200 protein-coding genes, 3 tRNA genes and 1 pseudogene (1 of these 204 running past the window's edge) are annotated in these 225,728 nt (G+C 67.5%); 85 read left to right on the forward strand and 119 right to left on the reverse strand.

Annotation, left to right across the window (positions count from 1 at the left end; translation table 11 throughout):
* Window positions 1-24: 24 nt before the first annotated feature.
* Entirely contained in the window at window positions 25-576 is a 552-nt protein-coding gene (locus tag AC1RCS_RS07130; protein WP_492244143.1) for a YceD family protein, read from the reverse strand.
* A gap of 25 nt (window positions 577-601) precedes the next feature.
* Here AC1RCS_RS07130 and AC1RCS_RS07135 point away from each other — a divergent pair, with 25 nt between their 5' ends.
* The 3 genes from AC1RCS_RS07135 (at window position 602) to AC1RCS_RS07145 (ending at window position 3,282) form a co-directional block, all read left to right on the forward strand.
* On the forward strand, window positions 602-1,201 hold the full coding sequence (locus tag AC1RCS_RS07135; RefSeq protein ID WP_369643010.1) for a Maf family protein: 600 nt from the start codon (window positions 602-604) through the stop codon (window positions 1,199-1,201).
* 121 nt (window positions 1,202-1,322) lie between these two features.
* Window positions 1,323-2,099, forward strand: coding sequence for an SAM-dependent methyltransferase (locus AC1RCS_RS07140; RefSeq protein WP_218295607.1), 777 nt, complete (start codon window positions 1,323-1,325; stop codon window positions 2,097-2,099).
* A 49-nt stretch (window positions 2,100-2,148) separates the two neighbouring features.
* Complete coding sequence (locus AC1RCS_RS07145) at window positions 2,149-3,282, forward strand: toxin-antitoxin system YwqK family antitoxin (RefSeq protein ID WP_492266988.1); 1,134 nt, start codon at window positions 2,149-2,151, stop codon at window positions 3,280-3,282.
* A 163-nt stretch (window positions 3,283-3,445) separates the two neighbouring features.
* Here the strand turns inward: AC1RCS_RS07145 and AC1RCS_RS07150 are convergent, their stop codons facing one another.
* The 4 genes from AC1RCS_RS07150 to AC1RCS_RS07165 all read right to left on the reverse strand — a co-directional run bounded on the left by AC1RCS_RS07150 (window position 3,446) and on the right by AC1RCS_RS07165 (window position 6,712).
* Window positions 3,446-4,492: a S49 family peptidase gene (locus AC1RCS_RS07150; protein WP_218295608.1), complete on the reverse strand. Its 1,047-nt coding sequence runs from the start codon at window positions 4,490-4,492 to the stop codon at window positions 3,446-3,448.
* Window positions 4,493-4,593: 101 nt separating this feature from the next.
* Window positions 4,594-4,971, reverse strand: a complete 378-nt coding sequence (locus AC1RCS_RS07155) for a Rieske (2Fe-2S) protein (RefSeq protein ID WP_218340096.1) — start codon at window positions 4,969-4,971, stop codon at window positions 4,594-4,596.
* A 32-nt stretch (window positions 4,972-5,003) separates the two neighbouring features.
* Window positions 5,004-5,678 carry an HAD family hydrolase gene (locus AC1RCS_RS07160; protein ID WP_218295610.1) on the reverse strand — a complete coding sequence of 225 codons (675 nt, stop codon included), beginning with the start codon at window positions 5,676-5,678 and terminating at the stop codon, window positions 5,004-5,006.
* A 20-nt stretch (window positions 5,679-5,698) separates the two neighbouring features.
* Window positions 5,699-6,712: an RluA family pseudouridine synthase gene (locus AC1RCS_RS07165; RefSeq protein ID WP_218295611.1), complete on the reverse strand. Its 1,014-nt coding sequence runs from the start codon at window positions 6,710-6,712 to the stop codon at window positions 5,699-5,701.
* Window positions 6,713-7,310: 598 nt separating this feature from the next.
* Between AC1RCS_RS07165 and AC1RCS_RS07170 the strand changes: the two genes are divergently transcribed.
* From AC1RCS_RS07170 to queF, 4 genes are all read left to right on the forward strand, one after another.
* Entirely contained in the window at window positions 7,311-10,445 is a 3,135-nt protein-coding gene (locus AC1RCS_RS07170; RefSeq protein WP_492244145.1) for an Rne/Rng family ribonuclease, read from the forward strand.
* 188 nt (window positions 10,446-10,633) lie between these two features.
* Entirely contained in the window at window positions 10,634-11,419 is a 786-nt protein-coding gene (gene yaaA / locus AC1RCS_RS07175; protein ID WP_218295613.1) for a peroxide stress protein YaaA, read from the forward strand.
* Window positions 11,420-11,454: 35 nt separating this feature from the next.
* Window positions 11,455-12,366, forward strand: coding sequence for a 2OG-Fe(II) oxygenase (locus tag AC1RCS_RS07180; RefSeq protein ID WP_492244146.1), 912 nt, complete (start codon window positions 11,455-11,457; stop codon window positions 12,364-12,366).
* Between the two features lie 57 nt (window positions 12,367-12,423).
* Window positions 12,424-13,269 carry an NADPH-dependent 7-cyano-7-deazaguanine reductase QueF gene (gene queF / locus AC1RCS_RS07185; RefSeq protein WP_492244147.1) on the forward strand — a complete coding sequence of 282 codons (846 nt, stop codon included), beginning with the start codon at window positions 12,424-12,426 and terminating at the stop codon, window positions 13,267-13,269.
* A 17-nt stretch (window positions 13,270-13,286) separates the two neighbouring features.
* Here the strand turns inward: queF and AC1RCS_RS07190 are convergent, their stop codons facing one another.
* From AC1RCS_RS07190 to amaB, 8 genes are all read right to left on the reverse strand, one after another.
* Entirely contained in the window at window positions 13,287-13,553 is a 267-nt protein-coding gene (locus tag AC1RCS_RS07190; protein WP_218295616.1) for a hypothetical protein, read from the reverse strand.
* A gap of 90 nt (window positions 13,554-13,643) precedes the next feature.
* On the reverse strand, window positions 13,644-15,203 hold the full coding sequence (locus tag AC1RCS_RS07195; protein WP_492244148.1) for a methyl-accepting chemotaxis protein: 1,560 nt from the start codon (window positions 15,201-15,203) through the stop codon (window positions 13,644-13,646).
* Between the two features lie 152 nt (window positions 15,204-15,355).
* Window positions 15,356-16,645 (reverse strand): Y-family DNA polymerase, encoded by a 1,290-nt coding sequence (locus tag AC1RCS_RS07200; protein ID WP_492244149.1) that lies wholly within the window; start codon window positions 16,643-16,645, stop codon window positions 15,356-15,358.
* Between the two features lie 76 nt (window positions 16,646-16,721).
* On the reverse strand, window positions 16,722-18,422 hold the full coding sequence (locus AC1RCS_RS07205) for a thiamine pyrophosphate-binding protein (RefSeq protein WP_492244150.1): 1,701 nt from the start codon (window positions 18,420-18,422) through the stop codon (window positions 16,722-16,724).
* Between the two features lie 48 nt (window positions 18,423-18,470).
* Window positions 18,471-19,697: a pyridoxal phosphate-dependent aminotransferase gene (locus tag AC1RCS_RS07210; protein WP_492244151.1), complete on the reverse strand. Its 1,227-nt coding sequence runs from the start codon at window positions 19,695-19,697 to the stop codon at window positions 18,471-18,473.
* Complete coding sequence (locus AC1RCS_RS07215) at window positions 19,694-20,605, reverse strand: amino acid ABC transporter substrate-binding protein (protein WP_492244152.1); 912 nt, start codon at window positions 20,603-20,605, stop codon at window positions 19,694-19,696. The genes AC1RCS_RS07210 and AC1RCS_RS07215 overlap by 4 nt, the downstream gene beginning before the upstream one ends.
* 97 nt (window positions 20,606-20,702) lie before the next feature.
* The gene (locus AC1RCS_RS07220; RefSeq protein WP_492244153.1) at window positions 20,703-21,893 is read right to left on the reverse strand and encodes an NAD(P)/FAD-dependent oxidoreductase; all 1,191 of its coding nucleotides are present in this window, start codon (window positions 21,891-21,893) and stop codon (window positions 20,703-20,705) included.
* Window positions 21,894-21,916: 23 nt separating this feature from the next.
* Entirely contained in the window at window positions 21,917-23,452 is a 1,536-nt protein-coding gene (amaB, locus tag AC1RCS_RS07225; RefSeq protein WP_218295623.1) for an L-piperidine-6-carboxylate dehydrogenase, read from the reverse strand.
* 239 nt (window positions 23,453-23,691) lie between these two features.
* Between amaB and AC1RCS_RS07230 the strand changes: the two genes are divergently transcribed.
* Window positions 23,692-24,603, forward strand: a complete 912-nt coding sequence (locus AC1RCS_RS07230) for a LysR family transcriptional regulator (RefSeq protein ID WP_492244256.1) — start codon at window positions 23,692-23,694, stop codon at window positions 24,601-24,603.
* Between the two features lie 246 nt (window positions 24,604-24,849).
* Here the strand turns inward: AC1RCS_RS07230 and AC1RCS_RS07235 are convergent, their stop codons facing one another.
* Window positions 24,850-25,857 (reverse strand): LysR family transcriptional regulator, encoded by a 1,008-nt coding sequence (locus AC1RCS_RS07235; protein WP_492244154.1) that lies wholly within the window; start codon window positions 25,855-25,857, stop codon window positions 24,850-24,852.
* Between the two features lie 121 nt (window positions 25,858-25,978).
* Here AC1RCS_RS07235 and AC1RCS_RS07240 point away from each other — a divergent pair, with 121 nt between their 5' ends.
* The 4 genes from AC1RCS_RS07240 to AC1RCS_RS07255 are packed head-to-tail and all read left to right on the forward strand — an operon-like array spanning window position 25,979 to window position 30,322.
* Complete coding sequence (locus AC1RCS_RS07240; RefSeq protein ID WP_492244155.1) at window positions 25,979-26,830, forward strand: aldo/keto reductase; 852 nt, start codon at window positions 25,979-25,981, stop codon at window positions 26,828-26,830.
* A 9-nt stretch (window positions 26,831-26,839) separates the two neighbouring features.
* Window positions 26,840-28,072, forward strand: a complete 1,233-nt coding sequence (locus AC1RCS_RS07245) for a (R)-mandelonitrile lyase (RefSeq protein WP_218340083.1) — start codon at window positions 26,840-26,842, stop codon at window positions 28,070-28,072.
* A gap of 2 nt (window positions 28,073-28,074) precedes the next feature.
* Window positions 28,075-29,163, forward strand: coding sequence for an alpha/beta hydrolase (locus AC1RCS_RS07250; protein WP_492244156.1), 1,089 nt, complete (start codon window positions 28,075-28,077; stop codon window positions 29,161-29,163).
* A gap of 55 nt (window positions 29,164-29,218) precedes the next feature.
* Window positions 29,219-30,322: an alpha/beta hydrolase gene (locus AC1RCS_RS07255; RefSeq protein ID WP_492244157.1), complete on the forward strand. Its 1,104-nt coding sequence runs from the start codon at window positions 29,219-29,221 to the stop codon at window positions 30,320-30,322.
* A gap of 19 nt (window positions 30,323-30,341) precedes the next feature.
* Here AC1RCS_RS07255 and AC1RCS_RS07260 read toward each other — a convergent pair whose 3' ends face one another.
* The 4 genes from AC1RCS_RS07260 to AC1RCS_RS07275 form a co-directional block, all read right to left on the reverse strand.
* Window positions 30,342-31,844, reverse strand: a complete 1,503-nt coding sequence (locus tag AC1RCS_RS07260) for a sensor domain-containing diguanylate cyclase (protein ID WP_218340080.1) — start codon at window positions 31,842-31,844, stop codon at window positions 30,342-30,344.
* A gap of 182 nt (window positions 31,845-32,026) precedes the next feature.
* Window positions 32,027-32,668, reverse strand: a complete 642-nt coding sequence (locus AC1RCS_RS07265) for a GNAT family N-acetyltransferase (protein WP_492244158.1) — start codon at window positions 32,666-32,668, stop codon at window positions 32,027-32,029.
* Window positions 32,669-32,684: 16 nt separating this feature from the next.
* The gene (locus AC1RCS_RS07270) at window positions 32,685-33,113 is read right to left on the reverse strand and encodes a TipAS antibiotic-recognition domain-containing protein (RefSeq protein WP_255594729.1); all 429 of its coding nucleotides are present in this window, start codon (window positions 33,111-33,113) and stop codon (window positions 32,685-32,687) included.
* A 154-nt stretch (window positions 33,114-33,267) separates the two neighbouring features.
* Window positions 33,268-34,140, reverse strand: a complete 873-nt coding sequence (locus AC1RCS_RS07275; RefSeq protein ID WP_492244159.1) for an IclR family transcriptional regulator — start codon at window positions 34,138-34,140, stop codon at window positions 33,268-33,270.
* A 294-nt stretch (window positions 34,141-34,434) separates the two neighbouring features.
* On the opposite strand from AC1RCS_RS07275, the gene AC1RCS_RS07280 reads away from it, so the two are divergent.
* From AC1RCS_RS07280 to AC1RCS_RS07315, 8 genes are all read left to right on the forward strand, one after another.
* Window positions 34,435-35,529 (forward strand): ABC transporter ATP-binding protein, encoded by a 1,095-nt coding sequence (locus AC1RCS_RS07280; RefSeq protein WP_218295632.1) that lies wholly within the window; start codon window positions 34,435-34,437, stop codon window positions 35,527-35,529.
* Window positions 35,526-36,422: an ABC transporter permease gene (locus AC1RCS_RS07285; RefSeq protein ID WP_492244160.1), complete on the forward strand. Its 897-nt coding sequence runs from the start codon at window positions 35,526-35,528 to the stop codon at window positions 36,420-36,422. Before AC1RCS_RS07280 ends, AC1RCS_RS07285 begins: the two co-directional genes overlap by 4 nt.
* A 95-nt stretch (window positions 36,423-36,517) precedes the next feature.
* A complete protein-coding gene (locus tag AC1RCS_RS07290; protein WP_369643025.1) occupies window positions 36,518-37,312 on the forward strand; it encodes an ABC transporter permease in 795 nt (264 codons plus the stop codon).
* A gap of 15 nt (window positions 37,313-37,327) precedes the next feature.
* Entirely contained in the window at window positions 37,328-37,654 is a 327-nt protein-coding gene (locus AC1RCS_RS07295; RefSeq protein WP_492244161.1) for a (2Fe-2S)-binding protein, read from the forward strand.
* Window positions 37,651-39,057, forward strand: a complete 1,407-nt coding sequence (locus AC1RCS_RS07300; protein WP_492244162.1) for an FAD/NAD(P)-dependent oxidoreductase — start codon at window positions 37,651-37,653, stop codon at window positions 39,055-39,057. Before AC1RCS_RS07295 ends, AC1RCS_RS07300 begins: the two co-directional genes overlap by 4 nt.
* Window positions 39,054-40,235 (forward strand): NAD(P)/FAD-dependent oxidoreductase, encoded by a 1,182-nt coding sequence (locus tag AC1RCS_RS07305; RefSeq protein WP_492244163.1) that lies wholly within the window; start codon window positions 39,054-39,056, stop codon window positions 40,233-40,235. The genes AC1RCS_RS07300 and AC1RCS_RS07305 overlap by 4 nt, the downstream gene beginning before the upstream one ends.
* Window positions 40,236-40,281: 46 nt before the next feature.
* The gene (locus tag AC1RCS_RS07310; protein ID WP_218295638.1) at window positions 40,282-41,355 is read left to right on the forward strand and encodes an ABC transporter substrate-binding protein; all 1,074 of its coding nucleotides are present in this window, start codon (window positions 40,282-40,284) and stop codon (window positions 41,353-41,355) included.
* Window positions 41,356-41,508: 153 nt separating this feature from the next.
* Window positions 41,509-42,483, forward strand: a complete 975-nt coding sequence (locus AC1RCS_RS07315) for a c-type cytochrome (RefSeq protein WP_492244164.1) — start codon at window positions 41,509-41,511, stop codon at window positions 42,481-42,483.
* An 84-nt stretch (window positions 42,484-42,567) separates the two neighbouring features.
* On the opposite strand, the gene AC1RCS_RS07320 is transcribed toward AC1RCS_RS07315, so the two are convergent.
* From AC1RCS_RS07320 to AC1RCS_RS07370, 11 genes are all read right to left on the reverse strand, one after another.
* On the reverse strand, window positions 42,568-43,308 hold the full coding sequence (locus tag AC1RCS_RS07320; protein ID WP_492244257.1) for a cupredoxin domain-containing protein: 741 nt from the start codon (window positions 43,306-43,308) through the stop codon (window positions 42,568-42,570).
* A 7-nt stretch (window positions 43,309-43,315) separates the two neighbouring features.
* The gene (locus AC1RCS_RS07325; protein ID WP_492244165.1) at window positions 43,316-43,780 is read right to left on the reverse strand and encodes a group I truncated hemoglobin; all 465 of its coding nucleotides are present in this window, start codon (window positions 43,778-43,780) and stop codon (window positions 43,316-43,318) included.
* Window positions 43,781-43,799: 19 nt separating this feature from the next.
* Window positions 43,800-44,735, reverse strand: coding sequence for a DUF3034 family protein (locus AC1RCS_RS07330; protein ID WP_492244166.1), 936 nt, complete (start codon window positions 44,733-44,735; stop codon window positions 43,800-43,802).
* A gap of 141 nt (window positions 44,736-44,876) precedes the next feature.
* A complete protein-coding gene (locus tag AC1RCS_RS07335) occupies window positions 44,877-45,668 on the reverse strand; it encodes an anti-sigma factor (protein ID WP_218295642.1) in 792 nt (263 codons plus the stop codon).
* A 15-nt stretch (window positions 45,669-45,683) separates the two neighbouring features.
* Window positions 45,684-46,259, reverse strand: coding sequence for a sigma-70 family RNA polymerase sigma factor (locus tag AC1RCS_RS07340; RefSeq protein WP_218340070.1), 576 nt, complete (start codon window positions 46,257-46,259; stop codon window positions 45,684-45,686).
* Window positions 46,260-46,421: 162 nt separating this feature from the next.
* A complete protein-coding gene (locus tag AC1RCS_RS07345; RefSeq protein ID WP_218295644.1) occupies window positions 46,422-47,372 on the reverse strand; it encodes a DMT family transporter in 951 nt (316 codons plus the stop codon).
* 122 nt (window positions 47,373-47,494) lie between these two features.
* Window positions 47,495-48,487 (reverse strand): Bug family tripartite tricarboxylate transporter substrate binding protein, encoded by a 993-nt coding sequence (locus AC1RCS_RS07350; protein ID WP_492244167.1) that lies wholly within the window; start codon window positions 48,485-48,487, stop codon window positions 47,495-47,497.
* A 70-nt stretch (window positions 48,488-48,557) separates the two neighbouring features.
* Complete coding sequence (locus AC1RCS_RS07355; RefSeq protein WP_492244168.1) at window positions 48,558-49,424, reverse strand: SDR family NAD(P)-dependent oxidoreductase; 867 nt, start codon at window positions 49,422-49,424, stop codon at window positions 48,558-48,560.
* Between the two features lie 40 nt (window positions 49,425-49,464).
* Window positions 49,465-50,289, reverse strand: a complete 825-nt coding sequence (locus AC1RCS_RS07360; protein ID WP_369643034.1) for a hypothetical protein — start codon at window positions 50,287-50,289, stop codon at window positions 49,465-49,467.
* Complete coding sequence (locus tag AC1RCS_RS07365) at window positions 50,286-51,089, reverse strand: citryl-CoA lyase (RefSeq protein WP_492244169.1); 804 nt, start codon at window positions 51,087-51,089, stop codon at window positions 50,286-50,288. The genes AC1RCS_RS07360 and AC1RCS_RS07365 overlap by 4 nt, the downstream gene beginning before the upstream one ends.
* Window positions 51,086-52,612 carry a class I adenylate-forming enzyme family protein gene (locus AC1RCS_RS07370; RefSeq protein ID WP_492244170.1) on the reverse strand — a complete coding sequence of 509 codons (1,527 nt, stop codon included), beginning with the start codon at window positions 52,610-52,612 and terminating at the stop codon, window positions 51,086-51,088. The genes AC1RCS_RS07365 and AC1RCS_RS07370 overlap by 4 nt, the downstream gene beginning before the upstream one ends.
* A gap of 136 nt (window positions 52,613-52,748) precedes the next feature.
* On the opposite strand from AC1RCS_RS07370, the gene AC1RCS_RS07375 reads away from it, so the two are divergent.
* Window positions 52,749-53,492: an IclR family transcriptional regulator gene (locus AC1RCS_RS07375; RefSeq protein WP_369643036.1), complete on the forward strand. Its 744-nt coding sequence runs from the start codon at window positions 52,749-52,751 to the stop codon at window positions 53,490-53,492.
* Window positions 53,493-53,531: 39 nt separating this feature from the next.
* Here AC1RCS_RS07375 and AC1RCS_RS07380 read toward each other — a convergent pair whose 3' ends face one another.
* From AC1RCS_RS07380 to AC1RCS_RS07400, 5 genes are all read right to left on the reverse strand, one after another.
* Window positions 53,532-54,695 carry an alpha-hydroxy acid oxidase gene (locus AC1RCS_RS07380; protein ID WP_369643037.1) on the reverse strand — a complete coding sequence of 388 codons (1,164 nt, stop codon included), beginning with the start codon at window positions 54,693-54,695 and terminating at the stop codon, window positions 53,532-53,534.
* Window positions 54,696-54,975: 280 nt separating this feature from the next.
* Entirely contained in the window at window positions 54,976-57,258 is a 2,283-nt protein-coding gene (locus AC1RCS_RS07385) for a bifunctional diguanylate cyclase/phosphodiesterase (protein ID WP_218295649.1), read from the reverse strand.
* Between the two features lie 83 nt (window positions 57,259-57,341).
* Window positions 57,342-59,717: a penicillin-binding protein 1C gene (gene pbpC / locus AC1RCS_RS07390; protein WP_492244171.1), complete on the reverse strand. Its 2,376-nt coding sequence runs from the start codon at window positions 59,715-59,717 to the stop codon at window positions 57,342-57,344.
* Window positions 59,710-60,078, reverse strand: a complete 369-nt coding sequence (locus AC1RCS_RS07395) for a hypothetical protein (protein ID WP_218295651.1) — start codon at window positions 60,076-60,078, stop codon at window positions 59,710-59,712. The genes pbpC and AC1RCS_RS07395 overlap by 8 nt, the downstream gene beginning before the upstream one ends.
* A gap of 51 nt (window positions 60,079-60,129) precedes the next feature.
* Window positions 60,130-66,102, reverse strand: coding sequence for an alpha-2-macroglobulin family protein (locus AC1RCS_RS07400; protein ID WP_492244258.1), 5,973 nt, complete (start codon window positions 66,100-66,102; stop codon window positions 60,130-60,132).
* Between the two features lie 222 nt (window positions 66,103-66,324).
* Here AC1RCS_RS07400 and AC1RCS_RS07405 point away from each other — a divergent pair, with 222 nt between their 5' ends.
* The 3 genes from AC1RCS_RS07405 (at window position 66,325) to paeA (ending at window position 70,944) form a co-directional block, all read left to right on the forward strand.
* Window positions 66,325-68,442, forward strand: a complete 2,118-nt coding sequence (locus AC1RCS_RS07405; protein WP_492244172.1) for a catalase — start codon at window positions 66,325-66,327, stop codon at window positions 68,440-68,442.
* A 54-nt stretch (window positions 68,443-68,496) separates the two neighbouring features.
* Window positions 68,497-69,105 (forward strand): hypothetical protein, encoded by a 609-nt coding sequence (locus tag AC1RCS_RS07410; RefSeq protein ID WP_492244173.1) that lies wholly within the window; start codon window positions 68,497-68,499, stop codon window positions 69,103-69,105.
* A 489-nt stretch (window positions 69,106-69,594) separates the two neighbouring features.
* A complete protein-coding gene (gene paeA / locus AC1RCS_RS07415; RefSeq protein ID WP_369641667.1) occupies window positions 69,595-70,944 on the forward strand; it encodes a polyamine export protein PaeA in 1,350 nt (449 codons plus the stop codon).
* Between the two features lie 229 nt (window positions 70,945-71,173).
* Here paeA and AC1RCS_RS07420 read toward each other — a convergent pair whose 3' ends face one another.
* Window positions 71,174-71,863 (reverse strand): lytic transglycosylase domain-containing protein, encoded by a 690-nt coding sequence (locus AC1RCS_RS07420; protein WP_492244174.1) that lies wholly within the window; start codon window positions 71,861-71,863, stop codon window positions 71,174-71,176.
* On the reverse strand, window positions 71,860-73,602 hold the full coding sequence (locus AC1RCS_RS07425) for a proline--tRNA ligase (RefSeq protein ID WP_218340316.1): 1,743 nt from the start codon (window positions 73,600-73,602) through the stop codon (window positions 71,860-71,862). The genes AC1RCS_RS07420 and AC1RCS_RS07425 overlap by 4 nt, the downstream gene beginning before the upstream one ends.
* A 92-nt stretch (window positions 73,603-73,694) precedes the next feature.
* Between AC1RCS_RS07425 and AC1RCS_RS07430 the strand changes: the two genes are divergently transcribed.
* Window positions 73,695-74,363 carry an RNA pyrophosphohydrolase gene (locus AC1RCS_RS07430; RefSeq protein WP_218293477.1) on the forward strand — a complete coding sequence of 223 codons (669 nt, stop codon included), beginning with the start codon at window positions 73,695-73,697 and terminating at the stop codon, window positions 74,361-74,363.
* 81 nt (window positions 74,364-74,444) lie between these two features.
* On the opposite strand, the gene proB is transcribed toward AC1RCS_RS07430, so the two are convergent.
* The 4 genes from proB to rplU all read right to left on the reverse strand — a co-directional run bounded on the left by proB (window position 74,445) and on the right by rplU (window position 77,507).
* Window positions 74,445-75,587 (reverse strand): glutamate 5-kinase, encoded by a 1,143-nt coding sequence (proB, locus tag AC1RCS_RS07435; RefSeq protein ID WP_218293476.1) that lies wholly within the window; start codon window positions 75,585-75,587, stop codon window positions 74,445-74,447.
* A gap of 92 nt (window positions 75,588-75,679) precedes the next feature.
* The gene (cgtA, locus tag AC1RCS_RS07440) at window positions 75,680-76,750 is read right to left on the reverse strand and encodes an Obg family GTPase CgtA (protein WP_218293475.1); all 1,071 of its coding nucleotides are present in this window, start codon (window positions 76,748-76,750) and stop codon (window positions 75,680-75,682) included.
* Window positions 76,751-76,922: 172 nt separating this feature from the next.
* A complete protein-coding gene (gene rpmA, locus AC1RCS_RS07445; RefSeq protein WP_008905145.1) occupies window positions 76,923-77,180 on the reverse strand; it encodes a 50S ribosomal protein L27 in 258 nt (85 codons plus the stop codon).
* A gap of 15 nt (window positions 77,181-77,195) precedes the next feature.
* Window positions 77,196-77,507, reverse strand: coding sequence for a 50S ribosomal protein L21 (gene rplU, locus AC1RCS_RS07450; protein WP_010462012.1), 312 nt, complete (start codon window positions 77,505-77,507; stop codon window positions 77,196-77,198).
* A 225-nt stretch (window positions 77,508-77,732) separates the two neighbouring features.
* Between rplU and AC1RCS_RS07455 the strand changes: the two genes are divergently transcribed.
* From AC1RCS_RS07455 to AC1RCS_RS07490, 8 genes are all read left to right on the forward strand, one after another.
* On the forward strand, window positions 77,733-78,662 hold the full coding sequence (locus AC1RCS_RS07455) for a polyprenyl synthetase family protein (protein ID WP_218294407.1): 930 nt from the start codon (window positions 77,733-77,735) through the stop codon (window positions 78,660-78,662).
* 41 nt (window positions 78,663-78,703) lie between these two features.
* Window positions 78,704-78,780 (forward strand) — tRNA-Pro (locus AC1RCS_RS07460).
* A 128-nt stretch (window positions 78,781-78,908) separates the two neighbouring features.
* A complete protein-coding gene (pilB, locus tag AC1RCS_RS07465; protein ID WP_218293474.1) occupies window positions 78,909-80,648 on the forward strand; it encodes a type IV-A pilus assembly ATPase PilB in 1,740 nt (579 codons plus the stop codon).
* A gap of 18 nt (window positions 80,649-80,666) precedes the next feature.
* Window positions 80,667-81,887: a type II secretion system F family protein gene (locus AC1RCS_RS07470; protein ID WP_492244175.1), complete on the forward strand. Its 1,221-nt coding sequence runs from the start codon at window positions 80,667-80,669 to the stop codon at window positions 81,885-81,887.
* A complete protein-coding gene (locus AC1RCS_RS07475) occupies window positions 81,887-82,765 on the forward strand; it encodes a prepilin peptidase (RefSeq protein ID WP_492244176.1) in 879 nt (292 codons plus the stop codon). Before AC1RCS_RS07470 ends, AC1RCS_RS07475 begins: the two co-directional genes overlap by 1 nt.
* A 3-nt stretch (window positions 82,766-82,768) precedes the next feature.
* The gene (coaE, locus tag AC1RCS_RS07480) at window positions 82,769-83,389 is read left to right on the forward strand and encodes a dephospho-CoA kinase (protein ID WP_492244177.1); all 621 of its coding nucleotides are present in this window, start codon (window positions 82,769-82,771) and stop codon (window positions 83,387-83,389) included.
* A gap of 85 nt (window positions 83,390-83,474) precedes the next feature.
* Window positions 83,475-84,230, forward strand: coding sequence for a cell division protein ZapD (gene zapD / locus AC1RCS_RS07485; RefSeq protein WP_218340321.1), 756 nt, complete (start codon window positions 83,475-83,477; stop codon window positions 84,228-84,230).
* A gap of 40 nt (window positions 84,231-84,270) precedes the next feature.
* Window positions 84,271-84,492 (forward strand): DNA gyrase inhibitor YacG, encoded by a 222-nt coding sequence (locus tag AC1RCS_RS07490; protein ID WP_492244178.1) that lies wholly within the window; start codon window positions 84,271-84,273, stop codon window positions 84,490-84,492.
* 90 nt (window positions 84,493-84,582) lie between these two features.
* Here the strand turns inward: AC1RCS_RS07490 and AC1RCS_RS07495 are convergent, their stop codons facing one another.
* The 5 genes from AC1RCS_RS07495 to AC1RCS_RS07515 all read right to left on the reverse strand — a co-directional run bounded on the left by AC1RCS_RS07495 (window position 84,583) and on the right by AC1RCS_RS07515 (window position 91,219).
* Window positions 84,583-85,062 carry an NUDIX domain-containing protein gene (locus tag AC1RCS_RS07495; protein WP_255594495.1) on the reverse strand — a complete coding sequence of 160 codons (480 nt, stop codon included), beginning with the start codon at window positions 85,060-85,062 and terminating at the stop codon, window positions 84,583-84,585.
* Window positions 85,040-85,912 (reverse strand): ATP-binding protein, encoded by an 873-nt coding sequence (locus tag AC1RCS_RS07500; protein WP_492244179.1) that lies wholly within the window; start codon window positions 85,910-85,912, stop codon window positions 85,040-85,042. The genes AC1RCS_RS07495 and AC1RCS_RS07500 overlap by 23 nt, the downstream gene beginning before the upstream one ends.
* Before the next feature lie 55 nt (window positions 85,913-85,967).
* Window positions 85,968-87,197 (reverse strand): bifunctional glutamate N-acetyltransferase/amino-acid acetyltransferase ArgJ, encoded by a 1,230-nt coding sequence (gene argJ, locus AC1RCS_RS07505; RefSeq protein ID WP_492244180.1) that lies wholly within the window; start codon window positions 87,195-87,197, stop codon window positions 85,968-85,970.
* A gap of 144 nt (window positions 87,198-87,341) precedes the next feature.
* The gene (gene secA, locus AC1RCS_RS07510) at window positions 87,342-90,098 is read right to left on the reverse strand and encodes a preprotein translocase subunit SecA (RefSeq protein ID WP_218340323.1); all 2,757 of its coding nucleotides are present in this window, start codon (window positions 90,096-90,098) and stop codon (window positions 87,342-87,344) included.
* Window positions 90,099-90,235: 137 nt separating this feature from the next.
* A complete protein-coding gene (locus AC1RCS_RS07515; RefSeq protein WP_369641658.1) occupies window positions 90,236-91,219 on the reverse strand; it encodes a M23 family metallopeptidase in 984 nt (327 codons plus the stop codon).
* 31 nt (window positions 91,220-91,250) lie between these two features.
* Between AC1RCS_RS07515 and AC1RCS_RS07520 the strand changes: the two genes are divergently transcribed.
* Complete coding sequence (locus tag AC1RCS_RS07520) at window positions 91,251-91,550, forward strand: hypothetical protein (protein ID WP_492244181.1); 300 nt, start codon at window positions 91,251-91,253, stop codon at window positions 91,548-91,550.
* 45 nt (window positions 91,551-91,595) lie between these two features.
* On the opposite strand, the gene AC1RCS_RS07525 is transcribed toward AC1RCS_RS07520, so the two are convergent.
* From AC1RCS_RS07525 to petA, 6 genes are all read right to left on the reverse strand, one after another.
* A tRNA-Thr gene (locus tag AC1RCS_RS07525) sits at window positions 91,596-91,671 on the reverse strand.
* 52 nt (window positions 91,672-91,723) lie between these two features.
* Window positions 91,724-92,272: a ClpXP protease specificity-enhancing factor gene (locus AC1RCS_RS07530; protein WP_492244182.1), complete on the reverse strand. Its 549-nt coding sequence runs from the start codon at window positions 92,270-92,272 to the stop codon at window positions 91,724-91,726.
* Between the two features lie 51 nt (window positions 92,273-92,323).
* A complete protein-coding gene (locus AC1RCS_RS07535) occupies window positions 92,324-92,935 on the reverse strand; it encodes a glutathione S-transferase N-terminal domain-containing protein (RefSeq protein WP_007854512.1) in 612 nt (203 codons plus the stop codon).
* 111 nt (window positions 92,936-93,046) lie between these two features.
* Window positions 93,047-93,808 carry a cytochrome c1 gene (locus AC1RCS_RS07540; RefSeq protein ID WP_218293462.1) on the reverse strand — a complete coding sequence of 254 codons (762 nt, stop codon included), beginning with the start codon at window positions 93,806-93,808 and terminating at the stop codon, window positions 93,047-93,049.
* A gap of 17 nt (window positions 93,809-93,825) precedes the next feature.
* On the reverse strand, window positions 93,826-95,238 hold the full coding sequence (locus AC1RCS_RS07545; RefSeq protein ID WP_218293461.1) for a cytochrome b: 1,413 nt from the start codon (window positions 95,236-95,238) through the stop codon (window positions 93,826-93,828).
* Between the two features lie 14 nt (window positions 95,239-95,252).
* Window positions 95,253-95,852, reverse strand: a complete 600-nt coding sequence (gene petA / locus AC1RCS_RS07550) for a ubiquinol-cytochrome c reductase iron-sulfur subunit (RefSeq protein ID WP_218293460.1) — start codon at window positions 95,850-95,852, stop codon at window positions 95,253-95,255.
* A 145-nt stretch (window positions 95,853-95,997) separates the two neighbouring features.
* On the opposite strand from petA, the gene mscL reads away from it, so the two are divergent.
* Window positions 95,998-96,426 (forward strand): large conductance mechanosensitive channel protein MscL, encoded by a 429-nt coding sequence (mscL, locus tag AC1RCS_RS07555; RefSeq protein WP_218293459.1) that lies wholly within the window; start codon window positions 95,998-96,000, stop codon window positions 96,424-96,426.
* Between the two features lie 183 nt (window positions 96,427-96,609).
* Here mscL and pdxA read toward each other — a convergent pair whose 3' ends face one another.
* Together pdxA and AC1RCS_RS07565 are read right to left on the reverse strand one after the other, a co-directional pair.
* Entirely contained in the window at window positions 96,610-97,638 is a 1,029-nt protein-coding gene (gene pdxA / locus AC1RCS_RS07560; protein WP_492244183.1) for a 4-hydroxythreonine-4-phosphate dehydrogenase PdxA, read from the reverse strand.
* Between the two features lie 98 nt (window positions 97,639-97,736).
* Entirely contained in the window at window positions 97,737-98,504 is a 768-nt protein-coding gene (locus AC1RCS_RS07565; protein ID WP_369641655.1) for a Nif3-like dinuclear metal center hexameric protein, read from the reverse strand.
* Between the two features lie 138 nt (window positions 98,505-98,642).
* Between AC1RCS_RS07565 and AC1RCS_RS07570 the strand changes: the two genes are divergently transcribed.
* Window positions 98,643-99,785 (forward strand): S1C family serine protease, encoded by a 1,143-nt coding sequence (locus tag AC1RCS_RS07570; RefSeq protein WP_218293456.1) that lies wholly within the window; start codon window positions 98,643-98,645, stop codon window positions 99,783-99,785.
* Window positions 99,786-100,061: 276 nt separating this feature from the next.
* On the opposite strand, the gene tatC is transcribed toward AC1RCS_RS07570, so the two are convergent.
* The 16 genes from tatC to AC1RCS_RS07650 all read right to left on the reverse strand — a co-directional run bounded on the left by tatC (window position 100,062) and on the right by AC1RCS_RS07650 (window position 111,014).
* Window positions 100,062-100,859: a twin-arginine translocase subunit TatC gene (gene tatC / locus AC1RCS_RS07575; RefSeq protein WP_218293455.1), complete on the reverse strand. Its 798-nt coding sequence runs from the start codon at window positions 100,857-100,859 to the stop codon at window positions 100,062-100,064.
* Between the two features lie 68 nt (window positions 100,860-100,927).
* Window positions 100,928-101,392, reverse strand: coding sequence for a Sec-independent protein translocase protein TatB (gene tatB, locus AC1RCS_RS07580; protein ID WP_218293454.1), 465 nt, complete (start codon window positions 101,390-101,392; stop codon window positions 100,928-100,930).
* A gap of 44 nt (window positions 101,393-101,436) precedes the next feature.
* Complete coding sequence (tatA, locus tag AC1RCS_RS07585) at window positions 101,437-101,673, reverse strand: Sec-independent protein translocase subunit TatA (protein ID WP_218293453.1); 237 nt, start codon at window positions 101,671-101,673, stop codon at window positions 101,437-101,439.
* A gap of 106 nt (window positions 101,674-101,779) precedes the next feature.
* Window positions 101,780-102,136: a histidine triad nucleotide-binding protein gene (locus AC1RCS_RS07590; RefSeq protein WP_218340326.1), complete on the reverse strand. Its 357-nt coding sequence runs from the start codon at window positions 102,134-102,136 to the stop codon at window positions 101,780-101,782.
* Between the two features lie 162 nt (window positions 102,137-102,298).
* Window positions 102,299-103,345, reverse strand: a complete 1,047-nt coding sequence (locus AC1RCS_RS07595) for a patatin-like phospholipase family protein (protein ID WP_492244184.1) — start codon at window positions 103,343-103,345, stop codon at window positions 102,299-102,301.
* The gene (locus AC1RCS_RS07600; protein ID WP_218293450.1) at window positions 103,338-103,724 is read right to left on the reverse strand and encodes a DUF4870 family protein; all 387 of its coding nucleotides are present in this window, start codon (window positions 103,722-103,724) and stop codon (window positions 103,338-103,340) included. The genes AC1RCS_RS07595 and AC1RCS_RS07600 overlap by 8 nt, the downstream gene beginning before the upstream one ends.
* Complete coding sequence (locus tag AC1RCS_RS07605; RefSeq protein ID WP_218293449.1) at window positions 103,721-104,095, reverse strand: phosphoribosyl-ATP diphosphatase; 375 nt, start codon at window positions 104,093-104,095, stop codon at window positions 103,721-103,723. The genes AC1RCS_RS07600 and AC1RCS_RS07605 overlap by 4 nt, the downstream gene beginning before the upstream one ends.
* 5 nt (window positions 104,096-104,100) lie before the next feature.
* Window positions 104,101-104,499 carry a phosphoribosyl-AMP cyclohydrolase gene (gene hisI / locus AC1RCS_RS07610; protein WP_218294405.1) on the reverse strand — a complete coding sequence of 133 codons (399 nt, stop codon included), beginning with the start codon at window positions 104,497-104,499 and terminating at the stop codon, window positions 104,101-104,103.
* A gap of 113 nt (window positions 104,500-104,612) precedes the next feature.
* Entirely contained in the window at window positions 104,613-105,413 is an 801-nt protein-coding gene (hisF, locus tag AC1RCS_RS07615; protein WP_492244185.1) for an imidazole glycerol phosphate synthase subunit HisF, read from the reverse strand.
* A 117-nt stretch (window positions 105,414-105,530) separates the two neighbouring features.
* Complete coding sequence (hisA, locus tag AC1RCS_RS07620; RefSeq protein WP_218340329.1) at window positions 105,531-106,271, reverse strand: 1-(5-phosphoribosyl)-5-[(5-phosphoribosylamino)methylideneamino]imidazole-4-carboxamide isomerase; 741 nt, start codon at window positions 106,269-106,271, stop codon at window positions 105,531-105,533.
* Window positions 106,272-106,327: 56 nt separating this feature from the next.
* Window positions 106,328-107,005, reverse strand: coding sequence for an imidazole glycerol phosphate synthase subunit HisH (hisH, locus tag AC1RCS_RS07625; RefSeq protein ID WP_492244186.1), 678 nt, complete (start codon window positions 107,003-107,005; stop codon window positions 106,328-106,330).
* Window positions 107,006-107,057: 52 nt separating this feature from the next.
* A complete protein-coding gene (gene hisB, locus AC1RCS_RS07630; RefSeq protein ID WP_218293446.1) occupies window positions 107,058-107,693 on the reverse strand; it encodes an imidazoleglycerol-phosphate dehydratase HisB in 636 nt (211 codons plus the stop codon).
* Window positions 107,690-108,814 carry a pyridoxal phosphate-dependent aminotransferase gene (locus tag AC1RCS_RS07635; RefSeq protein WP_492244187.1) on the reverse strand — a complete coding sequence of 375 codons (1,125 nt, stop codon included), beginning with the start codon at window positions 108,812-108,814 and terminating at the stop codon, window positions 107,690-107,692. Before AC1RCS_RS07635 ends, hisB begins: the two co-directional genes overlap by 4 nt.
* A complete protein-coding gene (locus AC1RCS_RS07640; RefSeq protein ID WP_483892349.1) occupies window positions 108,811-109,263 on the reverse strand; it encodes a PIN domain-containing protein in 453 nt (150 codons plus the stop codon). Before AC1RCS_RS07640 ends, AC1RCS_RS07635 begins: the two co-directional genes overlap by 4 nt.
* Window positions 109,264-109,277: 14 nt before the next feature.
* Window positions 109,278-109,502, reverse strand: a complete 225-nt coding sequence (locus AC1RCS_RS07645) for a hypothetical protein (protein ID WP_008905190.1) — start codon at window positions 109,500-109,502, stop codon at window positions 109,278-109,280.
* 57 nt (window positions 109,503-109,559) lie between these two features.
* Window positions 109,560-111,014, reverse strand: coding sequence for an aminotransferase-like domain-containing protein (locus tag AC1RCS_RS07650; RefSeq protein WP_218293442.1), 1,455 nt, complete (start codon window positions 111,012-111,014; stop codon window positions 109,560-109,562).
* A 151-nt stretch (window positions 111,015-111,165) separates the two neighbouring features.
* On the opposite strand from AC1RCS_RS07650, the gene AC1RCS_RS07655 reads away from it, so the two are divergent.
* Window positions 111,166-111,579: a DUF2917 domain-containing protein gene (locus AC1RCS_RS07655; RefSeq protein ID WP_218293441.1), complete on the forward strand. Its 414-nt coding sequence runs from the start codon at window positions 111,166-111,168 to the stop codon at window positions 111,577-111,579.
* Here the strand turns inward: AC1RCS_RS07655 and hisD are convergent.
* The 8 genes from hisD to argH all read right to left on the reverse strand — a co-directional run bounded on the left by hisD (window position 111,566) and on the right by argH (window position 119,831).
* On the reverse strand, window positions 111,566-112,948 hold the full coding sequence (gene hisD, locus AC1RCS_RS07660; protein ID WP_492244188.1) for a histidinol dehydrogenase: 1,383 nt from the start codon (window positions 112,946-112,948) through the stop codon (window positions 111,566-111,568). The two genes, AC1RCS_RS07655 and hisD, sit on opposite strands and share 14 nt — an antisense overlap.
* Window positions 112,949-112,970: 22 nt before the next feature.
* On the reverse strand, window positions 112,971-113,630 hold the full coding sequence (gene hisG, locus AC1RCS_RS07665; protein ID WP_370627805.1) for an ATP phosphoribosyltransferase: 660 nt from the start codon (window positions 113,628-113,630) through the stop codon (window positions 112,971-112,973).
* Window positions 113,627-114,901, reverse strand: a complete 1,275-nt coding sequence (gene murA, locus AC1RCS_RS07670) for a UDP-N-acetylglucosamine 1-carboxyvinyltransferase (protein WP_492244189.1) — start codon at window positions 114,899-114,901, stop codon at window positions 113,627-113,629. The genes hisG and murA overlap by 4 nt, the downstream gene beginning before the upstream one ends.
* 86 nt (window positions 114,902-114,987) lie before the next feature.
* Window positions 114,988-115,230: a BolA family protein gene (locus AC1RCS_RS07675; protein WP_218293438.1), complete on the reverse strand. Its 243-nt coding sequence runs from the start codon at window positions 115,228-115,230 to the stop codon at window positions 114,988-114,990.
* Window position 115,231: 1 nt separating this feature from the next.
* Entirely contained in the window at window positions 115,232-115,987 is a 756-nt protein-coding gene (locus tag AC1RCS_RS07680; RefSeq protein ID WP_218293437.1) for an ABC transporter permease, read from the reverse strand.
* Window positions 115,984-117,009: an ABC transporter ATP-binding protein gene (locus tag AC1RCS_RS07685; protein WP_218293436.1), complete on the reverse strand. Its 1,026-nt coding sequence runs from the start codon at window positions 117,007-117,009 to the stop codon at window positions 115,984-115,986. Before AC1RCS_RS07685 ends, AC1RCS_RS07680 begins: the two co-directional genes overlap by 4 nt.
* 152 nt (window positions 117,010-117,161) lie before the next feature.
* Window positions 117,162-118,154: a Bug family tripartite tricarboxylate transporter substrate binding protein gene (locus tag AC1RCS_RS07690; protein ID WP_492244190.1), complete on the reverse strand. Its 993-nt coding sequence runs from the start codon at window positions 118,152-118,154 to the stop codon at window positions 117,162-117,164.
* Between the two features lie 204 nt (window positions 118,155-118,358).
* Window positions 118,359-119,831, reverse strand: coding sequence for an argininosuccinate lyase (argH, locus tag AC1RCS_RS07695; RefSeq protein ID WP_492244191.1), 1,473 nt, complete (start codon window positions 119,829-119,831; stop codon window positions 118,359-118,361).
* A gap of 51 nt (window positions 119,832-119,882) precedes the next feature.
* On the opposite strand from argH, the gene AC1RCS_RS07700 reads away from it, so the two are divergent.
* Both AC1RCS_RS07700 and AC1RCS_RS07705 read left to right on the forward strand, forming a co-directional pair.
* The gene (locus AC1RCS_RS07700; protein WP_492244192.1) at window positions 119,883-121,136 is read left to right on the forward strand and encodes a sensor histidine kinase; all 1,254 of its coding nucleotides are present in this window, start codon (window positions 119,883-119,885) and stop codon (window positions 121,134-121,136) included.
* Window positions 121,117-121,875: a LytR/AlgR family response regulator transcription factor gene (locus AC1RCS_RS07705; RefSeq protein WP_218295657.1), complete on the forward strand. Its 759-nt coding sequence runs from the start codon at window positions 121,117-121,119 to the stop codon at window positions 121,873-121,875. Before AC1RCS_RS07700 ends, AC1RCS_RS07705 begins: the two co-directional genes overlap by 20 nt.
* 66 nt (window positions 121,876-121,941) lie before the next feature.
* Here AC1RCS_RS07705 and AC1RCS_RS07710 read toward each other — a convergent pair whose 3' ends face one another.
* The 6 genes from AC1RCS_RS07710 to AC1RCS_RS07735 all read right to left on the reverse strand — a co-directional run bounded on the left by AC1RCS_RS07710 (window position 121,942) and on the right by AC1RCS_RS07735 (window position 128,433).
* On the reverse strand, window positions 121,942-123,072 hold the full coding sequence (locus tag AC1RCS_RS07710; RefSeq protein WP_492244193.1) for a BMP family ABC transporter substrate-binding protein: 1,131 nt from the start codon (window positions 123,070-123,072) through the stop codon (window positions 121,942-121,944).
* A 116-nt stretch (window positions 123,073-123,188) separates the two neighbouring features.
* Window positions 123,189-124,763 (reverse strand): methyl-accepting chemotaxis protein, encoded by a 1,575-nt coding sequence (locus tag AC1RCS_RS07715; protein WP_492244194.1) that lies wholly within the window; start codon window positions 124,761-124,763, stop codon window positions 123,189-123,191.
* Window positions 124,764-125,036: 273 nt separating this feature from the next.
* Window positions 125,037-126,089 carry an adenosine deaminase gene (locus AC1RCS_RS07720; RefSeq protein WP_492244195.1) on the reverse strand — a complete coding sequence of 351 codons (1,053 nt, stop codon included), beginning with the start codon at window positions 126,087-126,089 and terminating at the stop codon, window positions 125,037-125,039.
* Window positions 126,089-127,066 (reverse strand): Rieske 2Fe-2S domain-containing protein, encoded by a 978-nt coding sequence (locus AC1RCS_RS07725; RefSeq protein WP_492244196.1) that lies wholly within the window; start codon window positions 127,064-127,066, stop codon window positions 126,089-126,091. The genes AC1RCS_RS07720 and AC1RCS_RS07725 overlap by 1 nt, the downstream gene beginning before the upstream one ends.
* Window positions 127,067-127,234: 168 nt before the next feature.
* Complete coding sequence (locus tag AC1RCS_RS07730) at window positions 127,235-127,588, reverse strand: cupin domain-containing protein (protein ID WP_218341454.1); 354 nt, start codon at window positions 127,586-127,588, stop codon at window positions 127,235-127,237.
* Between the two features lie 47 nt (window positions 127,589-127,635).
* Window positions 127,636-128,433, reverse strand: coding sequence for an IclR family transcriptional regulator (locus tag AC1RCS_RS07735; protein WP_218341455.1), 798 nt, complete (start codon window positions 128,431-128,433; stop codon window positions 127,636-127,638).
* A gap of 208 nt (window positions 128,434-128,641) precedes the next feature.
* Here AC1RCS_RS07735 and AC1RCS_RS07740 point away from each other — a divergent pair, with 208 nt between their 5' ends.
* From AC1RCS_RS07740 to AC1RCS_RS07755, 4 genes are read left to right on the forward strand one after another with little or no spacing between them, the layout of a single operon-like run.
* Entirely contained in the window at window positions 128,642-129,412 is a 771-nt protein-coding gene (locus tag AC1RCS_RS07740; RefSeq protein WP_218341456.1) for an ABC transporter substrate-binding protein, read from the forward strand.
* Between the two features lie 41 nt (window positions 129,413-129,453).
* On the forward strand, window positions 129,454-130,119 hold the full coding sequence (gene ehuD, locus AC1RCS_RS07745; protein WP_218341457.1) for an ectoine/hydroxyectoine ABC transporter permease subunit EhuD: 666 nt from the start codon (window positions 129,454-129,456) through the stop codon (window positions 130,117-130,119).
* A complete protein-coding gene (locus AC1RCS_RS07750) occupies window positions 130,116-130,862 on the forward strand; it encodes an amino acid ABC transporter ATP-binding protein (protein ID WP_218341458.1) in 747 nt (248 codons plus the stop codon). The genes ehuD and AC1RCS_RS07750 overlap by 4 nt, the downstream gene beginning before the upstream one ends.
* A complete protein-coding gene (locus AC1RCS_RS07755; protein ID WP_492244197.1) occupies window positions 130,859-132,166 on the forward strand; it encodes an NAD(P)/FAD-dependent oxidoreductase in 1,308 nt (435 codons plus the stop codon). Before AC1RCS_RS07750 ends, AC1RCS_RS07755 begins: the two co-directional genes overlap by 4 nt.
* A gap of 88 nt (window positions 132,167-132,254) precedes the next feature.
* Here AC1RCS_RS07755 and AC1RCS_RS07760 read toward each other — a convergent pair whose 3' ends face one another.
* The 5 genes from AC1RCS_RS07760 to AC1RCS_RS07780 all read right to left on the reverse strand — a co-directional run bounded on the left by AC1RCS_RS07760 (window position 132,255) and on the right by AC1RCS_RS07780 (window position 138,136).
* On the reverse strand, window positions 132,255-133,421 hold the full coding sequence (locus tag AC1RCS_RS07760) for a BMP family ABC transporter substrate-binding protein (RefSeq protein WP_218293625.1): 1,167 nt from the start codon (window positions 133,419-133,421) through the stop codon (window positions 132,255-132,257).
* Window positions 133,422-133,535: 114 nt separating this feature from the next.
* Window positions 133,536-134,456: an ABC transporter permease gene (locus AC1RCS_RS07765; protein WP_218293624.1), complete on the reverse strand. Its 921-nt coding sequence runs from the start codon at window positions 134,454-134,456 to the stop codon at window positions 133,536-133,538.
* Entirely contained in the window at window positions 134,456-135,529 is a 1,074-nt protein-coding gene (locus AC1RCS_RS07770) for an ABC transporter permease (protein ID WP_218293623.1), read from the reverse strand. Before AC1RCS_RS07770 ends, AC1RCS_RS07765 begins: the two co-directional genes overlap by 1 nt.
* Window positions 135,522-137,123, reverse strand: coding sequence for an ABC transporter ATP-binding protein (locus tag AC1RCS_RS07775; protein WP_492244198.1), 1,602 nt, complete (start codon window positions 137,121-137,123; stop codon window positions 135,522-135,524). The genes AC1RCS_RS07770 and AC1RCS_RS07775 overlap by 8 nt, the downstream gene beginning before the upstream one ends.
* An 80-nt stretch (window positions 137,124-137,203) precedes the next feature.
* A complete protein-coding gene (locus AC1RCS_RS07780; protein ID WP_218293621.1) occupies window positions 137,204-138,136 on the reverse strand; it encodes a LysR family transcriptional regulator in 933 nt (310 codons plus the stop codon).
* A 191-nt stretch (window positions 138,137-138,327) separates the two neighbouring features.
* Between AC1RCS_RS07780 and AC1RCS_RS07785 the strand changes: the two genes are divergently transcribed.
* Window positions 138,328-139,953: a xanthine dehydrogenase small subunit gene (locus tag AC1RCS_RS07785; protein ID WP_492244199.1), complete on the forward strand. Its 1,626-nt coding sequence runs from the start codon at window positions 138,328-138,330 to the stop codon at window positions 139,951-139,953.
* Window positions 139,950-142,379, forward strand: coding sequence for a xanthine dehydrogenase molybdopterin binding subunit (xdhB, locus tag AC1RCS_RS07790; RefSeq protein WP_492244200.1), 2,430 nt, complete (start codon window positions 139,950-139,952; stop codon window positions 142,377-142,379). Before AC1RCS_RS07785 ends, xdhB begins: the two co-directional genes overlap by 4 nt.
* A 112-nt stretch (window positions 142,380-142,491) precedes the next feature.
* Here xdhB and AC1RCS_RS07795 read toward each other — a convergent pair whose 3' ends face one another.
* Together AC1RCS_RS07795 and AC1RCS_RS07800 are read right to left on the reverse strand one after the other, a co-directional pair.
* Window positions 142,492-144,597, reverse strand: a complete 2,106-nt coding sequence (locus AC1RCS_RS07795) for a diguanylate cyclase domain-containing protein (protein ID WP_218293618.1) — start codon at window positions 144,595-144,597, stop codon at window positions 142,492-142,494.
* Window positions 144,598-144,929: 332 nt separating this feature from the next.
* Window positions 144,930-145,553, reverse strand: coding sequence for a Crp/Fnr family transcriptional regulator (locus tag AC1RCS_RS07800; RefSeq protein ID WP_218293617.1), 624 nt, complete (start codon window positions 145,551-145,553; stop codon window positions 144,930-144,932).
* A 230-nt stretch (window positions 145,554-145,783) separates the two neighbouring features.
* On the opposite strand from AC1RCS_RS07800, the gene AC1RCS_RS07805 reads away from it, so the two are divergent.
* On the forward strand, window positions 145,784-147,661 hold the full coding sequence (locus tag AC1RCS_RS07805) for an EAL domain-containing protein (RefSeq protein ID WP_369641743.1): 1,878 nt from the start codon (window positions 145,784-145,786) through the stop codon (window positions 147,659-147,661).
* 95 nt (window positions 147,662-147,756) lie between these two features.
* Here the strand turns inward: AC1RCS_RS07805 and AC1RCS_RS07810 are convergent, their stop codons facing one another.
* Complete coding sequence (locus AC1RCS_RS07810; protein ID WP_369641742.1) at window positions 147,757-149,016, reverse strand: urate hydroxylase PuuD; 1,260 nt, start codon at window positions 149,014-149,016, stop codon at window positions 147,757-147,759.
* Window positions 149,017-149,236: 220 nt separating this feature from the next.
* On the reverse strand, window positions 149,237-150,070 hold the full coding sequence (gene xdhC / locus AC1RCS_RS07815; RefSeq protein WP_255594503.1) for a xanthine dehydrogenase accessory protein XdhC: 834 nt from the start codon (window positions 150,068-150,070) through the stop codon (window positions 149,237-149,239).
* Window positions 150,071-150,197: 127 nt separating this feature from the next.
* Here xdhC and AC1RCS_RS07820 point away from each other — a divergent pair, with 127 nt between their 5' ends.
* Window positions 150,198-150,680: a hypothetical protein gene (locus AC1RCS_RS07820; protein ID WP_218294410.1), complete on the forward strand. Its 483-nt coding sequence runs from the start codon at window positions 150,198-150,200 to the stop codon at window positions 150,678-150,680.
* A gap of 41 nt (window positions 150,681-150,721) precedes the next feature.
* Here AC1RCS_RS07820 and uraH read toward each other — a convergent pair whose 3' ends face one another.
* The gene (gene uraH / locus AC1RCS_RS07825; protein ID WP_218293615.1) at window positions 150,722-151,072 is read right to left on the reverse strand and encodes a hydroxyisourate hydrolase; all 351 of its coding nucleotides are present in this window, start codon (window positions 151,070-151,072) and stop codon (window positions 150,722-150,724) included.
* Window positions 151,073-151,180: 108 nt separating this feature from the next.
* Here uraH and AC1RCS_RS07830 point away from each other — a divergent pair, with 108 nt between their 5' ends.
* Genes AC1RCS_RS07830 through AC1RCS_RS07845 form a run of 4 tightly spaced genes read left to right on the forward strand, consistent with a single transcriptional unit; the run spans window position 151,181 to window position 155,868 of the window.
* Window positions 151,181-151,849 (forward strand): GntR family transcriptional regulator, encoded by a 669-nt coding sequence (locus tag AC1RCS_RS07830; RefSeq protein ID WP_218293614.1) that lies wholly within the window; start codon window positions 151,181-151,183, stop codon window positions 151,847-151,849.
* A gap of 40 nt (window positions 151,850-151,889) precedes the next feature.
* Window positions 151,890-152,849 carry an allantoinase PuuE gene (gene puuE / locus AC1RCS_RS07835; protein ID WP_492244259.1) on the forward strand — a complete coding sequence of 320 codons (960 nt, stop codon included), beginning with the start codon at window positions 151,890-151,892 and terminating at the stop codon, window positions 152,847-152,849.
* 2 nt (window positions 152,850-152,851) lie between these two features.
* Complete coding sequence (gene uraD, locus AC1RCS_RS07840; RefSeq protein ID WP_492244201.1) at window positions 152,852-154,630, forward strand: 2-oxo-4-hydroxy-4-carboxy-5-ureidoimidazoline decarboxylase; 1,779 nt, start codon at window positions 152,852-152,854, stop codon at window positions 154,628-154,630.
* Window positions 154,627-155,868 (forward strand): M20 family metallopeptidase, encoded by a 1,242-nt coding sequence (locus AC1RCS_RS07845; protein ID WP_492244202.1) that lies wholly within the window; start codon window positions 154,627-154,629, stop codon window positions 155,866-155,868. The genes uraD and AC1RCS_RS07845 overlap by 4 nt, the downstream gene beginning before the upstream one ends.
* A 13-nt stretch (window positions 155,869-155,881) precedes the next feature.
* Here the strand turns inward: AC1RCS_RS07845 and pdxR are convergent, their stop codons facing one another.
* Entirely contained in the window at window positions 155,882-157,378 is a 1,497-nt protein-coding gene (pdxR, locus tag AC1RCS_RS07850) for a MocR-like pyridoxine biosynthesis transcription factor PdxR (protein ID WP_492244203.1), read from the reverse strand.
* Between the two features lie 140 nt (window positions 157,379-157,518).
* On the opposite strand from pdxR, the pseudogene AC1RCS_RS07855 reads away from it, so the two are divergent.
* A pseudogene (locus AC1RCS_RS07855) lies at window positions 157,519-158,226 on the forward strand (GNAT family N-acetyltransferase); the annotation flags it as partial.
* Window positions 158,227-158,463: 237 nt separating this feature from the next.
* Window positions 158,464-160,248, forward strand: coding sequence for a gamma-glutamyltransferase (ggt, locus tag AC1RCS_RS07860; RefSeq protein WP_492244204.1), 1,785 nt, complete (start codon window positions 158,464-158,466; stop codon window positions 160,246-160,248).
* Window positions 160,249-160,357: 109 nt separating this feature from the next.
* Here ggt and glxR read toward each other — a convergent pair whose 3' ends face one another.
* Genes glxR through gcl form a run of 3 tightly spaced genes read right to left on the reverse strand, consistent with a single transcriptional unit; the run spans window position 160,358 to window position 163,929 of the window.
* Window positions 160,358-161,272, reverse strand: coding sequence for a 2-hydroxy-3-oxopropionate reductase (glxR, locus tag AC1RCS_RS07865; protein ID WP_492244205.1), 915 nt, complete (start codon window positions 161,270-161,272; stop codon window positions 160,358-160,360).
* Between the two features lie 50 nt (window positions 161,273-161,322).
* Window positions 161,323-162,102: a hydroxypyruvate isomerase gene (gene hyi / locus AC1RCS_RS07870; protein WP_492244206.1), complete on the reverse strand. Its 780-nt coding sequence runs from the start codon at window positions 162,100-162,102 to the stop codon at window positions 161,323-161,325.
* A gap of 36 nt (window positions 162,103-162,138) precedes the next feature.
* Entirely contained in the window at window positions 162,139-163,929 is a 1,791-nt protein-coding gene (gene gcl, locus AC1RCS_RS07875; protein WP_492244207.1) for a glyoxylate carboligase, read from the reverse strand.
* 121 nt (window positions 163,930-164,050) lie between these two features.
* Between gcl and AC1RCS_RS07880 the strand changes: the two genes are divergently transcribed.
* Entirely contained in the window at window positions 164,051-164,980 is a 930-nt protein-coding gene (locus tag AC1RCS_RS07880) for a LysR family transcriptional regulator (protein WP_218293605.1), read from the forward strand.
* A gap of 72 nt (window positions 164,981-165,052) precedes the next feature.
* Here the strand turns inward: AC1RCS_RS07880 and AC1RCS_RS07885 are convergent, their stop codons facing one another.
* A complete protein-coding gene (locus AC1RCS_RS07885; protein ID WP_492244208.1) occupies window positions 165,053-166,393 on the reverse strand; it encodes a glycerate kinase type-2 family protein in 1,341 nt (446 codons plus the stop codon).
* 243 nt (window positions 166,394-166,636) lie between these two features.
* On the opposite strand from AC1RCS_RS07885, the gene AC1RCS_RS07890 reads away from it, so the two are divergent.
* The 10 genes from AC1RCS_RS07890 (at window position 166,637) to AC1RCS_RS07935 (ending at window position 179,122) form a co-directional block, all read left to right on the forward strand.
* Window positions 166,637-167,917, forward strand: coding sequence for a C4-dicarboxylate transporter DctA (locus AC1RCS_RS07890; protein ID WP_218293603.1), 1,281 nt, complete (start codon window positions 166,637-166,639; stop codon window positions 167,915-167,917).
* 37 nt (window positions 167,918-167,954) lie between these two features.
* Window positions 167,955-168,644 (forward strand): GntR family transcriptional regulator, encoded by a 690-nt coding sequence (locus tag AC1RCS_RS07895; protein ID WP_492244209.1) that lies wholly within the window; start codon window positions 167,955-167,957, stop codon window positions 168,642-168,644.
* A gap of 211 nt (window positions 168,645-168,855) precedes the next feature.
* Window positions 168,856-170,343: a nucleobase:cation symporter-2 family protein gene (locus tag AC1RCS_RS07900; RefSeq protein ID WP_218293601.1), complete on the forward strand. Its 1,488-nt coding sequence runs from the start codon at window positions 168,856-168,858 to the stop codon at window positions 170,341-170,343.
* 375 nt (window positions 170,344-170,718) lie between these two features.
* On the forward strand, window positions 170,719-173,025 hold the full coding sequence (locus AC1RCS_RS07905) for an NADP-dependent malic enzyme (protein ID WP_218293600.1): 2,307 nt from the start codon (window positions 170,719-170,721) through the stop codon (window positions 173,023-173,025).
* 351 nt (window positions 173,026-173,376) lie between these two features.
* Window positions 173,377-174,411 carry an ABC transporter substrate-binding protein gene (locus AC1RCS_RS07910; protein ID WP_218293599.1) on the forward strand — a complete coding sequence of 345 codons (1,035 nt, stop codon included), beginning with the start codon at window positions 173,377-173,379 and terminating at the stop codon, window positions 174,409-174,411.
* A gap of 217 nt (window positions 174,412-174,628) precedes the next feature.
* Entirely contained in the window at window positions 174,629-175,453 is an 825-nt protein-coding gene (locus AC1RCS_RS07915; protein WP_218293598.1) for an ABC transporter ATP-binding protein, read from the forward strand.
* Window positions 175,454-175,473: 20 nt separating this feature from the next.
* Entirely contained in the window at window positions 175,474-176,241 is a 768-nt protein-coding gene (locus tag AC1RCS_RS07920) for an ABC transporter permease (protein ID WP_218293597.1), read from the forward strand.
* 113 nt (window positions 176,242-176,354) lie between these two features.
* Complete coding sequence (locus AC1RCS_RS07925; protein WP_492244210.1) at window positions 176,355-177,404, forward strand: patatin-like phospholipase family protein; 1,050 nt, start codon at window positions 176,355-176,357, stop codon at window positions 177,402-177,404.
* Window positions 177,405-177,649: 245 nt separating this feature from the next.
* Window positions 177,650-178,195 carry a nucleoside deaminase gene (locus AC1RCS_RS07930; RefSeq protein ID WP_218293595.1) on the forward strand — a complete coding sequence of 182 codons (546 nt, stop codon included), beginning with the start codon at window positions 177,650-177,652 and terminating at the stop codon, window positions 178,193-178,195.
* 96 nt (window positions 178,196-178,291) lie between these two features.
* Window positions 178,292-179,122 carry an urease accessory protein UreD gene (locus AC1RCS_RS07935; RefSeq protein WP_492244211.1) on the forward strand — a complete coding sequence of 277 codons (831 nt, stop codon included), beginning with the start codon at window positions 178,292-178,294 and terminating at the stop codon, window positions 179,120-179,122.
* A gap of 108 nt (window positions 179,123-179,230) precedes the next feature.
* On the opposite strand, the gene AC1RCS_RS07940 is transcribed toward AC1RCS_RS07935, so the two are convergent.
* From AC1RCS_RS07940 to AC1RCS_RS07950, 3 genes are all read right to left on the reverse strand, one after another.
* Window positions 179,231-179,929 (reverse strand): IPTL-CTERM sorting domain-containing protein, encoded by a 699-nt coding sequence (locus tag AC1RCS_RS07940; RefSeq protein ID WP_492244212.1) that lies wholly within the window; start codon window positions 179,927-179,929, stop codon window positions 179,231-179,233.
* A 182-nt stretch (window positions 179,930-180,111) separates the two neighbouring features.
* The gene (gene alaC / locus AC1RCS_RS07945) at window positions 180,112-181,338 is read right to left on the reverse strand and encodes an alanine transaminase (protein WP_492244213.1); all 1,227 of its coding nucleotides are present in this window, start codon (window positions 181,336-181,338) and stop codon (window positions 180,112-180,114) included.
* 134 nt (window positions 181,339-181,472) lie between these two features.
* A complete protein-coding gene (locus AC1RCS_RS07950) occupies window positions 181,473-182,702 on the reverse strand; it encodes an MFS transporter (RefSeq protein WP_492244214.1) in 1,230 nt (409 codons plus the stop codon).
* Between the two features lie 245 nt (window positions 182,703-182,947).
* On the opposite strand from AC1RCS_RS07950, the gene AC1RCS_RS07955 reads away from it, so the two are divergent.
* A complete protein-coding gene (locus AC1RCS_RS07955; protein ID WP_492244215.1) occupies window positions 182,948-183,676 on the forward strand; it encodes a haloacid dehalogenase type II in 729 nt (242 codons plus the stop codon).
* A gap of 86 nt (window positions 183,677-183,762) precedes the next feature.
* On the opposite strand, the gene AC1RCS_RS07960 is transcribed toward AC1RCS_RS07955, so the two are convergent.
* From AC1RCS_RS07960 to AC1RCS_RS07970, 3 genes are all read right to left on the reverse strand, one after another.
* Complete coding sequence (locus tag AC1RCS_RS07960; RefSeq protein WP_218293589.1) at window positions 183,763-184,848, reverse strand: adenylate/guanylate cyclase domain-containing protein; 1,086 nt, start codon at window positions 184,846-184,848, stop codon at window positions 183,763-183,765.
* A 291-nt stretch (window positions 184,849-185,139) separates the two neighbouring features.
* Window positions 185,140-185,928, reverse strand: a complete 789-nt coding sequence (locus AC1RCS_RS07965) for a metallophosphoesterase family protein (RefSeq protein ID WP_492244216.1) — start codon at window positions 185,926-185,928, stop codon at window positions 185,140-185,142.
* Between the two features lie 40 nt (window positions 185,929-185,968).
* Complete coding sequence (locus AC1RCS_RS07970) at window positions 185,969-187,048, reverse strand: diacylglycerol/lipid kinase family protein (protein WP_492244217.1); 1,080 nt, start codon at window positions 187,046-187,048, stop codon at window positions 185,969-185,971.
* 288 nt (window positions 187,049-187,336) lie between these two features.
* Here AC1RCS_RS07970 and AC1RCS_RS07975 point away from each other — a divergent pair, with 288 nt between their 5' ends.
* Window positions 187,337-188,179, forward strand: coding sequence for a phosphatase PAP2 family protein (locus AC1RCS_RS07975; protein ID WP_492244218.1), 843 nt, complete (start codon window positions 187,337-187,339; stop codon window positions 188,177-188,179).
* Window positions 188,180-188,183: 4 nt separating this feature from the next.
* Here the strand turns inward: AC1RCS_RS07975 and urtE are convergent, their stop codons facing one another.
* From urtE to urtA, 5 genes are all read right to left on the reverse strand, one after another.
* On the reverse strand, window positions 188,184-188,876 hold the full coding sequence (urtE, locus tag AC1RCS_RS07980) for an urea ABC transporter ATP-binding subunit UrtE (protein WP_218341485.1): 693 nt from the start codon (window positions 188,874-188,876) through the stop codon (window positions 188,184-188,186).
* A gap of 168 nt (window positions 188,877-189,044) precedes the next feature.
* Window positions 189,045-189,920 (reverse strand): urea ABC transporter ATP-binding protein UrtD, encoded by an 876-nt coding sequence (gene urtD / locus AC1RCS_RS07985; RefSeq protein ID WP_218293584.1) that lies wholly within the window; start codon window positions 189,918-189,920, stop codon window positions 189,045-189,047.
* Window positions 189,917-191,044: an urea ABC transporter permease subunit UrtC gene (gene urtC, locus AC1RCS_RS07990; RefSeq protein ID WP_492244219.1), complete on the reverse strand. Its 1,128-nt coding sequence runs from the start codon at window positions 191,042-191,044 to the stop codon at window positions 189,917-189,919. The genes urtD and urtC overlap by 4 nt, the downstream gene beginning before the upstream one ends.
* A gap of 7 nt (window positions 191,045-191,051) precedes the next feature.
* Window positions 191,052-192,632, reverse strand: coding sequence for an urea ABC transporter permease subunit UrtB (gene urtB, locus AC1RCS_RS07995; protein WP_492244220.1), 1,581 nt, complete (start codon window positions 192,630-192,632; stop codon window positions 191,052-191,054).
* A 154-nt stretch (window positions 192,633-192,786) separates the two neighbouring features.
* Window positions 192,787-194,058 (reverse strand): urea ABC transporter substrate-binding protein, encoded by a 1,272-nt coding sequence (urtA, locus tag AC1RCS_RS08000; protein ID WP_492244221.1) that lies wholly within the window; start codon window positions 194,056-194,058, stop codon window positions 192,787-192,789.
* Between the two features lie 392 nt (window positions 194,059-194,450).
* On the opposite strand from urtA, the gene AC1RCS_RS08005 reads away from it, so the two are divergent.
* The 3 genes from AC1RCS_RS08005 to AC1RCS_RS08015 all read left to right on the forward strand — a co-directional run bounded on the left by AC1RCS_RS08005 (window position 194,451) and on the right by AC1RCS_RS08015 (window position 198,737).
* On the forward strand, window positions 194,451-196,721 hold the full coding sequence (locus tag AC1RCS_RS08005; protein ID WP_492244222.1) for a xanthine dehydrogenase family protein molybdopterin-binding subunit: 2,271 nt from the start codon (window positions 194,451-194,453) through the stop codon (window positions 196,719-196,721).
* Between the two features lie 20 nt (window positions 196,722-196,741).
* Window positions 196,742-197,203, forward strand: a complete 462-nt coding sequence (locus AC1RCS_RS08010) for a (2Fe-2S)-binding protein (protein WP_492244223.1) — start codon at window positions 196,742-196,744, stop codon at window positions 197,201-197,203.
* A 232-nt stretch (window positions 197,204-197,435) separates the two neighbouring features.
* Window positions 197,436-198,737, forward strand: coding sequence for a UDP-N-acetylglucosamine 1-carboxyvinyltransferase (locus AC1RCS_RS08015; protein WP_492244224.1), 1,302 nt, complete (start codon window positions 197,436-197,438; stop codon window positions 198,735-198,737).
* Window positions 198,738-198,754: 17 nt separating this feature from the next.
* Here AC1RCS_RS08015 and AC1RCS_RS08020 read toward each other — a convergent pair whose 3' ends face one another.
* Together AC1RCS_RS08020 and AC1RCS_RS08025 are read right to left on the reverse strand one after the other, a co-directional pair.
* Window positions 198,755-199,807, reverse strand: a complete 1,053-nt coding sequence (locus tag AC1RCS_RS08020; RefSeq protein ID WP_218293577.1) for a GGDEF domain-containing protein — start codon at window positions 199,805-199,807, stop codon at window positions 198,755-198,757.
* An 80-nt stretch (window positions 199,808-199,887) separates the two neighbouring features.
* Window positions 199,888-201,069, reverse strand: coding sequence for an S-methyl thiohydantoin desulfurase domain-containing protein (locus AC1RCS_RS08025; RefSeq protein WP_218293576.1), 1,182 nt, complete (start codon window positions 201,067-201,069; stop codon window positions 199,888-199,890).
* 216 nt (window positions 201,070-201,285) lie between these two features.
* Between AC1RCS_RS08025 and AC1RCS_RS08030 the strand changes: the two genes are divergently transcribed.
* Both AC1RCS_RS08030 and AC1RCS_RS08035 read left to right on the forward strand, forming a co-directional pair.
* Window positions 201,286-201,972, forward strand: a complete 687-nt coding sequence (locus tag AC1RCS_RS08030; protein ID WP_218293575.1) for a DUF3334 family protein — start codon at window positions 201,286-201,288, stop codon at window positions 201,970-201,972.
* A gap of 266 nt (window positions 201,973-202,238) precedes the next feature.
* Window positions 202,239-202,565 (forward strand): plasmid stabilization protein, encoded by a 327-nt coding sequence (locus AC1RCS_RS08035; RefSeq protein ID WP_218293574.1) that lies wholly within the window; start codon window positions 202,239-202,241, stop codon window positions 202,563-202,565.
* Between the two features lie 111 nt (window positions 202,566-202,676).
* Here AC1RCS_RS08035 and AC1RCS_RS08040 read toward each other — a convergent pair whose 3' ends face one another.
* Together AC1RCS_RS08040 and AC1RCS_RS08045 are read right to left on the reverse strand one after the other, a co-directional pair.
* Window positions 202,677-203,714, reverse strand: coding sequence for a response regulator (locus AC1RCS_RS08040; protein ID WP_218341492.1), 1,038 nt, complete (start codon window positions 203,712-203,714; stop codon window positions 202,677-202,679).
* Window positions 203,711-207,361: a hybrid sensor histidine kinase/response regulator gene (locus AC1RCS_RS08045; protein WP_492244225.1), complete on the reverse strand. Its 3,651-nt coding sequence runs from the start codon at window positions 207,359-207,361 to the stop codon at window positions 203,711-203,713. The genes AC1RCS_RS08040 and AC1RCS_RS08045 overlap by 4 nt, the downstream gene beginning before the upstream one ends.
* 210 nt (window positions 207,362-207,571) lie before the next feature.
* On the opposite strand from AC1RCS_RS08045, the gene AC1RCS_RS08050 reads away from it, so the two are divergent.
* The 10 genes from AC1RCS_RS08050 (at window position 207,572) to AC1RCS_RS08095 (ending at window position 214,811) form a co-directional block, all read left to right on the forward strand.
* The gene (locus AC1RCS_RS08050; protein ID WP_055399013.1) at window positions 207,572-207,874 is read left to right on the forward strand and encodes an urease subunit gamma; all 303 of its coding nucleotides are present in this window, start codon (window positions 207,572-207,574) and stop codon (window positions 207,872-207,874) included.
* 35 nt (window positions 207,875-207,909) lie between these two features.
* Window positions 207,910-208,524: a HupE/UreJ family protein gene (locus AC1RCS_RS08055; RefSeq protein ID WP_218341494.1), complete on the forward strand. Its 615-nt coding sequence runs from the start codon at window positions 207,910-207,912 to the stop codon at window positions 208,522-208,524.
* A gap of 26 nt (window positions 208,525-208,550) precedes the next feature.
* The gene (locus AC1RCS_RS08060) at window positions 208,551-208,856 is read left to right on the forward strand and encodes an urease subunit beta (RefSeq protein ID WP_218341495.1); all 306 of its coding nucleotides are present in this window, start codon (window positions 208,551-208,553) and stop codon (window positions 208,854-208,856) included.
* A gap of 91 nt (window positions 208,857-208,947) precedes the next feature.
* Window positions 208,948-210,666 carry an urease subunit alpha gene (gene ureC / locus AC1RCS_RS08065; RefSeq protein WP_492244226.1) on the forward strand — a complete coding sequence of 573 codons (1,719 nt, stop codon included), beginning with the start codon at window positions 208,948-208,950 and terminating at the stop codon, window positions 210,664-210,666.
* An 11-nt stretch (window positions 210,667-210,677) separates the two neighbouring features.
* Entirely contained in the window at window positions 210,678-211,166 is a 489-nt protein-coding gene (locus AC1RCS_RS08070) for a GNAT family N-acetyltransferase (RefSeq protein WP_492244227.1), read from the forward strand.
* 77 nt (window positions 211,167-211,243) lie between these two features.
* Window positions 211,244-211,906: an urease accessory protein UreE gene (gene ureE / locus AC1RCS_RS08075; protein ID WP_492244228.1), complete on the forward strand. Its 663-nt coding sequence runs from the start codon at window positions 211,244-211,246 to the stop codon at window positions 211,904-211,906.
* A 24-nt stretch (window positions 211,907-211,930) separates the two neighbouring features.
* On the forward strand, window positions 211,931-212,641 hold the full coding sequence (locus AC1RCS_RS08080) for an urease accessory protein UreF (protein ID WP_492244229.1): 711 nt from the start codon (window positions 211,931-211,933) through the stop codon (window positions 212,639-212,641).
* Complete coding sequence (gene ureG, locus AC1RCS_RS08085; RefSeq protein ID WP_218293566.1) at window positions 212,638-213,318, forward strand: urease accessory protein UreG; 681 nt, start codon at window positions 212,638-212,640, stop codon at window positions 213,316-213,318. Before AC1RCS_RS08080 ends, ureG begins: the two co-directional genes overlap by 4 nt.
* A 19-nt stretch (window positions 213,319-213,337) precedes the next feature.
* Window positions 213,338-213,425 (forward strand) — tRNA-Ser (locus tag AC1RCS_RS08090).
* 381 nt (window positions 213,426-213,806) lie between these two features.
* Window positions 213,807-214,811, forward strand: coding sequence for a DnaJ C-terminal domain-containing protein (locus AC1RCS_RS08095; RefSeq protein ID WP_492244230.1), 1,005 nt, complete (start codon window positions 213,807-213,809; stop codon window positions 214,809-214,811).
* 856 nt (window positions 214,812-215,667) lie between these two features.
* Here AC1RCS_RS08095 and AC1RCS_RS08100 read toward each other — a convergent pair.
* From AC1RCS_RS08100 to AC1RCS_RS08120, 5 genes are read right to left on the reverse strand one after another with little or no spacing between them, the layout of a single operon-like run.
* A complete protein-coding gene (locus AC1RCS_RS08100) occupies window positions 215,668-216,438 on the reverse strand; it encodes a DUF6602 domain-containing protein (RefSeq protein ID WP_492244231.1) in 771 nt (256 codons plus the stop codon).
* Window positions 216,439-216,445: 7 nt separating this feature from the next.
* Window positions 216,446-217,351 carry a CBASS oligonucleotide cyclase gene (locus AC1RCS_RS08105; protein WP_492244232.1) on the reverse strand — a complete coding sequence of 302 codons (906 nt, stop codon included), beginning with the start codon at window positions 217,349-217,351 and terminating at the stop codon, window positions 216,446-216,448.
* The gene (locus tag AC1RCS_RS08110; protein WP_492244233.1) at window positions 217,351-217,851 is read right to left on the reverse strand and encodes an HORMA domain containing protein; all 501 of its coding nucleotides are present in this window, start codon (window positions 217,849-217,851) and stop codon (window positions 217,351-217,353) included. Before AC1RCS_RS08110 ends, AC1RCS_RS08105 begins: the two co-directional genes overlap by 1 nt.
* Window positions 217,848-218,324 carry a hypothetical protein gene (locus AC1RCS_RS08115; RefSeq protein ID WP_492244234.1) on the reverse strand — a complete coding sequence of 159 codons (477 nt, stop codon included), beginning with the start codon at window positions 218,322-218,324 and terminating at the stop codon, window positions 217,848-217,850. Before AC1RCS_RS08115 ends, AC1RCS_RS08110 begins: the two co-directional genes overlap by 4 nt.
* Window positions 218,321-219,250 carry an AAA family ATPase gene (locus AC1RCS_RS08120; protein WP_492244235.1) on the reverse strand — a complete coding sequence of 310 codons (930 nt, stop codon included), beginning with the start codon at window positions 219,248-219,250 and terminating at the stop codon, window positions 218,321-218,323. The genes AC1RCS_RS08115 and AC1RCS_RS08120 overlap by 4 nt, the downstream gene beginning before the upstream one ends.
* A 252-nt stretch (window positions 219,251-219,502) precedes the next feature.
* Here AC1RCS_RS08120 and AC1RCS_RS08125 point away from each other — a divergent pair, with 252 nt between their 5' ends.
* Window positions 219,503-220,201 carry a response regulator transcription factor gene (locus AC1RCS_RS08125; protein ID WP_492244236.1) on the forward strand — a complete coding sequence of 233 codons (699 nt, stop codon included), beginning with the start codon at window positions 219,503-219,505 and terminating at the stop codon, window positions 220,199-220,201.
* Window positions 220,161-222,356 (forward strand): sensor histidine kinase, encoded by a 2,196-nt coding sequence (locus AC1RCS_RS08130; protein WP_492244237.1) that lies wholly within the window; start codon window positions 220,161-220,163, stop codon window positions 222,354-222,356. The genes AC1RCS_RS08125 and AC1RCS_RS08130 overlap by 41 nt, the downstream gene beginning before the upstream one ends.
* Before the next feature lie 107 nt (window positions 222,357-222,463).
* Here the strand turns inward: AC1RCS_RS08130 and AC1RCS_RS08135 are convergent, their stop codons facing one another.
* Window positions 222,464-223,348 (reverse strand): hypothetical protein, encoded by an 885-nt coding sequence (locus AC1RCS_RS08135; protein ID WP_492244238.1) that lies wholly within the window; start codon window positions 223,346-223,348, stop codon window positions 222,464-222,466.
* A gap of 413 nt (window positions 223,349-223,761) precedes the next feature.
* Here AC1RCS_RS08135 and AC1RCS_RS08140 point away from each other — a divergent pair, with 413 nt between their 5' ends.
* Entirely contained in the window at window positions 223,762-224,793 is a 1,032-nt protein-coding gene (locus tag AC1RCS_RS08140) for a patatin-like phospholipase family protein (RefSeq protein ID WP_492244239.1), read from the forward strand.
* 61 nt (window positions 224,794-224,854) lie between these two features.
* Window positions 224,855-225,728 carry the start of a hypothetical protein gene (locus AC1RCS_RS08145; protein ID WP_492244240.1) on the forward strand. It continues 995 nt past the right edge of the window, so 874 of the gene's 1,869 nt are visible here — the first part of the coding sequence; it begins with the start codon at window positions 224,855-224,857; the stop codon falls past the right edge of the window.

Here is a 225,728-nt window from a genome sequence, read left to right on the forward strand (position 1 = left end):
TAGCCTAAATGGCTCGCGGCCTCTTTATGACCCTTTGCCGGGTTTTCGCAGGCCCGCCAGCGCGGCAAATGGGTTGGGCTTCTCGGCGTTGGCCTCTTCGAAATCCTCATCCGAGGAAGCCAGGGGCACCGAGGTCGGGCATTCGTCGTGCTTGGGCACCACGGGCAGCGCCATCAGCAATTCGTCTTCGATCAGCTCGCGCAGATCAAATTCGCGGCTCATGGCCAGCAGGTCTTCCTCGCTCTCGTCGTCCAGCGCCTCGGCCGTGGCTTCGTCGGCCACGAAGCGGAACTCGCGGTCCACCTCCAAGGGGACATCCACCGGGGTCATGCAGCGCTGGCACTCCATGGGGAAACTGGCCCGCACCTTGAGATGCAGCCACACCTGGCCCATGCCACCCAGCGCGGTGCGCACTTCGCCGACCGCCTCCCAGTCCACCATCAGGTCCGGGTGCAAGCCCTTGGCCTCCTGGGCCAGGCGTTCGTACTTCAAGAGCGAATCGTGGCCCGACAGCCGACCGCCCGCCTGTGCAAAGGCTTTCACGTCCAGGCGCTGTGCGGAGAATTCCTTGGTCATGGCGGCAGTGTAAGAGAATCGGCGCATGCATCAATCCCCTCCCCTGCAACGCCCTCTGGTATTGGGCTCCACCTCGCGGTACCGGCGCGAATTGCTCCAGCGGTTGAACCTGCCTTTCGACGTTGCCGCCCCCGATGTGGACGAGACGCCCCGCCCGGGCGAGGCCCCGCGCGCGCTGGCCCTGCGCCTGGCGGTGGCCAAGGCCCAGGCGGTGGCCCGCCAGCACCCCGATGCCGTGGTGATCGGCTCCGACCAGGTCGCCGACCTTGCGGGCGAACCCCTGGGCAAGCCGGGCCACCACGAGCGCGCGGTGCAGCAGTTGCGCCAGATGCGGGGCCAGACCGTGGTGTTCCAGACCGCCGTGGCCGTGGTGTGCGCCGCCACGGGCTTCGAGCAGGTGGACCTGGCTGCGGTGGAGGTGAAATTCCGCGACCTGTCCGACGCAGAGATCGAGCGCTACCTGCGCGCCGAGCAGCCCTACGACTGCGCGGGCAGCGCCAAGAGCGAAGGCCTGGGCATCGTGCTGCTCGATGCCATCGTGAGCGACGACCCCACCGCGCTCATTGGGCTGCCCCTGATCCGCACCTGCCGCATGCTGCGGGCGGCAGGGCTGGTACTGCCGTGATGAAACATCCCCCGAGCCGCGTCGCGCAGCCACCCTCTCTTTGCGCAGAAGGGCACGCCCCGGCCTGGGCTGCGCCAGTTGCCTGGACGGCCGGTACCACGCAGCCCCATGGAGCCCAGCGATGAACGCAAGAACCGGAACGCTGTACCTGGTGCCCGCGCCGCTCGATTTTGGCTGCGACAGCCAGGTTCCGCTGCAGGATGCGCTGCCCGCCAGCACCTTGCAGACCGCGGCGCGGCTCACCCACTGGGTGTGCGAGAACGCCAAGAGCACCCGCGCCTACCTCAAGCGCGTCGATGCCCTCCACCCCCTGGCCGCTTCCCTGCAGCAGCAGCAGATCACCGAACTGCCGCGCGAGGTGCACAAGAAGGGAGACCATGGCGACAAGGGGTCGGCCCCCTTCGATGCCCGCCCCCTGCTGGCCGCCGCGCTGGCGGGGCATGACATGGGACTGGTCAGCGAGGCGGGCATGCCCGCCGTGGCCGACCCGGGCTCGTCCGTGGTGCGCGCCGCGCACGATCTGCAGATCCCCGTGGCCCCCCTGGTGGGCCCGGTGTCGCTGCTCCTCGCACTGGCGGCCAGCGGCCTGAACGGGCAGAACTTCGCATTCGTCGGCTATCTGCCACAGGACAGCCAGGAGCGCACCCAGCGCATCAAGGAACTCGAAGGCCTGGCCCTCAAGACAGGGCAGACCCAGCTCTTCATCGAAACCCCGTACCGCAATGCGGCCCTGTGGCAGGCGCTGGTCCAGGCGCTGCAGCCCCACACCCGGCTGGCGCTGGCCAGCGGGCTGACGCTGCCGGACGCACGCATCCGCAGCCAGCTGGTGCGGCAATGGCGCCAGCAGCCCGAGCCCCCCGACAACCGCACCCCCGTGGTGTTCGCATTGGGCCGCTGACATGCAGCCGCATTCAGTTGCTATATTTTTAATAGCTTGTAGCGCTTATATGACAAGCGCAGAGGCCATTATTCGTTGTGAATTGAACGGCAAGGCCATCAACATCTCCAACGGCGCCGAAACGGCCGGACAGTCCGGGCTCGTGCGCTGCCGCGAAGAGGACACGGGCCATGTCCAGCGAGAGCAGGAGCTGCGCAATGGCAAGTACATCGGCCAGGAGCGCATGTTCGACCGCGAAGGCCGCCTGCAGCGCGAGCGCACGGTGAACGAACGCGGCAACAGCCACGGCCGGGTGGCCGAGTTCTGGCCCAACGGCCAGGTGCGGCGCGAGGAAACCGCCGACAACGGCCGCACCCAGGGCGCGGTGCGCCGCTTCGATGCCACCGGCCGCGTGGAGCGGGTGTCGTTCCATGACGACGGGCAGGAGCTCTTTCATGTGGAGACCAACGGCAGGGGCCAGCCCACGCGCCTGCTCTGCCCCCGTGCCAGCGTGCTGCCCGAAGACCGCAAGCTCTGCGGCTTCGATGGCGCCACCGACACCCTGCTGCACGCGGAAAACGGGACCCCAACCGCACAGCTTCGGTACGACCAGGGCCGCCTGCTGAGCGCCACCGAATGGAACGGCGACGGCCTCGTCTCCGCCCAGCAGCTCGTGGTGGAAGGCCGGCGCGTTCACCGCAGCTTCCACACCGAAGGCGGCAGGAGCGTGCTGCGCGAGGAACGCGTTTTCGCCCCCGACGAGCGCGCGCTGCGCGACACCCGGGGCCCTCTGTGGAGCACCCGGCGCTACGGCGCATCGGGCCAGCTCATCGAGCAGCGCGGTTTTGACGGCGGGCGCGAGGTGCAGGTGGAGCGCTGGTACCTCAACGGGTCCGTGCGCGAACGCAGCACCTGGAGCGGCACCGGCGAGCAGGCCCGCCTGCTGCGCGAGATGCACCGCGACGACGGCAGCCTCCTGCGGCGCGACCAGCTCACCAAGGACCAGTGGCCCGTGGGAACGCAGCAGGCGTTCCACGACAACGGCCGGCTGGCGATAGAAGAGCAGTATTCCGCCCCCGATGCCCGCGGCCGCACGCGTCTCACGGCGCGCAAGCAGTGGGACGAAGCGGGCAAGCTCGTGGCGGACGACACCATTCTTGAAGATGGCTCGCGCCAGCGCAGGGCCGGCGGGCTGGACAGCTGAAGCAGGCATCAGACCCCTGCCCCTCCACCCTCCTGCCGCCCCTGAGGCTTGCACCGCCCGGTCAGCGGCGCCATTCGCACACGCCCATACGCAAAAATGCCCCGGATGGAATCTCCACCCAGGGCATTGGCTGCGAGTGGCCCGCAGGCCAGATCAGGTGGCGTCAGCGCAGCTGCGGCCCCGCCACCGACAGCGACTTGACCGCGCCCACGCCGATGGCGGCGCCAAAACGCTTGACCAGGCGCTCGGCCACGTTGTCGCGGCGGGTGTAGTCGATGATGTCCTCGGCCTTCACCACCTCGCGCGCCACGTAGTCCAGGTTGCCCAGCTTGTCTGCCAGGCCCATTTCCACGGCCTGCTGGCCCGTCCAGAACAGGCCGCTGAACGTGTCGGGCGTGGTCTTGAGGCGGTCGCCGCGCCCGGCCTTCACCACGGCGATGAACTGCTGGTGGATCTGGTCGAGCATGGTCTGCGCGTAGGCGCGCTGCTTTTCGGTCTGCGGGCTGAACGGGTCGAGAAAGCCCTTGTTCTCGCCAGCGGTCAGCAGGCGGCGCTCCACGCCCAGCTTTTCCATGGTGCCGGTGAAGCCGAAGCCATCCATCAGCACGCCGATGCTGCCCACGATGCTGGCCTTGTCCACATAGATGTCGTCCGCCGCGGCGGCGATGTAGTACGCGGCCGAGGCGCAGGTTTCCTCCACCACGGCATAGATCGGCTTGTTGTGCTTGGCCTTCAGGCGCACGATCTCGTCGTTGATGATGCCGGCCTGCACCGGGCTGCCGCCGGGCGAATTGATGAGCAGCACCAGCGCCTGCGAGCCTTCGTCCTCCAGCGCGCTGCGCATCGCGGCCACGACGAACTCGGCGCTGGCCTCGGCGCCCGCGGCGATCTCGCCCTTGATGTCGACCACCGCCGTGTGCGGCGCGCTCTTGCTGGCGCTGGGCGACGCCTGGCGCAGGGCGGCGAAGGCAACGGCGGCGATCAGCAGCAGCCATGCCAGCCGGAAGAATATCTTCCAGCGGCGGGCGCTGCGTTGCTCTTGCAGGGCAGAGAAGGCCAGCTTTTCCAGCGTGGCGCGTTCCCAGCCGGGTTCACGCGATGAGTCGCTCACAGATGCTCCTGAATTCGTAGCTGATTGCGCCCACAGGTCGGGCGCTGGGTTGTTTTTGGGGTCAAAACCCGGGGAACCGGGCGTTTGGGGGTCGGTCATGTCATGCGTCCTGGCGCTGCGCCTGCCTTGCCGGGGCGGCCTGTCCAGGGCACGGGCAAGGCACCGGACGACAGCACATAAGGGTAATTCATCTAGATTTTCTAGAACTCCACGGGTTGCAGGTTGTATGCAGTATGCCAGTGCACCACGCCATCGCTTTCCGACAAGGCAATTTTCACCAGGCCGCCCCGGCAGGGCCCCCCCGCGCACTGCCCCGTGCTGGGCAGATAGGCCGCACCATGGGTGGCGCACAGCAGCCACTGGCCGGTGTCGTCGAAAAACCGGTCGGGCTGGTAGTCCATTTCCATCGCCACGTGCGTGCAGCGGTTGAGGTAGGCATGGGGTGTGCCGCGGTAGCGGATGGCAAAGGCCCGGCAGGTCTGCCCCGCATAGACCACGTCAAACGCAACAGCCAGGCCGCTGTCGGCCAGGTCGGCGCTGTTGCACAACGCAATGGCCCGGTCAGGAAGGTCCGTCATGGGAATGCTCGTTTGCGCATCGTGCACCCTCGTCAGGCGTATTGCAGCAGCCAGTCGTGCAAATCGCGCACCGAATGGGCCACGTGCAGCGGGTTGAGCGCATGGAACACCTCGGGCTCATGCGCGCCGTAGCTCACCCCCACGCTGGCGCAGCCGGCATTCACCGCCATCTGCAGGTCGTGCGTGGTGTCGCCCACCATCAGCAGCCGCTCGGGCGGCACGTCGAACTCGGCCATCAGCTCCTGCAGCATCAGCGGATGCGGCTTGCCCGCGGTCTGGTCGGCCGTGCGCGAGCCATCGAACACGCCGCGCAGGTCCACCGAATGCAGCGCATCGTCCAGGCCGCGGCGGCTCTTGCCCGTGGCCACCGCCAGCAGGTGCCCGCGATCGCGCAGGTCGGCCAGCAGCGGCAGCACGCCGTCAAACAGGCTCAGGTCCTCCTGGTGCTGGATGTAGTGGAACCGGTAGCGGTTGCCCAGGTCGGTGTACTTCTCGGGCGGCACGTCGGGGGCGGCATGGGCCAGGGCCTGCATGAGCCCCATGCCGATCACGTAGGCGGCCTCCTTGTCGGTGGGCACCGTGCCACCGACATCGCGAACCGCCGCCTGGATGCAGCGCACGATGATGGCGGTGGAATCAAACAGGGTGCCGTCCCAGTCAAAGGCGATGAGATCGAAACGGCGCGGGCGGGAGGTGGTGGAGGGCATGGGGGGTTGTTCGCGCCATTTCAGGCAGGAGAAGGCACAAAGCCGGCCAGTTCGGACGGCAGCTCGGCATGGAGCGCCACGCGCTCGCCCGAGGCGGGATGGTTGAACTGTAACCGCCAGGCATGCAGGAACATGCGCTTCATGCCCAGCTTCTGCAGCCGCTTGTTGAGGTCGAAATCCCCGTACTTGTCGTCCCCCACGATGGCATGCCCCTGGCTGGCCAGGTGCACGCGGATCTGGTGGGTGCGGCCGGTCTTGATGGTCACCTCCAGCAGCGACATGGCGGGCAGCCCCTGCGCGGGGCGCGGGGGCACGGAACTGCGCACCTTGACGAGCGTGACGGAGCGCATGCCGTCCGGGTCGTCGGCCGTGGTCACGCGCACACGGCGCTCCCCGTCGGCCTGCAGGTACTTGTGCAGCGGCAGGTCGATGACTTTCTTGTTGGCGGGCCAGGCACCCGTGACGAGTGCCAGGTAGGTCTTGCCGGTCTCGCGCTCGCGGAACTGGTCCTGCAGGTGCGTGAGCGCCGAGCGCTTCTTGGCCACCAGCAGGATGCCCGAGGTCTCGCGGTCCAGCCGGTGCACCAGCTCCAGGAACTTCGCGGCCGGGCGCGCCTGGCGCAACTGCTCGATCACGCCGAAGCTCACGCCGCTGCCGCCGTGCACCGCCACGCCGGCAGGTTTGTCGATGGCGATCAGATGCTCGTCTTCGAGCAGGATGGGAAATTCGCGCGCGGGCGCCGGACGCTCGGCCTTCTCGGCCACCTTGTCTGAAATTCGAACAGGAGGCAGGCGCACCACGTCCCCTGCTTCCACGCGGGTGTCGGCACTCACGCGGCCTTTGTTGATGCGCACCTCGCCGCTGCGGATGATGCGGTAGACGTGCGTTTTTGGCACACCTTTCAAGTGGCGTATCAAAAAGTTATCGAGCCGCTGGCCCGCGGAATCGGAATCGACCTCGATCAGGCGTGCCGCCGGAGGGCTTGCCGCCGTGGTGCGGTCGGATGGCGGTTTGGCCCCTATAATGTGTTTCACCTGCGCGTTGCTGTGTAAGTGGTTGATTTGTCTGGAGTTTAGTCCACGCAACCCTTTCCCTCGTGCAGGAAGGTCGATGCCAGCGGGCGTCGTGCACGCAGATTGCAGGCCAGATGCCTGCGGTGGCCTGCGCTTCGTTCGGCGGGCTGACAGATTGAAACACTGATACGGAATCCCCAAGCTGGCAGACGCACCCTACCCGGGAGCAGCCTGCCAGCGGATCGAAGCGAGCATGTGGTTGTTGATGGCATGGATGGTGACCTTGTGGCGGTGGCTGTTGCCCCCGGCCGCACACGCACATTCCGCCCCAGCGCCCGTCCTGCAAGCGCAACACGCTACTATTTTAGTAGCAAAACTGCGCCACTCTCACTCGCCCCCATCCACGCGCCCCTGCCTTTTCCTGCCGCGCTAGCGCTCGGCAGACCCTTGGCATTCCCGGCAATTCCCTTCGTTTCGATGCGTCAGTCCAGGCATTCACAGCTCCTGTAGAGCTTGTTGTATTGGTTTGGAAACTGTGGGCGGCAGCCCGCGCAGCCCTCTCCGTGGGTCACGGTTGGCTGCTCCGCTGCTGTCCGCGAAACACTGAAGGAATCGCATCATGAAGCGGATGCTCATCAACGCCACGCAGCCTGAAGAACGGCGCCTGGCCATCGTCGACGGACAGAAGCTCCTCGACTACGAAATCGAAATCGAGGGGCGCGAACAGCGCAAGGGCAACATCTACAAGGCCGTCGTCACGCGCGTCGAGCCCTCGCTGGAAGCCTGCTTCGTCGACTACGGCGAAGACCGCCACGGCTTCCTGCCGTTCAAGGAAATCTCGCGCAGCTACTTCACCCCCGGTGTCTCGCCCAGCCAGGCACGCATCAATGAAGTGATCCGCGAGGGCCAGGAGCTGCTGGTCCAGGTCGAAAAGGAAGAGCGCGGCAACAAGGGCGCGGCCCTGACCACCTTCGTCTCGCTGGCCGGCCGCTACGTGGTGCTGATGCCCAACAACCCCCGTGGCGGTGGCGTTTCGCGCCGCATCGAGGGCGAGGACCGCGCCGAGCTCAAGGAGGCGATGGACCAGCTGGAATACCCCAACGGCATGTCCATCATCGCGCGCACCGCCGGCATCGGCCGCACCGCGCCCGAGCTGCAGTGGGACCTGAACTACCTGCTCAAGCTGTGGAACGCCATCGACGGCGCCGCCAAGGGCGGCAAGGGCGCCTTCCTGATCTATCAGGAATCGAGCCTCGTCATCCGCGCGATCCGCGACTACTTCAACAACGACATCGGTGACATCCTCATCGATACCGACGACATCTACGAACAGGCGCAGCAGTTCATGGCGCACGTCATGCCCGAGCATGCCGCCCGCGTGAAGCGCTACCGCGACGACGCCGCCCTGTTCAGCCGCTTCCAGATCGAGCACCAGATCGAATCGGCCTACGCACGCACCGTGCAACTGCCCTCGGGCGGCGCCATCGTGATCGACCACACCGAAGCGCTGGTCAGCGTGGACGTGAACTCGGCCCGCGCCATCAAGGGCGGCGACATCGAGGAAACCGCCACCCGCACCAACCTGGAAGCCGCCGACGAAGTGGCGCGCCAGATGCGCCTGCGCGACCTGGGCGGCCTGATCGTGATCGACTTCATCGACATGGAGGAGAGCAAGAACCGCCGCGAAGTGGAAAACCGCCTGCGCGACGCGCTGCGCCAGGACCGCGCCCGCGTGCAGTTCGGCACCATCAGCAAGTTCGGCCTCATGGAGATGAGCCGCCAGCGCCTGAAGCCCGCCTTGAGCGAAGGCTCGTCCATCCCCTGCCCCCGCTGCGGCGGCTCGGGCCACATCCGCGACACGGAAAGCTCGGCCCTGCAGATCCTGCGGATCATCCAGGAAGAGTCCATGAAGGACAACACGGCCGCCGTGCACTGCCAGGTGCCGGTGGAAGTGGCCTCGTTCCTGCTCAACGAAAAGCGCACCGAGATCGCCAAGATCGAACTCAAGCAGCGCGTGGCCGTGCTGATGGTGCCCAACAAGACGCTGGAAACCCCCAACTACCGCCTGGAACGCCTCAAGCACGACGATCCGCGCCTGGACCACATCGAAGCCAGCTACAAGCTCGCCGAGGAAGTGGAAGACCCCACGGCCGTGACGCGCCGCTCGCAGGAGCCCACCAACAAGCAGACCCCCGTCATCAAGGGCGTGCTGCCCGATGCTCCCGCCCCCGTGGCCGAGCCCCGCCCCGAAGGCGCGGCCCGCCCACCCCGCGCCGGCCAGCGCCCCGCTGCCGCGCCCGCGGCACCCGCCCAGGCCCCCGTGGCTGCGCCAGCGCCCGCTGCCGCCGCCGCGCCGCAGGAGCAAGGCTTCTTTTCCTGGCTCAAGAGCCTGTTCGGCTTTGGCGATGCACCGGCAGCCCCCGCACCGGTGGCAGCAGCCCCTGCCCCCGCCGCCACACCTGAAACCACGGGCCGCGGCGAGCCCCGCCGCGATGGCCGCAACGGCGAAGGCCGTGGCCGCCGTGGTGGCCGCGATGGCAACCGGGAAGGCCAACGCGAAGGCGGCCGTGATGGCGGCAACCGCGAAGGCGCCAGCGAAGGCCGCGGCCGCCGTGGCGAGCGCTCGGCCGAAGGCCGCGCTCCGCGCGACGCCGAGGGCCGTCCACCCCGCGACACCGACCGCCGCCCCGAAGGCGAAGCCCGCGAGGGACGCGAAGGCCGCAACGGCCGTGACGGTGGCCGTGGCCGCCGCGACGCCGAGCCCCGCAACCAGGCCGCCGGCCTGAACGGCGACAACACCGCTGCCGCGCAGGCGCAGGTGGAAGGTCCGAACGGCAACAGCGCGGAAGCGGGCCAGCAGCCGCGCGGCGAGCGCGGTCCGCGCCGTGACCGTGGCGAAGGCTCCGGCCGCCGCGAACGTGGAGACCGTGCAGAGCGCGGCGAACGCACGCCCCGTGCTGTCGAAGCGCAGGAGAGCACCGCGCCGGCCGCGGGCGACTTCGTCGACACCGCCCCTCTGGCATCGCTGCCCGACCTGGACCTGTCCGGCAACGACGTGGCCGCGGGCAATGGCGCCCCGGCCAGCGAAGAGCAGCAGCGCCGCGAGCGCCGCTCGCGCGACCGCTACGGCCGTGACCGCCGCGAACGCGGCGAGCGAGGTCCTCGCGACAGCGCCGAGACCACGGCAGCGGCACCAGTGATGCTGGACTTCGATCCCACCGCCGTCACCGCACCCCAGGCCGAACCGGCGCCGGAGCAGGATGAGGCTCCACGCCGCAGCTACTTCAGCGCCCCCGTCGCACCGGTGGAGGCCGCCGTGGCCGAGGCTCCGGCTGCCGCCCCGGTAGCGGTTGCAGCGCCAGCGCCCGTGGCTGCTCCGGTGGCCGCCACGGCCCCTGCTGCCACGGCACCCGTGGCGCCCCCGGCCGCACCCGTTGCCGCGCCCGCGCCAGCCCCGGTGGCGGTTGCTGCTGCGGCGGCTGCCGCCAACGGCATGCCCCGTGTCCAGTCCTTCACGCTGCCGGTCGACGAGCTCCAGCAGGTTGCCGCCTCGTCGGGGCTGCAATGGGTGAACTCGGACGCGGGCAAGATCGCCGCCGTGCAGGCGGCGATCGCGGCCGAACCGCAACCCATCCGCGTTCCACGCGAACGGCCGCCCGCGGTCGTGCTGGACGAAGGCCCGCTGGTGCTGGTGGAAACCCGCCGCGACCTGTCGGCGATGACCCTGCCTTTCGAGCAGCCGCCGGCGGCCTGATCCACCGGCTGCGGCCCTGAAAACAAGAAGGCGGCCCAGGGCCGCCTTCTTGCTTTGGGGGCCCTGAACAACGCCTTGGCGCTGCGGCGGCCCTGCAGCAGGTACCATTTTGGCCGCTGCCGGCATTCCGGCCTCGCTCCGCCCAGCCTTCTCCCCTTCCGAGCCCCACGGACCACCCGGACTCCCACATGCTGTTCCTGCTGTCCCCAGCCAAATCCCTTGACTACGACACCCCCCTGCCCGAGGGGCTGCCCCATTCCACGCCCCAGTTCGTGCCACAGTCCACGGCCCTGATCGAGGTGCTGCGCACCCAGTCCCCCCAGGACATCGCCTCGCTCATGGACCTGAGCGACAAGCTGGCCGCGCTCAACGTGGCGCGCTACCAGGCCTGGCGCCCCCGCTTCACCGCCGCCAACTCGCGCCAGGCTCTGCTGGCCTTCAACGGCGACGTGTACGAAGGCCTGCAGGCGCGCGCGCTCACCGCCGACGACCTGGACTGGGCGCAGCGCCACGTGGCGATCCTGAGCGGCCTGTACGGCGTGCTGCGCCCGCTCGACCGCATGCAGCCCTACCGGCTGGAGATGGGCACGCGCCTGGCCACGGCCGCGGGCAGCAACCTGTACCAGTTCTGGGGCAGCCAGATCGCCGAGCACCTCAACACCCGGCTGCGCGCCGACACCACGCCCGTCGTGGTCAACCTGGCGTCGCAGGAGTACTTCAAGGCCGTGGACCGCAAGGCGCTCAAGGCACGCGTGGTCGAATGCGTGTTCGAGGACTGGAAAGGCGGCGGCTACAAGATCATCAGCTTCCACGCCAAGCGCGCGCGCGGCCTCATGGCCCGCTATGCCGTCACGCACCGCCTTGCCACACCCCGCCAGCTGGAAGGGTTTGATCTGGACGGCTATGCCTTTGCCCCGGCATCATCCGGGCCCGAGCGCCTGGTATTCCGGCGCAAGGCAGCACCCGCCCCGTAACCCCGAAAGAAACCTGCTTACGTTGAAGGACCGCCATGACATCGCGTTCTGAACAGCACCCGGACAGCACCACGGCAACCCACCAGGACCGCGGTGCCGCGCGGCAGGCCATCACGCCCGAGCTGCGCCGCTGGATCATCGAGCAGGCCCAGGCAGGCTATGCCGCGCCCGTGGTGCTGCAGTCCATGCGCGATGCGGGCTGGGATGAGAACGTGGCCGCCGATGCGCTGGAGATCACGCTGCAGGACCACCTCAACGAACTGGCCGTGCAGCAGGGCCAGCCACCCGCCGTGGCGGTGCCCGAGCCGCGGCTGGACGAATCCCCCGCGCAGCTTGAGGCCGGCGACCGCAGCGTGAACGTGCTGCTGGCGATCGCCCAGCCGCGCATCGTGGTGTTCGGCAACCTGCTGTCGCCCGAAGAATGCGATGCGCTGATCGCCGCCGCCGCACCGCGCATGGCGCGCTCGCTCACCGTGGCCACCAAGACGGGGGGCGAGGAAGTCAACGACGACCGCACGAGCGACGGCATGTTCTTCCAGCGCGGCGAAAGCCCGCTGCTGCAGCGCATCGAGGAGCGCATCGCCCGCCTGCTGAACTGGCCCATCGAGAACGGCGAGGGCCTGCAGGTGCTGCACTACCGCCCCGGTGCCGAATACAAGCCGCACTACGACTACTTCGACCCCGCCGAGCCGGGCACGCCCACCATCGTCAAGCGCGGCGGCCAGCGTGTGGGCACGCTCGTGATGTACCTGAACACGCCCGAGAAAGGCGGCGGCACCACCTTCCCCGATGTGCATGTGGAAGTGGCGCCGCAGCGCGGCAATGCCGTGTTCTTCAGCTACGAGCGCCCGCACCCGTCCACGCGCACCCTGCATGGCGGCGCCCCGGTGATCGCCGGCGAAAAATGGATCGCCACCAAGTGGCTGCGCGAGCGGGAATTCAAATAAAAACAGGCCTTGGCGCTTATCCACATTGCGCTACCAGCTATCAATTTAATAGTATCCATGAACACCCCGGAACAATCCCAACTCGGCAAGGCATCGGCCTACATCGACCAGTACGACGCCTCTCTGCTGTTCCCCATCCCCCGCGCGGGCAAGCGGGCCGAGATCAGTGTCACCGGCGCCGCGCCGTTCTTCGGCGCCGACCTGTGGACGGCGTTCGAGCTGTCGTGGCTCAACCAGCGCGGCAAGCCGCAGGTGGCGCTGGCGCACATCACCGTGCCGTGCGAGACCCCCAACATCGTGGAGAGCAAGTCGTTCAAGCTCTACCTCAACAGCTTCAACAACACCCGATTCACGGATGCGGCCGAGGTGCAGGCCCGCATCCGTGCCGACATCAGCGAGGCCGTGTGGCGCGGCGCGGAGCACCCGGCCACCGTGGGCGTGCGGCTCCTCAGCCCCGAACTGTTCGACCAGGAGCCCGTGCACGAACTCGACGGCCTGAGCCTCGATCGGCTGGACGTGGAATGCACGCAGTACCAGCCCGCGCCCGAGCTGCTGACGGCCGTGTTTGGCGAGGCCCCCGTGTCCGAAGTGCTCACCAGCAACCTGCTCAAGAGCAACTGCCTGGTGACGGGCCAGCCCGACTGGGGCAGCGTGCAGATCAGCTACAGCGGCCCGCAGATCAACCAGGAAGGCCTGCTGCAGTACCTGGTGAGCTTTCGCAACCACAACGAATTCCACGAGCAGTGCGTGGAGCGCATCTTCATGGACGTGTGGACCCGCTGCAAACCCATCAAGCTCACCGTGTATGCGCGCTACACGCGCCGGGGCGGCCTGGACATCAACCCGCTGCGCACCAGCCACCCGCAGGGCCTGCCGCGCAACGTGCGCACCGCCCGCCAGTAAGGCCCTCCAAAGATCCGCTAACCGCGCGCGTCAATCCAGTCGCACCGCAGGGTGTGGCGCGCATGCGCGCGGGTGCGCCAGGTCACATACAGGCTGGGCAGAAAGATGGCGACCAGGCACACCGGCGCGGTCCAGGGCTCGCCAAAGGCGCAGATGGGAAACCAGCCCACCCACCCCAGCATCCAGATCGTCAGCACCAGGTCCCAGAGGTGGTACTCAAGCGGGTGCTCGGCCTTGTGCGCGACATGCCACTGCTTGATGCGTTGCAGTTCGTTCAGGGTCATGGGAACCTCCCGGAAAACGGGAAATTCACTGTAAGTTAGCAGTAAGAATTCGTCAAGAAATACCGCGCGCCCCGCCACGGCGCAGGGCTGTTAGCCCAGGCGAAACACATCCACGGACCGGCCCAGCGACAGGGCGCTTTCCTTGAGGCCCTGGGCCGATGCCGCCGACTGCTCCACCAGCGCCGCGTTCTGCTGCGTCACGGTGTCGAGCTGCGTGACAGCCTCGTTGACCTGGGCGATGCCCTGGGACTGCTCCTTGGTCGCGCTGCTGATCTGCTGCACCAGCGTGCTCACCCGCCCCACGGCGTTGACCACGCCCTGGATGGTGGTGCCGGCATGGTCCATCTGCTGCGCGCCATTGGCGATCTGGTTCACCGTCGCGCCGATCAGGCCGCTGATCTCCTTGGCCGAGCTGGCGCTGCGCTGCGCCAGGGCCCGGACCTCCCCCGCCACCACGGCAAAGCCCCGGCCCTGCTCGCCCGCGCGGGCCGCCTCCACGGCGGCATTGAGCGCCAGCAGGTTGGTCTGGAAGGCGATGCCCTCGATCACGCCCACGATCTCGCTGATGCGCGTGGACGACTGCTTCATCTCCTGCATGGCAGCGCCCACCTCCTGCACGGCCTGGCCGCCGCGCGTGGCGATGTCGCTGCTTTGCGCGCTCTCGTGCGACACCTTGGCGGCCGTGTCGGCCGTCTGCTGCACGGTGCTGGCCAGCTGCTCCATCGACGCGGCGGTTTCCTCCAGGCTGCTCGCCTGCGATTCGGTGCGTGCCGACAGGTCCAGGCTGCCGCGCGAAATCTCGGCGGCCGACTGGGTGAAGCTGCGCACTTCGGTGCGCACATCGCCCACCACCGCGCGCAGGTTGACCTGCGTCTGCCGCAGCCGCTGCATGAGCGCGCCCAATGGCGGTGGATAGTCCGTGTGGACCGAGGTGGCCAGATTGCATGCCGAGATGTCGGAGGCGAACCGGGTCGCATCGTGCACGCCCCGCAGCACGGTGGCCTGGTAGCGCCACAGCGCCCACCCGCTCCCCACCAGCAGCAGCACCAGGCGCGTCACCCAGGCCACGGGACCCTGCAGCCCCAGCATGTCGGGCACCAGCGCCAGCAGCAGCAACACCCCAAGCACCAGCGCCATGCGGGGCAGCAACGCCATTTGCGCCATGCGCTGCCGCCAGCCACGCACACCGCGGTAGCGCAGGTTGCCGGCGTCCAGGTAGAAACTGCGCGCGCCCGAGGCCGCATCGCGGCGCATCTGCGCATACAGGGCCTCGGCGGCATCGGACTCCGCCGCGCTGGGCTTGGTGCGCACCGACATGTAGGCGCGGGGCTTGCCCCCCTCCATGATGGGCGTGACATTGGCCCGCACCCAGTAGTGGTCGCCATTCTTGCGGCGGTTTTTCACCAGCCCCGTCCAGGGCTCCCCCCGGCCGACGGTGCGCCACAAGTCCTTGTAGGCCTCGGCGGGCATGTCGGGGTGGCGGATGATGTTGTGGGGCTGGCCGACAAGCTCGTCGTGGCTGTACCCGCTCACGCGCACGAAGGCGGGGTTGCAGTGCGTGATCTCGCCCTTGGTGTTGGTGCTGGACACCAGCAGCTCATCGCCGGGGTAGTCGAAATTCTGCTGGGTCACCGGCAGGTTGATGCGCATGGAAAGCTCCTGATGGGCCCGCATCGTCGGCAGGCGGCGCGGTCCGCTACCGCTTGATACCGATCAAGTCTACCTGCCGATCACACCGTCTGGCACCAAGAGAATTGCGGTGGTGCCGCGAGAAACGGGCGGCCCCGGGCGCAGCCTCGGGCCTAGAAAAGCTGACCGGTTTCCATGGTGGCCTGCGCGCCGGGCCGCCGCCCCCGGCCGCCGGCCGGCACCGGTGTGCGTGGCTCCAGCACCGGCTCTTCCCCGCGCCGCGCCAGCGTGCTGGCCCGCACCCCCAGCAGGCGCAGGCGCTTGTCCAGCGGCACGCGCTTGAGGCACTGCCCCGCCAGCTGGCGGATGGTGGCGCCGTCCGCCGTGTAGATGCCCGCGGTGTGGTCGCGCGTGGCGATCTTGAAGTCGTCGTAGCGCAGCTTGATGCCGATGGTGCGCGCCACATAGCCCTTGCGCTGCAGGTCTTCGGCCAGGCGCAGGCACAGGTCGGTGAAGATCGCGCCCAGCTCCGCCTTGTCGCGCACGGCGTGCAGGTCGCGGTCGAAGGTGGTCTCGCGGCTCATGCTCACGGGTTCGCTTTCGGTCACCACGGGGCTGTCGTCCCGCCCCCAGGACACCCGGTGCATCCACGCCCCCGTCGATTTGCCGAAGTGCCCCATCAGCCACTGTTCATCCTGCGCCGCCAGCTGGCCGATGGTCTCGATGCCCAGGCGCGCCAGCTTCTCACCCGCCTTGGGGCCGATGCCGTTGATCTTGCGCACGTTGAGCGGCCAGATCTTCGCCTGCAGATCCGACTCATAGACGATGGAGATGCCATTGGGCTTGTTGAACTCGCTGGCCATCTTGGCCAGCAGCCGGTTGGGGGCCACGCCGATGGAGCAGGTCAGCCCCGTCACGTCGAAGATCCTCTTCTGGATGAGCCGTGCCAGCACCCTGCCTCCTTCGCGCTGGCCCCCGGGCACGTCGGTGAAGTCGATGTAGACCTCGTCCACGCCCCGGTCCTGCATCACCGGAGCGATGTCGGTGATGGTGCTCTTGAACAGGCGCGAAAAGCGGCGCACTTCGTCGAAATCCACGGGCAGCACGATGGCATGGGGGCACAGCCTGGCGGCCTTCATCATGCCCATGGCCGAGCCCACGCCGAACTGCCGCGCCGCGTAGGTGGCGGTGGTGATGACGCCCCGGCCCACATAGTCCTTGAGCAGGGGAAAGTCGGCCACCGGGATGAAATGCGGCTCGCGCAGGCCCTGGCCATCGGGGCTCTGGTGCAGCAGCTCGTCCACCTTGCGCCGCCCGCCGCCGATGACCACGGCCAGGCCCTTGAGCTGGGGGTAGCGCAGCAGCTCGACGGATGCGAAGAAGGCATCCATGTCGAGGTGCGCGATGCGACGCAGGCGCGGTGCGGAGGGCTCGTCGGGCGGTGCGGAGGTCACGGCCTCCATTGTGCGCAAAAGCGCAGACACCCTGCTGTCAGCCGCCCGGCCGACCACAGGGTTTGGGCTGCGGTATTGATTGTGTCTATTGCTTCTTGGCGAGCGCCGCGTTGCGCAGGCCCTGCAGCGTTCCCGTGGGCGTGATCGCCTCAGGGTCCATCAGGCAGTGCAGCACGCTGGGCAGGCCGCTGGCGCGCGCGCGGGCCAGCGCGGGGGCGAAGTCTTCGGTGCGCTCCACGCGCTCGCCGTGGCCGCCGAAGGCCTGGGCGTAGGCCTTGAAGTCGGGGTTCTTGAGCTGCGTGGCGCTCACGCGGCCCGGGTACTCGCGCTCCTGGTGCATGCGGATGGTGCCGTACATGGCGTTGTCCAGCAGCACCACAATGATCGGCAGGCCGTACTGCACGGCGGTCGCGAACTCCTGGCCGTGCATCAGGAAGTCGCCGTCACCCGCGAAGATCACCACCTCGCGCTGCGGCCACAGGCGCTTGCCGCCCACGCCGGCCGGCAGCCCGTAGCCCATCGACCCGCTGGTGGGCGCGAGCTGGCTCGCATAGGTGGTGAAGGGCCAGAAGCGGTGCACCCACGTCGCGAAGTTGCCCGCGCCGTTGCAGAAGATGGTGTCGGCGGGCAGCACGTCCTTGAGGTGCTGCATCACCTGGCCCATCTGCAGATCACCGGGGATGCGGATGGGCGCGGTATCGCTCCAGGCCAGGTAGTCGGCATGGGCGGCTTCGGTGTGGGCCTTCCACGGCACCGGCGCCGTGGGGCGCACCGCGTTCAAGGCCGCGGCGAAGGCCTGCGGCGTGGCGTGGATGGCCTGCGTGGGGCGGTAGAGCTTGCCCAGTTCATCGGCATCGGCATGCACATGCACCAGGGGCTGTGCGGGCGTGGGGATGCCGAACAGCTCGTAGCCCTGCGACGGCACTTCGGACAGGCGCCCGCCCACCACCAGCACCAGGTCGGACGCGCGGATGCGCGCCAGCAGCTTGGGGTTCACGCCGAGGCCCAGGTCGCCGCCGTAGCAGGCGTGGGTGGCGGCAAACAGCATCTGCCGGCGGAACGAGCAGTACACCGGAATGGACCACGCCTCGGCAAACGCCGTGAACTCGCGCACCGCCTGTTCGGACCAGCGGCTGCCGCCCAGGATGGCCACGGGGCTCTGGGCGGCCTGCAGGCGCTGGGCCAGCTCTGCCATCTGCGCGGCGCCGGGGTGGGTCTCGGTGACCTGGTAGGGCTGCGCGTCGGCCACGGTGGCGGCCTCCGTCAGCATGTCTTCGGGCAGCGCCACCACCACCGGGCCGGGGCGGCCCGAGGTGGCAACGTGGAAGGCGCGCGAGATGAGTTCGGGCACGCGCGCCGGGTCGTCGATCTGCACCACCCACTTGGCCATGGTGCCGAAGACCGCGCTGTAGTCGAGCTCCTGGAACGCCTCGCGCCCCATGGCGCCGCGCGCCACTTGCCCCACGAACAGGATCATCGGGGTCGAGTCCTGGTGCGCGATGTGCACCCCGGCCGACGCATTGGTGGCGCCCGGCCCGCGCGTCACGAAGCAGATGCCTGGCTGCCCCGTGAGCTTGCCCTGCGCCTCGGCCATCATGGCCGCGCCGCCTTCCTGGCGGCACACCGTCACGCCGATGTCTGCATCGTGCAGGGCATCGAGCACAGCCAGGTAGCTCTCGCCCGGCACGCAGAACAGCTGCTTGACGCCATGGGTGATGAGCTGCTGCACCAGGATCTGGCCGCCGGTGCGGCTTGGGGCGGGGCTGGAGGTGGAAGGCGTGGTCATGTCAAAAGGTCCGGAACGGGAAAATATCAAACGAGGAAAACAGGTGGGTCAGCGCAGTGCCTCGCACGCACGGCGGATACGTGTGCAGGCCTCCTGCAGGTCGGCCATGCTGGCAGCGTACGAGATACGGAAATACGGCGCCAGCCCCAGCACGCTGCCCGGCACCACGGCCACGTGGAACTCGCGCAACAGGTAGTCGCAAAAATCGGCATCCGTGCGCAGCAGCGCGCCGCCCGGCGTGGTGCGGCCCAGCACGCCTTCGCAGCTGGCAAAGGTGTAGAACGCACCCTCGGGCACGCGGCAGCGCAGGCCCGGCGATGCATTGAGCGAAGCCACCACGAGGTCGCGCCGCGCCTGGAACTCGCGGCAGCGCTCGGCCACCACGTCCTGCGGACCGGTGAGCGCCGCCACCGCCGCCGCCTGGCTGATGGACGACGCGCACGACGTCGCCTGGCTCTGCACCACCGCCATGGCCGCGATCAGCGCACGCGGGCCCGCGCCGTAGCCGATGCGCCAGCCCGTCATGGCGTACGACTTGGACACGCCGTTCACCGTGAGCGTGCGCTCGCGCAGCGCGGGCAGCACGACCACCGGCGTGGCGAACGCATGGCCGTCGTACAGGATGTGTTCGTAGATGTCGTCCGCCAGCACCCACACCCGCGGGTGGCGCAGCACCACCTCCAGAAGGGGCCGCAGTTGCTCGGCGCTGTAGGCCGTGCCGCTGGGGTTGGACGGCGAGTTGATGAACACCCAGCGCGTGCGCGGCGTGATGGCGGCATCCAGCTCTTGCTCCGTAATGCGAAAGCCGTTGTCTTCGCTGCACGGCACCACCACGGGCACACCGCCCGCGATCAGCACCATGTCGGCGTACGAGGTCCAGTACGGCGCGGGCAGGATCACCTCGTCGCCGGGGTTCAGGCTGGCCATCAGCGCGTTGTAGATGACCTGCTTGGCGCCGGCGCCCACCGTGATCTCATTGGTGGCGAACGCGAGGCCGTTGTCGCGGCGGAACTTGAGCTGGATCGCGGCCTTGAGCTCCGGCGTGCCGTCGAGCACCGTGTAGTGCGTGTCACCCCGCGCCATGGCGCGCTGCGCGGCCTCCTGGATGTGGATCGGCGTGTCGAAGTCCGGCTCGCCCAGGCCCAGCACGATCACGGGCTGACCCTGGCGCTTCAATTCATTGGCGGCCTGGGTGATGCGCACGATGTCCGACACACCGATGGCGCTGATGCGGTCGGCCGCGCGAAAGGCTGTGGCGGGGATGGCGGCGTTCATTGCTGGTAGGACTCCAGGGGCTTGTCGTTGGGTGCGGAGAACAGCTGGCGCAGCGTGGTGCCCAGCGGCAAATTCAGGCTCATGTTCTTGGGCGGAATGGGGTTCACGAACCACTTGGTGTAGATCTTTTCCATCTCGCCGCTCTGCATCAGCCGGGTGAGCACGCCGTCCACCGCGGCCTTGAAGGTGGGGTCGTCCTTGCGGAACAGCAGCGCGATCGGCTCGGCGCCCAGCGGCTCGCCCACGATGCGGTAGGCCGACGGGTCCTTGGAGTTTGAGATCAGGCCCGCCAGCAGGTTGTCGTCCAGCACGAACGCATCAGCGCGGCCGGATTCGAGCAGCATGAAGCTCTCGTGGTGGTCCTTGCCCAGCACCGTCTTGACGGGTGCGCCCAGCGTGCGCTCCTGCTTGCGCAGCAGCTGCACGGCCGTGGTGCCGGTGGAGGCCGCGATCGTGCGGTTGCCCAGCTGGCTGATGGACTTCAGGTCCGAATCCTTGCGCACCGCCATGCGCACCTCGCTCACATAGGTGGTCACGGCAAAAGCCACCTGCTGCTGGCGCGCCAGGTTGTTGGTGGTGGGGCCGCAGCCGATGTCCAGCGTGCCGTTCTGCACCAGCGGCATCGTGTTCTGCGCCGTCACGGCCATGTACTCGAGCTTCGCGTCGGGCACGATTTCCTTGAGCACGCGCTCGCACAGCTCCACGTGGTAGCCCACGTATTTTTCATTCGCGCCCAGCGCGTAGGCCATGGGCGGCGAGGTCTCGCGCACGCCCAGCACCGCCTTGCCCGATGCCTTGATCTTCTCCAGCGTGGGCATGGCGGTTTGCGCCTGCGCGGGCACGAAGGCCGTGTAGGCCAGTGCGAGCCCTGCAGCGAGCGCGGTGAATGTCTTGCGTGAAATTGCCATGGTCGTTGTCTCCGGTTGTGTTGTGGTTGGCAGGTGGGAAAGCGTCGAAAAAGAGGAAAGGCCGGATGGGCGGGGCCCCGTTGCGGGGCTCCTGGGTTCAGATGACGTTCTTCTCCAGCAGCGGCTGGTTGCGCGCGATGCGTTCGATGGACAGCGGCGACAGGTCCAGGCTCTGGTAGCGCCCCGTCAGCATCAGCTCGGCCAGGCCGCGCCCCACGGCAGGGCACTGCTGCAAGCCATGGCCCGAGAACCCGTTGGCGAACACCAGGTTGTCGCACGTCGGATGCAGGCCCACGATGGCGTTGTGGTCGAAAGTGTTCATCTCGTAGTAGCCCGCCCAGGCGCCCTGCATGCGCAGCGCCTCGAAGCCCGGAATCCGCTCCGCCAAGGCAGGCCAGACATGGTTGTCGAAGGCGTCGTACTCGGGCTCCAGCGGGGCAAAGTCGGCGTCGTTGTCGGCCGCAGGCGCAAAACCGCAGATGAAGCCTTGGCCCTCGGGCCGCAGCCAGATGCCGCTGGTGTCGATGAGCAGCGGGCAGCCCGGCAGCGCCGCGGGGCTGGCCAGGTGGAACACCGTGCGACGCTTGCCCACCACGGGCAGGCCGATGCCCGCCCAGCCCGCGATGGCCGCGGCCCAGGGGCCACCCGCGTTCACCGCAAAGCGGCACGGCAGCTCGCCACCGCTTTTCAGGCGGACGGCACGCACATGCCGCACGCCATCGCTAGCCACCACGTCCAGGCCCACGGCCTCATCGGCCACGTAGCGCACGCCCTGGCTCTGCGCCTTCTTGCGCAGCGCGCTCAGCAGCAGGTAGCCGTCGAACCAGCCCTCGCCCGACAGCCCGAGCGACCCCAGCGCCACGTCCTGCAGCGCCAGCCACGGAAAGCGCCCGGCCAGCTGCTGCGGGCCGAGCAGCGCCACATCGGCGCCGTGACGCTTTTGCAGCGCATGGTTCTCGCGCAGCGTGGCCTCGCCGGCCGCGGTGGCCAGGTACAGATAGCCGCCCTCGTGCAGGCCCACATCCGGCGCGTCGCCGCTGCAGGCCAGCAGCGTGTTCACATTGCGCAGAAAGTCGATGCCATAGGCCGAGATCTGGACATTGATGTCGGTGGAGAACTGCTGGCGGATGGAGCTGGCCGACAGCGCGGACGATGCGCGCGCATAGGTCGGGTCCCGCTCGACCACCACCACCGTGCAGCCCGGCTGCTGCAGCGTCAGGAAGTACGCGATGGCGCTGCCGATGACGCCGCCACCGATGACGACGATGGGTGGCGTTTCAGCCGGCATGAAAGCGCTTGCCACTGCGCTGCTCACACGTCGAAGGTCACGCCCTGCGCCAGCGGCAGTGCCGTGGAATAGTTGATGGTGTTCGTCGCCCTGCGCATGTAGGCTTTCCAGCTGTCGGAGCCCGCCTCGCGCCCGCCGCCGGTTTCCTTCTCGCCGCCAAACGCGCCGCCGATTTCCGCGCCGCTCGGGCCGATGTTCACGTTGGCAATGCCGCAGTCCGAGCCGGCTGCCGACATGAACAGCTCGGCCTCGCGCACATTGAGCGTGAAGATCGACGACGACAGGCCCGCGCCCACGGCGTTGTTCATCGCGATGGCCTCGTCCAGCGTGCTGTAGCGCACCACGTACAGGATGGGCGCGAAGGTTTCGTGCAGCGCGGGGCCGTCGTGCCTTTGCAGCTCCACCAGGGCAGGGCGCACGTAGTACGCGTCCGCACCGCCCAAACCTTCCACGCGGCCGCCGCCGTGCACCGCGGCACCCAGCGCACGGCTTTGTTCCAGCGCCTTTTGCATGCCTTCAAAGGCCATGCGGTCGATCAGCGGGCCCACCAGCGTGCCGGCGGTGCGCGGATCGCCCACCTGCACGTTGGCGTACACCTTGGCCAGCTGGGGGACCAGCTGATCGTAGATGCTGTCGTGCACGAACAGGCGGCGCAGCGTGGTGCAGCGCTGGCCCGCCGTGCCCATGGCGGCGAACGCGATGCCGCGCAGCGCCAGGTCCAGGTCGGCCGTGGGGGCCACGATGGCGGCATTGTTGCCGCCCAGCTCCAGGATGCCGCGCGCAAAACGTGCCGCCAGGCGCGGGCCCACCGCGCGGCCCATGGCGGTGGAGCCCGTGGCCGACAGCACGGGCACGCGGGCGTCATCCACCAGCACCTCGCCAATGTCGCGCTGGCCCACGATCAGCTCCAGCAGGCCTTCGGGCGCGTCGGCACCAAACCGCGCGATGGCACGCTGCGCGATGGCGTGCGTGGCCAGGGCCGTGAGCGGGGTCTTTTCGGACGGCTTCCACACCACCGAATCACCACACACCAGCGCCAGCGCCGCGTTCCACGACCACACGGCCACCGGGAAGTTGAAGGCCGAGATCACGCCGCACACGCCCAGCGGGTGCCAGGTTTCCATCATGCGGTGGCCGGGGCGCTCGGTGGCAATCGTCAGGCCGTACAGCTGGCGCGACAGGCCCACCGCGAAGTCGCAGATGTCGATCATCTCCTGCACCTCGCCCAGGCCTTCGGACGGAATCTTGCCCGCCTCGATGGTGACGAGCAGTCCCAGGTCCGCCTTGGCGGCGCGCAGCTCTTCGCCCAGCAGGCGCACCAGCTCGCCCCGGCGCGGCGCAGGCACGTTGCGCCAGGCCTGGAAGGCCGCATGCGCACGGCCGATGGCGGCGGTCGCCTCGGCGGGGCCGTGCTGCGGCACCCGGGCCAGCACCTCGCCCGTGATGGGCGAGCGGGCGGCCAGCGTGCCACCGGTGTAGCCCGCGCGGGGCACGCCCAGGCGTTGCAGCAATTGATCGACTTCGGTCACGAGGGGGGTGGCGGCAGGGGTGGCGGACATGGCGGCTCGCAAGGATCAGAAGGGCAGGAAAAAGGGGCAGCGCAGGAGAAAACACGCAATGAAGGCGCCAATATCCGCCAATCCTGCCGCGCTGGATAGCAAAAAAATGGAACTACTTGATCACAAATTGGAATGAAGTACCTGAAAATAGCAGTAGCCCGCACCGCACACCGCATCAGTGCCACGGACTTGAAAGGCCTTGCCTGGGCCACCACCGATCATTCCCCCCACGCATGACCATGCTGCGCCGCGCCTTCCTGCCTTCCACCGCCGACCTGCTGGCCTTTGAAACGGCTGCCCGCCACCAGAGCGTGTCGCGCGCGGCCGAGGAGCTGCACCTCACGCAAAGCGCCGTGTCACGCCAGATCCGCCAGCTGGAGGAGCAATTGGGCACCGCCCTCTTCCACCGCGTGCGCCAGCGCGTGGTGCTCACCGACGCGGGCCGCGTCTACGCCGCCGACGTGCTGGCCGTGCTCCAGCAGCTGTCGGCCAGCACTCAGAAGGCCATGGCGTTCGCGAGCACCGACGGCCTGCTCAACCTGGCCGTGCTGCCCACGCTGGGCACCCGCTGGCTCATACCACGCCTGGGCGGCTTCATGGCCCAGCACCCCGAGGCCATGGTCAATTTTTCGGCCCGCACCGAGCCCTTTGATTTCGCGGGAACACCGTTCGACGCGGCCATCCACTTCGGTGCGCCGCACTGGGCGGGTGCCGTGTGCGAATACCTGATGCACGAAGAGACGGTGCCCGTGTGCAGCCCCGCCTACCGCGACCGCCACCACATCCGCACGCCACAGGATCTGACCCGCGTGGTGCTGCTGCAGCAAAGCACGCGCCCCACCCAGTGGGCCGAGTGGTTCGAGCTGGTGGGCGCCCCCACGGCCCTGGCCCTGCGCGGCCCCCAGTCCGAACACTTCGCCATGATCGCCCAGGCCGCCGTCTCGCACCTGGGCGCGGCGCTGCTGCCGCGTTTCCTGATCGAGCAGGAGCTGGCGGCGGGCAGCCTGGTGGAGCTGTCGGGCACGGTACTGACCAGCACCGATGCGTACTACCTCGTGTACCCGGAGGCGCGCGCGCAGACGCCGCTGGTGAAGGCGTTCAGGGACTGGGTGGTGGGGGAATGCGCAGGCCAGCGGCAAGCCCAAGGCTGAGGACCGGCGCGACGCCCCTGCACCACCGGGTCCATGGAATTTTTGAATAAAAATGCCTCCAGCCGTTTTGGCTAAAGCGCTGGCAGCTATGAAAAGTGAAGTGGCAGCACCGGGTATCCGGCGCCCGGGCCGCGCACCGGCAGGCCGTCATTCAGCGCCCGTCCACCAGCGGAAGTCCGCCAAGGCCCGGCGCGGGCGGCTCGATCGGCCCTGCACAAAACCCCTAGCGGAAACCAGGCAGCGGCTTCAGGCGGGCCGCACTGCCCGGCTGCTGGCGGTTCCCGGCGGCCTGCGCGCGGTGCGGCCGGCCCGGCGATCCGCCCCCGCCAGTTCCTTGTCGTTCAATACGTACTGCGGGTTGTTGGTGAGGCGTTCCACGGCCAGGTCGATGAACGCCCGGGCGCGCACAGGCTGCGACGTCCTGCTGCCGAAGTACACAAAGTAGCTGGCGAAATCGGGCATGTGGTCGCGCAGGACGGGGACCAGTTGCCCCGAACGGATATAGGGCGCCGCGGTCACGCCCGCCAGCTGCCCCAGGACCTTGCCCGCCAGCACGGACTGCAGCTCGAAGACTTCGTCATTGCTGCAGATGGCGGGCACGACCGGCTGGTCCACGGTCTGCTCCCCCAGCTTCACATGCCAGGGGGCGACCTTGCCCGTGCCGGGGTGGCGGAAAGCACTGCAGCGGTGGGCAGCCAGGGCCGCCAGCGAGTCCGGCACGCCAAAGCGCTGCAAATACGCCGGTGCTCCGCAAATGACCATCTGCAACGGGAACAGCTTGCGGGCGATGACCCCTTCATGCGGCGAGGCGCCCAGGCGAAAGCCAACGTCCACCCGGTCCTCGACCCAGTTGCCCACCCGGTCGTCCAGGAGCACGTCGGGCTGGATACCGGGGTGCCGTTCACAGAACTCCTCCACCAGGCGCCAGAGGATGGGCTGAAAAGCCGTGCGAGGGCCGGTTATGCGCAAAGGCCCGGCGAATTCGTCCCTGGCCGTCCGCGCGTTTTGCAGGGCGCGCTGCACGCCCAGCAATGCGGGCTGCACGTCCTCCAGCAGGCGCTGCCCTGCATCGGTCAGCGACATCACCCGCGTCGTGCGATGGAACAGCCTCGCGTCCAGGTGTTCCTCCAGTTGCGCCAGCGCCTTGCTCGCCGCCTGCGGGCTGATGTCGAGCGCGTGTGCCGCCTTGCGCAGGCTGCCCAGCTCCGCGGCCTTGATGAAGGTGGATACGGAGCGGAGTTCGTTGATGGCCATGGCTGCTTCCTCCTGCCGGCATTGTCTCCATTTGGATGCGAATCCAGCAACCTATTTACCACTATCCGGATGTGAGTCCAGTTCCTAGACTTCGCCCCATAGTCCCCCGCGGAAACCCACCTTGCAACACCTCACCTTGAACAATGGCGTCCAGATGCCCGTCCTGGGCTTCGGTGTCTTCCAGATTCCCGATGCGCAGGAATGCGAACGCTGCGTGATCGACGCCATCCAGGCCGGCTACCGCTTGATCGACACCGCGGCGTCCTACCTGAACGAGGAAGCGGTCGGCAAGGGCCTGAAGGCCAGCGGCGTGGCGCGGGCCCAGCTTTTCGTGACGACCAAGCTCTGGGTTCACGACGCCGGCTACGAGCGCACACAGCGGGCCATCGACACATCGCTGCGCCGCCTGCAGGTGGACTATCTGGACCTCTACCTCATCCACCAGCCATTCGGCGACGTGCATGGCGCCTGGCGCGCAATGGAGGAAGCCTGCCGCGCGGGCAAGCTGCGTGCCATCGGCGTCAGCAATTTCCACCCCGACCGACTGATGGACATCCAGGCGTTCAACCAGATCGCACCGGCCGTCAACCAGGTGGAGGTGAACCCGTTCCTGCAGCAGATCGAGAGCGCCGCCTTCATGCGGGAAATCGGCGTGCAGGCCCAGGCCTGGGCACCGTTTGCGGAAGGGCGCAACAACCTGTTCGAGAACGAGGTGCTCACCGACATCGGCAGGCGCCACGGCAAATCCGTGGGCCAGGTCGTGCTGCGCTGGCTGGCCCAGCGCGGCATCGCCACCCTGGCCAAGTCGGTGCACAGGGAACGCATGGCGGAGAACATCGCCATCCTCGACTTCGAGCTCGATGTCGCGGACATGGCGCGCATTGCCACGCTCGACACCCGCACCAGCAGTTTCTTCTCCCACCGCGATCCCGCCATCGTCCAGTGGATGGCCGGGCGCAAGCTCGACCTCTGAGCCATGCGCATGAAGACACTGCTTTGCCTCGCCCTGTGCGGCGCAGCCACCGTGGCGAGCGCGCAGCGGCCCGGACCGGAAAGCGCCGCGCCCGCCGTTGCCGTCCGCACGGCCGCGCCGTCGCCCGCCGCGACCGGGGCGCCGGAGACCTTCACGGGCACCGTCGAGATCAGCACGCCGTTTCAGGCGCTGCCGCCGGGAAAGGCCGGCGGCGCAACGGTGCGTTTCGAGGCCCGGGCCCGCACGGCCTGGCACACCCATCCTCTGGGACAGACGCTCGTGGTCACGGCCGGCCTGGGTCTGGTGCAGCAGGCGGGGCAACCGGCCCAGTGGATCCGCCCCGGCGACGTGGTCGGCATCCCCGCCAACGTGCGCCACTGGCACGGCGCGGGCCCCGGCGGCCCCATGGCCCATGTCGCCATCGCCGAAAAGGAAGATGGCACCTCGGTGGCCTGGAAAGACAAGGTCAGCGATCAGGACTACGAGGCCGCCCTGGCCAGCGCGGGCCTGGCCGCGGCGGCTCCCGCCGCGATGCCGGCTGGACACGCCGGCCAGCACATCGTGCCCCCGCGGGCAGCGGCGCATGCACAGCCCGCCAGCGAAGTCCTGTCGGCCAGGCAGCAGGCCATCCCCCTGATGGCGTCCTTTGCGGCGGCCAGCAACATGCCCCGGCTCAACACGGCCTTGAACCAGGGGCTGGATGCGGGCATGACGGTCAGCGAGGCCAAGGAAGTTCTGGTGCAGCTTTACGCCTATGCGGGGTTCCCCAAGAGCCTCAACGCGCTTGGCGAACTGATGAAGGTCGTGCAGGAACGCAGGCAGCGCGGCATCCAGGACGCACCGGGCCGCGAACCCGGCCGCCGCATCGCCACCGGCGATGAACTGGTGGCGGCCGGCAAGGCGAACCAGACCGCGATCTCCGGCGGGCCGGTGCAGGGCCCGCTGTTCGACTTCGCGCCCGTCATCAACCAGTTCCTGCAGGCCCACTTGTTCGGCGACATCTTCGAGCGCGACAACCTCGACTGGCAAAGCCGCGAACTGGCCACGGTCGGCGCGCTCGCCGCCATGCCGGGCGTGGAGGCCCAGTTGCGCTCGCACCTGCGGGCCAGCCTGCGCGTGGGCCTGAGTGCCACGCAGCTGCGGCAACTGGTGCAGGTGCTGGCAGAACAGGGCGATCCAGATGCCGCCCATCGCGCCCAAGACGCGCTCACGCAGGCGGTTGCCGCCGCATCGAAAGGTTGAACATGGACACCCACCGAATCCTGTGGGCCGCCGCCCTTGCCCTGCCGGCGCTCATCACCGGCTGCGCAACCGCTCCTCCCCAGGGCACCGGCAACGCCCCTGGTCCGCTGGTGATCCAGGCCCAGGGGAGCTTCGCCGTCGGCGGGACCGTGCAGAAAACCCCCGGAAACTACGACAACAACAAGCCGGGCGCTTCGGGCCAGAGTTTCCACGGCGACCACCTCTATGCCTTCTACCAGGTGCCGCAGAACCCGAAGGCATTGCCCATCGTGATGCTGCATGGCGCCTTCCAGTCCGCGCGCAGCTGGGAAACCACGGCGGACGGGCGCGAGGGCTTTCAGACCTTGTTCCTGCGCCGTGGCTTTCCGGTCTACGTGGTGGACCAGCCGCGCCGTGGCCGGGCCGGCAGCAGCACGGTCGCGGCAACGATCGAGCCGGCACCCAACGACCAGCTGTTCTTCGACCAGTTCCGGATGGGCAAGTGGCCGAACTACTTCGGCAATGTCCAGTTCGACCGCAAGCCGGAGACGCTGGAGCAGTTCTTCCGCTCGGTCACCCCCAACACCGGCCCCTACGACGCCGGCGTGGTAGCAGACGCCCTGTCGGCGCTGTTCACCAAAATCGGCCCGGCGATCCTGTTCACGCATTCGCAAGCCGGCGGCCCGGGCTGGCTGGCGGCAATCAAGAACCCGAACGTCAAGGCGATCGTCGCTTTCGAGCCGGGCAGCGGCTTCATCTTTCCGCGGGGCGAGTTGCCCCAGGCCATGCCCAGTGCGGCCGGGACGCTGTCGCCCGAGGCGGTGCCGATGCCGGACTTCCTGAAGCTCACCCGGCTCCCGATCACCATCTACTACGGCGACAACTTCCCGGTCGAGCCCACCCCGGAGCGCGGCCAGGACAACTGGCGTGTGCGGCTGGCCATGGCCCGGCTGTGGGTCGACGCCGTCAACAGGCACGGCGGCGACGCCCGGCTGGTGCACCTTCCGGAGATTGGAGTGCGCGGCAACACGCACTTCCTGATGTCCGACTTGAACAACCTGCAGATCGCGCAGCTGGTGTCGCAGTTTCTGGCCCACAAGAAGCTGGACTGATGTACCCGGCCGCGCCATGCCACGCAGGCAGATCACAAAAATGATTGGAGCTTGAATGAAACACGAAGCCGTCAATGAAAAGCGCCGCGAGTTCCTTGGGACCTCGGCCCTTGCCATCTCAGCCGCCGCCATCGGTGTTCCCGCCATGGCCACACCCACCTCCGCTGTCGCCGCTGGTGGCGGCAGCAAGAATCCCTTCACGCTGGTCTATGCCGGCGCGATCACGAAGAACGAGCCGGGCAAGGTCCACATCCGCCCGGTGAAGTACAAGCTCAACGGCCTGGACATCGTCGCCAACGTCTACACCCCGGCGAACCACGATCCCAAGAAGAAATACCCCGCGATCGTCGTGGCGCACCCGAACGGCGGCGTGAAGGAGCAGGTCGCCGGCCTGTATGCCCAGCACCTGGCGGAGCAGGGCTACATCACGATCGCGATGGACGCGGCGTATCAGGGAGGCAGCGGCGGCCAGCCACGCAGCACGGACAAGCCGCAATTTCGCACGGAGGACATTCACGGTGCGGCCGACTTCATCACCCGCTATCCAGGTGTCGATGCGGCGCGCCTGGGACTGCTCGGCATTTGTGGTGGCGGCGGCTATGCGCTGTCGGCAGCGAAGTCAGACAAGCGCTTCAAGACGCTGGCGACGCTCAGCATGTTCAACTCCGGACGGGTCCGCCGCAACGGGTTTTCCGACTCCCAGCTGGATACGATCCAGAAGCGCTTGAAGGACGCGTCGGATGCGCGCGCCCAGGAGAAGGCGGGAGGCAAGGTTCTCTATTCGGGCGATGCCGACATGACGGATGCGCAGATTGCGGCGTTGCCATTCGAGATGTACCGGCAGGGCTACGAATACTACTGGCGCACCCATGCGCATCCGGGCTCCACGTTCAAATACACCACGAGCAGCTTGATGGACCTGATGCGCTGGGATGCCACCGAGGAGATCGAACTGATCCAGCAACCGCTGCTGATGATCGCGGGCAGCAAGGCTGACAGCTTGTGCATGACCGAAGATGCGTTCGCCAAGGCCACGGGCGCGAAGGACAAGGAACTGTTCAAGATCGAAGGCGCCACGCACATCGAGACCTACTGGGTGCCCCAGTATGTGGAAGCCGCGATGGGCCAGCTGATTCCGTTCTACGCCAGGACCTTGTGATCCGGAAAGAACCCCGTCTTCACGGCGCTTCCACCCGATTGCGCCCTGACGCCTTGGCCCGGTACAGCCCGCCATCCGCCGCCTCGATCAGTTGCCGCTCGCACCCCTGCGCGTAAGGCCCTGCCATCGTGGCGGCTCCCACGCTCACCGTGACGCAGCCCCACGAGCTGCCGCTGTGCGCGATGGCCAGCGTCTCGATCCGCTCCCGCACGACCTCCGCCACAATGCGCGCCCCCTGAAGATCCGTGCCGGGAAGAATGATCGCCAGTTCTTCCCCGCCGTAGCGCGCCACGAGGTCACCGGGGCGTTTGGCGTACTGCACCAGGCATTTCGACACCGCCTGCAGGCAGGCATCGCCCGCCACATGGCCGTAGGTGTCGTTGAAACCCTTGAAGTAGTCGATATCGATGAGCAGCAGGGACAGCGGCGTCCCCTGCCGGCTCGCGCGGCGGCACTCCATGTTCAGGGTTTCGTCGAAGCAGCGGCGATTGGCCAGGCCCGTGAGCTGGTCTTGCGCGGCCAGCGCCTCCAGCTTCTGGTTCACCCGCATCAGATCCTCGCGCGCAGCCACGAGGGAGGCCTCGGCGCGGGTCCGGCGGCGGATGTCGAGCAGCAGCCGCCAGCCGATGACCGCGATGCCCAGGAGCAAGGCACCGACGACGGCCGCAGTGAGCAGCGCCTGATGCCGCCAGCCGGACAGGGCTTCTTCCTTGCCCACCGCCACGGTGGTGACCACGGGATACCGGTCGCTCTTGCGAAAGGCGTAAAGCCGCTGCGTTCCGTCGATGCCGGACTTGAACGAGGCCGTGCCCGACACGGCGCCGGAGTAGACGCGCTGGAAATTGGCCGATTTGGAGAAGTCGCGGCCCAGGTCCTGCTCGCGGTAGGGATAGCGAACGAGCATCTGCCCGCCCGTGGTCGACAGCCCGATGGCGCCTTGGTCGCCCACGTCGATCTTGCCGAACAGCTCCAGAAAGCTCTTGATGCCCAGGCTCACCACCACCACGCCGCCAAAGCGCCTGTCCTTGTCCTCGAAGCGCTGGCTGATCGTGATGACCCAGTCGCCGGTGGAGCGGCTCCGGATGGCCGGCCCGATGAAGGGCTCGCGCGACGCGCTGTCGCGGTGGTGGGCAAAGAAGGCCCTGTCCGTGCTGTTGGCCTGGGCCGGCAAGCGCCCGGCCGAAGACATGAGCCAGTCGCCGGTGGCGCCATAGATGACGATGCCATTGAGCTGGGTCAGCAAATGTTCCTGCTGGTCGATCAGCCGCTGCAGGCGCTGCATGTGCTGGGGGCCGGTGCCCTCTTCCTCCAGCCGCTCCACGATGCCCAGCAGCAGCATGGCGCTTTGCGTGATGACGCCTTCGGTGTAGGTGTTGAGGGTCTGCGCCAGGTTGAGGTTCTGGGTGTCGATTTCGGCCAGCGAGCGCTCCCGCGCCGACCACATCTGCCAGGCGGTGGCGGCAGCCACCGAGAGGTACACAACGGTCAGCAGCAGCACTGCCAGGCGAACATCACGCTTCATCGATTCATTTCCACCCACCAGCACACCCAGCAAACGTCAGGACAGATCGGCGGCCTGGCTGGCCTCTACCCCTCTGCGGACCATACTAAGTGATTGGTGGTGGCTTTGCTACTGGGATGAAACCCCACCTTTCAGAAACCCGCCGCGCGGGCGGTGGCGTGCGTGCCTGGGCTTGCGCGCCTTCAGGGGCGCCGCGCGGCCTCGCGCACCATCAGCCAGTACGTGCGGCCGGAGACCGGTTCCACGCACTCCACCGTGCGCGTGAACCCCAGGCGCCGGTAGAACGGCAGGCTGAGCGGGTTGAAGGTTTCCAGAAAGCAGGTGGCGCGCGCCAGGTCTGCGCGGGCCAGCGTCAGCCGCAGCAGTCCCTGCGCCAGCCCCTGGCCCTGCGCAGCAGGTCGCACGCCCAGGATGGACAGGTACCACGCACCCCGCAGGTCGCCGGGCACCTGCTCCTCCATGGCGGCGGCGATGCGCACATAGTTGGCGAAACCTGCGGGCCCGAGCAGCCGGGAAAGCCCCTGGGTGCGGCGCTCGCCGTGCAGGGCCTGCGCGCTGGCCGTGGCCTCCTGGGTCAGCCAGAGGGCGGCGCCGTCGGCGCCCGACATATGCACCTCGCCCACGGCGCGGGCCTCTTCCAGGGCCAGCGCGAAGTAGTGGGCCAGCACACGGTGCCGCAGGGCGGGGTCGGCCGCGTGGTCGATGGTGACGGCCTGATAGAACGCATCGTCCCGCAGCGCTTCGGCCAGGGCGCCGCACACGGGAGCAAAGGGTTCCAGTGCGCCGCTCGCGGGTGGCTGCGCCGGCGTGGCATGGGGTTGCATGGGCCTCCAGGGAGCGCTATTGCAGGTTCTGCAGCGCGTAGACGAACGCGGCGTCGCCCAGGAACTCCACCATGCGCGGGTGGTAGGCATTGTGAAACGCCTTCATGTCGGCATTGTCGGCATAGAACAGCACGGTGCCCACATAAGCGTCGCGCGACGGCACGTAAAAACGCGCGACGATGGAAAAGTGCTTTTCCATCAGGGCCTGGATGGCCTCGGATTCAGGGGCGTGCGCATCGATCAGCGGTCCCAGCTCCTGGTAGAACGCAGCGAAGTCGGCATGCACCTGAGGCTTGTCCACATGCGCCCAGTCGTTGGTGGCCGCCAGGGATTGCTCCTGCTCAGCCCGCTGCGCGGCGCGGCATTGGTCGAGGTATTCGGGGGTGGTCTGCTGCAGGCCCATGGTGTTCGTTTTTTTCTTGTCTTGAAGAGGCGGGTCGGTCAACACGGCGTGCATCGCCGGCACGCAAACCGCCAGGGGAAGCGCGGACTATAGCGGGGCGGACTGCCACCACGCTGTCCAGCGCATTTTTCTGCGGGCCACGCGGATGGCGGCCGGGACTTGCCGAGCGCGGGCCGCGCGCCGCCAGGCCAGCACCTCAGTCCAGGGGGTCGGATGCGCTCGCCCGGTCCGCGCCGGGCACCACCCGCTGCGCTGGCGGCGAACCCGCCAGGCTTTGTGCAGGCCGGCGCAGGGTGGCGTCAAAGGGGTTGATCCGGGGCCCGATGGCAGCCGCCTCGCGCTTGAGCAGCTCCACCACGGTGGGCATGCGGTCGGCGTTCAGGCGGTCGGCGATGGTGCCCACGCTCAGCGCCGCCACGGCGCGGCCTTCGCGGTCACAGATGGGCACGGCCACACCGGCCATGCCTTCGAGCAGGCCGGTGTTGCGGCCCGCGTAGCCCTGCTGGCGCACGCGCTCGATCTCGGTGCGCAAATACACCTCGTCGTACACGCCGTACTCGCGCACGCGCGACAGGTTGAAGCGGATGACCTCTTCGCGCTCGGCCTCGGGCAGAAACGCGAGGATGGCCAGCGCGCCCTGCCCCACCCCCAGCGCCACGCGGCCACCGATGTCGCCGGTGAACGAACGGATCGGGAAGGGCCCCTCGCTGCGGTCCAGGCAGATGGCGTCGAAGCCGCTGCGCGCCAGCAAAAAGATGCTGTCACCCAGGCTGCCGCACAGACGCAGCAGCGCCGGGCGGCACAGGCTGCGCAGGTCGCCCGGGTTGCCGGCGCGGGCCGCCAGGGCGAAGAAGTCCATGCTCAGCCGGTAGAGCTTGCTGCGCTCGTCCTGCTCGACCATGCCTTCTGCCACCAGCGATTGCAGCAAACGGTGCGTGGTGCCCTGCGTGAGACCGATGGCACGCGCCAATTGGGTGACCCGGCCCCCCTCGGCCTGCACGGCCACCAGGGCGCGGATGAGGGCAAAGACCCGGGGTACGCCGCCCGTGCCTGCGGTTGCTGCTTCCATGCATCGCTCCTGCGGAATAGATGGGCTTCATTCTACCCATCACATTCCAACCATCGGAATAATTTAAAGAAAAATTCTGATTAATGGAATACCCGGTGCGATCTGGTTCGGTTGTTGCAATAGAGTGAACTGAAAACGCCAAGGCTCTCCATCCTGAACGACCCCATGCACCACGGCGGTGCAGCAGTGGTAAGCCACCTTGTTCAGCAGAGGCAGCCCGGCACAAAGACATCCATGCGCGCGCCGCTCGGAGCACGCGCATGGCAGGAAACCGGAATCCGAAGAAAGGCCCCCATGTCCTTCCTGAAGCTCAGTGATGTGACCAAGTTCTACGGCAGCACCTGCGCGGTGCAGTCCATGAACCTCACGGTGGAAAAAGGCGAATTCGTCTCCCTGCTCGGCCCCTCGGGCTGCGGCAAGACCACTACCTTGCAGATGGTGGCGGGCTTCGAGGCGGTGAGCAGCGGCCGCATCCAGCTGGACGGGCGCGACATCACCCACGCCAAAGCCAACACGCGCGGGCTGGGCATCGTGTTCCAGAGCTATGCGCTTTTTCCGCACATGACGGTGGCCGACAACGTGAGCTTTGGCCTGGAGATGCGCAAGGTGCCCAAGGCCGAGCGCAAGGACCGCGTGGCCCAGGCCCTGGGCCTCGTGCACCTGGAGGCGCACGCCACGCGCTACCCCCGCGAACTGTCGGGCGGCCAGCGCCAGCGCGTGGCCCTGGCGCGCGCACTGGTCATCGAGCCCCCCGTGCTGCTGCTGGACGAGCCCCTGTCCAACCTGGACGCCAAGCTGCGCGAGGAGATGCAGTTCGAGCTGCGCCAGATCCAGCGTAAGGTGGGCACCACCACGGTGATGGTCACGCACGACCAGAGCGAGGCCATGTCCATCAGCGACCGCGTGGTGGTGATGGAGGCCGGCCGCGCCACGCAGATCGACCACCCGCACCGCGTGTACGAGCACCCGCGCACCCGCTTCATCTCCACCTTCGTGGGCAAGGCCAACCTGGTGCCCGGCAAGGTGACCTCGGCCAACAACACGCACACCCACGTGGGCGCGGGGCCCATCGAGGTGCGGGTGGACGGCGCGCAGTTTCGCCCCGGCGCGGCCGTGCTGCTGAGCGTGCGGCCCGAAAAACTGCAGCTGGTGCCTGCGGTGCAGGGCCGCATCGGCGGCGAGGTGCGCGAACGCTTCTTTCTGGGCAGCCAGTGGCTGTACCGCGTGGACACCCCCATGGGCGACCTGATGGTGCTGGCGCCCAACGACGGCCGCAACGCGCTGGACGAAGGCGACCGCACCGGCCTGGACTGGCCCGACCACTGCATGCGCCTGCTGCCCGCCGATGAAGCCGCAACGGCAGGCGCCGAGGCCGAGGCCACGCCATGACAGCCATCCCATCGACCCTGTCCTCAGCACCCCACCCGCTGCTGGGCAGGAAGGCCATGCCCTGGTGGCTGTCCGGCCCGGCGCTGCTGCTGTTCACCGTGCTGCTGCTGGTGCCGTTGGCGCTCACGGCGGTGCTGTCTTTCAACGCGTTCGACCCGGCCACGGGGGTGAAGGCGGGCGAGTTCACGCTGGAGCACTACCGCCATGTGTTTGCCGATTCGTACTACCACGCGATCTTCTGGCGCACGTTCTGGATCGCCGGGCTGGTCACGCTGATCTGCGTGGCCATCGGCGCGCCCGAGGCCTATGTGCTCAGCCGCATGCGCAACCCGTGGCGCTCCATCCTGCTGCTGGTGGTGCTGGCGCCCTTGCTTGTGTCGGTGGTGGTGCGGGCCTTTGGCTGGAGCATGCTGCTCGGCCCCGAGGGGCTGGTGAACGCTGCCTTCGGCCTGGTGGGCATCGGCCCGGTGAAGATGCTCTACACCGAGATCGCCGTGGTGGTGGCGCTGGTGCACGTGATGCTGCCCTTTATGGTGATCCCCGTGTGGACATCACTGCAGAAGCTGGACCCGGGCGTGGAAAACGCCGCGCTGTCGCTGCAGGCCTCGCCCTTCACCACCTTGCGGCGCATCGTGCTGCCGCAGGTGCTGCCGGGCATCTTGTCAGGCAGCCTGATCGTGTTCGGCCTGGCCGCCAGCTCGTTCGCCATTCCCGGCCTGCTGGGCGGGCGGCGGCTGAAGATGGTGGCCACGGTGGTGTACGACGAGTACCTGCACGAGCTGAACTGGCCGCTGGGCGCCGCCATTGCGCTGACCTTGCTGGTGGCCAACCTGGTGGTGATGCTGAGCTACAACCGCCTGGTTGAAGGCCGGTACAAAAAATCTCTCGGGTAAGTATGACCACCCCCACGCTCCATCACTTCGTGTATTCGCTGCCCCCCGAGGGGGCGCAGGCCTCCCTTGGGGCGGCCCGGCGGGAGTCCTGATCCATGCAAAAAAACGGCCCCATCGCCCTCGCGTTCAACGCGCTCGTCATCACCTTCATGCTGGCCCCGCTGCTGGTGGTGTGCATCGTCGCCTTCACGCCGCACAACACGCTCACGCTGCCCACCACCGAGTTCTCGCTGCGCTGGTTCAAGGCGGTGTTCGACCACCCGGACTTCATGCAGTCGTTCTGGAACAGCCTGTGGCTGGCCCTGGCGTCGGCCACGCTGGCCACGGTGCTGGCAGTGCCCGCGGGCATTGCGATCACGCGCTACGACTTTCCCGGGCGCGGCTTTCTCAATGGGCTGTTTTTGTCGCCATTGATCATTCCGCACCTGGTGCTGGGCGTGGCCCTGCTGCGCCTGTTCGCGCTGATCGGCGGCACGGGCAGCTTTGGCTGGCTGGTGGTGGCGCACGCGCTCATCGTCACGCCGTACACGCTGCGCCTGGTGGTGGCGGCGCTGGTGGGGTTCGACCGCAGCGCGGAGCACGCAGCCCTGTCGCTGGGCGCCAGCCAGGCCACGGTGTTCACGCGCATCACGCTGCCCATGATTTTGCCGGGCGTGACGGGCGGGTGGATGCTGGCCTTCATCAACAGCTTTGACGAAGTGACCATGTCGATCTTCGTCACCTCGCCCAGCACGGTGACGCTGCCGGTGCGCATGTACATGTACGCCACCGAATCCATCGACCCGCTGATGGCGGCCGTGTCGGCGCTGATGGTGGCCGTGACGGCGTGCGCCATGGTGCTGCTGGACCGTGTGTATGGACTGGACCGCGTCCTCGTGGGCCGGAAGTAGATGAGCACCGAAAACATGAGTTCCAGCCCTGCCTTGCTGCACCGCGTGGTCGAGAAGAGCCGTGCGCCCGTGCACTTCACCATCAACGGCCAATCCGCCACCGCTCTTCAGGGCGATACGGTGCTGACGGCCATCCTCACGCAGCATGCGCAACTGCGCCGCAACGAGTTCAGCCACGAGCCGCGCGCAGGCTTCTGTTTGATGGGTGCCTGCCAGGACTGCTGGGTGCTGACCGACAGCGGCGAGCGCCTGCGCGCCTGCAGCACCTTCATCACCCCCGGCATGGCGCTGCGCACCGAACCCGCCGACGCGGCCACCTTTGCCAGCGGGGGCCAGCCATGACGACGAAGCCTGCTTTGCAACCCGTGATCGTGGGTGCAGGCCCCGCCGGCATCCGCGCCGCGCAGACGCTGGCGGCGCACGGCGTGCGCCCTGTGCTGATCGACGAAGCCGCGCGCGGCGGCGGGCAGATCTACCGCCGCCCGCCCGCCCACTTCAAGCGCACCCCCGCCACGCTGTACGGCACCGAGGCCGCGCGTGCCACCGCACTGCACGGCACGCTGGACGGCCTGCACGCACAGATCCACTACCAGCCCGACAGCCTGGTGTGGAATGCGCAAGGCGGCCTGCTGGATGTGCTGCACGGCCCCACGCAGACCACGCGCACCGTGGCGTACGGCCAGCTCATCGTGGCCAGCGGCGCCACCGACCGCGTGCTGCCCGTGCCGGGCTGGACGCTGCCGGGCGTCTACACGCTGGGCGGCGCGCAGGTGGCGCTCAAGTTCCAGGGCTGCGCCATCGGCAGCCGGGTGGTGCTGATGGGCACGGGCCCGCTGCTGTACCTGGTGGCCTACCAGTACGCCAAGGCGGGCGCCGTGGTCGCTGCGGTGCTCGACACCGCGCGCTTTGCCGACCAGCTGGCCGCCGTGCCCGCCATGCTCACGCAGCCTGCGGTGTTCGCCAAGGGCGTCTACTACGTGGGCTGGCTGCGCGCGCACGGCGTGCCCATCCACAGCGGCATCCGCCCCGTGCGCGTGCTGGGCGACGGCCGCGTGGCGGGCGTGGTGTGGGCCGATGGTGCCGGGCGCGAACACACGCTCAGCTGCGACGCCGTGGGTTTTGGCTACGCGCTGCGCTCCGAAACACAACTGGCCGACCTGCTGGGCTGCCGCTTTGCCTGGGCACCGATGCACCGCGCCCACCTGCCCGAGCGCGATGCCGCGGGCCGCAGCAGCGTGCGAGGCGTGTACCTGGCGGGCGACGGCGCGGGCATCCTGGGCGCCGACGCGGCCGAGTGGGCCGGCGAGCTGGCCGCGCTGGCGCTGCTGCAGGACCACGGGACGGCCGTGGATGCGGCGCGCATGCAGGCGCTGCAGGGGCAGCTTCACCGCCTGATGCGGTTTCGCCAGGGGCTGGAACGCGCCTTTCCCTTCCCCACCGACTGGGCCGCGCAAGCGCCCGATGCGCTGGTGGTGTGCCGCTGCGAGAACATCACGGCGGGCGAGCTGCGCGCCTGCGTGCGCGAGACCGGTGCCGACGAGATGAACCGACTGAAGGCGCTCACCCGCGTGGGCATGGGCCGCTGCCAGGGCCGCAGCTGCGGCGTGGCCGCGGCCGAGATCCTGGCGCAGGCCACCGGCCAGCCCGTGGAGCGGGTGGGCCGGCTGCGCGGACAGGCGCCGATCAAGCCGATACCGATCCACCTGCAGGCACGGCAGGCCACCGACGCGGGAGCCAGCGCATGAACAGCAGCACGCCTCGGACCGTCAAGACCGACGTCGCCATCGTGGGCGGCGGCATCGTGGGTGCATCGGCCGCGCTGGCCCTGCGCCGCCAGGGCGTCGATGTCGTGCTGCTCGAGCGCGATCGCTGCGGCTCGCGCTCGAGCGGCGTGAACTACGGCGGTGTGCGCCGCCAGGGGCGACCCCTGAGCCAGTTGCCCCTGGCGCAGCGCGCCCACCAGATCTGGGCGCGCCTGCCCGAACTGATCGGCACCGATGGCGAGTACGCCCGCACCGGGCATTTCAAGATCGCGCGCAGCGAGGCGGACATGGCCGCGCTGGAGCACTACGCCCACCAGAGCCGGGACTTCGACCTGGGCATCGAGCTGATCAGCGGCGAGCGCCTGCGGGCGCAGTGCCCCTGGCTGGGCGGCAAGGCGGTGGGCGGCTCGCTGTGCGTGGACGATGGGCAGGCCAACCCGCGCCTGGTGTCGCCCGCGTTCGCGCTGGCAGCCCAACGCGCCGGCGCGCAGATCTTCGAGCGCTCGCCGCTCACACGCATCGAACACGACGGCCGACAGTTGTTCACGCTGCACTCGGGCACGGCACTGGAGGTCAGTGCCCCGGTGGTGCTCAACTGCGCGGGCGCCTGGGCCGGTGCCATGGCCGAGCAGTTCGGCGAGCCGGTGCCGCTGCGCTCCGGCCACCCCGCGATGATGGTCACCGAGCCCCTGCCCTATTTCATGCAATGGAGCCTGGGCGTGGAAGGCGGCGGCATCTACTGCCGCCAGGTGGCGCGCGGCAACCTGGTGCTGGGCGGCGGGTCGGGCTTCTGGCTCGACGGCGACCGCGCGCGCTCGGAGCGCAGTGCCATCGCGTCGCTCACCGTGCAGGCGGTCGAGCTGCTGCCCGCGCTGAAGCACGCGCACTTCATCCGCACCTGGAGCGGCACCGAGGGCTACCTGCCCGACCGCCAGCCCGTGCTGTGCAAGAGCCGCACCACGCCCGGCCTGATCCATGGCTTCGGCTTTGCGGGCGCGGGCTTTCAGATCGGCCCCGCCGTGGGCGAAGTGCTGGCCGAACTGGCGCGCGACGGGCACACCAGCACGCCGATCGACGCGTTTTCCCTGGCTCGCTTTGACACGCCGCCAGCGCCCGCCGCGGGCGCCACGCCCACAACAACCACAGCGCAGGCCCACTGAGCCCGCCGACCTCTCCCCACCCCCTCCCACCCGAAAGGCAATCACCATGAACTTCGCTTTCCGCCCGAACGTTTCCCTGCGCCGCGGCCTGCTGGCTGCGGCCGCTGCCACGGCCCTGGCCGCCAGCGGCGCAGCCGTGGCACAGACCCCCAAGACGCTGTACATCGGCATGAACGGCGGCACCATGGAGAAGGCGTACACCCAGTACGTGTTCCCGGCGTTCGAGAAGCTGCACGGCGTGAAGGTCGTGGTGGTGCCGGGCACGTCCTCGGACATATTGGCCAAAGCCCAGGCCAACAAGGACAAGCCGCAGATGCACGTGATGTTCCTCGATGACGGCATCATGGTGCGCGCCATGGGCATGGGGCTGTGCGAGAAGCAGCGCCCCAACCCGCACCTGAACGACATCTACCCAGCGGCCCGCTTCAAGGACGACCTGGCCAGCGGCGTGAGCCTGGGCATGACCGGCATCGCCTACAACACCAAGATGTTCACCGAAAAGGGCTGGGCCGCGCCCACCTCGTGGATGGACTTTGCGGACCCCAAGTACAAGGGCAAGGTGGTGTTCCAGTCCATGCCGTCGTCGTCGTTCGGGCTGCACGGCTTCCTGATGTTCAACCGCATCCAGGGCGGCAACGACAAGAACGTGGAACCGGGCTTCAACAACTGGGCCAAGACCATCGGCCCCAATGTGCTCGAATACATCCCGAGCTCGGCCAAGATCTCCGAGATGGTGCAGACCGGCGAGGCCGCGCTGTTCCCGCTCACGCCCACGGCCGTGGCCGCGCTCAAGTCCAAGGGCATTCCCGTGGAATACGCACAGCCCAAGGAGGGCTCGGTGGTGCTGATGACCGGCCAGTGCGTGATCGCCAGGAACAGCGAGCCCGAGCTGGCGCAGAAGCTGGCCGAGTTCCTGCTGAGCCCGCTGGCGCAGGCCAACGTGCTGCAGTTCGGCGCGCAGATCCCCACCAACCCCAAGGCCCCGGCCGTGGGCGAAGGCGCGGCGCAAGTGGCGCAGATCAGCCAGTGGATGAAGAACGCCGTGACGCTGGACTGGGACAGCGTGAACGCCAACCGCCCGGCCTGGAACACGCGCTGGAACAAGACCATCGAGCGCTGAACCTTCGCGGCCCCCCACACCGGCGGGCCGTTTGTGACAAATGTCACCGGCCCCGCCACGCCTTGCGGCGGCGGGTGGCACAAACCGCTTCTTCGAATTCAGAATCCGGCGCCTGGACACGCCAATCATTCATTCGAAGAAGAGGGACCCCCCATGAAACGCTGGATCAAATGGACCGCCGGCGGCGCGCTGCTGCTGAGCGCCATCGTTGCCGCCACGGCGGCCAGCGGCCTGTATCTGGCCGAGCAAAAGCGCAACCGCTACATCGACATCAAGCCCCGGCCCGTGGCCTACACCACCGGTGCGCAGACCATCGAGCGCGGGCGCTACCTGTATGCATCGCGCGGCTGCACCGACTGCCACGGCGCGCAGGGCACGGGCCGCGAATTCGTCAACGACGGCAAGGGCACGCGCATCATCGGGCCCAACATCACGCCCGCCGGCGTGGTGGCGCGCTACCAGCCCGAGGACTGGAACAGCGTGATCCGCCATGGCGTGAAGCCCAACGGCCGCCCCGTGCTGGTGATGCCCAGCGAGGACTACAACCGCTTCACCAACGACGACCTGAATGCCCTGGTGTCGTATGTGCGCCAGCTCAAGCCCCAGGAGGGCACGCAGGCGGTGGTGGAGCTGCCCCGCCCCGCCTGGGTGCTGTACGGCCTGGGCGCCATCCCCGACGCGGCGGCGCGCATCGACCACCAGCTCGCTCCGTCACGCCCCGTGCCAGCCGGCGTGACACTGGCCAACGGCCAGTACGTGGCCAACATGTGCATCGGCTGCCACGGCGCCACGCTGGAGGGCGGCAAGATTCCGGGCGGACCGCCCGACTGGCCCGCTGCCGCCGACATCCGCCCCGGCGCCGACAGCGCCCTGGCGCGCTACCCCACGGCGGCGAGCTTCGTCGCCATGCTGCGCACCGGCAAGCGGCCGGACGGCACGCCCATCCAGGTCATGCCGTTCGAGTCGCTGGGCCAGCTCAGCGATGTGGATGCACAGGCGCTCTACCTGTACCTCAATGCCCCCGCCGGGAGCGTGAAGGTGGACAACGTGGGCGCGCCGGCCGCGGGCAACAAGAGCAGCGCCAACACCATTCCCTCGGGACCGGGCGGCCTGAAGCTGCCGGGCTGAGGAAGCGAAGGGCCGGCACGGCCCACGGGGCGCCGGCCTGCCCGCTGGCCCGCCATCCGGTGGACCACCCGCCGTGGTGGCGGGTCAGCTGCCGGGGTGCAGGTGGGCGCCGCCCGCGGGCGCCTGGCTGTACGAACCCATGGGGCCTCCCGGGGGCGCGGCGGGCGGGGCGCGGCGCACGCGCGGCACCACGCTGAGCTGCACGGTGTCGAGCACCGGGCCGGGCGCCACGTTCAGGGCCTTGCGCGGCAGGTCCACCAGCTGCTCCGCATGCCATACGCGGACCTGGGCGGCACCTTCGGGCACGGCGGGGAAGCGGGCAATGCCGTCGCTGTCGGTCTTGAGGGCCCAGGCCGAATCGGTCACGAACACATGGCCGCGCATGGAGCCGTGCAGATGGCAGCCCAGCAGCACCACGCCGGGCGTGTCGAGCTTCACGTCGGCGAAGTTGGAGGGCTTGCCATCGGTCTTGCCCGCCAGGCGCAGCTCGAAGCCGGGGTTGGTGCCGCCCGGCGCCGCGGCGGCCGCGACCGTGGCGGGGTTGCCGCGCACATGGTGGTCCCACCGGTCCTGGTTGGTGAAGCGCACGGTGGTGCCGGGGGCCACCACGGTCAAGGCGGGCACGAAGCGCATCTTCTCCTGTTCGATGGTGGGGCTGGCCTGCAGCAGGCTCGGGGGCGTGCCGGCCGTGGCGCCGGGGTACACCACCACCACCGCATCGGGCACGGGCCGGCCCTCGCGGTCCAGCACCTGGATTTGAACATTTCCGGCGCTAGCGCTTACCGATAAAGCGCTGATAGCTATCGAAATAATAGTATTTTTCATCATGGCGTCAGTGGATGGTGATCACGTCCCGGTGCATGGGTGCGAGCAGGGCCAGCAACCGGTTTTGCTGGGCGAAGGGTATGCCCTGGGCATCCATGGCGCTTTGCAGCACCTCCACGAGGGCATGGAAGTGGCCCTTGTGGATGTCCATGTCGGCATGGGCCGATTTCATGTCAGCGCCTTCATATTTGCAAGGCCCCCCGCTGAGCTGGCAGACCTGGTCGGTCAGGCTTTCCTTGAGGGCCTGGGGCTTTGCCTCCTTGAAGTGGCCGCCGATGCGCGGGTCTCTCACGACACGGTCCACGAAGTCGTCCATGAGGCGGGTGATGCCGGGCTTTTCGCCCAGCGCCTGGTACAGGCCCGCGGGCGCCGCCGGGGAGGTGGCCGGGGCAGGCTGCGACAGGGCAGCTGGAGCCCACAGGCAGGCGGCGGCCAGGGCCAGGGCAGAGAAGGTGTTGCGTTTGATCGTCATGGGGGTCTCCGAAGCGGGCTCAGAAAGCGACCTGGGCCGACAGGTAGTAGCCCGTCTGGCGGCGGTTGTTGGTGATGCCCGGCACGATGCGCCCCAGGTCCACATACGCCAGCGTGAGCGACACGTTCTTGGTGGGTGCCCAGGCGATGAAGATGTCCTTCCAGTCGTCCTCGCGCAGCGCGGCGCCCAGGCCGGCCGCCGCGCCCAGCGCCTGCAGGTTGTTGGGCTTGAAGCGGTACTCGGCGCCGACCGCCAGGTTCTTGCTCAGCAGGTAGGCCATCGAGAACTCGGGCTGCAGGCTGCGGCTGTTCCTGCCCGGCGCGGCCGAGCCAAAGCCCAGCAGGCCGTTCTGGTTGGCATTGGTGTAGCGCAGGGTGCCGTTGACGAGCAGGCTCTGCGCCAGCAGCAGCTTGGTGGCGCTCACATACACATCGGTGCCGCTGGTTCTTGTACCCAGGAAGTCGAGCACCGACCCGATGGAGCCCGCGTGCGTGCGCTTGTGCTCCAGGCCCACGGCGATCTGCGGCATGAGGCTGTCGGCATCCAGCACGGCATCGCCCGCCACCTTCACCTTGATGCCCACCACATCCATCCGGATGTGCTGGCCGGGCACCACGCCAAAGGGCGCGATGCCGTTGAGCGCCAGCGCAGGCGAGGCATCAAGATCCTGCCGGGCCAGCGACAGCTCCACCCGGTCGTGCAGGCCCAGCGCCACGCCATAGCCCGTGAGGCCGTAGTCCTGCGTGGCCGCCCGCGTGGCGTAGCCGCTGAAGCCGGTCTCGCCCGCCGTGGCGTTCGTGCCGATCACGGCCCAGGGCGTGAGCCCGCCGCCGGCCGACCCGCCGATGCTGCTGACGCCGCCGGTGAGCAGCAGCTTGCCCGTCCCGGCCTGGGCCAGCCCGGCGGCGCCCATCGCCAGTGCCGCGAGCAGCGTGCAGTGAAGCCTGTATTCCATCGTGATCTCTCCCAAAGGGCGGTGTCGCGGTTGTAAGTGGATGTTGCTCCCAACTTACGAACCCCGGCACCCGGTGGATTCAAAAACGACAGATAAATTTTTTTGACGGGTGCCTGCGCCAGCCCTCCACCCCGGCGCCCCTTACAGCATGCGCTCGATCAGCGCGCCCTTGAACAGCACCGGCCCGGTAGGTCCGGTCGCGCTGGGCACGCCACCCTTGGGCTCCAGGCTGATCGCCAGGGCTGGCACCTGCTTCACATCGGCCTCGCCCGCCACCAGGGTGAGCAGCCTGTCCTGACCCAGCACCCCCAGCGAACGCGGCCCGCCCGAGGGCGGCAGCGCCCACAGCTGCAGCGACTTGTCGGCCCCTTCCTGGAAGCCGCCCACGCGCTGCAGCACCAGCTGGTTGTTCCTGGGGTCGAAGGTGACCAGCATCGACGCGGCCTCCTTGTCGTCGGACAGCACGGCCACGTACTGGATCTGCGGCGCGGCCTGCAGTTGCTGCTGCAGCGTGGCAATCTGCCGGCCCGACGTGGCCTTGAGCGCGCCGTGCACCTGCACGCCGATCGCCACCGCCGCCACGGTGGCCAGCGCGCCGGCGGCGGCCGCGCCGCGCCACACCAAGAGGCTGTGCCACCAGCCGCCGCCCGGCACCCGGTCTGCGGGCCGATGGGCGGCCTGCAGGGCCCGCGCGGCCTTGTCCGCCTCGACCAGGTTGTGGATGCGGGTCCAGACATGCGAGGACGGCTCGGCCAGTTCCTGCAGTTCGGTCAGGCCGGACCAGCGGCCTTGCCACACCAGCGCGGCAGCCCGCACGGGGGCCTGCTCGCGGGCCAGGGTTTCGAAGCGGCGGCGCGCGCCGCCCCGCAGCGTGCCCAGCGCATAGCTGGCCGCCAGGCGGTCCAGCAGTTCGGGGTGTCGGGAAAGGTTCATGGGGAGGTTCCTGGCTCAGGCATAGCGTGCCATGCAGGCGCGCAGCTGTTCCAGCCCGCGCCGGATCCAGGTCTTGACGGTGCCCAGCGGCAGCTTGAGCTGCTCGGCCAGCTCGCCGTGGCTCAGGTCGCGCAGGTAGGCCAGGCTCACCACCTCGCGCTGCCGCGTCTCCAGCTTGCCCAGGCATTGGTGCAACGCGAAGGCCTGCTCGCTCGCCTCGGTGGCGTCCATGGGGTTGGCGCCCTCGCCCGGCAGCGTTTCCGCCAGGGCATCGTCCAGTTCGTTCATGAGGTCCGCGCGGTCGCTGGTGCGCTTGCGCAGCGCATCGAGCGCGCGGCTGCGCACGATGAGCCCCAGCCACGCCATGGGCGGGCTCAGCGATGCACGGTAGCTGGCGGCCGACCGCCAGATGGTCAGGAACGACTCCTGCAGCACGTCCTCTGCCGCATCACGGTTGCGCACCACGCGCAGCGCCAGGCCAAAAAGCCGCGACGAGGTGCTCTCGTACAGGCTTTTCAGCGCGGTGTCGTCCTGCGCGGCGATGCGGTCGAGGAGGTCCATCAGTTCACGGTCTGTGTGGAGGGTGCTCATGCGCCCATTCTCTGGGATTGGTCTCTGTTCACGGTGCAATGGGATCTTCTGTGGGTGAATACGCCACAGCAGGCGCTTTGGATTCATCGCCCGGCCCGAAGAGTGCAGCGCGCGGCGGCCGCGTTCAAGCCGCCCCGGGCGGCGCTGCTGCGGCTGCGACCGCTACCACTGCGCGCAGACCCCCACGAGCCCCGCCACCACCAGCGCCAGCCCCACGCCCTCGGTGCGCGTCAGGCTCTCGCGGAACACGCGGCGCGAGACGAGGTAGCTGAAAAGCACCTCCACCAGGCCCAGCGTGCGCACGTCGGACGCGGGCCGCATGGCGTAGGCCGTGAACCACGCAATGGACGCGACCGCGCCCATCGATCCCGCCACCACCGACATGCGCCAGGCCCGCGCGATGGCGCCCGCCACGCCGGGCTGGCGTGCCAGCAGCCAGCCGCCCAGCACCACCGACTGCAGCAGCTGCGCCCAGAACACGCCCCAGGCACCGGCCACCCAGGGCGCCACGCCCGCATTGGCCTCTGCCAGCGCCAGCGACGCACCGCGAAATCCCACGCTGGCCAGCGCGAAGCAGGCGCCCGATGACAGCCCGTAGACCACGAGCCGGCCGCTGCCCTGGCCGTCCACGGCCCCTGGCCCCGCGCGCAGCGCGCGCCAGCCGCCCGGCGGCAGCGACAGCAGCACCACGCCCACCGTGGCCGCCGCCATGGCGCCCAGCGCCAGCGGGCCCGGCAGTTCGTGCAGCAGCACGGCCGAGAACAGGGCCACCTGCAGCACCTCGGTCTTGGAATACGCCACGGCGAGCACGAAGTTGCGCTCCTTCATCGCCAGCAGCAGGAAGGCCGTGGCCCCCACCTGCGTGAGCGCGCCCATGGCAAGCCACGCGGCATACATCCCGTTGAACTGAGGAATGCCGCCCGCCCCTGCCCAGGTCAGCCCCGCCACCCAGGCCGTGGCCAGCGGCAGGCCGTACAGAAAGCGCACCAGCGTGGCCGCCAGCGTGCCCAGCCCGGCGGTGAGCGAGCGCTGCGCCGCGTTGCGCGCGGTCTGTGCCAATGCGGCCCACAGCGTCAGCGGTATCCACGCCCAGGCGATCCAGGAAAGAGTCATGCAGGGGTTATAGCGGCCCCATGGCGCGCCGCCCGACGCCAATGGGCAATGCGGCCATGCAGGGGCGCGAGGGCGCGGTGCGCCCCCACGTCAGCGGCCCGGTCAGTCAGACGGCCAGACGGTCAGTCCGCCGTGATGTGGCTGGTCTCGGCCACCTTCTTCCACTTCACGATGTCGTCGGCAATGATCTTGGCGAAGGCCGCGGGCGTGTCCTCGACCGTGATGGCACCGGCGGCGGCGAACTTCTCCTGCACCATCGGCGTGCGCAGCGAACGCACGATGGCGCCGTGCAGCTTCTCCAGCACATCGGCGGGCAGGCCGGCGGGCGCCAGCACGCCGTTCCAGAAGCCTTCGTTGGCGCTCTTGAGGCCCAGCTCCGCGAAGGTGGGCACCTCGGGCAATTCCTTCAGGCGCCGGGGCGTGGCCAGGGCCATGGGCACCAGGTTGCCGGCCTTGATATGCGGCATGGACGATGCGAGCGTGTCGTAGATCATCTCGACCTGGCCGCCGATCACATCATTGAGCGCCGGGCCCGTGCCCCGGTAGGGAACATGCACCACGCGCAGGCCGCTGAGCGACTTGTAGTACTCCATCGCCATGTGGGTGGCGCCGCCGTTGCCCGAGGAGGCATACGAATACTTGCCGGGCGACTGGCCCACGAGCTTGGCGAACTCCGCATAGTTCTTGGCGGGGAAGCTCTTGTTGATGGCCAGCACCCCCGGCACCGACAGGATGCGGGTGATGGGCGTGAAGCTCTTGAGCGCATCGAAGCTCAGGTTCTTGTACACCGCCGAATTCGTGCCGTTGGTGCTGGTGGTGCCCAGCAGCAGCGTGTAGCCGTCGGCCTTGGATTCGGCCACGAAGCGCGCGCCCACCGAGCCGCCCGCGCCCGCCTTGTTCTCCACGATCACCGGCTGGCCCAGTTCCTTAGACAAGGCGTCGGCCAGCACGCGGCCACTGATGTCCGACGTGCCGCCCGGCGGAAACGGCACCACCAGCTTGACGGGTTTGTCAGGGAAGGCGCCCTGCGCGGCGGCGGGCAGCGCCGCCGCGGCCCCCAGCAGTGCCAGTGCGACGCCAGCGGCCGTGCGGCGGTTCATTCGGTGCTTGTTCATGGGTGTTGTCTCCTGCGAATGTGGGAATGAAAGAATCAATGGAACTTTGAAACGCTGGAACGTGAAGGGCCTACTTGCCCGTGCAGCCCTTGCCGCCATCCACCGGAATGCACACGCCCGTCACGTAGCGCGCCTCGTCGCTCGCCAGGAACAGCGCCGTGTAGGCCACGTCCCAGGCCTGGCCCATGCGGCCCATGGGGCTGGCGGCGTTGCGCGTGCGCAGCATCTCCTCGATGCTGGCGAACTGGCCGGCGATCTGCTGGTGGATGAGCGGTGTGTCGATCACGCCCGGCAGCACCGCGTTGGCGCGGATGCCCTGGGCCGCGTACTGCACGGCCAGCGCCCGCGTGAAGTGGTTGAGCCCGGCCTTGGCCGCGTAGTACGGCATGTACGGGTAGCTGTTGATCTGCTGCGAGGCCAGCGACGAGATGTTGACGATGGCGCCGCGCCCCTGCGCCAGCATCACCGGCACCACGTGCTTGCAGGTGAGGAACACGCCGGTCAGGTTGGTGTCGATCACCTGCTGCCAGGTGGCTTCGTCCATGTCGACCACGCTGCCCATGCGCGTGATGCCCACGTTGTTGTGCAGGATGTCGATGGCGCCAAAGCGCGCGTGCACGCGCCGCGCCACCTCGGCCACGGCGGCGGAGTCCGTGACGTCGGCGGCATAGGCCTCGGCGTCGAAGCCCTCGGCGTACAGCTGGGCACGGGTTTCCTCGGCCGCCTCGCGGCGGATGTCCACCACCGCCACGCGCGCGCCTTCGCGGGCGTAGACCATGGCGGCGGCCTTGCCGTTGCCCCAGCCGGGGCCAGCCGAACCGCCACCGAACACCAGCGCCACCTTGCCCGCCACACGGCCCCGGCCGGGCAGCGCATCGAGCGGCGGGAAGTACGCGGCCGACGTTGCCGGGCTGCTTGCATGTGCTGTGGTCGCCATGAATGTCTCTTTCTTTGTGGGTTGTGCCGGGCCTTCAGCCTCAGTGCACGGCCGCCATGAGTTCGGCCCAGTCGCGTGCGCCCTGCCCTTCGCGCGCCCCCAGGGCATAGGCCGCCTGGTTCACGCGGCTGATCACGCCGGTCTCCCATGCGGAGCGGGCGTCGCCAATGCGCGCGCTGCTGGCAGCCACCGTGGCAGCCGGGATGCCCCGCGCATCGAGCGCCGGCAGGCGCGAGACGCCCGCGCCGTCGCAGCCGATGCCCGCATCGTTGTAGAGCGCGGCGAACACGGGCAGCTTGATGGCGGTCTCGAACCGGCCACCCAGCAAGCCGCCGTGCGAGGCGGTGATCACCACGCAGTCGCGGTCCTCCTCGGCCACCAGCGAGGCCGAGTCGATGAGCACGACGGTGCGGTGCCCATGCAGTCCCGGCAGCACCTTGCGCGCCTCGCCGGGCGAGGGTCCCGGGTCCACGGCCTGCAGGTCCGCAGCGGCCATGCACTGCGCGGCCTGCAGGGCGGGCATGCCCACGCGCACGCCCAGCTGCACGGCACGCGCGTTGGCGTACGAGACCAGGCCGCGCCGCGCGCAGTCGGCCCCGTCGCCGATGCGCGCCGAGCGGTGGTGGAGGGCGGCGCACGGCACGCCCAGGCTGTTGGCATGGTCCAGGCCCGCGATGCCCGCGCGCTCCAGCCCCACGCCCGCATCACACACCACCAGGCCGGCCACGCCCTCCTGCAGCGCCAGGTGCACCGCGAACACGCCGCCATGCGAGGCGGCGATGGCCACGCGGCCCCGCACGTCCTGCCCCATGCGGGTGACCGAATCGCAGACCAGGATGTCGCGCGAAGGGGTGGTGCCGGTCATTCGCCGCTCCGGTCCTTGTTGTGGCCCTCGCCCGTGCCACGGTAGGGCACCTCGTGGTCCACCAGGTCCCACACGAAACGGGCGGACGGAATGCGCTGCTCTTCCGCGATGTGCGCCACCAGCCCCGCCGCGCGCGAGATGACGGCAAAGCCGCGCATCATCGCCGGGGGCACGCCCAGCTCGCCCAGCAGCGTTCCCACTGCGCCCGTGGCGTTGATGGTGATGTGCTTGCCGAAGGCGCCATCCACCTCGCGCGAGAGGACCTCGATGGCCTGCAGGTAGCGCCCCTCGAAGCGCGGATGCTCGCGGCCGATGGCCAGCAGCCTGGCCGCGCGTGGGTCGTCCGGCTTGTGCATGTGCTGGCCGAAGCCGGGGATGGGCTTGCGCTCGGCGCGGTGGCGCTGCACCGTGGCGCGCGCCGCGGCCTCCACGCCTTCGGGCGCATCGATGATCTGGCGCAGCAGGATGGCCGAATTCTCCACCGTGCCCACGAACTGGCTGCCCACGGCCAGCAGGCCCGCTGCCACGCCGCTCTGGATGTTCTCGGGCGAGCTCATGTAGACCATGCGCGTGGCGATGGCGCTCGGCGTGAGGCCGTGCTCCATGATGGCGATGAGCGCGGCGTCGAGCACGCGCAGGTCGTCGGCGTCAGGCCGGCGGTTGAGGATCTGCGAGAACAGCACGTCGGTGAAGCCGCGCTGGCCCAGCACGTCCTCGGCCAGGTTGTCGCCCCGGTAGTGGATCGACGTTGGCGAGTGCGTGCACAGCTCGGTGTAGGGGCGTTCCACGGGCTTGTTCATGCGGGCTGCTCCTGGCGCACCAGGTGCGTGATGTCGGCCTTGAGCGTGACCTTGTGCACCTTGCCCGCCACGCTGCGCGGCAGGTCGGCGTAGAAGTGCACGGCCTTGGGGGTCTTCACGGAGCCCAGGTGCTCCTTGGCGAAGGCGATGAGCTCCTGCGCGCTCACCTGCGCGCCGGGCTTGAGCTGCACGGCCGCGTGCACGGCCTCGCCCCACTTGTCGTCCTCGATGCCGAACACGGCGGACTCGTGCACGGCGGGGTGCTGGTCGAGCACGCTCTCCACATCGATGGGGTAGACGTTGAAGCCGCCGGTGATGACCACCTCGCGCAGCCGGTCCTTGAGGAACAGGTAGCCGCGCTCGTCCACGTAGCCCCGGTCGCCCGTGTGCAGCCAGCCGTCCACGATGGTCTCGGCGGTCTTCTCCGGCATCTTCCAGTAGCCGTTCATGATGAGGTCGCCGCGCACCACGATCTCGCCCGCCTCGCCCGTGGGCAGCAGGGCGCCTTCCGGGCTCATGATGGCCATGTCGGTCACCAGGCCCTGGCGGCCCACGGAGCGCCAGTTGGCCTCGTCGGCGAAGTCTTCGGCGCGCATCACGCTGACCACCTGCGGCGCCTCGGTCTGGCCGTAGGTGGTCTCCAGCACGGGGCCGAAGCATTCGCGCACCACGCGGATCTTCTCGGGCGGCATGGGCGCGCCGCCGTAGATCAGGTGCCTGAGGCGGGGCAGCCGAAGGCGCTCGCCATGCGCCTCCGCCACCAGCATGTACAGCAGCGTGGGCGGCATGAAGGTGGTGGTGATGCCATCCTCGCGGAAGCTGCGCAGCAGCTCGGCCGGCTTGTTGCTGGCGGGCAGCACGTGGCAGCCGCCCTGCGCCAGGATGGGCAGCAGGTAGGTGGAGGTGCCGTGCGTGACGGGCGCCGAGATGAGGTAGCGGTCGTCCGCGCCGAAGCCGAACGCCTGGATCTGGTTGACCAGCGTGGCCACCCACGCGCGGTAGGGCTGCATCACGCCCTTGGGCACGCCGGTGGAGCCGCCCGTGAACTTGATGGCCTGGGCCTCGTCGCGCGAGCGGCCGTGCGGCCGGGGCCGCTGGCCCGCGTGCGCAGCCTCGGCGGCCTGCAGCGTGGCGCGGGCTTCACCGCCCTCGCCCAGCGCCAGCACGGCCTTCACGCCGGCCAGGTCGAGCGTGCCCAGGTGCGCGGGCTCGGCCACCACGATGGTGGGTTCGGTGAACGCGATGATGCGGTTGAGCTCCGCCGCCGGGTTGCGCCAGTTCAGCGGCACCCACACCTTGCCCGCCGCCAGCACGGCCAGCAGCGCCACGACATGGTCCACGGTGTTGCCGGCGCAGATGCCGACGCGCGAGCCGGGTTCGGCGTCCAGCTGCTGCAGCGCGCAGGCGGCGGCGTCCACGCGCGCGGCCAGCGCGGCATAGGTCAGCACCTGGCCGCCGCCGGCCAGGGCTTCCCGCTGCGGATACATCCGGACAGCGCGGTAGAAGAAATCGATGGGGTACATGCAAATATTCCGCAATACGGACTTTTATTGTTGAATCGTCGTCAGTGAAATAAATTTCTCATTGAATTATTCCTTTGCACGGCCGGACGCCAAAGCAAATAAGTCCACAATATGGATTTACAGTGAATTTGATGACATGACCACCGTTCAAAGCCTGGACCGGGCCATCGGGCTGCTGCGGCTGATTTCCTCCGAGCACAAGTCCGGCGCCCGCCTGTCCACGCTGGTGGCGGCCAGCGGCCTGGCGCAGCCCACGGTGCACCGGCTGCTCAAGCAACTGGTCGAAGGCGGGCTGGTGATGCAGGACGCCCGGCGCCGCTACCGGCTGGGCCACTTCGCCTACGAACTCGGGCTGGTGGCGTCCACCCACTTCAATTTGCGCGACCAGTGCGCGCCCTTCCTCGCACGCATCAGCGCCGAGACGGGGGACACCGCCTTCCTGGTGGTGCGCAGCGGGGCGGATTCGTTCTGCCTGGACCGCCAGTCCGGCAGCTTTCCGATCCAGGTGCTGACCGTGGAAGTGGGCAAGCGCCGGCCCCTGGGCATTGGCGGCGGGGGGCTGGCGCTGCTGAGCTTCATGCCGCAGGACGAACTGCCCGAGGTGCTCGGCCGCATCGAGCCGCACCTGGCCACCTACGGGGGCCTCACGCGGCAGATCCTGCTGGACCTGATGGAAACCGCCCGTGCGCGGGGCTACGCCAGCATCACCAACTACGCCGTGGCGGGCGTGACCAGCATTGGCGTGCCCATCCGGGACCGGGGCGGCATGGTGGTCGGCGCCATCAGCGTGAGCGCCATGACGGCGCGCATGCAGCCGCGCGAGGACTTCGTGGTGCAGACCCTGCAGCGGGAGATCGCGGCGCTGCAGAAGACGCTGTAGGTCCTGCGCACCGGCCGGCCGCGGTTGCACGGGCCACGGTTAGGCGGGGTAGGTGCCCGGCAGCAGGATGGACTGGTCCACCGTGTTGATGTTGGTGTGGCCGCAGAAGGCCATGGTGATGTCCAGCTCCTTCTGGATGATCTGCAGCGCGCGGGTCACCCCCGCCTCGCCGAAGGCACCCAGGCCGTAGAGGAAACTGCGCCCGATCAGCGTGCCCTGGGCGCCCAGCGCACGCGCCTTGAGCACGTCCTGCCCGCTGCGGATGCCGCCGTCCATCCACACCTCGATGTCCTTGCCGGCAGCGGCCGCGATGCCGGGCAGCGCGGCGATGGACGATGGCGCGCCGTCCAGCTGGCGGCCGCCGTGGTTGCTGACGATGAGCGCATCGGCGCCGCTGTCGACCGCCAGGCGGGCGTCCTCCGCGTCCATGATGCCCTTGAGGATCAGCTTGCCGCCCCAGCGCTTCTTGATCCACTCGACATCGCCCCAGTTGAGCTGCGGGTCGAACTGCTCGGCCGTCCAGGACGAGAGCGAGGACAGATCGCCCACGCCCTTGGCATGGCCCACGATGTTGCCGAACGAGCGGCGCGGGGTGCCCAGCATGCCCAGGCACCAGCGCGGCTTGGTCGCCAGGTTGATGAGGTTGGCGAGCGTGGGCTTGGGCGGCGCCGACAGTCCGTTCTTGATGTCCTTGTGGCGCTGGCCCAGGATCTGCAGGTCCAGCGTGAGCTGCAGCGCCGAGCAGTTGGCGGCCTTGGCGCGGTCGATCAGGCGCTCGATGAAGTCGCGGTCGCGCATCACATACACCTGGAACCAGAACGGGTGGCGCCCCGTGTGCTCGGCGATGTCCTCGAGGGAGCAGATGCTCATGGTCGAGAGCGTGAACGGGATGCCGAACGCCTTGGCCGCCTTCGCGCCCAGGATCTCGCCGTCGGCATGCTGCATGCCCGTGAGGCCCGTGGGCGCGATGGCCACGGGCATGGCCACGTCCTGCCCCACCATGGTGGTGCGCGTGCTGCGGCCTTCCATGTTCACGGCCACGCGCTGGCGCAGCTTGATGCGCTGGAAGTCGCTTTCGTTGGCGCGGTAGGTGCCCTCGGTGTACGAGCCTGAATCGGCGTAGTCATAGAACATGCGCGGCACGCGCCGCTGGGCGATGACACGCAGGTCTTCGATGCAGGTGATTTTGGACAAGTCAGGCACGCGGACGCTCCAGAAGGGGTTGCACAGGGGACGGTAAGAACTGCGCGGATGGTAGGCACTTGCGCGCTGGCGGGCCATCAAAATTATTTGCGCGGGGCTGCAACAAATTTCCAAGGCAGGCCGAGGCGGGCCCGCGCAAGCTCCAGGACTTTCACCAAAAACACCGCCTGGCGCTTATTCCACAAGCGCAATAAGCTATTATTTTCATAGCAAAACATGATCCCACCGTGGGTTCTGGCATGCGGCCCCCCTCCCCGCACCGCGTCGCACCGCCGCATGCTCAGCGCACGCGGCCTCCCGCGTTGTCGGCCAGCACGACCTCGGGCGCCTCGTCCGGGCCCCGGTAGAGCATGAAGCGCATGCGCCCGCCGCGCTTGGCGGCGTACATGGCGCTGTCGGCATGGCGCGAAAGCGCGTCGAAGGTGTCACCATGCTGGGGGTACAGCGCGATGCCGCCGCTCAGCCCGATCTGCAGCACCCGCCCCGCCAGCTCGAAAGGCAGGTCGCAGGACGCGAGGATCTTGCATGCCACGCTGCACGCGGGCTCGGCGCCGTCCAGCCCCGGCAGCAGCACCACGAATTCGTCGCCGCCCTGGCGGCACACGGTGTCCGAGGCGCGCACGGCGGCCTTCAGGCGCTGGGCGAACTGCACCAGCAGCAGGTCGCCCACATCGTGGCCGAGGGTGTCATTCACGTCCTTGAAGCCGTCCAGGTCCAGGTACATCACGGCCAGGCACTTGCCGTCGCGGCGCGCCTGCGAGATGGCCAGCTGGGCGCGGTCCTGCAGCAGCACGCGGTTGGGCAGGTCGGTCAGCGCGTCGTACTGGGCGAGGTGCGCCATGCGCTCGGCCATGACCACCGATTCGGTCACATCGCGCAGCACGGCCACGGCGCCCGTCACGGCCCCATGGCGGTCGGTGATGGGGCTGGAGGTTTCCTCCACCTGAAAGCGCTGCCCGCTGGTGCGGTGCAGGACCACGCCGCGCACCGCTTCCACCGCCAGGCCCTGCTCCATGGCTTGGCGCAAGGGGCTGGCCAGCACCGCGTCGTTGTCGGGGCTGCGCAGGTTCACCACCTCGTCCACGTTGTGGCCCGCCGCGTCGAAGGCCTGCCAGCCGGTCAGGCGCTCGGCCACCGGGTTCAGGTACGTGACCGCTCCATGGGCGTCCGCGCAGACCACCGCGTCTCCGATGGACTGCAGCGTGAGGCGCACGCGCTCCTTCTCGTCAAAGAGTTCGTCCTCCATGCGCTTGCGTTCCGAGATGTCCGTCACCTGCACGAAGATGCCACGCACCTTGCCGCCCTCGGTGTCGGGCAGGTAGGAGGCCATGGTGTGGCGCGCAACGCCATGCACATCCGCGAAGGTGCGCTCGAACAGTTGCGGCTCGCCCAGCAGCGCCCTGTCCAGGAACGGCTTGTTCTGCGCGAACAGCTCCGGCCCGAGCAGGTCGCTCAGGTGCATGCCGGGCATGCGCTCGGGCCGCACGCCGAACCACTCGAAATAGACCTGGTTGGCGAACCGGTTGCGCAGCCCGGCATCCCAGTAGCCGATCATCGAGGGCATGTTGTCGAGAATGGTGCGCGTGTTGCGTTCGGCCTCGCGCAGCCGCGCGGAGACCTGCTGGCGCAGCGTGAGCTCGCGCACGAACAGCGTGGCCAGCCCCACGCAGCTGACCATCAGCAGCAGCGCGAACCCGCCCAGCACCCAGGCGCTGCGGTACCACTTGGCCAGGACGGTGTCGGTGGACTGCGCCACGTTGAGGATCAGCGGATAGCGCCCCACGGGACGGAACGAATACAGGCGCTCCATGCCGTCGATGGTGGACGTGCCGATGAAGGTGCCCGTGCCCTCCGTCTGGAAGCGGATCATGTTGGGGGTGCCCGCCAGGCTGCGGCCCACGTCGGCGTCGCCATAGGGAAACCGGGTGATCACGACGCCGTCGCTGCGAAACAGGTTCACCCCGCTGTGGGGGCCCATGTCGAGCGAACCGAACAGCTCATTGAAATAGCTCAGGCTGATGGCGCCCACCACCACCCCGGCGAAGCTGCCGTCCGGGCGGTAGTAGGCGCGCGAGACCGGCAGGATGTTGAGCCCGGTCACGCGCGAGGGCACGGGCTTGCCCACGAACAGGCCCTGGTGCCCGCCCGACTGGAACGCCGTGAAATAGTCGCGGTCCGCGAAGTTGACCCGGCGCGGCGGCAGCGGGCCCGAATCGAGCACCACGTTGCCCAGGGTGTCGAGCACCAGCACATCGCCCGCGCCACGCGCGCGCAGGGAGTTGTCGAACACCACCCGGGCGCGCAGGTCGGGCGGCAGGGCCCACACCTCGGGCCTGCCCACCTCGCGCGCCACGCCTTCCAGCGATTTGTCGAACGTGTCGAGCGCCCAGCTCAGCCCCTGCTCCAGCGTGCGCGCGAGATTGGCGTTGGTCTGGGCGGCGTAGTTCCACTCGTCAGCGCGAATGGTCCAGATCGTGCGTGCGAAGAGTGCGCCAATGCCCAGCGAGACCAACAGGGCCAGCCAGATCAGGCGGTGGGAAAAGAACTGGCGCAGAAAGGGCATAGAAATATCTTGTAACCATTCTAGGCGTCTACCTGTGGCGTGCCGGGCGGCAAGTCACACCGTATCCCTCGGATTTCGTGGCGTCAATGCGCAGTGGCCCTGGGTGCGGGCGCCACGGCACCCGCGCCGCGCACCTCGATGCGGACCTCGTCCAGCACCTGGCCCTGGGCATCGGTGAGCTGCACCACGTGCCGCCCCGGCCAGGGCATCCAGGCCACGCGCGCGCCGCGCCCGAACGGCCTGCCGTCCATGCGCCACAGCCACCCGCTTCCCGTGGCGGTGAACTGCAGGCGCTGGCGCGCGGGAGGGATGTCCGGGTCCAGCGCGATGATGGTGCCGGGGGCCGGCGCCGTGATGCGCGCGCCAAGGCCCGGCGCGGCCGCCCCGGCCTCGCGCCCCGGGGGATGGGGGATTCTTTTGGTGCTGGTGCTGGGTTCGTCTTGCTCGTTAGCTCCTGAATCAATAGCAAACAGGGGCTGCTGGGTGCCCTCCAGGAACCACTCCTGCCGCGCCGCCTCCAGGGGCTGGCGGGCGTCGCCCGCGCCACCGGGCTGTGGCGCGGCGGGCCCGAATTGCACGGCGGCCCGGACAAGGCCCGGGGGCGCCTTGGGGGCGCGGCTGGGTTCGCGCGCGTGCAGGAAGCCCATGACCGCGGCCCAGATGGGCGCGGCGCCGCTGGTGCCGCTCACGTCGTGCATGGCCGCGCCGCTGGCATTGCCCACCCATACGCCCACGGTGTAGCGCGCGGACCAGCCCACGGCCCAGTTGTCGCGCATGTCCTTGCTGGTGCCGGTCTTCACGGCAGTCCAGAAGCGCGTGGCCAGCACGCTGTCGGTGCCGAAGGTGCGCGCCCGCGCATTGCCGTCGGACAGGATGTCGCCCACGATGAAGGCCGCGCGCGGATCGAGCGCGGGGGCGAAGGCCGGGACCTTGCCGGGGGGCGCCTGGGCCCATGCCACCGGGCTCAGACGCCCGCCGTTGGCGAGGGTGCGAAACGCGTTGGACAGGTACAGCAGCGGCACCTCGGGGCTGCCCAGCGCGAGGCTGTAGCCAAAGTAGTCCCCGTTTTCGCGCAGCGGCATGCCCGCCGCGGAGAGCTGGCGATGGAACGCGTCCGGCGTGACCATGACCAGCGTGCGCACCGCCGGCACGTTCAGTGACGCCGCCAGCGCGGTGCGCACCGACACCCAGCCCTTGAACTGGCGGTCGTAGTTCTGCGGGATGTACAGGCCGCCCGCGGTGGCGATGTGCGCGGGCGAATCGTCCACCAGCGAGGCCGCCGTGAGACGCCGCTCGGCGATGGCCTGCGCATACAGGAACGGCTTGAGCGTGGAGCCCGGCTGGCGCGGCGCCAGCACGCCATCCACCTCGCCGGCCTGGCTCAGCGGCCCCGACGAGCCCACCCAGGCCAGCACCGCGCCCGTGGCGTTGTCCAGCACCAGCACCGCGCCGTCTTCCACGTTGCGCCCGCGCAGCTCCCGCAGGTGCTGCTGCAGGGTCTGCACGGCAAAGCGCTGCAGCGGCGCGCGCAGCGTGCTCTGCACGCGCTCGGGCACCACGCCCCCTTCCTTGAAGCGCTGGCGCAGCAAGTGCCGCGCGAAGTGGGGGGCCACGCCCTCGCTCGCATCGAACGCGCGGCGCTGCAGCGCCGCCGTGGCGAACAGGTCCAGGGCATCGCAGTCCGCGGGGGGCAGGTGCTGTGCCGGACGGCCGGAGGCCAGGGATGGCGGCCGCGCCGGTGGCTGCTGCGCCCGCATGTCGCGCAGCACCCCGCAGGCCCGCTGCGCCACCAGGCCGGGGCGCGCGTTGGGCGCGCGCACCAGCGCGGCCGCCACGGCCGCCTCGCGCTCGTCCAGGCCATGGGCGGCCTTGCCGAACAGCGTGCGGCTCAGGGCGTCGATGCCCACCAGTTCGCTGCGAAAGGGTACGAGGTTGAGGTAGGCCTCCAGGATCTGGTTCTTGCGCCAGCGCCGGTCCAGCACCTGTGCGGCCACCGTCTGGCCGAGCTTTTGCGCCACCGAGCGCCCGCCCGGCCCCTGGCGCCAGTCCCCATCGAGCAGGCCCGCCAGCTGCATGGTGATGGTGCTGGCCCCGCGCGTGCGCTGGTTCCACAGGTTGCCCCAGGCGGCGGCCGAGGCGGCTTGCCAGTCCACCCCGCTGTGCTCGAAGAAACGCTTGTCCTCGCTGAGCACCAGGGCCGTGCGCAGCGCGGGTGAAATGTCAGCCAGCGCCACCCACTGGCCACGGCGCACGGTGGTGTCGGTGCGCAGGCGCTGCAGCACCTCGCCCTCGCGCGAGAGGAGCACGGTGTCGGACGGTCTGAAGTCCGCGCGCACCTCCTCGAAAGTCGCGATGGCCGCCGCGGGCGCCGCCAGGAAGGCGGACAGGGCCGCCACGGCCCACCCCTTGTACGGCCTGCGCGCCCGCCCGGGCACCACGGGCCGGCCACGGTCAGTCATCCCGATGCTCCCGGTCGAACCGCGTTTCGGCCTCGGTCAGGTGGCGCAGCAGCACGTGCGAGATCAGGTTGACCCCGATGCCGCCGAACACCACCGGCAGGATATACAGGGCAATCGACAGCTCGGAGATGAACACCGCGTCGTCCGCCAGCGACGGCGTGCCTTTGGCCAGGGCCGCGAGCGATTGCAGCAGGTACACGTCCACGCCCGCGATCAGCACCAGCGCCACGCCAAAACCCAGCACCGCCATGCGCGAGATCGAGCGCGTGGCCAGCAGCAGCCCGTAGATGCCCGCGGGCAGCACCAGGGAAAACGCCACCAGCAGCCAGAACCGCAGTTCCACGAAGACACTGAGGCTCATGGCGCGCGGCTCCGAGGACGGCTCATGACGGGGCGTGGCACGGCGCCGCGGCTACCTGGCCGCCTCCACCTTGACCCGCGCGTTGGGCAGCTCGCCGAACATCTCGGGCGCGTACATGGCCTCCACGCGGCTCGGGGGCAGCGCGAAATCGCCCACGTTATTCAGGCGCACGGTGTACTCCATCTTGACCGTGCCCTTGGGCAGGTACTCGTAGTAGCTGCGGAAGGCCTCGAAGCTGCGCTCCTCGAACGCGGGCCAGCCCGCGCCGCTCTTCGCCTTCTCGCCCTGCGTGGCGATGGCCGAGTCGCGGCCCAGGCCGCTGCCCAGGATGGTGGCGCCGCCCGGAATCGGGTCGGTGATGGCCACCCAGGTCATGTCGGCGCTGGCGTTCACCTCCAGCGTCACGCGCAGCACGTCGCCGCGTGTGTACTGGCCTGCGGGCAGCGACTTGTTGGCCTGCTCCACCGGCGTGACGGTCTTCTTGATGGCATAGCCTGCGGCAAACGGAGCCTTGAGCTGGATGGCGGCCACGGACTGCAGGGTGAGCCACGGCTTGCCCGGCCCTTGGTGGGCCACCGCCAGGCTTTCCTTGCCACCCGCTTTGCCCCAGGCCAGGAACATGTCGTTGTTCTTGAGGTTGCCGGGCGATGCGGGGGCTCCGAACCAGGTCGTCTGGTGCGCGGAACCCGTGGCGTCACTGGCCTTCACGCGCTCGACCTTGCTCCAGTCCACGGTAGCACTGTTGCCAGACATCGTGGCCTTGGTGCTGCCTGACACCGGCACGGCCTCGAACTTGGCGCTGAATTTCTCCAGCGCCAGCCCACCCCACAGGTTGGCCGTGGTGGTGTGCCAGGCGCCCGCTTGCTGGCGGCTGATGAAGCCGTTGGCCAGGCGGCCCATGTCGTCCTTCCAGGCCGGGTCGTCCATCACCGCGAGCATCAGGCGCGCGGTGTTCACGTCGCCGTTCTGCATCAGCCACCACCAGTAGTCGTCCTGCTCGGTGCTGAAGATCAGCTTGGTGCCCTGGAACGACAGGCGGCTGCGCAGGATCTGCAGGGCTTCGGCCAGGCGCTTGTCGCGCTCGGGCACGTCGGCCACGCGTTTGAGCACGTTCACCCAGTCGATCACCGTGTGCGTGGGCCACTGGTTGGGCGCGATGGTGATGCTGCCGACCATCCGGCCCTGGGCCTTGCCGTAGCGCGAGAGCGCCTCCAGCGCGGCCACCTTGCGCATGTCCAGGTCCTTGCGCGGGCTCCAGAAGCTGCGCTGGATGCGGCCTTCCACGAACGCGATCAAGCCGCGCTCCATGGGCGCGCGGGCCTCGTCGGGCAGGGCAAACGCGGGGTTGAGGCTGGCCGCCTCGTGCGTGGCCGCCAGCACGTAGGCCGTGAGCGTGTCGCTGCCCCGGTTGGCGTCGCCGTCGCGCGGCGGGAAGTAGTTGGCCAGGCCGTCGCTGTCCAGGTAGGTGGGCAACTGCGCCACCACGGTCTGCCACAGCGCGCCGTCACGCAGGCCCACGGCCTTGCTGGTCTTTTGCTCCAGGCAGGCGAACGGGTAGCGGGCCCACCAGTCGCGCACGCCGGGCAGGCCCTCGGCCAGCTTGGGCTGCAGCGACATCTTGAGGCCGCCCCGGCCCGGCAGCGCATCGGCGGGCGGGTTCACGTCCAGGCTGAAGCTGCCGTCCACCTGCACGAGCGTGGCCTGCTGCACCGTGAGCGGCACGGCGGGGATGATGCGCTGGCGTGCCTTGAGGGCATCGCGCGCGCCGCTGACGGTGTCCTTGGCCTCGATCTCCCACAGGATGGACTCGGAGCGCGTCTGCGCCAGCTGGGCCGGCGCGGTGACGTTCCAGGCCACCTCGCGCGACTCGCCGGCGGGGATGTCGACGGTCTGGGGCTTGAGCTCCAGCAGCGTGGCGCGCGGCGCCACCTCGACCTTCATCGCCGCCTTGGTGGTGTTGCGCAGCGTGATCTGCGCGCGGAACTGGTCGTCCTCGCGCACCAGGGGCGGCAGGCCGCTGATGATCTGCAAATCCTGCGTGGCGCGGATGCTGGTGCTGCCGGTGCCGAACAGGCCGGTGGACGCATCGGCCACCGCCACGATCTTGAAGGTGGTCAGCGCGTCATTGAGCGGCACCGTCACCTTGGCCTGGCCGTTGGCGTCCAGCTGCAGGGCCGGCTCCCACAGCAGCAGCGTGTCGAGCAGCTCGCGCGTCTGCGCCCTGCCCCCTCCGCCGCCGGCAGGCACGGCCTTCTTGCCATAGTGGCGCCGGCCGATGATCTCCATCTGCGCGGTGGAGGTCTCCACGCCCCAGCTGCGGCGCTGGAGCATGGCTTCGAGCAGGTTCCAGCTGGTGTTGGGCATCAGCTCCAGCAGCGCCTGGTCCACGGCGGCCACGGCCACCTCGGCATTGGCGGCGGGCTTGCCGCCCGGCAACGTGGCGGTGATGGTGACCTGCGCCTTGCCGCGCACGGCATAGCTTTCCTTGTCGGCCGCCACCTTCACGCTGATCTGGTGGGCCTGCGTGCCCACGCGGATCTCGGCCAGGCCCAGCCGGAAGGCGGGCTTGGACAGGTCCACCAGCGCCGTGGGCGCCTGGTACTCCTTGCCCTCGTACCAGAACGAGGTCCACCACTCGCGCGGCGCCTTGAAGCCCCAGGTGAAGAAGCTGTACCACGGCACCTCGCGCAGGCGCCCGCGCAGGGCCAGCACGCTCACGTACACGTTCGGGCCCCAATCCGGCTGCACCTTCAGGCTCACCGTCGGGTCCTGGCCGTTGAGCTGCACCACCTGGGTGTCGATGACGCCCTCGCGCTCCACCGCCACCAGTGCCGTGGCAAAGCGGAACGGCATGCGCACCTGGAACTTGGCGGTCTCGCCCGGCTGGTAGCTTTTCTTCTCGGGCAGCAGGTCGATGCGGTCGTGGTCCTCGCCGCCAAACCACAGCTCGCCCTGGCGCGTGACCCACACCGACGAGGCGGCCACGCTGGTGTTGCCGTCGCGGTCGGTGGCCGTGACCACCAGTTCCACCTCGCCGGGCTCATCCAGCCTGGACTCGCACAGCAGCAGGCCGCGCGCGTCGCTCTTGCCGCTGCACAGCGTGCCCAGGTCTTTCGTTTCGGTCTGGTTGTCATAGCTGTAGAAGCCGCCCACCATGCGCTTGCGCGTGGTGGTCGTGATGCGCGCGATGGCCTGCACCTGCAGCGAGGTGTCGGCGGCGGGCTTGCCGTCGTGCTGCAGCGCCAGGGCCTGGTAGCGGATCTTCTGGCGGGCCGAGACCCAGCCCTCGGTCTTCACGCCCGCCACCACGCCGGCGGGCCACAGCGTGTGCGTGCCGCGCAGGGTCTGCACCTCGCCGTTGGGGTCGGCATACGTGGCCTCCATCAGCAATTCCTGTGGTTCGCGCGCCTGGGGCACGTTGTCGATGGTCAGCTTGCCCGCGCCGTCCTTGTTCAGCGTGAGCGGCAGCTTGTCGGCGATCACGCGCGCGTCCTGGCTGGCGGCGGGCTCCTCGTCGTCGCCACCCGCGCTGGAGGCCTGCGCGCGCTTGCGCGGAGGGTTGAAGCTGAAGGCCTCGTAGTCGGCGTACTGCAGGCTCTTGCCGCGCACCAGGGCGGACACCCGCACCGGCAGATGGGCCGCGCCGCCGCCCGCCACGTAGTTGACCTGCACGTCGGTGGGCACCGAGCGCACGCGCACCAGCGCCTTCTTGTCGGCCGGCGCAATGCGCCCTTCGAGCACCGGCAGGCGGAATTCCTCCACGCGGAACTCGCCCGAGCTGAAGCTGCGCTCATTGTCGGAATCGCTGCGCAGCTCCACCTGGTACACGCCGAGCTTGGCGGCGGGCGGCACGGCGAAGCTGCTCTGCGCGCTCAGCCCCCCGGTGGCGGTCGTGCGCCATGCGAGGCTCTGGGTGAATTGCTGGCCGCTGCCCACATGGGTGATGACCAGGGTCTCGGGCCGCTGCGCGGGCAGCGCGAACCCCTGGCGGGTTTCAGAGCGCAGCACGTGCTTCATCGACACGGTTTCGCCCGCCCGGAACAGGGTGCGGTCGAAGATGGTGTGGGCCCGCTCGCTGGGGCGCGGGGCGCTGTTCGTAGGCACGTTGAAGCGCCAGGGCTCGATGCCGCGCTGCCAGTCGCTCCACGTGAAGGCCATGTCCTCCACGCCGTCGTCGCCCTTGTGGCGCGCACTCACGAAATAGGCCTGGCCGCCATCGCCGCCGTGGTAGGCATCGCCGCAGCGCGGCGGTTCGGACGACAGGCCCTCGATGTTCGCGACCCCCTGGTCGTTGGTGATGGCCTGCGCCAGCTCGTTGCCCTTGCAGTCGGACACACGCACCGTGGCGCCCTGCACCGGCTGGCCCTTGTCCAGCGTGGTCACCCAGGCCAGTGCGTTCTCGCGGCCCAGCTTGAAATGCACGCCCAGGTTGGTGACCAGGGCCGAGGTGCGCACATACATCGTGCGGGCATCGCCATGGCGTTCGTCGAGCAGCGAGGCGCCCAGCTTCTGCGAGGCGATCTCCACCACGTGGAACCCGGGCGTGAGGGGAATGCCCACCACCTCGGACGGGCGCGGGTCGTTGCCGGAAGGCCTGGGCAGGTCCAGCGTCTTCACCCCGCCCTTGCCCGCCAGCAGCGACAGCATGCGCGACTGCACGTACTCCTTGTCCTCGTCCAGCGCCTTGGGCAGCGGGCCGCTCACGTCCTGCCGCGCCTGCTTGCGGTTCACCACGTAGTTGTCATAGCGCTGCACCTTGCGGAACCACGCGATGATGTCCGCATCGGTGCGGGGCTTGAGCGTGCTCACCTTGCCTGCCGGCGCCTCGGCGCCCGGCTGCAGCCCCTGCACGCGCAGCGCCGCCTCGACATTGCGCAGCGTCACCGGCAGCAGCGCGGGGGGCTTGTCGGAGCGCGGCCCCTCGGCAAAACGCTCCACGATGCCGAACGGCGCCGCCGCGAACTTGGCCAGCGGCGGCATGCCGCCCGTGGCCACCTTCAGCGGAAAGCTGTCGGCATTGCGCAGCGGACGGCCCGAGGCGTCCTTGAGGTCCTTGGGCAGCTCCAGCGTGAACGCCGTGTTCTCGGCCAGGGGCGCGGCGAACTGCACGCTGTTCACCAGCGCATCGCCCGCCTGGCCATCGCCCGCGCCTTCCATCCGGGGCTGGAGCGTCTCCTTGGCCGATTTGAGGCGGATGGCCGCTGCAAGCTTGCGCGGCACGGGGGCATTGAAGGACAGCTGCAGCGGACGGATGGGCAGGCAGGCCGCCTGCGCGTTCTCCCGCTCACAGCTGAATTCGGCCGAGAAGGGCTCGCGCACCTTGAAGTCAAAGCGTTTTTCCACCGCGTTGGCCACCCCGCTGGGCGTGGCGACGCCCTTGCCGAACACGACCTGCATGCGCGAACCGGACGTGAACCGCCGGTTGCAGGCCAGCGCGGCGTACTGCAGGGGCTCCTGCGCGGCGCTTTTCTCCAGGCCCAGCGCCTTCAGGATCTCGGCCCGCTGCGCGCCCTCGATCAACCGGACCGGGATGCGCTCGCCCACGCCTTCGGCCGTGCACCACACATTGCCCTGCACGCTGGCGGTGGTGGCGGGGCCATTGAGCTGCAGCACGAAGAACTGCTCTTCGTCGATCTCCTGGTAGGGGTTCGGGCGGATGGTCTGCACGAATGGCCCTCCGCTATTGAATTGATAGCTTTTCGCGCCCGTCAATTCAGCGCCAGCGGCCGATTTGAACCCTGCCCTGACGGTGGCGGTGCAGCGCACCCCCGGCGGCAGGTCGCGCTCGAAGTCGAACACCCACTCGCGCTCTCCCGTCCAGCGGCCCGTGCCCTTGGTGGCCCCGGCATCGCTGCAGCTCAGGGCCAGCGGCGCGGGCGCCTTGGGGTCGCCAAAGTTGACGGCAGCGGCATCGAACTTGGCCACCACCTGCCGCACCCGGGCCACTTCGCCCTGCGGCGAAAAGCTGGTGATCTGCAGGGCCTGCGCCCCCCAGGCCGCCAGCGACAGGCTGGTGGCCAGCATCCATTTCTTTGCGTTCACGCTGTCCCCTCCGAAGGAACCGGCAAGCGTAACAAAACGGCACTGCACCCGGCGCGGCGTTGCAAGCGCTTACGTATCCGGCCAGCCGGCCGGATCACCGCCCGCCGACGACGGCCCGATACGGTGGCGTCCTACCCCGCGGCGGCGTGTGGCCCTCAAAGATGGGGGCTTGTTTCCCTTCCTTCCCACCGTTCAGGAGCGCCCATGGCACGAACCCCCACCACCCGCGGCGCGGCAAAGAAGACGCTGCCCGCTGCTCCCTCCTCCACCCAGGCCGACACCTACCGCGGCAACGCGGGCGAGTTGCAGCAGCAAGCTGGCGGCAAGCACCCCGTGCTCACCACGCAGCTGGGCATTCCCGTGGCGGACAACCAGAACTCCCTGCGTTCGTCGCCGCGCGGCCCCACGCTGCTCGAGGATTTCATCCTGCGCGAGAAGATCACCCACTTCGACCACGAGCGCATTCCCGAGCGCATCGTGCACGCGCGCGGCTCGGCGGCCCACGGTTTCTTCGAGCTCACCCATTCGCTCAAGCAGTACACCACCGCCCGCGTGCTCACGGAGGTGGGCGTTCAGACACCCGTGTTCACGCGCTTTTCCACCGTGGCGGGCGGCGCCGGTTCGGTGGACACGCCGCGCGACGTGCGCGGCTTCGCCGTCAAGTTCTACACCCCCGAGGGCAACTGGGACCTGGTGGGCAACAACATCCCCGTGTTCTTCATCCAGGACGCGATGAAGTTTCCCGACCTCGTGCACGCCGTCAAGATGGAGCCCGACCGTGCGTTTCCCCAGGCGGCCAGCGCGCACGACACCTTCTGGGATTTCATCTCGCTGATGCCCGAGTCGCTGCACATGATCATGTGGGCGATGAGCGACCGCACCATCCCGCGCAGCCTGCGCATGATGGAAGGCTTCGGCGTGCACAGCTTCCGCCTGATCAACGCCGCGGGCGACAGCACCTTCGTGAAATTCCACTGGCGCCCCAAGCTGGGCATCCAGTCCACGGTGTGGGACGAGGCCGTGAAGCTGCAGGCGGCGGACAACGACTTCCACCGGCGCGACCTGTTCGAGGCCATCGAGGCGGGCGATTTCCCGGAATGGGAGCTGTCCGTGCAGCTCTTCACCGAAGAGGATGCGGAGCGCTTTCCGTTCGACCACCTGGACCCCACCAAGCTCGTTCCCGAGGAACTGGTGCCGCTGCAGCCCGTGGGCCGCATGGTGCTCAACCGCTGGCCCGACAACTTCTTCGCGGAGACCGAGCAGGTGGCCTATTGCCCCGCCAATGTGCCGCCAGGCATCGACTTCAGCAACGACCCGCTGCTGCAGGGCCGCCTGTTCTCGTACCTGGACACGCAGCTGTCGCGCCTGGGCGGGCCCAACTTCGCGCAGATTCCCATCAATGCGCCCAAGTGCCCCTTTCACAACATGCAGCGCGACGGCCACATGCAGATGCAGGTGCCCAAGGGCCGCGTGAACTATGAGCCCAGCAGCCTGCAGGCCGATACGCCGCGCGCCTCGCAGGCGCTGGGAATGCGGCATTTCGCGCAAGGGGACGACGGCGCCAAGGGGCGCATCCGCGCCGAGAGCTTCGCCGACCACTACAGCCAGGCGCGCATGTTCTTTCGCAGCCAGAGCCCGCTGGAGCAGGCGCACATGGCGTCCGCGCTGGTGTTCGAATTGTCCAAGGTGGGCACGCCGCATGTGCGCGAGGCCGTGGTGGGCCACCTGCAGCATGTGGACCCCGAGCTGGCCCGGCGCGTTGCCGACGGGCTGGGCCTGCAGGCCCAGCCCCCCGCACCGCCGGTGGCCGATCCGGTGCAGGACCTGCCGCCCTCTCCCGCGCTGCGCATCATCGACCGCATGAAGCCCACGCTGCAGGGCCGCTGCATCGGCATCCTGGTGGCCGACGGCTCCAACGGCAACACGGTGGCCAACCTGCGCAAGGCGGCGGAGAAGGCCGGCGCCACCGTCAAGATCGTGGCGCCCAAGGTGGGCGGTGCCCGGCTCAGGGACGGCACCCAGCTGCCCGCCGACGGGCAGCTGCAAGGCACGCCATCGGTGGTGTTCGACGCCGTGGCCTCGGTGCTGTCGCCCGAGATGGGCGCGCAGCTGGCCCAGGAGGCCGCCGCCGTGGACTGGTTCCGCGACGCGTTCGGGCACCTCAAGGCCATCGCGGCCTGCAAGGGCACCCAGGCCATCCTGCAGGCCGGGGGCATCGAGCCCGATGCGGGCGTGGTGGACCCGGCCGACGTGCAGGGCTTCCTGGCGGCCGCACAGACCCGCCAATGGGAGCGCGAACCCAGGGTCCGCACCCTCGCATGAACGAACACCCCCTGCGCACACCCCATTGCCAACCCAACCACCGAAGGAGAAACCATGCCCAAAGCCCACTATGACAGCCACCAGCTTGATGATCTCGTGCTCCAGATGATGGAGACCGAACTCGGCGGCGAGCAGGTGTACCGCACCGCGCTCACCTGCGCCGTGAACCCGGATCTCAAGAAGGAATGGCAGACCTATCTGGAAGAAACCCTGACCCACCAGGAGGTGGTGCGCAGCCTGTGCGACGCCCTGGGCCTGGACCCGGCCGCGCAGTCACCCAGCCGGGCGGTGGTCAAGCACATCGGCGAATCCCTGGTCAAGGCCATGCTGCTGGCGAAACAGGCGGGCGACCCCGCCGCCGCCCAGCTGGTGGCCTGCGAATGCGTGGTGCACGCCGAGACCAAGGACCACGCCAACTGGGAACTGCTGGGCAAGGTGGCCGAGGTGGCCACGGGGGACGTGGGCCAGACGCTGAAAGCGGCCCACAAGGCCGTGGAAAAGGACGAGGACCACCACCTCTACCACACCAAGGGCTGGTGCCGCGAACTGGCCATTGAGGCGCTGGGCATGCCCGCCGTGCTGCCGCCGCCCGAAGAGGTCAAGAAGGTGGAAACCGCCATCGGCGCGTCGCGCGCCGAGCAGCAGCGCGAGGCCATGCTGTAGCCGCGCAGGGCTGATGCAGTGCCGGGGCACCGGCACTGCCAGAAAAAAATCTGCCATCGTAGTTTTTTGCCGAAGAAAGGCAACGGTGGACCCCGGCAGGAACGATCCGAGGCACTCATGCGCCATGCCGCAGCCGACCACAATGCGCCCCGGTGCCGCTCCTATGCCTCATCCTACGGCACATGCGCGCGCTCCAGCATGCCCACCCGCAGCATTCCACAGTGAACACCCGGGAGCGCGCCGCCTCCGACCTTGCGGCTCACTCCATCAATGTCAATGGACTGCGTCCGAATGATGGCCCCGATGCGCCGGATTGCGCACTGCATCTGGACAAATCGGTGACGACGCGCCGATCGGTGCGCAACCTGGGACGGGCCGGTGCGAGGGAGGCCAGCGCGCAGCGCGGGCACACTGGGGCAGGCAGGCTGCCCGCTACACTTGTCCAAAGGGCTTGCCCAGGCCCTGCCCGCCTTCGCCGTAGCCCGTCCCATGACCCTGTCCCAAAGCCTTTTCATCATCGGCCTGCTCATCGCGGCCAGCGCCTTTTTTTCGATGGCCGAGATTTCGCTCGCGGCGGCGCGCCGCCTGCGTTTGCGCCAGATGGCCGATGAGGGGGACGCGCGCGCTGACCGGGTGCTGCGCATGCAGGAGCAGCCCGGCGACTACTTCACGGTGGTGCAGGTGGGCCAGAACGCCGTGGCCATCCTCGGCGGTATCGTGGGCGAGGGAGCGCTGAGCCCCCATTTCAGCGCATTGTTCGGACTGTGGTTTTCGGAGCCGACCGCGCAGACCGCCGGCTTCCTCGCGTCGTTCCTGGTCATCACCTCGCTGTTCATCCTGTTTGCCGACCTGTTTCCCAAGCGCCTGGGCATGGCCGAGCCGGAGCGCCTGGTGGTGCGGCTGGCACAGCCCATGGCCTGGTGCATGACGCTGCTGCGCCCCGTGGTGTGGTTCTACAGCCGGGGGGCCGATGCGCTGTTCCGGGTGCTGGGCATGTCGTCCCTGCGCGATGACCGCATCACCTCGGACGACATCCTGGCGATGATGGAGGCGGGCGCGCGCGCCGGGGTGCTGGCGGCCCGCGAGCAGCAGGTCATCACCAACGTGTTCGAGCTGGATACGCGCACGGTGTCCAGCGCCATGTCGCCCCGCGACCGGATCGCCTTCTTCCTGCGCGACGAGCCCGACTCCGTCATCCGCCTGCGCATCGCGGCCGAGCCGTTTTCGACCTACCCCGTCTGCGAGGGCGATATCGACCACGTGGTGGGTTACGTGGACGCGAAGGATCTCTTCCAGCGCGTGCTGAACAACCAGCCCATCTCGCTGGCGGACGACAGCCTGGTGCGCAAGGTGCTGATCGTGCCCGACCGGCTCACCCTCTCGGAGGTACTGGAGCAGTTCCGCCAGGTGCACGAGGACTTTGCCGTCATCGTCAACGAGTACAGCCTGGTGGTGGGCGTGGTGACCCTGAACGACGTGATGAGCACGGTGATGGGCGACCTGGTGGGCCCGGCGGACGAAGAGCAGATCGTGCGGCGCGACGAGAATTCATGGCTCATCGACGGTGTCACGCCGATCGAAGACGTGCTGCATGCGCTGTCGCTCGACGAATTGCCCCACGCGGAAGAATACGAGACGCTGGCCGGCTTCCTGATGGTGATGCTGCGCCGCGTACCGCGCCGCACGGACAGCGTGAGCTGGGGCGGCTACAAGTTCGAGGTGCTGGACGTGGACAGCTACCGCATCGACCAGGTGATGGTGTCCCGCCTGGGTGCGCCCCAGGCGGAAAGCCCTGCCGCGCCCCCTCCGGCGGACAGCACCGCGGCGCCTGTGAAGTAGGGATGCCTTCGCGGTCATGCCCGTCGGGCCCGGTGCGGCACGGCGCCTGCCACAGCGGCCTGCCAAAGCATGGATCAAATCGGGCTCCAACGCCCTCAGCATAAGCGCCAGCAGCTATAGGAATAGGAGCACCCGTATCCGCATCGATGGCCGCTGCGCGGATTCCACGGGTCTGTCCTCCGGCGCCGGGCTGCGTTGGCACCAAGGCCGGGCGCCGCAGGGGACCGCTTCAGGCTGCGGGCAGCTGAGGCTTCTCGCCAAACAGCCAGTTGCGCTGGGCGCCAAACACCGCATCCGGGTAGGGCGAGCGCCCACGGCTGCCGTTGTAGCGGCCCAGCGCCATGAACAGGTCACCCCGTTCCCGGTCGACGTAGTGGCGAAGGATCACGCAGCCAAAGCGCAGATTGGTCTGCAGATGGAACAGCTTGCCCGCATCGCCGTCGCCGATCACGCGCGTCCAGAACGGCATGACCTGCATGTAGCCGCGAGCGCCCACGCTGGAGACGGCAAACTTGCGGAAGGCGCTTTCGACCTGGATCAGCCCCAGGACCAGGGAGACATCGAGCCCGGCGCGCTTGGATTCGTACCAGGCGGTCTGCAGGAAGTCGCGCCGGATCTCCCACTCGGGTTTGCGGCGGCGCAGCCGGTCACTCATGGTGCCCAGCCAGCGCAGGTAGTGGATGCGGGCCTCGGTGGTGAAGAACTCGGGTTCGGGCGGGGCCTGGTTGGCAATGGCCGAGCTCAGCGCCGTGCGCACGGAGTCCATCAGAGGCTCTTCGAGCTGGCCGCCCGCATGCGCCGCTGCAGGGGCCGCCAGCCACGCCGCGGGGGCGGACAGGGCGGCCAGGCATGCACGGCGGGACAGGCCGCCGCCCTCGGGCGTCCCCCCTACCGCCAAAGCCAGCCGCGCCTCGCTCATACCGCCATGCGGCCCTTCACGTGGGCCAGGATGTCTGCCGTGGGCACCTTGGTGGCCGCCGTGTCACGGCGATGCTGGTATTCGACCACGCCCTCCTTGAGGCTCTTGTCGCCGATGGTCACGCGGTGCGGCACGCCGATCAGCTCCCAATCGGCGAACATGGCGCCAGGGCGCTCGCCACGGTCGTCCAGGATCACGTCCACGCCCGCGGCCAGCAGGTCTGCATACAGCGATTCGGCCGTGGCCTTGACGGCCTCGCTGCGGTCCATGCCGACGGGGCACACGACCACGGTGAACGGAGCGATGGCGTCGGGCCAGATGATGCCGCGCTCGTCATGGTTCTGCTCGATGGCGGCGGCGGGCAGGCGCGTGACGCCGATGCCATAGCAGCCCATCTCGAAGAAGGCCGGCTTGCCGTCGTCACCCAGGAAGGTGGCGTTCATGTCCTTGCTGTACTTGGTGCCCAGATAGAACACATGGCCCACCTCGATGCCGCGCTCGATGGCCAGTTCGCCCTTGCCGTCCGGCGAGCGGTCGCCCGCCACCACGTTGCGCAGGTCGGCCACGGCGTCGGGCTCGGGCAGGTCGCGGCCCCAGTTGACGCCGGTGATGTGGAAATCGGGCTCGTTGGCGCCGCAGATCCAGTCGGCCATGACGGCCACCTCGCGGTCCACCACGATCTTGAGGGGCTTCTTCAGGCCGATGGGGCCCAGGTAGCCGGGCTTGCAGCCAAAGTGGTCCTCGATTTCGGAGAGCGTGGCAAAGCGGAAACCCGCCATGCCCGGCACCTTGGCCACCTTGATCTCGTTCATGTCGTGATCGCCGCGCAGCAGCAGCAGCCAGACCTGGGTCTTGACGATCTCGCCCGCCTCATTGGTTTCGTCCGTGGCCAGGACCAGCGACTTCACGGTGGTCGCCAGTGGCACGCCAAGCAGCTCTGCCACGTCGGCGCAGGTGCTCTTGCCCGGCGTGGCCGTCTTGGTCAGCGCCCGCGTGGCAGCGCCGCGTGGACCAGAAGGGGCCAGCGCTTCGGCCTTTTCCATGTTGGCGGCGTAGTCGCTCGCCGGGCAGTAGACGATGGCGTCCTCGCCCGTGGCGGCGATCACCTGGAACTCTTCGGAGAGGTCGCCACCGATGGCGCCGCTGTCGGCCGCCACGGCGCGGTAGGTCAGGCCAAAGCGGTCGAAGATGCGGCGGTAGGCCTGCGCCATGACCTGGTAGCTGGCCTTGGCGGCCCCCTGGTCGCGGTCGAAGCTGTAGGCGTCCTTCATGACGAATTCACGCCCGCGCATGAGGCCAAAGCGTGGGCGGCGCTCATCGCGGAACTTGGTCTGGATCTGGTAGAAGTTCTTGGGCAGCTGCTTGTAGCTCTTGAGCTCCTGGCGCGCGATGTCAGTGATCACTTCCTCGCTGGTGGGCTGCACCACGAAATCGCGGCCATGGCGGTCCTGGATGCGCAGCAACTCGGGGCCCATCTTGTCGAAACGGCCCGTTTCCTGCCACAGCTCGGCCGGCTGCACCACGGGCATGGTCAGCTCCACGGCCCCCGCGCGGTTCATCTCCTCGCGCACGATGGCCTCGACCTTGCGGATCACCCGCAGCCCCATGGGCATGTAGTTGTAGATGCCAGCGCCCAGCTTCTTGATCAGCCCCGCCCGCGTCATGAGTTTGTGGCTGACCACTTCGGCATCCGCCGGAGCTTCCTTGAGGGTGGAAATAAAGAATTGGGAGGCTTTCATCGGAATCGATTTCGGGCAGAACGGGGCAGCCCACTTGCTGCACGCTAGGCGCCGTGCATAATGGACATAGTTTAAAAATTTGGGGTTTGATTATGCTTGACCGGGACGGCTTTCGGCCGAACGTCGGCATCATCCTGCTCAACCAGAAAAACCAGGTGTTCTGGGGCAAGCGCATACGCACCCACAGCTGGCAGTTCCCGCAAGGCGGCATTGACCGGGGTGAAACCCCCGAACAGGCCATGTTCCGTGAACTGCATGAAGAAGTGGGATTATTGCCCAACCACGTGCGCGTGGTGGCCCGCACCCGGGACTGGTTGCGCTATGAGGTGCCTGACCGGTACATCCGCCGCGATGCACGCGGACACTACAAAGGCCAGAAACAAATCTGGTATCTGCTTCAACTGGTGGGCCACGACTGGGACCTGAACCTCCGTGCCACCAACCACCCGGAATTCGACGCCTGGCGCTGGAACGACTACTGGGTTCCGCTGGACGTGGTGGTCGAATTCAAGCGCGGCGTCTATGAGATGGCCCTCACGGAACTGGCGCGCTACCTGCCCCGCCACGAGCAGCGCAACCGCTACCTGCGCAGCGGCATGCGCACGCGCGAAGGGGAGCACGCGGGCACGATGTTCCGGACCGGGTCCATGCTGATCAATCCGGGAATGGAGCTCCCTCCGGGCGCCAGCTTCGATCCCGACCCGCAGAACAGTGTGCCGGGGGAGCTGGACGGCCTGCCCACGGTCACCACGCCGCGCTAGCCCTTCAGTGGCCAGCCACCATGAAAAACGCCTGCGCAGAGCAGGCGTTTGACTGGGTGCGAGTGGCCTGGAGCTTGGCCATCAGCTGGTGGCAGCCAGCACCAGATTGTCGCGGTGCACCATCTCCGGCTCCGCAACATACCCCAGAAGCCTTTCGAACTCCGTCGAGGGCTTGCGGCACAGCATCCGCGCCTCGGCCGCCGCATAGTTGGCCAGGCCGCGGGCAATTTCAGCGCCGGAGGCGTCGCGCACGGCAATCACGTCACCACGGGAGAAGTCGCCCTCCACCGCCGTCATCCCGATGGGAAGCAGGCTCTTGCCTTCATCCCGCACCTTGGCGGCCGCCCCGGCGTCCACCACCACCGAACCCCGCAGCTGCAGGTGGTCGGCCATCCACTGCTTGCGGGCCTGCTTCTTCTGCGTCTGGGCCACGAGCAAGGTGCCCAGCGCCTCGCCCCGCACGAGGCGGACCAGTACGTCGGATTCACGCCCCCAGGCAATCACGGTGGACGCCCCCGAGCCGGCAGCCCGTTTGGCCGCCAGGATCTTGGTGATCATGCCGCCCTTGCCGATGCTGGAACCCGCGCCGCCGGCCATGGCCTCCAGTGCCGGGTCGCCCGCCTTGGCTTCGTGGACGAACTGCGCCGATGCATCACGGCGCGGATCGGCGGTGTACAGGCCCTTCTGGTCCGTGAGGATGATCAGCGCATCGGCCTCCACCAGATTGGCCACCAGGGCACCCAGCGTGTCGTTGTCGCCGAACTTGATCTCGTCGTTGACGACGGTGTCGTTCTCATTGATCACCGGCACCACGCCCAGGCGCAGCAGCGTGAGCAAGGTCGAGCGCGCGTTCAGGTAGCGCTCCCGGTCGGCCAGGTCCGCATGGGTGAGCAGCACCTGCGCGCTGCCCATGCCCTGCTCGCGCAGCTTGGTTTCGTACATCTGCGCCAGTCCCATCTGCCCGACGGCGGCAGCGGCCTGCAACTCGTGGACTTCGTGCGGCCGCGTGGTCCAGCCCAGGCGCTTCATGCCTTCGGCAATGGCACCGCTGGACACCATCACGACCTCGCGCGGTACGCCGCCGTCGCCACGCACCAGGGCCGCCAGCTGGCGGCTCCATTCACCAATGGCGGTTTCGTCGAGGCCACGCCCCTCATTGGTCACAAGACTGGAACCCACCTTCACCACGATGCGGCGGGCATCTCGCAATACGCTGGAAACCATTTTTTTAGTGTTTTTGGCCACTAGCGCCTGTCCATCAAGCGCCGATAGCTATTAAAAATATAGCACTCAAACCAGAAAGGCTTTGCGGCGGATCAGGCCGGAGCATCTCCGGCAAAGCGGGGATCCACCTCCACCGGCTCGTTCTCCACCCGCTGCTCGGACTGCACGTGGCGGAAGATGGCATGGATCAACGGCTCGCAACCTTCGCGCGTGAGGGCAGAAATCTCGAAGACGGGCCCTTTCCACTTGAAGCGCTTGACGAAGTCCTTCACCCGCGTTTCCCTCTCTTCGGTAGGCACCATGTCCAGCTTGTTCAACACCAGCCAGCGCGGCTTGTTGTACAGCTGCTGGTCGTATTTCTTGAGCTCGTTCACGATGGCCTTGGCCTGGGCCACCGGATCCACCGCATCATCGAAGGGCGCCAGATCGACAATGTGCAGCAGCAGGCGGGTGCGCTGCAGGTGGCGCAGGAACTGGTGCCCGAGGCCTGCACCTTCCGAAGCGCCTTCGATCAGCCCGGGAATATCGGCCACCACAAAGCTCTGCTCAGGGCCCACGCGCACGACACCCAGGTTGGGGTGCAGCGTGGTGAACGGGTAGTCCGCGATCTTGGGGCGGGCGTTGGACACCGCCGTGATGAAGGTCGATTTGCCCGCATTGGGCATGCCCAGAAGGCCCACGTCGGCCAGCACCTTCAGTTCCAGTTTCAGGTTCTTCTTCTCGCCGGGCCAGCCCGGCGTCTTCTGGCGGGGCGCGCGGTTGATGGCGCTCTTGAAGCGCATGTTGCCAAAACCACCATCCCCGCCCTTGGCGATGGTGATGACCTCGCCCGGGTTGAGCAGCTCGTACAGCACTTCCCCTGTTTCAGCGTCGGTGATGATGGTGCCCACGGGCATCTTGAGGGTGATGTCGGTGCCAGCGGCACCGAACATGTCCGATCCCATGCCATGCTCCCCGCGCTTGGCCTCGTGGCGCCGAGAGTAGCGAAAATCCACCAGGGTGTTCAGATTCGGATCCGCCACCGCGAACACATGCCCGCCGCGCCCACCGTCGCCCCCGTTGGGACCGCCGAACTCCTTGTACTTTTCATGCCGGAAAGACACGCAGCCATTGCCACCATCGCCTGCGGCAATGTCAATAAAGGCTTCATCGACGAACTTCATGGGATATCCAGTTTACAAAAGGGCGCGGCACCAACGGCAGGTTACCCGGCAGGTCGGAGCAGCGGAACGCCTCGGAGGCGCTGTCTGCGAATGGCTTGAACGCGCCATCGTACAGACCAAACAACAAAGCCCCGGCAAAGCGGGGCTTCGATGGCTACCGGAGGAATGAACCTCAGGCAGGAGTCACATTGACCGTGGACTTGGACAACGCACCCTTGGTGCCGAACGACACGTGGCCGTCCACCAGGGCGAACAAGGTGTGATCCTTGCCCACGCCGACATTGTTGCCGGGGTGGAAACGCGTGCCGCGTTGGCGCACGATGATCGAGCCAGCGCTGATCAGTTCACCACCGAACGCCTTGACACCCAGCATCTTTGGCTTGGAGTCGCGCCCGTTTCGCGTAGAGCCGCCGCCTTTTTTCTGTGCCATGACTAGCTCCTTCGATTAAGCAGCAATCGCACCGATTTGCAGCTCAGTGAACTGCTGGCGATGGCCTTGGCGTTTTTGATAGTGCTTGCGACGGCGCATCTTGAAGATGTGCACCTTGTCGTGCTTGCCGTGGGCCACGACAGTGGCTTTCACGGTTGCGCCGGACACCAGGGGCGTACCGATCTTGAGTTCAGCGCCGTTGCCGACTGCCAAAACCTGATCGATCACAATTTCCTGGCCTACGTCCGCAGCAATCTGTTCTACTTTAATTTTTTCGCCGGAAGCAACGCGATACTGCTTGCCGCCGGTTTTTATGACCGCGTACATGTTGACCTCTTGATATGAGTTCTGCAGACGAATTTCCGCAGAGCCCAAGAGTATAGCGCATCGATCCGAGCAGCGCCAGCCCCCGCATGCCGGCCGAGCGGCGGCCTCGCGCAACGCGCCGGGGCGCCTTCAGGGCTTCCTATAATCCGGTCTCTTTCTGCGACCACCATCTTGACTGACCACACCGCCCCCGCCGCATCGCCCCTCCTGCTCGTTGCACAAGACATGCACGAGGTCGACAAGGTCATCGGTCAGCGCCTGACTTCCAGCGTTCCCCTGGTGGCGCAGATATCCCAATACATCATTGCCGCCGGCGGCAAGCGCCTGCGGCCCGCGCTTTTGCTCATGGTGTGCGGAGCCCTGGACTACCGAGGCGCGCAGCGCCACAGTCTCGCGGCCGTCGTGGAGCTGATCCACACCGCCACCCTGCTGCACGACGATGTCGTGGATGCCTCCACCCTGCGCCGCGGCCGCCCCACTGCCAACGAAACTTTTGGCAACCCTGCCAGCGTGCTCGTCGGCGATTTCCTGCACACCCGCTCCTTCCAGATGATGGTCGAGGCGGGCAGCATGCGCATCATGGAAATACTCTCGGAAGCCACCAATGTGATCGCCGAGGGGGAAGTGCTGCAGCTCATGAACATGCACGATGCATCGCTCGACGAAGCGGGCTACCTGCGTGTCATCCGGTCCAAGACCGCCAAGCTGTTTGAAGCCAGTGCCCGCCTTGGCGCGGTGCTTGCGGGCAGCCCGCCCGATGTCGAAGAGGCCTGCGCAACCTACGGGCAGGCACTGGGAACCGCCTTCCAGATCATTGACGACGTTCTCGACTACGACGGCGACGCAGTGGAAATGGGTAAGAATCTGGGAGACGATCTTCGGGAAGGCAAGTCCACCCTGCCCCTGATCGCCGCCATGGAACGCGGAACGCAGAGCCAGGCGCAGACCGTGCGCCACGCCATTGAACAGGGCTCCACCGACCAATTGGCCGAGATCGTGCAGATTGTCCGCGACACCGGCGCACTGGACATCACCCGGGCGGCGGCCTTCGGCGAGGCCCGCCGCGCCATGGCCGCGGCCGAGCAATTACCCGCCAATGCCTATTCAGCAGGTTTGCTAGAATTGGCCGCGCAATTGCTTGCACGACGCAACTGAGATGCCCCATTGCATCCACTTTCGAGTGCAATCGCACACAACGGGGTGTAGCTTAGCCTGGTAGAGCGCTACGTTCGGGACGTAGAGGCCGGAGGTTCGAATCCTCTCACCCCGACCACAAGACCGCATTTTCAACAAAAGCGCCGGTTCTGTGGTGCTGTTGCCAATATCGACGGCTGTACAGCTTGTGGCTGATCGGTGATGATAGGATGGATTCTTTTCCACACCTAACACATTACCGGTTACATGGCCGCTGTTGATACTGCCCCCAAAGAAGCCTCTGCAGTGGCCCTTCCCGGATTGGGCAGGGCGTTGATGTCCGCCGGCAAGTTGACCCAAAAGTCGGCAGAGGACATTTACAAAAAATCACAAATCAGCCGCACCAGTTTTATTGCGGAATTGACGGGATCTGGTGCCGTGTCGGCTGCCGATTTGGCGCACACCGTTTCAGCCGTGTTTGGTGCGCCCTTGCTGGATCTGGAAGCAATTGATCCGCTTCGACTGCCCAAAGAGCTTCTCGATCCCAAAATATGTCAGGCGTATCGGGTCGTTGTCCTCAGCAAACGCAATAATCGTCTGATCGTCGCGACCGCCGATCCCACTGACCAGGAAGCTGCCGAGAAAATCAAATTCACGACCCAGATGGGGGTGGATTGGATTATCGCTGAATATGACAAGCTCAGCCGACTGGTAGAATCCACCACAAAATCAACCAGTGAGTCGATGGACACCCTGGTGAGCGGTGGAGGCGACTTTGATTTCGACGATGTAGCCGTAGAAGAAGCACCCGACAACAACGACGCCGGTGCCGGCGATGTGGAAGATGCGCCCATCGTCAAGTTCCTGCACAAGATGCTGCTCGACGCATTCAATATGCGGGCCTCGGACCTGCATTTTGAACCCTACGAACACCAGTACCGGGTGAGATTCCGGATCGATGGAGAACTCCGGGAAATCGCGTCCCCGCCCATCGCGATCAAGGACAAGCTCGCATCCCGCATCAAGGTGATCTCCCGCCTGGATATTTCAGAAAAGAGAGTCCCGCAAGACGGACGCATGAAATTGAAAGTGGGCCCGGACAGGGTGATCGACTTCCGTGTGAGCACCCTCCCCACCCTGTTTGGGGAAAAAATCGTTATTCGTATCCTGGACCCGAGCAGCGCCAAGCTTGGGATTGATGCGCTGGGCTACGAACCCCAGGAAAAAGAGCGGCTGCTGGAGGCCATAGGGCGCCCCTATGGAATGATTCTGGTCACGGGCCCGACGGGTTCCGGCAAGACCGTGTCGCTATATACCTGCCTGAACCTGCTAAACAAGCCGGGCGTGAACATTGCCACCGCGGAAGACCCGTCGGAAATCAACCTGCCCGGGGTCAATCAGGTCAACGTCAATGAAAAAGCGGGGTTGACTTTTGCCGTGGCCCTGAAATCCTTTCTGCGGCAGGATCCCGACATCATCATGGTCGGTGAAATTCGCGATCTGGAGACCGCAGATATTTCTATCAAGGCAGCGCAGACGGGTCACCTGGTTTTGTCGACCCTGCACACCAACGATGCCCCCACGACCCTGACCCGGATGCGCAATATGGGGATTGCCCCATTCAATATCGCGTCCAGCGTGATTCTTATTACCGCGCAACGCCTTGCGCGCAGACTGTGCCCCGTGTGCAAGGTGCCGGCTGATATACCGCACGAATCCCTTCTCGAAGCGGGTTACAAGGATGAGGACATCGACGGAAGCTGGGTGACCTACCGTCCTGTAGGCTGCTCGGCCTGCAACAATGGCTACAAGGGCCGGGTCGGCATATATCAGGTGATGCCAATCTCGGAAGACATCCAGCGCATCATATTGCGAGATGGAAGCGCGCTTGAGATCGCCGAGCAGGCACGAGCGGAAGGTGTTCGCTCACTGCGCGAATCCGGCCTGCACAAAGCAAGATTAGGTTTCACTTCGCTGGAAGAAGTGCTTGCCGTCACCAACGAATAACGAGTTAGAGGGACCAGCATGGCAACTGCTGCATCATCACGGGATATCAAGGAATTTGTTTTCGAGTGGGAAGGCAAGGACCGGCACGGGAAAATCGTGCGCGGCGAGGTGCGCGCTTCCGGGGAAAACCAAGTGCAAGCCACCCTGCGCCGCCAGGGTGTTTTCCCGACAAAGATCAAGAAAAGGCGCATGCGGTCGGGCAAGAAGATTAAGCCCAAGGACATTGCTCTGTTCACTCGGCAGCTTGCGACCATGATGAAAGCTGGGGTACCTCTCCTCCAATCATTTGACATTGTGGGGCGAGGCAATACAAATGCAAGCGTTACCAAACTGCTCAATGACATCCGCTCTGATGTGGAAACAGGCACATCGCTGAATGCTGCATTCCGCAAGCATCCGATGTATTTTGACAGCCTCTATTGTAATTTGGTGGAGGCGGGCGAGGCAGCGGGTATTCTGGAAGCACTGCTTGATCGACTGGCTACCTACATGGAAAAAACGGAGGCTATAAAATCAAAAATCAAATCGGCCTTGATGTATCCCATTTCTGTGGTTATTGTGGCGTTTGTGGTTGTTGCTGTGATCATGATTTTCGTAATCCCGGCATTCAAAGAGGTTTTTAGCTCATTTGGCGCTGACCTTCCCGCACCCACTTTGTTTGTCATGGCAATCAGTGAGATCTTTGTAAAGTGGTGGTGGTTAATTTTCGGTGGTATTGGGGGAAGCATCTTCTTCTTCATGCAAGCATGGCGAAGAAATGAAAAAGTGCAAATGTTCATGGATCGGCTCTTGTTGAGAATTCCGATTTTTGGTGCGCTCGTAGAAAAGTCCTGCGTTGCACGCTGGACCCGGACACTATCAACAATGTTTGCGGCTGGCGTGCCTCTGGTCGAAGCTCTCGACTCGGTGGGTGGCGCCGCTGGCAATTCCGTATATTCGATGGCGACCGACAAAATCCAACAGGAAGTCTCCACCGGCACGAGCCTTACCGCAGCCATGGGTAATGCCAACATTTTCCCTTCCATGGTGCTTCAGATGTGTGCCATTGGTGAGGAATCCGGCTCTATCGACCATATGCTGGGCAAGGCTGCCGATTTTTACGAGGCAGAAGTGGATGAAATGGTGGCAGGTCTGTCGAGCCTCATGGAACCCATCATCATCGTATTCCTGGGAACGCTGATTGGCGGGATCGTGGTCTCGATGTACCTCCCCATCTTCAAGCTTGGCCAAGTCGTGTGATGGAGATGGAGACTTGGTGGAATGCGAGTTGGGGTGCGGTATTGGGGCTTCTGATCGGCAGTTTTCTCAATGTGGTCATTTACCGGCTGCCCAAGATGATGGAGCGCCGGTGGACTGAAGAGGTGCAGGCGATGCAGGCGCCGGCCGCACAAGCTGATACCAGCCCGGCGCATCCCGAGCCAGAGCGGTTCAATCTCATGGTCCCCCGCTCTCGCTGCCCGTCTTGCGGGCACTTGGTGCAGTGGTACGAGAACATTCCTGTCGTCAGCTATCTTTTTCTGCGGGGCCGCTGCTCGGCCTGCAAGGCGCGGATCTCGCTCCGATACCCTCTGATCGAGATAGCGACCGGTGCCCTGTTCTTCTTTTGCATCCAGCGCTGGGGTGTCACGGCCACGGGGATTGCATGGTGTGGTTTCTCGGCGGCCCTGGTGGCACTGGCATTCATCGACTGGGACACCACCCTTCTGCCCGACGACATCACCCTGCCGCTGCTGTGGGCCGGCCTTTTGTCGTCTGCCCTGCAGTGGATCGCAGTACCGCTGCACGCCTCGGTGTTCGGCGCCGTGGCGGGCTATCTTTCGCTTTGGCTGGTCTACTGGGGGTTCAAGCTCGCCACCGGCAAGGAAGGCATGGGGTATGGGGATTTCAAGCTGTTTGCCGCGCTGGGGGCCTGGTTCGGCTGGCAGGCCCTCATACCCATCATTCTGATGTCCTCGGTCATCGGTGCCGTCATCGGCATCGCGATGAAAATCTTCAGCAGCCTGCGTGAAGGCGGCTACATCCCCTTCGGCCCCTTTCTTGTCGGGGCGGGATTCACGGCGATGGTGTTCGGGCCCCAAGCCATTCTGGACACGGTGCTGAAACTCCTGGGCCTTTGAACGATGAATCCACGCAAGCATCCCTTGCGTCTGGGCCTGACCGGTGGCATTGGCAGCGGCAAGAGCACGGTGGGCCATGTGCTGGCCTCCCTGGGCGCCAGCCTGATCGACGCGGACCAGATCGCCCGCGAGGTCACAGGCCCGCACGGAGCGGCCATGGAGGCCATCCGCGCGACTTTCGGCAGCGACTTCGTAGATACCACCGGGGCGCTGGACCGGGGCCGCATGCGTGCACTGGCCTTCAGCCGGCCGGAGGCACGGGCCCAGCTCGAAGGGATCGTGCACCCGCTCGTCACCCTTCACGGCAATTTGAAGGCCGAGCAGGCGGCGCACGAGGGCCATGCGCTGATCGTGTTCGATATTCCTCTGCTGGCGGAATCCGGTCGTTGGGCCCGCAGGCTGGACGCGGTGCTGGTGGTCGATTGCTCAGCTGAAACGCAGATCGAACGCGTCATGCAGCGCAACGGCCTGACGCGGGAGGTGGTGCTGGGCATCATTGCGTCGCAAGCCAGCCGCCCGGCCCGGCGGGCCGTCGCAGATGCCGTGATTGCCAACGACAGGGATTGCACGCTGGAGAACCTGCACGCGCAAACCCGGCAGGCAGCGGCGCTGTTCGGGCTATGATGCGAACGAAACCGTTTGTGCTTTCACTCCATGCCGTGCGCCACCGGCGTCAGAATACCCCCTGAGCCCCCAGGAACCCGCCAGCGTGATCCTTTACGAATATCCCTTTAACGAGCGTCTCAGAACCTATCTGCGGCTTGAGCAGTTGTTTCGCCGGTTGGGGGAATTGATACCCCGCTCCCACGCGCTCGATCATCACTTCGCGCTGGTCACGATCTTCGAGATCATGGACGTCGCAGCGCGGGCCGACCTGAAGTCGGACGTGCTCAAGGACATCGAGAAGCACAAGCACCAGCTCGACAGCTACCGGGGCAACCCCTCGATCTCCGAAGCGGCGCTGGATGCGATCATCGCCCAGCTGGACCGTTGTTTCACCGCGCTCAATACCCAGTCCGGCAAGTCGGGCCACTCGCTCACGGAAAACGACTGGCTGATGAGCATCCGCAGCCGGGTCGGCATTCCAGGGGGTACCTGCGGCTTTGACCTGCCCGCGTATTACGCGTGGCAGCACCATGCGCCCGCCGTGCGGCAGCAGGCGCTCGAGGAATGGGCGTCCACACTGGCCCCCCTCGCTGAATCCATCTACGTGCTGCTAAAGCTGCTGCGCGATTCCGGCGTGCCCCAGAAGGTGGCTGCCGAGCGAGGCCAGTTCCAGCAGAATCTGCCGCAGGGGCGCACATTCCAGTTGCTGCGCCTGCGCATCGATCCTGCCCTGGACCTGATTCCCGAAATCAGCGGCAACCGCCTCATCGTCTCGGTGCGGCTCATGCGGCTGGAGGGCGATGGACGCCTGCACGCCTGCAGCGAGGACGCTGCGTTTGAACTGACCCTGTGCGCCTGAGGCTCGGCGCTGGGTCGTGATTTGAGGACGACGACGAGACATGGCCGCTCCCCGCCCCGATGCGGCAACCGCCGCCCGCACCGTGACCTGCCCCACCTGCGGTGGAGACAGCGTCTACAGCCCTGCCAATGCCTACCGCCCGTTCTGCAGCGAGCGCTGCAAGCAGGTCGACCTCGGTGCCTGGGCAAGCGAGGATTTCCGGATGCCCGCAGAGGCCCCGCCCACCGATGCGCAGTACGGCGATCCACGCCTGCAACACTGACCCCGGCTGGCAGGCCAGCCCGCATCTTCAGGGAAATCGCCGCCCAGCGCCCGATCTGCAAGCGCAAATAGCTATTAATTCAATAGCGGTCTACGGAGGTGGTGGCGAAAACTCCACGCCCCGCTCCTGCGCAAGCCACTGCAGCACCGGGTAGGCACCTGGCAAGACAGGCGATACCGTCAGCGGAATCTGCTGCCATTGCATGGCCTGCCCTTCACGCATCTCGAACTGTCCCGACCACTCCCACACCTTGCACCAGTGCAGGCGCACCAGGGCATGCGGGTAGTCGTGCTCGGTGACTTTCCATACGCTGGCCGCCCCAATGGTCACGCCCAGCTCCTCGATCAATTCGCGGCGCAGTGCCTGCTCCACGGTTTCGCCCGCCTCCAGCTTGCCGCCCGGGAACTCCCAGTACCCGGCATAGGGCTTGCCCGGCGGGCGGGTGGACAACAGCATGGCGCCATCGGCGCGCAGCAGGATGCCCACTGCGACCTCCGTGTGCTTTCGGCTGGCTTGCGGGGCGGGAGCCAGGGGCGTGGTTGCGGAATCAACCACTGTGCCGTCCCGCATAGTCGCGCGCGAACTGGTAGGCCACGCGGCCGCTGCGCGAGCCGCGCTCCAGCGCCCAGACGAGTGCCTCGGGCCGCGCGGCCGTGATCGCGGCCCCGGACACCCCCAGGGAGGACAGCCATTGGGCCACGATGGTCAGGTACTCCTCCTGGCTGAAGGGGTAGAAGCTCACCCACAGGCCGAACCGCTCCGACAGCGAAATCTTCTCTTCCACCACTTCGCCGGGGTGCACTTCGCCATCCTCGGTGTGGGTGTAGGTGAGGTTTTCCGCCATGTACTCAGGCAGCAGGTGGCGCCGGTTGCTCGTCGCGTAGATCAGCACATTCGGTGTGGCCGCCGCCACCGAACCGTCGAGGATCGACTTCAGGGCCTTGTAGCCCGGCTCGCCCTCCTCAAAGCTCAGGTCGTCGCAGAACACGACGAATTTCTCTGGCCGATCGGACACCACGTCCACGATGTCGGGCAGGTCGACAAGGTCGGCCTTGTCCACTTCGATCAGGCGCAGGCCCCGCCCCGCATAGGCATTGAGGCAGGCCTTGATGAGCGAGGACTTGCCGGTGCCGCGGGCGCCGGTCAGCAGCACGTTGTTGGCGGGCTTGCCCTGCACGAACTGCTCCGTGTTGCGCGCGATCTTCTCCTTCTGCCCGTCGATTTCCTTGAGGTCCGACAGCTGCATGCCGGCGACATGGCGCACGGGTTCCAGGGTGCCGTGGCCACTGCTGCGCTTGCGGTAGCGCCAGGCGATCGAGCCCGACCAGTCGGGCGCGCCCAGCGGCTGGGGCAGCACGGATTCAATGCGGGCGATCAGTTGCTCGGCCCGCTCGATCAGGTGTTCAAATTTTTCGTTCATTTTCGCCTTCAGCGCTTGTGGATAAAGCGCTAGCAGCTATCAAATCAGGAGTTACTCACGAACGGTAGTCCGCATTGATGGTCACGTATTCGTGGCTGAAATCACACGTCCACACCGTGTCGGACACGCTGCCCCGGCCCAGCAGGACACGCACGGTGATCTCGCTTTGCTTCATCACGCGCTGCCCATCCTCCTCGCGGTAGGCCGGATTGCGGCCGCCCTTGACCGCCACATGCACATCGTCCAGGTACAGATCGATGCCGGTCTGGTCCAGATCATCGATGCCGGCATACCCCACGGCCGCGAGGATACGGCCCAGGTTCGGGTCGCTGGCATAGAACGCTGTCTTGACCAGGGGCGAGTGGGCGATGGCGTACGCCACCTTGCGGCATTCGTCACCCGTCTTGCCACCTTCCACCCGGACGGTGATGAACTTGGTGGCTCCCTCGCCGTCGCGCACGATGGCCTGGGCGAGCTTTTGCGACACCGCCAGCATGGCTGCCTTCAGGGCCTGGCCCTCGGCGCTGGCCAGGGAAGCGATGGGCGCATGCGCGGCCTTGTTGGTGGCCACCACCACGAACGAGTCGTTGGTCGATGTGTCGCCGTCGATCGTGACCCGGTTGAAAGAGCCATCGGCCAGTTCGCGGGCCAGCTGCTGCATCACGGCCGGGGCCACGCAGGCGTCCGTGGCCATGAAGCCGAGCATGGTGGCCATGTTGGGCCGGATCATGCCGGCGCCCTTGCTGATGCCGGTGATCGACACCGTGGCGCCGCCGATCTGCAACTGCGCGGAGAACGCCTTGGGCAGCGTGTCGGTGGTCATGATGCCTTCCGCCGCACGGGCCCAATGGCCGGGCTGCGCGTCGGCAATCGCGGCGGGCAGGCCGGCCTCGATGCGGTCGCTGGGCAGGGGTTCCATGATCACGCCGGTGGAGAACGGCAGGATCTGCTCGGGCGCCACGCCGAGCTGGCGCGCGAGCGCGCCGCAGGTGGCCCGAGCACGCGCCAGGCCATCGGCTCCCGTGCCCGCATTGGCATTGCCGGTGTTGACCACCATCGCACGGATCGCCTGGCCGGCGGCAAGGTGGTCGCGGCTGATCTGCACCGGTGCGGCGCAAAAACGGTTCTGCGTGAACACGCCCGCCACGCTGGCGCCCTCGTCCAGCAGGAACACGGTGAGGTCCTTGCGATGGGCCTTGCGGACACCGGCTTCGGCAACACCAATGCGGACGCCGGCGATCGGGTGCAGATCGGCGGCCACGGGGGCGACAAGATTGACAGGCATGGGAGACAGGGCCTTTCTGATAAAAACTGCGGCCGATTATCCGGAAAACCGTGGCCGCCAATGAAAACACGGGCCGAAGCCCGTGTCATGTAAATCCACAGGCGTGGTTTCAACGCCTGCACGCGGGGGCGGTGCCCCGGGGCCTCAGGCCAGCTTGCCGTGGCACTGCTTGTACTTCTTGCCGCTGCCACAAGGGCAGGGGTCGTTGCGGCCCACGCGCATGCCTTCGGGCAGGTTCAGGCCGTCGCCGGGCTGCGCGCCCGCGGTGGTCTCCACCTCCCCCGTTTCGGTGGGGGCGGTATAGGTCACGTTGGCAATGCTCTCGCCGCGGCTTTCCATGTCCTGCGCAGCCTGGTCGAGCTGGGCCTGCGACTGCACCTGCACGGTCATGAGGATCTTGGTGACCTCGTTCTTGACCTGGTCGATCAGCTGGCGGAACAACTCGAACGCTTCCCGCTTGTACTCCTGCTTGGGCTGCTTTTGCGCGTACCCGCGCAGGTGGATGCCCTGGCGCAGGTAGTCCAGCGCGCTCAGATGGTCGCGCCAATTGGAGTCAAAGCTCTGCAGCAGCACCATGCGCTCGAACTGGGTGAAGTTCTCGCGCCCGACCTGCTCCACCTTGCCGTCAAAGGAGGCATGGGCGGCCGCCAGAACCTTGTCCAGGATCTCGTCGTCGGTGATGGCGCTGGCACCCTGCACCTGCTGCTGCAGGGCAATGGACACCTGCCATTCGTCCACCAGCGCCTTCTCCAGCGCCGCGAGGTCCCATTGTTCTTCCACCGACTCGGCCGGCACGTACTGGCGCACTAGGTCGGTCATGCAGTCTTCGCGCATCGCGGCGATCACGTCCGACAGGTCGGATGCGTCCAGGATGTCATTGCGCTGCTGGTAGATCACCTTGCGCTGGTCATTGGCCACGTCGTCGTATTCCAGCAATTGCTTGCGGATGTCGAAGTTGCGGGCCTCGACCTTGCGCTGGGCCGATTCGATGCTGCGCGTCACGATGCCGGCCTCGATGGCCTCGCCATCGGGCATCTTCAGGCGGTCCATGATCGCCTTGACGCGGTCGCCCGCGAAGATGCGCATCAGCGAATCGTCCAGGCTCAGGTAAAAGCGCGAGGAACCGGGGTCGCCCTGGCGGCCCGAGCGGCCACGCAGCTGGTTGTCGATGCGGCGTGATTCGTGGCGCTCGGTGGCGATGATGCGCAGGCCGCCCAGTGCCTTGACCTTCTCGTGGTCGATCTTCCACTGCTCGCGCAAGGCGCTGACCTTGGCGGCGCGGTCGGCTTCGGACAGGCTTTCATCGGCTTCGATGGCCGCCACGTCCTTTTCGATGTTGCCGCCCAGCACGATGTCGGTACCACGGCCCGCCATGTTGGTGGCGATGGTGATCATGCCCTCGCGGCCGGCCTGGGCCACGATATCGGCCTCACGGGCGTGCTGCTTGGCGTTGAGCACCTGGTGCGGCAGGCCTTCCTTGTTCAGGAGCTGGTCGATGATCTCGGAGTTCTCGATCGACGTGGTGCCCACCAGCACCGGCTGGCCGCGCTCATGGCATTCGCGGATGTCCTTGATGGCCGCTTCGTACTTCTCGCGCGTGGTCTTGTACACGCGGTCGAGCTGGTCGTCCCGGCGGCTCGGGCGGTTCGGAGGGATCACGGTCGTTTCCAGGCCGTAGATCTCCTGGAACTCGTAGGCCTCGGTGTCGGCCGTGCCGGTCATGCCCGCGAGCTTGTTGTACAGGCGGAAGTAGTTCTGGAACGTGATGGAGGCCAGCGTCTGGTTCTCGGCCTGGATGTTCACGCCTTCCTTGGCCTCGACGGCCTGGTGCAGGCCTTCGCTCCAGCGGCGGCCCGACATCAGGCGGCCGGTGAACTCATCCACGATCACGATCTCGCCGTTCTGCACCACGTAGTGCTGGTCGCGGTGGTACAGGTGGTTGGCCCGGAGCGCCGCATACAGGTGGTGCATCAGCGTGATGTTGGCCGGGTCGTACACCGAGGCGCCCTCGGCGATCAGGCCGTGGCTGGCCAGGATGCGCTCGGCGCTCTCGTGACCCTGCTCGGTCAGGAACACCTGGTGGGTCTTTTCGTCCAGCGTGAAGTCGCCCGGCTTGGTCACGCCCTCGCCCGTGCGCGGATCGGCTTCGCCTTCCTGGCGCACCAGCAGCGGCACCACCTTGTTCATGGCGATATACATGGCCGTGTGGTCTTCGGCCTGGCCACTGATGATCAGGGGCGTGCGCGCCTCGTCGATCAGGATCGAGTCCACCTCGTCGACGATGGCGAAGTTCAGGCCCTGCTGCACGCGGTCCTGTGCTTCATAGACCATGTTGTCGCGCAGGTAGTCAAAGCCGTATTCGTTGTTCGTGCCGTAGGTGATGTCGGCGCGGTAGGCTTCCTGCTTTTGCTCGCGCGGCATGTTGGGCAGGTTGATGCCCACCGTGAGGCCCAGGAAGTTGTACAGCCGGCCCATCCATTGCGCGTCGCGGTTGGCCAGGTAGTCGTTCACGGTCACCACATGCACGCCCTTGCCCGACAAGGCATTGAGGTACACCGGCAAGGTCGCGGTGAGGGTCTTGCCCTCACCCGTGCGCATTTCGGAAATCTTGCCAAAGTGCAGCGCCATGCCGCCCAGCAATTGCACATCGAAGTGGCGCATCTTCATGATGCGCTTGGAGCCCTCGCGGACCACCGCGAAAGCCTCCGGGAGGATATCGTCCAGCGACTCGCCCTTGGCTACACGGTCCTTGAACTCCTGCGTCTTGGCGCGAAGCTGCTCGTCCGACAGCTTTTCGTAGTCGGGCTCCATCGCATTGATGCGGGTCACCGTCTTGCGGTACTGCTTGAGGAGCCGGTCATTGCGGCTGCCGAATAGTTTGGTGAGGAAGTTGGTGGCCATGCGAACAGGACCGCTTGCCCGCTGCAATCAGCGCGCCAAGCGACCGAAATCCCTAAGATGAATTGAGTTCAGGTGGGTCCATCGCCATGGATTGCAAGCTCCTTGCAATCCCGGGCCTGAACACCGGACCCGCGATTTTACCTGCCCGCTGCGGGCACGGCCGGCTGGCCGGGCGATGCGCGGGGCTGGACCGCCGCAACCTGCGCCGCGGGGCCCGCGCCGCCCGCGCTCAGAAACTTCTGCGGGTCCTGGAAAACACCCTGCACCAGCACCTCGAAATGCAGATGGGGGCCCGTGGAACGCCCCGTGGTCCCCACCTCCGCGATCTTCTGGCCACGGCGCACGATGTCCCCCTGCTTGACCAGGGTGCGCGATGCGTGGGCGTAGCGCGTGACCAGCTGGTTGCCGTGGTCCACCTCGATCATGTTGCCGTAGGCGGGGTGGTATTCCTGCGTCACCACCACGCCACCGGCAGCGGCCAGGATGGGCGTACCCGTATCGGCCTGGAAGTCGAGCCCCGTGTGCAGCGCCGACTGGCCCGTGATCGGGTCCACCCGCCAGCCAAAGGACGAGCCGGGCACGCGGCCGGTCACCGGCGCATGGGTGGGAATCATCTTCTTTCGGATGTGCTGGTCGAACAGGCGCGATTCGAGCACCGTCATCAGGTCCACCCGCTGGTTGGTCAGGCGCTCCAGCTCATCGAGCGTGGACTGCAGCTCCTCCATCGACAGATTGCGCGCGCTCACGAGCACGCCCCCCCGGGCATCCGATTTCTGGATATCGGAGGGCGCCATGCCCGCCAGGCCCAGCACGCGGTCGCCCAGCGATTCCAGCTGCACCATGCGGGCCTGCATCTCGCCGACACGGCGGGCCATCGCATCCAGGTTGGCACGCATGAACCGGTCCCGCTCGGCAAACTCGTCCTTCACGACCAGCCGGACCAGCGAACCCACGATCGGCCAGCCTTCGCGCGCGCCCTTGAGGAAAACCCAGTGGTAGAGCGTCGCAGCCACCAGCATGAGGCACAGCGACAGCGCCAGCCCGGCCAGCAGCAGGCGCGTGCCCGACAGGTGAATGGCCCGGCTGCGCGCCAGCCTGGCGTCCGTGATAATCAGATGCACTACGAATTCTCCACGCCCGAAGACGCACACCATGAACCGCCGCCACTACGCCATCAGCCTGCAGCAGGCCAGCGAGGACTCTCCCACGCTGGCCAAGCTCACAGCGCTGACACGCGATTCCAGTGATCGGCTCAAGGCCATTGAAATGCTGATTCCTGCGGCGCTGCGTCCCACGGTCCAGGCGGGGCCCATCGATGGGGACTCCTGGTGCCTGCTCGTCAAGAGCAATGCCGCAGCGGCAAAAATACGCCAGCTGCTGCCTGCTCTGCAGGCGCATTTGCGCAGCCGGGGGTGGGAGGTTAACGCGATTCGCCTGAAAGTTCAAACCTGACGGCCTGCGCCAGGATCGGGGAATGCGTGGGAGACACCAGGGACATGGTGCCGGTTGTCGGAATCGAACTGACGACCTACCGCTTACAAGGCGGGTGCTCTACCAACTGAGCTAAACCGGCGAAGGCTGCATTTTATAGTGGAAAAAGCAGCCTCAAAAAAATGCTGGGGCCGTTATTTGACCCGCTTGAGAGAAGGCCGGGCACCACCCGCTGCCGGGGGAGGCCGCGGCGCGTCGCCGCCGTCGCCGTCCTTCTTGCCATCGTCGGAGGGCACCAGTTGGACCACGCGGTCCTCGGGAGCAGGCACAGCCCCGGCCGCCACCACATCCTGCGCCGATGGCAATGCCTGCGGCAGCGCTGGCGCCGCCGGGCCCGCACCGCTGCTGCCAGCGAGCACATCCACCGGGGGAGGAAACGCCATGCCCTGGCCGTTTTCACGGGCATAGATGGCGATGACCCGGCCCACCGGGACGAGGATCTCCCGCGGCTTGCCGCCGAAGCGGGCCTTGAACTCGATGAAATCGTTGCCCAGCTGCAAGGCGCTCGTCGCGTCAAAGCTGATGTTCAGGACGATCTCGCCATCCTTCACGTACTCGCGCGGCACTTGCACGGAATCGTCCACGCGCACGGCCACATAGGGCGTGAGCCCGTTGTCGGTGCACCACTCGTACAGGGCACGAATGAGGTACGGGCGCGTGGAGGTGGATTCCTGTGCGGTCATGAAGATGGGTGGCTGCTGCGGTAGATGAAGAGAAATTGGGCAGGCCGCAGATTACTTGCGCATGACCTTTTCGGACGGCGTCAGCGCTTCGATGTAGGCAGGGCGCGAGAAGATGCGCTCGGCGTACTTGAGCAGCGGCGCCGCGTTCTTGGACAGGTCGATGCCGTAGTAGTCCAGGCGCCACAGCAACGGGGCAATCGCCACGTCCAGCATGGAGAAGTTGTCGCCCAGCATGTACTTGTTCTTGAGGAACACGGGGGCCAGCTGCGTGAGACGGTCGCGGATATGGGCGCGCGCCTTTTCCAGCGCCTTTTCGTTGCCCTTGGTGGCGCGCGACTCCAGGATGTTCACGTGCACGAACAGTTCCTTCTCGAAGTTGAGCAGGAACAGGCGCACGCGGGCGCGGTCGACCGGGTCACCGGGCATCAGCTGGGGGTGCGGGAAGCGCTCGTCGATGTACTCATTGATGATGTTCGACTCGTACAGGATCAGGTCGCGCTCGACCAGGATGGGCACCTGGCCGTACGGGTTCATCACGCTGATGTCTTCGGGCTTGTTGTACAGGTCCACATCGCGGATTTCAAAGTCCATGCCTTTTTCGAACAGGACGAAGCGGCAGCGGTGGGAGAAGGGACAGGTCGTACCCGAATAAAGCACCATCATGGTGGGAGGCTCCTAAAAATCAAAAGAGTGGGACGCCAAAAGCGCCCACTCTGCAAACAATCCGGCGGCACCCCGAAGGGCGCCTTCTCATGGATCTACGGCTCGTGCTGCTTACTTCACATCCTTCCAGAAGGCTGCGTTCAGCCTCCAGGCGATGATGGTGAAGAAACCGAGGAAGATCAGCACCCACACCCCCACGCGCACGCGGGTGTTCTGGGCGGGCTCACCCATCCACTGCAGGTAGTTCACGAGGTCGCCCACGGTCTGGTCGAACTGCAGCGGGGTCATCGTGCCTGGCTTGACCTGCTCCCAGCCCTTGAACACCTGGGTCTTGTGGCCATGGCTCTCGTGCTCTTCGAACACGGGGCGGCGGTCGCCCTGCATTTCCCACAGCACATGGGGCATGCCCACGCTCGGGAAAGCCAGGTTGTTCCAGCCGGTGGCCTTGGTGTCGTCGCGGTAGAACGTGCGCAGGAAGGTGTAGAGGTAGTCGGCACCCGTGCCGCCGTGGCCGGCGCGCGAACGCGCGATCACGGTCAGGTCCGGCGGGTTGGCGCCGAACCATTCCTTGGCCTGCTTGGGATCGATGGACGCCTTCATGGTCTCGCCGACCTTGTCGGTCGTGAACAGCAGGTTGTCCTTGATCTGCTGCTCGGTCAGGCCGATGTCGCGCAGGCGGTTGAAGCGCATGAAGGCAGCCGAATGGCAGCTCAGGCAGTAGTTGACGAATACCTTGGCGCCGTTTTGCAGGGAGGCCAGGTCGTTGGTCTTGTTGGGCGCCTTGTCCCAGGCGATGGTGTCACCACCCGAGGCGTGGGCGGCACCGGCCGCCAGGCCCACCGCGGCGATCAGCGTGAGGATGAGTTTCTTCATTGTTGTTGTCTCCAGGCTCAGTGCGCCACAAAGGTCACGCGGTCGGGCACTGCCTTGGCCTCGCCAATGCGGCTCCACCAGGGCATCAGCAGGAAGAAGCCGAAGTAGAACAGCGTGCCCACTTGCGATACGCGTTCGCCGATGGGAGATGGGGGCTGCACGCCCAGGTAGCCCAGGATCAGGAAGATGATCACGAAGACGCCATACAGGTACTTGTGCCAGTCCGGACGGTAGCGGATCGACTTGACCGGGCTGTGGTCCAGCCAGGGCAGGAAGAACAGGATGACCACGGCACCGCCCATCACCACCACGCCCCAGAACTTGGCGTCGATGGACAGCATCATCGCGATCACGACCACAGCCGCACCCGCGATGCCCACCTTGATGAAGCTGGGCAGCTTCGCCTTGAGCACGCCAAAGCCCGCACCGGCCACCACGCACAGGACCAGCACGTACATCATTTCGGTGGTGATCGCACGCAGCATCGAATAGAACGGCGTGAAGTACCAGACCGGCGCGATGTGAGCGGGCGTCTTGAGCGGATCCGCGGGGATGAAGTTGTTGTACTCGAGGAAGTAGCCGCCGAACTCGGGCGCGAAGAACACCACCGCCGTGAAGGCCATCAGGAACATGGACAAGGCAAAGATGTCATGCACCGTGTAGTAGGGATGGAAAGGCACGCCGTCGAGCGGCTTGCCATTGGCATCCTTGGGCGCCTTGGGGCCCTTGATTTCCACGCCGTCGGGATTGTTGGAACCCACATCGTGCAGCGCCAGCAAGTGCGCCACCACCAGGCCGAGCAGCACCAGCGGCACGGCGATCACGTGGAAGCTGAAGAAGCGGTTCAGCGTGGCGTCGCCCACCACGTAGTCGCCACGGATCAGCAGCGCGAGGTCAGGACCGATGAAAGGGATGGCCGCGAACAGGTTCACGATCACCTGGGCGCCCCAGTACGACATCTGGCCCCAGGGCAGCAGGTAGCCCATGAAGGCTTCCGCCATCAGGCACAGGAAGATGGCGCAGCCGAAGATCCAGACCAGCTCGCGCGGCTTGCGGTAGCTGCCGTAGATGAGGCCACGGAACATGTGCAGGTACACCACCACGAAGAACGCCGACGCGCCCGTGGAGTGCATGTAGCGGATCAGCCAGCCCCAGGGCACATCGCGCATGATGTACTCGACCGACGCGAACGCCAGGCTGGCATCGGGCTTGTAGTGCATGACCAGGAAGATGCCGGTCACGATCTGGATCACCAGCACGACCAGCGCCAGCGAGCCGAAGATGTACCAGAAGTTGAAGTTCTTCGGAGCGTAGTACTCCGACATGTGCACCTTGTAGGCGTCGAAAGCGGTCGGGAAGCGGTTCTCGAACCAGTTCGTGACCTTGGCGCCCGCCGAGGCGTTGGGAGAGATTTCCTTGAATTCAGCCATGTCGTCGTGCTCCTTCAAGCCTTCTTGTCTTCACCGATCAGCAGGCGCGTCTCGGTAAGGTACATGTGGGGGGGCACTTCGAGGTTGTCGGGTGCGGGCTTGTTCTTGAAGACGCGGCCGGCCATGTCGAACGTGGAGCCGTGGCAGGGGCACAGGAAACCGCCCTTCCAGTCGTCGGGCAGCGACGGCTGGGCGCCGGGCTGGAACTTGTCGGAGGGCGAGCAGCCCAGGTGCGAGCAGATGCCCACGCCCACGAAGATTTCCGGCTTGATGGAGCGGGCTTCGTTGCGCGCGTACTCGGGCGTGAGTTCGGAAGGCTTGCGTTCAGACTTGGGATCCGCGAGCTGGCCATCGAGCTTGGGCAGCTCGGCGAGCTGCTCGGGCGTACGCTTGATGATCCAGACGGGCTTGCCGCGCCACTCCACAGTGACTTTTTCTCCGGGCTTGAGGGCGGAAATATCCACCTCGACGGCAGCACCGGCGGCTTTGGCGCGCTCGGAGGGCTGAAAAGTACTCACGAAAGGTACGGCGGTTGCCACGCCGCCCACCGCACCAGCACAGCCGGACGCGATCAGCCACGTCCGTTTGCTGGAGTCGATTGGAGTGTCACTCATGGGGATCCTCGATGAACATCGCTAGATTGGGGTCAACCGCGAATTGTAGCGGAGTGAAAATGGTTATTTCAAAGTGAGGGACTGTCTTGACAGGCCACCGCTCCGGGCAATACTCCGGGATCGCCATTCACACAAGGAGCACAACATGGGGATGATGCAGGAGTTCAGGGAGTTCGCGGTCAAGGGCAATGTGATTGACCTCGCCGTGGGCGTCATCATTGGGGGGGCCTTCGGCAAGATCGTGGACTCGGTCGTGTCGGACCTGATCATGCCGGTGGTCGGGCTGGTGTTCGGCAAGCTCGATTTTTCCAACCTGTTCGTGGTGCTGGGCACGGTGCCGCCGGGCACCGCCATGACGCTGGACGCCCTCAAGAAGGCAGGCGTGCCGGTGTTTGCCTACGGCAACTTCCTGACCGTGGCCGTCAATTTCATCATTCTGGCGTTCATCATCTTCATGATGATCAAGCAGATCAACCGCCTCAAGCGCGAAGCCCCCGCTGCCCCCGAAGCCCCGGCCGCGCCACCGGAAGACATCGTGCTGCTGCGCGAGATCCGAGACAGCCTGAAGAGATAGCCCCCTGAGGCGCTGCGCGCCTCCCCACGGGGGACGCGCCCGGTGGCCTGGCAAAGCCGGCTCCACGGGTGCGCTGCCGTGAGGTGCACCGGTTTCGCGGGTGGCGCTGGTTTGGTGCCACTCTCTCGATTGCTATACAAACAGTAGCATTCAGCGCTTTACCATCAAGCGCCAGCGTGCAATTCACTCACACAGCGCCCGCGCCATGCGCACCGCCTTGATGAGGCTCGCGGCGTCGGCCACGCCCTGCCCCGCGATGTCGAACGCCGTGCCATGGTCGGGGCTGGTACGCACCAGCGGCAGGCCCAAGGTCACGTTCACGCCCTTGTCCACGCCCAGGTACTTCACCGGGATGAGGCCCTGGTCGTGGTACATCGCGACAACCACGTCGAACTCGCCAGCGCGCGCGGGTGTGCTGCGCGCACGCATGAACACCGTGTCCGGCGCGAACGGGCCGTGCACATCCAAGCCCTGCGCCCGCGCCGCGGCAATGGCCGGTGCAATCACCTCCACTTCCTCGCGCCCGAACAGCCCGCCCTCGCCCGCGTGGGGATTGAGCCCCGCCACCGCCATGCGCGGCGCGCGGCCCAGGCTGCGCGCCAATGCGGCGTGCGTGATCTGCAGGGTCTGCAGCACATTGCCTGGCGTGACCGCGTCGATGGCGTCGCGCAGCGACACGTGGATGCTGACCAGCACCGTGCGCAGCTCGTCGCTGGCGAGCATCATGCGCACGGGCATCTGCGCCAGTGCCACGCCCTGGTGCGCCGCGGCCTCGGCCTGCAGCAGCTCGGTATGGCCCGGGAAAGCGACGCCGGCGGCCGACAGCGCCTCCTTGTGCAGCGGCGCCGTCACCAGGCCCGCCACCTCGCCCCGGAGCGCTGCCCGCGCGGCCCAGACCACGCTGTCGGCCGCCGCCCGCCCCGCCTCGGCGCTGATCCGCCCCCAGGGCTGCGGTCCCGGGATGCCGGGCAGGGCCAGCACCGGAATGCAGCGGGGAGGCATCGCCAGGGCCTGCGCCGCCGCCGCGATCTGCGCCACCGGCACGGCCGGAACGCCGGGGCGCACGATGGCCTGCGCCGCACGGCGCAGCGTGGCGACGTCGCCCACCACGAAACAGCCCTGCAGGTCCTGGGGCGCATCGCGGAAGGCCTTGGCGACGATCTCGGGGCCGATGCCTGCGGGATCGCCTTGGGTGATGGCCAGTGGTGTCATGGGGATGGAATGGAAATGGAATCAGCGTCCAGCGCCGGAGGGAAAAGCGCCAAATGCTATTGATTAAATAGCAATATCACCAAAAGGCTTCGCGGCCCTCAGGCCGGGTTGGGGATTTCGATGAACACATGCTCCAGGCCCAGCAGCCCGGACACGTGCGCGGCGACGGCCGGCGCTCCGTAGCGCTCGGTGGCGTGGTGCCCCGCCGCGATGAAACACACGCCCATCTCGCGTGCCAGATGGGCCTGGGGCTCCGAAATCTCCCCGGTGATGAAGGCATCCGCCCCCGCGGCAATCGCTGATTCGAAGTAGCCCTGGGCGCCGCCCGTGCACCAGGCCACGCGGCCCAGAGGCTGCTGCCGCTGCGCGCCCGCCGCCTCGGGCTGCACGAGGGTCACGGCCCGTCCCAGTGCCCGGGCCACGTGGTCGGCCAGCGCCTGGCCGTCGGCGAAGGCCGCCGGCGCGGAGAATCCCAGGTCCTGCTCCCCGAACCGCGCATCGGCGGCAAGGCCCAGCACGCGCCCCAGCTGGGCGTTGTTGCCCAGTTCGGCGTGCGCATCCAGCGGCAGGTGGTACGCGAACAGGTTGATGTCGTGCGCCAGCAGCAGCTGCAGCCGCTGCTTCATCCAGCCCGTCACCCGGCCGTCCTGGCCACGCCAGAACAGGCCATGGTGCACGAAGATGGCATCGGCCCGCTCGCGGATGGCCGCCTCGATCAGGGCGCGGCTGGCCGTCACGCCACTCACGATGCGGCGGACTTCGGCCTTGCCCTCGACCTGCAGGCCGTTGGGACCGTAGTCCTTGAAACGCTCGGGCTGCAGCAGGCTGTCGAAGGCCTGCAGAAGGTGGGTGCGTGAAATGCTCATGCGGCTATTGTCGCGCGCGCCGGCGGTCCCAGTTGGGGGACAATGTGCCCGCAGAGGCGGCCAGGGCCTGCCGTGCAGGCCGAAAGCCCCAGCCCCACACCCCCTTCCGCCCCTTCCTCATCGGTACAGAAGAATTTCATGAAGCGCATCTGGTTGCTGTTTTCCCAGGCCGTGACGGTGTTCGTTGCCGCCTATTTCGTCGTCGCCACGCTGCAGCCGAGCTGGCTGGGCCGGGGCGCCACCACGCGCTCGGGCGCGGGCATCGCGCTGCTGGAGGCTCCCGCGACCACCGCCAGCCCGCAGCCAGCGGCGGGAAGCTTCAGCGCTGCCGCGCGCCAGGCCGCGCCCGCGGTGGTCAGCATCAATACCAGCAAGGCCGTGCGCCATCCGCGCAGCAACGACCCCTGGTTCCAGTTCTTCTTTGGCGACCAGGGCGCGCAGGCGCAGGCCGGGCTGGGCAGCGGCGTGATCGTGAGCCCCGACGGCTACATCCTCACCAACAACCACGTGGTGGAGGGCGCCGACGAGATCGAGGTGACGCTGACCGACAGCCGCCGCGCCCGCGCCCGCGTGATCGGCACCGACCCCGACACCGACCTGGCCATCCTCAAGATCGAACTCGACAAGCTGCCCGTCATCGTGCTGGGCAACTCGGACGTGCTCGCCGTGGGCGACCAGGTGCTGGCCATCGGCAACCCGTTCGGCGTGGGCCAGACGGTGACCAGCGGCATCGTGAGCGCGCTGGGCCGCACGCAGCTGGGCATCAACACCTTCGAGAACTTCATCCAGACCGACGCGGCCATCAACCCCGGCAACTCGGGCGGCGCGCTGGTGGACGTGAACGGCAACCTCATGGGCATCAACACCGCGATCTACTCGCGCTCGGGCGGCAGCATGGGCATCGGCTTTGCGATCCCCGTGTCCACCGCGCGGCTGGTGCTGGACGGCATCGTGAAGGACGGCCAGGTCACGCGCGGCTGGATCGGCGTGGAGCCCAACGAGCTCTCCCCCGAGCTGGCCGAGACCTTCGGCGTGAAGGCCACCGAGGGCGTGATCATCACCGGCGTGCTGCAGGACGGCCCTGCGGCCCAGGCCGGCATGCGGCCCGGCGACGTGATCGTGCGCGTGGATGGAAAAAACGTGGGCAATGTGTCCGAACTGCTGACCGCCGTGGCGGGGCTCAAGCCTGGAACCGTGGCCCCGTTCAACGTGCAGCGCGGCGACAAGCTGGTGGAGCTGAGCATCAACCCTGGCGTGCGCCCAAAGCCGAGAAAGAGGTAACAAGCCCCGCGCCGCCGCGCGGCGCCCTCAACGGGGGCGCCGCGGACGGCCCGGCGAAACCCGCGTTCCATGGCCCCTGGCTGGCTGCGCGCCAGTTCCCACCGATGGCCACGCAGCTGCGGCCGCGCTGCGGCGCACTATCAAAAATATAGCTGCCAACGCTTGATGGACAAGCGCTGGCAGCTATTTTTATCTGGATATTCCTTGCGGAGCAGGAGGCCCGGGGCTCCCAGTGCAACCCCGCCTTCCAGCGCGCCACGGCGGCGCGCCGATCGATCAGGACGACGCGGAGGCGGATTCCTCGGTGTCCTCAGGCGCCTTGGTGTGCTTGATGAAGATCTGCGCGGCCCAGATGCCCACTTCGTACAGCAGGCACATGGGCACGGCCAGCGACAGCTGCGAGACCACGTCCGGCGGCGTGACGACGGCGGCGATCACGAACGCCAGCACGATGAAGTAGCCGCGGAACTCGCGCAGCTTCTGCACGCTCACGATGCCCATGCGGGCCAGCACCACCACGGCGATGGGCACCTCGAACGCCAGGCCGAACGCGAGGAACATCGACAGCACGAAGCTCAGGTAGGCCTCGATGTCTGGCGCGGCCGTGATGCTCTTGGGCGCGAAGCTCTGGATGAACGCAAACACCTGCCCGAACACGAGGTAGTAGCAGAACGCCACCCCGATGAAGAACAGCAGCGTGCTGGAGACCACCAGCGGCAGCACCAGCTTCTTCTCGTGCGAGTACAGGCCCGGCGCCACGAAGGCCCACACCTGCCACAGCACGAAGGGCAATGCCAGCAGGAAGGCCGACATCAGCAAAATCTTGAGCGGCACCATGAACGGCGAGATCACCGAGGTGGCGATCAGCGTGGCGCCCTTGGGCAGGTGGGCCACCAGCGGCGCCGCCAGGAAGTCGTACAGCGCGCCAGGGCCGGGAAAGAAGAACAGGATCGCCGCCGCGATGGCGATGGCAATGAGCGCCTTGACCAGCCGGTCGCGCAGCTCCATCAGGTGCTGCACGAAGGGCTGCTCGGTACCGGCCAGCTCGTCTTCTTTGGAGGGGGTTTCGGACATATTGGGTTTTCAGGGGCGTGGAGGCCGCCCATGCAGCGCGCACGGCACGCCGCGCCGCATCGTCGTCATCAATGGAATTTCTGGGGGCGGTAGCGCGCGACGCGCGCCGCGCCGGACTGCGCCTTCGTGCGCACGCCACTGCGGGACTTGTACCACTGGGGCACCGCGCCCCGCTTGAGGCGCCAGTTCTTGCCAGGGTGCTTGTAGGCCGGCACCACGGGCGCCTGCGGCTCGTGCAGGTCGGCGTTGCTGGTCTCCGTGGCCGAGGCCCAGTCCTTCTCGAACTCGCTGGCGCTGGTCTGGATGGAGTTGTGCACGTCGCGTGCGGCGGTCTCCACCGTGTCCTTCATTTTCTTGAGCTCATCGAGCTCCATGGACCGGTTGACCTCGGCCTTGACGTCGGACACGTAGCGCTGGGCCTTGCCCAGCAGCGTACCCACCGTGCGGGCCACGCGCGGGAGCTTCTCCGGCCCGATGACGATGAGTGCCACCGCGCCGATCAGCGCCATCTTGGACAGGCCAATATCAATCATGGGTCAGGCGAAAAGGCATGCGGGGGCCGGTGCGGACGGCGCGCTCAGCTCTTTTGCTTGGCTTCGACATCGATGGTGGTCTTGTCGGCCGCCGGGTTGTTGGCAACCTGGCCTGCGGGAGGGGTGGCGGGGGCATCGGCCGAACCGTCCTTCATGCCGTCCTTGAAGCCCTTGACGGCGCCCCCGAGATCGGAGCCCATGTTCTTGAGCTTCTTGGTGCCGAACACCATGACGACGATCAGCAGCACGATCAGCCAGTGCCAGATGGAAAAAGAGCCCATGGAATATCTCCTAACGAATTGCAGTCATTTTAGACGGGGGCCGCGACCGAAGTCCGACGCCCTTGCCCGCCAGCGGGAAACTATCGGCACGCGCCGTCAGCCTGGTTCAGCCTTTGAGCCACGGGCGGGGGCCGCCCATCACGTGAACATGCAGGTGGTGGATTTCCTGCCCGCCTTCAAGCCCCGTGTTTACCACGACGCGAAAGCCACCCTCGGGGTACGGGTTGCAGCCCTGCTCCAGGGCCAGCCGGGGCGCCAGCGCCATCATGCGCCCCAGAACTCCCGCATCGTCTGCGGTGACCTGCGCCATCGAAGGGACATGCCGCTTGGGCACCATCAGAAAGTGCACCGGCGCCCAGGGGTGGATGTCGTGGAAGGCGAAGATCTCCTCGTCCTCATAGACCTTCCTCGAAGGAATCTGGCCCGCGATGATCTTGCAGAAAAGGCAGTTCGGATCGTGCATGAGAAAAATGTCGGTACGAAATTAACAGTTCACCGGGCGCTGCTCAACCCCAAGCCATTGCCACCGGCGCGCCCCAGGCCGGCGCCACCGTGGAACTGGCTCCGCCAGGCCACGGGTGGCGCCCCCCTGAGGGGGAAGGCGCCGCAGGCGACACAGGGGGCTTCAAGCATTGTCAGCGATCTTGATGGTCGGGCGCACGCCCACATCCTTGCGGTGCGCATGCAGCCATTCCTGTCCGGCCGTGCGGCCCAGGGCGAACAGCTTGCGCACGAAGGCCAGGTCCGCGCGCATCTTGCTGTCGGCGCCGAACGGGGCCAGCACCGAGCCGCCGTCGATGCGGTGCATGCGCACGCTCTTGTAGCGGCGCGGGTCGAGCTTGCCCTCGGCGAGCAGGCGGCGCACGAACTCGATGGCGCGCATCTCGGCCAGCAGGCTGGCGTTGAAGGTGACCTCGTTCATGCGTTCCATGATCTCGGCGCCGGAATGCGGCAGCTCCAGGTGCTCGATGGGGTTGATCTGCACGAGCAGGATGTCCGAGGCCTCGGTCTGGTAGATCAGCGGGTGCAGCGCGGGGTTGCCCGAGTAGCCGCCGTCCCAGTAGTGCTGGCCGTCGATCTCCACGGCCTTGAACATCAGCGGCAGGCAGGCCGAGGCCATCACGGCATCGGCGCTGAGCCTGGAGCCCGAGAAGATCTCGCCCCGCCCCGTGCGCACGTTGGTGGCGCAGACGAACACCTTGGGCCCGCCCGCCGCGCTGCTGGCGCGCCGCGCGGTGCACAGCAGGTCGAAATCCACCTCGCGCTCCAGCAGGCGGCGCAGCGGGTTGATGTCCAGCGGGTTGGTCTGGTAGGGCGACAGCCACTGCCGCATCAGCCCCATCATGGGGTTGGCGGCCGACAGCGGCGAACCCCACATCAGGCTGCCCAGCGTGCCCACGCCTTCCCACAGGCGGGTGAGCGTCTCGCGCGCCTGCTGGCAGCCCGCCAGGTGGGCTTCGTGCGGGTCCTTGTGTTCGTGTGCGGCCTTGGCAAAGCCGTGTGCCAGGGCCACGGCGTTCATGGCACCGGCGCTGGTGCCGCTCACGCCCTCGAAGTGCCACTGCCCGTCCTCGAGCAGCGCATCCAGCACGCCCCAGGTCAGCGCGCCGTGCGAGCCGCCGCCCTGCAGGGCCAGGTTCAGGCGGGGGAGCGGCGCGCCAGGCTCAGGCATCCACGGCCTGGTTCTTGCTCATGGCCAGCATGCCGCGCACGATGCGGTACAGGAACCACAGCGAAATGACGCCCCAGGCGATCCAGCCCGGCGCGATCAGCAGCAACCACAGCGGCGACGTGACCGCGTACAGCACGCCGGCCCACAGCACGGACCGGATGCGCCAGGAAAAATGGTTGGCCTGCCAGGTGCCTTCGGCATCTCCGCGCTTGACCAGATCCAGCACCAGCGCAATCAAGAGCAGCACCAGGCTGCCCTGCGCCCCCGGAAGGACGGCGCCCACCGCCACGATCAGGTGCAGCACATAGCTGACCCAGCCGATGTTCTTGAGGCCCTGCGCCTTCTGGCTGGTGGTCTGCACGTCGACGATATCGTTCATGGGGAACCCTCCTGGGTGGCGCGCGCAACGGCCTTGCGCAAGGCTTTTTCCTCGATGCCGCTGGTGCCCTCGCGGCGCTCCAGCTCGGCCAGCACGTCGGCGGGCGTGAGGCCATAGTGGGCCAGCGCCACCAGGGAGTGGAACCACAGGTCCGCCACCTCGTAGACGAGCTTGGACTTGTCGGCGCCGTGGTCCACGTCCTTGGCGGCCATGACGACCTCGGTGGCTTCCTCGCCGATCTTCTTCAGGAACGCGTCCGGCCCCTTGTGCAGCAGGCGCGAGACGTAGCTTTTCTCGGGATCGCCGCCGTTGGCCGGCTTGCGGCTTTCAATCACATCGGCCAGGCGTGCGAGGGAATCGTTGGAACTCATGGCTCTTACTTGTAGATGGATTCAGGGTCTTTCAAGACCGGATCGACCGCCTGCCAGGCGCCATCCTTGAGCACGCTGAAAAAGCAGCTGTGGCGGCCCGTGTGGCAGGCGATGCCGGGCTCGTGGCCCAGCTGGGTCACCTTGAGCAGCACCACGTCGTTGTCGCAGTCCAGGCGGATTTCATGCACCGTCTGCACGTGGCCGGACTCCTCGCCCTTGAACCACAGCTTGCCGCGCGAGCGGCTGAAATACACGGCGCGGCCGAGCTCCGCGGTTTTCTCCAGCGCCTCGCGGTTCATCCACGCAAACATCAGCACGTCGCCCGTGCCCTGCTCCTGCGCGATCACGGGCACCAGGCCCTGCGCATCCCATTTCACTTCGTTGAGCCAGTTCATGGGCGGGATTGTCGGCGATTTGGATCGCCGGGAACGTGCGTGCCCCCGGATTTACTCAGTCTTTTGGGCATCTGGCGCTTTTCCATCAAGCGCCGACAGCTATTCTTTTAATAGCAATTACTTCACAGCCGCACGGGAATGCCGCGTTCGGCCATGCGCGCCTTGGCCTGGCCCACGGTGTATTCGCCGTAATGGAAGATGCTGGCCGCCAGCACCGCGTCGGCTCCACCGGTCTGGATGCCGTCGGCCAGGTGGTCGAGGTTGCCCACGCCGCCCGAGGCGATCACGGGCACGCCCACGGCGTCGCTCACGGCACGCGTGAGGGCGAGGTCGAAGCCGGACTTGGTGCCATCGCGGTCCATGCTGGTGAGCAGGATCTCGCCGGCGCCCCGGCGCGCCATCTCGGCGGCCCAGGCCACGGCATCCAGGCCCGTGTTCTTGCGCCCGCCGTGGCTGTACACGTCCCAGCCCTCTCCCACGGCCCGGCCGTTGGCGCCGGTGCGCTGGGCGTCTTCTGGCGAGCGGCGCTTGGCGTCGATGGCCACCACGATGCACTGCGCGCCGTACTTGGCCGAGACGGCGTCGATCACCTCAGGGTTGGCGATGGCGGCCGAGTTGAAGCTGGTCTTGTCGGCGCCCGCGTTGAGCAGGCGGCGCACGTCCTCGACCGTGCGCACGCCGCCGCCCACGGTGAGCGGGATGAACACCTGGCTGGCCACGGCCTCGATGATGGGCAGGATCAGGTCGCGGCCATCGCTGGTGGCGGTGATGTCCAGGAAGGTGAGTTCGTCGGCGCCCTGCGCGTTGTAGCGCGCGGCGATCTCGACGGGGTCGCCCGCATCGCGCAGTTCGACGAAGTTGACGCCCTTGACCACGCGGCCTCCGGTGACGTCGAGGCAGGGGATGATGCGTTTGGCAAGCATGTCAGTCAGCGATTCGTGGATGGGGCGTTGCCGAGGCCAGCGGACGCCGTGGAACTGGCTTCGCCAGGCCACTGGCGTCGTCCCCCTTGGGGGAAGCGGCGCAGCCGCTCAGGGGGGTTATCCATTCAACTCGTCGGCGCGCGCCTGCGCTGCCGCGAAATCAAGGTCGCCGCTGTAGATGGCGCGGCCGCAGATCACGCCTTCGACGCCCTCTTCCTCGACGGCGCACAGCTGTTCGATGTCGGCCATGTTGGACAGGCCGCCCGAGGCGATCACCGGGATGGAGAGCGACTGCGCGAGCTTCACCGTCGCGTCGATGTTGATGCCCGAGAGCATGCCGTCGCGGCCGATGTCGGTGTAGATGATGGACTCGACGCCCCAGTCCTCGAACTTCCTGGCCAGGTCCACGACCTCGTGGCCCGTGAGCTTGCTCCAGCCGTCGGTGGCCACCTTGCCGTCCTTGGCATCCAGGCCCACGATGATGTGGCCGCCAAAGGCGCTGCACGCGTCCTTCAGGAAGCCGGGGTTCTTGACCGCCGCCGTGCCGATGATCACGTAGCGCAGGCCGCCGTCGATGTATTTCTCGATGGTGTCCAGGTCACGGATGCCGCCGCCGAGCTGCACCGGGATGTCGTCGCCCACCTCCTGGAGGATGGACTTGATGGCGGTGTAGTTCTTGGGCACGCCCGCGAAGGCGCCGTTCAGGTCCACCAGGTGCAGGCGGCGCGCACCGGCATCCACCCACTTGCGCGCCATGGCGGCAGGGTCTTCTCCGAAGGTGGTGGATTGGTCCATATCGCCTTGCTTGAGGCGTACGCAGTGGCCGTCCTTGAGGTCGATGGCGGGGATGAGCAGCATGGTGGTGAAGTTCGGGAGGAAAAGGGCGAGGCAGGGCTCGGCCCGAACGGGTTGGATTAGGGATTCCAGTGCAGAAAATTGCGGTACAGGGCCAGGCCGTGCTCCGCGCTCTTTTCAGGGTGAAATTGCGTGGCGAAAATATTATCGCGCGCAACGGCGGCGGCGAACATACCGCCGTAGTCCGCCTGCCCCGCGCAGTGGGCCGCGTCTCGCGGCACCGCATAGAAACTGTGCACGAAGTAGAAGTAGCTGTGGTCGGGCACGCCGGCCCACACCGGGTGCACCTTGCCCGCGTGCGGCACCTGGCGCACCTGGTTCCAGCCCATCTGGGGCACCTTGTAGCGGCTGCCGTCGGGCTGGGTGCGGCCCGCCAGGTCGAACTTGCGCACATCGCCGTGGATCAGCGACAGGCCGGGCGTTCCTCCATGGGGGCCCTCGGCACTGTGGTCCAGCAGCATCTGCATGCCCACGCACACGCCGAACATCGGCTTGGCGGCGGCCGCTTCGAGCACGGATTCCTGCAGGCCGGATTCGCGCAGCTCGCGCATGCAGTCGGGCATGGCGCCCTGCCCCGGCAGCACGATGCGCTGCGCCGCGCGCACGTCCTCGGGACGCTGCGTGACGACCACGGTCCAGCCGGTGCCCTCTGCGGCGGCCTGCACGGCCTGCGACACCGAGCGCAGGTTGCCCATGCCGTAGTCCACGACCGCAACGGTTTTTGCTTCCATATTCATAGCTATTGGCGCTTATTCATCAAGCGTTAGCGCTTGATCTGGCTCAAAAATTTCACAAGGAGCCCTTGGTGGACGGAATGACGCCCACCGAGCGCGGATCGCGCTCCAGCGCCGCGCGCAGCGTGCGCCCGAAGGCCTTGAAGATGGTTTCGCACTGGTGGTGGGCATTGATGCCCTTGAGATTGTCGATGTGCAGCGTGACGCCCGCGTGGTTCACGAAGCCCTGGAAGAACTCGTACACCAGCTGCGTATCGAGCTGGCCGATGCTGCCGGCCGTGAACTTCACGTCGATGTGCAGCCCCGGGCGGCCCGAGAAATCCACCACCACGCGCGACAGCGCTTCGTCCAGCGGCACGTAGGCGTGGCCGTAGCGGCGGATGCCCTTCTTGTCGCCCACGGCGCGCGCAAAGGCCTGGCCCAGCGTGATGCCCACATCTTCGACCGTGTGGTGGCCATCGATGTGCAGGTCGCCTTCGCAGTCGATGTCGAGGTCGATCAGCCCGTGGCGGGCGATCTGGTCGAGCATGTGGTCGAAGAAGCCGATGCCGGTGGAAAGCTTGGCCTGGCCCGTGCCGTCGAGGTTGATGCGCACGCGGATGCGCGTCTCGGCGGTGTTGCGGCTGACCTCGGCGATGCGGTCGGCCAGGGGATCGGGCGTTGCGGAAGTGACGAGTGCGGAGGAGGTCATAGGGAGGCTTGCAGGGCGGCCAGCATCTGCGCGTTGTCGGAGGCGGCGCCCACCGTGAGGCGCAGGCAGTTGGCCAGCAATGGGTGCATTGTAGAAACGTTCTTGACCAAGACCTTGCGGTTTTTCATGCCCTCGTAGGCCCGGGCGGAATCCACCACGCGGACCAGGATCATGTTGGCCTCGCTGTCCCAGCATTTTTCGATGCCGGGCATCTGGCGCAGGGCCGCCAGGACCTTGGTGCGCTCGGCGCGGATCTCGGCGGCCTGCTCGGCGAACACCTCGGCGTGCTCCAGCGCGAACAGCGCGGCCTCGCAATTGAGCACGCTCACGTTGTAGGGCGGGCGCACCTTGTCGATCTCGCTCACGAACGCGGCGGGCCCGATGAGGTAGCCCAGGCGCACACCCGCGAGGCCGAACTTGCTGAGCGTGCGCATGAGCAGCACGTGGGCGTTGCGGGCAGGCTCTGCGCGCATGCGGTCGATCCAGGTGCGGCTGGCAAAAGGCTGGTAGGCCTCGTCCATGACCACGATGCCGCCCTGCGCGCCCGCGGCGTCGATGATGCGCTGCACGGCGCCCTCGTCCCATAGCGTGGCCGTGGGGTTGTTCGGGTAGGCGATGTAGGTGATGGCGGGGTTGTGCTGTTCGATGGCAGCCAGCATGGCGGGCTCATCCAGCTCGAAGTCGGGCGTGAGCGGGACGCCCACGAAGTCCAGGCCCTGCAACTGCGCGGACAGCGGGTACATCACGAAGCCGGGCATGGGCGCGAGCATGGTGGCGCGCTGGCCCGTGCCGGGCTGTGCGCAGGCCAGGGCCAGCAGGGTGATGAGCTCGTCCGAGCCGTTGCCCAGCACGATGCCATAGCCTTCGGGCATGCCGGCGTACCTGGCAAGGGCGGCTTTGAGGTCGAGCAGGCGATCACCGGGGTAGCGGTTGAGCGCCACCGCGCCCAGGCGCTGGCCCAGCGCGGCCTGCAGGTGCGCGGGCAGGCGGAACGGGTTCTCCATCGCGTCCATCTTGAGCATGCCGGTGGAGGGCTGCACGGCATAGGCATGCATGGCGCGCACGTCGGGGCGGATGCGGGCCAGGGCTTGAAGCGGGGAAGATGGAGCGGCGTTGGTCATTCGGCGGTGTCCAGTTCGTTGGGGGTGGTGAGAAACGGGTTGATGGGCCGCACCGCGTCCAGCGGCTCGCCGTGCGGCAGCGCCTCGGTCAGCAGATAGCGGCAGCCCTGCTGGTGGGCCGACGAGAGGATGAGCGCGTCCCAGTAGCCCAGGCGGTAGCGGTCCTGCAGGTCCCAGGCGCCGTCCACGGTGTAGGAGTCCAGGTGCGGCGGCAGCCACACGCGCAGGCGGCGCACCTGGGCGCGCACCTGCTGCAGCACCTGCGGGCCGTCAAAGCGCTGGATCGCCTGGTTGTACAGCTCGTTGAGCACCTGCGAGCTGATGCGGCCGCTGCGCGTCTGCCAGCAAAAGCTGATCCATTCGCGGGCCCGCGCCTGGCGCTCGGCGTCGCGGTCGTCCACGCTGGCCAGCAGGATTTCGGTATCGACAAAGATGGGGACGGTGCTCATGGGTATTGCACCGCTCAGCGCAGAAACAGGGTCTCGCGGGGCACGTACGGTCCGCTGGACGCGCCCCAGGATTCGAACCCCAGCGCCTCGCGCATGGCCTGGGCGTAAGCGTCTTCCTGGCGCATCTTTTCGGCCAGCCATTCCCCCAGCAGGCGCGAGACGCTACTGCCGCGCCTGGCGGCTTCCACGCGCACCCATTCGGCGACGGTGTCGTCCATGGTCACGGTGATGTTTTTCATGGCTAGAATATTACACGAACTTCGTGCACCACGAACTTCGTGTTGTTTTCAGGGCGGTTACGCGGCCTTGAGCTGTGTCCCTGCCCGCAGCATCTGGCACGCCATGTCGCCCACGGTGCGCAGGGCCGCCAGATGGGCAGGCGACCAGTCACCCCCCACGCCAATGCGCAGGCAGTTGCGAAACCGCCCGCTGGCGCTGAACACCGTGCCGGGCGCGATCAGGATCTGCTGCGCCAGGCAGGCCTCGTGCAGCTGCACCGAATCGAGCGCGCGCGGCAGCTCCAGCCACAGCAGCAGCCCGCCGGGCGGGTCGCTCACCCGGGTGCCCTGCGGAAAGTGCGCGGCGATGATGCGGCGCACCTCGTCCATGCGCGCGGCCACGGCCGCACGCAGCTGGCGCATCGCGGCGGCATGGCCGGCCTGGGTGATGAGGTCGGCCAGCGCCAGCTCCAGCACGGCCGACTGCCCGCCCGCCTGCAGGTCCTTGATGGCGCGCAGCTTGTCGGCCCAGCGCCCGGCCTCCAGCCAGCCCAGGCGCAGGCCCGGCGCCAGCGTCTTGGAAAACGAATCGCACAGCATCACGTGGCCCGTGGTGTCGTACGACTTGACGGTGCGGCGCATCTCGTCCACCTCCACGAGGTCGTTGTAGATCGCGTCCTCGATCACCGCCATGCCATGGCGCGCCGCCATCTGCGCCAGGCGCTTGCGTTCGGCCTGCGGCATGCAGCTGCCCAGCGGGTTGCTGAGCGTGGGGACGATCATCACGGCCTTGACCGGCTGGGTTTCCAGCGCCAGCTGCAGCGCATCCAGCGACAGGCCGTTGCGCGGGTGGGTGGGAATTTCCAGCGCCTTGAGGTGCAGGCCCTGCAGCACCTCCAGAAAGGAGAAATGCGTGGGCGACTCCAGCGCCACCACGTCGCCCGGCTGGGTGACGGCGCGCAGGCACAGCGCAATGGAGTCCATGCAGCCGCCGGTGACCACAATGTTCTCGGGGTCGAGGCTGCAGCCCAGGCCCACGGCGTAGCGCGCGATGGCGCGGCGGGCGTCTTCGTGGCCCGAGGAGCTGGGGTAGGTGCACAGCAGGTTGCGGTGGCGCTGCGCGGCGCGCACGACGGCGCGGCGCACGCGGTCGGGGTTGAACAGCTCGGGGCCGGGCGTGCCGCTGCTGTACGAGATCATGTCCACCGGCTGGTTGCGGCCCAGGATGCGCTGGCCCAGCCAGTCCACCGACACCTCGCGCGGACGGCGCAGGGGGCGCGGCGTGCTGGGCTCGGGCAGGCTCACCGGGCGCGCCGCCACGAAGAAGCCCGAGCGCGGGCGCGCGGTGATCAGGCGTGCATCCTCGAGCCAGTGGTAGGCCTGCACCACCGTGGTCTGCGCCACGGCATGCTGGCGCGCCAGCTCGCGCACCGACGGCAGCTTTTCGCCGCGCGCCAGGGTGCCATTGCGGATCAGCTGCGCGAGCTGCTCGGCGATCTGCAGGTACAGCGGGGGTGCGTCATCGGTGGCCATGCTGCATTCTGTACTGGCACCCTGGCCGGCAGACAGTACAGAGGCGGGCCAGTACAACCAGTACAGATGGGCTGGTACATGGTTCTGTACTGGCCCAGATGGTCCATGCCTGTGGCTGGCGGCGCACGGCGGGTGGCCGCACAGTGAAGGCATGAACTCGCTGCACACCCCCACCCTCCCGTCGCCCGCTCTGCCGACCCAGCCAGCGGTCCCGCTCACCCTGCAATGGAAGCGCCAGCCGCTGCCGCCGCTGCAGGCCGTCCAGGTGCTGGACTTCCGTGCGGGCGACATGGCCCTGCTCGAAGTGGAACAAGGCCGCGTGTGGGTGACCTGCGACGGCCTGCTGGAAGACTATTTCCTGGAGGCCGGCCAGCGCCTGTCGTTCACCGGGCCCGTGCGGCTGCGCGTGAGCGCCGAAGGCCACCGGCCCGCCCGCCTGAACTGGGCGAAGCACCGGTCCGTGGCAGGGGCCGCCTGCCCGCCCGCCCCCGCTGCAGCCTCTCAGCCCAAGGCGACGGCACCCGCGCCAGGCACCCTGCCACGGGGTGCGATCAGCGCGGCTTGAGAGGCGTCGTCAGCCGCATCTCTGCCGCCTGCGCGTGGGCCTGCAGGCCCTCGCCATAGGCCAGCTCGGCGGCGATGGTGCCCAGCACCTGGGCGCCCGCCTCGCTCACCTCGATGAGGCTGCTGCGCTTCTGGAAGTCGTACACGCCCAGGGGCGACGAGAAGCGTGCGGTGCCGCTGGTGGGCAGCACGTGGTTGGGGCCCGCGCAGTAGTCGCCCAGGCTCTCGGAGGTATACGCCCCCAGGAAGATCGCGCCCGCGTGGCGCAGCAGCGGCTCCCAGCGGTGTGGGTCGGTGCTGCTCACCTCCAGGTGTTCCGGTGCGATGCGGTTGCTGATGGCGCAGGCTTCTTCCATGTCCTTGGTGAGGATCAGCGCGCCCCGGCCGGTGAGGCTCTTGGCGATGATCTCGGCGCGCGGCATGGTGGGCAGCAGGCGGTCGATCTCGCGCTGCACGGCGTCGAGGTAGGCGGCGTCGGGGCACAGCAGGATGCTCTGGGCCAGCTCGTCGTGTTCGGCCTGTGAAAACAGGTCCATCGCCACCCAGTCGGGCGGCGTGCTGCCGTCGGCCAGCACCAGGATTTCGCTGGGGCCCGCGATCATGTCGATGCCCACCGTGCCGAACACGCGCTTCTTGGCGCTGGCCACGTAGGCGTTGCCGGGGCCGGTGATCTTGTCCACCTTGGGCACGGTTTCGGTGCCGTACGCCAGCGCGGCCACGGCCTGCGCGCCGCCGATGGTGAAAGCGCGTGTGACGCCCGCCACGTAGGCGGCTGCCAGCACCAGCTCGTTGCGTTCACCTTTTGTCGAAGTGCCCTCGCCCGTTCCACCGGTGGCCACGCTGCCGCGCACCGGTGTGGGCACGACCATGATGATTTCCTGCACCCCCGCCACGTGGGCCGGGATGGCGTTCATCAGCAGGCTGGACGGGTACGCGGCCTTGCCGCCGGGCACGTAGATGCCCACGCGGTCCAGCGGCGTGACCTTCTGGCCCAGCAGCGTGCCGTCCTCGTCGCGGTAGCTCCAGCTCTCGCCCGAGGCTTTTTTCTGCGCCTCGTGGTAGCTGCGCACGCGTTTGGCGGCGGCCTGCAGCGCGTCGCGCTGGGCCTCTGGAATGGCGTCGAACGCGGCCTTGAAGTCGGCCTGGGTCAGCTCCAGCGCCGCCATATCGGGGGCCGAGAGGCCATCGAAACGGGCGGTGTACTCCAGCACCGCGGCGTCACCGCGCTTTTGCACGTCGGCCAGGATGTCGGCCACGCGCTGCTCGATGGCCGCGTCGGTGTCGGCCGACCAGTGCAGGCGGGCTGCGAAATCAGCCTCGAAAGTGGCCGCAGCGGTGGACAGACGGGCGGGAGCAGCTACCAGAGTCATAGTGTCAGTCGGTGGGTGGGGGTCAATTCTTTTCCGCAGGAATGGCCGAGGCGAACGCATCGATGATGCGGCGCAGCGGCGCCTGCTTGAGCTTGAGCGCGGCCTGGTTGACCACGAGGTGCGAGCTGATGTCCATGATGCGCTCGACCTCCACCAGGTGGTTGGCCTTGAGCGTGTTGCCGGTGGAGACCAGGTCCACGATGGCATCGGCCAGCCCGGTGAGCGGTGCGAGTTCCATGCTGCCGTAGAGCTTGATCATGTCCACGTGCACGCCCTTGGTCGCGAAGAAGTCGCGCGCGATGCTGGTGTACTTGGTGGCGACCTTCAGGCGCGAACCCTGCTTGACGGCACGGGCGTAGTCGAAATCGTTGCGCACGGCCACGCTCACGCGGCACTTGGCGATCTGCAGGTCCAGCGGCTGGTACAGGCCCTGGCCGCCGTGTTCGATGAGCGTGTCCTTGCCGGTCACGCCGATGTCGGCGCCGCCGTACTGCACGTAAGTGGGCACATCGGTCGCGCGCACCAGCACCACGCGCACGTTGGGCTGGTTGGTGGGCAGGATCAGCTTGCGCGACTTTTCGGGGTCTTCCAGCACCTCGATGCCGGCGGCGGCGAGCAAAGGCAGGGTTTCGTCGAAGATGCGGCCTTTGGAAAGCGCCAGGGTAATCATGCTGCTGCTCATGCTGTGATCCGTTCAATGTCCGCGCCGATGCCGCGCAATTTCGCTTCCATGCAGTCGTAGCCGCGGTCCAGGTGGTAGATGCGGTCCACCATGGTTTCGCCGTCGGCCACCAGGCCCGCGATGACCAGGCTGGCCGAGGCGCGCAGGTCGGTGGCCATCACGGTGGCGCCCGACAGGCGGGGTACGCCCTCGATGATGGCGACCTTGCCGTCGGTCTGGATCTTGGCGCCCAGGCGCACCAGCTCGTCGACGTGCATGAAGCGGTTTTCAAAAATCGTCTCGGTCACCGTGGCCGTGCCCTGCGCGATGCAGTCGAGCGCCATGAACTGCGCCTGCATGTCGGTGGGAAAGCCGGGGTACTCGGTGGTGCGAAAGCCCTGCGCCTTGAGCGTGGCGCCGCCCGCGCTCTGCACGCGGATGCCGCCGTCGACGGCCTGCACCTGCACACCGGCCTCGCGCAGCTTCTCGATCACGGCGTCCAGGTGGTCGGCGCGCCCATGGCGCAGCACCACGTCGCCGCCCGTGGCGGCCACGGCGCACAGGAAGGTGCCCGCCTCGATGCGGTCGGCCACCACGCGGTGGGTGCAGCCGTGCAGCTTCTCGACGCCCTGGATGCGGATGCGGCTGGTGCCGTGGCCTTCGATCTTCGCGCCCATGGCGATCAGCATCTCGGCCAGGTCGGAGATCTCGGGCTCCTGCGCGGCGTTCTCCAGCACGGTCTCGCCCTCGGCCAGCGCGGCGGCCATGAGGAAGTTCTCGGTGCCCGTCACCGTGACCATGTCGGTGGTGATGCGCGCGCCCTTCAGTCGCGTCCAGCCTGCGGGCAGCTTGGCGATCATGTAGCCGTGCTCGACCACGATGTCGGCGCCCATGGCGGCCAGGCCCTTGATGTGCTGGTCCACCGGGCGCGAGCCGATGGCGCAGCCGCCAGGCAGCGACACCGTGGCCTCGCCGAAGCGCGCCAGCAGCGGGCCCAGGGCGAGCACCGAGGCGCGCATGGTCTTGACCAGCTCGTACGGCGCCTCGGGCGTGTTCAGGCCGCTGGCATCGATGCGCACCGTGCCATCGTCGGCACGCGCGGCCGCCACGCCCAGGTTGCGGATCAGTGTGAGCATGGTGCTCACATCCTGCAGCTGCGGCACGTTCAGCAGCGTGACCGGCTCGGCCGTGAGCAGCGCGGCGCACAACTCCGGCAGGGCGGCGTTCTTGGCGCCGGATACCAGTACCTCGCCATGCAGGCGGCGGCCGCCGCGGATCAGGAGTTTGTCCATCTCGAAACCAGAAATATGAATAAAAAGTGCCGCCAGCGCTTTTCCATCAAGCGCAGGCAGCTATTAAAAGAGGAGCAACCTAGCAATCACCGGGGCTGCGCGGCCCATTCAGCGGGCGTGAAGGTCTTCATCGACAGCGCATGCACCTCGTCGGTGTGCATTTTGGCGCCCAGCGTGGCGTACACGCGCTGGTGCCGCTGGATGGCGCGCCGGCCCTCGAACTCGGCCGAGACGATGGTGGCGTACCAGTGGCGGCCGTCACCCTCGAGCGCGATGTGCTCGCAGGCCAGGCCGGCGGCGATGATGTCTTTGAGTTGGTCTGCGGTCATGTCAATTCCGAATTTTGTAGCCGGTGCGCAGCAGGTGGACCGCCAGGGCACTCACGGCCAGCCAGGCCACGCCCACGATGGAGAGACTGAGCCACGGCGAGGTATCGCTCTGGCCAAAGAAGCCGTAGCGGAAACCGTCGATCATGTAGAAGAACGGGTTGAGGTGGCTCACGGTCTGCCAGAAGGGCGGCAGCGACTGGATGGAATAGAACACGCCCGAGAGGAACGTCATCGGCACCACCACGAAGTTCTGGAACGCCGCGAGCTGGTCGAACTTGTCGGCCCACAGCCCGGCAATCAGCCCCAGCGTGGCCAGCAAGGCCGCCCCCAGGAAGGCGAACGCAAGAATCCACAGCGGCGCGGCGAACTCGGGCCGGGCGAACGCCAGCGTGACGATGAACACCCCCAGCCCCACCACCAGCCCGCGCACGATGGACGAGCCCACATAGGCCAGGAACCAGGCCCAGTGCGACAGCGGCGTGAGCAGCACGAACACCAGGCTGCCCATGATCTTGCTCTGGATCAGGCTCGACGAGCTGTTGGCGAAGGCGTTCTGCAGCACGCTCATCATCACGAGGCCCGGCACCAGAAAGGCGGTGTAGCTGATGCGGTCGTAGACCTTCACATGGTCTTCGAGCACGTGGCCGAAGATCAGCAGGTACAGCACGGCCGTGAGCACGGGCGCGGCCACGGTCTGGAAGCTCACCTTCCAGAAGCGCAGCACCTCCTTGTAGAACAGGGTCTGCCAGCCAGTCATCGTTGTGCTCCCACGCTCGGCACTGCGGTCTCCGCGCCGCCCCCCAAGGGGACTGCGCCCTGCCTGGGGCGGCCCGGCGCTGCGGCAGCCTCCACCCCCGCCAGAGGAATATTGGATGCCGAGGTGCCCGACATCACCTGCAGGAAAACGTCTTCCAGGTCGGGCCGGCGGATCTCCATGTCATGCACGTCCACGCCCGCCACCCGCAGCGCGGCCAGATGGCTTTCGATCTCGGCCGCGTCGTGCGCGGGCAACTGCACGATGCGGCCCGTGACGCGGGCGAGCGCGTTGAGCGAAGGCGGCAGGACCGCATCGGTCTTGAACTGCAGGATGCTGCCGGAGGCCGCCTGCAGCAGCTCGCTCGTGCGGTTCAGGGCCACGATGCGGCCCGACTTGAGCATGGCGATGCGGCCACACAGGGCCTCGGCTTCTTCCAGATAGTGCGTGGTCAGCAGCACGGTGTGGCCTTCCTTGTTCAGGCGCGCCACGAAATGCCAGAGCGTCTGGCGCAACTCCACGTCCACGCCCGCAGTGGGCTCGTCGAGCACGATGATGGGTGGCTTGTGCACCAGCGCCTGTGCCACGAGCACGCGGCGCTTCATGCCGCCCGACAGCTGGCGCATGTTGGCCGTGGCCTTGTCGGCCAGGCCCAGGTTTTCCAGCAGTTCGTCGATCCAGGCTTCGTTGTTCTTCACGCCGAAGTAGCCGGACTGGATGCGCAGCGACTCGCGCACGTTGAAGAAAGGGTCGAACACCAGCTCCTGCGGCACCACGCCCAGCTTGCGGCGCGCCTGGGCAAAGTCGGCCTGCACGTCGCTGCCCTGCACCAGCACACGGCCGCTGCTGGCACGGGCCAGGCCCGCGAGAATGCTGATGAGGGTGGTCTTGCCGGCACCGTTGGGGCCCAGGAGCCCGAAGAACTCGCCCTCCTCGATGTCCAGGCTGACCTGGTTCAGTGCCTGGAAAGGGCCTTTGGGCGTGGCAAAGGTCTTGGAGATGGCTTGGAATGAGACTGCGGGCATGAAGCCCCTGATTTTACGGCCTTGCACCAAAGAGCGCCGACCGGGGTCTGCCCGAGCGCCCGCCGCGTGTCCCGGCCGAGCCGCGTACCGGGAGATCGCTTCCACCGCCTCTGGGAGCGAGTCCCCAGGATTCACGGTCCTTCGGCTCCCGCCTACTGCGCCACGAACCCGCTCGTCTTGATGATGCGGGTCCAGGCGTCGGTGTAGGAAGCCTGGCGGGCGGCCAGCTGCTGGGGCGACATGTGGCCCACGGTGAGCCCCATGGCGGTGAGGTGGTCACGCACGTCGGGCATGGCCACGACCTTGGCCAGCGCGGCCGAGAAGTCGGTGATGAACTTCTGCGGCGTGCCTGTGGGTGCGTAGATGCCGTAGTACGGCAGGTCCTCGAAGCCCTTGAGGCCCATCTCGTCGAAGGTGGGCACGTCGGGCATGGCCGCCTGGCGCCTGGTGCCCAGCACGCCCACCACGCGCACCTTGCCGGCCTTGTGGTTCTCCATGAAGTCCTGCACCGAGGCCACGCCCGCGCTGATCTGGTTGCCCAGCATGTCGGCCATCATGGGCGCACTGCCCCGGTAGGGGGCCGAGACCAGGTCCAGCTGGTACTTCTGGCCCAGCAGCTTGACCAGGAACTCGGGCGTGGAGGCGGGTGCCGGAATGCCGACCGCGCCCTTGCCGTGGCCACTGGCCTTCACCCAGGCCACGTACTCGGGGAACGACTTCGCCGGCGTGCCGCCCGAGACGGCGAACGCGTTCACGAAGGTGGCGAAGCCACCCACGGGCACGAAGTCGCGCACCGGATCAAAGCCCGGGTTCTTCACCACCTGCGGCAGGATGGAGATGGTGTGGTCGTGCGTGAGGAACAGCGTGGTGCCGTCCGGCGCCGAGGCCTTGAGCGCCTGCGCGGCGATCTGGCCGCCCGCACCGGGGCGGTTTTCCACCACCACGGGCTGGCCCAATTCGTCCTTGAGCTTCTCGGCGAGCGTGCGCGCGATCGCATCGGTGCCGCCGCCGGGCGGGAAACCCACCAGCAGGCGGATGGGCTTGGGTGCCTGGGCAAAGGCCAGCCCCACGGTCAGCGCGGCGCCCACCAGGGCGGTGGTGCGCAAAAGGCGGGACAGCAGGCTGCGGCGGGAAGTGGTCGTCATGGCAGAACTCCGGTTTGTTCGAATGTGGTCGCTGGGGTGCGCATCCGCACACCTAGCACGGTTCAGGCCAGCGGCCCCGGCGCACCAGGGGCCGCCCCGCCGTGGCTGCGGCGCTGCGCTGGCGTGCGCTGGCGGCGTGCCCCTTCCCGAACTGCGCGGCGATTCGAGAGACGGGCAAAGGCGCGCAGCGCCCCAGGGGTTGTCTCATTTTCCCAGGCGCGCGCGGTGGCGCTCCAGCTGGCTGCGCACCTGCGCGGGCGCGGTGCCGCCCAAGGTGTTGCGCGCATTGAGCGAGCCGCGCAGGCTCAGGCACTCGTACACGTCCTTGTCGATCTGCGGGTGAAAGCCCTGCAGCACGGCCAGGGGCAGCTCCGACAGGTCGCAGGCGTGCGTGGTGGCCGCCTTCACCGCGTGGGCCACGGTCTCGTGCGCGTCGCGGAAGGGCAAGCCCTTCTTGACCAGGTAGTCGGCCAGGTCGGTGGCGGTGGCGTAGCCCTTGAGCGCGGCCTGCTCCATCGCGGGCGCGTTGACGGTGATGCCGCCCTCCTTCTGGCCCGTGGCGGGGTTCAGCTGGCCGCCGACCATCTCGGCGAAGATGCGCAGCGTGTCTTTCAGCGTGTCCACCGTGTCGAACAGCGGCTCCTTGTCTTCCTGGTTGTCCTTGTTGTACGCCAGGGGCTGGCCCTTCATCAGGGTGATCAGGCCCATCAGGTGGCCGACCACGCGGCCGGTCTTGCCGCGCGCCAGTTCCGGCACATCGGGGTTCTTCTTCTGCGGCATGATCGAGCTGCCCGTGGTGAAGCGGTCGGCGATCTTGATGAAGCCGAAGTTCTGGCTCATCCAGATGATGAGTTCTTCACTCAGGCGGCTCACGTGCACCATGCACAGGCTGGCCGCGGCGGTGAATTCGATGGCGAAGTCACGGTCGCTCACGGCGTCCAGGCTGTTCTGGCACACACCCTCCATGCCCAGGGTCCTGGCCACGCGCTCGCGATCCAGCGGGTAGGTGGTGCCGGCCAGCGCAGCGGCCCCCAGCGGCAGCACGTTGGTGCGGCGGCGCACATCGGCCATGCGGTCGGCATCGCGCGCGAACATTTCCACATAGGCCAGCATGTGGTGGCCGAAGCTCACGGGCTGGGCCACCTGCAGGTGGGTGAAGCCGGGCAGGATCACCTCGACGTTCTGCTCGGCCACGTCCACCAGCGACACCTGCAATTCCTTGAGCAGGTCGGCGATCAGGTCGATCTCGCCGCGCAGCCATAGGCGCACGTCGGTGGCCACCTGGTCGTTGCGGCTGCGGCCGGTGTGCAGGCGCTTGCCGGCATCGCCCACCAGCTGCGTCAGGCGCGCCTCGATGTTCAGGTGCACGTCCTCCAGGTCCAGCTTCCATTCGAAGCCGCCGGACTCGATCTCGGAGGTGATCTGCGCCATGCCGCGCTGGATGGAGGCATGGTCCTCCTGGCTGATCACGCCCTGGGCCGCCAGCATCTCGGCATGCGCCAGGCTGCCCGCGATGTCGGCCTGCCACAGGCGCTTGTCGAAGAACACGCTGGAGGTGTAGCGCTTGACCAGGTCGCTCATGGGCTCGGAAAACAGCGCCGACCAGGCCTGGGCCTTGGTATCGAGCTGGTTGTGGGACGGCGCAGAGTCAGCGCTGGTGGCTTGGGCTTTGGACATAGGAGGGCAATAATCCGGAGGTTCAGACACCCGGACAACCCGGGCGCCGCAATGCAAAACACGCAAATTTTATCGACCCAGCCCCCGCCGCCCGATTCGGCCCTGCCGCGAGGCTCCGCGCGGGGTGGCCTGGCGCCCGCGCGCCGGGTGCTGGTGTTCGATGCCTGCCAGGTGGGCGTGGTGCTGCGGGCCGTGCTGTTCGTGGAGCTGGTGGTGGGCGTGGGCGCCATGTTCGGAGCGGGCAACCCCGTGGAATGGCTGGCCACGATGGCGCTGCTGACGGGCGGCGCATTGCCGGCCACGCTGCTGTGGCTCATCACGGCCTGCAGCCTCAAGACTGTTCTGCAGCGCCTCTCCACCGCGCAGCAGTATGCGGCCGGCGTGCTGCTGGGCGCGCTGGCGGGCGCCTACGCCTGCGGCATGCTGGCGCTGGTGGCGCAACCTGCGTCACCGCCCTGGCTGGCCAGCGCCGCGACAGGGGCGCTGCTGGCGGCCATGCTGGTGGCGGCGCTGGTGCTGCGCGCACGGGGCCGCACGCCCGCGGCCACCACGGCGCGGCTGACCGAGCTGCAGTCGCGCATCCGGCCGCACTTCCTGTTCAACACCCTCAACAGCGCCATTGCGCTGGTGCGCGCGGAACCGGCCAAGGCCGAATCGCTGCTCGAAGACCTGAGCGACCTGTTTCGCCACGCGCTGGTGGAACAGGGGGAATCGGTCACGCTGGCCGAAGAGATCACCCTGGCGCGCCGCTACCTGGCCATCGAAGAGGTGCGCTTTGGCAAGCGCCTGCAGGTGCAGTGGAACCTGGACCCCCGCACCGACAGCGCCCGCCTGCCGCCGCTGCTGCTGCAGCCGCTGGTGGAGAACGCCGTCAAGCACGGCGTGGAGCCCAGCGCGCGCGGCGGGCGGCTGCGCGTGCTGACCGAGCTGCGCGGCAGCCGCGTGGTGGTGCGCATCACCAACACCCTGCCCCCCAAGGAAGGCAGGAACGGCAGCGGCCATGGCGACGACACGGCGCCCCGGGGCCACGGCATTGCCCTGGCCAACGTCCGCGCGCGGCTGGCGCTGCTGCATGATGTGCAGGGCGAATTCACCGCCGGCGTGCAGGACGGCCTGTACCAGGTGCGCATCACCCTGCCCGCCACCGACCCCAAGGCGCGCGCCCGGGGCGCGCGCGGCGCGGCGCCAGCCCGAAGGGGCCCCCATGGCGGCCGCGCGCAAACATCCCAGCGCCGCATGGTGGACGGCGAAGACGACCTCAACCACAGCAGCCCCGCTACCGACCATGAACATCCTGATCGTTGACGACGAAGCCCTGGCCCGCAGCCGCTTGCGCACCCTCCTGTCCGACTGCGCCCAGGCCCAGCCTGCCCAGCGCATGACCGTGGCCGAGGCCGCCAACGCCGGCGAAACCATGGCGCTGCTGGGGCCCACGGGCGGACGCGCCTTCGACCTGGTGCTGCTTGACATCCACATGCCCGGCCAGGATGGGCTGGCACTGGCCCACACCCTGCAGACCCTGCCCCAGCCCCCGGCCGTGGTGTTCGTGACGGCCCACGCGGACCATGCCGTGAGCGCGTTCGAACTGGATGCCACCGACTACCTGACCAAGCCCGTGCGCCGCGAACGCCTGCAGCAGGCACTGGCCAAGGTACAGCGTGGCACGCGCCCCCCCGCGTCCGCGCCCACCACCGGCGTGCCCGAAGGCGAAACCCTGCTCATCCAGGACCGGGGCCGCACCGAACGCCTGCCCCTGGCCGAGGTGCTGTACTTCAAGGCCGAGCAAAAGTACGTCACCGTGCGCACCGCCACGCGCAGCTACATCATGGACGGCGCCCTGAGCGAGCTGGAGGCCAAGTTCGCGCCGCGCTTCCTGCGCATCCACCGCAACGCGCTGGTGGCCCGCCGCGCCGTGCGCGCGCTGGAAAAGCACTACGACCCCGAGGAGGGCGAAGGCTGGGCCGTGCGGTTGCAGGGCTCCACGGAACTGCTGGCGGTGTCGCGCCGGCAGGTGGCCGCTGTGCGGGAAGAGCTGGCGCGTTGATGCCGCTTTTTCAGGGCATTCTGCGCTCGATGCTCGGGCAGTTGACCGTCCTTGTCGACGGCAGGATCACCGCGTCAGTTTGCCCTGCACCCCTTCCACCAGCCAGTTCATCTGCAGGATCTGCGCATCGGAGAGTGCCTGGCCCGCAGCGATCACTTCGTGCCCTTCGCTGTCCCGCACCGGGGCCTTGCCCGCGCGAAACGGCTGCAGCCTGCCCGCGCCAATGGCCTTCTGCGCGGCCAGCACCTCCTGCTGCACGGCCGCCGGCACCCGGGAGCCAAAGTCGCCCACGCGGATCATGCCCTCGCGCACCCCGCCCCAGAGGGCGGCGCTTTTCCAGGTGCCGCTCTGCACGGCGCGCACGCGCTCGGTGTAGTACGGGCCCCACTGGTGGGTCACGGCCACGATCTGGGCATCGGGCCCGGTGCGGCGCATGTCCGAGTGGTAGGCCACGGCCATCTTGCCGCGCTCCTGCGCGGCGGCCATCACGGCCGTGGATCCGGTGTGAAAGGCGATCACATCCACGTCCTGGTTGAAGAGCACCATGGCCGCATCGCGCTCCCTGGGCGGGTCGAACCACACGTTGATCCACACCACCTTCACGGTGGCCTGGGGGTTCACCGAACGCATGCCCAGCATGAACGCGTTGATGCCCTGCAGCACCTCGGGGATCGGGAATCCCGCCACGTAGCCCGCCACGCCGGTCTTGCTCATGCGGCCCGCCGCGATGCCCGCCAGGTAGCGCCCTTCGTAGTAGCGCGCATTGGCCACGGCCACGTTGGCGGCCGTCTTGTAGCCGGTGATGGATTCGAACTTCACGTTCGGGTAGTCCTGCGCGACCTTGAGCGTGGGCTCCATGTAGCCGAAGCTGGGCGTGAAGATGATCTGGTGGCCCGTGGCGGCCAGGTCGCGGATCACGCGCTCGGCATCGGCCCCCTCGGCCACGTTCTCGACGAAGGTCGTCCTGACCTGGCTGCCCAGCGCGGCCTCCACCGCCTTGCGCCCTTCTTCGTGCTGGCGCGTCCAGCCCGCCTCGGTGATGGGCGAGACGTAGACGAAACCAGCCTTGACGGGTTCGGCGGGCGCCGCCCTGGGAGCGGCCGCGCCAGTCTGGGAAAAAACGGGGGAGATGAAAACGGCGCCCGCGAGCGCACTCACACAAGCCGCACGCAGTGCGGTGGCGAGGTTTTTGTACATGGTGTTCCTCTACATGGTCCCGATGACAGAAAAAGCAAAAGGCTGCCGGGACAGCAGCCTTTGCAAGGGCGGTATTGTAGCCAGCGGGGGGGCGCCCGCGCTGGCGCAGCGCTTCCTCAGCGCAGCCGCGGCGTGTTCGACGGCGCGCCGAGGCGGAACGCGCCCACCACGTCCGCCAGGCGTGCGGCCTGGTCCTTGAGGCTCTCGGCGGCGGCGGTGGACTCCTCCACCAGGGCGGCGTTCTGCTGCGTCATCTGGTCCAGCTGGTTCACGGCCACGTTCACCTGGCTGATGCCCTGGCTCTGCTCCGACGCGGCGGCGCTGATCTCGCCGATGATGTCGGTCACGCGGCGCACGGAGCTCACGATCTCGTCCATGGTGCTGCCCGCGTTCTGCACGAGCGCGGCCCCCGATTCCACCTTCTCCACCGACTGGCCGATCAGGTTCTTGATCTCCTTGGCCGCTTCGGCGCTGCGCTGCGCCAGGCTGCGCACTTCGCTGGCCACCACGGCAAAGCCGCGGCCCTGTTCGCCCGCACGGGCGGCTTCCACCGCCGCGTTCAGCGCCAGGATGTTGGTCTGGAAGGCGATGCCGTCGATCGTGCCGATGATGTCGCTGATCTTCTTGCTGCTGGCGTTGATCGCGTCCATGGTGCTCACCACCTGGGCCACGACCTCGCCGCCGCGCTGCGCCACCTGGGCGGCCGATGCGGCCATCTGGTTGGCCTGCACGGCGGAGTCGGCGCTCTGGCGCACGGTGCTGGTGAGCTCTTCCATGGAGCTCGCCGTTTCCTCGAGGTTGGCGGCCGTCTGCTCGGTGCGCGCGCTCAGGTCCTGGTTGCCGATGGCGATCTGCGTGCTGGCGGTGGAGATGCTGTCCACAACGCCGCGCACCTGCTGCAGCGAGCCGTGCAGCGCACTGCGCATGAGGTCCAGCGCCCGCAGCAGGCGGCCGGTTTCGTCGTTGGCGTAGCTGGCCTGCGGCGCACCGGTCAGGTCCATGTCGGCGATCGATTCGGCAATGGCCTCGGCGTGGCGCAAAGGACGCGTGATGCTGGTGGCCAGCAGCCAGGCCAGCAGCCCACCGAGCACCAGCGAGATGGCCGTGCACAGCTGCAGCAGCAAGGTGGTCTGCGCGCGCAGCTCTTCGCTGCGCTTGCCGGCGGCGTCCAGTTGGGCGCGCTGGGCATCCACCATCTCCTGCACGCCGGCCAGGTAGCTGCGCGAGGTGGGCTCGAAGCGCTCGGTGAACACCTTGTTCGCGTTCTCGGCGTCACCCGCCTGCTTGAACTTGCTCACCTCTTCCCGCGCGGCCAGATAGCTCTTGCGCAGTTCGCCCACCTTGATGAACAGCTGCTTTTCCTCGGGCGTGTCCATTTTCGACTCGATGAATTTCTGCAGTTCATTGGTGTCGCGGATGGAAGCCGCCGTGGCGGGCGCGAAGTACGGGATCAGACTGGCATCGCTGCTCTTGGCGATGGCCGCGGCACGCTGCACCCCGGACGTGGTGTGGCGCAGCCAGTCCGAGCCCGCCCGTTCGGTCTTGACGTTGTCGTTGACCATGGTGTCGATCTCGGCGCCAAGCTGGCCCAGCCGGACCACCGCCACGATGCTGCTCGCCAGGAACAGCGCGAGGATCACACCGAGCACCAGGGTAAGGCGCTTGCCGATGGACAACTGATTGAGAAACATGGAAAACACTCCGGTAGGAAACAGCGCAGACGCCTGCACAAAAAATTAGGGCCCCGCAGGGCCGTTTCAGGGCACGCGGGCATCCGGTGGATGCCAACAAATGCTTACAGAAACCCATGATTCTAGGGTTTACCCGGATTTCACCTGCAACGTGTGCGACGGTCCGGTGCACGCGGCGCCCCCGCGCAGCGAAATCCCCTCAAAAACGGCGGCTCCCGCGAAGGGCCGGCATGGCCAGCCTCCGCCTGCCGCTCGGGGAGCGTGCGCCTGCGTTCAGTAGTCGTGCTCCACGCACCGCTCGAAGGCTTCCTTGAGCTTGTGTTCCCACACGCGCTTGTCGGCGTTGCCGGCAAAACTCGCTTCGAAGCTGTTGAACGCCAGCTGGTAGGCATGGCGGGCTGTCAGGCCCGCGGCCGCGAACACCTGCGTGAAGTTCTCATTGATGTAGCCGCCAAAGTAAGCCGGGTCGTCCGAATTGACCGTGGCCGCAAGGCCGGCGTCCAGCAGCTGGCCCAGGTTGTGGTCGGCGAGGTTGGGGAACACGCACAGCTTCTGGTTGGACAGCGGGCACACCGTGAGGGCGATGCGGTCCTGCGCCAGGCGCCGCATCAGCGCGGCATCGTGCACGGCCTGCACGCCGTGGTCGATACGCTCGACCTTGAGCACCTCCAGCGCGCTCCAGATGTAGGCGGGAGGCCCCTCCTCGCCCGCATGCGCCACCAGGTGCAGGCCCAGTTCACGGCAGCGTGCGAACACGCGCGCGAACTTCTCGGGCGGGTGGCCCACCTCGCTGGAGTCCAGCCCCACGCCCACGATCTTGTCGATGAGCGGCATGGCCTGTTCCAGCGTTTCAAACGCGGACTCCTCGCTCAGGTGGCGCAGGAAACACAGGATCAGGGTCGCGCTGATGCCCAGTTCGGTGCGCGCGTCCTGGCAGGCGCGGTGCAGGCCGTTGATGACCGTCTCCATGGCCACGCCGCGCGCGGTGTGGGTCTGGGGATCGAAGAAGATCTCGGCGTGCAGCACGTTGTCGCGCGCCGCGCGCCCCAGGTAGGCGCGCGCCATGTCGTAGAAGTCCTGCTCGTGCAGCAGCACGCTGGCGCCCGCGTAGTAGATGTCCAGAAAGCTCTGCAGGTTGGTGAACGCGTAGGCGCTGCGCAGCGCGTCCACGCTGTCATAGGGCAATGCCAGCTCGTTGCGCTGCGCCAGCGCGAAGATGAGTTCGGGCTCCAGCGAACCCTCGATGTGGATGTGCAGCTCGGCCTTGGGCATGGCGCGCAGCAGTTCGGGCAGGCGTTCGGTGGAGATGGGAGGCACTTTAAACATCAGCAGACTCCAAAGGTGATGCCGCTGTGGCGCAGAAAGCGGCGGTAGAAGGATGATGCCTTGTCGGCGGCGGTATGCAACTCCGCCCGCAGGTCCAGCGGCAGGCACCGGGGCACCTGCGACTCCAGCACGGGCTGGTCCTGCATGAAGATGGTGTGCTGGAACGCCTGCAGCTTTTCCGCCGGCGACTCGAAATCCGCCACCGCCAGGCGGAACCAGACGCGGCTGCGCACGGGCGTCACGGGGCAGATGAACAGCGCGATCGCCTCGCGCCAATCCCGTACCGCGGTGGTGCCGGCCTCGGGCACCTTGGTCAGCACCGCGGCATAGGGGGCCGTGACTTCATAGGTGTACTCCACCTGGGCCGGGGCGGTCGAATGCAGGTTGGACTGGGGCTGCCAGGCCTTGCAGCCCGTGGCGCGCAGGCCCGTGGGCAGGGACTCCGCGCGGTAGTCGTCGATGGCCGTGGCCTCGCGCGTGCCCAGCCAGCCTTCGTGCACGAAGCCGAAGTGCGACATGTCCAGGAAGTTCTCGATGATGCGCGGCGCGCTCGCCGCCACGTCATAGGGGCCGCAGTTGAGCTTGCGCAGGCGCGCATCGTCCTCGGCGGCAAAGGCGGGCGGCGCGGCATCGCCGGCCTCGAGCCGCACCCACACCAGGCCGTGGGCCTCGTGCACGGCATGGCGGTGGGCGCAGTGCGTGGCGGGCGGGGTGAAATGCGCCAGTGCGGGCACGTGCACACACTGGCCGTTCGCGGCGAACTGCCAGCCGTGGTAGGGACATTCAAGCCGGCCCTCGTGCACACGGCCGAGCGACAGGCGCGCACCCCGGTGCGGGCACTGGTCCGCGAAGGCCTGCGCATGGCCCTCGCCATCGCGCCAGAGCACGATGTCGCGCTCCAGCAGGCGCGCGGCCAGCGGGGCCTGCACGACATCCTCCGAGGGCGCGACAGGATGCCAGAGGGTGGCTTCGATCATGGTGGGCAGGGAATCTCGTGGTGCGTATGGGGATGATCGCGCCCCGATCGCGCGGGGCTGCGGGCGAGCATATCCGCAAGCGCCGTTCCACGCCTCCCCCGCCGCCCTGGAGGCCCGCTCCCCTTCGTTTCGGGGCGACGAAGGCGAGAGTGTGAGAGCGCCCCTTGGTCAGACCATCACATAGAGCTTGCGCACCGTCTCGCGGATCTCCCACACACCGCGCGTGTCGGGCGGGAAGAAAAGCGTGTCACCCGCACGGAACTCCAACGGTGCCGCGCCCTCCGCCTCAGGCGTGAAACGGCCTGCGCCCGCAAGGATGTGCATGACCTCGCCCGACGCCACTTGGCGCCGGAAGCGCCCCGGAGAGCACTCCCACAGCCCCGTGTCGCAGTCGGGCCGACCCGGCATGCGCACGTCCAGCCCCCGGATGGTGCAGGCCGGCGTGCTCAGGGGCACCGCAACGGGGCCCTGCTCCTGCAAATCCTGCGTGGTGGCGCTCTGCGCAATGGCCTGGATGCCCATGGGGCGACTCCTTGAAAGGGGAATGAATGGAGAAACGAAGAACGCCGTCAGCCCAGGGCGCGCACCGAGTTGCTCAGCGAGCGCGCGCAGGCCAGCAGCGACGGCCCCAGGCGGCTCTCAGCCTCCTCGGGCGTCCAGCGGCTCGTGGGAGCCACGATGTGCACGGCCGCCACGGGGCGGCCATGGCTGCCGATCACGGGGGCGCCCAGCGTCATGTCGCCCAGGAACAGCTCCTCGCGGTTGATGGCATAGCCGCGCTGGCGCGCCTGGTCCAGTTCGGCCAGCAGCGCGACCTCGTCCGTGATGGTGTGGCGGGTGTGGGCCGCGCGCTCGCTCGCGCGCAGCAGCGCCAGCGCCTCCTCGTTGGGCAGCGCGCTGAGCCAGGCACGCCCGGAGGCCGTGCAGTACATGGGGATGCGGCTGCCGATGGGCATGTGCACCGGCACGAACTGCGCGCTGATGAAGCGCGCCACGTACACCATCTCCAACCCGTCGGCTTCGGTAAGGCAAGTGGTCTCGGTCGTCACGTTGGTGAGTTCCGAGAGGTAGGGGTTGGCCAGGTCGATCAGCGGGTTGGCCGCGAGGTAGTTGTAGCCGATGCGCATCACGCGCGGCGTGAGCTGGTAGCGGCGCGTCTGCGGGTGCTTGCGCACGAAGCCCAGTTGCTCGAGCGTGAAGACCATGCGCTGCGCCGAGCTCTTGCTGATGCCCGCCGCCGCCGCCACGTCGGCCAGCGTCATGCTGCGCCGCTGCGCGCTGAAGGCGCAGAGCACGGCCAGCCCCTTCTCCAGCGACTGGTTGAACAGAGGGTTCGCGTCTTCGTCGGGCGGCTGCGGCGTATTCATGCAACGGAGTATAGCTCTCTCACCAGAAAATATCGCATATCGATTCATATAAATCTTTTAGTGGTTTGCACCTATTTATCTAAGATTTATTGAAATCGACAATTGGCACCGTTCTTGCAATGTTGCAGGCGTGGGGCGGATGCCGGTTCGGTGTCCGCGACTGCCCACGACGGTCCTCATCCCTCTCGTTCGCCACAGGAGTCACACCATGCACCGCTTCGTCCGCCACTTCCACCGCATTGCACTAGGCCTGTGCGCCGCAGGCGCCGTCACGCTGGCCGCCGCGCAGGGCAGCGCGCCCGCCACCTACAACGTGGGTGCCACGGCCACGGGCATTCCGTTCACCTTCCTCGACGTGAAGACCAACAGCATCCAGGGCATGATGGTGGACACCGTGCAGGCCGTGGCCAAGGCGGGCGGCTTCCAGGTCAACGTGCAGCAGACCGTGTTCTCGGCGCTGATCCCCTCGCTCACCGCCAACAAGATCGACATCGTCTCGGCGGCCATGCTCAAGACCCCCGCGCGCCAGCAGGTGGTGGATTTCAGCGACCCCGTCTACTCCTACGGCGAGGGCCTGATCGTGAAGGCCGACGACGCCAAGGCCTACGCCTCGCTCGACGACCTCAAGGGCGAGATCGTCGGCGCCCAGGTGGGCACGGTGTTCATCGACATGCTGCAGAAGAAGGGCATCTTCAAGGAAGTGCGCAGCTACGACTCGGTGGCCGACATGACGCGCGACCTCGCGCTCGGCCGCATCAAGGCGGGCCTGGGCGATCAGCCCATCATCGCCTACCAGATCCGCCAGAACACCTTCCAGGGCGTGAAGCTGGCCGAAGGCTACAAGTCCACCAATGTGGGTGATGTGTGCCTCGTGGTGCGCAAAGGCGACACGGCCACGCTCGAACGCCTGAACAAGGCCATCGCCGCGGTCAAGGCCGACGGCACTTTGGCCAACATCGTCAAGAAATGGGGCATCTGAGCCCCGCCCGCGCCGTCTTCGCCTGAATCCAGTAGTACGCCATGCAAGCCTTCCTGCAGCATGCGCGCGAGTTCCTGCCCATCCTGCTGCAGGGGGCGGTGGTCACGGTGCAGGTCACCGTGCTGTCGTTCCTGCTGTCCAGCGTGATCGGGCTGGTGCTCGCGCTCGGCAAGCTCTCGCCCGTGCGCGCCGTCTCGGTATGCGCCTCCACCGTGATCAACGTGATCCGCGGGCTGCCCATCATCGTGCAGCTCTTCTACATCTACTTCGTGCTGCCCGACATCGGCATCCAGCTCTCCGCCTTCCAGGCTGGCGTGATCGGCCTGGGCATCGCCTACTCGGCCTACCAGGCCGAGAACTTTCGCGCCGGCATCGAGGCCGTGGACCCCGGCCAGCGCGAGGCAGCGCTGGCCATGGGCATGCGGCCCGCGCTGCTGATGCGCCGAGTGGTCCTGCCCCAGGCCTTCCGCATCGCGCTGCCGCCCTATGGCAACACGCTGGTGATGATGCTCAAGGACTCGTCGCTGGTCTCCACCATCACCGTGGCCGAGATGACGCGCGCGGGCCAGCTCATCGCCTCGTCCACCTTCCAGAACATGACCGTGTACACGCTCGTCGCCCTGCTCTACCTGGCCATGAGCCTGCCGCTGGTCTGGGGCCTGCGGCGGCTGGAGCGCCGCTTCGGCGCGGGGAGGAAAGCGCCATGATCGAGATCGACCGCCTGGAGAAGGCCTACGGCGAGCACCGCGTGCTGCAGGGCGTGAGCCTGCGCGTGGAGCGCGGCGAAGTCGTGTGCCTGATCGGCCCCTCGGGCTCGGGCAAGTCCACGGTGCTGCGCTGCATCAACGGCCTGGAGTCGTACCAGGGCGGCGAGGTGCGCGCCTTCGGCGAGCGCGTGGACAACCGCGCGGCCTCCATTCATGCGCTGCGCAGCCGCATGGGCATGGTGTTCCAGCGCTTCAACCTGTTCCCGCACCGCACGGTGATCGAGAACGTGATGGAAGGCCCCGTGCACGTGAAGGGCGAATCGCCCGCGAAAGCCCGAGCCGAAGCGCTGGAGCTGCTGCGCAAGGTAGGCCTGGCCGACAAGGCCCAGGCCTGGCCCGCGCAGCTCTCGGGCGGCCAGCAGCAACGCGTGGCCATTGCGCGCGCGCTGGCCATGAAGCCCGAGGCCATGCTGTTCGACGAACCCACCTCGGCGCTCGACCCCGAACTCGTGGGCGACGTGCTGGGCGTGATGCGCCAGCTCGCCGACGAGGGCATGACGATGATCGTGGTGACGCACGAGATGGGCTTCGCGCGCGAGGTGGCCGACCGCGTGTGCTTCCTGCACAGCGGCAGCATCGTCGAGGAAGGTCCTGCCGCGCAGGTGCTCGGCGCGCCGCGCCATGCGCGCACGCAGGACTTCCTGCGCCGCGTGCTGCGCGCGCCGGATGGAGGCGCGGCATGAGCGCCCGCGCCATCGCATCGCACCCCGACGCCCCCTCGCTGTGGGCCGCCACGGCGCCCGCGGCCCCCGCCACGCCCGCGCTCGACGCCTCGCTCTCCACCGACGTGCTCGTGGTCGGTGCGGGCTACACGGGCCTGTCCGCCGCGCTGCACCTGGCCGAGCGCGGCGCGCGCGTGTGCGTGCTCGACGCGCACGCGCCCGGCTGGGGCGCCTCGGGGCGCAACGGCGGGCAGGTCAACCCCACGCTCAAGCACGACCCCGACGACCTCGTGCGCCTGTACGGCGCCGAGCGCGCCGAGCCGCTGATCGATGCCGTTTCTTGCTCGGCCGACCTCGTGTACGACCTCATCGCGCGCCATGCCATCGACTGCGCCCCGGTGCGCGCGGGCTGGCTGCAGGTGGGCTACACCCAGCAGGCCGTGGATGGCATGCACGCGCGCGCCCGGCAGTGGGAGCGGCGCGGCGTGCGCGTGGACATGCTCGACCGCGCCGCCACGGCCGCGCGCATCGGCACGCCGGCCTTCGCGGGCGGCTGGCTCGACGGGCGCGCGGGCGGCATCCAGCCGCTGGCCTACGTGCGCGGCCTCGTGCGCGCGGCCCAGGACCTGGGCGTGAAGGTGCACGGCGGCTCGCCCGTGGTGGCGCTGGAGCGCCAGGGCGCGCACTGGATCGCCACCACGGCCACACCAACCGGGAGCCACCGCGTGCAGGCGCAGCAGGTGGTGCTGGGCACCAACGGCTATACCGACGGCCTGTGGCCAGGGCTGGCGCGCACGGTGCTCGCGGCCAACAGCTTCATCGTGGCCACGCGGCCGCTGGGCCCGGCGGGCGCCAGCATCCTGCCCGGCGGCGAGACGGGATCGACCTCGCAGCGGCTGCTGCTGTACTTCCGCAAGGACGCGCAGGGCCGACTGCTGATGGGCGGGCGTGGCCATTTCGCCGACCCGCAGGGGCCGCAGGACTTCGCACACCTCGAGCGCGCGCTGGCGCTGATGTTTCCGCAACTCGGCCCCGTGCAGTACGAGTACCGCTGGGCCGGGCGCATCGCCGTCACGCGCGACTTCATGCCGCACCTGCACCAGCCCGCGCCGGGCATCACCATGGCGCTGGGCTACAACGGGCGCGGCATCGCCATGGCCACCAGCCTGGGCCAGCACGTGGCGGCCCTGGTGGCGGGCGGCGGCGCGGCGGCCTGCCCATTCCCGGTCACGCCCCTTCAGCCCCTTCCGCTGCACGGGTTGCAGCGCTTCTACATCGCGGCCGGCGTGGCCTGGTACAGCCTGCTGGACCGCGTGGGGAGGTAAACGGCCCGCCCAGCAAAAAGGCCGCCCCCGGGCGGCCTTTTTCAGGGGAGCGCTCCCGGCGCCAGCGCCGGGAAGCCCGTGCGGCTTCTTACTTCTTGTCGCCGCCGGGGATCTTGCCTTCCACGCCCTTGACATAGAAGTTGACACCGCCGAGGAACTTGTCGTCGGCCACCGCATCCTTGGCGAGCACTTCCTTGCCGTCCTGGCCCACGATCGGGCCCTTCCAGATCTGGAACGAGCCATCGGCCAGGCCCTTCTTCACGGCTTCGACCTTGGCCTTGGTGTCGGCAGGCACGTCTTCGGCGATGGAGACGATGTCGATCGCGCCTTCCTTCACGCCCCACCAGCTCTGGCCCGTGGCCCACTGGCCTTCCAGCGCGTCCTTGGTGGCCTTGATGTAGTACGGGCCCCAGTTGATCACGGCCGATGCCAGGTGGGCCTTGGGGCCATAGGCGGTCATGTCGGAATCCCAGCCGAAGGCGCGCTTGCCCTTTTCTTGCGCCGTCTTCAGCACGGCGGGCGAATCGGTGTTCTGGAACAGCACGTCGGCGCCGCCGTTGATGAGCGATGTGGCGGCTTCGGTTTCCTTGGGCGGGCTGAACCATTCATTCACCCAGACCACCTTGGTCTTGATCTTGGGGTTGACCGACTGCGCACCCAGCGTGAAGCTGTTGATGTTGCGGATCACTTCAGGAATCGGCACCGAGCCCACCACGCCCAGCGTGTTGGTCTTGGTCATGGCGCCGGCGATCACGCCCGCCATGTACGCGCCTTCGTAGGTGCGGCTGTCGTAGGTGCGCATGTTCTCGGCCGTCTTGTAGCCGGTGGCATGCTCGAACTTGATGCCCTTGTTGTCCTCGGCCACCTTGAGCATCGACTCCATGTAGCCGAAGGTGGTGCCAAAGATCAGCTTGTTGCCCTGGCCGGCCAGGTCGCGCAGCACGCGTTCGGCGTCGGCCGACTCGGGCACGCTTTCCACGAAGCTCGTGACCACCTTGTCGCCGAATTCCTTCTCGATGGCCTTGCGGCCGTTGTCGTGCGCGAACGACCAGCCGCCGTCACCCACCGGGCCGACATAGGCGAACGCGATCTTCAGAGGCTCGGGCTTGGGTGCCGGCGCTTCTGCCGCAGGGGCCGGTGCGGGCGCGGGGGCCGGTGCCGGTTCTTCCTTCTTGCCACAGCCCACGAGCGCGGCGGCGGCAACGGCGGAGAGCGCTGCCACCTTGAGCATGGAGCGTTTCTGCAGATCAGTCATGTCGGTTTCCTTGTTGAATGAAGAGTGAGACTTGCAAAGGTTGGGGACGAAAGCAGCAATTATGGGGCGATCTACCGTGGGGTAACCAGTTTTTGACGCACCGGCCCGCCCATTTCAGGAGCCCGGATAGAACGGCTTGCCCAGCGACGCCGGCATGTTGATGCGGATCCACGCCGGATTGCGCGAAATCAGCGCCAGCACGACGATGGTGGCCACATACGGCAGCATGCTCAGCAACTGGCTGGCCACCTGCACCCCCGTGGCCTGCAGGTGGAACTGCAACATGGTCACGCCGCCGAACAAATAGGCACCAAGCAACACCCGTGCCGGGCGCCAGGTCGCGAACGTGGTGAGGGCCAGGGCGATCCAGCCCCGGCCGGCGACCATGCCCTCCACCCACAGGGGCGTGTACACCGTCGAGATGTAGGCGCCCGCCAGCCCGCACAGCGCCCCGCCCGCCACCACCGCCGCGAGGCGAATGCGCCGCACCGGATAGCCCAGCGCGTGGGCCGACTCGGGCGACTCGCCGACCGAGCGCAGCACGAGCCCGGCGCGCGAGCGGTACAGGAACCAGATCAGCCCCGCGACCAGCAGCATGGTGAGGTACACCAGCGGATGCTGCTGGAACAGCGCGGGCCCGAGCAGCGGCACGTCGCCCAGCACCGGAACCGCGTACTTGGGCAGCTCGGGCAGCTTGGCCTGCACGTAGCTGATGCCGGCGAACGCCGAGAACCCCACGCCGAACAGGCTGAGCGCCAGCCCGGTGGCGTACTGGTTGGTGTTGAGCCAGATCACCAGCACGCCGAAGATGGCGGCCAGCACGGCGCCGGCGGCCATGCCCGCCGCAAACCCGAGCCAGGTGTTGCCCGTGTGCACCACGGTGGCGAAGCCCGCGATGGCGGCGCACAGCATCATGCCTTCCGCCCCAAGATTGACGATGCCGGCCTTTTCGTTGATGAGCAGGCCCAGGGCCGCAATGGCCAGAACGGTGCCCGCGCTGAGCGTGGCGCCAATGAGCAGTGCATAGGACTCCATCAGACACCTCCTTTCCTGGTGCCGACCCAGCGCACGCGGTAGGCAATCAACGTGTCGCACGCCAGCAGCGTGAACAGCAGCAGGCCCTGGAACACGCCCGTGAGCGACTTGGGCAGCCCCATGCGCGACTGCGCCAGCTCGCCACCGATATAGAACATGCTCATGAGGATGGCCGAGAGGATCATGCCCACGGGGTGCAGGCGCCCCACGAAGGCGACGATGATGGCCGCGAAGCCGTAGCCCGCCGGCACGTAGGGCGTGAGCTGGCCAATCGGCCCCGCCACTTCCAGCGCCCCCGCCAGGCCTGCCGCGCCGCCCGAGATCAGCAGCGCCGTCCACAGCGCCTTGCGCGAGGAGAACCCGGCGTACCGCGCCGCCGCCGGGGCCAGTCCGCCGACCTGTTGCGCGAAACCGGCCCGCGTGCGGAACAGGAACACCCACAGCGCCGCCGCCCCGGCCAGCGCCAGCAAGAGGCCGATGGACACCCGCGAACCCTGCATCAGGCGCGGGATCTGCGTCACTTTCTCGAAGGTCTTGGTCTGCGGAAAGTTGTAGCCCATGGGGTCCTTCCACGGGCCGTAGACCAGATAGCCAAGCACCAGCGTGGCCACATAGACCAGCATCAGGCTGACCAGGATTTCATTGGCGTTGAACTTGTCTCGCAGCAGCGCCGTGAGCCCCGCCCAGGCCATGCCGCCCAGCACCCCGGCGAGCAGGATGGCGGGCACGATCCACGGGCCGGTGGTCTTGTCGGCCAGCAGCGCCACGCCGCCCGCCACCACGGCGCCGATGACGAACTGGCCTTCGGCGCCGATGTTCCACACGTTGGAGCGGAAACACACGGCCAGGCCGAGCGCGATGAGCAGCAGCGGCGTGGCCTTGACCATGAGTTCGCCGATGGCGTACTGCGACTTGACGGGTTCCCAGAAGAACACCTGCAGCCCGCGCACGGGGTCCTTGCCCAGCGCCACGAACAGCGCGACGCCGATCAGCACCGTGATGGCCAGCGCCAGCAGCGGCGAGCCATAGGTCCAGAGCTTCGACGCCTGGGGACGCGGTTCCAGCTTAAGCATGCTGCACCTCCCCGGCCCGCGCCTGCTGCTGGTGCTGCTGCGCCAGGTGCGCCTGCACGTCGGCATGCCACAGGCCGCTCATCCATTCGCCGATGAGGCCCACCGTGGCCTCGGCACGCGGCACCGAAGGCGACAGGTGCCCCTTGGCCACCACGTGCAGCCGGTCGCAGATTTCAAACAATTCGTCCAGCTCCTCGCTCACCACCAGCACGGCGCAGCCCGCATCGCGCAGCGCCAGGATGGAGCCCCGGATCTGCGCGGCCGCGCCCACGTCCACGCCCCAGGTGGGCTGCGAAACGATGAGCAGCTTCGGGTTGGCATCGATCTCGCGCCCCACGATGAACTTCTGCAGGTTGCCCCCCGACAGCGACCTGGCCGCCGCATGGGGGCCGCCCGCCTTCACGTTGAAGCGCTGGATGATGGCCTCGGCGTGTTTTTGCAAGGCCCCCACCTTGATCCAGCCGCTGCCCCCGACCGAGTTGGTGCGCGTGAGCAGCAGGTTGTGCGCCAGGCCCATGGTGGGCACGGCGCCCCGGCCCAGGCGCTCTTCGGGCACGAAGTGCAAGCCCAGCGCGCGGCGCTGGCCGGGGCCCATGCGGCCCGCGTTCTGGCCGGAGACCTGGATGCTGACTGCATCAGCCCGCTGGTCTTCGCCCGACAGCGCGTAGAGCAGTTCCTTTTGCCCGTTGCCCGACACACCGGCAATGCCCACCACCTCGCCCGCCTTCACCTCGAACTGCAGGTCGATCAAATCCACCCCGAACTGGTCGGCACGCGGCAGCGACAGGCCCTGCACACGCAGCACCGTGGCGCCGGTCTGCAGCGCGCGGTGTTCCAGCGCGGGCGGCTCGGCGCCGATCATGAGGCGCGACAAAGACGCATTCGATTCTTCCGCCGGGTTGCACACACCCGTCACCTTGCCGCCGCGCAGCACGGTGCACGCGGTGCACAGCGCGCGGATCTCGTGCAGCTTGTGGCTGATGTAGAGGATGCTGCAGCCCTCGCTGGCCAGCTTGCGCAGCACCACGAAGAGTTTTTCCACCGCCTGGGGCGTGAGCACCGAGGTGGGCTCGTCCAGGATCAGCACCTTGGGGTTGGTGAGCAGCGCGCGGATGATTTCCACGCGCTGCATCTCGCCCACGCTGAGCGTGTGCACGGGGCGCAGCGGGTCGATGTCGAGGCCATATTCGGCCGCCTTGGCGGTGATGCGCTGCGTCACCTCGGCCAGCTGCAGGCTCTTGTCCAGGCCCAGCCACACGTTCTCGGCCACCGTGAGGGTGTCGAACAGGCTGAAGTGCTGGAACACCATGGCGATGCCCAGCGCCCGCGCCTCCTGCGGGTTGCGCACCTGCACGGCCTGGCCGTTGAAGAACACGCTGCCTTCGTCGGGCTTGACCGATCCGTAGATGATCTTCATCAGCGTGGACTTGCCCGCGCCGTTTTCGCCCAGCACCGCATGGATCTCGCCGGGCAGCACCGTGAGCGACACGCCGCTGTTGGCCACCACGGCCGGATAGCGCTTGGTGATGCCCATGAGCTGCAGCCGGGGCGGCGGCGGCGCGCCCGGGGCGGGAGGAGTAGGAGGTGAACTCATGCGGTGGATTGTCTCTCAGTTTTACAACTTGTTATAAGAATGGAAACACCTTCTTGCGCTTGTTCAGCATGCCCAAGCAGCTATTCTTTTCGTAGCGAAGAGGCCACGGTTTTCACACATTCGCGCAACCACGCGGCAGCGGCGGAGTGGTGCGTGCGCGCATGCCACAGCTGGTAGTACATGAGGCGCGGAAAAGGCACCGGGCACGGCAGGATGGCCAGCGGCAGCTGCTCCACATAACGCTCGCAATACTGGCGGCCCGTGGTCAGCACCAGCAGGCTCGAGGCCACGATGCTGGGGATGAGGCTGAAATGCGCGCAGCGCGCCGTGATGTGGCGCTGCATGCCCAGGTTGTCCAGGTGGGCGTCGATCACGCCGCGCGCGCCGGGGTGGGTGGGCGTGGGCGCGATGTGTTCGGCCGCCAACCAGCTTTCCACGTCCCAGCCGCGCCGCACGGCGGGGTGGTCCTTGCCCACCAGGCAGACGACCTCGTCGCCGAACAGGCGGCCCATGTGCAGGTCGTCCGGCGGCTGCGGCCAGTTGCCGATCACCACGTCCACCTCGCCCTGCGCCAGGTGCGCATGGTAGTGCGCGTCGGCCGAGAGGGGCAGGATCTCGATGGGACACAGCGGGGCCTCCACCTTGATGCGGGACACCAGCTGGGGCAGGAAGAGCGGATCGAGGTAGTCGCTGGCGGCCACGCGGAAGGTGCGGGTGGCGGTGCGCGGATCAAACCCGCGCGCATCCGAGAACAGCGCCTCGGCCGAGCGCAGGATGGCGCCCGCGGGCTCCACCATGCGCAGCGCGGCGTCGGTGGGCATCATGCTGGCGCCCGAGCGCACCAGCAGCGGGTCGCCCGCCAGGTCGCGCAGGCGCTTGAGCGCGGCCGACACCGCCGGCTGGTGCATGCCCAGGCGGACGGCGGCCCTCGATACGCTGCGTTCTGTGAGCACGGTGTGCAACACCCTTATGAGATGGAGGTCTATCTTGTCGAAAAGGGCGTGGTCTCTCATAGCAGTGCGTGCATTGATGTCATAAGCTTGTACTTATGCTGGCGGCCATTGGGCGCCCTACCCTCTGATGAACACGACTTGCGCAAAACAGGGCTCAGGCAAACCGCATCGCTCCAAGGCAATGCGGACGTCGCATCCCGATGTGCGCAGGTCCTCATGAATTGACAGCAATCGAAGAAGCGGCATCCGTCATGACCACCCAACCCTTGCAATTCCTGCGCCGCGGCCAGCCCGTGGCGCTGGGCAATGTACCACCCGATCGCACGCTGCTGGAGGTGCTGCGCGAAGACCTGGGCAACACCGGCACCAAGGAGGGCTGCGGCGAAGGCGACTGCGGCGCCTGCACCGTGGTGCTGGGCGAGGCACGGGACGGCAAGGTGCACTACAGCGCGGTGAACAGCTGCATCCGGCTGGCGCATTCGGTCCACGGCATGGCGCTGTGGACGGTGGAGGACCTGGCGGAAGACCCGTTGATCCAGCCCGTGGGCGATGCCGCCCCGGCTCCTCGTCCACCCATCACACTGCATCCCGCACAAGAGGCGATGGTTCAGTGCCACGGTTCTCAATGCGGTTTTTGCACCCCCGGTTTTGTGATGAGCCTCTTTGGGATGTACCAGAAACACATCGCCCCCACGCTCCCCACTGCGTGTGGTTCGCGGCCCCCATCCGGGGAAGGGCCCCCGGATTCCCGCGCGCCCGGGGCCCTCGCGCCTAGGGGCGGCCCGTCGGCGCTCGACCACGTCCGCCACGGCCAACCCATCACCCGCGAACTGGCGCAGGAAGAACTCTCCGGCAACCTGTGCCGCTGCACGGGCTACCGCCCCATCCTGGACGCCGCGCAGCACATGGCCGCCCTGCCCGCAATGGCTGTGAACGAACCTCTTTTGCTACAAAAACTGGAGCTAATCGCGCTTATCCATCCAGCGCCAGAGGCCAATTCTTCTTATATTTCACCCACCACGCTCACCGATCTGCTGGCCGCGCGCGCCGCGCACCCCGCGGCCCAGGTGGTGGCAGGCTGCACCGACGTGGGCCTGTGGGTGACCAAGCAGCACAAGCAATACGAAAGCATCCTGGACGTGACCCGCGTGGCCGAACTGCGGCAGGTTCAACAGGACGCGCACCACATCACGCTCGGCGCCGCCGTCACCCTGACCGACGCGTTTGCCGCACTGACCGCGCAGTGGCCGCGGCTGCACACCTTTGCCACGCGCTTCGCGGGCCTGCCCGTGCGCAACTCGGGCACGCTGGGGGGCAACGTGGCCAACGGCTCGCCCATTGGCGACTCCATGCCGCTCCTGATCGCGCTGCGCGCCCAGGTGGTGCTGGCCAGCGTGCGGGGAGAACGCACCCTGGCGCTGGAAGACCTGTACACCGGCTACCGGCAGAACGTGATGGCACCCGACGAGCTGCTGGTGCGCATCGTGGTGCCCAGGCCGGGGGTCACGGAAGTGCTCAGGGCCTACAAGATTTCCAAGCGGTTTGACGATGACATCTCCGCCGTGTGCCTGGTCATCAACCTGGACATCGAAGCCGACGTGGTGCGCCGCGCCAGCATCGGCGCGGGCGGCGTGGCCGCCACCCCGGCCCGCGCCCGCCAGACCGAAGCCGCGCTGACCGGCCAGCCGTGGAACGCCGACACCATTGCCCGCGCCGCACAAGCGCTGCAGGGCGAGTTCAACCCCATCTCGGACATGCGCGCCAGCGGTGCCTACCGCCGCACGGTGCTGGCCAGCCTGTTGCAGCGCTTCTGGCTGGAGAGCCAGGGCGAAGAGGCGGTGAGCGTGGAGAACTTCCGCCTGGAGGAAGCCGTATGAACCAGCGCGACACCTTGCCCGGCGGCCTGCCCGTGAGCCGCGATGCCGTGGACGACCCCGTGGTCGCCAGCGCCGACGCCCACGCCGCCGAACCCCTGGCCCCGCCGCAGGCCAGCGCGCCCGCCAGCACCCGCGCCATGGGCCAGTCGCACATCCACGAAAGCGCGCGTGCCCAGGTGGCGGGCGCGGCCCACTACATCGACGACCTGCCCGAGGTGAAGGGCACGCTCTATGCGGCGCCCATCCTCTCCACCGTGGCGCACGGCACCTTGAACGGCGTGGACGCCAGCGCCGCCCTGGCCCTGCCCGGCGTGCGCGGCGTGGTGCTGGCGGCCGACGTGCCCGGCGACAAGCTGCTGGCCGCCTTCGCGCACGACGAGCCCGTGTTCGCCATCGACACCGTGCAGCACGTCGGCCAGGTGATCGGCCTGGTGGTGGCCGACTCGGTGATGCAGGCGCGCCGCGCCGTGCGCGCCGTGAAGCTGGACATCACGCCGCTGCCCGCCATCCTCACCGTGAAGGAAGCGCTGCGGGCCGAAAGCTATGTGCTGCCGCCCGTGTTCGTGCGCCGGGGCGATGCGCAGGCCGGCCTCGCGCGGTCGGCGCACCGGCTGCAGGGCGCCTTCGAGGTGGGCGGGCAGGAGCACTTCTACCTCGAAGGCCAGATTGCCTACGCGCTGCCGCTGGAGCAAAGGCAGTGGTGGATCTATTCCAGCACCCAGCACCCGGGCGAAGTGCAGCACTGGGTGGCCCACGCCCTGGGGCTGGACAACCACGCGGTGCGCGTGGAGTGCCGGCGCATGGGCGGCGGCTTCGGCGGCAAGGAGACCCAGGCAGGCCACCTGGCCGTGTGGGCGGCGGTGGCGGCCAGCAAGTTCGGGCGCCCCGTCAAGCTGCGGCTCGACCGCGATGAAGACTTCATGGTCACCGGCAAGCGCCACCCGTTCGCGTACCAGTACGACGTGGGCTTTGACGGCGCGGGCCGCATCACCGGCCTCGCGCTGCACATGGCGGCCAACTGCGGTTTCAGCGCCGACCTGTCGGGGCCGGTGGCGGACCGCGCCGTGTTCCACAGCGACAACGCCTATTTCCTGAGCGACGTGGAGATCGCCTCCTACCGCTGCAAGACCAACACCCAGAGCCACACCGCGTTCCGCGGCTTTGGCGGGCCGCAGGGCGTGATCGTGATCGAGGCCATCCTGGGCGACATCGCGCGCGCCCTGGGCCGGGATGCCCAGGACGTGCGCCTGGCCAACCTGTACGGCAAGGACGCCGGGGAGGGTCGCAACGTCACCCACTACCAGATGACGGTGGAGGACAACATCCTGCACGAACTGATGCCGCAGCTGGAGCGCGACGCCGGCTACCGCGAGCGGCAGCACGCCATCGCGGCCTGGAACGCCACCAGCCCCGTGCTCAAGCGGGGCCTGGCGATCACGCCGGTCAAGTTCGGCATCAGCTTCACGGCCACGCTGTTCAACCAGGCCGGCGCGCTGGTGCATGTGTACACCGACGGCAGCGTGCAGGTGAACCACGGCGGCACCGAGATGGGCCAGGGCCTGCACACCAAGGTGGCGCAGATCGTGGCGGACGAACTGGGCGTGCCGCTGTCCCGGGTGCTCGTCACCGCCAGCGACACCAGCAAGGTGCCCAACGCCAGCGCCACGGCAGCGTCCAGCGGCACCGACCTGAACGGCCGCGCGGCGCAGTTCGCGGCGCGCAACGTGCGCGACAACCTCGCCTCCTTCGTGTGCGGGCTCGACAGCTGCGGCGCCGGCGCCATCCGCTTCGAGGGCGGGCAGGTGATCTCGCCCAAGAAGGTACGCCTGTTCGACGACGTGGTGAAGGAGGCGTACGCCAACCGCATCCAGCTGTGGAGCGACGGCTTCTACCGCACGCCCAAGATCCACTACGACAAGGCCACGCTCACGGGCCGGCCGTTCTACTACTTTGCCTACGGGGCCGCGTGCTCCGAGGTGGTCATCGACACGCTCACCGGCGAAAGCCGCGTGCTCAAGGTGGACATCCTGCACGACGTGGGCCACAGCATCAACCCGGCCATCGACATCGGCCAGATCGAGGGCGGCTTCGTGCAGGGCATGGGCTGGCTCACCACCGAGCAGCTGGTGTGGAACGACAAGGGCACCCTGGCCACGCACGCACCGAGCACCTACAAGATCCCGGCGACGGGGGACATCCCCGCGCACTTCCGCGTGAACCTGTGGCCCGAGGCGAACCGCGAGGACAACGTGGGCGGCAGCAAGGCGGTGGGCGAGCCGCCGTTCATGCTGGCGATCAGCGTGTACGAGGCGCTGCGCAATGCGGTGGCGGCGGGGCGTGGGGATGAAGCCACGGGGCCCGTGGTGCTGACGGCACCGGCGACCGCGGAGAATGTGCTGCGGGCATTGGGACGCCTGACGGACTGAGTGAGCCCCCGGGCACTGAGCGGCCCAGGCCGGCAGACGCCGCGGAACGGGCTTTGCCAGGCCGCTGGCGGCGTCCCCAGGGGGAAGACGCCAGGCGGCTCAGGGGGGCCTTTCATGCAGGCCCCAGCGCCATCCTCCCCGATGCGGTCGCCTGGTTCGCGTGCCGTGTCTCCACCCGGTTGCGCCCCGCCCGCTTGGCGTCATAGCAGGCCATGTCCGCCGCATACAGCACCGAGGGCACGTCCTGCAGGCTGGCATCGAGCACCACGAGGCCGATGCTCACCCCCAGCGTGAAGCTGCGCCCCTGGTACGAAGGCTCCCAGTCCTGCACGGAGGCACGCAGCTGCTCGGCCACGGCCTGGCCGCGCGCCAGCGCGCAGCCGGGCAGCACCACCGCGAACTCGTCGCCGCCCAGCCGCGCGGCCCAGCCGACCTGGCGCACCTGGGATTCGAGCAGGCGGGCCACATGGCGCAGCACATCGTCGCCCGCATCGTGGCCGGCGATGTCATTCACCACGGTGAAGTGGTCCAGGTCCAGGAACAGCACCACGCCGTCCCCGGCGGTGTCGCCGCCGTCCCCCTCCGGCGCGCGCGGCCGCGCCGAGCGCTCGGCCAGCAGCAGGCCCAGGCGCTCGTCGAACGCGCTGCGGTTGTAGAGCTGGGTGAGCGCGTCGTGCGTGCGCTCCCAGGCATGCTGCATCTGCGCCTCGCGCGCGGCGGTGATGTCCTCCAGGATCCAGACCGTGCCGCCACCCATCTCGTCGGGCCGCACGCCGCGGCCCTGCACACGGGCCCACACGGGCGAGCCGTCCTTGCGCATGAAGCAGACATCGCCGTCGAAGACACCGTGCGCGGCAAACTCGGCCTGCACCCGTTCGCCGATGCGCACATAGTCGGAATCATTGGCGTACAGGGTGCGGGCGGGTCGGCCCTGCAGCTCCCCTTCTGCGTAGCCCAGCATCACGCAGGCCTGGCGGCCCACCACCTCCAGGATGCCGTGGCGCGAGATGACGATGCCCACGGATGCGCTGTCCAGAACGGCCTGGAATTGCCCGTCCAGCGTGGCCTTGTGCTGCTGCTGCAGGCTGCCCTGCTGCACCATGCCCTGGAACACGCGCACGAGTTCGCCCACTTCGCCGTCCGCGCGCGGCCAGGCAATGTCCTGCACGGCCCCGGCCCGCGCGCCCCGGCGCAGCATCTGGCGCGCGCTGTGCGTGAGCTGCGCCAGGGGCTGGGCCATCCAGGCCATGAGCACGGCCACGAGCAGCATGCACAGCGCCATGCTGGCGGCGGCCAGCCACCAGGCCTCGCGCTGCGCGCCCTCCAGCGGCGCCAGCAGCGCCTGCGAGGGGCTGACGCGCGCCACGATCCACTGCGGCAGCGGCATGCCCGCCATGCTGACGATGTGCTGGGCCTCCAGGTGGGTCGTGCCCCGCCCCACCACAGGCTGGGACTGGTCGAGCCAACGGGCGTACACGGGGGCGAGGCCCGCCTCGTCGCGCACCTTGCCCAGGATGCGGGCGGGGTCCGAGTGCGACAGGATGGTGCCGTCGCGCGTGAAGACGATGAGCCGCGAGTCATCGCGCGCGGGCAGCGCCATGGACGGCGGCAGCAGCCCCTGGGACTGCAGCCGCAGCGCACCCGCCACCACGCCCAGCACGGCGCCATCCTCGCGGTGCAGCGGCATGGTGAACATCACGCGCGCATCGCCGGTGCGGCCCGCGATGAGCTCCGACACCAGCGGCTTGCCATCGATGAGCGTGCGGCGCAGGGCGTCGCGCTCGGCCGGGTCCAGGTCGGCCGCCTTTTCCAGGCGCCCCGCCCGCAGGTTCAGCCGCAGTTCGCCGTTGTCGCGGGCCACCTGCATGGCATCGAAGAACTGCACGGCCGGCAGGCCCTGCTGCAGCAGCCATTCGAGGGTGGACGGGGATTCCAGCATGCCCGGCGTGATGCCGGCGGCCACGGTGCGCAGCACCTTCTGGCTTTGTTCGATCTTGCTGGCCAGCAGGCGGGCCACGACCTCGACCTCGTCGGTCTGCTGGCTCACCACGCGCCGCACGGCCTCCTGCCCGGACGCCCGCGTGACGAGCCATGCCGACACCGTGCCCGACAGGGCCACCGCCAGCACCGCCGCCAGCATGAGCCGAAGCACCAGGGTCCCAGGCACAAACCAGCCCGGCGCGTCGTGCGGCGGCGCGGGGTGGGCGGGAGGCTTCATGGACACTCCGCTCTGGGAGCACCCCGGCAAGCACGGGAAGTGGCGTTGGGCATCGGAACGGGTCAAACCGGACAGGTCCCAACAAATATACGCAGCCCCTGCAGCCCGGGGCTTGGGTAGAACCCTCAGTGAAACCCAAGGACAAACCCTGAGCCACACTGCGGTCAAAGGACCATCCGCACCGGCGCCCCTTCCGCCGCGCGCCAGCCTCTGAAACTGGCGCGGACGGGGCGAGTGCCCCCGTGGAACTGGCTTTGCCAGGCCACCGGGTGCGCCCTCCTCCCGCGCAGCGAGAGCAGGGTCAAGGCGCGCAGCGACTCAGGGCGTGTTTTCTAGCAACCCGCCATGGACTGCAGCGCGCGGGGGTGGGGAAGGTTCAGCACGTTGCCGGTGCCGTGGATCAGGCCCAGCTCGCGCAGGTGGCGCAGCACGCGCGAGAAGGTCTCGGGCGCAATGCCCAGCTGCGCGGCGATCAGGCGCTTGCGCTGGTGCAGCGTGACCTGCATCGCACCGCTGTGGTCCTGCTCGGCATGCTTTAGCAGCCATTGCGCGCAGCGCGATTCGGCATCCTGCGCCAGGCGGCTCACGGCCAGCTCGGACTGCTGCCGGTAGCCCTGCGCCATGTCCAGCAGCAGGCCGCGCGCGCCCGCGGGCATTTCGGCCAGGCTGCGGTGAAATTCATCGATGGGCAGGCGGCGCACCTGCAGGCGCGTGTCGGCCACCATGTCCACCGGCAACGGCAGGCCCATCAGCGCCGACGCGGCGTCCAGCCAGAACGGCCCGTCCACGGCTCCCAGCTGGTGGCGCAGGTAGCCATCGTCCAGCACGCCGCGCAGCACGCGACCGCTTTCCAGGTGCAGCACGGACGTCAGCACCTCGTTGCGCCTGCGCAGCACTTCACCGGCGGCAATGACCTCGGTTTCGGCGGGCAGGGAGAAATAGATAGAGGGCAGCATGGGACGGACTGTGCCGTGCCGGCGCCCGCCGGGCATTGAGCAAGATCAAACCGGAACCTCGCCGCCGGCCCCGCCGCGCAGGGGCCTTGCGCCAGCACACGCGCGGCGGCGCACGACCCGGCCCCGGGGCGCGGCGCCGGCGGCCGGCAGAAACGTGACAGCTTGTAACCACATTGTCACAGCCCGCCGCTATCGTGGGCACCTTGCCCAGAGACCACCTATCCCACGCAATGCAGAACACTCCCTGGAGCCGGCTGGAGGCGATGCTGGCGCTGCTGTCGCCGGCCGCGCGCCATGGCACGGGCCCTCTGGCGGGGCTCATGCGCGAGGGGGGCCTGCACTGCGTTTTCCAGCCGCTGGCCGACCTGCGCGAAGGCAGCATCTATGCCCATGAGGCCCTGATCCGGGGACCTCGCGGCACGCCCTGGCACACCCCCGACGCATTGCTGGAGATGGCCCGGCGCGAGCGCATCCTGCAGGACTTCGAGCTGCTGTGCGTGTTCACCGCCCTCCAGCAATGGGGTGCGCAGGAGGCCCCCGGCCGCCTGTTCGTGAACATCAGCGCCGACGCGCTGGTGCACGGCGTGGCACTGGTCGGCGCCCAGAAACTGGGCGAGACGGTGCGCAGCTTCGGCGCGAGCGCGCGCATGCTGGTGCTGGAGATCACCGAGCATGAGCGCGTGTCCGACATGCCCCTGCTGCGCCAGGCCATCAAGGCCGTGCACGCCTGCGGCGCGCGCATGGCGCTGGACGACTTCGGCGACGGCCGCTCCAGCCTGCGGCTGTGGTCCGAGGTGAAGCCCGACTTCGTGAAGATCGACAAGTATTTCATCCGCGAGATCAGCGACCACCCCGAGAACCTGCAGATGCTGCAGGCCATCAAGGGCATCGCCGACGTGTTCGGCACCACGCTGATCGCCGAGGGCATCGAGACACGCGACGACCTGCGCGCGCTGCGCGACCTGGACATCCCCTACGGCCAGGGCTGGCTGCTGGGCCGCCCGGCCCGCACACCCCGCGAGACGGTGGACGGCCCCGCGCTGGAAGTGATGCAGGACCGCCGCGTGGCCGTGCTGCCCCACCTGGGGCAGACGGCGCGCCCGGGCATCCTGCGCAGCGTGCTGGTGGTGCAGGCACCCACCGCCGCGCCCGCCACCAGCAATGACGCGGTGGCGGCGATGTTCCACGAACGCACCGACCTGCATGCGCTGGCCGTGGTGGACGGCACGCGCCCCGTGGCGCTCATCAACCGCCAGCAGTTCATGAACCACTACGCCACGCTGTACTTCCGCGAAGTGCATGGCCGCAAGCCATGCCTGGCCTTCGCCAACCAGGCCCCGCGCGTGGTGGAACTGGACTGCGACGTGGACCAGCTCGTGGGCATCCTCACCTCGCAGGACCAGCGCTACCTGAGCGACGGCTACATCGTGACCGACAACGGCCGCTACCTGGGCCTGGGCACGGGCGACCAGCTGGTGCGCGCCGTGACCGAGACGCGCATCGAGGCGGCGCGGCACGCCAACCCGCTGACCTTCCTGCCCGGCAACATCCCCATCAGCCTGCACATGCAGCGCCTGCTGGACCACCACACCGAGTTCGTCGCCTGCTATGCGGACCTGAACAACTTCAAGCCCTTCAACGACCACTACGGCTACTGGCGCGGCGACCAGATGATCCGCCTGGTGGCGCGCCTGGCCACGGCGCACTGCGACGCGCGGCGCGACTTCGTGGGCCATGTGGGCGGGGACGACTTCATGCTCGTGTTCCAGAGCAGCAACTGGCTGCAGCGCTGCAAGAACATCGTGGACGAATTCGCGCGCGAGGCGCTCACGCTGTTCGACGACGCTGCGCGGCAGGCCGGCGGCATCGACGCCGAGGACCGCCACGGCGTGCAGCGGTTCTTTCCGTGCACCACGCTGGCCATCGGCGCGGTGCGCATCACGCCCGGGCGCTTCCGCCATGCCGAGGAAGTGGCCAATCTGGCCGCGGTGGCCAAGCACGAGGCCAAGCAGGCGGCCACGGGGGTGGTGCTGCATGGCGGCTTCACCGAATCGAGCCTGGGCGCACTGGCCGCCACCCGCGCGCTGCAAGACGCGCTGGCGGCGTAGGGCGCCCAAAAATCACGCACCCCGGCGGGTGCCTGCATGGAACGGGTCCGGCCGGACCCCGGGTGGCCGTCCCCCGGGGTGAAGCGCGCAGGGGCTCAGGGAGTGCCCACCGCCGCTCCGGCCTCAAACCAGCGCTTGACCAGCGCCCGCTCGGCATCGGTCATGCCCGTGGCGTTGTTCATGGGCATGAGCTTTTGCACCACCACCTGCTGGTAGACGGCCTGCGCATGCTGCTTGACGCTGTCGGGCGCATCCAGCCGCAGGTTCTTCATCTGCACCTGCTCGCCATGGCACATGTAGCAGCGCTGGGCCAGCACGGGCTGCAGGGATGCATAGTCATTTTGACCTCCAGCGCTTTGCCCACCTGCGCCAGCAGCTCCTGAAACAGGAGCAGATCCCGCCACCGGCGCGGCAGGGGCCGCCACCGGCGCGGGGCGCATCCAGGCGATCACGCCCACGATGACCACCACCCCCACCAGCGCATACGGCAGCGGGTTGCCGTTGCGGCCCAGCTTGTGGCCGTGGCGCATCACGAAGAACTGGCGGATGGCGGCGCCCGCGAACATCATGAGGATGAGCACCAGCCAGTTCTGCGGGTGGCTCCAGGTGAAGCTGTAGTGGTTGCTCAGCATGGCGAACAGCACGGGCAGCGTGAAGTACGTGTTGTGCACGCTGCGCTGCTTGCCGCGCTTGCCGTGGATGGGGTCCACGGGCTCGCCGGCCTTGATCTGCGCGATCACCGTGCGCTGGCCGGGGATGATCCAGAAGAACACGTTGGCGCTCATGGCCGTGGCGATCATCGCGCCCACCAGCAGGAAGGCCGCGCGGCCCGCGAACCAGTGGCAGGCCAGCCAGGAGGCGATGCACACCAGCACGAGCACCAGCGCCCCCACGATGGCGTCGCCGTTCTTCTTTTGCCCGAAGAGGCGGCAGATCGCGTCGTACAACAGCCAGAACACCACGAAGAACGCCAGCGCCACCACGATGGCCGTGGCGGGGGCCCAGTCCATGCGCGACTTGTCGATGAGGTAGGTGCTGGCGCTGTAGAGATACGACACCGTGAACAGCGCGAACCCGCTGATCCAGGTGCTGTAGCTCTCCCAGAAGAACCAGTGCAGGTGGCCGGGCAGCTTCGGGGGCGACACGGCGAACTTGACCGGGTGGTAGAACCCGCCGCCATGCACGGCCCAGAGCTCGCCGCTCACGCCCTGCTTCTTCAGGTCCTCGTCCTCGGGCGGCGTGAGGCTGCTGTCCAGGAAGACAAAATAGAACGAGGAGCCGATCCAGGCGATGGCGGTGATGACGTGGACCCAGCGCAGCAGCAGGTTGGCCCAGTCGAGAAAGTAGCTTTCCATGGAAGTCTCTCAACTTTGGCGGCGCGAAGGCGCCGCCTTTGTGCAACCTGCTCACCACTGCGGGCGCTCTGAGCAGAAGAAGGGGGTCGCGCACCTTGGCAGAGATTCTGCCGGGGCACCGCTGCGACCCATGAAATACCGAATCAGGACAGTGAAAAGTGTATGCAGAAATTGTTCTCGATTCCAGCCCCCTCGAAGGCACGCAGGAGCGGAGTTACCCTCAGAACCCGTTCGCGCCCCCACCGCCCAGGGTCTGCAGGAGCTGCGCGGCCACGGCCACGGCGATGACCTCCGGCTCCTTGCCGTCGATGCCCCGGATGCCGATGGGGCAGGTGACCTGCGCCAGTTCCTCCTGCGCGAACCCGCGCCCATGCAGGCGGTTTGCGAACGTCGCCCACTTGGTCTTGCTGCCGATGAGCCCGATGAACGGCAGGTCGCGCCGCTCGCGCTGGCGGCGCAGGCAGGCGGCCACCACGTCCAGGTCCTCGGCATGGCTGAAGCTCATGATCAGCACGCGGGTGCCAGAGGCCAGGTCCGGCACCGCCAGCTGCACCGGGTCGGAGTGTTCGCAGGCCACGCCGTCCGGCGCCGGCTGCGGAAAGATCCCGTCGCGGCTGTCGATCCAGGTCAGCGCGAACGGCAGCGGCGCCAGCACCCGGGCCAGCGCGTGGCCCACATGCCCGCCGCCGAACAGCGCCACCGGATGCCGGCGCGGCGACAGGCGCGCGCGCAGGCGGTCGGCCAGGGCCTGGTCGGCGGGTGCGGACAGCGTCTCGAATTCGAGGTGCACCACGCCCCCGCAGCACTGCCCCAGCGCCGGGCCCAGCGCATAGCGCATGCGGGCCGGGCCGGGCACGCCCCCCAGGCGCCGGCGGGCCTCGGCAATGGCCTGGTGCTCCAGGTGGCCGCCGCCGATGGTGCCCACTATCCGCTCGGCGAACACGGCCATCCAGGCCCCGGCTTCACGCGGCACCGAGCCTTCGGTAGACTCCACCCTTACCAGACAGGCGGGCGCGGCCGCAAGGCCGTCCAGCAGTAAAAGCACATCAGTCAATCCAGATCCTTCGCGCCATCGGGGTCCCAGGGTCCCCGTTCCGTTCCAGCCCACACCAGCCATCATGCCGTCCCCAGCCCCCGAGCGCACCCCCAGTACCCGCAGCCACTGGCTGCTCGCCGGGCTCATGGCCGCCATCGCAGCGCTGGTGGCGGCATGCAAGTCGGCTCCCGAACCTGCGCCGCCCGCGCAGGACAGCCGTGCGCCCAGCACCGATGCCTCCAGCGGCGTCAAGGGCCCCGTGCCCGCAAGCGCCGGTTCGGCCCGCGCCTCGGCGGCGACCACCCCCCGGGCGTACCGGCAGGACGCCGCCACCCACCTCTACGGCCTGAACGCGCAGCGCGTGTTCAAGGGCAAGCTGCCCCCCATGCTGTATGCGATCGGCGTGCTGGAGGTGGATATCGACCGCGCTGGCAAGGTGACGCGCCTGCGGTGGATGCGCGCCCCGCGCCACGCCCCCGAGGTGGTCGCGGAAATCGAGCGCACCGTGCGCGCAGCGGCGCCCTTCCCGGTGCCCGCGCGCCTGGGCAAGGTCACCTACACCGACACCTGGCTGTGGGACAAGAGCGGGCATTTCCAGCTCGATACCTTGACCGAAGGGCAGCTGTAGGCACATCCCCGTGCGCGCGGGCCCTGGCTGGGCCCCGCCCCTCACGACCCGCGATAGGTCGAATAGCTCCACGGGCTCACCAGCAGCGGCACGTGGTAGTGCTGGTCGGCGTGCGCGATGCCGAAATCCAGGCTCACCAGGTTCAGGAAATTGGGTTCGGGCAGCTGCACGCCGCGCGCCTTGAAGTAGCCCGCCACATTGAAGCTGAGCCGGTAGGTGCCGGCGCGCAGGGTCGCATTGTCGAACAGCGGCGCATCGGTGCGGCCGTCATGGTTCAACACCAGGCGCTTGATGAGGGTGGCGTTGTCGCCGTCGGTGGAATACAGGGCGATCTCCATGCCGGCCGCGGGGCAGCCGTTCATGGTGTCCAGAACGTGGGTGCTCAATCCCATAGGGAATCTCCTGAAGTGGGGACCACGGCCGATCGGCGAGGATTGCCAGATCGCAGCGTGTAGACCAAAAGTGTATACACTTTTCGCCATCCAACGTATCATGCAACCATGGAATCTTCATCCACCAGTGCCATTGTCGACGCGTTGACCCGCGCCATCGTCGAGCACCGCCTGCAGCCGGGCACCAAGCTGGCCGAGCAGAAACTGGCCGACCATTTCGGCGTGTCGCGCACGCTGGTGCGCCAGGCGCTGTTCCAGCTCGCGCAGAACCGCCTCGTCACGCTGGAGCCCGCGCGCGGCGCGTTCGTGTCCACCCCCTCGGTCGAAGAGGCCCGCCAGGTGTTCGCCGTGCGACGCATGCTCGAGACCGAGATGACGCGGGCCTTCGTGCAGACCGTGACCCCCGCCAAGATCAAGGCCCTGCGCGCCCACGTCGCCAGCGAGAAGGCCGCCATGGGCACGGCCGATGCGAGCAGCCGCACCGAGCTGCTGGGCGACTTCCATGTGCGCATGGCCGAGCTCATGGGCAACGAGGTGCTGGCGCAGATGCTGGGCGACCTGATCTCTCGCTGTGCCCTCATCACGCTGATGTACCAGTCGGCCAGCGCCGCCGAACACTCCCACGAGGAGCATGGCGACATCGTGGCCGCGCTCGCCGCGCGCGACGAGGCCCTGGCCGTCTCCCTCATGCAGGCCCACCTGGAGCACGTGGAAGCCAGCCTGACCTTCGACCGCAAGCGCCCGGCCAGCGACCTGGCCGCCGCGCTCAGCACGTGACATCCCAGCGCGTGACAGACCCCTTGAATCCTTCATGCCCATGATCTACGACTCCACCCAGCCCTACCCCCGCGACCTCATCGGCTACGGCAAGACCCCGCCCCATGCGCAATGGCCGGGCGGTGCGCGCATCGCCGTGCAGTTCGTGCTCAACTACGAAGAAGGCGGCGAGAACGCCGTGCTGCACGGCGACGCGGGCAGCGAGCAGTTCCTGTCCGAAATGTTCAACCCCGCGAGCTACCCCGAGCGGCACATGAGCATGGAAGGCATCTACGAATACGGTTCGCGCGCCGGCGTGTGGCGCATCCTGCGGGAGTTCGAAAAGCGCAAGCTGCCGCTCACCGTGTTCGGCGTGTCGAGCGCACTGCAGCGCCACCCCGAGCTGACCCAGGCGTTCGTGCAGCTGGGCCACGAGATCGCCTGCCACGGCCTCAAGTGGATCCACTACCAGCATGTGCCCGAAGAGGTCGAGCGCGCCCACATGGCCGAGGCCATGGAGATCATCCAGCGCATGACCGGACACAGGGCCCTGGGCTGGTACACCGGCCGCGACAGCCCCAACACCCGCCGCCTCGTGGCCGACTTCGGTGGCTTCGAGTACGACAGCGACTACTACGGCGACGACCTGCCGTTCTGGATGGACGTGAAAAAGAGCAATGGCACCACCGCGCCCCAGCTCATCGTGCCCTACACGCTCGACTGCAACGACATGCGCTTCGCGCTGCCGCAGGGCTACTCGCACGCCGACCCGTTCTTCCAGTACATGAAGGACACGTTCGACGCGCTGTACGCCGAAGGCGACCCGGCTGGCGACAACGCGCCCAAGATGATGAGCATCGGCATGCACTGCCGCCTGCTGGGCCGGCCCGGCCGCATCACCGCGCTGCAGCGTTTCCTGGACCACATCCAGCAGCACAGCGACGTGTGGGTGTGCCGCCGTATCGACATCGCGCGCCACTGGAAACAGGCGCACCCCTACCCTTCACAGAAAGCAGGCTGACCATGGCCCTGACACTGGAACAACTCAACGCCGCCAGCAGCGCCGAGGCCCTGCAGCTGCTCGATGGCCTGTACGAGCACTCGCCCTGGATCGCCGAGCAGGCGCTGGCGCAGCGGCCCTTCCGCTCGCAGGCCCACCTGCAGCACGCGCTGGCCCAGGTGGTGCGCACGGCGGGCCAGGACGCGCAGCTGGCACTGATCCGCGCCCACCCGGAACTGGCGGGCAAAGCGATGGTGGCCAAGAACCTCACGGCCGAGTCCACCAACGAGCAGAGCAAGGCGGGCCTCACCCAGTGCACACCCGAGGAGTTCGCGCGCATCCAGGCGCTCAACGCCGCCTACAACGAGCGCTTCGGCTTCCCGTTCATCCTGGCGGTGCGCGGGCCGCGCGGCATGGGCCTGCCCAAGCAGGAGATCATCGACACCTTTGCGCGGCGCCTGGACAACCATCCCGAGTTCGAACTGGCCGAGGCCCTGCGCAACATCCACCGCATCGCCGAGATCCGTCTGAACGACAAGTTCGCCGCCGAGCCCGTGCTGGGCAACGACGTGTGGGACTGGCAGGAAAAGCTGGCCGAACACTCCGACCCCGACTTCGCTGAAAAGGGCCAGCTCACCGTCACGTATCTGACCGACGCGCACCGCGCCTGCGCCCAGCGCATCAGCCACTGGATGCGCGACTGCGGCTTCGACGAAGTGGAGATTGACGCCGTGGGCAACGTGGTGGGGCGCTACCACCCGGCCACGGAAGGGGCCCGCTACCTCATCACCGGGTCGCACTACGACACGGTGCGCAACGGCGGCAAGTACGACGGCCGCCTGGGCATCTTCGTGCCCATGGCCTGCGTGCGCGAGCTGCACCGCGCCGGCCGGCGGCTGCCCTTCGGCATCGAGGTGGTGGGCTTTGCCGAAGAGGAAGGCCAGCGCTACAAGGCCACCTTCCTCGGCTCGGGCGCGCTCATCGGCGACTTCAACCCCGCCTGGCTCGACCAGAAGGACGTGGACGGCGTGACCATGCGCGCGGCCATGCAGCATGCGGGCCTGTGCATCGACGACATCCCCAAGCTCCAGCGCGACCCCGCGCAGTACCTGGGTTTCATTGAAGTGCACATCGAGCAGGGCCCCGTGCTCAACGAGCTGGACCTGCCCCTGGGCGTGGTCACCTCCATCAACGGCAGCGTGCGGTTTCTGTGCGAAATGATCGGCACCGCCAGCCACGCCGGCACCACCCCCATGGACCGCCGCCGCGACGCCGCCGTGGCCGTGGCGGAACTGGCGCTGTACGTGGAGCAGCGCGCCGCGCAGGACGGCGACTCGGTGGGCACCATCGGCCAGCTGCAGGTGCCCGCAGGCTCCATCAACGTGGTGCCCGGCCGCTGCCAATTCAGCCTGGACCTGCGCGCGCCCACCGACGCCCAGCGCGACGCGCTGGTGAACGACGTGAGGGAGCAGCTCGCCAGGATCGCCGCCCGGCGCGGCCTGCGCTACACGCTGGAAGAATCCATGCGCGCCGCCGCCGCGCCCAGCGCGCCCGCCTGGCAGCACCACTGGGAGCGCGCCGTGGACACGCTGGGCGTGCCCGTGTTCCGCATGCCCAGCGGGGCGGGACACGATGCGATGAAGCTGCACGAAATCATGCCCCAGGCCATGCTCTTCGTGCGCGGACTGAACTCGGGCATCAGCCACAACCCGCTCGAATCCACCACCAACAACGACATGCAGCTGGCCGTGGACGCCTTCACCCAGGTCCTGCGCCAACTTGCCGAGGAACAACAACCATGACGACAAACACCCCCACCGCCTACGCCGCTCTCGACGCCTGGATCGACCAGCACTTCGATGAGGAAGTGCGCTTTCTGCAGGCCCTGGTGCGCGTGCCCACCGACACCCCACCCGGCAACAACGCTCCCCACGCAGAGCGCACCGCCGAGTTACTGACCGAGTTTGGCTACACCGCCGAGAAGCACGCCGTGCCGGCCGCCGACGTGTTGGCCTACGGCATGGAATCCATCACCAACCTCATCGTGCGCAGACCGTACGGCAGCGGCGGCAAGACCATTGCCCTGAACGCGCACGGCGACGTGGTGCCCCCCGGCGAAGGCTGGACGCACGACCCCTACGGCGCCGAAATTGTGGACGGCGCCATGTACGGCCGCGCCACCGCCGTGAGCAAGAGCGACTTCGCCAGCTTCACCTTCGCGGTGCGCGCGCTGGAAGCCGCCGCCAAGCCCTCGCGGGGCGCGGTGGAACTGCACTTCACCTACGACGAGGAATTCGGTGGCGAACTCGGCCCCGGCTGGCTGCTGCAAAAGGGGCTCACCAAGCCCGACCTGATGATCGCCGCCGGCTTCAGCTACGAAGTGGTCACCGCCCACAATGGCTGCCTGCAGATGGAAGTGACCGTGCACGGCAAGATGGCCCACGCGGCCGTGCCCCACACCGGCGTGGACGCGCTGCAGGGCGCGGTGCACATCCTGAACGCACTGTATGCGCAGAACGACGAGTACAAGAAGGTCACGTCCAAGGTGGCGGGCATCAAGCACCCGTACCTGAACGTGGGCCGCATCGAGGGCGGCACCAACACCAACGTCGTGCCCGGCAAGGTGATGTTCAAGCTCGACCGCCGCATGATCCCCGAAGAGAACCCGGTGGAGGTCGAAGCCGCCATCCGCCGCGTGATCGAGCAGGCCGCGGGCGAGCGCGCGGGCATCAGCGTGGACATCAAGCGCCTGCTGCTGGCCAACGCCATGACCCCGCTGGCCGGCAACCAGCCGCTGGTGGACGCCATCCAGAAGCATGCGCAGGCCGTGATCGGTGAGCCCGTGCCCGCGGTGGGCACCCCGCTGTACACCGATGTGCGCCTGTATGTGGAGCGCGGCATCCCGGGCGTGATCTACGGCGCCGGCCCGCGCACCGTGCTCGAATCGCACGCCAAGCGCGCCGACGAGCGCCTGCAGCTCGAAGACCTGCGCCGCGCCACCAAGGTGATCGCGCGCACGCTGAGCGACCTGCTGGCCTGATGCGGTTTCGCGCTCAGGCGCTGCGCCGTGCCCGCCGCGCCTGGGCCAGCCGCGAAAGCCGCTGCACCAGGGCCGGGTACTGCGATTCGGACGTATTGCCGTAGCCCAGCACCAGGCCGTTGTCTTCGGGCTGTGCGCGCAGGGCAAAGCGTGACAGCGGCGCGGGCGCCATGTCGTAGGCGCGGGCCGCCTCGGCAATCGCCTGGTCGGGGTATTCGGGCGGCAGGCGCACCGTGAGGTGCATGCCGCTGTCGCCCCCCAACACCCCATGTGGCATAGCCAGGTGCTGTGCCAATGCGTCGCGCAACAGCGCCTGTCGGCTGCGGTACAGGCGCCGCATGCGGCCCAGGTGCCGGCTGAACTGCCCGCTCTCGATGAACTCCGCCAGCGCCAGCTGCTCGTGGCGGTGTCCGCCGCGCAGCGTCTCCCTGAGCAGTGGTGCGGCCACGGCCGCCAGGGCCTGTGGCAGCACCACAAACCCGAGCCGCAACGATGGGAACAGCGTCTTGCTGAACGTGCCCACGTACATCACGGGCGCTTCAGGCACCAGGCCCTGCATGGCACCGATCAACTCGCCCGCATGGCGAAATTCACTGTCGTAGTCATCCTCGATGATCCAGGCGCCACAGGCCTGCGCCTGGCGGATCAGCGCCAGCCTGCGGGCCACGGGCAGCACCCCGCCCGTGGGGTACTGGTGCGACGGCGTGGTGTAGATGAGCCGGGGCGGCGCTGCCGTCCAGGCATCGGCAGGCACCACCAGGCCAGCACCATCGACCCGCAAAGGCGCCACCCGCAGGTCCCCACACTGGAACGCCGTCTGCGCCCCCCGGTAGCCCGGGTCCTCCACCCAGGCCGTGTCACCCGGGTTGGCCACCAGCCGCACACACAGGTTCAGCGCCTCCTGCGCACCTTCGGTGATGACCACCTGCCCCTCCTCGCAGCGCACCCCGCGCGCCACCGCAAGGTGCCGCATGATGGCGCCCCGCAAGGCGGCTTCGCCCGCCGGATTGCCATAGCCCAGGGCCGACACGCCGGACGCCTTGAAGGCGCGGTCAAAACAGCTCTTCCAGGCACTCAGGGGGAACCGCGCCAGCGCTGGCACACCGGGCCTGAAGGCCAGGGTCTCGCCCGCATCGGCAAAACGGCTGACCACCTGCGTGCTGCGTTCGGACAGGCGCGGCGGCACAGCGCGTGCGGGGTCCGCATGGCCTCGGGCACGGTTGCGGTCCAGCGCGGACACCTTGGTGCCCCGGCGGCTCAGCTCGATGTAGCCCTCGGCCCCCAGCTGCTCGTAGACCGCTGTCACGCTGTTGCGCGAAACGCCCAGGTCCGCCGCCAGATCCCGCGACCCCGGCAGGCGGCAGCCCGAGGGGAAGCGCCCATCCAGGATGGCATTGCGGATGCGGGCCAGGAGCTGGCGCTGCAGCGAGTCGCCCTGCCGGTCGCGTACCAGCGGGGCTTCCAGCAGGACATGGCGGACGGGGTCGATGGCAGGGAGGCGTTGGATCATGGTGGCCTGTGAAAAGCCACCAGATAGCAACCCCGGTGGCACCATCAGATTGTGCATGAGTGGATCTTTTGAATGGTCCACAAGAATCCTACAGTCACACGCTCGATCTCTCTCTTTTTCCCCTTCGACCGCGCAATTCCATGTCCACCTTCATGAATGATTTCGCCCAGCCCATCGGTGCCCCCGCGCCCGGCTGGACACCCCGCCCCCAGCCCGGCGCCGTCACCCTGGTGGGCCGCCACTGCCAGCTGGAGCCGCTGCAGGCCGACCGCCACGCGGCCGACCTGGATGCGGCCTACCGGCTCGCGCCGGACCCACGCGCCTGGACCTACATGTTCACCGGCCCGTTCGACACCCCCGAGGACTATGGCCGCTACGCACACACCGCCGCGCTCAGCACCGACCCGCGCCACTTCGCGGTGGTGGACAAGGCCACGGGCAAGGCCGTGGGCACCCTGGCGCTGATGCGCATCGATCCCACCCATGGCGCCATCGAGGTCGGCAACGTGATGTTTTCGCCCCTGCTCCAGCAGACACCCGCCTCCACGGAGGCGCAGTTCCTGCTCATGGCCTACGTGTTCGACACGCTGGGGTACCGCCGCTACGAGTGGAAGTGCGACAGCCTCAACGCCCCTTCGCGGCGCACCGCCGCGCGCCTGGGATTCCAGTTCGAGGGCATCTTCCGCCAGGCCCTGGTCTACAAGGGCCGCAACCGCGACACCGCCTGGTTTTCCATCATCGACACCGAATGGCCTGGTTTGCGGCAGGCGTTCGAGGCCTGGCGGTCGGAAGACAACCAGGATGCGCAGCGGCGCCAGCGGCGCTCGCTGACCCAGGTGCGCGAATCACTGGGCCCAGGGGCTTCGCAACCACCGCGCTGAGGCATCGAGGAGCGCGGCCCCGTGCCGCATTCTTCTGCACAGAAAGCGGGAATGACGGGCATGCACAGGCTGCATACTCAATCGGCATAACCCGCCGCCCGCACGCAGCGCGGGCCCACCCTACACTTGCCGCGGGCGTCCTTCGCAGGGTCCACCCGCCCTCCCCTTCCTACAGAGCAAAAAACCATCTCAGGAGCATCACCCATGAACATCCGACACACGCTGCTGGCCTCCAGCCTGGCGCTGGCGCTGGCCAGCCTCACGGCCTGCGGCAGCCCACCCACCACGGCAGCGGCGCCCGCGCCCGCCGTACAGCAAACGGCCTCGGCCCAGGCCGCCAGCGCCGCGTACGACTTCGACATGGACGTGTTCCACCCGGTGGTGGCGCGCAACGGCATGGTCGCCACCGAGCAGGAGCTGGCCTCGCAGATCGGCCTCGACATCCTGAAAGCCGGCGGCAACGCGGTGGACGCGGCCGTGGGCATCGGCTTCGCGCTGGCCGTGGCCCTGCCCAATGCGGGCAACCTGGGCGGCGGCGGGTTCATGGTGGTGCACGACGCCAAGACCGGCAAGAGCGTGGCGCTCGACTTCCGCGAAGTGGCGCCCATCAAGGCCACGCGCGACATGTACCTGGATGCCAAGGGCAACGTGGTGGACGGCAAGTCGCTGTATACCCACTACGCCGTGGGCGTGCCCGGCACCGTGGCCGGCATGGAGCATGCGCTCAAGACCTGGGGCACCCTGCCGCTGTCGCGCGTGATCGCCCCCGCCATCGAGCTGGCCGACAAGGGCTTCCCGGTGAGCGAAACCCTGGCCAAGATCCTGCAGCAGGAAAAGAAGAACATGGGCCAATGGCCCGCCACCCAGGCCATCTTCTGGAGGAACGGCGCGCCGCTGAAGGTGGGCGACGCCCTGGTGCAGAAGGACCTGGCCCAGTCCATGCGCCTGATCGGCCAGCAGGGCGCCAAGGCGTTCTACGAAGGCGAGATCGCCCAGAAGATCGCCGCCGAGATGGCACCGCACGCCGGCGCCCTCACGCTGCAGGACCTGCGCGAATACAAGGTGGCCGAGCGCGTGCCCACGCGCGGTACCTACCGTGGCTATGAGATCGTGACCATGCCGCCACCCTCCTCCGGCGGCCCGCACCTGGTGCAGATCCTGAACATGCTGGAGCCCCTGCCCCTGGCCCAGTGGGGCCCCAACAGCGCGCAGACCATCCACTACATGGCCGAGAGCATGAAGCTCGCGTACGCCGACCGCGCCGAGTACCTGGGCGACCCGGACTTCGTGAAGATCCCGCTCAAGGGCCTGACCTCCAAGCGCTACGCCGAATCGCTGGCCAAGGGCATCGACGCCAACACCGCACGCAGCGGCAAGAGCATCAAGCCCGGCCAGCCCCAGCCGTATGAGAGCGACCAGACCACCCACTACTCGGTGGTGGACAAGGCCGGCAACGCCGTGGCCGTGACGTACACGCTCAACACCAACTTCGGCAGCGGCATCGTCGCCAAGGGCACGGGGATCCTGCTCAACAACGAGATGGACGACTTCTCGGCCAAGCCCGGCGTGGCCAATGCCTACGGCCTCGTCGGCGGCGACGCCAACGCGGTGGCCGCCAAGAAGCGCCCCCTGTCGTCCATGACGCCCACCCTGGTCCTGAAGGACGGCAAGCCCACGCTGGTGACCGGCAGCCCTGGCGGCGCGCGCATCATTACCACGGTGCTGCAGACGGTGGTGAACACCATCGACTTCGGCATGAACCCCGCCGAAGCCGCTGCCGCCCCCCGCGTGCACCACCAGTGGACACCCGACGAGCTGCGCGTGGAAAAGGGCCTCTCGCCCGACACCATCGCGCTCCTCAAGCAGCGCGGCCACAACATCGCGGTGAAGCCGTCGATGGGCCGCACGCAGACCATCCAGATCCGTGGCGGCGCGCTGTACGGATACTCGGACCCGCGCAACCCGGATGGGAAGACGCTGGGGTATTGATTGCTCCTGAATCAATAGCTAACCGCGATTGATGGACAAGCGCTGGCAGCCATTTTTTCAAAGATCCCGCTCGCCGAAAGGCCAGCGGGATTTTTCATGGCGGCCCGCATCAGGCCGGCACTGCCTGCCCGATCTCGAAGTTCGCCATCTTCTCCAGCGCCCGCACCATCGCCGCGTGGTCCCACCCCTGGCCGCCATGCGCCACGCAGGCATTGAACAGCTCCTGCGCCATGGCCGTATTGGGCAGCGGCACGCCCAGCGCCCGCGCGCTCGACAGCGCAAGGTTCAAGTCCTTCTGGTGCAGCCCGATGCGAAAGCCGGGGTCAAAGGTGCGCCGGATCATGCGCTCGGCATGCACCTCCAAAATTTTTGACGACGCAAAACCGCCCAGCAGCGCCTGGCGCACGCGGGCCGGGTCGGCGCCCGCGCGGGCGGCGAAGAGCAGCGCTTCGGCCACGGCCTCGATGTTCAGGGCGACGATGATCTGGTTGGCCACCTTGGCGGTCTGGCCGTCGCCGTTGCCGCCCACCAGGGTGATGTTCTTGCCCAGGCGCTCGAACAGCGGCCTGACGCGCTCGAACACCGCTTCGGGGCCGCCGACCATGATGGACAGCGTGGCGTTCCTGGCGCCCAGCTCGCCGCCGGAGACGGGCGCATCCAGGTACTGCGCGCCCACGGCCTCGGTGCGCGCCGCGAAGTCCTTGGTGGCCACGGGCGAGATGGAGCTCATGTCCACCACCACCTTGGCCGTGCTGCCTTTCAGACCCTGGGCCACGCCGTCGGCGCCGAACAGCACCTTCTCCACATCGGGCGTGTCGGGCAGCATCAGAAAGATGATGTCGGCCCGCTCGGCCACGCCGCGCGCCGTGGTGCACTGCGTGGCGCTGCTCTCTGCGATCTGCGGCGCCACGCGGCCGCGCGTGTGCACGTACAGCTGGTGGCCGGCGGCGATGAGGTGGCCGCACATGGGCGCACCCATGATGCCCAGGCCGATGAAGCCGAGTTTGAGGGGGGTGTCGGTCATGTTCTTTTTCTCCTTGTGTTGTGGTGATTCGTCCATGGGTCTGTGCCGGGTCATGCCGTGAGCGCAGCGCGCCAGCCGAGGCCGATTTCCGTGGTACGCGCGGGCCGGTACTCGCAGCCCACCCAGCCGCCATAGCCCAGCCGGTCCAGGTGTGCGAACAGGTAGCGGTAGTTGATCTCGCCCGTGCCCGGCTCGTGGCGGCCGGGGTTGTCCGCCAGCTGCACGTGGCCGATGCGCGGCAGGTGCTTTTGCAGCGTGGCGGCCAGTTCGCCTTCGGTGCGCTGCGCGTGGTAGATGTCGTACTGCACGAAGGCGTTGTCGGCGCCCACCTCGTCGAGGAGGTCCAGCGCCTGGTCCGTGCGGGTGAGGTAAAAGCCCGGGATGTCGAACGGGTTGATGGGCTCGATCAGCAGGCGCAGACCGGCGGCCTTCAGCTCAGTGGCGGCAAAGCGCAGGTTGTCGACCAGGGTGCGGCGCAGCACCTGCGCCTCCACACCCGCAGGCGCCTTGCCGGCCAGGCAGTTGAGCTGCGGCACGCCCAGCGCCTGGGCATAGCTGATGGCCTGGGCCACACCGGCGCGAAACTCCACGATGCGAGCGGGGTGGCAGGCAATGCCGCGCTCGCCAGCGGCCCAGTCGCCCGCGGGCAGGTTGTGCAGCGCGATCTGCAACTGGTGGCGGTCGATGCGCTCGCGGATGTCTTCCGCCGCAAACTCGTAGGGAAAGAGGAACTCCACGGCCTCGAAGCCGGTGCGCGCGGCGCGCTCGAAGCGGTCGAGAAAAGGCACCTCGGTGAAGAGCATGCTGAGGTTGGCAGCGAAACGGGGCATGAACAGGTCTCCGGTATCAGTCAGGAAATGGTGGGGTCAGTCCAGCACTGCGAGCGCGCTGGGCACGTCCGCCGGCTGCGTGGCCAGCGCTTCGAATTCGACGATGCTGTCGATCTCGGTGCCCATGGCGATGTTGGTCACGCGCTCCAGGATCACCTCGATGACCACCGGCGTGCGGTACTCGGCCATCCAGGCCTCGGCCTGGGCGATAGCGGGGGCGAACTCCTCGGGACGGTGCACGCGGATGGCCTTGCAGCCCAGGCCCTCGACCACCTTCACGTGGTCCACGCCGTAGCCGCGCGCCACCTCGCCCTCGGCCATGTTCACGTTGTCGAACGCGAGCTGGACGCAGTAGTCGATGCTGAAGCTGCGCTGCGCCTGGCGGATCAGGCCCAGGTAGCTGTTGTTGACCAGCACGTGGAGGTAGGGCAGCTTGAACTGCGCGCCCACGGCCAGCTCCTCGATCATGAACTGGAAGTCGTAGTCGCCCGACAGCGCCACGATCTTGCGTGCCGGGTCGGCCACGCGCACGCCCAGGGCTGCGGGCACCGTCCAGCCCAGCGGGCCGGCCTGGCCGCAGTTGATCCAGTGGCGCGGCTGGTACACGTGCAGGAACTGCGCGCCCGCGATCTGCGACAGGCCGATGGTGGAGACGTAGCACACGTCCTTGCCCAGCGCGCGGTTCATGCACTGGTACACGCGCTGCGGCTTCATGGGCACGCTGTCGAAGTGGGTCTTGCGCAGGTAGTCCACGCTGTGCTTGCGGCCCAGGCATTCGGCGGCCCAGCCGCTGCGGTCCTTCAGGCGCCCCGCGGCCTGCCATTCGCGCGCCACGTCCACGAAGAGCCTGAGCGCGGCGCCCGCGTCCGAGACGATGCCGAAGTCCGGCGCGAACACGCGGCCGATCTGCGTGGGCTCGATGTCCACGTGCACGAACTTGCGGCCCCGGGTGTAGACATCGACCGAGCCCGTGTGCCGGTTGGCCCAGCGGTTGCCGACGCCCAGCACGAAGTCGCTGGCCAGCATCGTGGCGTTGCCGTAGCGCTGGCTGGTCTGCAGGCCGCACATGCCGGCCATGAGCGGGTGGTCGTCGGGGATGCTGCCCCAGCCCATGAGCGTGGGGATCACCGGCACGCCCAGCAGCTCGGCAAACTCCACCAGCAGGCCGGATGCATCGGCGTTGATGATGCCGCCGCCCGCGACGATCAGCGGGCGCCCGGCGTCGTTCAGCATGGCCAGCGCCTTCTCGATCTGGGCACGCGTGGCGGCGGGCTTGTAGGGCACCAGGGGTTCGTAGGTGTCGGGGTCGAACTCGATCTCGGCCAGTTGCACGTCGATGGGCAGGTCGATGAGCACCGGCCCGGGCCGGCCGGAGCGCATGAGGTGGAACGCCTGCTGGAACGCCTGCGGCACCTGCGCGGGCTCCAGCACCGTGGTGGCCCACTTGGTCACGCTCTTGGCGATGGTGGCGATGTCCACGGCCTGGAAGTCTTCCTTGTGCAGGCGGGCGCGCGGCGCCTGGCCGGTGATGCACAGGATGGGGATGGAGTCCGCGCTGGCCGAGTACAGCCCGGTGACCATGTCGGTGCCGGCCGGGCCGCTGGTGCCGATGCACACGCCGATGTTGCCGGCCACGGCGCGGGTGTAGCCCTCGGCCATGTGGCTGGCGCCCTCGACATGGCGCGCCAGGATGTGGCCGATGCCGCCATGCGCCTTCATCGCCGCGTACAGCGGGTTGATGGCGGCGCCGGGCACGCCGAACGCGACGCTCACGCCTTCCTTCTCGAGCACCTTCACGGCCGCTTCGATTGCCTTCATTCTTGCCATTGCTTGACCTCCTTGTGGATGGTCAAACTTTAGGCAAGCCCCTCGTTGGGCGGAAGGTGGCGATGGACCATAAAATTTATTCCAGCCAGGAATAAATCTGGACCGCAACAGGAGACAGACCATGGACCGCCTCGATGCCATGCAGATGTTCGTGCGCGTGGTGGAGACCGGCAGCTTCACCAAGGTGGCGCGGGAGTTCGCCACCACGCAGCCCACGGTGACCAAGCAGGTCGCCGCCATGGAGGCGCACCTGAAGGTGCGGCTGCTCAACCGCAACACGCGCGGCGTGAGCCTGACCGAGCCCGGCGCGCTGTACTACGAAAAGTGCAAGGCCATCGTGACCGATGTGGCCGAGGCCGAGAGCGTGGTGCGCGTGCGCCAGACACAGGTGCACGGCCAGCTGCGCGTGGGCAGCTCGGTCGCGTTCGGGCGGCGCGTGGTGGTGCCGCTGGCGCTGGAGTTCATGGCGCAGAACCCGCAGGTGCAGCTGGACCTGAGCTTCGAGGACCGTTATACCGACCTGGTGGCCCAGGGCATCGACGTGGCGATCCGCCTGGGCAAGCTCGCCGACTCGGCCCTGGGTGCGCGCACGCTGGGCATGAACCCCTGGGTGCTGGTGGCCTCGCCCACCTACCTGCGCCGCCACGGCACGCCGCGCCGACCGTCGGACCTGAAGGACCACGCCACGCTGATCTACAGCAGCGTGCAGGGCAACGACCTGTGGCGGCTGCGCAATGCGAGCGGCGAGGCGGTGTCGGTGCCCGTCACGGGGCGGCTGCGCTCCAACAACCTCTCGGCCCTGCTGGCGGCGGCGCGCGCGCACATGGGCATCGCGGCGCTGCCGCACTACGTGGCGGTCGAATCGCTGGCCGCCGGGCGCGTGGTGGAGGTGCTCAAGACCTGCCGCCTGCCCGAGCAGGAGATCCACGCGGTGTACCCGTCGCCGCGCCTGGTGCCGCAGAAGGTGCAGGCCTTCGTCGCGTTTTTGCAGGGGCGCTTCGGCAAGGACTGGGTGGCGTCCTTGCCGCGCGAAGGCTTGTCAAAAAAGTGAGCTGCCCGCGCTTGCCAGTCAACGGTTTCAAGCATTTCTTGCTTGAAACCCAGGCAGGGCAAGCGCGAGCCGCTACAAAATCAGGATCGCCCGGAAGTCGTTGACATTGGTGTGCGTGGGCCCCGTGATGACGAGGTCGCCCAGCGCATCGAAGTAGCCATAGGCATCGTTGCGGTCCAGGTGGTCCGTGACGGAGAGGCCCTGCGCGGCAGCGCGCGCCAGGGTGTCGGGCGCGACGCGGGCACCGGCGTTGTCTTCCACGCCGTCGATGCCGTCCGTGTCCGCCGCCAGCGCCCACACGCCCGCCTGCCCTTGCAGCGCCTGCGCCAGCCCCATGCAGAACTCGCCCGCCCGGCCGCCCCGGCCCCTGGGGGCGCCAGGTGGCCGCTGCCGCACGGTGACGGTGGTCTCGCCGCCCGAGAGGATCACGCAGGGCCGCGCGAACGGCTGGCCGTGGCGCGCCACGGCGCGGGCCAGCGCGGCGTGCACCTTGCCCACCTCGCGCGATTCGCCCTCGATCTCGTCCGAGAGGATGTAGGCCGGCACGCCCGCCGCACGCGCGGCCTCGGCCGCGGCCTCCAGCGACTGCTGCGGCGTGGCCGTCATGTGCACGGCATGGCCTGCGAACACGGCGTCGCCGGGTTTGGGGGTTTCCAGATCACCCGCCTCCAGCGCGGCACGCACGCTGTCGGGGATGTCGATGCGATAACGCGCCAGGATGGCCAGCGCGTCCGCGCAGGTCGTGGCGTCGGGCACGGTGGGGCCGCTGGCGATGACCGAGGGGTCGTCGCCCGGCACGTCGCTGATGGTGAGCGTGACCACGCGCGCTGGCGCGCAGGCCGCCGCCAGGCGCCCGCCCTTGATGCGCGAGAGGTGCTTGCGCACGCAGTTCATCTCGTCGATGGCGGCGCCGCTCTCCAGCAGCGCCTTGTTGATGCGCTGCTTGTCCTCGAGCGTCAGGCCCTCGGCCGGCAGCGTGAGCAGGGCCGAGCCGCCGCCCGAGATCAGGCACAGCACGAGGTCGTTCCCGGTCAGCCCCCGGGTGCATTCGAGCATGCGCTGCGCGGCGGCCAGGCCCGCCGCGTCGGGCACGGGGTGGGCGGCCTCCACCACTTCGATGCGCTGCGCCAGCCCCTCGGGGCGCGGCGGCGTGTGGTGGTAGCGCGTGACCACGAGGCCCGACAGCGGCGCGTCGGCGGGCCACAGCGCCTCCACGGCCTGCGCCATGGCGCCACCGGCCTTGCCCGCGCCCAGCACCAGGGTGCGGCCGCCGCTCTCGCGGCTGGGCGGCGCGGGCAGGAAAGCTGCGGTGTTGTGCAGCGGCAGCGCGCGGCGCACGGCCACGCGGTACAGGTATTCGAGGAAGTCTCCGCCCTGGCGGACGGGATCGGGCACGGGGTCGTTGCGGGTCATGGGTGGTCTCCGCGGGCGATTGTGGCGCACCACGCCCGGCGATACCCCGCGCGCAAGTCAAAAGAACTTCAACCGCCCACGCTGGCGGCAGGGCTCCACGCACCCGTGCGGGCGCACTGAGGCCCCTTCCCGGGCAGGCCCCAGCCCGAGATAACCCCATGTTCCGGGCGGCCGAACTTGTCTACAGTTCTTGTATGCAAGATTGATCGCCATGCTAGTTCCTTCCTTTTCAAAGGGTTTCCCATGCTCCGCTTCCTCAACTCCCTGTTTGGCCGGGTGATCCTGGCCCTGATTGCCGGCGTGGCCGTCGGGCTGTTCTGGCCCGATACCGCCGTGCAGCTCAAGCCCCTGGGCGACGGCTTCATCAAGCTCATCAAGATGCTGATTCCGCTCATCGTCTTTTGCGTGGTGGTGCACGGCATCGCCGGCACAGGCGACCTCAGGCGCGTGGGCCGCGTGGGCGTCAAGTCGCTGATCTACTTCGAGGTCGTCACGTCCATCGCGCTGGTGCTCGGCCTGGCGCTCGCGTTCTGGTTCGAACCCGGCGTGGGCATGAACATCGACCCCAAGGCGCTCGACCCCAAGGCCATGGGCGCCTATGCGGAAAACGCGAGCAAGCTCACCGGCGGCGGCTTCAGCGACTTCTTGCTCAAGCTCATCCCCACCACGGCCGTGAGCGCCTTCGCCAATGGCGACGTGCTGCAGGTGCTGCTGTTCTCCATCGTCTTCGGCTGCGCGCTGGCGCTGATGGGCGAGCGCGGCGCGCGGGTCACCACCCTCATCGAAGACCTGTCGCACGTGCTCTTCAAGACCATGGGCCTGATCATCAAGCTGGCGCCGCTGGGCGTGCTGGGCGCCATCGCCTTCACGGTGGGCAAGTACGGCATCGGCTCGCTCAAGCAGCTGGGCATGCTGGTGGTGCTGTTCTATGCGGCGGTGTTCCTGTTCGTGGTGGTGGTGCTGGGCCTCATCATGCGTTTCTCGGGCTTCAGCCTGTTCAAGCTGCTGCGCTACCTGCGCGAGGAGCTGGCCGTGGTGTTCGCCACCACCTCGTCGGACAGCGTGCTGCCGCAGATCATGGCCAAGCTCAAGCACCTGGGCATCCGCGATTCGACCGTGGGCCTGGTCATCCCCACGGGCTATTCGTTCAACCTGGACGCTTTCTCGATCTACATCACGCTGGCCGCCGTGTTCATCGCCCAGGCCACGAACACGCCGATCTCGATGGCCGACCTGCTCACCATCCTGGCGATCTCGCTGGTCACGTCCAAGGGCGCGCACGGCGTGCCGGGCTCGGCCATCGTGGTGCTGGCCGCCACGCTGCAGGCGATTCCCGCCATCCCGGCCATCGGCCTCGTGCTGGTGCTGTCGGTGGACTGGTTCATGGGCATCGCCCGCGCCCTGGGCAACCTGATCGGCAACTGCGTGGCCACCGTGGCCGTGGCGGCCTGGGAAGGCGACATCGACCGCGAACGGGCCCACGCCGTGCTGGACGGCCGCGAGCCGCCGCTGCCGCGCGCCTGACAGGGCCCCGCCCCCCCCACCACGCGACAATCCGGCCATGAGCATCAACCAGACCCAGATCACCCAGCAGGTGGTGGAATCCATCCTCGCCCAGAAGCTCGCCCCGGGCGAGCGCCTGGGCGAGCAGGAACTGGCCGATCTCTTCGGCGTGAGCCGCACCCTGGTGCGCGAAGCCCTCATGCAGCTGCAGGCGCGCGGCTTCGTCGAGGTGCGCCCGCGCCGGGGCTGGTATGTGGTGGAGCCCTCGGTGGAGGACGCGCGCGATGCCTTCTCGGCACGGCGCATCATCGAGTCGGGCATCCTGGCGGACGCGGGCCGGCCGCTGCAGGCCGTGACGCGCCGCCTGCGCGCCCACATCGCGCAGGAACAGCAGGCCATCGAGGGCGCCGACGCCGCGACGCGCGCCTTCCTGCTGGCGGACTTCCATGTCTGCCTGGCCGAGGCGATGGGCCACCGCAGCCTCAGCGACATCCTGCGCGACCTCACGGCGCGCACCACGCTGGCGGCGTCGCTCTACCAGTCGCGGCACGAGGCGAGCCAGTCCTGCGCCGAACACGCGGCCATCGTGCAGGCGCTGGAGGCCGGCGACACCGCCCTGGCGCGCGAACGCATGCTCACGCACATCGGCCATGTGGAAGGCGCGCTGAACCCCACCGAGCCCCTGGTGAGGGACCGCCTGCGCGACTCGCTCACACCGCTGGGCAAGCGCGCGCCGGCCGGTCCCTAGCGGCCGGGCCGCCCCCCCTCCCTTGCGGCGGCCCCGGCCGACCGCTCCTTTTTTTCGTGCGGCGCGCGAGGCCCTGGCACGCCCTAGGGTTTACCTTGATCAACGGCCGGGCTAATGTGTATACGATTTTTGTATGGACAACTGTGCACCATCTGATGCGCCGTCTCCACCCCTGAATCCCCACACCCCCGTCAACCCAAAGGAACCTCCCATGCACCCGCCCGTACATCCCGTGGACGAACATTTGCCGGTGGGCCGGCTCACGGCCCTGGGCCTGCAACACGTGCTGGTGATGTATGCCGGCGCCGTGGCCGTGCCCCTCATCGTGGGCCGGGCCCTCAACCTCACTCCCGACCAGGTGGCCAAGCTCATCTCGGCGGACCTGTTCGTCTGCGGGCTCGTCACCCTGATCCAGGCCCTGGGCGCGTCGCGCTGGTTCGGCATCCAGCTGCCGGTGATGATGGGCGTGACCTTCGCCTCCGTCGCGCCCATGGTGTCGATGGCGCAGAGCACGGGCGGCACGGCCGGCGCCGGGCTGATCTTCGGATCGGTGATCGGCGCGGGGGTCATCTCGATCCTGATCGCGCCCCTGGTCAGCCGCATGCTGCGGTTCTTCCCCCCCGTGGTCACCGGCACCATCATTGCCACCATCGGCATCAGCCTCATGCGCGTGGGGATCAACTGGATCTTTGGCAACCCGGTGGGCCCCACGGCCCCCAGCATGGTGAACCCCGAGCACCTCAAGTGGCTCACCGAGATGCAGTCCGCGGCGGGCGCTCCGGGCTCGTCGCTGCCCCCCGTCCCCAAGGGATTCGCCGTGGTGCCCACGGTGCCCAACCCGCGCTACGCGGACCTCACGGGCGTCGGCATTTCGGCCCTGGTGCTGGTCTCCATCCTGCTGATCGCCAAGTTCGCCAAGGGGTTCATCGCCAACATCTCGGTGCTGCTGGGCATCGTCATCGGCGCCGTGGTGGCCGTGGCCATGGGGCTGATGTCGTTCGAGAAGGTGGCCAAGGCCCAGTGGTTCGACCTGGTCCTGCCGTTCGAGATCGCCAGCCCCGTGTTCGACCCCATCCTGATCCTGACGATGACCCTCGTGATGATCGTCGTGATGATCGAATCCACGGGCATGTTCCTGGCGCTGGGCGAGATGACCGACCGCAAGATCGACCAGAACGCGCTCACGCGCGGACTGCGCACCGACGGCCTGGGCACGCTGCTGGGCGGGATCTTCAACACCTTTCCGTACACCAGCTTCTCGCAGAACGTGGGGCTCGTGGCGGTCACGGGCGTCAAGAGCCGCTTTGTCTGCGTGGCGGGCGGCGTGATCCTCATCGTGCTGGGCGTGCTGCCCAAGATGGCGGCGCTGGTGGAGTCCCTGCCCACCATGGTGCTGGGGGGTGCGGGCCTGGTGATGTTCGGCATGGTGGCCGCCACGGGCATCCGCATCCTGGGCGGCGTGGACTTCAAGAACAACCGCTTCAACGCCATGATCGTGGCTGTGTCGATCGGCGTGGGCATGATCCCGCTGATCGCTCCCAACTTCCGCCAGTGGATGCCACACGCCATCCACCCCCTCATCGAATCCGGCATCCTGCTGGCCTCGATCACGGCCGTGGCGCTGAATGTGTTCTTCAATGGCGCCAGCCGCGACACCTCGGCCGCCGTGAATGCGGCCCGCCAGGCCGACGCACATTGATGGAGGGGCCCGCGGCCGCGCTCCACCCCGGCGCCGGGGCGGGCCGGCGGCATCGGGCAGCCGGGCCCCGCCGCAGCAAAACACCTGTGACCAAGGCAGGTGGAATGGGCGGCCGAACGCGCCACGCAGAGTGCCTCCGCAACGGCGTGCACGGTGGCGACGTGGAAGCCCGCAGCCCGCGCAAGCCCCGCCCACACCCGGCCCGCGCTGCCCCTGCCGCTGCGCGGGCCCTCCACGGGCCCGGCGCGCGTCCGGGCGGCCGGCATCCCGCGAGGGGCGGATTCCATGCAATGAAGGCATTAACCCCCATTCCGGCGCCTCCTGCCATGGGGTAAGCTCATTTGGCATTTTGCTGAGCATCTCCAGGATTTCCGTATGACCCAGACACTTTCCGCCGCCGAAGAGGCCCTGCGCGACGCCGCGCGCGAGTACCACCGCAACCCCAGCCGGGGCAAGATTTCGGTCACTCCCACCAAGCCCCTGTCCAACCAGCGCGACCTGTCGCTGGCGTACTCGCCCGGCGTGGCCTACCCCTGCCTGGACATCCAGGCCGACCCGTCCAAGGCGTTCGACTACACCTCGCGCGGCAACCTCGTGGGCGTGATCACCAACGGCACCGCCGTGCTGGGCCTGGGCGACATCGGCCCGCTGGCCGGCAAGCCGGTGATGGAGGGCAAGGGCTGCCTGTTCAAGAAGTTCGCGGGCGTCGACGTGTTCGACATCGAACTGGCCGAGCGCGACCCGGACAAGCTGGTGGAGATCATCGCCGCGCTGGAACCCACGCTGGGCGGCATCAACCTCGAGGACATCAAGGCTCCCGAGTGCTTCTACATCGAAAAGCAGCTGTCCGACCGGCTGAACATTCCCGTCTTCCACGACGACCAGCACGGCACGGCCATCATCTCCAGCGCCGCGCTGCTCAACGGCCTGGAGCTGGTGGGCAAGGACATCGGCGCGGTGAAGATCGCCGTCTCGGGCGCGGGCGCGGCCGCGATTGCCTGCGTGGGCGTGATGGTGGGCCTGGGCGTGAAGGTGGAAAACATCTTCATGTGCGACTCCAAGGGCGTGATCTATGAAGGCCGCCCCGGCGGCTACGACGAATCCAAGGCGCGCTACGCCCAGAAGACCGACGCGCGCACGCTGGCCGACGCCGTCCACGGCGCGGATGTCTTCCTGGGCTGCTCGGCCCCCGGCGTGCTCACGGCCGAGATGGTCAAGACGATGGCCGACAGACCCATCATCCTGGCCCTGGCCAACCCCGAGCCCGAGATCCGCCCCGAACTCGCCAAGGCCATTCGCCCCGACTGCATCATCGCCACGGGCCGCTCGGACTATCCCAACCAGGTCAACAACGTCCTGTGCTTCCCCTACATCTTCCGGGGCGCGCTCGACTGCGGCGCCACGAAGATCACCGAGGCGATGAAGCTTGCCTGCGTGCGCCAGATCGCCGACCTGGCCAAGGCCGACATCAGCGAAGAGGTGGCCAGCGCCTATGCGGGCAAGGAGCTCACCTTCGGCCCGGACTACCTGATCCCCACGCCGTTCGACTCGCGCCTGATCCTCAAGATCGCGCCCGCGGTGGCGAAGGCCGCGGCCGAATCGGGCGTGGCCACGCGCCCCATCACCGACATGGAGGCCTACAAGGAGGCCCTGTCGCGCTTCGTCTACCAGACCGGCATGCTGATGCGCCCCGTGATCAACGCGGCCAAGGCCCTGCCGGACGCGCAAAAGCGCGTGGCCTATGCCGACGGCGAGGACGAGCGCGCGCTGCGTGCCGCGCAGATGGCCATCGACGACAAGATCGCCGTGCCCATCCTGATCGGCCGCCCCGCCGTCATCGCCGCCCGCATCGAGAAGGCCGGCCTGCGCATGCGCCTGGGACAGGACGTGGAAGTGTGCAACCCCGAGGACGACCCCCGGTTTCGCCAGTACTGGGAGCACTACCACCAGCTCATGAAGCGCAACGGCGCCACGCCCGAGGTGGCCAAGGCCGCCGTGCGCCGCTCCAACACCATCATCGCCTCGCTGATGGTCGCGCTGGGCGATGCCGACGCCATGATCTGCGGCCTGGTGGGCACCTATGAAACGCACCTGGAACGCATCCACAGCATCCTGGGCCGCGAGGAGGGCGTGAACGACTACGCCGCGCTCAACGCGCTGATGACCAACCGGGGCACGCTCTTCATCGCCGACACCTATGTGAACGAGAACCCCACGGCCCAGCAGCTGGCGGACATCGCCTGGATGTCGGTGCAGGAGGTGCAACGCTTTGGCCTGCCGGCCAAGGTCGCCTTCCTGTCGCACTCCAGCTATGGCTCGTCCAAGCGCGCCTCGGCCCGCAAGATGCGCGAGGCGCGCGACCTGTTCGTGGCCGCCCACCCCGGGATCGAATGCGACGGCGAACTGCATGGCGATGCCGCGCTGGAGCCCAACATCCGCAACGCCTACATGGCGGACTCCACGCTCACCGATTCGGCCAACCTGCTGATCTGCCCCAACCTGGACGCGGCCAACATCCTCTACAACGTGCTCAAGACCACGACCAGCGGCGGCGTGACCGTGGGCCCCATCCTCATGGGCGGTGCGGCCACGGCCTACATCCTCACCCCCGCCGCCACCGTGCGCCGCGTGTTCAACATGACGGCGCTGGCCGTGGCCAGCGCGGCGGCACGCCCCAAGTAAGGGCACCGCGCCGCGGGTGCAATGCCCGCGGCGCCTGCCAGCCCCCCCGGCATGCACCGTGGCGGGGCCGTCAGCGCCGGAGCGGCCGGCGGGTGTGCCTGCGGCGCACCATTTCGGGAAACCCTGCATGCGCGCCCGCACCGCTTCGGTGAACAATGGTCCGCTGCCTGACATTACAACCACCAAAGCGGGCATCGTTTTTGCTGACCCTGACGGCATGGGCCCCGCGCGCCCGGCCCCACCGGTCGGTCGCCGTGTTGCCCGTCCCTCTCGCCTGCCCTTCTTGTTCTTCTTTCTTCGTCCTTGTTCTTCGCTCGCCGCGTCCCTTGCCGTCTTCTGACAGGAGCCCCCATGAAAAAACGCTCGTTCTTGCAAACCACCGTGCTGATGATGGCCGCCACCGGCCTGTTCTCGCTGGCCCAGGCGCAAACGCCCACGCCGATCAAGTTCCAGCTCGACTGGCGCTTTGAAGGCCCCGCCGCGCTCTTCCTGCAGCCCGTGGCCAAGGGCTACTTCAAGGCGGCGGGCCTGGATGTGACGGTGGATGCCGGCAACGGCTCGGGCGGCGCCGTGCAGCGCGTGGCCTCGGGCACCTACGACATGGGCTTTGCCGACCTGGCCGCCGTGATGGAGTTCCACGCCAACAACCCCGACGCGCAGAACAAGCCCGTGGCGGTGATGATGGTCTACAACAACACGCCCGCCTCCGTGATGGCGCTCAAGAAGAGCGGCATCGCCAAGCCGGCCGACCTGGCCGGCAAGAAGCTGGGCGCACCCGTGTTCGACGCGGGCCGCCGCGCGTTCCCCATCTTCCAGAAGGCCAACGCCATCGGCAGCGTGCAATGGACCGCCATGGACCCACCCCTGCGCGAGACCATGCTGGTGCGCGGCGACGTGGACGCGATCACCGGCTTCACCTTCACCTCGCTCCTGAACCTGGAGGCGCGTGGCGCCAAGGCGGCCGACGTGGTGGTGCTGCCCTATGCCGACTTCGGTGTGAAGCTCTACGGCAACGTGATCATCGCGTCGCCGAAGCTCATCAAGGAGAACCCCGCGGCCATCAAGGCCTTCCTCTCGGCCTTCGCCAAGGGCGCCAAGGAAGTGATCGCCAACCCCGGGGCGGCCATCGAGCACGTGAAGGCGCGCGACGGCATCGTGAACGTGCCGCTGGAAACGCGCCGCCTGCAACTGGCCATCGACACCGTGATCAACAGCCCCGACGCGCGCGCCGAGGGCTTTGGCCAGGCCAAGCCCGGCCGCCTGTCGCTGATGGCCTCGCAGGTGTCGGATGCGTTCAACACCAAGACGCGCGTGAACGCCGACGATGTGTGGAACGCCAGCTTCCTGCCCGGCGCGGCCGAGCTGAACATCCTGCCCAAGAAGTGAAACACCCCCTGAGTCGCTTCGCGCCTTTCCCCTCTCTCACATGGCTTCGCAATCCCGGAGGGGGCCGCCCCCATGCGGCGGGGCGGCCCTTGCACGGGGGCGCTGGCTTGAGCCTCGCCAGTTTCGTGCGGTGTGGGTGGCGCTCGGCGCTATTGAAAACTGAAATGCATGGGCCGCTCGCCCGGCCCGGTGCGCAACCTTTATTTACGGACACCTGATGCAGGCTGCCGATTCCTATTTCGTGGATTTTCGTGACGTCTGGCTCGCCTACAACGACGAGCTGCGCGCGCAGAACCATTTCGCCGTCGAGGCCATCGACCTGCAGGTGCGGCGCGGCGAGTTCATCGCCATCGTCGGTCCTTCGGGCTGCGGCAAGTCCACCTTCATGAAGCTGGCCACGGGCCTGAAGATGCCGTCGATGGGCAAGATCCTCATCGACGGCCAGCCCGTGACCGGCCCGCTCAAGATCTCGGGCATGGCCTTCCAGGCCCCTTCGCTGCTGCCCTGGCGCACCACGGTGGACAACGTGCTGCTGCCGCTGGAGATCGTGGAGCCGTACCGCAGCAGCTTCAAGCAAAAGCGCAAGGAGTACGAGGAGCGCGCGCGCCGCCTGCTGCAGAAGGTGGGCCTGGCCGGCTACGAGGACAAGTTCCCCTGGCAGCTGTCGGGCGGCATGCAGCAGCGCGCCAGCATCTGCCGCGCGCTCATCCACGAGCCCAAGATGCTGCTGCTCGACGAGCCCTTCGGCGCGCTCGACGCGTTCACGCGCGAGGAGCTCTGGTGCATCCTGCGCGACCTGTGGACCGAACAGCGGTTCAACGTGATCCTGGTCACCCACGACCTGCGCGAGTCGGTCTTCCTGGCCGACACGGTGTACGTGATGAGCAAGAGCCCGGGCCGCTTCGTCGTCAGGAAGGAGATCGAGCTGCCGCGCCCGCGCGAGCTGGAGATCACCTACACCAAGGAATTCACCGACATCGTGCACGAGCTGCGCGGCCACATCGGCGCCCTGCGCAAGGCCGGCGCGCCCCTCCAGCAATAGATTGATCCGAGCCTGTTTCCATGCACAAGAAAACCGTAGAACGCTGGTCTCCCTGGATCCTGCTGGTCGCGATCATCCTGCTCTGGCAGATCATCTGCTCGGCCTTCAACGTGTCCGAGTTCATCTTCCCCAGCCCCTGGGCCATCGCCACCCAGTTGGTCGAGTTCGGCGGCGTCATCGCGGGCCACGCATGGCGCACCTTCTGGGTGACCATGGCCGGCTTTGGCATCGCCATCGTGGTGGGGGTGCTGCTGGGCTTCGTGATCGGCAGTTCGCGCATCGCCTACGCGGCGGTCTATCCACTGATGACCGCCTTCAACGCGCTGCCCAAGGCGGCGTTCGTGCCCATCCTGGTGGTGTGGTTCGGCATCGGCGTGGGGCCGGCCATCCTCACGGCGTTCCTCATCAGCTTCTTCCCGATCATGGTCAACATCGCCACCGGCCTGGCCACGCTGGAGCCCGAACTCGAAGACGTGCTGCGCGTGCTGGGCGCCAGGCGCTGGGACGTGCTCACCAAGGTCGGCCTGCCGCGCTCCATGCCCTACTTCTTCGGCTCTCTCAAGGTGGCGATCACGCTGGCCTTCGTGGGCACCACGGTGAGCGAGATGACCGCCGCCAACGAAGGCATCGGCTACCTGCTGATCAGCGCGGGCTCCTCCATGCAGATGGGCCTGGCGTTCGCCGGCCTGATGGTGGTGGGCGCGATGGCGATGGTGATGTACGAACTGTTCAGCTGGGTTGAAAAGCGCACCACCGGCTGGGCCCACCGGGGCTCGCAGGGAGAGTGAAGGCCCGGCCGCGCCGGTAGCGGCGTGCAAGGCCCCGGCGCCACGGGCAGCGCCTCTCTTCTTTACAGCCTGCCGCTATACTCGCCGCCCCGTCGACAACAGGATTCCTTGGCATGCGGTTGGAAGTCTTTTTGCGCCCCCTGGCGCTTATGGGTTGCCTGGGCCTCGCGGCGTGCGGCGGCACGCCCCCGCAACAGCCCGCCACGCCCGCACAGGGCGCGGCCGCCACCGGCACCCCATCCCCAGGCGCGCCCATCAAGGTGGGCATCGCCCTGGGCGGGGGCGCCGCCAAGGGCTTCGCGCACATCGGCGTGATCAAGATGCTGGAAGCCAATGGCTTCGCCCCCGCCGTCGTCTCCGGCACCAGCGCGGGCAGCGTGGTGGGCGCGCTGTACGCCAGCGGCATGAATGCGTTCGAGATGCAGGAAAAAGCCGTGGCGCTCGACGAAGCCAAGATCCGCGACCTGCAGCTGTCGTCCGGCGGTCTGGTGCTTGGCCAGAAGCTCGAGGACTACGTCAACGAGCAGGTGCGCCGCAAGCCCCTGGAGCAAATGGCCAAGCCTTTCGTGGTGGTGGCCACCCGGCTCGAGGACGGCGAGCGCACCGTGTTTTCGCGCGGCAACACGGGCCAGGCCGTGCGCGCCTCGAGCAGCGTGCCGGGCGTGTTCCAGCCGGTCACCATCGGCAAGTACCACTTCGTGGACGGCGGCATCGTGAGCCCCGTGCCTGTGGATGCGGCGCGCCAGCTGGGCGCGGACATCGTGGTCGCCGTGGACATCTCCAACAAGGCCCGGGGCCAGTCGCCAGGCAACATGCTGGGCGCGCTGAACCAGTCGATCGCCATCATGGGCCAGAAGCTGGGCCAGGCCGAACTGGCACGCGCCGACGTCATCATCAGCCCCAAGGTGCTGGACATCGGCCCGGCGGATTTCAGCCAGCGCGCCGGCGCGATCCTGGAAGGCGAGAAGGCCGCCCTGGCCGCCATGCCGCAGATCCGCGAACGCATCGCGCAGCTACAGGCCGAGCGCGCCCGCGCGGCGCAGCAAGCCCAGCAAAAGGTCCTGGAGGCCGAGTACAAGTCCTGCCTGGACAACCGCTCGCGCCTGCAAAGGCTGGCGGGCATGGCGGGGCTGGACGACCCCTGCCCCGCGCCCGGCAGGTAGCCCGCCGGCCCGGCAGGCCCCCGAGGGCCCGGCCCCGCTGCGCGACATGCGCGCCCGGTACGGTATCGCCCACGTCACGGGAACGGCTCCTTGCTGCGGCGTGCCCACCACACCCCCACCGCGCCACCGGGGACCGCCCCGCGCCTCGGGCAGCACGGCGAAAGCCATGCACACATGTCACACAATGTTCTTGGCATGCCCCATGCATGCCGCTGGGCGCAACACACCATGCCCGGAGACAGCCCATGCCTGCCCTCATGTCCGCAGCGCCCCCCCAGCCCGGCGAAGCAGCCGCCCTTGCCGCCAACGACGGCGTGTACCTGCGCCAGGCCATCGCGTGGTCGTGCCGTGCCCGCGCGCGCGGCAACCCGCCGTTTGGCGCGGTGGTGATCGGCGCGCAGGGCGAGCTGCTGTCCGAGGCGTACTGCAACACCGCCGAAACGGGCGACTGCACCGGCCATGCCGAAACCAATGCCGTGCGCCAGATCAGCGCGCGCGTGGACCGCGACACGCTGGCGGGTGCCACGCTCTACACCTCGGCAGAGCCGTGCGTGATGTGCGCGGGCGCCATCTTCTGGTCGGGCATCGGCCGCGTGGTGTTCGGCATCGACGCGGCGCGCCTGCACGCCCTGCAGGTGCCCCGCTCCCGGCAGGCCTATGCGGCAGCAGCGGCAGCAGCAGCCCTCTCGGGGCGCGACGTGCTGGCGGCGTCGCCCCGTTTCATCGAATGCATCGGCCCCGCCCTCGTGGCCGAAGCCAGCGCGCCACACGTGGGGTTCTGGTCGTCCTGAACGAGAAGGCTTCGCCAGGGCCCGGCACCTGGGCCGCCACCGCTTGCCCACGGGGCATAATCAGCTACTTATTTAATAGCAAAAGACACCCGCACCATGCCCTGGCACGCGCGCCTGCAGCTGACCTACTCGGTAGAAAACGCCCGCACCGTGGCGCGCCATGAGCACAGCGGACCGCTGCGCATCCTGCAGAGCCTGTACCCCGAAGGCGACGCGATTTGCCACAACGTGCTGGTGCATCCGCCCGGCGGACTGGTGGGCGGCGACACGCTGGACATCACCGCCACCGTGGGCCCGGGCGCGCACGGCCTCGTCACCACACCGGGCGCCACGCGCTTTTACCGATCCACCGGCCCGCTGGCGCTGCAGCGCAGCCACCTCACCCTGGCCGAGGGTGCCCGGCTCGAATGGCTGCCGCTGGAGGCGCTGTGCTACAGCGCCTGCAATGCCGAGAACCACCTCACGCTGAACCTCGCCCCCGGCGCCGAATGCATGGGCTGGGACGTCACGGCCCTGGGCCTGCCCCACGCCAACCAGCCGTTCGACACCGGCCGCTTCGCACAGCACCTCGAAGTGCCCGGCCTGTGGCTGGAGCGCGGCGTGATCGACGCGGCCGACCAGCGCCTGCTGAACAGTCCCCTGGGCCTGGCGGGGCACCGCTGCCTGGCCAGCCTGTTCTTTGCCGCCGGCACCCCGCTGGACCGCCCCCGCCGCGACGCCGCCCTGGACGCCGCGCGCGCCGTGGTGGACGGCCATGCACTCCAGGCCAGCGCCGGCGCCACCAGCCCCAATGCGCAGATGGTCGTGCTGCGCGTGCTGGCGCCACAGGTGGAGCCCGCGATGCAGTTGCTCAAGGCCGTGCGCATGGCCTGGCGGGAGGTGCTGTGGAAATTGGAGGGCGAAGCGCCCCGCATCTGGGCCATGTAGGGCCAGCAGGCCTGCAGGCCTGCTGGCCCGGCCTGTCCAGGGCGGCACACACGGCAGGGCCGAAACCCGGCCGCAGTGCTGCGCCCGGCGGGGCCAGGCCGCGTTCCGTCAGGAGGGCACGGAGCCTGCGCTGGCCCGGGAACGATGGCGCAGTGCCACCAAGGCGGCAATCGCCATGAACACGGCCATCAGGGCCAGGCTCCATTCGGCCAGGGTGGGAACAGCGGTGACGGCAGAGGGCGCCACGGCCCAGGCCCGGGCGGAACCAAATGCCAGCGACCGGCTGGTGTCGGCACCCAGGACGAGAACGCATGAATCCGGCACACCCGCGGGCGAGGCGCCGACGGTGAGGCACTGCGCGTTGTGGTCGACTTCCCCTGTTGCCAGGAACAAGACCCAGGAATGCCGGTCACCCGGCACATGGGGAGAGGTTCCGGTCAGCCAGCGCTGGATCCGGATGTTCGTGGTGGTGATGGCGCCGGAGGCGTTGGTGGATACGTTGAAAAAGAAGATGCGGACGGCCGGGTCTGCACTGGAATAGGTATTGATGCCATCCGAGAAGCTGAAGGTCGTGACCAGGGGCGCCACGTTCGCGGCAGAGAGATTGGCCGCCAGCGGAGCGGAGGTTGTGAACGAGCCTGATGCGCCCATGCTTGTATTGAAGTTCTGGCAGGGGCCCGTCACACACAGGGTGAAATCGATGAACAGGTTGTAGTTGCCGGTCGCCGTGGCCACGTAGGTCGTGGGCTGCGCATGGGCCACGGCTGCGGCGCACAGCATCACCAGCGCCGCGAGCCAATTCTTCATACATTCCTTCATGGACCCCCCTCCGCGTTTTGTGAAACAACAGGAGAGGGATCGTATAGGCATTCGCCCGCAATACCTATACGCCGATGGGCCCCCATGAAGCCGCCCGATCAGCGGCGGCCCGTCCCGCAGGAGCCCGCTTCGAAAGCAGCCGCCATCCCGGCGGGCGTTTTCGGCAGGCCTCAGGCCGCCGTGGCCGCAGGCACCTTCAGCAAACCATCGGCCTTGAACATCGCGCGGATGCCGCGCACCGCCTGGCGGATGCGGGCCTCGTTCTCGATGAGGGCGAAGCGCACGTACTCGTCGCCCTGGTCGCCGAAGCCGATGCCGGGCGAGACGCAGACCTTGGCCTTGTCGAGCAGCTGGCGCGCGAATTCGAGGGAGCCCAGGGCGCGGTAGGGCTCGGGAATGCGGGCCCAGATGTACATGCTGGCCTTGGGGCAGTCCACGGCCCAGCCCGACTCCGTGAGGCCCTTGTAGAGCACGTCGCGGCGGCGCTGGTATTGGGCGGCGATGTCTTTCACGCACTGCTGGTCGCCCTCCAGCGCGGCGATGGCGGCCACCTGCAGGGGGGTGAAGGTGCCGTAGTCGTGGTAGCTCTTGATGCGCGCGAGCGCGGCCACGAGGTCGGGGTTGCCGACCATGAAGCCCACGCGCCAGCCGGCCATGTTGTAGCTCTTGGAGAGGGTGAAGAACTCCACCGCCACATCCTTGGCGCCGGGCACTTCCATGATGCTGGGGGCGCGGTAGCCGTCGTACACGATGTCGGCGTAGGCCAGGTCGTGCACCACCAGGATGTCGTGCTTCTTGGCCAGGGCGATCACGCGCTCGAAGAACGACAGCTCCACGCACTGCGCCGTGGGGTTGCTGGGAAAGCCGAAGATCATCATCTTGGGCTTGGGGTAGCTGCCACGGATGGCTTTCTCCAGCTCGGCGAAGAAATCCACGTCGGGCGCCACGGGCACGCTGCGGATGTCGGCCCCGGCGATCACCGCGCCGTAGATGTGGATGGGATAGCTCGGGTCGGGCACGAGCACGGTGTCGCCCCGGTCCAGCGTGGCCAGCATCAGGTGGGCCAGCCCTTCCTTGGAGCCGATGGTGACGATGGCTTCCGTGTCGGGGTTGATGTCCACCGCGTAGCGGTCCTTGTACCAGTGGCTGATGGCGCGGCGCAGGCGGGGGATGCCCTTGCTGGCGGAGTAGCCGTGGGTGTCGGGCCGCTGGGCCACCTCGGTGAGCTTGGCCACGATGTGCGGCGGGGTCGCGCCATCGGGGTTGCCCATGCTCATGTCGATGATGTCCTCGCCACGGCGGCGGGCAGCCAGTTTCAGCTCGGCCGTGATGTTGAAGACGTAGGGGGGAAGGCGATCGATGCGCGCAAAGCGGCGCTTGCCCTGAGAAGCAGACATGCTGGTGAACTTTCACGTAAGCGCCCGGAACCGTCCGAGCGACGTGGCCAACAATGGGGTTGGCCCGCGTTCACTGTAACGCAGAACGCGGTGGCCGGTCTGCAGAGGGCGGCGCTGTAGCGCCGCCGCTACGCTCAGGCCTTGAGGCCCGCCGTGGTGCGCTGCGTGTTCCGCTCGCTGCCCATCGACCACGCGAACATGCCCACGCCGCCGATGCCCAGCAGAACGCCCACCCAGCCAGTGGATGTCCAGCCCATGCCGGCGGAAATCGCCACGCCGCCGAGCCAAGCACCGAGCGCGTTGGCGGCGTTGAAGGCCGAGTGGTTGAGCGCGGCGGCCAGGGTCTGCGCGTCGCCCGCCACGTCCATCAGGCGGATCTGCAGCGCGGGGCCAATGGCGACCAGCGTGCCCAGGAAGAAGGTGGCCAGCGCGGCGGTGACGGGGTGGTGGGCGGCGGGCACGAACAGCGCCAGCACCGCGATGGACCACAGCAGCACCTTGCCGATGGCGGGCATGAGGGCCTTGTCGGCCATGCGCGAGCCCACGATGTTGCCCGCCACCATGCCCAGGCCGAAGAGCGAGAGCACGAAAGGCATGAGCGCGGGCGGCATGCCGGCCACCTCCAGCAGCGTGGGCTTGATGTAGCTGAACACCGCGAACATGCCGCCAAAACCGATGGCGCCGATGCCCAGGGTGAACCACACCTGCTTGCGCGCCAGCGCGCCCAGTTCGCGCAGGGGGCTGGCGCCGTGCGATGCGGGCATGTCGGGCACCCACAGGCGCACCATGGCGACGGCGGCCACGGCGATCAGGCCCACGAAAACGAACGCCGCGCGCCAGCCGAAGTATTCGCCCAGGGCCGCCGCGATGGGCACGCCCACCAGGGTGGCCGTGGTCAGCCCCAGCATGACCCAGCCCACGGCGCGCGCGCGGCGCCCCGGTGGCGCCAGGGCCGCGGCCACGAGGGCGGCCACGCCGAAGTAGGTGCCGTGCGGCAAACCGGTGAACAGGCGCATGGCGCTGAGCGACAGGTAGCCCGGCGCCAGCGCCGATGCGAAGTTGCCCAGCGCATACCCCACCATCAGCGCCATGAGCAGCGCGCGCCGCCCCCAGTGGGCGCACAGCACGGCCAGCACCGGTGCACCGACCACCACGCCCAGCGCATAGGCGCTGATGACGTGGCCGGCCTGCGGAATGCTGACGCCGATGTCGCGCGCCACCTCGGGCAGAAGGCCCATGATGACGAATTCGCCCGTGCCGATGGAAAAGCCGCCGACCCCCAGGGCCAGCACGGCGCGCACCAGGGTGCGGTCGTCGGTCGGGGCGTGGGCGAGGGACGACGTGGGAGTCAGGGGCGCGGTCATGGCAGCAGGAACAACAGCAACAAAAGGGGCGCTGCACCGGCAGGCGGCGGGCGGCGCAGGCGATGGACGGGGGCGGAGAAGAAACGCAGTTACGGGGGTAAACCCGATTTTTGTAACCATAGCACGCTCCGCGCCGCCCTGCAGGGGCGAGGTCATGTGCAACCCCGGCGCACCGGCCCAGCACGCAAGGCTGCTACGCTGGCGCCCCGACCCCGCCCTTCCTTCCTCCCCACCCAGGACCGCGAATGACGACGACCCAGAGCACGGCAGACCCCATCGCCAGCAGCGTGAAGGTGCTGGCCTTCGACATCTTCGGCACCGTGGTGGACTGGCACGGCAGCATCGTGCGCGAGATGCAGGCGATGTACCCGGCCATCGACGGCGACGCGTTCGCCATCGCCTGGCGCAGCGGCTACCAGCCGGCCATGGCGCGGGTGATGCGCGGCGAGCAGGGCTGGACGCGCATCGACGCGCTGCACCGGGGCATCCTCGACGGCATCCTGCCGCGCTTCGGCCTCGCCCACCTGGCCGAGGCCGAGCGCCAGCACCTGAACCATGTGTGGCAGCGGCTGGACCCGTGGCCCGACAGCGTGGCTGGCCTCACGCGGCTCAAAACCCGCTTCATCCTCACGACGCTGTCCAACGGCAACATCAGCCTGCTCACGCACATGGCCAAGCGCGCGGGGCTGCCGTGGGATTGCGTGCTGAGCGCGGAAGTGTTCAAGGCCTACAAGCCCAGCCCCGACGCCTACCTGGGCGTGGCGCGCGTGTTCGACCTGCGGCCCGGACAGGTGGCGTTGGTGGCCACCCACCACGACGACCTGGCGGCCGCACGCGCCTGCGGCCTGCGCACCGCCTACATCGAGCGCCCGCACGAACTCGGCAAGGCCCGGCCCAAGGACGGGTCGCCCCAGCCCGGCAACGATCTGCATGCCACCGACCTGCACGACCTGGCGCGGATGCTGGGCTGCTGAGAGCGGCGCGTGCCACCCCGCAGGCGCCGCCCCCGCGCCGGTTCCAGCGAGGCCGCCCGCGGAATCCTTGCCGACCCAGGCCGCGGCTACCGCGCCGCCACCAGCAGCTGCACGAACATCTGCACCTTGGCGTTGCACTCGGGGCTGATCGAGGTGAACTCCAGCCCGGCCAGCCACTGCTCGCGCTCGGGCTTGAGCGTGACCACGCGCGCATACACGTCGGTGGCGTGGTAGTCCACGAGCGTGAGGTCGAACTCCACCTTCACCTCGCTGTGCAGCGCCACCGGCTCCGCCACCTCGATCAGCAGGCCGTGGTAGCCGATGTCGCGGATGGCGGCGTGCACGATGTGCGGCACGATGATCTTGTCCTGCATGCGCTGGCACAGGCAGGGCAGGCGCGTGTCCACGCGGTGGCTGCGGCGGAACTCCTGGCGCGGCACCTTGAGCTTGTGCGAGGGGATCGCCACCAGCTCGCGCAGGCTCACCGGCTGCACACGGCCCTTCACGTACACCTGCATGGGCGCGGTGGCCGACACCAGGCCCCAGCAGCGCTGGTAGGTGGCCTCGCTGATCAGCACCTGCCCGCGCAGGCTGAAGGCCTCGATGCGCGAGGCAAGGTTCACCTCTTCGCCGATGACCGTGTATTCGGAATACAGCTCCGACCCGAAGCGCCCCGCCATCACGTTGCCGGTGTTCACGCCAATGCCCAGAAACACCTGCGGCAGGCGTTCGCGCAGGTGCTCCAGATTCAGGTCACGCATGGCGATCTGCATCTCCACCGCGCACAGCAGCGCGCGGTCCACGTCGTCGTCGCGCCCCATGGGCGCGCCGAACAGCACCATGATCGAGTCGCCCATGAACTTGTCGATGCTGCCCTGGTGCTTGAACACCACCTCGCTCAGCCGCGCCAGACAGCGGTTGAGCGCCGCGATGACCACCGCCGCCGGCTGCGATCCCGACAGCGCGGTGAAGCCGCGCAGGTCCGCCAGCAGGATGGTGACCTCGCGCGGTGCCACGGCCAGGCCTTCGGCGGCGGCGCCATCGGGGCATTCGCTGCCGCGCAGGATCGCCGCCATCTCGGCCTGCGCCCCTTCGCCCAGCGGCGCACCGGTCTCCCGCTCGATCAGCGCCTGCAGCCGGCGCACCGCATCGTGGTTGAATTCTTTGTGCATGAGTGACGAGAGGCTGCAAAAACGGCGGCACGGCCCGGCCCCGCATCCGCCGCACGGCCCGCCCGCCAGGCCACCAGAATAGGTGGCGCCCTCCGGCCGGTCAACCGGTGAAAACACCCCGTTGCCCGCCCACACCGCCGCCTGCACCCGCGTGCGGGGGCATGCGCGCCCACCGCTGCGCGCGGCGGCCACTTCAGATGTTTCGAGCCTCTGGCGCTTTCCCTTCAAGCGCCAGAAGCTATCAAAAATATAGCAACAGTTTTCCTGGCCACGGAGCCGGGACCGTCCGCCCTAGCCCACGGTCTGCCGCAGCACGCGCTGGAATTCACCCGACGCCGCGTCGTAGTCCCAGCGGGCGGCATAGCGCGCCCAGCCGCCCTCCGCCGCCCCGGATGCCTCGACCGTCAGCACCACCAGGCTGTTGGGGCTGCCGTGGCGCAGGCGGTACGACACGGCGGTGCCCGCGTGGCTGGCCCACAGCCCGGGCAGGGGGTTGAGCAGCGCAGGCTGGTGGGCGTGGCCCGACAGCAGCATCTGCGCACCGGCGGAGCGCCAGCACTGCAGGGCCTCGTCGGCCCGGTGGGGGCGGTGCGCGCGGTCGGCCGGATCGCGCGCCACCAGGGGGTGGTGGCTGGCCACGATGCGCCAGGCATCGGGGGGGGCGCGGGCCAGGAGGTCGGCCACATGGTGGATCTGGGCAGACGACAGGCTGCCGCGTTCATGCCGCCAGGCACGCGTGGTGTTGACGCCCACCACATAGAACGCGCCCGCCTGCCGCACGGGTTCGTGGTCCACCCCGAACTGGCTCGCGAAACGCTCGTACGACCGCCCCCAGCGCATCCACCAGGCAAACAGCGGCAGGTCATGGTTGCCCGCGAGCACCAGGGTGGAGCGGGCGTGCAGGCCCTGCACAAAACGCCCGGCCTGCTCGAACTGGCTGGCGGTGGCGCGCTGCGTGAGGTCGCCCGACACCACCGCCATCGACACCCCCAGCCGCTGCGCCAGCCGCTGGGCCGCGGCGCACACATCGGGATCGTGCGCCCCGAAATGCAGATCCGACAGGTGCATCAGGACGTCCATGGGCACTCTCCGAACGGGGCTGGGCGGCCAGGCTGCTGCGTCATGCCGGCAGCATCCCTTCCACCGGAGGGGCGGCCGGCGCCCCTTCGTGCTGCACGGGCATGGCAGCCGGCGGCGCGGGCGCGGAGGCATCGTCACGGATCAGCGTGGACGAGGCCACCAGCCACAGCGGCCGCGCGCTGATCCGGAAATGCAGGGGCGGCGCCATCCACGCGCGCTCCCCGTCGAAAGCCACCTTGACCTGCGGCGGGCGCCAGCTGGCCGGGGCCACCGTCAGCTCCGTGCACGCCACGCTGGTCACCGCGCCGTCCCTGTCGAGCTGGCCGGTGGCCGCGTTCCACACCGTGCGCGCCACGGCCCAGCGGCCCTGGGGCTGCAGCAGCACGACGGCCATCTTGCCGCCATCGGCCACCACCTGCGCCTGGGGCAGGCCCATGCGGTCGAGCTGCAGCGGGTTGTTGCCCACGAACAGCGTGGTGACCAGGTGCTCCTCCTGGCGGTCCCGTGCGCCCTCGTGGGTCTTCATCACCACACGCCAGCGGCGGCCGGCCGCGGGCCGGAACATGCTCCACACCGCCGACGCCACGGCCACCAGGCGCGAGCGGCCAAAGCGCCGCGACGCCTTCTCGCGCTCGGCCAGCAGCTTGGGGTACAGGCCCACACTGGCGTTGACCACGAACAGCTGGCGGTTCACATAGCCCACCTGCACGGGGCGCATGTCGCCCGCATGCAGGGCCTGCAGCAGATCCTGCACGGCCACCTCGGGGTCCAGCGCCAGGCCGTGTTCGCGGCTGAAATAGTTGAAGGTGCCCATCGGCACCACCCCCATGGGCACACTCAGGCGCAGGACCGCGGCGGCCACCGCGTTGATGGTGCCGTCGCCGCCTGCGGCCACCACCAGGCCACCGTCGGCGCGCGCGGCATGCGCCGCCTCGCCCGCCAGCGCCACGATGTCGCCGCGCTGGTCCGGCACGTGCCACACCAGGTTGTGCGCCTGCAGGGCCGAGACGCCCTCGAGCTTGGCGCGCAGCAGCTCCAGGTCGGCGCCGGGGCGCCGGGGCACCACCAGGTGGATGGGGCCGTGGGGCCGGGCAGGGACGGGACGCTCTGAAGGTGTCATGAAGAGAAAGGTCTGCAACAGGCTGCGGCACCGGACCCGGGCGCCAGGCCGGCACCGTGCTGGCTGCGCGCCGGGGATTGCGGTGCGGTCGTCCGATGATGGCGGGCGGGCAGCGCATGCGCAGCCGGTAGCCACGCCTTTGCCCTGTCAGCGCCCGCCGACAGGGCCGGGGCAGCGCCACGGCGCCACGACGATTCACCCATGCCCGGCAGGGCCGCTGGGAACTCCGGTACAAACGCGGGCTCCCTCCTAGCCTGGCGAAGAAGAAGCTGACGCCGCCCGCAACCCATGACCCTCCCCGCATCCGACATTGGCGCCCTGCTGGCGCAGCACCCCATGGCCTGGTGGTGGGCGGGCACGCTCGCCTTCGCGCTGCTGGGGCTGGGCGGCCTGGCGGGCCTGCGCGGCCTGCGCCGCGCGGCCCCGCCGCTGCGCCGGCTCCTGCCGGCACGGGCGCGCTGGGTGATGATTGCGGCGATGGGCGCGTCGGCCTGCACCCTGGTGCTGGCGGGCGCCGCGATGGCGGAGCTGGCCGACAGCGGGCGCGCCGCCGATGGCCGCTGGGGCGTGCTGGACGACGCCCTTGCCGACGGCCTGCGCGCGCAGGCGGACACCGCCGTGCTGCGCTGGTTCGCCGCGCTCACCCACCTGGGGGACTCGTGGGTGCTGGCCGGGCTGACGCTGGTGGTGGCCCTGGCGCTGTGGCTGCGCCGGCACCGGCTGCTGGCCACGGGCTGGTTCGTCGCCATGGCGGGAAACGGCGCCCTGACCAAAGTCCTCAAGGAGGTGTTCGAGCGTGTCCGGCCCGAGCACGTGCACGGCGTGGCCCAGGCCCAGGGCTACAGCTTTCCCAGCGGCCACAGCAGCGCGTCGATGGTGGCGTACGCGATGCTGGCCTACCTGGCCACGCGGCTGCTGCCCCGCCCCTGGCACGCACCCGCGGCGCTCCTGGCCGGTGCGTTCATCTTCACCACCGGCTGGAGCCGCGTGGTGCTGCATGTGCACTACGCCAGCGATGTGCTCGCGGGCTGGCTGCTGGGCGGCACCTGGATGGTGTGCACGGTGCTGATCATGGAGAGTGTGTCGCGCTGGCGCGGCCCCGCCCCCGGCGCTGCGGCGCAACGGCCATGAGCCATCAGATCGCGACGAGGTTGCGGATGCCCTTGGCCTCCATCTCGCTGCCAGGGCCGCGCGCGATGACCTCACCACGCTCCATCACCAGGTAGTCGTCGGCCAGCTCCTGCGCGAAGTCGTAGTACTGCTCGCACAGCAGGATGGCCATCTCGCCCTTGTCGGCCAGCATGCGGATCACGCGGCCGATGTCCTTGATGATGCTGGGCTGGATGCCCTCGGTGGGCTCGTCCAGGATCAAGAGGCGCGGCCCCGGCGCCAGCGCCCGGGCGATGGCCAGCTGCTGCTGCTGCCCGCCCGAAAGGTCGCCGCCCCGGCGGCCGAGCATCTGCTTGAGCACGGGGAACAGCTCGTACAGGTGTGGCGGCACGGGGGTGGCGCCGCTCTTGTAGGCCAGGCCCATGCGCAGGTTTTCTTCCACCGTGAGGCGGCCGAAAATCTCGCGCCCCTGGGGGACAAAGCCGATGCCTGCGCGGGCACGGTCGTACGGCGTGGCCTTGTCGATGGGCTTGCCGTCGAACGTGATGCCCCCGCTCCTGATGGGAACCAGGCCCATGAGGCTTTTGAGCAGCGTGGTCTTGCCGACGCCGTTGCGGCCGAGCAGCACGGTGACCTTGCCGGCCTGCGCCGTGAGGCTCACATCACGCAGGATGTGGGAGCCGCCGTAGTACTGGTTGATGTTCTGGACGGTGAGCATGGTACTTGGAGTGTTTTGGGCCTCTGGCGCTTGTTCATCAAGCGCCAGCAGCTATGAATTTGGAAGCATTCGGTGCGCCTGTGCCGAGTCCGGATTCCGAGAGTCGCCCCGGCCCCAGCCTTCGCAACAGCCCACCGCCCGCCAGGAAAAGAGAACAGGCAACCTCCATCACCGCCCCAGATAGACCTCGATCACCCGCTCATCCGCCTGCACCTGGTCCAGCGTGCCCTGCGCCAGCACCGCCCCGTCGCACAACACGGTCACGATCTCCGAAATGGTGCGGATGAACCCCATGTCATGCTCCACCACCATCAGCGAGTGCTTGCCCTTGAGCGTGAGGAACAGCTCTGCCGTGCGCGCCGTCTCCTCGTCCGTCATGCCCGCCACGGGCTCGTCGAGCAACAGCAGCTTGGGGTCCTGCATCAGCAGCATCCCGATCTCCAGCCACTGCTTTTGCCCATGGCTCAGGTTCCCTGCCATGCGCGCCACGCTGTCGGCCAGGTGGATGGTGTGCAGGATCTCCGCCAGCCGGTCCGACTGCGCGGAATCCAGCCGGAAGAACATGCTCGACGTCACGCCCTTGTGCGTCTTCAAGGCCAGCTCCAGGTTCTCGAACACGCTGAGCTGCTCGAACACCGTGGGCTTCTGGAATTTGCGGCCTATCCCCAGGCTCGCGATCTCCGGCTCGTTGTGGCGCAAGAGGTCGATGGTCGAGCCGAAGTACACCGTGCCGCTGTCGGGCCGCGTCTTGCCGGTGATGATGTCCATCATCGTCGTCTTGCCCGCACCGTTGGGCCCGATGATGCAGCGCAGCTCGCCGGGCGCGATATCGAGGCTCAGGTTGTTGATGGCCTTGAACCCGTCGAAGCTCACGTTCACGTCTTCGAGGTACAGGATGCGGCCGTGGGTGATGTCCACCTCGCCGGGCGTGGCGATGCGCGAGAAGCCTGCAGCCCGGCCACCGGATTCGGTCTGGCCCAGGGCGGCGGGCGCCAGCCTGGCCTCTAGGCGCCTTGCGCCTTCGTCCATCAGATCGGGGGTCATGGCGCGGCTCCTTCGGTCTTCTTGTTTTTCTTCAGCTTCTTCACCAGGCCCACCACGCCATCGGGCAGGAACAGCGTCACGGCGATGAACAGCGCACCGAGGAAATACAGCCAGAACTCCGGCGCCGTCACGGTGAGCCAGCTCTTGGCACCGTTGACGATGAAGGCGCCCACGATGGGTCCGATCAGCGTGGCACGGCCGCCCACCGCGGCCCACACCGCGATCTCGATGGAGTTGGCGGCGCTCATCTCGCCGGGGTTGATGATGCCGACCTGGGGCACGTACAGCGCGCCCGCCACGCCGCACATCATGGCGCTGATGGTCCAGATGGTGAGCTTGTAGGGCAGCGGCGAGTAGCCCGAGAACATGACGCGCGTCTCCGCATCGCGCACCGCCTGCAGCACCCTGCCGAACTTGCTGCGCACCAGCCAGCGCGCCAGCAGGAAGAACACCAAGAGCGTGACGCCCGTCATCACGAACAGCAGCATGCGCATGTTCTGCGTGGCGATGGGCTGGCCCAGGATGCGCTTGAAATCCGTGAAGCCGTTGTTGCCGCCAAAGCCCGTCTCGTTGCGGAAGAACAGCAGCATGGCCGCATACGTCATGGCCTGCGTGATGATCGAGAAATACACGCCCTTAATGCGCGAGCGGAACGCGAAGTAGCCGAACACGAAGGCCACGATGCCGGGCACGACCACCACCAGGATGAGCGTGGCGACGAAGCTGTCGGACAGCATCCAGTGCCAGGGCAACTCCTTCCAGTCGAGGAAGACCATGAAGTCGGGCAGGTCGCTCTGGTAGTTGCCGTCGCGGCCAATCTGGCGCATGAGGTACATGCCCATCACATAGCCGCCGAGCGCGAAGAACAGGCCATGGCCCAGGCTCAGGATGCCGGTGTAGCCCCAGATCAGGTCCATGGCCAGCGCGCAGATGGCGTAGCACATGATCTTGCCGAGCAGCGCCACGGCGTAGTCGGACAGGTGCAGCGCACTGCCGGCCGGCACCCACAGGTTGAGCACGGGTGCCACGGCGCACACCACGATGAGCGCCACGATGAAGGCCGACCAGCCGCTGCGTGTGAGCAGCGGAGCGGGTGCGGGGAGTTGGATAGCAGGGGTATTCATAACAGTCTCAATCCGCCGTACGGCCCTTCACCGCGAAGATGCCCTGCGGCCGCTTCTGGATGAAGATGATGATGAACACCAGCACGGCGATCTTGGCGAGCACGGCGCCCGTCCAGCCTTCCAGGAACTTGTTGAGCACGCCCAGGCCCAGCGCGGCATACACGGTGCCGGCCAGCTGGCCCACGCCGCCGAGCACCACGACCATGAACGAGTCGACGATGTAGCCCTGGCCCAGGTCGGGGCCCACATTGCCCACCTGGCTGAGGGCACAGCCCGCCAGCCCGGCGATGCCCGATCCCAACGCGAAGGCGTACGTGTCCACGCGGGCGGTGTTCACGCCCATGCACGAGGCGATAGGGCGGTTCTGCGTGACACCGCGCACGAACAAACCCAGGCGCGTCTTGCTGATGAGAAAGGCCACGCCGCCCAGCACCGCCAGCGCAAAGGCGACGATGATCACGCGGTTCCAGGGCAGTTGCAGGTTCTCCATGAGCTGCACGCCGCCGCTCATCCACGAGGGGTTTTCCACACCCACGTTCTGCGCGCCGAACACGGTGCGCACCAGCTGCTGCAGCATCAGGCTGATGCCCCAGGTGGCCAGCAAGGTCTCGAGCGGCCGGCCGTACAGAAAGCGGATCACGCTGCGCTCCAGCACCGCGCCCATCAGGGCCGACGCCATGAAGGCAGCGGGCACGGCGGCGACCAGGTACCAGTCGAAGGCACCAGGGAAATACTTCTGGAAGATGCCCTGCATCACATACGTGGCGTAGGCGCCGATCATCATCAACTCGCCATGGGCCATGTTGATCACGCCCATCAGGCCGTAGGTGATGGCCAGGCCCAGCGCCACCAGCAGCAGGATGGAGCCCAGGCTGATGCCCGTGAACATGGCCGCCAGTCGCTCGCCCCATTGCAGGCTGTCTTCCACCGTCTTGAGTGCCGCCTGCAGGGCGGCCTTGACCTTGGGGTCTTCTTCGCTGCGCAGCTGCTCGAGCAGCACGGTGCGGGTGGCGGGGTTGCCGCTGGCGGCCAGGTGTTGCGCGGCTTCCAGGCGCTTGGCGGCATCGCTGCTGCCCAGGAGCATGCGCGCGCGAATGTTGGTGAGCAGCGCTTTGAGGCCGGCGTCCTGCTCGGCGGCCAGGGCCTTTTCGATCAGCGGCAGGCGGGCCTCGTCGGTCTCTTCGCGCAGCGCCTCGATGGCCTTGCGGCGCTGGGCCACATCCGTGGACATGAGCTGCAGCGAGGCCAGCGCGGTGTCGAACTCGCCGCGCATGCGATTGTTGTTGACGATGTCTTCGGCGTCGTCAGGCACCGGCACCTCGGCGCCGGTCACGGGGTCCAGCCCCTTGTCGCCCTTGATCACGATGGCCTTGTCGCCCGCGATCTTCACGGCGTCGTCACCCATCGCGCGGATAAACGCCAAAGTGGCCTCGTCGGGCGTGGCGATGGCTTTCTGCAGCGCGGCGATCCGGTCGTCGGTATCACCCGCCGCCATGGCCCGCGCCGCCTCGGCCGTGAGCGCGTGCGCCTGCACCGTTGTGCACAACAGCAGGCAGGCGATCAAGCGAGAAAAGAATGAAGAAAGCATGGAAGGGCCAGTGGCGTCGAACAAGATGGGCCTGTGCAGCGCGCAGGGCCCAGACCAGGGCTGCCGCGCAAGGGCCGCCCCGCCGCGCTGGCGGCGTCCCCCTCCCACGCGCAGCGTGAGAGAGGGGGAAGCGGCGTAGCCGCTCAGGGGGAGATCACAGCTTCGACTTGCCGTCCGGCTCGTCCTTCTTCTTGTCGTTGCCTTCGATGTACGGGCTCCATGGCTTGGCCTTCACGGGGCCCGGCGTCTTCCACACCACGTTGAACTGGCCGTCGGCCTTGATCTCGCCGATGAACACGCTCTTGTGCAGGTGGTGGTTCTTCTCGTCCATCTTGCTGACGATGCCCGACGGTGCCTTGAAGGTCTGGCCGGCCATGGCGGCGATCACCTTGTCCACCTCCGTGCTCTTGGCCTTCTCGACAGCCTGCTTCCACATGTTGATGCCGATGTAGGTGGCTTCCATCGGGTCGTTGGTGAGCGGCTTGTCCTTGTGGCCGGCAATGCCCTTGGCCTTGGCGTAGTCGCTCCACTTCTTGATGAACTCGGTGTTGGCCGGGCTCTTGATGGACTGGAAGTAGTTCCAGGCGGCCAGGTGGCCCACCAGCGGCTTGGTGTCCACGCCGCGCAGTTCTTCCTCGCCCACGCTGAATGCGACGACCGGCACGTCCTTGGCCTTCAGGCCCGCGTTGCCCAGTTCCTTGTAGAAGGGCACGTTGGAGTCGCCGTTGATGGTGGACACCACGGCCGTCTTGCCGCCCTGGCTGAACTTCTTGATGTCGGCCACGATGGTCTGGTAGTCCGAATGGCCAAACGGGGTGTACTTCTCGTCGATGTCCGAATCCTTCACGCCCTTGGACTTGAGGTAGGCGCGCAGGATCTTGTTGGTGGTGCGGGGGTACACATAGTCGGTGCCCAGCAGCACCCAGCGCTTGGCGCTGCCGCCGTCCTTGCTCATCAGGTAGTCGACCGCTGGGATGGCTTGCTGGTTGGGCGCGGCGCCGGTGTAGAACACGTTCTTGGAGAGTTCCTCACCCTCGTACTGCACGGGGTAGAACAGCAGGCCGTTCATTTCCTCGACCACGGGCAGCACGGACTTGCGGCTCACGCTGGTCCAGCAGCCGAAGATCACCGAGACCTTGTCCTGGCCGAGCAGCTGCTTGGTCTTTTCGGCGAACAGGGGCCAGTTGGAGGCCGGGTCCACCACCACGGGTTCGAGCTTCTTGCCCAGCACGCCGCCCTTGGCGTTGATCTCGTCGATGGCCATCAGCACGGTGTCTTTCAACACAGTCTCGGAAATGGCCATGGTGCCCGACAGGCTGTGCAGGATGCCGACCTTGATGGTGTCCTGTGCGTGGGCTGGCAGCGCAGACAGGCCAGCGAGCGCAGCGACGGCCGCAAGGGCCTTGAGGGAATAACGACGTTGCATGTGTGCTTCTCCGGTGGTGGTTTCAATCAGTGAATCAATCAAACCGCTTCGCCCGGCGGGCTCCGTGGTGGAGCCGTGGCGGATCGGGCGATGGAATGGATTCTGGAGAGCGAGGCCGGCTTGGGAAATACGCCGGGTGGCGTACACGGTGGCCCGGCCGCAGGGCGCCAGGGTCTGCTCACCCAGCTCGTGTCGGGTAGGCGAAACGCTATGCATTTAATAGCTTTTAGCGCTTGATGGATAAGCGCTGGAGGCCAAAAACACTCAAAATGCCAAGTCCCCGAAGGGCGGGGGAATCTCGGTCGCAGGTTTACGATATTTGAACCATCACCCCATGCGCCGGGCTCGCATGCCCCCATCCAGCCAACCTACGCCACGAAGGAAACAACCCCATGGTGAAACGACGCACAGTGCTCCTCGGTGGCGCCGCGACAGCGGGCGCGCTGGTCATTGGCTGGGGCGTGATGCCGCCGCGCCAGCGCCTGCACCCGGCCGACCCGGTGCCCAGCGCCAGCGGGCAGGCGGCGCTGAACGGCTGGCTCAAGGTGGGCGCCGACAACACCGTGACGGTGATGATGGCCAAATCCGAAATGGGCCAGGGTGCGCACACGGGCCTGGCCGCCATCCTGGCGGAAGAGCTGGATGCCGACTGGGCGCAGGTGCGGCTGGAGATGGCGCCCATCGACGACATCTACAACAACCTGGCCACCGTGGTGGACGGCCTGCCCTTCCACCCCGACAACGACGGCTCGATGAAGGCCGCGGCGGGCTGGCTCACGGCCAAGACCATGCGCGAGGTGGGCGTGATGATGACGGGCGGATCGAGCAGCATCAAGGACCTATGGCTGCCCATGCGCGAGGCCGGCGCCCACGCGCGCGCCCTGCTGATCCGCGCCGCCGCCGCGCAATGGAACGTGCAGGCGGCGGAGTGCACGGCCAACGCGGGCGTGGTGGAACATGTGGCCGGCCAGCGCGCCACGTTTGGCGAACTGGCCGCCCTGGCCGCGCAGCAGCCCATGCGGGGCAAGGTCACGCTGAAGGAACCCGCGCAGTTCAAGCTCATCGGCAAGCCGCTCACGCGCATCGAGGCGCCTTCCAAGCTGGATGGCTCGGCCGTGTACGGCATCGACGCCCACCCGCCCGGCCTGCTGCATGCCAGCGTGGTGATGTGCCCCACGCGCGGCGGCAAGGTAGCGCGCTTTGATGCAGCCGCCGCCCGGAAGCTGCCGGGCGTGAAACACGTGCTGGCCGTGGCGCCCCTGCACGGCGGCACCGGCGCCGTGGCCGTGATCGCGGACACGCCCTGGCACGCCAGGAAGGCCGCCGCCGCTGTCACCGTGGAATGGGACCACGGCCCCGCCGCCACGCTGTCGAGCGACGCCGTGATGGCGCGCATGGCGCAGGCGCTGGACCAGGCCAAGGGCTTTGGCTACCACAGCACGGGCGACGTGGATGCGGCCCTGCAGGGCGCGGCCAGCACCATCACCGCGGACTACCGCGCGCCCTACCTGGCCCACGCGGCGCTGGAGCCCATCAACTGCACGGTGCAATTCAAGGACGGGGCCGCCACCGTGTGGACATCCACCCAGGTGCCGGGCCTGGCCCGCAGGGCAGCCGCCAAGGCGCTGGGCATCGACGAAGAGAAAGTGACCGTGCACCAGCTGCTGCTGGGGGGCGGCTTTGGGCGGCGGCTGGAGGTGGACTACGTGGGCCAGGCCGCCGCCATCGCCCAGGCCGCCGGGGGCGCGCCGGTGCAGACGCTGTGGACCCGCGAGCAGGACACGCAGCACGACTTCTACCGCCCCGCCTGCATGGCCCGCTTCAAGGCAGGGTTTGATGCGCAGGGACACCTGGTGGCGTGGCACAACATCTCCGTGGGCCAGGCCATCGTGCCGCAGGTGCTGGTGCGCACCTTTGGCCTGGCGGGCGCGGGCCCCGACAAGACCACGTCCGAAGGTGCCTTCGACCAGCCCTACGAATGGCCCCATGCGCGCATCGCGCATGAGGTGGTCGACATGCCCCTGCCCGTGGGCTTCTGGCGCTCGGTGGGGCATTCGCACCAGGCGTTCTTCAAGGAGAGTTTTGTGGACGAGGCCGCCGCAGCGGCCAGGCAGGACCCGGTGGCCTTCCGCGCCGCGCTGCTGCAAAAACACCCGCGCCACCTGACAGTGCTGCAAAAGGCGGCCGAACTGGCGGACTGGGGCAAACCAATGGCACCGGGCGCGGCAGGTGAGAAACGTGCGCGCGGTGTGGCGCTGCACCAGTCGTTCGGCTCCATCGTGGCGCAGGTTGCGGAGGTGTCGGTGGGCGCCGACAAGGCCATCCGCGTGCACCGCGTGGTGTGCGTGATCGACTGCGGCGCGGCCATCAATCCCAACCTGATCGCGCAGCAGATGGAAAGCGCCGTGGTGTTCGGCCTCACGGCGGCGCTGCACGGCGAGGTCACGGTCAAGGACGGGCAGGTGCAGCAGGGCAACTTCCATGACTACCCGCTGCTGCGCATGGCCGACTGCCCGCGCGTGGAGACCCACATCATCGACAGCGCCGAGCCGCCCGAAGGCGTGGGCGAACCCGGCGTGCCGCCGATCGCGCCCGCTGTGGCGAATGCGCTGTTTGCCCTGACCGGGCAGCGCCTGCGCGCCCTGCCCCTGAAACTGGCCTGACCGGCTTGAAGGAACCCTCCATGCCCACCACCCTGCGCATCAACGGCAAAGCCATCTCCGTCCACGCCGAACCCGACACACCCCTGCTGTGGGTGCTGCGCGGCGAGCTGCATCTGAACGGCACCAAGTTCGGCTGCGGCATGGCGCTGTGCGGCGCCTGCACCGTGCACCTGAACGGCGAGCCCGTGCGCGCCTGCATCACGCCCCTGTCGGCCGTGGGCGATGCCGACATCACCACCATCGAAGGCCTGCACGGCCCCGAGGCCACCGCCCTGCGCACCGCGTGGACGGTGCTGGATGTGGCGCAGTGCGGCTACTGCCAGAGCGGGCAACTCATGTCGGCCTGCGCGCTCCTGAAGAAGACGCCACGGCCCAGCGATGCGAACATCGACGCGGCGATGTCGGGCAACGCGTGCCGCTGCGGCACCTACCAGCGGATTCGCGCGGCGATCCACCAGGCGGCGGCCACGGAAAAGGCGTGACGCCCGCCCCGTGCCCCGGGGGATGGCGGCAAGCTCCGGGGGCCAGACGCCAGGCGGGCGCCAGGATGCCACCCCTCTGGAATGGCCTCCGCGCACGCCTGTCAAGCGTGGAGTGCTATTGATTGCATAGCATCCAGGCCTTCCGTCACCACGGGAAACCAGACCCAGTTAGAGTATCGACCTCGCGCAGGCCCCCGGCCTGCCCGGCCCCTTCTTCAGCCCTGCTCCACCCATGTCCAACCTCGTCGTCCACGGCGGCACCCCGCTCCGGGGCCGCATCACGCCTTCCGCCAACAAGAACGCGGTGCTCCCCGTGCTGTGCGCCACGCTGCTCACCAACGAGCCGCTCAAGCTCCTGGGCGTGCCCGACATCACCGATGTGCGCAAGATCCTGGAGATCTTCCGCACCCTGGGCAGCGATGTCCGCATGGACCACGCCACCGGCACGCTCGACCTGCACCACCACGCCACGGTGTTCGATGCCGCGCAGCACCGGCTGCCCGAGGAGATGCGCTCGTCCATCATGCTGGTGCCCCCGCTGCTCGCGCGCTTTGGCGTGGCGCGGCTGGAGGACAACGTCAAGGGCTGCACGCTGGGCGTGCGCGAGATCGACCCGCACGTGGAGGTGTTCCGCCGCTTCGGGGGCGCCGTCGAGCGGGCCGAGGGCTCGCTGCTGATCCGCAGCGCGGGCCGGCTGCAGGCCAACCACCACTGGCTGGACTACGCATCGGTGACCACCACCGAGAACTTCGTGCTGTGCGCCGCCACGGCGGAGGGCACCTCGGTGCTGACCAACGCGGCGTCGGAGCCGCACGTGCAGGAGTTCTGCCGCTTCATGGCCATGATCGGCGTGCGCATCGAGGGCATGGGCACCTCGCGCATCACCGTGCACGGCGGCACGGCCCTGCGCGGCGGGGAGTTCCGTTTCGACGAGGATTTCCACGAGATCACGACCTTCCTCGCCCTGGGCGCGATCACCGGCGGGGACGTGGTGGTGAAGAACAGCGCGCCCGGGAACTTTCCGCTCATCGACCGCACGTTTGCCAAGTTCGGCGTCACGATCACCCACAAGGACGGATGGTCGCGCGCGCATTGCGACGGCCCGCTCAAGGTGCAAACGCCATTCACCAGCAATGTGCTGACCAAAGTAGAGGCTGCGCCCTGGCCGTACTTTCCGGTGGACCTGCTGCCCATCTTCATTGCCCTGGGCGTGCGCGCCGAGGGCAACGCGCTGTTCTGGAACAAGGTGTACGACGGGGCCCTGGGCTGGGCGGGCGAGCTGTCGAAGTTCGGCGCGCACGTGTTCCAGTCCGACCCGCACCGCCTGGTCACCTTCGGGGGCAACCCCCTGAGCCCGGCCGTGGTCGAGAGCCCCTACATCATCCGCGTGGCGATCGCGCTGTTCATGGTGGCGGCGAGCACGCCCGGGCGCTCCGAGATCCGCAACGCCACGCCCATCCGCCGCGCCCACCCGCGCTTCGTGGAGAACCTGCGCAGCCTGGGCGTGCAGGTGGAGTGGACCAGCGAGGAGTGAGCGGCGGCCCGCGGGCCTCAGGCTGCGACCACTCCGCCCGGTGCCTCGCCCGGGTTGGGCAGCACATGCACCCGGGCGTGCGCGGGGTGCGCATCCGCGCAGTGCACGGTGTTGCGCCCCGACTCCTTGGCGCGGTACAGCGCCTTGTCGGCGCGGTTGACCAGCTCCTCGAAATCCAGCCCCGAGCCCTGGTGCAGCGTGGCCACGCCAATGCTCACGGTGACCGAGATGCTGGCGCCTTCGTCGTTCACGGGCACGCTCATCGCCGACACGTCGTGGCGCAGCGATTCGGCCATGCGCTGGGCGCTGGCCCCATCGGTCTCGGGCAGCACGATGACGAATTCCTCGCCCCCGAAACGCGCCACGATGTCCACGCCACTGCGCTTGCGTGACGCACAGGCCTGGGCCACGGCGCAGATCACGCGGTCGCCCGCCAGGTGCCCCCACACGTCGTTGACGGGCTTGAACAGGTCGATGTCCACCACCAGCAGCGACAGCGGGTGGCCAAACCGTTGGGTCCGCTGGCATTCGTTGGCGCCCAGTTCCATCAGCGTGCGGCGGTTGGACAGCCCCGTGAGCGCATCGTTGGCCGCCAGCAGCTCCAGCGCGGCATTGAGCTGCTGCAGCAGGCGGTTCTGCTCCACGAGCTGGCGGTTGATCTGGGCGATCTCGTCTTCCTTGCGCTTGCGGTCGTCGATGTTGAAGGTGACCCCGATGAGCCGCTTGCCCGGCGTGTCGCTGTGGCCGTCCATGATGCGGCCATAGTTCGCGTACCAGACCCAGTCGCCGCCCTTGGCGCGCAGGCGGAATTCGCAGCGGTACTGCGGCGTGACGCCGCAGAGGTGGTCGGCCACGGCCTGCCGGACACTGTCCACGTCCTCCGGATGGAACAGGCCGTAGATGTCCTGCACGCCCGAGACGATCTCCTCCTCGGTGAAGCCCAGTTCGAGGAAGGTCTTGGTCGCCTTGCGGGTGACATTGCCGGTCACCAGGTCGTTCTCCCACAGGTCCAGCCCGGCGGCCTCCAGCGCCAGCTCCAGCCGCTCCCGGTTCAGATCTGCTTCACCCATGGCGGCTTGCCTTCATCGCGCTGTCCGTGTCCTGGCCGGTTGCTGGCTGGTGGGCTGGTTGACTGTCTGTCTGCGCATGGTCAGGCCGGGGGCATGGCGCCCGCGTAGCCGATGTTGCGCAGCAGCGACGCAAACGAGGCCACCACGCCCGGCGTGCCGTACAGCTGCGGCGCTGTCTGCACCGCGATCACGCTCACCATCCGGCCCGTGCTCTGGCCGGTGGCGGCATCGAAGTACAGCGCCAGATCGTCGCTGGCATTGGAGAACCCGCGCCCGGTGCTTTCGGAGTAGTAGCAGATCGAGTCCGGGGCAATGATGTCGGGCACCGCGCTCGACGACGAGTACATGATGAGGTTCTCGTTGAGGTTGTAGAGGTAGTGCGTCTGCGTGCTCTGGCGCGGATCCTGCGTGTTGTCCAGGCGGATGATGCCCGAATCCAGCGATGCGCTGGACGTGGACTGCGAGACCGAGGTGATGAAGAAGTTGGTCGCCACGGCGGCGGCGGGCCGGCCCGTGATGAGGGCGATGGCATCGGCCACCGCGCCCGTGGCCTGCGGCGTGCCGCTGTCCCGCAGGAACTGCCCCAGCGCGCGCGCCTGCTCCAGCGTGCCCGCGATGTAGCTGCCCGACAGCGCAAAGCCGTTGCCCGCGTTGGACGGCCACATCGCGATCCCGGAATACCCGCCAAAGCCGCCCACCACGCCGCCGGCCAGCGTTTCCACCCGCGCGGCGGTGCTCGCGCCCAGCACGGCGGATTCGATGTCGGCGGGGCTGGCCGCATCGCTGGCCAGCGCCGCGGGGCACGGAGCCAGCGGCGGATTGCCGGTGAACGTGGTCTGCGGCAGCTCGGGCACCGCGCGCCCGGCGCCGTCGCCGTTGACCACCCAGACCGCCCCCCCGCCCATGGCCGCGCCGATCAGCGGCACCAGCGAGTTGATGGGCCCGATCTCCACCGGGATGTAGGCCCCCGGCGACGCCCCGGTGGCGTCCGCCAGCACCTGCACCGTGTTGCGGATGGAGTTCTGGATGGCGGCCAGCGTCAGGCTGTCGGCCGCGTCGGGCGAGCCCATGATGGCCAGCACGCAGGCGTTGGTCGCCCCGTCATAATCCTGCACCTGGACGGTGCCCGTGAAGCCCTGGCGGGCCAGCTCCTCCAGGATGGAGCACGCGTCGTGGTAACTGCCACCGCCGCCGCTGGCCAGCACCGCCGCGCCGTCCGCCACCGACTGGAACTCGTTCAGCCCGTAGGAATAAACACCCATCTCTCGCCCCTCTCATGGATGGCTGGCACGATACGCCAGCCCGGTCGGTTGTCAACCCGCGCCATCCCGCGCGGAACAAAGGCCAAAGCGTGGTAGGCAGCGGGCCGCGCCGCGGCCCATGGCGCGGAAAGCACTCTGGTTTCGCGCGGCGGCTTCGCCTATGCTCTGCCCAGCGCACCGCGCCAGAAATTCGACTGTCCGCCATCCACACACACCATGAGCCACCCTGAAAAAAACTCCGTCTACGGCACCGAAGACCTGCTGATCAGCCTGTGCAACTCCGTCACCCGGGTGCTGAACGTGGCCACCCACAGCCAGATCCACTACTCCGGCATGGTGCAGCGCATCAGCAAGACCTGCCTGAAGCCGGACATCGGCTGCTTCGTGCTGTTCGATGGCGGCTTCTCGGGCCTGGTGATCATCAACTTCTCGGCCACGGCGGCCATGGAGCTGTACGCCAACTACCTGCTGAACATGGGCATGTCCAAGGACGACCTGGTCACCTCCTACACCTCGGACGAGGTCAGCAACGTGATGGGCGAGCTCATGAACCAGGTGGTGGGCGACTTCACCGGCAAGGTGCGGCGCGAACTGCAGACCCACATCACCCAGAACCAGCCCAAGATGCTGGTGCTGAACAAGCAGGTGATGCTGAGCGTGGACGCCAACCTGGACAAGCCCGAGGCGCGGCGCGTGACCTTCTACACCAGCAACAACAACATCTTCTACCTGGAGCTGGCGATCGACCGCACCGAATTCATCAAGCTCTACGACTTCGAGGCGCAGGAGGCCCCGGACCCGGATGCGCTGATGGCCCAGTCGCAGGCCGCGCCCCCCGTGCCCGCGCCTCCCCCCGCCGGGCAGGACGACACGGACGCGCTGCTCAAGTCGCTGGGGATGTAGCGCGGCCCCTGCGGCCGCCCCGTGGTCCGCAGGCCATTCGCTATCAAAAAAGTAGCTACCAGCACTTGCCGATCGGGCGCCACGGCCATTTTTCATACCGCCACCATGGGGCATGGCGGCCCTGGCCGTTGTCAGCGAGGAGGTCCGCTGTCCTACAGCTGCATGCCGGGCCTGCTGACGAACGCGGGCCGCGCGCCGGATAGATTGGGCTCAGATGCGGGGCCAGCCTGGCTGCCCCGCCCGCCAACCCATCGAAGGAGCCCGCCATGCCCCAAGCCCAGTGGAGCGCCAAGCGCGAACGCCAGTACGAACACATCAAGACCAGCCTGAAACAGCGCGGCAAGAGCACGGACACGGCCGAAGAGATTGCCGCGCGCACCGTGAACAAGGAACGCGCCCAGCACGGCGAAAGCAAGACCGCCAACCCCAAGACCTTGCGCGACACCCCGGCCCCGGTGCGCGGCGGCCAGCGGTCCCACCAGGGCGCGCAGGGCCGAACGCGCGACCAGCTGTACGAAGAGGCCCGGCGCAAGGGGATCGAGGGCCGCTCCAGGATGAACAAGCAGGAGCTGGAACGCGCGGTGGGCCGCTGAGCGGCACCCGGCCGGCCTTGCGCACCGCAGGCCCAGGCCTCAACAAAGCTATTAAATTGATAGCTTTCTGCGCTTATTCCACAAGCGCCAGGAGCCCAAGATACTGAAGAATCAGCCCTCGAACTGCGGGTGCAGCTGCCGGATGCGGTTCATCGCCATGGCGGCCGCCGCCGTGCGCGTTTCCACCCCCAGCTTGGCGAACACGCGTTCGAGGTGCTTCTTCACCGTGGCGGGGCTGGCGCCCAGGATGTCGCCGATGTCGCGGTTGATCTTGCCCTTGACCACCCAGTACAGCACCTCTGCCTCGCGCGCGGTGAGCTTGAAGGACAGGCTCATGGATTCGATGATCTTGGCGTCCGACACCTCGCGCATGACGATCAGCCAGTCGCCCCCGCCTTCGCTGTCGCCCGCCTGCTGGTGCAGGCGGAAGGTCAGGCGGCGCGCGCCCTGCTCGATGGCCAGGCGCGGCGGCTCGGCCAGCGCATGGGCCAGCAGCTCCGCCGCGTTTTCGGCGAGCACATGGCGGCGCAGCCAGGCCTGCACGATCCCGGGCGCCCAGGGGCTGGCTTCGCCAAAGTAGCCCTGCAGCAGTTCGCGAGCGAGCGGGGTCTGCCACACGATGCGGCCGTCCACCGCGCGCACCGTGATGCTGGCATAGCCGAAGGCATCGAGCGCATTGCGCGCCTCGCGGGCCTGGCTCGCGTCCTGGCGCGCCCTGCGCGCCGCGCCCAGGTGCACGCCCATGCGGGCCATCACCTCGCGCGGCTTGATGGGCTTGGTCACGTAGTCCACGCCACCCGCCTCCAGCGCGGCCACCAGGTGCTCGGTCTCGGTGAGGCCCGTCATGAAGATGATGGGGATGTGCGCGGTGGCGGGCGACGCCTTCAGGCGCCGCGCCACCTCGAAGCCGTCCATGCCGGGCATCATGGCGTCGAGCAGCACGATGTCGGGCAATGCCTGCGCGGCGCGCTGCAACGCGGCCTCGCCGTGCGTGGCCACGAGCACCGTGTAGCCCGATTCATCGAGCGCGTCGTGCAGCACGGCCAGGTTGTCGGGCACGTCGTCCACGATCAGGACCACGTCGCTGTCGCCGCGATCAAGGGCCGCGGCATGCACCGGCAGGGAGGGTGGGGTCGCGGTGGTCGTCACGGTGGCGCCTGCTCCAGGATGTGGCCCATGGCATCGAACTGGAACTGCCTGGCCAGCTGCCGCATGGTACCGACAAAAGCGCCGTGCGCGGGCTGGCCGCGTTCGATGTCGTCCAGGGTGTTGAGGATGCCCCGGTAGTAGCCCAGCGCGACCACCTGGGCCAAGGCCGCCAAGGCGGTGGCATCGGGGTACGTGAGGGGCGCATCCGCTGCCGCGGGCAAGGCGGGGGCGGGGGCGGCGTCGGCCTCGCCGTGCTGCCACTGCAGGCCCAGGCGGCGCTCCAGCCAGTCCAGCAGCTCGGTGTGGCGCACGGGCTTGACGATGAAGTCCTCGGGGCGGATGTCCACGTCGTTGTCCAGCGCCTTGTCGAACGCATTGGCCGACACAATGGCGCAGTGGACGTTCGCGAGGTGCATCTGCCGCACGCGCCGCAGGGTCTCCCACCCGTCGATGCCCGGCATGGCCAGGTCCATGAAGATCGCGTGCGGCCGGTAGCCCGTGGCCAGCAGGTCCAGCGCGTCGTGCCCGCTGGCGGCCTGGCGCAGCTCGAAGCCCAGGGGTTCGAGCAGTTGCACCAGCAGCTCGCGGTCGGGCTCTTCGTTGTCCACCACCAGGATGCGGCGGCGGTCCCCCGCGTAACCCCTGCGCGCACGCTGGGTGCGAGTGGCCAATGCGGCGGGCGCTGGCGCGGTCTTGCCCAGCGCGTCCCCATGCACCTCGGGCAGGAACAGCTTGACGTGGAACACCGAGCCTACGCCGGGGGTGCTGCTCACCGTCAGCTCGCCGCCCATGAGCGCGGTGAGCATCTTGGCAATGGTCAGGCCCAGGCCCGCGCCCGGCGCGGCCGCGGTGTTGCCACCGCCCGAGCCGCCCCGCGCAAAGGGCTCGAAGATGCGCTCGATCTCCTCGGCCGCGAGGCCCGGCCCCGTGTCCTGCACCTCGATGCGCGCCATCTCGCGCGCATAGCGCACGCGCAGCGTGACGGTGCCGTGCGCCGTGAACTTGACCGCGTTGCCCAGCAGGTTGATGAGGATCTGGCGCAGGCGCTTTTCGTCGGCACGAACCACCTCGGGAATCACGCCCAGCACATCGAACTGGAAGGCCAGGCCCTTGGCAGCGGCCTGCAGCTCGAACAGGCTGGCCATTTCGTGCAGGCCATCGGCAAAGCGCATGGGCGTGACATCCAGCGTGAGCTTGCCGGATTCGATGCGCGCGATGTCGAGCGTGCCCTCGATGAGCGAGAGCAGGTGTTCGCCCCCCCGCCGGATCACGTGCACCGCCTGCTTGCGGTGCGGGGGCACGCCCGCGTCCTCGCCCATGAGCTGCGCGTAGCCCAGGATGGAGTTGAGCGGCGTGCGGATCTCGTGGCTGATGGCGCTGATGTAGCGGCTCTTGGCCTGGTTGGCCTGGTCGGCCGCGCGCTGGGCGGCCTCGGCCACCTGGCGCGCCTGCTCGGCCACGCTGCGCGCGGTCTGCAGGGCCTCGTCGGTCTGGCGGTGCAGCTCGATCTCGCGCACCAAGAGGCCCGTCTGGCGGTTGGATTCCTCCTGCGCCACCTGGCGGCTCTTGTGCGCCAGCACCAGCCACCAGGCCACGATGCCCGAGATGACCAGCAGCGCCAGGTAGGCCTTGAGCAGGCCGGAGCGCAACGCGACCTCCGGGGCGGCCAGGACTTCCGTGTCGGTCATCGCATTGGCGATGGTGTTGAGCTCCTGGTGGTACAGCAGCCCCATGACGGAGGCCAGCAGCGGCGCGATCACCAGCATCAGCAGCAGGAAGTGGCCCAGGCCCGTGTCCAGGTAGCGCCACATGGCGCGCGGCAGCACCCAGCGCAGGGCGGCAGACCATTGCACCGCCATGCTGGCGTCGGGCTTGCACAGGTCGCCGCAGCGCGCGTCCAGCGTGCAGCACAGCGAGCAGATCGCGCCCCGGTAGGCGGGGCACTGGGCCATGTCGGGCGCTTCGTATTCGCGCTCGCAGATCACGCAGCGCTGCACGGTGTAGCGCACGTAGCTGCCCAGGGCCGCATCCATTCCGCCGCCGGCCTTGCGGCCCACCGGGCCGTGCAGGGGTACCGCCACCACGTCGGCCAGCGCAGCGGGCTCGGACTGGCGCGCGATGTAATAGCGCCCCCCGGTGGCCCAGGCAATGAGCGGTGCCGTGACAAACGCGACAGCCATCGCGATCACGGCCGAGAACGCCTGCGGCAGCGGGCCGAACAACCCCAGGTGCGCGCTGATGGACAGGATGGACGCGAGCGCCATCGAGCCCACGCCCACCGGGTTGATGTCGTACAGGTGCGCGCGCTTGAACTCGATGCCCCGGGGCGACAGCCCCAGCGGCTTGTTGATGACGAGATCGGCCACCACGGACATGATCCAGGCGATGGCGATGTTGGAGTACAGCCCCAGCACCTCGCCCATGGCGCGGAACACGTTCATCTCCATCAGCATGAAGGCGATCAGCGTGTTGAACACCACCCACACCACGCGCCCCGGGTGGCTGTGCGTGAGGCGCGAGAAGAAGTTGGACCACGCCAGCGAGCCCGCGTAGGCATTGGTCACATTGATCTTGAGCTGCGAGACCACCACGAACAACGCCGTGGCCGCCACCGCCCAGCCGTAGTGGGGGAACACATATTCGTACGCGGCCAGGTACATCTGGTTCGGGTCCACCGCCCGGTCGGCCGGCACCATGTGGGTGAGCGCCAGGTAGGCGAGCAGCGCACCGCCCAGCATCTTGAGCACCCCCAGCACCACCCAGCCCGGTCCGCCCACCAGCACGCCCAGCCACCAGCGCCCGCGCGTGGCGGGCGTGCTGGCGGGCATGAAGCGCAGGTAGTCGGCCTGCTCCCCCATCTGGGTGATGAGCGCAATGCCCACCGTGAGCGCCGCACCAAACAAGGGCAACTGGAACGTGGCACCGCGCATCGATTCACCACCGTAGTGCACGACCCCGGAAAATGCACCAGGATCGCGCACCAGCACATAGGCGAACGGCACCACCAGCATCACCAGCCACAGCGGCTGCGTCCACACCTGCAGGCGGCTGATGGCCGACACACCGTGGGTGACGAGCGGAATCACCACGATGGCGCAGATGAGGTAGCCCCAGGTGGGCGGGATGTCGAGCGCCAGCTCCAGCGCATAGGCCATCACGGCGGCTTCGAGCGCGAAGAAGATGAAGGTGAAGCTGGCGTAGATCAGCGAGGTGAGCGTGGAGCCGATGTAGCCAAAGCCCGCGCCGCGCGTGAGCAGGTCCATGTCCACCCCATAGCGCGCCGCATACACGCTGATGGGCAGCCCCGCCAGGAAGATGATGAGCCCCGTGGCCACGATGGCCCAGAAGGCGTTGATGAAGCCGTACTGCACCAGCAGCGTGGCGCCCACGGCCTCCAGGATCAGGAACGACGCCGCACCGAAAGCCGTGTTGGCCACGCGCCATTCGGACCACTTGCGAAAGCGCTGGGGCGTGTAGCGCAGCGCGTAGTCCTCCATGGTCTCGGTGGCCACCCAGCTGTTGTAGTCGCGCCGGACCTTGACGACCTGCTGCGGGGCCTGCTGGGGCTCGTGTGCAGCCATGCCGGGCTCTGTCGGCTGCAGCGGGGTGGCGTCAGCAGGGGCGATGGAGGCGGTGTGGGAAGGCATGGGCAATGGCGGCGGTCACCCCTTCAGGTGCAGTTTCCATGCCACTGCACCTGGGGACGTGCGCCAGATGACGTATGGCGGGCACGGGGCTTGCTGCCTATGATGGAACAGCTCTCGCCAGATCACCCCCGTGCGCCATAGCACGCCCCTCGTGGTCACCCCGCATCGGCTGACGCGCGAGCCAACAACACCAGCATTGAGTACAACGACATGGAACTGACGCCTCGCGAAAAAGACAAGCTGCTGATCTTTACCGCCGCCCTGCTGGCCGAGCGCCGCAAGGCCCGGGGCCTCAAGCTCAACTACCCCGAGGCCATGGCCCTGATCAGCGCCGCCGTGATGGAAGGTGCCCGCGACGGCAAGACCGTGGCGCAGCTGATGAGCGAGGGCCGCACGGTGCTGACCCGCGCGGACGTGATGGACGGCATCGCCGAGATGATTCCGGACATCCAGGTCGAGGCCACCTTCCCCGACGGCACCAAGCTCGTCACCGTGCACCAGCCGATCGTCTGACCCCTTTTCTCCCTCTTTCTCTCTGTGGAGCCCCCATGCGCATCGCACTCTCACACCGCCACACAGCCGCTCTTCTCTTCATGGCTGCCAGTGCCATCAGTACCAGCGCCGTCGCCCATACCGGCGCTGAAACCCACATCCACAGCAGTTTTCTGAGCGGCTTTGCCCACCCATTCTTTGGCCTGGACCACCTGGCCGCCATGGTGGCCGTGGGCCTGTGGAGCGCCCTGGCCGCGCGCGGCGCCGGCCGCGAACTGCTGTGGGGCCCCGTGGGCTTTGCCGCCATGCTGCTGGCGGGCGCCGTGCTGGGCCTGCAGGGCGTGGCACTGCCCGCGGTGGAACCGATGATTGCAGCCTCGCTGCTGGCCACCGGCCTGCTCGTCGTGTCGCGCCTGCGCGTTCCCGGCCTGGTGGCCGCGCTGGGCGTGGGGGTGTTTGCCGTGTTCCATGGCGTGGCCCACGGCCACGAGCTGGCAGGCAGCGACAGCGCCTGGCAAACCCTGGCGGGCATGCTGGCCGCCACCGTGCTGCTGCATGGCGCGGGCCTGGCGGCGGGCTGGGCGCTGCGCCACCGCCACGTGTGGCTGGCGCGCGCTGCGGGTGCGGGCGTGGCAGTGTTCGGTGGTGCGCTGCTGGCGCAGATGGCCTGAGCCAATCCGCCCCACAGGAGCATCCCATGATCCCAGGCGAACTCTTCACCGAACCCGGCGAACACCCGCTCAACACGGGCCGCCGCACCCTCACGCTGGTGGTGCGCAACACCGGCGACCGCCCCATCCAGGTGGGCTCGCACTACCACTTTGCCGAGACCAACAACGCACTGGGCTTTGACCGCGCCGCCGCACGCGGCATGCGGCTGAACATCGCATCGGGCACGGCAGTGCGCTTCGAGCCTGGCCAGGAGCGCACCGTGGAACTGGTGGACTACGCGGGCCAGCGCCGGGTGTATGGCTTTCAGGGCCTGACGCACGGCGCCCTGTAGAAATACCAAGCCAAAACGGCCTCCAGGGCTTGTTGAACAAGCGCTGGCAGCTATCAAAAATATAGTCATCAGTTCTCGCGGAGCACACCCCATGGCAACCATTGGACGACGCGCCTACGCCGAAATTTTCGGCCCCACCGTGGGCGACCGCGTGCGCCTGGCCGATACCGAACTCATCCTCGAAGTCGAGGCCGACCACACGCTGCGCGCCGGCAGCTATGGCGAAGAAGTGAAGTTCGGCGGCGGCAAGACCATCCGCGACGGCATGGCGCAAAGCCAGCGCAGCAACGCACAAGGCGCGGTGGACACGGTGCTGACCAACGCCCTGGTGGTGGATCACACCGGCATCTTCAAGGCCGATATCGGACTCAGGGCAGGCCGCATTGCCGCCATCGGCAAGGCGGGCAACCCCGACACCCAGCCGGGCGTGGACATCATCATCGGCCCCGGCACCGAGGTCATCAGCTGCGAGGGCAACATCGTCACCGCGGGCGGCATCGACAGCCACATCCACTTCATCTGCCCGCAGCAGATAGAGGAAGCCCTGGCCAGCGGCGTGACCACCATGCTGGGCGGCGGCACCGGCCCCGCCACGGGCACGCTGGCCACCACCTGCACGTCGGGCCCCTTCAACCTGGAGCGCATGCTGCAGGCGGCAGACGCCTTCCCCATGAACCTGGGCTTTCTGGGCAAGGGCAACGCCAGCCTGCCCGATGCGCTGCATGAGCAGATCAACGCGGGCGCCATCGGCCTCAAGCTGCACGAAGACTGGGGCACCACCCCCTCGGCCATCAGCAACTGCCTGGACGTGGCCGAAGCCACCGACACGCAGGTGGCCATCCACTCTGACACGCTCAACGAATCGGGCTTTGTGGAGGACACCATCGGGGCCGTGGGCGGGCGCGGCATCTGCGCCTTCCACACCGAAGGCGCGGGCGGCGGCCATGCCCCCGACATCCTGCGCGTGGTGGGCGAGGAGAACTTCCTGCCCAGCTCCACCAACCCCACCATGCCCTACACGCACAACACGCTCGATGAACATGTGGACATGCTCATGGTGTGCCACCACCTCGATGCCAGCATTGCCGAGGACCTGGCCTTTGCCGAAAGCCGCATCCGCAAGGAGACCATCGCCGCCGAAGACATCCTGCACGACCTGGGCGCCATCAGCATGATGTCCAGCGACAGTCAGGCCATGGGCCGCGTGGGCGAAGTCATCCTGCGCACCTGGCAGACCGCGCACAAGATGAAGGTGCAGCGCGGCAGCCTGGCAGGCGACACCGCCCGCAATGACAACACGCGCATCAAGCGCTACGTGGCCAAGTACACCATCAACCCCGCCATCGCCCACGGCATCAGCCACGAGGTGGGCTCGCTCGAAGTCGGCAAATGGGCCGACATCGTGATCTGGAAGCCCGCCTTCTTCGGGGTCAAGCCCGCGCTCATCCTCAAGGGTGGCCTGATCGCCATGGCCGCGATGGGCGACCCGAATGCTTCCATCCCCACGCCGCAGCCCGTGCACTACCGGCCCATGTTCGGCGCGTTCGGCGGGGCCATCGCCAGGACCTCGCTCACCTTCGTGTCGCAAGCGGGCCTGAATGCGGGCATCGGCGAGCGCTTCGGCCTGCGCAAGACGCTGTCCGCCGTGCACAACATCCGCGGCGTGCGCAAACAGCACATGGTGCACAACAGCTACACGCCCAAGATGGAAGTGGACGCACAAACCTACACCGTGCGCGCCGACGGCCAGCTGCTCACCTGCGAGCCCGCCACGGTGCTGCCCATGGCGCAGCGGTACTTCCTGTTCTGAGGTCGCGCTCCGTGAATGCTGTGCTGCAAGACCTGCACATCCGCCTGGACGATCTGAGCGATCCACGCATCGAAGCCTTCATGCAGGAACACCTGCAGGACATGTACGCGGTGTCGCCGCCGGAAAGCGTGCATGCCCTGGAGATGGACCAGCTGCGCCAGCCCGGCATTGCCTTCTGGTCCGCCTGGCTGCCTGACGCGGAGGGCGACGTGCTGGTGGGCACCGGCGCGCTCAAGCAGCTCGACGCCACCCACGCCGAACTCAAGTCCATGCGCACCAGCGCCCGCCACCGGGGCCAGGGCATCGCCCGCCAGTTGCTGAACCACCTGCTGCACGAGGCCCGCTCGCGCGGCTTTGCCCGCATGAGCCTGGAGACGGGCCCGCAGCCCTTCTTCGAGCCCGCGCGCCAGCTGTATTTCCAGCACGGCTTTGCCGAGTGCGGCCCCTTTGCCGACTACGGCCCCGACCCTTACAGCTTCTTCATGACCCGTCGGCTGTAAACCGGGGGCGCCCAACAGGGTTGCGCCCCTGGCCGACAATGCACGGTCTACCCGCTGGAACAAAGAAAAGAAACGCCATGATCCAAGCCTCCAAGCTCATCCCCCAAGGCAAAGGCCTTGCTCCCGTTCTGGTCAAGCGCGCCACCACCATCGAACTGGACTGGGACGTGCGCCAGAAAAGCCGTTTCGCGGCCACCGACTCCGCCGGGCGCGAGCTGGGCATCTTCCTGCCGCGCGGCACGCTGGTGCGCGGTGGCGATGTGCTCGTGGCCGAAGACGGCTCCATGGTCCGCGTGATCGCGGCGCCGCAGCCCGTGCTGGTCATCACACACTGCGCCAACCATGGCAGCCCGTTCGACCTGACCCGCGCCGCCTACCACCTGGGCAACCGCCATGTGCCCATCGAGCTGCAGCCCGATCACCTCAAGATCGAACCTGACCACGTGCTGGCCGACATGCTGCGCGCCATGCACTTGATCGTTAAAGCGCAGGACCTGCCGTTTGAACCCGAGGGCGGCGCCTATGCCGCAGGGCACGGCGGCCATGACCATGACCACGGGCACGATCATGGGCATTCCCACGATGCCGGCCAGGGTCACGGCCATGCGCACGGACACGAACGGGGCGCCGCCCCGGCCCGCGCCCGCCCCGTGGCCATCCCGGTCGTCGCCCAGGGCCATGTGCACGGCCCCGGCTGCAACCACGGCCATGACCATGAAAGCCACGGGCACAGCCACTGACGGGCTGCGTCCCCCTTCCCCGCCATGCGCCTCGAACGCCCCGCCCCCCTGCCGGCAGCCAGCCTGCTGCAGCTCATCTGGCTCGCCTCGCCCGCGCTGCCCGTGGGCGGTTTCTCGTATTCCGAGGGGCTGGAAAGCGCGATTGAAAACGCAGGCATCGCCAGCGAAGCCGCCGTGGCCGACTGGCTGCTGGACCAGTTGCACATCACCCAGGCACGCGGCGACATGGCCCTGATCGCCAAGGCCGTGGGCGCCTGGCGCCGCGCCGACTGGGCGCATGTGCGTGAACTCAACGACTGGGTGCTGCACACCCGAGAAGCCAGCGAACTGAGGCTGCAGACCGAGCAGATGGGCCGGTCGATGGCCGACTGGTTGCGCAACCAGCACCAGGACGATGAAGAGACCCTGCCCAGCATCCGCCACCTGGCCGCACTGCCCCCGACCTACCCCGTGGCATTCGCGCTGGCCGCCTCCACCACCCAGGCGCCCGTGCGCGACGTGCTGCTGGCCTACGCCTTTGGCTGGGCCGAAAACATGGTCCAGGCCGCACTCAAGTCCATGCAACTGGGTCAAAGCGCCGGCCAGCGCATCCTGGCGCGCCTGGCCGATGCCATCCCCCCCGCCGCCGACCACGCCATCGGCCTGATGGACAGCGAGCGCCAGGCCTTTTCTCCCATGCTGGCCATCCTGAGTTCCCAGCACGAAACCCAATATTCCCGCCTCTTCCGATCATGACCACCAGCACCCTGCACCACATCCCGAACCGTACCAAGCAACTGCCCCCCCTGCGCGTGGGCATCGGCGGCCCGGTAGGCTCCGGCAAGACCACGCTGCTGGAAATGCTGTGCAAGGCCATGCGCGACGACTACGACCTCATCGCCATCACCAACGACATCTACACCAAGGAAGACCAGCGCCTGCTGACCGTGAGCGGCGCGCTGCCACCCGAGCGCATCCTGGGCGTGGAGACCGGAGGCTGCCCCCACACCGCCATCCGCGAAGACTGCTCCATCAACCTCGAAGCCATCGACCGCATGCTGGGCGAGTTCCCCAATGCCGACATCGTGTTCGTGGAAAGCGGCGGCGACAACCTCGCCGCCACCTTCAGCCCCGAGCTGAGCGACCTCACCATCTACGTCATCGACGTCGCCGCCGGCGAAAAAATCCCCCGCAAGGGCGGCCCCGGCATCACCAAGAGCGACCTGTTCATCATCAACAAGACCGACCTGGCCCCCCACGTGGGCGCCAACCTGGACGTCATGCACGCCGACACCACCCGCATGCGCACCAACGCCCAGGGCCTCAAGCCCTTCGTGATGACCAACCTCAAGACATTGGCAGGCGTGGCCGACGTGGTGAAGTTCATCGAGACCCGCGGCATGCTGCAAAAACCCGCGCCCGCCGTGGGCTAGAATTCGCGCCTTCCCTCCCGGAGACTTGGGTGAGCGGTTTAAACCAGCAGTCTTGAAAACTGCCGACGGGCAACCGTCCGTGAGTTCGAATCTCACAGTCTCCGCCAAGACACTAGCAAAAAAGCGCCCTGTAGGGCGCTTTTTTGTTTGTTTCTACCATCAAATCCACCAAAAGAAGTTTGCTTCGGTTGGTCATTGATGGAGCTTGCTGAAGGGAGCAACTTGAGCCGTGCTTTCAGGGGGCCTCCACCACTTCTCGCATGTGAGTTCTCCGAGCCTGGGACGAGTCTGTTTCTCTGTCAGCGTTGGGCATTTTGAGAGCTTCCGAGTTCGTCAAGAGGATAGGCGCGACAGCAGATATCCCTGAGATCGGGAACGCTCGGCCATGCACAGCGAACGCCAGACCGGCTCGCACAGCCAGAGGATCCTGTCGGCCCGCTACGCCTGCTACCATGTTGCACTGCAACATAGCCTGCGCCGATGAGATCATGGACCTCGACGATCCCTACCACGAACTTGGCCTGGAACCAGGCTCCAGCGATGCCGAGGTGAAGGTTGCGTGGCGCCGCCTGTCCGCACGCTGGCACCCGGATCGCAACAACAGCCCGCATGCCCTGCGAAAGATTCAGCGTATCAATCGGGCGCTGGAAATGATCCGCAACGCCCGGGCCGAACCAGAGGCTGAAACCGAAGATCCCACCCCCGGTGCGGAACAATCCACCGTCGAGCACACCATCAGCCTCACGCTCGAGGAGGTGGTGACCGGTTGCGTCAGGGAAGTTCGAGGCGAGGTGATCGAAGACTGCGCCGAGTGTGCCGGCAGTGGCCTGCAACTGCAGGCTACCGAGTGCAGTGAATGCGGTGGCGCCGGCCACATCCGGCCGCATCTCTGGTTCGCCTGGATCTCGTCCACGGACAAATGCGCAGCCTGCCAGGGACAGGGGAAGACGCGCCACAGCTGCACGGCCTGCGCGGCGAGCGGTAAGGCACCGCCGAGCAAGTACCGCTGCCGGGTGCCGGTCGCGCCTGGCGCGCGCGCTGGCGACCTGCTCGATGTCACCGCCCGAGTGAAAGGCAATCGACGCCAGCACAAGCTGTCGCTGCGCGTGCGCGTGGAGCTGCAGCCGCACGAATTCTTCACGGCTGAAGCCGATGGGACCTTGAAGTGCGAGCTGCCCGTCGATGGATTTGCATGGATGGTCAATCGCTGGATTGAGGTTCCAACCCCCCGCGGGCTGCAACAGATGAAGCTGCGGCGTGGCCATCTAAACTACCGCATCAAAAACGCGGGCCTGCCGTGGACGAACGAGGCACAGGCTGGGGACTGCATTGTCACCGTCGTACCAATGTTTCCGCAGGAGCTTAGCCAGGAGCAGGAGGCCATGATCGATCGGCTGGTGGTAAGCAACTCCGGGACGGCCAGTACGTCGGCAGGTGATCGCATGGTGGCATGGAGCCAGTTGGTGAACAACTGGCAGGATCGGCGCAGGTGAGAGCCTCGACGACCATCAGCATGGTGGACTAATGGTGGCCCGCTTTGGCCAAGATCATCGGTACGGAGCTGTCGTTGGCCGCAGAGTTATGACCGACTTGTTAAGGCTGATCTGAGTCGTTCGGCTCGTCGGGCTGAGGGGCGGCTTTCGGGGACACCGGTCATTCAAAGTCGGCAGCATTGAGCGGTAGTTCTACCCGCGACGCGGGTCATTCGGCCGCGTCGCTCCTCGCCTCAGCAGGTGAACGGCCGCTCCTGCAAACGGCGACAGGCGCATCAAGCCCCAAAGCCGCGGGCGGAATCGACCACTCCATTGGGGTAGCGGACATTCAGCATTTGAGTTCAGCCAAGCCGTTGGCTCCGAAGCCTGACTATCTCTTCATGGCCGCCGCAAATGAAGAAGACGAGCGCGAGGTGCGCCGAGTTTATGCCCCGCTACCCACGGGATCGACAATCTACGTCAGTGTGAAGAACACCCACACTACGGCGTAGACGTGCGCCAGCGGCCGTCAGGCGAACACGGCAACGCCGTTGAACAGCTATCCGATGAGCCAGCACCACCTAGGAAATAGAGCCTGCAGCTGCTCGGATCAGCGGAAAGCGATGCCTTCCTCTAGCTTCTCTCCAGCGGTGACTTTGAGGAGTCCGACCAGCACTCCAGTGCAGAAGAGGAAATCGCCAAGCCATCCAGCTATGCCGCGCAGTGGCGGCAGCACGCTGCCACAGATGCAAACCAGCAGTATGGCGCTGACCCCAAAAAAGAAATGGGCTGTTCCACCTTCTTATTGGTCTTGTCAATGAAACATTCGCTGTACTGCGCCATGTTCTGAAGCACCGATGAGGTTGCGGCAGGCGCCTTAGGGGTAGATGATGCGGCTGTAGGCCGCCCAGTCAATCGCAGGGACTGAGCCGAGCGATTGCAGCCGATCGAGCAGGCGGAAAAGGAAGAACATCATGGCTGCTTCATCCGAAACGACGAGCGGGCTCCCGCTGTACCGGTCGTACGAACCATGGTCGAGTGCGCAGACGCAGTCGAGCGCTGAGTCGGGGTCAGTGGTCAGGTTCTTTAGGAACGGCTTGCCAAGGCCACTCTTCCAGCCCGCCTTCGGTGCAAGGAGGCCCGCGAGGATGCGGAAATGCGGCTTGGCCGGATATGTACCGCCTGCGTGCGAGATTGGAACCGAGGTCCGGGTCATCTTGCGCACCGATGCAGCTTTGGCCTCTGCATACTCGATGTAGCCCTTATTGACCTCCGGCTTGCATTCAAAGACTGCGTAAACGGCTTCGGCTGGGATGTAGCGATGGCTCTTCTGGTCAAGAAGAGTCGGAGTGAAGTGCCGGTCAAAGATGACCGCGTCAATTTGCTCGCTACGGCCACCCGTTGAATCAATGATGATCCCGGTCGATACCTCGTAGCGGTTGGGTAAACACGAACGGAGAAGTTCGACCCAATGGTCCTCGTTTACCGCGCCCATGGTCCCTGCATGGCTCACGGATTGTGTGGCCAAAGTCATCTTGGCGCGTAGCGCCACTCGGACGTTCGAGAAAGCCTCCTTCATCCAGGTCGCATCGCCCGGTGCTGCGGTGAGAGCGATGGAGGTCGGAGCGATAGGGTTTTGGTTCATCATGCGCTACTCAGGACAGAGGAAACTTCGGACCGAAAAGCGCGCGCCATGCCTTAAGCGCTTCGCCGTTTTGACCTTTGCGTGCCAGGTCGATGGCATGAGACGCATCGCGGCTTGCAGCAGTCAGCAATTGGCGAGCGCGCTCCTTGCGAGCGGCGTCCATGCCGTCACTGATTGGCGAGCCCAGGCCGGCCGGGTCAGGCCACTCGTCCTTGATGCGGTCGGCGAGCGATGAAAAGAAGGCTTGAATCTCATAGTCGAACCGCCCCTGCCAGCCGCCATGAAGGCATTCGAGCGCCATAACCTCGATGAGGAAGGACGGCTTGACCGGTTTGTCGGCGCCGTGCTTCGCGTTGTTGTTCCAATACTTCACCATCCGTACCAGCCCCTTCCATTCGCTGTCGAAGGCTTGATGTGCGCGCTTGGCCGTCTCCGCATGGGTGTCGGGGTTTGTCTTCATCCACTTGGCGGTGTCGGCGTTGGGAATCTCGTAGTCGTCCCCGGCTGTGACGGCCGGCACGACGTCAACGCTCAAGACGCGGTAGTCCGTGTTGTCATCGGAGTCGACCACCACGCCGAAATCAACGTTGATAGAGCGGCCCTGCTTGCGCACAGCGTCCTTGCCGTACTTCTCTACCAGCGCGTTGTAGTAGGCGTCCAGGACTACCGACGGCGCCTGAGCTCGATACTTCTTGGCATCGACATCAGCCATCACGAAGAAGATGTCGATGTCTTTAAGCGGCTTTGTCTTGGTGTACCTCGCATACGAGCCGGTCAAGAAGTCGCGGTCGATGGAGAATTTAGTGCGGATGTACTCGCGCACCTCGGTATGACGTTTGGAGGCGTTGTCCTGTTCGCGGGTATTGAGCTCGAGGCGGGACTTGAATTTGCGGAATGCTTCTTCGGTGGCAATCATCAGCGGGTTCTCCAGTAAGCGGCGCTCGCACCGAGGCCGCTGTGTTCAATCGTTGAACCGAGGCTTTGGCGCACCATGCCCTCGATAGAGCGGGCGGGTACGGGACCCCAGCCATCGACATCCGGACGGCCCGGCTTGTTCTTCAAGATCACGTCGTAGTTCGCCGACGCAGGTGCAACGCCGGCCTTCTTGATTGCGTACTTCAGCTGCTCCGTATCAGTGTAGAAGGAGCCATCACCGCTGCCTGTGGAATAGACGATGTCGATGTCCCAGCGAACGACTAGGTCGTTGGTGGATGGGTTGAAGACTTCAAGCTTCACGCGTTCAAGGTGGCCAGATTCAATCCATGTCTTGATGGCGCGTTGGTTGCTGTCCCATTCCTTGGTTAGCTTCTCCGGGTTCAGGCCGCTGAGGCGGACGATGTCCTTCAGGCTCTTTAGGATGTTGTCAGTAACGTAGGTCACCGAGTGGGTGTATGTGTTGATCGATACGGAACTCATAGCTTCATGAACCTTTCCAAATCGAGTTCCACGGCGGCGGTTGCCGAAGCTTTCTCAGTGGTGTCGGTGGCGATGCCACTGGCCGCGTCGCGTGCGACCACACGGCTGGTGATCTTCTTGAGTGCTGCTGCGACCCATGAAAGGTCTTCGGCCGCAACAGGCAGGGATACCTGCCAGTCGCCTTTAAGGGCGTCAAATCCCAGCTTCGCTTCGTTGCCGGCTGACGTTTCGAGCGACTCGTCGTCAAACAGGCAGTAGATGCGGGTGCGTGGGCCGTCGCAGGTCGCGACGATCGGACTGGCCTTCGGTGACTGGTCGGCGATGACGCTCGCCGCAATGCCGGCCACGCTCATCAGTACAGCACGAGCTTCCACGTTCGAGCTGCTGCCGCTAAGGAGGTCGACGATGGCGGTCCAGGTGGCCGAAGCGTCGCGGAATGGAACGCTGCGGAAGTCGCGGCGCACGGTACTCATTTGGAGTTCTCCTTGAGCGCGCGTGCGGACTTTGCCAGCTGGGCTGCAGCGAGCAAGTCGTCGGCGGTCAGCTTGTTCGGGTCGAGAGCCGTCTCGCGGCGCATGGCCATTGCGTTAACGACCATCTTGCGCAGCGCGCGACCGTCTAGGCCGTGGCTGGCCTTGGCAATCTTTGTGATTTCCGAAGAGTTCGCGATGACGCCAAGCGCCGGGAACTGCTGGGCGAGGCTGCCCAGACAGAGCTGGAGAATCTGCTCTACAGCTGCAGGGCCCGGCGGCGGAACTTCGATGACTAGGTCACAGCGCGAGGTGAACGCGCCGTCGATAGCCTGCGGGAAGTTGCTAGTCGCGATGAACAGGATGTTGGTGTGTCGCTCGGCAAGGGCGTCCAGTTGAACCAACACTGCATCGGTGGCGCGATGGACGTCCACCGGATTCGCTTCCAGGCTCAGGCGAGTGCGGTCCGCCGCCAGCGTCTCCACTTCGTCGAGCAAGACCATCGTCGGGCCCAGTGCGGCCTGTTCTACGATGGTCTGTGAGAACAGCTGACTCACTGCGCGCTGGGTCTTGCCCATTGCGGAGCTGGTCAGTGCGTGTGGGTCAACCTCGACGAGCCGGGGTTTCTCGCTCTTCATGATGCCGCCCACCTTGCTGGCCAGTCCTCGGGCCAAAGAAGACTTACCCGTGCCTGGCGGTCCTGAGAGCAGAATGACGCCGTGCATCGGCAACTGGTCGCGCGACACCAAGGGACGCAGCTTGAAGTTCAAGAGTGCCTGGGAGAGCAGACGTTCCTTGATGTCGCCTGCGACGACGATGCCGTCCCACTGGGCATCCAGGGTTTCATGGGGCAAGACACGCACGGCTGCAATGCCTGGTGGTAGGTCTTCAGGTTGCACGAGATACTGTGCAGCGGAGGGGGCTTTCAATGTTGTTCCGTCCTCTGGGGACGCCGTTGTTACGATGAAAGGTAGTGTTCCCGTAACACGGATAGGTTTGGCTGAAGGCTGGTTCAGGTGTGCTGTCTCGGCGGTTACCGGGTGCAAGATTTCCACGACTCGTCTAGGGTTTCCTTATCTGAATGCCTTGGCGGTTCAGAATCCTGCATCGGCTAGCATGAATAACTGATGCCAAGCCGTGAGATGCTCGCGTCATCCGAAATAGCTCTGCCGAGGCTAGCCATGACCCGTATCGCCATCATTGAAGATGTACCCGTTGACAGCGAGAACATCAAGGTGCTCATTAAGAGCTCGATGGATGCCGAAGTCAGGCAGGCCTTCACAAAGGAAGAAGCAGAGACGCTGTTGAGGTCAGAGCAGTTTGACCTAGTCATAATGGATGTCGAACTCGGAGCCGGCGCTAAGAACCGATACGCAGGGCTTGGCCTGCTGAGCGATATCCGTGCGAATTGGCCGACTATCGTGGTTTCCGGTATGCCGGAAGAGAACCTTCGAGGTCTCGCGCTGACGCTACACGCCTACGACTTCATCCCGAAGCCGATTGAAGAGCAAGACCTCATCAACACCATTGAGCACGCGCTCATCTGGGCAAAGTCGGATGCGGCGCGTGACCTTGCCGCACAGCCTGGGTTACCCGAGGGACTCACGGCTGACCCACAGCGGAAGAATCGGTTTCGTTGGAAGGGCCAGCCCGTCCAGCTGACTATTACGGAGCTAAGCATCGTCCAGGCCCTGGTTGAGCAGCCTGGAGTACTGATCGAAACGCGAGCCCTACTGAAGAACTTGAAGTCCGGCCTGTCCTCCAAGGCGCTCGCAACCCAGATGTCGGGTGTCCGCAGGAAGTTCCGTGAAGTAGACGTTGACTTTGACCGTATCGACAATGAACCAGGCCGCGGCTACCTCTGGAAGACGTCACCGTAAGCGCTGGGTCCAGCGTCTCAAGCGCTGGGACTTCACGCTCGGCACTATCGCGTTTCTAGCAGCCCTGACTCTATGCCTCCTCGGGGCTGTAGCTGATATCAATCTCGCGGCGCTTCAGAAGGAACATCGAGTTCGAGAGTCTGAGCTGAAGGGGCAACTCGCGCAGTTCCTGCTCAGCATTCGCGAGCCCGATGGATCTTCGTTATTGGAGAACCCCCAGGAGTTCTCCGCTGGGTCGCGTCCTTTGAACGTAGTGACGCTGCGCCGGTCATTCTTCACTTATCTCCTGCAGACCGGTAACGCAAAAGGATTCAAGGCTGTCGACATCAGCTTTGAGGCACCTCGTGCGTGTCAAGTCGAATACCAAGGTGTGCGCCAAGACGGGACTTCTTCTGGGAGTCTTCGCGCCTGCTTTGCTGCCGTGCTCGGAGACCAAAGCGGTCGATACGTCTACTTTTCCCTGCGTTACCCCTCACGCAAGATTGAGCGCCACCAGCCAGGTCGCCCGCTGGCAGAGGTAAATAGCGTCGTCCTCACATTCAGTGGCCAAAAGCAGGGGCGCCTCACGCTCTCTTACCAGATTCCTCCGCTCGCGAAATCCAGGTATCCGTCGCAGCTGGCACGCTTTGACCAAGTTCATGAGTTGGCCGGTTTCTCAGCCGGTGAGGGGGGCCAGCCGTCAAGACTTGTGAGTGGCCAAGCCTTTGAGAGCTTGGTCGAAGAGGACGGAAATGCGGCGCGCAACTACGTAACTGTCGTGGGACGGCTGGATGCAGCGCTCTTTCAGGCTCCATCTTCAGATGAACCGTGGCCGACGAGCTCGCTCAAGAAAGTGAACATCGGCGTCGAGGTCCGCGACAAGGCGGGGCCGGACGACAAGGTAGAGGTTTTGTTCCAAGTTCCCGCTGGACAGGTTGGAACACCCCTTGTTTCACTGACTCAAGCCTACTTGGCAGCGGTCCCCTCCCGGGCATCGCTGCAGGTCAGAGCATATGCGGCCGCCGGGAACGGGCCCGTTGTCTGGCGCTCCGACGATGAAGGCATTAGTCAATCCACGACCCGGCTGGACGGAAGGTGGCAGTGGGTTGCCGACAAGTGGACCGAACTCGTCATCTCGAAGGCCGTTCTGCAAAGCTCGCCGATGGTCGAGTCCCAGAACTTGCGGATTGGAGGTGTCACGAACGCTGTGGCAACTCTGACTTCGACGCCATTCATGTTGCCAGACCTTGCAACTAGAGCGTTCACCTGGATTTCTGGAGCCCTCTTCCTCATCTTGGGAATGGCCTTCTACTGGGGGCACAACAATTGGAAGTTGCGACGAATTCGGAAGACAGCCTATTCCGTTGTAGTGAAGCGAACGGGCGAGGAGCGGTTAAAGCAATTTGCTGAGCGAGACGAACTCGGGACCCTAGCTCGAGTGTTCTACCTAGTTCTTCGGCGGAGTCGCTCTCGTGACTCCAACTTGGTCAAGCGGCTACGTGAAGAACAGGCCGTGCGAGCCGAAAAGCTCCGGCTGCAAGAAGGTCATCTGCAGAACCGCAAGTCCATTCTCGACGCCATCGGCCACGAAATTCGCTCGCCGTTGCAATCGCTCCTGAACATCACTAAGGATTTGCCTGCCGTTCAGCAGCAGTTGGGTCGCATTAGGCGGGCTGTCACTGCGCTCTTCACGGCCAATAGCGTGGAGGAGGGCCTTCGGTCCGGAGAGATCGCCGTGGCGCCTCATGACTTGGCTGACTGGCTGAGTCGATTCGCACATAACCTCAATGAGGTTGGGCGAAAAGTGAAGTACGTTGGTCCTACCGACGAGGTCATTGTTCAAATGGATTCCATGCAGCTGGAGCAAATTCTCGACAACCTGCTTGACAACGCAGAGCGATATCGCCTCCCTGGAACCGACATTGAACTACGACTTCAGAGAGGAGACTCCTTCGTTGAGCTGGCCGTATTTAATCAAGGCCCAGCCATTCCAGAGGCTGGTATCGAGCAGATATTCGATTTGGGTGTCTCCGACGGCCATTCGGGGGTGAACAGCGGTCTTGGCCTCTTTGCATCTCGCATTTACGCTTTGGCGATGGAGGCTACGCTGTCCGCTCGCAATGAGCTGAATGGAGTCTCCTTCTTCTTGCAGTTCCCGTGGCGCGCAACCAAGTAGTCTGGGGAGCAAATGCGGTTCACATCTTAGACCTCGATGAAAGGTGACCTAGCCGACAAAGCGCCTTAAGAGAAGAGAACATTGGCCGCGAAAGCTATCCAGACACGTTATTCGAAGATGGACTTTTCGCTAGCGCGTGACGTCTCGAGGTAATCGAGTACGCGCTGCATTTCCTTAGGCTGCGATCGCAGACTCGGCAGTAGGTCTTTACTCATCGTGGCGCTAAAGGTAACCATTTCAGGGCTACCTTCGCTTGTCACAACGGACATATCCACTCGCAGTTGAAGCAACTTGGCGAACGAGTTGAGGTTTTTGTCACTTGAAATGAATAGAACACTCTCTCGTTTTCTGTTTTCGTTCCACATCCTCCGTATGTAAGCCGCTTCTATGATGAGGCGGATATCAGCCACCGCGTTATAGGCCCCCTGGTCGGTTGGGCTGACAGCTGGTTTCAGAACCTTTCTTGCAGATCCGCACCCGTAAAGGCAAGCCACCGCACAAGTGATGAGCGGGTGCGAGAGCGTAACTTCATACTCGCGAGCTAAAGCGTCGATCTTCGGTAGGAACTCGCACGCATCATCCCATCTGCGCTCTTGCACGACGAGGGCTTGTAGTTTCCCGGCCAACGGGACGAGCTCACCAACCTTTTCTCTCATATGTGGGGCGAGAGCCGCGACCATCGTGGCGCTGAAGGTCTGGAGGAATTGGGAATCCGTCTTAGCGAAGTGATAGAACATGCCGACTGCTTGGGTGTCGGCAATTAGCTGGTCAAGAAGCTCTGGCCCGGACTGCGCCCTGCGTACGCTACCTTCGAGAATCGAAAGCAACGGGCTGACAGTGTTGCTCTTGCGATCAATGGACCGTGCAGTGAGTGCACCCTTAGTATGACAACCCTTCAGGGAATTCTTGATGTCCTCTACGACGTTCTTATCGAGTAGATATATGGCCATGAGCTCTGTATGTATTTTAGGTTCGCGGCAGGAGCCGTTCATTTGTACCGTGTAGCGACCCGACCGGAATACCAGCCACCTTGACCGCTGCGCCATCTACAAGATATCTCGTCCTCAACGGCGGTTGGTCGATCATGACGTAGTGGCTGCCAGGGATGAGTAGATGCGCCAGCAGACTGTCGGTCGGAACACCGTAAAACCTCTGGCCGACCGTGATCAGCCAGGTCACATCTCCGATCTGAAGACAACTGCCACTGCCCTAGGGTCAGAAAAGCTGAGCGGCAGCAACCACAAGGGATACCAAGCAGCATATTCCGCAATATAGGCGTCGTTCTCTTCAAGCATTTTTTCATGCAAGAAGGAGCCAACTTTGATCAGGCAAAGAATTTCTTGCGCCCCCCTCCCCCCTGCTGTAACGTTTCTTCATAAGTTCATGCACTCGAAATGGAGGGACTATGACAGTGACGATCGGCGGCAAAGATTGCCGCATTGGCCTTGCTTTGTCTGGCGGGGGATTCAGAGCCGCTGCCTTTCATCTAGGCATGTTGCGTAAGCTTCAGTCACTGGGGCTTCTTCAACGCATTGATCTTTTGACATGTGTCAGTGGCGGAAGTATTGCGGGAGCAACGCTTGCGGTGAATTGGTCGAGTGGCGTTGATGCAGCGCTGGAAAAGCTCGACGAGTACCTCAGAACCAAGTCAATTGCGGTGGGATCCGTGATCGGGGGCATCCTGGATCCGTTTGAGTCCCGCCTGGACAAGTTGGCAGAGAGCTACGACAAAGATCTCTTCGGTGAGAAGTCGTTGTCCACTCTGCAACACGGCCCTCGGATCTATTTGAACTCGACGAACATTGCGACGGGGAACATGTTCTTCTTTGTCGCTGGTGGCGGGAGCGCCTCTAAAGCGGAGATGGGCGAGCATGAGCTTGGCGTTGTCGATGCGGGAACCTTCAGAATCAGCAATGCTGTTGCGGCATCTTCAGCATTCCCGCCTGTTTTCGGACCTCTGCGGCTGGATCCGGATGTCTACCCTCCGGCAGAGAAAGTGGGCTATGTGACGCTCACGGACGGAGGTGTCTACGACAACCTCGGTATCAATCCTGGTCTGCGTGTGGAACGAAACAAGCTCGACTATTTGATCACCAGTGACGGAGGAAAGCCGTTCACCAATACCTCGGAGCCTACAGAGGCCGGAGCCATGGTCCTCAAAGCTGCACTGGACATTCTGATGGAGCAAGTGCGAGGGCTGCAGTTCGATCGCATGCAGCATCGGCACTTGGCGGGTAAGGGGCCAAAGCCACTGTGGTTCTCTATCGATAGCGTCGAGGGACAAGCCAACCCGGGAGATGCCACCTTTGCGTCCTCGATCAGCACCAACCTGAAGCGGCTGAACAACGACGAAATGACTGTTCTCCAACGCCACGGAGGGGCACTCGTTGAAGCCCGCCTTCGTTCATACGCACCCGAGCTCCTCGCGGCGGTTTGATCCGATCTGTCCAGGTCGAATTGCGACCACATATGGTCGCGCAGTCTAGAGGAGCCCAGCCGTGACGATGATCAAGCCAGGCAAGCAGTCGTTCTTAGTGTTGGCCCAAGATCCAGGAGTGACTGGGCCCGCAGGAGAGCGGGTATTTGCGACTGTAGATGTCCCAGCAGAACGACTTGCCCTCGGGCCCACGGGATACCGGGTCAAGGTCGTTGACTTCGATGCTGAGGCCGGTGTGCTGTACAAGGCCCACGCATACCAAGAGGATGCGGAAGGCAGGCTAGAGGACATTTTTGCGGCCCAGCTTCCACCTCCCGGGAGCAAGCTCCGCAAAAAGGTGGAAGACCAATTGCTAGCCAACCCGGCGTTTCACGGGCAGAACGTCTATGCGTTGGTAATGCGAACGCTGGCGCGTTTTGAGTACGCGTTGGGACGGCGGGTGCACTGGGGTTTCGATGGTCATCAGCTCCATGTTGCCCCGCACGCCTTTGTGGATGCCAATGCGTTCTACTCCCGTGAAGACCGCGCGTTGATGTTCGGCTACTTCAAAGCCGATCAGGAGCCTGTGAAGCCTTTTGTCTTTACGAGTCTCTCGCACGACATCATCGTGCACGAGACTACCCATGCTCTGCTGGACGGGCTCCGCGCAGGCTTCATGAATTTCTCCGGACCGGATCAGGCTGCATTTCATGAAGGTTTCTCAGATGTTGTCGCGCTGCTGTCGGTCTTTTCCCTCAAGGAAGTCGTTGAACTGGCCCTGACTCAGTTCAATGATGTTGCCAACCGCGTAGTCATCAAGAGCAAGGGCAAATCTCTGATTCATCGGAGGGCGCTCACTGCCAGCGCTTTGACCGACGGCGCCCTCATGGGACTTGCGGAGGAGTTTGGGCGGGCGCTTGGTGGGATGCGAGCGAATGCTTTGCGTCGATCAGTGC

It is taken from the genome of Acidovorax sp. GW823-FHT01C06 (assembly GCF_058798375.1).

Excerpts from the sequence above, each read along its gene's own strand:
- AC1RCS_RS07130 (WP_492244143.1), bottom strand. The coding sequence starts at position 576 with ATGACCAAGGAATTCTCCGCACAGCGCCTGGACGTGAAAGCCTTTGCA.
- AC1RCS_RS07135 (WP_369643010.1), top strand. The coding sequence starts at position 602 with ATGCATCAATCCCCTCCCCTGCAACGCCCTCTGGTATTGGGCTCCACC.
- AC1RCS_RS07140 (WP_218295607.1), top strand. The coding sequence starts at position 1,323 with ATGAACGCAAGAACCGGAACGCTGTACCTGGTGCCCGCGCCGCTCGAT.
- AC1RCS_RS07145 (WP_492266988.1), top strand. The coding sequence starts at position 2,149 with ATGACAAGCGCAGAGGCCATTATTCGTTGTGAATTGAACGGCAAGGCC.
- AC1RCS_RS07150 (WP_218295608.1), bottom strand. The coding sequence starts at position 4,492 with ATGACCGACCCCCAAACGCCCGGTTCCCCGGGTTTTGACCCCAAAAAC.
- AC1RCS_RS07155 (WP_218340096.1), bottom strand. The coding sequence starts at position 4,971 with ATGACGGACCTTCCTGACCGGGCCATTGCGTTGTGCAACAGCGCCGAC.
- AC1RCS_RS07160 (WP_218295610.1), bottom strand. The coding sequence starts at position 5,678 with ATGCCCTCCACCACCTCCCGCCCGCGCCGTTTCGATCTCATCGCCTTT.
- AC1RCS_RS07170 (WP_492244145.1), top strand. The coding sequence starts at position 7,311 with ATGAAGCGGATGCTCATCAACGCCACGCAGCCTGAAGAACGGCGCCTG.
- yaaA (WP_218295613.1), top strand. The coding sequence starts at position 10,634 with ATGCTGTTCCTGCTGTCCCCAGCCAAATCCCTTGACTACGACACCCCC.
- AC1RCS_RS07180 (WP_492244146.1), top strand. The coding sequence starts at position 11,455 with ATGACATCGCGTTCTGAACAGCACCCGGACAGCACCACGGCAACCCAC.
- queF (WP_492244147.1), top strand. The coding sequence starts at position 12,424 with ATGAACACCCCGGAACAATCCCAACTCGGCAAGGCATCGGCCTACATC.
- AC1RCS_RS07190 (WP_218295616.1), bottom strand. The coding sequence starts at position 13,553 with ATGACCCTGAACGAACTGCAACGCATCAAGCAGTGGCATGTCGCGCAC.
- AC1RCS_RS07195 (WP_492244148.1), bottom strand. The coding sequence starts at position 15,203 with ATGCGCATCAACCTGCCGGTGACCCAGCAGAATTTCGACTACCCCGGC.
- AC1RCS_RS07200 (WP_492244149.1), bottom strand. The coding sequence starts at position 16,645 with ATGGAGGCCGTGACCTCCGCACCGCCCGACGAGCCCTCCGCACCGCGC.
- AC1RCS_RS07205 (WP_492244150.1), bottom strand. The coding sequence starts at position 18,422 with ATGACCACGCCTTCCACCTCCAGCCCCGCCCCAAGCCGCACCGGCGGC.
- AC1RCS_RS07210 (WP_492244151.1), bottom strand. The coding sequence starts at position 19,697 with ATGAACGCCGCCATCCCCGCCACAGCCTTTCGCGCGGCCGACCGCATC.
- AC1RCS_RS07215 (WP_492244152.1), bottom strand. The coding sequence starts at position 20,605 with ATGGCAATTTCACGCAAGACATTCACCGCGCTCGCTGCAGGGCTCGCA.
- AC1RCS_RS07220 (WP_492244153.1), bottom strand. The coding sequence starts at position 21,893 with ATGCCGGCTGAAACGCCACCCATCGTCGTCATCGGTGGCGGCGTCATC.
- amaB (WP_218295623.1), bottom strand. The coding sequence starts at position 23,452 with ATGTCCGCCACCCCTGCCGCCACCCCCCTCGTGACCGAAGTCGATCAA.
- AC1RCS_RS07230 (WP_492244256.1), top strand. The coding sequence starts at position 23,692 with ATGCTGCGCCGCGCCTTCCTGCCTTCCACCGCCGACCTGCTGGCCTTT.
- AC1RCS_RS07235 (WP_492244154.1), bottom strand. The coding sequence starts at position 25,857 with ATGGCCATCAACGAACTCCGCTCCGTATCCACCTTCATCAAGGCCGCG.
- AC1RCS_RS07245 (WP_218340083.1), top strand. The coding sequence starts at position 26,840 with ATGAAGACACTGCTTTGCCTCGCCCTGTGCGGCGCAGCCACCGTGGCG.
- AC1RCS_RS07250 (WP_492244156.1), top strand. The coding sequence starts at position 28,075 with ATGGACACCCACCGAATCCTGTGGGCCGCCGCCCTTGCCCTGCCGGCG.
- AC1RCS_RS07255 (WP_492244157.1), top strand. The coding sequence starts at position 29,219 with ATGAAACACGAAGCCGTCAATGAAAAGCGCCGCGAGTTCCTTGGGACC.
- AC1RCS_RS07260 (WP_218340080.1), bottom strand. The coding sequence starts at position 31,844 with ATGAAGCGTGATGTTCGCCTGGCAGTGCTGCTGCTGACCGTTGTGTAC.
- AC1RCS_RS07265 (WP_492244158.1), bottom strand. The coding sequence starts at position 32,668 with ATGCAACCCCATGCCACGCCGGCGCAGCCACCCGCGAGCGGCGCACTG.
- AC1RCS_RS07275 (WP_492244159.1), bottom strand. The coding sequence starts at position 34,140 with ATGGAAGCAGCAACCGCAGGCACGGGCGGCGTACCCCGGGTCTTTGCC.
- AC1RCS_RS07280 (WP_218295632.1), top strand. The coding sequence starts at position 34,435 with ATGTCCTTCCTGAAGCTCAGTGATGTGACCAAGTTCTACGGCAGCACC.
- AC1RCS_RS07285 (WP_492244160.1), top strand. The coding sequence starts at position 35,526 with ATGACAGCCATCCCATCGACCCTGTCCTCAGCACCCCACCCGCTGCTG.
- AC1RCS_RS07290 (WP_369643025.1), top strand. The coding sequence starts at position 36,518 with ATGCAAAAAAACGGCCCCATCGCCCTCGCGTTCAACGCGCTCGTCATC.
- AC1RCS_RS07295 (WP_492244161.1), top strand. The coding sequence starts at position 37,328 with ATGAGTTCCAGCCCTGCCTTGCTGCACCGCGTGGTCGAGAAGAGCCGT.
- AC1RCS_RS07300 (WP_492244162.1), top strand. The coding sequence starts at position 37,651 with ATGACGACGAAGCCTGCTTTGCAACCCGTGATCGTGGGTGCAGGCCCC.
- AC1RCS_RS07305 (WP_492244163.1), top strand. The coding sequence starts at position 39,054 with ATGAACAGCAGCACGCCTCGGACCGTCAAGACCGACGTCGCCATCGTG.
- AC1RCS_RS07310 (WP_218295638.1), top strand. The coding sequence starts at position 40,282 with ATGAACTTCGCTTTCCGCCCGAACGTTTCCCTGCGCCGCGGCCTGCTG.
- AC1RCS_RS07315 (WP_492244164.1), top strand. The coding sequence starts at position 41,509 with ATGAAACGCTGGATCAAATGGACCGCCGGCGGCGCGCTGCTGCTGAGC.
- AC1RCS_RS07320 (WP_492244257.1), bottom strand. The coding sequence starts at position 43,308 with ATGAAAAATACTATTATTTCGATAGCTATCAGCGCTTTATCGGTAAGC.
- AC1RCS_RS07325 (WP_492244165.1), bottom strand. The coding sequence starts at position 43,780 with ATGACGATCAAACGCAACACCTTCTCTGCCCTGGCCCTGGCCGCCGCC.
- AC1RCS_RS07330 (WP_492244166.1), bottom strand. The coding sequence starts at position 44,735 with ATGGAATACAGGCTTCACTGCACGCTGCTCGCGGCACTGGCGATGGGC.
- AC1RCS_RS07335 (WP_218295642.1), bottom strand. The coding sequence starts at position 45,668 with ATGAACCTTTCCCGACACCCCGAACTGCTGGACCGCCTGGCGGCCAGC.
- AC1RCS_RS07340 (WP_218340070.1), bottom strand. The coding sequence starts at position 46,259 with ATGAGCACCCTCCACACAGACCGTGAACTGATGGACCTCCTCGACCGC.
- AC1RCS_RS07345 (WP_218295644.1), bottom strand. The coding sequence starts at position 47,372 with ATGACTCTTTCCTGGATCGCCTGGGCGTGGATACCGCTGACGCTGTGG.
- AC1RCS_RS07350 (WP_492244167.1), bottom strand. The coding sequence starts at position 48,487 with ATGAACAAGCACCGAATGAACCGCCGCACGGCCGCTGGCGTCGCACTG.
- AC1RCS_RS07355 (WP_492244168.1), bottom strand. The coding sequence starts at position 49,424 with ATGGCGACCACAGCACATGCAAGCAGCCCGGCAACGTCGGCCGCGTAC.
- AC1RCS_RS07360 (WP_369643034.1), bottom strand. The coding sequence starts at position 50,289 with ATGACCGGCACCACCCCTTCGCGCGACATCCTGGTCTGCGATTCGGTC.
- AC1RCS_RS07365 (WP_492244169.1), bottom strand. The coding sequence starts at position 51,089 with ATGAACAAGCCCGTGGAACGCCCCTACACCGAGCTGTGCACGCACTCG.
- AC1RCS_RS07370 (WP_492244170.1), bottom strand. The coding sequence starts at position 52,612 with ATGTACCCCATCGATTTCTTCTACCGCGCTGTCCGGATGTATCCGCAG.
- AC1RCS_RS07375 (WP_369643036.1), top strand. The coding sequence starts at position 52,749 with ATGACCACCGTTCAAAGCCTGGACCGGGCCATCGGGCTGCTGCGGCTG.
- AC1RCS_RS07385 (WP_218295649.1), bottom strand. The coding sequence starts at position 57,258 with ATGCCCTTTCTGCGCCAGTTCTTTTCCCACCGCCTGATCTGGCTGGCC.
- pbpC (WP_492244171.1), bottom strand. The coding sequence starts at position 59,717 with ATGACTGACCGTGGCCGGCCCGTGGTGCCCGGGCGGGCGCGCAGGCCG.
- AC1RCS_RS07395 (WP_218295651.1), bottom strand. The coding sequence starts at position 60,078 with ATGAGCCTCAGTGTCTTCGTGGAACTGCGGTTCTGGCTGCTGGTGGCG.
- AC1RCS_RS07400 (WP_492244258.1), bottom strand. The coding sequence starts at position 66,102 with ATGCTGGCCACCAGCCTGTCGCTGGCGGCCTGGGGGGCGCAGGCCCTG.
- AC1RCS_RS07405 (WP_492244172.1), top strand. The coding sequence starts at position 66,325 with ATGGCACGAACCCCCACCACCCGCGGCGCGGCAAAGAAGACGCTGCCC.
- AC1RCS_RS07410 (WP_492244173.1), top strand. The coding sequence starts at position 68,497 with ATGCCCAAAGCCCACTATGACAGCCACCAGCTTGATGATCTCGTGCTC.
- paeA (WP_369641667.1), top strand. The coding sequence starts at position 69,595 with ATGACCCTGTCCCAAAGCCTTTTCATCATCGGCCTGCTCATCGCGGCC.
- AC1RCS_RS07420 (WP_492244174.1), bottom strand. The coding sequence starts at position 71,863 with ATGAGCGAGGCGCGGCTGGCTTTGGCGGTAGGGGGGACGCCCGAGGGC.
- AC1RCS_RS07425 (WP_218340316.1), bottom strand. The coding sequence starts at position 73,602 with ATGAAAGCCTCCCAATTCTTTATTTCCACCCTCAAGGAAGCTCCGGCG.
- AC1RCS_RS07430 (WP_218293477.1), top strand. The coding sequence starts at position 73,695 with ATGCTTGACCGGGACGGCTTTCGGCCGAACGTCGGCATCATCCTGCTC.
- proB (WP_218293476.1), bottom strand. The coding sequence starts at position 75,587 with ATGGTTTCCAGCGTATTGCGAGATGCCCGCCGCATCGTGGTGAAGGTG.
- cgtA (WP_218293475.1), bottom strand. The coding sequence starts at position 76,750 with ATGAAGTTCGTCGATGAAGCCTTTATTGACATTGCCGCAGGCGATGGT.
- rpmA (WP_008905145.1), bottom strand. The coding sequence starts at position 77,180 with ATGGCACAGAAAAAAGGCGGCGGCTCTACGCGAAACGGGCGCGACTCC.
- rplU (WP_010462012.1), bottom strand. The coding sequence starts at position 77,507 with ATGTACGCGGTCATAAAAACCGGCGGCAAGCAGTATCGCGTTGCTTCC.
- AC1RCS_RS07455 (WP_218294407.1), top strand. The coding sequence starts at position 77,733 with ATGCACGAGGTCGACAAGGTCATCGGTCAGCGCCTGACTTCCAGCGTT.
- pilB (WP_218293474.1), top strand. The coding sequence starts at position 78,909 with ATGGCCGCTGTTGATACTGCCCCCAAAGAAGCCTCTGCAGTGGCCCTT.
- AC1RCS_RS07470 (WP_492244175.1), top strand. The coding sequence starts at position 80,667 with ATGGCAACTGCTGCATCATCACGGGATATCAAGGAATTTGTTTTCGAG.
- AC1RCS_RS07475 (WP_492244176.1), top strand. The coding sequence starts at position 81,887 with ATGGAGATGGAGACTTGGTGGAATGCGAGTTGGGGTGCGGTATTGGGG.
- coaE (WP_492244177.1), top strand. The coding sequence starts at position 82,769 with ATGAATCCACGCAAGCATCCCTTGCGTCTGGGCCTGACCGGTGGCATT.
- AC1RCS_RS07490 (WP_492244178.1), top strand. The coding sequence starts at position 84,271 with ATGGCCGCTCCCCGCCCCGATGCGGCAACCGCCGCCCGCACCGTGACC.
- AC1RCS_RS07495 (WP_255594495.1), bottom strand. The coding sequence starts at position 85,062 with ATGCGGGACGGCACAGTGGTTGATTCCGCAACCACGCCCCTGGCTCCC.
- AC1RCS_RS07500 (WP_492244179.1), bottom strand. The coding sequence starts at position 85,912 with ATGAACGAAAAATTTGAACACCTGATCGAGCGGGCCGAGCAACTGATC.
- argJ (WP_492244180.1), bottom strand. The coding sequence starts at position 87,197 with ATGCCTGTCAATCTTGTCGCCCCCGTGGCCGCCGATCTGCACCCGATC.
- secA (WP_218340323.1), bottom strand. The coding sequence starts at position 90,098 with ATGGCCACCAACTTCCTCACCAAACTATTCGGCAGCCGCAATGACCGG.
- AC1RCS_RS07520 (WP_492244181.1), top strand. The coding sequence starts at position 91,251 with ATGAACCGCCGCCACTACGCCATCAGCCTGCAGCAGGCCAGCGAGGAC.
- AC1RCS_RS07530 (WP_492244182.1), bottom strand. The coding sequence starts at position 92,272 with ATGACCGCACAGGAATCCACCTCCACGCGCCCGTACCTCATTCGTGCC.
- AC1RCS_RS07535 (WP_007854512.1), bottom strand. The coding sequence starts at position 92,935 with ATGATGGTGCTTTATTCGGGTACGACCTGTCCCTTCTCCCACCGCTGC.
- AC1RCS_RS07540 (WP_218293462.1), bottom strand. The coding sequence starts at position 93,808 with ATGAAGAAACTCATCCTCACGCTGATCGCCGCGGTGGGCCTGGCGGCC.
- AC1RCS_RS07545 (WP_218293461.1), bottom strand. The coding sequence starts at position 95,238 with ATGGCTGAATTCAAGGAAATCTCTCCCAACGCCTCGGCGGGCGCCAAG.
- petA (WP_218293460.1), bottom strand. The coding sequence starts at position 95,852 with ATGAGTGACACTCCAATCGACTCCAGCAAACGGACGTGGCTGATCGCG.
- mscL (WP_218293459.1), top strand. The coding sequence starts at position 95,998 with ATGGGGATGATGCAGGAGTTCAGGGAGTTCGCGGTCAAGGGCAATGTG.
- pdxA (WP_492244183.1), bottom strand. The coding sequence starts at position 97,638 with ATGACACCACTGGCCATCACCCAAGGCGATCCCGCAGGCATCGGCCCC.
- AC1RCS_RS07565 (WP_369641655.1), bottom strand. The coding sequence starts at position 98,504 with ATGAGCATTTCACGCACCCACCTTCTGCAGGCCTTCGACAGCCTGCTG.
- AC1RCS_RS07570 (WP_218293456.1), top strand. The coding sequence starts at position 98,643 with ATGAAGCGCATCTGGTTGCTGTTTTCCCAGGCCGTGACGGTGTTCGTT.
- tatC (WP_218293455.1), bottom strand. The coding sequence starts at position 100,859 with ATGTCCGAAACCCCCTCCAAAGAAGACGAGCTGGCCGGTACCGAGCAG.
- tatB (WP_218293454.1), bottom strand. The coding sequence starts at position 101,392 with ATGATTGATATTGGCCTGTCCAAGATGGCGCTGATCGGCGCGGTGGCA.
- tatA (WP_218293453.1), bottom strand. The coding sequence starts at position 101,673 with ATGGGCTCTTTTTCCATCTGGCACTGGCTGATCGTGCTGCTGATCGTC.
- AC1RCS_RS07590 (WP_218340326.1), bottom strand. The coding sequence starts at position 102,136 with ATGCACGATCCGAACTGCCTTTTCTGCAAGATCATCGCGGGCCAGATT.
- AC1RCS_RS07595 (WP_492244184.1), bottom strand. The coding sequence starts at position 103,345 with ATGCCTGAGCCTGGCGCGCCGCTCCCCCGCCTGAACCTGGCCCTGCAG.
- AC1RCS_RS07600 (WP_218293450.1), bottom strand. The coding sequence starts at position 103,724 with ATGAACGATATCGTCGACGTGCAGACCACCAGCCAGAAGGCGCAGGGC.
- AC1RCS_RS07605 (WP_218293449.1), bottom strand. The coding sequence starts at position 104,095 with ATGAGTTCCAACGATTCCCTCGCACGCCTGGCCGATGTGATTGAAAGC.
- hisF (WP_492244185.1), bottom strand. The coding sequence starts at position 105,413 with ATGCTTGCCAAACGCATCATCCCCTGCCTCGACGTCACCGGAGGCCGC.
- hisA (WP_218340329.1), bottom strand. The coding sequence starts at position 106,271 with ATGCTGCTCATCCCCGCCATCGACCTCAAGGACGGCCACTGCGTACGC.
- hisH (WP_492244186.1), bottom strand. The coding sequence starts at position 107,005 with ATGAATATGGAAGCAAAAACCGTTGCGGTCGTGGACTACGGCATGGGC.
- hisB (WP_218293446.1), bottom strand. The coding sequence starts at position 107,693 with ATGACCTCCTCCGCACTCGTCACTTCCGCAACGCCCGATCCCCTGGCC.
- AC1RCS_RS07635 (WP_492244187.1), bottom strand. The coding sequence starts at position 108,814 with ATGACCAACGCCGCTCCATCTTCCCCGCTTCAAGCCCTGGCCCGCATC.
- AC1RCS_RS07640 (WP_483892349.1), bottom strand. The coding sequence starts at position 109,263 with ATGAGCACCGTCCCCATCTTTGTCGATACCGAAATCCTGCTGGCCAGC.
- AC1RCS_RS07645 (WP_008905190.1), bottom strand. The coding sequence starts at position 109,502 with ATGAAAAACATCACCGTGACCATGGACGACACCGTCGCCGAATGGGTG.
- AC1RCS_RS07650 (WP_218293442.1), bottom strand. The coding sequence starts at position 111,014 with ATGGCCACCGATGACGCACCCCCGCTGTACCTGCAGATCGCCGAGCAG.
- AC1RCS_RS07655 (WP_218293441.1), top strand. The coding sequence starts at position 111,166 with ATGAACTCGCTGCACACCCCCACCCTCCCGTCGCCCGCTCTGCCGACC.
- hisD (WP_492244188.1), bottom strand. The coding sequence starts at position 112,948 with ATGACTCTGGTAGCTGCTCCCGCCCGTCTGTCCACCGCTGCGGCCACT.
- hisG (WP_370627805.1), bottom strand. The coding sequence starts at position 113,630 with ATGAGCAGCAGCATGATTACCCTGGCGCTTTCCAAAGGCCGCATCTTC.
- murA (WP_492244189.1), bottom strand. The coding sequence starts at position 114,901 with ATGGACAAACTCCTGATCCGCGGCGGCCGCCGCCTGCATGGCGAGGTA.
- AC1RCS_RS07675 (WP_218293438.1), bottom strand. The coding sequence starts at position 115,230 with ATGACCGCAGACCAACTCAAAGACATCATCGCCGCCGGCCTGGCCTGC.
- AC1RCS_RS07680 (WP_218293437.1), bottom strand. The coding sequence starts at position 115,987 with ATGACTGGCTGGCAGACCCTGTTCTACAAGGAGGTGCTGCGCTTCTGG.
- AC1RCS_RS07685 (WP_218293436.1), bottom strand. The coding sequence starts at position 117,009 with ATGCCCGCAGTCTCATTCCAAGCCATCTCCAAGACCTTTGCCACGCCC.
- AC1RCS_RS07690 (WP_492244190.1), bottom strand. The coding sequence starts at position 118,154 with ATGACGACCACTTCCCGCCGCAGCCTGCTGTCCCGCCTTTTGCGCACC.
- argH (WP_492244191.1), bottom strand. The coding sequence starts at position 119,831 with ATGTCCAAAGCCCAAGCCACCAGCGCTGACTCTGCGCCGTCCCACAAC.
- AC1RCS_RS07700 (WP_492244192.1), top strand. The coding sequence starts at position 119,883 with ATGCAAAACACGCAAATTTTATCGACCCAGCCCCCGCCGCCCGATTCG.
- AC1RCS_RS07705 (WP_218295657.1), top strand. The coding sequence starts at position 121,117 with ATGAACATCCTGATCGTTGACGACGAAGCCCTGGCCCGCAGCCGCTTG.
- AC1RCS_RS07710 (WP_492244193.1), bottom strand. The coding sequence starts at position 123,072 with ATGTACAAAAACCTCGCCACCGCACTGCGTGCGGCTTGTGTGAGTGCG.
- AC1RCS_RS07715 (WP_492244194.1), bottom strand. The coding sequence starts at position 124,763 with ATGTTTCTCAATCAGTTGTCCATCGGCAAGCGCCTTACCCTGGTGCTC.
- AC1RCS_RS07720 (WP_492244195.1), bottom strand. The coding sequence starts at position 126,089 with ATGTTTAAAGTGCCTCCCATCTCCACCGAACGCCTGCCCGAACTGCTG.
- AC1RCS_RS07725 (WP_492244196.1), bottom strand. The coding sequence starts at position 127,066 with ATGATCGAAGCCACCCTCTGGCATCCTGTCGCGCCCTCGGAGGATGTC.
- AC1RCS_RS07730 (WP_218341454.1), bottom strand. The coding sequence starts at position 127,588 with ATGGGCATCCAGGCCATTGCGCAGAGCGCCACCACGCAGGATTTGCAG.
- AC1RCS_RS07735 (WP_218341455.1), bottom strand. The coding sequence starts at position 128,433 with ATGAATACGCCGCAGCCGCCCGACGAAGACGCGAACCCTCTGTTCAAC.
- AC1RCS_RS07740 (WP_218341456.1), top strand. The coding sequence starts at position 128,642 with ATGCACCGCTTCGTCCGCCACTTCCACCGCATTGCACTAGGCCTGTGC.
- ehuD (WP_218341457.1), top strand. The coding sequence starts at position 129,454 with ATGCAAGCCTTCCTGCAGCATGCGCGCGAGTTCCTGCCCATCCTGCTG.
- AC1RCS_RS07750 (WP_218341458.1), top strand. The coding sequence starts at position 130,116 with ATGATCGAGATCGACCGCCTGGAGAAGGCCTACGGCGAGCACCGCGTG.
- AC1RCS_RS07755 (WP_492244197.1), top strand. The coding sequence starts at position 130,859 with ATGAGCGCCCGCGCCATCGCATCGCACCCCGACGCCCCCTCGCTGTGG.
- AC1RCS_RS07760 (WP_218293625.1), bottom strand. The coding sequence starts at position 133,421 with ATGACTGATCTGCAGAAACGCTCCATGCTCAAGGTGGCAGCGCTCTCC.
- AC1RCS_RS07765 (WP_218293624.1), bottom strand. The coding sequence starts at position 134,456 with ATGGAGTCCTATGCACTGCTCATTGGCGCCACGCTCAGCGCGGGCACC.
- AC1RCS_RS07770 (WP_218293623.1), bottom strand. The coding sequence starts at position 135,529 with ATGCTTAAGCTGGAACCGCGTCCCCAGGCGTCGAAGCTCTGGACCTAT.
- AC1RCS_RS07775 (WP_492244198.1), bottom strand. The coding sequence starts at position 137,123 with ATGAGTTCACCTCCTACTCCTCCCGCCCCGGGCGCGCCGCCGCCGCCC.
- AC1RCS_RS07780 (WP_218293621.1), bottom strand. The coding sequence starts at position 138,136 with ATGAGAGACCACGCCCTTTTCGACAAGATAGACCTCCATCTCATAAGG.
- AC1RCS_RS07785 (WP_492244199.1), top strand. The coding sequence starts at position 138,328 with ATGACCACCCAACCCTTGCAATTCCTGCGCCGCGGCCAGCCCGTGGCG.
- xdhB (WP_492244200.1), top strand. The coding sequence starts at position 139,950 with ATGAACCAGCGCGACACCTTGCCCGGCGGCCTGCCCGTGAGCCGCGAT.
- AC1RCS_RS07795 (WP_218293618.1), bottom strand. The coding sequence starts at position 144,597 with ATGAAGCCTCCCGCCCACCCCGCGCCGCCGCACGACGCGCCGGGCTGG.
- AC1RCS_RS07800 (WP_218293617.1), bottom strand. The coding sequence starts at position 145,553 with ATGCTGCCCTCTATCTATTTCTCCCTGCCCGCCGAAACCGAGGTCATT.
- AC1RCS_RS07805 (WP_369641743.1), top strand. The coding sequence starts at position 145,784 with ATGCAGAACACTCCCTGGAGCCGGCTGGAGGCGATGCTGGCGCTGCTG.
- AC1RCS_RS07810 (WP_369641742.1), bottom strand. The coding sequence starts at position 149,016 with ATGGAAAGCTACTTTCTCGACTGGGCCAACCTGCTGCTGCGCTGGGTC.
- AC1RCS_RS07820 (WP_218294410.1), top strand. The coding sequence starts at position 150,198 with ATGGCCGCCATCGCAGCGCTGGTGGCGGCATGCAAGTCGGCTCCCGAA.
- uraH (WP_218293615.1), bottom strand. The coding sequence starts at position 151,072 with ATGGGATTGAGCACCCACGTTCTGGACACCATGAACGGCTGCCCCGCG.
- AC1RCS_RS07830 (WP_218293614.1), top strand. The coding sequence starts at position 151,181 with ATGGAATCTTCATCCACCAGTGCCATTGTCGACGCGTTGACCCGCGCC.
- puuE (WP_492244259.1), top strand. The coding sequence starts at position 151,890 with ATGATCTACGACTCCACCCAGCCCTACCCCCGCGACCTCATCGGCTAC.
- uraD (WP_492244201.1), top strand. The coding sequence starts at position 152,852 with ATGGCCCTGACACTGGAACAACTCAACGCCGCCAGCAGCGCCGAGGCC.
- AC1RCS_RS07845 (WP_492244202.1), top strand. The coding sequence starts at position 154,627 with ATGACGACAAACACCCCCACCGCCTACGCCGCTCTCGACGCCTGGATC.
- pdxR (WP_492244203.1), bottom strand. The coding sequence starts at position 157,378 with ATGATCCAACGCCTCCCTGCCATCGACCCCGTCCGCCATGTCCTGCTG.
- ggt (WP_492244204.1), top strand. The coding sequence starts at position 158,464 with ATGAACATCCGACACACGCTGCTGGCCTCCAGCCTGGCGCTGGCGCTG.
- glxR (WP_492244205.1), bottom strand. The coding sequence starts at position 161,272 with ATGACCGACACCCCCCTCAAACTCGGCTTCATCGGCCTGGGCATCATG.
- hyi (WP_492244206.1), bottom strand. The coding sequence starts at position 162,102 with ATGCCCCGTTTCGCTGCCAACCTCAGCATGCTCTTCACCGAGGTGCCT.
- gcl (WP_492244207.1), bottom strand. The coding sequence starts at position 163,929 with ATGGCAAGAATGAAGGCAATCGAAGCGGCCGTGAAGGTGCTCGAGAAG.
- AC1RCS_RS07880 (WP_218293605.1), top strand. The coding sequence starts at position 164,051 with ATGGACCGCCTCGATGCCATGCAGATGTTCGTGCGCGTGGTGGAGACC.
- AC1RCS_RS07885 (WP_492244208.1), bottom strand. The coding sequence starts at position 166,393 with ATGACCCGCAACGACCCCGTGCCCGATCCCGTCCGCCAGGGCGGAGAC.
- AC1RCS_RS07890 (WP_218293603.1), top strand. The coding sequence starts at position 166,637 with ATGCTCCGCTTCCTCAACTCCCTGTTTGGCCGGGTGATCCTGGCCCTG.
- AC1RCS_RS07895 (WP_492244209.1), top strand. The coding sequence starts at position 167,955 with ATGAGCATCAACCAGACCCAGATCACCCAGCAGGTGGTGGAATCCATC.
- AC1RCS_RS07900 (WP_218293601.1), top strand. The coding sequence starts at position 168,856 with ATGCACCCGCCCGTACATCCCGTGGACGAACATTTGCCGGTGGGCCGG.
- AC1RCS_RS07905 (WP_218293600.1), top strand. The coding sequence starts at position 170,719 with ATGACCCAGACACTTTCCGCCGCCGAAGAGGCCCTGCGCGACGCCGCG.
- AC1RCS_RS07910 (WP_218293599.1), top strand. The coding sequence starts at position 173,377 with ATGAAAAAACGCTCGTTCTTGCAAACCACCGTGCTGATGATGGCCGCC.
- AC1RCS_RS07915 (WP_218293598.1), top strand. The coding sequence starts at position 174,629 with ATGCAGGCTGCCGATTCCTATTTCGTGGATTTTCGTGACGTCTGGCTC.
- AC1RCS_RS07920 (WP_218293597.1), top strand. The coding sequence starts at position 175,474 with ATGCACAAGAAAACCGTAGAACGCTGGTCTCCCTGGATCCTGCTGGTC.
- AC1RCS_RS07925 (WP_492244210.1), top strand. The coding sequence starts at position 176,355 with ATGCGGTTGGAAGTCTTTTTGCGCCCCCTGGCGCTTATGGGTTGCCTG.
- AC1RCS_RS07930 (WP_218293595.1), top strand. The coding sequence starts at position 177,650 with ATGCCTGCCCTCATGTCCGCAGCGCCCCCCCAGCCCGGCGAAGCAGCC.
- AC1RCS_RS07935 (WP_492244211.1), top strand. The coding sequence starts at position 178,292 with ATGCCCTGGCACGCGCGCCTGCAGCTGACCTACTCGGTAGAAAACGCC.
- AC1RCS_RS07940 (WP_492244212.1), bottom strand. The coding sequence starts at position 179,929 with ATGAAGAATTGGCTCGCGGCGCTGGTGATGCTGTGCGCCGCAGCCGTG.
- alaC (WP_492244213.1), bottom strand. The coding sequence starts at position 181,338 with ATGTCTGCTTCTCAGGGCAAGCGCCGCTTTGCGCGCATCGATCGCCTT.
- AC1RCS_RS07950 (WP_492244214.1), bottom strand. The coding sequence starts at position 182,702 with ATGACCGCGCCCCTGACTCCCACGTCGTCCCTCGCCCACGCCCCGACC.
- AC1RCS_RS07955 (WP_492244215.1), top strand. The coding sequence starts at position 182,948 with ATGACGACGACCCAGAGCACGGCAGACCCCATCGCCAGCAGCGTGAAG.
- AC1RCS_RS07960 (WP_218293589.1), bottom strand. The coding sequence starts at position 184,848 with ATGCACAAAGAATTCAACCACGATGCGGTGCGCCGGCTGCAGGCGCTG.
- AC1RCS_RS07965 (WP_492244216.1), bottom strand. The coding sequence starts at position 185,928 with ATGGACGTCCTGATGCACCTGTCGGATCTGCATTTCGGGGCGCACGAT.
- AC1RCS_RS07970 (WP_492244217.1), bottom strand. The coding sequence starts at position 187,048 with ATGACACCTTCAGAGCGTCCCGTCCCTGCCCGGCCCCACGGCCCCATC.
- AC1RCS_RS07975 (WP_492244218.1), top strand. The coding sequence starts at position 187,337 with ATGACCCTCCCCGCATCCGACATTGGCGCCCTGCTGGCGCAGCACCCC.
- urtE (WP_218341485.1), bottom strand. The coding sequence starts at position 188,876 with ATGCTCACCGTCCAGAACATCAACCAGTACTACGGCGGCTCCCACATC.
- urtD (WP_218293584.1), bottom strand. The coding sequence starts at position 189,920 with ATGACCCCCGATCTGATGGACGAAGGCGCAAGGCGCCTAGAGGCCAGG.
- urtC (WP_492244219.1), bottom strand. The coding sequence starts at position 191,044 with ATGAATACCCCTGCTATCCAACTCCCCGCACCCGCTCCGCTGCTCACA.
- urtB (WP_492244220.1), bottom strand. The coding sequence starts at position 192,632 with ATGCTTTCTTCATTCTTTTCTCGCTTGATCGCCTGCCTGCTGTTGTGC.
- urtA (WP_492244221.1), bottom strand. The coding sequence starts at position 194,058 with ATGCAACGTCGTTATTCCCTCAAGGCCCTTGCGGCCGTCGCTGCGCTC.
- AC1RCS_RS08005 (WP_492244222.1), top strand. The coding sequence starts at position 194,451 with ATGGTGAAACGACGCACAGTGCTCCTCGGTGGCGCCGCGACAGCGGGC.
- AC1RCS_RS08010 (WP_492244223.1), top strand. The coding sequence starts at position 196,742 with ATGCCCACCACCCTGCGCATCAACGGCAAAGCCATCTCCGTCCACGCC.
- AC1RCS_RS08015 (WP_492244224.1), top strand. The coding sequence starts at position 197,436 with ATGTCCAACCTCGTCGTCCACGGCGGCACCCCGCTCCGGGGCCGCATC.
- AC1RCS_RS08020 (WP_218293577.1), bottom strand. The coding sequence starts at position 199,807 with ATGGGTGAAGCAGATCTGAACCGGGAGCGGCTGGAGCTGGCGCTGGAG.
- AC1RCS_RS08025 (WP_218293576.1), bottom strand. The coding sequence starts at position 201,069 with ATGGGTGTTTATTCCTACGGGCTGAACGAGTTCCAGTCGGTGGCGGAC.
- AC1RCS_RS08030 (WP_218293575.1), top strand. The coding sequence starts at position 201,286 with ATGAGCCACCCTGAAAAAAACTCCGTCTACGGCACCGAAGACCTGCTG.
- AC1RCS_RS08035 (WP_218293574.1), top strand. The coding sequence starts at position 202,239 with ATGCCCCAAGCCCAGTGGAGCGCCAAGCGCGAACGCCAGTACGAACAC.
- AC1RCS_RS08045 (WP_492244225.1), bottom strand. The coding sequence starts at position 207,361 with ATGCCTTCCCACACCGCCTCCATCGCCCCTGCTGACGCCACCCCGCTG.
- AC1RCS_RS08050 (WP_055399013.1), top strand. The coding sequence starts at position 207,572 with ATGGAACTGACGCCTCGCGAAAAAGACAAGCTGCTGATCTTTACCGCC.
- AC1RCS_RS08055 (WP_218341494.1), top strand. The coding sequence starts at position 207,910 with ATGCGCATCGCACTCTCACACCGCCACACAGCCGCTCTTCTCTTCATG.
- AC1RCS_RS08060 (WP_218341495.1), top strand. The coding sequence starts at position 208,551 with ATGATCCCAGGCGAACTCTTCACCGAACCCGGCGAACACCCGCTCAAC.
- ureC (WP_492244226.1), top strand. The coding sequence starts at position 208,948 with ATGGCAACCATTGGACGACGCGCCTACGCCGAAATTTTCGGCCCCACC.
- ureE (WP_492244228.1), top strand. The coding sequence starts at position 211,244 with ATGATCCAAGCCTCCAAGCTCATCCCCCAAGGCAAAGGCCTTGCTCCC.
- AC1RCS_RS08080 (WP_492244229.1), top strand. The coding sequence starts at position 211,931 with ATGCGCCTCGAACGCCCCGCCCCCCTGCCGGCAGCCAGCCTGCTGCAG.
- ureG (WP_218293566.1), top strand. The coding sequence starts at position 212,638 with ATGACCACCAGCACCCTGCACCACATCCCGAACCGTACCAAGCAACTG.
- AC1RCS_RS08095 (WP_492244230.1), top strand. The coding sequence starts at position 213,807 with ATGGACCTCGACGATCCCTACCACGAACTTGGCCTGGAACCAGGCTCC.
- AC1RCS_RS08100 (WP_492244231.1), bottom strand. The coding sequence starts at position 216,438 with ATGATGAACCAAAACCCTATCGCTCCGACCTCCATCGCTCTCACCGCA.
- AC1RCS_RS08105 (WP_492244232.1), bottom strand. The coding sequence starts at position 217,351 with ATGATTGCCACCGAAGAAGCATTCCGCAAATTCAAGTCCCGCCTCGAG.
- AC1RCS_RS08110 (WP_492244233.1), bottom strand. The coding sequence starts at position 217,851 with ATGAGTTCCGTATCGATCAACACATACACCCACTCGGTGACCTACGTT.
- AC1RCS_RS08115 (WP_492244234.1), bottom strand. The coding sequence starts at position 218,324 with ATGAGTACCGTGCGCCGCGACTTCCGCAGCGTTCCATTCCGCGACGCT.
- AC1RCS_RS08125 (WP_492244236.1), top strand. The coding sequence starts at position 219,503 with ATGACCCGTATCGCCATCATTGAAGATGTACCCGTTGACAGCGAGAAC.
- AC1RCS_RS08130 (WP_492244237.1), top strand. The coding sequence starts at position 220,161 with ATGAACCAGGCCGCGGCTACCTCTGGAAGACGTCACCGTAAGCGCTGG.
- AC1RCS_RS08135 (WP_492244238.1), bottom strand. The coding sequence starts at position 223,348 with ATGAACGGCTCCTGCCGCGAACCTAAAATACATACAGAGCTCATGGCC.
- AC1RCS_RS08140 (WP_492244239.1), top strand. The coding sequence starts at position 223,762 with ATGACAGTGACGATCGGCGGCAAAGATTGCCGCATTGGCCTTGCTTTG.